A 230,488-nucleotide genomic window follows, 5' to 3' on the forward strand; every position below is an offset into this window, starting at 1 on the left:
GACCTGCAACTACTCATCGCCACCACCGACACCTGGCACACCACCCACGCCACCCACGCCCACCACCAGCTGCCGCACACCCGGCTGCTGACCGCCTACGGCATCACCGAGACCACCATCGACTCCACCTACAGCATCCTGACCCCCCACCTACCCCACCAGCCGAAGCAACCCGAGGCTCAGCCCGGCGACCACGACGCTCACCCCGGCGACCACGACGCTCAGCATGGCGACCTCAGCGATCGCAGTGATGTCGGCGGTCAGCGTGGTTCGGTGGAGCGGACCGGCTTGTTGCCGCTCGGCGAGCAGCCTGCCGGGCCCACCCCGATCGGTATCCCGTTGCCCGGCACCCACACCTACGTGCTGGACTCCCACCTCAACCCGGTCCCGGTCGGCGTCCCCGGCGAGCTGTTCATCGCCGGCGCCGGCCTGACCCGCGGCTACTACCACCGGCCGGCTCTGACAGCGGGACGTTTCATCGCCCACCCCTACGCCAGTAATGGTTCACGTCTCTACCGCACCGGCGACCTCGCCGCCTGGCGACCGGACGGCCAACTCGACTTCCTGGGCCGCACCGACCACCAGGTCAAGATCCGCGGCCACCGCATCGAACCCGCCGAGATCCAGCACGCCCTGACCAGCCACCCCCACATCGCCGCAGCCCTGGTCACCACCCATGACGCCGGCACCACCGACGAGGACGGCAATGACGTCAGCGGGGGTCACGGTGGCCGAGAGGGTAAGGTCGGCGTCGGTCAGCGGCTGGTCGCCTACGTGGTCCCGGCTGACCCCGCCCATGGCGCCCCCACCACCGATGATCTGCGGGGATATCTGGCCGCCGGTCTGCCGGATTACATGATCCCGTCGGTGTTCATCGAGCTGGCCGCCTTCCCGCTGTCTCCTAACGGGAAGATCGATCGTGCGGCGCTGCCGGTGCCTGATGGCAGCAGGCCTGAGCTCGCAGGTGGCTACCAGCCGCCGACCACTCCGACGGAGCAGTTGCTGGCCGGCATCTGGGCCGACCTGCTCGGCGTGGACCAGGTCGGCGTCCGCGACAACTTCTTCGACCTCGGCGGCCACTCTCTGCTGGCCACTCAGGTCGTCTCTCGGGTCCGGGTGGTTCTCGAGGTAGATCTGCCTCTGGCGGCTCTGTTCGATCATCCGACTGTCAGTGAGCTGGTTCCGCTGCTCGGTGAGGTGTCGGATGGCGTCGTCAAGCCGCCGGTCCTGCCCATTTCGCGTGACCAGGTGTTGCCGCTGTCGTTCGCGCAGCAGCGGTTGTGGTTCCTGGCTCAGCTCGACCCGGACTCGGCCGAGTACAACACCCCCACCCCCATCCCGCTGCCCGGAGACCTCGACATTCCCGCTCTGCGTGCCGCGCTGGCGGCGCTGGTGGAGCGGCATGAGGTGTTGCGGACCCGGCTGGTCGCCGATGCCGACGGCATCCCGCACCAGGTCATCGATCCGCCCAGCGATTTCGATCTGCCCGTCATCGAGGTGGCGAGCGAACAGGAAGCACAGGCGCTGATCGTTGCCGACGCGGCCACACCGTTCGATCTGGCTGCCGGCCCGCTGCTCCGGGGCAGCTTGATCCGGCTGAGCGATCAGGCGCACATCCTGGCCTTGTGCATGCATCACGTTGTCTTCGATGAGTGGTCGGCCAAGATCTTCCAGCGGGAGCTTCTCGCGTTGTACGAGGCTTTCCGGGCTGGGGAGTCGTCTCCGTTGGTGCCGTTGCGGGTGCAGTACGCCGACTTCGCGTTGTGGCAGCGTTCCTGGCTGACCGGTGAGACTTTGGAGGGGCAGCTCGGCTACTGGCGGCGCCGGCTGGCTCGGCCTTCGGTGCTGGACCTGCCTACCGACCGGGCCCGGCCCGCGGTGCGCGACACCGGCGGGGCGGCCATCGACTTCCGCATCGACCCCGACATCGGCCACCGGTTGCGGGAGCTGTCGCGCCGCAGCGGCGCGACGATGTTCATGACGTTGCTGGCCGCCTATACCGTGCTGCTCGGTAAATACACCCGTCAGGATGATCTGCTGGTTGGCACGCCGGTGGCCAACCGCAACCAGGCGGAGACCGAGGACTTGATCGGCTTCTTCGTCAACACTCTGGTGCTGCGGGCTGATCTGTCGGGCGATCCGACGTTCGCCGATCTGCTGGAGCAGGTGCGGGCCACGGCGTTGGAGGCTTACGGTCATCAGGATCTGCCGTTCGAGCAGCTCGTCGATGAACTCGGTGTCGAGCGTGACCGCTCCCGCACGCCGTTGTTCCAGACGCTGTTCAGTCACTTCACCACCGATGCCCCCGGCTTCGGCGGTGAGCCTGGTTCTGGTGAGGGCGGCGGGCCGCGTTCGATGCCGGTCAAATACGACCTCATCTTGACCATGGCCAGTAGCCCCGACGGTGGTCTGAACGGATCGGTGCAGTACAGCACCGCCCTGTTCGATCAGGACAGGATCGAACGGCTGATCGCTCACCTGCACGGCGTGCTGGATGCGATCACCGCGGATCCGGATCGGCCGCTGTCGGCGCTGCCCATCCTCACCCCGGCCGAACAGCGGCAGCTCACCAGCAACGCCGTGCCCGCCCGCATCGCCGTTCCCGCAGCGGGTGGTATCCACGAGCTCATCGCCGCTCAGGCCCGGACCCGTCCCGCTCAGACCGCGGTGCTGTGTGAGGGCAACCGGCTCAGCTACCGGGAACTGGACGAGCGCGCCAACCGGCTGGCCCACCACCTCCTCGCTTTGGGCGCCGGCCCGGACAGCATCGTCGGCTTGCATGTGGGGCGCACCCCGGAGTTGATCATCGCGATCCTCGCGGTATGGAAAGCCGGCGCCGCCTACCTGCCCCTGGATGCCGCCTATCCCGCGGGCCGGTTGGCGCACATGCTGGCCGACAGCCGGGCCACCCTCCTGCTCACCGACAACCCGGCAACCACTCCAACCGCTGAACTCGACCCAGACAGCCGGGTGCGGGTGGTGGTGTTGAGCGAGCTTGCCTCCACCCTGGACAGCTATCCCGGCCATGCCCCGCAGGTCGTGGTGGAGCCTGACCAGGGCGCGTATCTCATCTACACCTCAGGCTCGACCGGCCGCCCCAAAGGCGTGCTCGCCACCCACCGCGGCGCCATCAACCTCGCCACCGTAATGCGGCCGGTCTTCGCCATCGGCCCCGACGACACCGTGCTGCAATTCGCCTCCCACAGCTTCGACGCCGCCGTCCTCGACCTCGCCGTCACCCTCACCACCGGCGCCACCCTCGCCCTGGCCACCACCCACGAACGCGCCAACCCCCAACACCTCACCCACCTGATCAACCACCACCACATCACCGCCGCCAGCATCGTCCCCTCCCTGCTGGCCACCCTCACCCCCGCCACCCTGCCCACCCTGCACACCCTCATCCTCGGCGCCGAACGCCTCACCGCCCCCCTCGCCAACACCTGGACCCCCCACCAGCGCCTCATCAACACCTACGGCCCCACCGAAACCACCGTCATCACCACCACCACACCACCCCTGGCCCCCCAAACCACCAGCACCGACCCCGCCACCAGCACCAACCCCGCCATCGGCACACCCCTGCCCAACACCACCACCCACATCCTCGACCCCCACCTCAACCCCACCCCCACCGGCATCCCCGGCGAACTCCTCATCGGCGGACAAGGACTCGCCCGCGGCTACCACCACCAACCAGCCCTCACCGCCGAACGCTTCATCGCCAACCCCCACACCAACGACGGCTCACGCCTCTACCGCACCGGCGATCTGGCCACCTGGCGACCAGACGGCCAGCTCGACTTCCTGGGCCGCACCGACCACCAGGTCAAGATCCGCGGCCACCGCATCGAACCAGGCGAGATCCAGCACGCCCTGACCGCTCATCCGCACATCGCCGCAGCCCTGGTCACTCCCTTCGGCCAAGACACCACCGGAGGCGAGGCCGGCAACGAGCGCCGGCTGGTCGCCTACCTCGTTCCGGCCGATCCCTCCCACGGCGTCCCCACCACCGATGAGCTGCGCACCCACCTCGCCACCCGGCTGCCGGATTACATGATCCCGTCGGTGTTCATCGAACTGGCCGCCTTCCCACTGTCACCCAACGGCAAGATCGACCGCGCCGCCCTACCAGCACCGGACGGCAGCAGACCCGACCTTGCCGGCGGCTACCAGCCGCCGACCACCCCCACCGAACACCTGCTGGCCGGCATCTGGGCCGACCTACTCGACCTGGACCAGATCGGCGTCCGCGACAACTTCTTCGATCTGGGCGGCCACTCCCTGCTCGCCACTCAGGCCGTCACCCGCATCCGAGCGGTTCTGGGAGTGGATCTCCCCTTGGCAGCGCTGTTCGATCAGCCGACCATCAGCGGTCTGGCACCACTGGTTGACGGAGCGAACGGCAGCAGCAGGCCCCCGATCCTCCCGGCCGACCGTGACCAGCCGCTCCCGTTGTCCTTCGCCCAGCAGCGGTTGTGGTTCCTGGCCCAGCTCGACCCGGACTCGGCCGAGTACAACACCCCGACGCCCATCCCGCTGCCCGGCGACCTCGACATCCCCGCCCTGCGCGCCGCCCTCAGCGCTCTCACGGAGAGACACGAAGTCCTGCGCACCCGGCTGGTCGCCGACCCCCACGGCATCCCGCACCAGATCATCGACCCACCCACCGCCTTCGACCTGCTCGTCGTCGAGGCGGCGAGCGAGCAACAAGCACAGACCCTGATCGCCGCCGACGCAGCCACCCCCTTCGACCTCGCGGCCGGTCCACTGCTGCGCGGCACGCTGATCCGCCTCGCCGACGACCTGCACATCCTGGCCCTGTGCATGCACCACGTCATCTCCGACGAATGGTCCGCCAAGATCTTCCACCGCGAACTCACCGCCCTCTACGAAGCCTTCCGCACAGGCAGGCCGTCCCCGCTGGCGCCGCTCAGGGTCCAGTACGCCGACTTCGCCCTGTGGCAGCGCGACTGGCTCACCGGCGAAACTCTGGAGAACCAGCTCGGCTACTGGCGGCGCCGGCTCGCCGGCCCCCCGGTGCTCGACCTGCCCACCGACCGCCCCCGCGCAGCCGTCCGCGACGCCGCGGGCGCCGCCATCACCTTCCACATCGAGCCCGAGACGACGGCGGCCCTGAAGGAGCTGTCCCGTCGCTCCGGCGCCACCATGTTCATGACCGTCCTGGCCGCCTACACCGTCCTCCTCGGCAGATATACCCGCCAGGACGATGTCCTGGTCGGCACCCGGATCGCCAACCGCAACCAGGCCGAGACCGAGGACCTGATCGGGTTCTTCATCAACACCCTGGTCCTGCGGACCGACCTGTCCGGCGACCCGACCTTCACCGACCTGCTGCACCAGGTGCGCACCACGGCCCTGGACGCGTACGGCCACCAGGACCTGCCGTTCGAGCAGGTCGTCGACGAGCTGGGCATCGAGCGTGACCGCTCCCGGCCCCTGCTGTTCCAGACCCTGCTCAACTACTTCACCGCCGACGACCCGGTGCCGCTCGACCAGGCGGGTACGGCCGAGGTCAGGTCGCAGGACGCGATCGTCGCCAAGTACGACCTGCAGCTGTTCTTCACCGAGGACAACGCGGGCGGCGTGACGGTGTCCGCCCAGTTCAGTACGGCCCTGTTCGACCGGTCCACCATCGAACGCCTGATCGGCCACCTGCACACCCTGCTGGCCGCCATCGCCACGGATCCGGATCGGCCGGTGTCGGGGCTGCCCATTCTCACCCCGGAGGAACGACGGCTGGCGGAGACGGGATGGGGTGCCGAGACCGCCGAGGTCCGCGCGGCGGGCGGGGTGCACGAGCTGATCAGCGGCGCGGCCGCGGCGGGAGACGCGGCGCTGGTGTCCGGCACGGCGTCGATGACGTACGCCGAGCTGGAGCGGCAGGCCAACCGGCTCGCCCACCATCTGATCGACCTGGGCGCCGGGCCCGAGAAGGTCGTCGGGCTGTGCCTCGACCGCGGGGCGGAGATGATCGTCGCCATCCTCGCGGTGTGGAAGGCGGGGGCGGCCTACCTCCCGCTCGATCCCGCGCATCCCGCCGAAAGGCTGGCGTACCTGCTCGGCGACAGCGGCGCCACCGTGATCGTCGCCACCGGGGCGATGCCGCCAGTGGGTACAGGGGCGATGTCCCCGGTGGGCACGGGGCCGATGCCGCTGACGAGCACGATCGTCGTCGCTCTGGACGACCCGGTCACGCGGTCCCAGATCGAGGCACGGCCCGAGTCGGCGCCGGAGGTGGCCACGGTGCCGGGTCAGGCCGCGTACCTGATCTACACCTCCGGCTCCACCGGGAAGCCCAAGGGGGTCGTGGTGACGCACGGCAACCTGGTCAACTACCTGACCGTCGTGAAGGAGCGTACGGGGCTGGGCGGGCGCGGGGAGTCGTACGCGCTGCTCCAGTCGGTGGTCACCGACTTCGGCAACACGACCGTCTTCGTGAGCCTGACCACGGGCGGGATCCTGCACCTGCCGCTGCCGGAAGTGGTCAACGATCCGGAGCGGGTGGCCGCGTACCTGGCCTCGCACCGGATCGACCACCTCAAGATCGTCCCGTCGCATCTGGCGGCGCTCACGCAGGTCGTCCCGGCCGGCCGGCTGCTGCCGGCGCGGACGCTGGTGCTGGGCGGCGAGGCAGCGACGCCGGAACAGATCACGGAGCTGCTGGCGGAGGCGGACGGCCGGTCGGTGGTCAACCACTACGGGCCTACCGAGACCACGATCGGCACGGCCACGATCCGGCTGGACGCCGGGCACATCGCGGGCGGGACGGTCCCGATCGGCACGGCGCTGCCCAACACCCGCCTGTACGTGCTGGACGACGCGCTCAACCCGGTCCCGGCGGGCGTGCCGGGCGAGCTGTCCGTCGGTGGAGCCGGCGTGGCCCGCGGCTATCTCGGCCGGCCGGCGCTCACCGCCGAGCGCTTCGTCGCCGACCCGTTCGCCGGTGACGGCTCGCGGCTCTACCGGACGGGTGACCAGGCGCGTCGCCGGCCGGACGGGGTCGTGGACTTCCTGGGCAGGACCGACCACCAGGTCAAGATCCGCGGGTTCCGCGTGGAGCCGGCCGAGGTGCAGCACGTTCTCGGCGGGCATCCGGCGGTGGCGGCGGCGCTGGTGACCGCGTACGGGGAGGCGGGCGACCGGCGGCTGGCCGCGTACCTGATCCCCGCCGACGCGGCCAGGGGCGTGCCGCCCGTCGCGGTCCTGCGCGCTCATCTGAGCGTGGACCTGCCCGACCACATGATCCCGTCGGTGTTCATCCCGATGACCGCGTTCCCGCTCACCTCGAACGGCAAGCTCGACCGCGCCGCGCTCCCGTCCCCCGAGGCGGCCCGGCCGGAGCAGCGGGACGCGCACCGCGAGCCGGCCACGCCGGCCGAGGTCGCCATCGCCGGGATCTGGGCGCGGTCGCTCGGCCTGCCCCAGATCGGCGTGACCGACGACTTCTTCGCGCTCGGCGGCCACTCCTTGCAGGTCATCCAGGTGGTGTCGCAGATCAGGAAGGCCGGGTACGCCCTCGGCGTCGCCGACTTCTTCACCCAGCCGACCGTCGCGGGTCTGGCCGAGCTGGTCGCCGAGCCGGAGGACACGGCCCGGCCGCGCCTGCGGTCGGTGGTCAGGCTCAAGCCGGGGACGGCGGGGCCCGCGCTGTTCTTCGTGCACGCCGCTACCGGGGGCGTCGCCGAGCTGGCCGAGCTGGCCGGCCGGCTCGGGCCCGACCAGCAGTTCTACGGGCTGCAGGCACGCGGGCTGGACGGCTCGGAGCCGCCGCTGGAGACCGTGGCCGAGATGGCCGCCGCCTACCTGGACGAGGTGACGACCGTGCAACCGAGCGGGCCGTACCTGTTCGCGGGCTGGTCGGTGGGCGGCTACATCGCGGTGGAGATGGCCAGGCAGGCCGCCGCCCGCGGGCTGGAGGTGGGCGGCGTGTACCTGGTCGGCCCGCCGCTGCACCGGGTGGCCGCGGGCCGCGTCGCCGCGCGCAAGGAGGGCAAGGAGCGTGACCTGGTACGGGACCTGCTCACACAGCTCGACCAGGTGATCGCCGGAGGGCCGGGGACCCGGCTCGCCGCCGGGCCGCAGAAGCGGCTGCTGGAGCGCTGGCAGGTCGAGGGCCCGCTGCTGGAGGCGGTCAAGGCGGGCGACACGGAGGCGCTCCGGGTGGGCCGGATGGTGATCACCCACCTGGGGGCGGTGCTGCGGCATCGCGCCGATCCGCCGCTGACGCCGTACGAGGGCCGGGTGGTGCTGTTCATCCCGCAGGACGACCCGGCCGACGTGCGGCGCAAGGTCGTCGTGCAGTGGCGCGACGAGCTGGCCGCGGAGCCGGAGATCGAGTACGTGCCGGGCGAGCACGGCACGGTCGTCCGCGGGCGCGGGGCCGAGATGCTCGCCATCTGGCTCCGCAGCGAGATCGTCCGCCGGTCCAACCCTTCCACCCGAGAGGCGCGTGCACAGTGAAGATCAGCCTGTCCTATTTCGCGGCCACCACCAGAGCAGAGGCCGCCTCGGCGTACGCGGTGCTGCTGGACACCGCCCGCCTGGCCGACGAGGCGGGGCTTGAGGCGCTGTGGCTGCCCGAGCGCCACTTCGCGGACTTCGGCGCTCCCTATCCGAACCCTTCGGTGGTGGGGGCGGCGCTGGCGACGGCCACCCGGCGGATCGGGATCCGGGCGGGCAGCGTCGTCATGCCGCTGCACCATCCGGCCCGGGTGGCCGAGGAGTGGGCGGTCGTGGACCAGCTGTCGCGGGGGCGGGTGGGCGTGTCGTTCGCCTCCGGCTGGCACGGCGCCGACTTCGTGCTCTCCCGCTTCCCCGTCGCGGAGCGCAAGCGGGTGATGCGGGAGGGCATCGACCAGGTCCGGGCGCTCTGGCGGGGGGAGACGCGGGTCTTCCCCGACGCGCTGGGCGCGGAGATCGAGGTGCGGACGATGCCGCAGCCGGTTCAGCCCGAGCTGCCGATCTGGCTCACCTCGGGCGGGTCGACACCGACGTTCGAGCTGGCCGGCTCGATGGGCGCGGGCGTGCTGACCCATCTGCTCGGCCAGCCGCCAGAGGAGCTGGCCCGCAACATCGAGGCGTACCGCAAGACCTGGCAGGGCCCGGGGCGCGGCCACATCACGCTGATGGTGCACACCCACGTCCTGGACGGCTCCCGGGCGTCGGAGGAGCGGGCGCACGCGGAGCTGGCCCGGTATCTGGGCGCGTCGATGTCGCTGGTGGCCACCGACGTGGCGAACGCGCAGGGGGCGGCGGCGTTCGGATCGATGAGCGGGGACGACCGGTCCACGCTCGCCCGGCAGAGCGCCGCCAGGTTCGCCGGCCTGGGGCTGATCTGCACCCCCGCCGAGCTGCCCGAGCGGCTCGCGACCGTGGCGTCGTGGGACGTCGACGAGGTCGCCTGCCTCATCGACTTCGGCTTCGACCACGAGTCGATCCTGCGGAGCCTGGACGACCTGCTGACCACGCTGGCCTGAGCGCGACCCATATCCAAGACGGAGGGAATTGCCATGCTTTCCGAGTCGAAACAGGAGCTACTGAAGCGACGCCTGCGCGGCGAGAGCGTGCCGGTGCGGGAGCGTGCGCCGCGTCCGGACGGACCTGTCCCGTTGTCGTCCGCCCAGCAACGGCTGTGGTTCCTGGATCAGCTGGAGCCGGATTCCCTTGACTACAACGTGACGATGCCGCTGCGGCTGGCGGGCGCGCTGGACGAGTCGGCTCTGCGCGCGGCGCTGGACATGGTGGTGGCCAGGCACGAGGTGCTGCGTACCCGGTTGGTGGTGACCGACGGGGTGGCGCACCAGGTGATCGATCCGCCGGCTGGTTTCCCGCTGGCCATGGCGGACCTGTCGGGCGAGGCGGAGCCGTACGAGGCGGCACGGGAGCTCATCGCGGCCGACGCGGCGCTGCGGTTCGACCTGGCCGCCGACCGGCTGGTTCGCGGAACGCTGATCCGGCTGGCCGCCGACGACCACGTGTTCGCCCTGTGCCTGCACCACATCGTGTGCGACGAGTGGTCGATCGGCATCCTCAACCACGAGCTGGCCACCCTGTACGACGCGTTCCGGCTCGCGCTGCCCTCGCCGCTGCCGCCGCTGCCCGCGCAGTACGCCGACTACGCGTTCTGGCAGCAGGCGTGGATGGCCGGCGATCGGGCGGCGGGCGAGCTGGCGTACTGGCGTGACCAGCTGACCGGGGCTCCGCTGCTTGATCTGCCGACCGACCGGCCGCGTCCGCCGGTGCGTACGACAGCCGGCGGCAAGGTGGATTTCGCGGTTCCCGTCGCCACCGCCGAGCGGCTCAGGGTGATCTCCAGGGACTGCGACGCGACACTGTTCATGACGCTGCTGGCGGCGTTCACGGTGCTGTTGTCGCGTTACTCGCGGCAGGAGGACGTGGTGGTCGGCACGCCGATCGCCAACCGGGGGCGCCCGGAGACGCAGGACCTGATCGGGCTGTTCCTCAACATGCTGGTGCTGCGCACGCGGCTGTCGGGCGATCCGAGCTTCACCGAGCTGGTGGGGCGGGTGCGGGCGCTCGCGCTGGCCGCCTACGACCACCAGACCATGCCGTTCGAGCGCCTGGTGGACGCGCTCGTCCCCGAGCGGGACCGCTCGCGCACGCCGCTGTTCCAGGTGCTGTTCAGCTACAGCAGGAGCGGCGGCGAGGAGCTGGAGCTGGGCGAGCTGGACGGCGAGCGGTTCGACCTGGAGGGTACGGCCGCCAAGTTCGACCTGACCCTGACCTTCGTCGAGATCGGCGAGCAGGAGTTGGTCGGCGGGCTGGAGTACAGCACCGACCTGTTCGACCACGCCACGGCCGAGCGGATGGCCGGTCATCTGCTGACACTGCTGAACGCGCTCGCGCAGGCGCCGGATCGGCCGCTGTCCGAGGTGCCGATGATCTCCGCGGTGGAGCGGGACGAGCTGCTGCGCGCCACCGGCGGACCGGTGGCCGCGCTGCCCGCCTCCTTCGGCGGGGTGCACGAGCTGGTCGCCGCCGGCCGTCCCGACGCGGTCGCGGTCACCTGCGGCGACGCGTCGCTGACGTACGCGGAGCTGGACGAGCAGGCCGGGCGGCTGGCCGCGCGCCTGCGCGAGCTGGGCGTGGGCCGGGAGACGACGGTCGGGTTGTGCCTGCGCCGCGGGCTGAAGATGGTGGTGGCGATGCTGGCCGTGTGGCGGGCGGGTGGCGCGTACCTGCCGCTGGACCCCGACTTCCCGGCCGACCGCCTGCGCTACATGCTGGCCGACAGTGGCGCTGCCGTTCTGGTCGGGGAGCGGGCGACCGCCGAGGAGCTGGCCGGGCCGGTTCCCGCGACGATCTGGCTCGATGACGACGTCCCGACCGGCCCCGCCGGGCAGGCCCGGGCGGCCGCCTTCTCCTGCTCCGCCGAGCCGGCCCAGGCGGCCTACGTGATCTACACGTCCGGCTCGACGGGGCGCCCCAAGGGCGTGGTCGTCTCGCACGAGAACCTGGCCAATTTCCTGGTCACGATGGCCGACCGGCCGGGCCTGGCCGAGACGGACGTGCTGCTGGCCGTCACCACGTTCGGGTTCGACATCGCCGCGCTGGAGTTGTTCCTGCCGTTGGTCACGGGTGCGCGGCTGGTGATCGCCAACGCCGAGGTGGCGCGTTCGCCGGAGGCGCTGGCGGAGCTGGTCGAGCGGTCGGGGGCCACGGTCATGCAGGCCACGCCGGCGACCTGGCGGATGCTGGTGGACGACGGCTGGCGCGGAGCGGCGGGCCTGCGCGCGCTGTGCGGCGGCGAGGCGCTGCCGGCCGAGCTGGCCGGAGCCGTGCTGGAGCGCACGGCCGAGCTGTGGAACCTGTACGGCCCGACGGAGACCACCGTCTGGTCCGCCCGCCAGGAGATCGTGGCGGGCGACGACGTCACGCTCGGCCACCCGATCGCCAACACCACCCTGCACGTGCTGGACGCGCGGCTGGACCCGGTGCCCGCCGGGGTGCCCGGCGAGCTGTACATCGGCGGTGACGGCGTGGCGCGCGGCTACCACGCCCGCGCCGCGCTGACCGCCGAGCGGTTCGTCGCCGACCCGGTCTCCCGCGACGGCTCCCGCCTCTACCGGACGGGTGACCTCGTACGGCGGCGGGCGGACGGCCGGCTGGACTTCCTGGGCCGCACCGACCACCAGGTCAAGCTGCGCGGTTTCCGCATCGAGCCGGGCGAGATCGAGTCCGCGCTGGCGGCGCACCCGGCGCTGGCCGCGGCGGTCGTCGTCGTCCGCGGCACCGGCGGCGACGAGCGGCTGGTCGGCTACCTGGTCCCGGCTGAGGGAGGCCGCGGCATCCCCGCGCCCGCCGAACTGCGCGAGCACCTGCGCACGACGCTGCCCGACTACATGGTGCCGGCCGTCTACGTCGAGCTGGCGGGCCTGCCGCGGACGCCCAACGGGAAGCTGGACCGGGCGGCGCTGCCCGAGCCGAACCCGCGCCACCTGGATCCGGCGGCCGGCTACACCGCGCCCAGGACCACCGCCGAGGAGGTCGTGGCCGGGGTGTGGGCCCAGGTGCTGGACCTGGGGCCGGTCGGGGTGACGAGCAACTTCTTCGAGCTGGGCGGCCATTCGCTGGCGGCCGTCCAGGTGATCTCGCGGCTGCGTGCCGCGTTCGACTGCGAACTGTCGCTGGCGCTGCTGTTCGACCATCCCACGGTGCGTGAGCTGGCGGTGGCCGTGGAGGCGGCCACGTCCGGGACGGTGGTGCCGCCGATCGTGCCGGTGGACCGCGAGGAGGTGCTTCCGCTCTCGTTCGCGCAGCAGCGGTTGTGGTTCCTCGATCAGCTCGACCCGGGCTCGCCCGAGTACAACGTGCCGATCAGCTCCCGCCTGCGCGGCCCGCTCGACGTCGGCGCGCTGAGCCGCGCCCTGGAGTCGATCGTGGCCCGGCACGAGGTGTTCCGCACCCGGCTGGTGGCCAAGGACGGCCTGGCCCGGCAGATCGTCGACCCGCCCGGGCCGCTCGCGCTGCCCGTCACGGACCTGTCAAGCGAGGCCGACCCGCTCGGACGGGCCACGGAGCTGGTGGCCGTCGACGCCGCCACCTCCTTCGACCTGGCGGGCGATCCGCTGCTGCGGGCGCGCCTGTTCCGGCTCGCCGACGACGATCACGTGCTCAGCCTGGTGACCCACCACGTGGTGTTCGACGACTGGTCCGTGACCCTCTTCCGCCGCGAGCTCACCACCCTGTACGTCGCCTACCGTGACGGCCTGCCCTCCCCGCTGACCCCGCTGGGCGTGCAGTACGCCGACTTCGCGCACTGGCAGCGGGCCTGGCTGACCAGCGACGTGCTGGGCGGCCAGCTCGACTACTGGCGCGAGCGGCTGGCGGGCGCGCCCACGCTGGAGCTGCCCACCGACCGGCCGCGCCCCACGGTCCGCTCCTCCGCGGGCGGGTTCCTGTCCTTCCGGGTGCCCGAGCAGGTCACCGCGGGCCTGCGCGGGGCCGCCCAGACGTCGGGCGCGACGATGTTCATGACGCTGCTCGGCGCCCTGACGGTGCTGCTCGGCCGGTACGCCGAAGAGGAGGACGTCGTCATCGGCACGCCCATCGCCAACCGGGGCCGTTCCGAGACCGAGAGCCTGATCGGCTGCTTCATCAACACCCTGGCCCTGCGCCTGGACCTGTCCGGCGACCCCACGTTCACCGGGCTGCTCGACCGCGTACGGGCCACCGCACTGGCCGCCTACACCCATCAGGACCTGCCGTTCGAGCAGCTGGTGGACGAGCTGCAGCCGGAGCGCGACCGCAGCAAGCACCCGCTGTTCCAGGTGCTCATCACGCACGGCAGGGTCGGCGCCGGCGCTGACCCGGACATGGCGGGGGTGGTCACCGAAGGGCTGGAGCTGCCGACGATGTCGGCCAAGTTCGACCTCACGGTGGCGTTCACCGAGGGCGACGCCGACCTGTCCTGCATCCTCAGCTACAGCACGGACCTGTTCGACCACGCGACGATCGAACGCATGGCCGGGCACCTCCTCGTGCTCCTGGAGACCGTCGCCGGCGACCCGGCCCGGCTGGTCAGCGAGCTGTCCCTCACCACCGAGGCGGAGCGCGAGCGCCTCACCGGCTGGGACGAGCCCACGCCGCTGCCCGGCGAAACCCTCACCGAGCTGCTGACCGCCGTCGCCATCGCCCAACCGGACGCCCCGGCGGTCAGCATGGGCGCGCGCACGCTCACGTACGCCGAGCTTGAGATCGGCTCGAATCGGCTCGCCCACCACCTGCACGATCTCGGCGTCCAGGCGGAGACGGTCGTCGGCCTGCGGCTGCCCCGCGATCCCGACATGATCGTCGCGATCCTGGCCGTGCTCAAGGCGGGCGGGACCTATCTGCCGATCGACCCGGACTATCCGGACGACCGCATCACGCACATGATCAGCGACAGCCGGGCCGCCCTGGTGCTCGACACCGTCGCCACGCCGGACCACCTGCCAGGCACGCCACCCGCCATCACGATCCACCCCGACCAGGCCGCGTACCTGATCTACACCTCCGGCTCCACCGGCCTGCCCAAGGGCGTCGTGGTCAGCCACCGCAACCTGGCCAACTCCATCCATTTCGAACGGGACGGTCTGGGCATCACGCCCGCCGACGTCACCCTGCAACTCGTGTCCTTCAGCTTCGACGTCGCGATGAGCGAGATCCTCGCACCCCTGGTCGGCGGCGCCCACATCGTCATCGCCGACGCCTCGACCCGGCAGTCCCCGGCCGACCTGCGGCGGCTGCTGCTCGACCGGTCCATCACGATCGCCCACATCCCGCCCACGGTGCTGCACCACCTGGATCCCGCCCTGCCGTCCCTGCGTGTCCTGCTCACCGGCGGGGAGGCGTGCCCGCCGGACCTGGCCCGTGCCTGGGCCGCCGGCCGCCGGTTCATCAACGCGTACGGGCCGACCGAGACGACCATCAGCGCGACCCAGGCCGGCGACCCCGGCACCGACACCGCACTACCGATCGGCGCCGCCGTCGCCAACACCCGGCTGCAGGTCCTGGACAGGAAGCTGCGCCCGGTCCCCGTCGGGATGCCCGGCGAGCTGTACATCGGCGGCCTCGGCGTGGCGCGCGGCTACCACGGCAGGGGCGCCCTGACCGCGGAGCGCTTCGTCGCCGACCCGTTCGCCGCCGACGGCAGCCGCCTGTACCGCACCGGCGACCGCGTCCGCCGGCGCCCCGACGGGCAGCTCGACTTCCTCGGCCGCACCGACCAGCAGGTCAAGGTACGCGGCCACCGGATCGAACCGGCCGAGATCGAGCACACGCTGACCCGGCACCCGGCGGTCGAGGCCGCGACCGTGATCGCCCTGCATGACAGCGGTCAGGCCCGGCTGGTCGCCTACCTGGTGCCCGCGGACCAGTCCGCCGGCGCGCCCTCCACCAGCGAGCTGCGCGTTCATTTGGGTGCGAGCCACCCCGACTACATGATCCCGTCGGCGTTCGTCGAGCTGGCGGCCCTCCCGCTCACCCCGAACGGCAAGGTCGACCGCGCCGCGCTACCCGCGCCGGACGCCTCCCGGCCCGAGCTGGTCAGCCGGTTCGTCGCCCCGCGCACCTCCATGGAGGAGGCCCTGGCCGGGATCTGGGCCGACGTGCTCGGCCTGGACCGGGTGGGCGTCGAGGACAACTTCTTCGAGCTGGGCGGCGACTCGATCATCAGCATCCAGACGGTGGCGCGGGCCCGCACCGCCGGGCTGTACTTCACCCCGGCCCAGCTCTTCGAGCACCAGACCGTCGCCGCGCTCGCCCCGCTCGTGGCGCTGGACTCCTTCGCCGACGCCGAGCAGGGCCCGGTGACCGGAGAGTTCGCGCTGACGCCGATCCAGCACTGGTTCTTCGAGCGCGACCTGCCCGAGCCCGCGCACTTCAACCAGTCCGTTCTGCTGGAGATGGACGGCGAGGCCGACGTCGCCGCGCTGCGCAAGGCCGTGGCGGCGCTGCTGCGGCAGCACGACGCGCTCCGCGCCCGATACACCCGCTACGGCAGCGAGTGGACCGCCCGCAACGTGGCCGCCGAGGCCGAGCCGCCGCTGTGGGTGGTGGACGCCGCCGCGTTCGACGAGCACGACCTGGAGGCGCGGGCCGACGAGGCCCAGGCGAGCCTGGACCTGGAGAACGGGCCGCTGGTCAGGTTCGTGCTGTTCGACCGAGGGGAGCGCGGCCGGCTGCTGCTGGTGATCGCGCACCACCTCGCGGTGGACAGCGTGTCCTGGCAGATCCTGCTGGAGGACCTCTCCCTCGCCTACGACCAGGCCATCCGGGACCTGCCGGTCCAGCTGACCGCCAAGACCACGTCGTTCAAGCAGTGGGCGCAGCGGCTGACCGAGCTGGCGGGCTCGCCCGAGGTGGCGGCGGAGCTCGCGTACTGGCACGAGCAGACCTCCGGCCACCGGCCCGTCCCCCGCGACCGCGACGGCGCGAACACGGTCGCCTCCGCCAGGAACGTCAGCGTCAGCCTGAGTTCGGAGCAGACCGCGCGGCTGCTGCACGAGGTGCCCGCCGCCTACCGCACCCAGATCAACGACGTGCTGCTGACCGCGCTCGGCAGCGCGCTGACCGAGTGGGCGGGCGTGCCGAGCGTGCTGGTGGACCTGGAGGCCCACGGCAGGGAGGACGTCGGGTCCGACGTGGACGTCTCCCGGACGGTCGGCTGGTTCACCTCGTTCTACCCGGTCGCGCTGGCGAGCGCGGGCGGCGACCCGGGGGCGGCGCTGCGCCGCACCAAGGAGCACCTGCGGGCGATCCCGCGCCACGGCCTCGGGTACGGTCTCCTGCGCTACCTCGGCCCCGATGCGGCCGCCGGACAGGCGGCCGAGGTCAGCTTCAACTACGCCGGTCAGACCGACGCGGCCCTGTCCCCGGCCTCCGGCGGGCGCGAGCCGCGGCTGCGGTTCGTCGGGTCGCTGGGCCGGCCCCGATCCGGCGACGGCGGCCGGACCCATCTCATCGAGATCAACGCCCAGGTCACCGAGGGGCGGCTCACGCTGCTGTGGACGTACTCGGGAGAGGTCCACGACGAGGCCTCGGTGACCCGGCTGACCCGCCGCTACGTCGAAGCGCTCGACGAGCTGATCGAGCACTGCGCGACTCCCGGCGTCGGCGGGCACACCCCGTCCGACTTCCCGCTGGCCGGGCTCGACCAGGCGGGACTCGATCGCATCCAAGGGCGGGGCACGACCGTCCTGGAGGACATCTATCCGTTGACGGCGCTGCAGCAGGGCATGCTCTTCCACACCCGGCTGGCCCCCTCCTCGGGCGCGTACTGGGTGCAGAACGGGCTGCGGCTGGAGGGCGAGCTGGACCTGCCCGCGCTCGAAAGCGCCTGGGAGCAGGCCTTCGAACGGCATCCGGCGCTGCGCACCACCGTGGTGTGGGAAGACCTGCCGACGCCGCTCTCGGTCGTGTCACGTGCGGTGCCGGTCCCGATGGAGGTGCTGGACTGGTCGCACCTGGACGCCCCGGCGCAGGCCGCGGCCCTGGACGCCTTCCTGGCCGCCGAGCGCGCCGCCGGCGCGGACTTCGACGCACCCACTCTGGTACGGATCGCGCTGATCCGCCTGGACGAGCGGCGCCATCATCTGGTGTGGCAGTACCACCACCTGCTGCTCGACGGGTGGAGTGTGCCCATCGTCTTCGGCGACCTGATCGAGGCCTACCACGCCTGCGTCGAGGGCGAGCGCCTGCGGCCGGCCGTCCACCGCCCGTTCCGCGAGCACGTGGCCTGGGCCGGCGCGCAGGATCTCGGCGCCGCCGAGTCGTACTGGCGGACCAGGCTGCACGGCCGCACCGTCCCCACCTCGCTCCGCGTCGAGCGCGACACCGGGGACGAGGGCTGGCAGGACCATCGCGTACGCCTGTCCGCGCGTGCCACCGTCGCGCTCGGCGAGCTGGCCCGCCGCCACCGGCTCACCCTGAACACCGTGGTCCAGGGGGCATGGGCGCTGCTGATGGCCGCGTACAGCGGTGAGGACGACGTGCTCTTCGGCGTCACCACCTCCGGCCGCGGCGACCAGGTCGACGGCATCGAGTCGATGGTCGGCCTGCTGATCAACACCATTCCGGCCCGCGTCCAGGTGGACCACGGCGAGCCCGTCGCGACCTGGCTGCGGCGGTTGCAGAAGGAGCAGTCCGCGGCGCGCGACTTCGAGCACACGCCGCTCGTCCAGATCAAGGCGTGGAGCGGCTTCACCGGCGGGCAGGCGCTGTTCGACGCGCTGTTCGTGTTTGAGAACTACCCGACCGCGCGGCTGGCGGAGCGCGACGCGGGCTCGGCCGCCACCGGGTTGCGGATAGAGCAGAGCTTCTCGCGCGAGCAGGCGAGCCACCCTCTCATGGTCGTGGCCGTGCCGCAGGCCGAGCTGGGCATCCGGATGCTGTTCGACCGCGCCCACTACGACCAGGACACCATCGCCCGGATGGCCGGCCACCTGCTGGCCATCCTGGAGGCCGTCGCCGACGACCCGGGCCGGCTGATCGGTGAGCTGCCCGTCATGACGCCGGGCGAGCGGCACCGGCTCGCCGGCTGGAACGGCACCGCGACCCCGCTGCCCGGCCGCCTCATCCCCGAGGCGATCACCGCCCACGCCGTGGCACGGCCCGGCGCGCCCGCCCTGACCATGGGCGGCAGGACCCTCGACTACGCCGAGCTCGAAACCCGCTCGAACCGGCTCGCCCACCACCTGCACGATCTCGGCGTCCAGGCGGAGACGGTTGTTGGCCTGCGGTTGCCGCGCGACCCCGACATGATCGTCGCGATCCTGGCCGTGCTCAAGGCGGGCGGGACCTATCTGCCGATCGACCCGGACTATCCGGACGACCGCATCACGCACATGATCAGCGACAGCCGGGCCGCCCTGGTGCTCGACAGCATCGCCACGCCGGACCACCTGCCCGGCACGCCACCCGCCATCACGATCCACCCCGACCAGGCCGCCTACCTGATCTACACCTCCGGCTCCACCGGCCGGCCCAAGGCCGTCACGGTCAGCCACCGGAGCTGGTCGAACCTGATCAACGGGCAGCTCGCGGAGCTCGGCGTCACTCGCTTCGACACGGTGCTCCAGCTGGCGTCCTTCAGCTTCGACGCGGCCGTGTGGGAGATCGGCCTCGCGGTGGCAGCCGGTGCGCACCTGGTCATGACCGACGCGCTCACCCGCCGCTCGGCACCCGACCTGCAGAGACTGCTGCGGGAACGGGCCGTCACCGTGGCGCTGTTCCCGCCCCCAGCCCTGCCGAACCTGGACCCCGGCACGCTGCCGGACTTGCGCGTCATGCTCGTCGGCGGAGAGGCGTGCCCCCCGGACCTGGCCCACACCTGGGCCGCCGGGCGGCAGCTCGTCAACGCGTACGGGCCGACCGAGGCCACGGTCATCGCCACCACCGCCCACGATCCCGACACGAGCACCGCCCTGCCGATCGGCGGGCCCATCGCCAACGCCCAGGTCCACGTGCTGGATCGGCAGCTGCGGGATCTTCCCGTCGGGGTGCCGGGGGAGCTGTTCGTCGGCGGTGCGGGTGTGGCTCGTGGGTATCGCGGGCAGCCCGCGTTGACCGCTGAGCGGTTCGTGGCCGACCCGTTCGCCGGGGATGGTTCGCGTCTTTATCGGACCGGTGATCTGGTCGCGTGGCGGCCGGACGGTCAGCTGGACTTCCTGGGGCGGACTGATCACCAGGTGAAGGTGCGCGGGCATCGCATCGAGCCGGGGGAGATCGAGCGCGCCCTGTCCGGTGTTGCCGGGGTGGGCTCAGTCCTGGTGACCACTTTCGGTGAGGACGCCGATCGTCGGCTGGTCGCCTACCTGATCCCGGCCGACCCAGCGCTGGGCACCCCCGCCACTGATGATCTGCGGTCTTATCTGGCGGCCGGCCTGCCGGATTACATGATCCCGTCGGTGTTCATCGAGCTGGCCGCCTTCCCCTTGACTCCTAACGGGAAGATCGATCGTGCCGCGCTGCCCGCGCCGGACGGCAGTCGCCCCGATCTCGCCGGTGGCTATCTGGCTCCGGCCACTCCGACGGAGCATTTGCTGGCGGGGATCTGGGCTGACCTGCTCGGTGTGGATCAGGTCGGCGTTCGGGACAACTTCTTCGACCTCGGCGGCCATTCGCTGCTGGCTACTCAGGTCACCTCGCGGATTCGTTCGGTGTTCGGCATCGACCTGTCGCTTGCCGTGCTGTTCGACCAGCCGACCGTCGGTGGCTTGGCGCCGCTCATCGACGAGGCGAACGGCATCAGCAGGCCGCGGATCCTCCCGGTCGATCGTGACCAGCCGCTTCCCTTGTCCTTCGCCCAGCAGCGGTTGTGGTTCCTGGCTCAGCTCGACCCCGGCTCGACCGAGTACAACACCCCGACGGCCATCCTCCTCGATGGTGACCTCGACGTCGCGGCCTTGCGTGCCGCGCTTATCGCGCTGGTGGAGCGGCATGAGGTGTTGCGGACCCGGCTGGTCGCCGATGCCGACGGTATCCCGCACCAGGTCATCGACCCGCCGACTGACTTCGACCTGCCGGTCATCGAGGTGGCGAGTGAGCAGGAAGCTCGGGCGCTGATCGCCACGGATGCGGCGACGCCGTTCGATCTGGCGGCCGGTCCGCTGTTGCGTGGCAGCCTGATCCGGCTGAACGACCAGGAGCACATCCTGGCCTTGTGCATGCATCACGTCATCTCCGACGAGTGGTCGGCGAAGATCTTTCATCGCGAGCTTCTGGCGTTGTACGACGCTTTCCGTGCTGGTCGGCCTTCTCCGCTGGCGGCGTTGGCGGTGCAGTACGCCGATTTCGCTGTGTGGCAGCGTTCCTGGCTGACCGGCGAGACGTTGGAGGGGCAGCTCGGTTACTGGCGGCGGCAGCTGGCTCGGCCGCCGGTGCTGGAGCTGCCCACCGATCGGCCTCGTGCGGCGGTGCGGGACACCGCTGGAGCGGCTCTCGATTTCCACATCAGCTCTGAGGTGGCCGACGGGCTGCGAGCGTTGTCGCGTCGTACCGGTGCGACGATGTTCATGACGTTGCTGGCGGCCTATACCGTGCTGCTCGGCAAGTACACCCGCCAGGACGATGTGCTGGTCGGTACGCCGGTCGCCAACCGCAACCAGGCGGAGACCGAGGATCTGATCGGGTTCTTCGTCAACACCCTGGTCCTGCGGACCGATCTGTCGGGCGATCCGACCTTCACCGACCTGCTGCAACAGGTGCGGGCCACCGCGCTGGAGGCCTACGGTCATCAGGATCTGCCGTTCGAGCAGCTCGTCGACGAGCTGGGTATCGAGCGTGACCGCTCCCGCACGCCGCTGTTTCAGACCCTGTTCAACTACTTCGCAGTCAACGACGCCAATACGGTCGACAGCGCTGAGCGGGAGAACCGGATCATCGCTCAGTTCGATCTGCGGATGATCCTGGTCGAGGACGACAAGGGTGAGCTTTCCGGGGCCATGGAATACAGCACGGCCTTGTTCGATCAGGCGACGATCGAGCGGCTGGTCGGTCATCTGAACATGCTGCTGGCCGCCGTCACCGCAGACCCCGACCGGCCGTTGTCGGCACTGCCTATCCTCACCCCGGCTGAGTTGCAGGCGCTGCGGGAGGTGAATGCCACCGGGGTGGTGCTGCCTGAGGTGGGGGGTGTGCATGAGTTGATCGCGGCTCGGGCGGTTGCCGGTCCTGAGGCCGTCGCGGTGGCTGGCCTGGAGGGGCAGCTCAGTTATGGGGAGCTGGATGCCCGGGCCAATCAGCTGGCTCACCGGCTGATCGGGTTGGGGGCGGGTCCGGAGACGACGGTGGCGTTGTGTCTGGAGCGTGGCCTCGATCTTGTGGTGGCCGTGCTGGCGGTGTGGAAGGCGGGTGCGGCGTATCTGCCGCTGGATCCCCGCTATCCGACCGACCGGATCGCTTATCTGCTGTCCGACAGCGGGGCGGATCTCCTGCTGACCACCGGTCCGCTGCTGGAGGACCTGCCCGCTGGTCGGCTGCGCACGCTGCTGGTGGATGAGCCGGGTGTGCAGGCTCTGCCGGTGACGGCTCCTGCGGTGGTGGTTGCTCCGGATCAGGCTGCGTATCTGATTTATACCTCTGGTTCGACTGGTCGTCCTAAGGGGGTGCGGGTGGCGCATCGGGGGTTGGTCAATCTGGTGGTGGCGCAGGGTGAGGCGTTCGGTGTGTCGGGGTTGTCGCGGGTGTTGCAGTTCGCTTCGCCGGGCTTTGATGCGGCGGTGTCGGAGATCGCGGTCACGTTGGCTGCTGGTGCGACGTTGGTGATTCCCGGCTCTGAGCGGCGGGCGGATGATCTGGTGGGGTTTATTCGGGAGTGGGGGGTGGATACGGCGACGTTGCCGCCGTCGCTGCTGGCCACCTTGGATCCGGCGGAGTTGCCGTCGTTGACGGTGGTCAGTGCGGGTGAGCATCTGGATGCGGGGCTGGCCGAGGCGTGGGGTGGCCGGCATCGGTTGTTGAATGCTTATGGTCCGACGGAGAGCACGGTGTGTGCCACCATCAGCCGCACCCCGGCGACCATCGGGGCTCCGATCGCCAACACCACGGCTCATGTCCTGGACTCCCACCTCAACCCGGTCCCCACCGGCGTGCCCGGGGAGTTGTTCGTCGGGGGCCTCGGCGTGGCTCGCGGCTACCACGGCCGGCCTGCGCTGACCGCGGAGCGATTTGTCGCCGACCCGCACGCCGGTGATGGTTCGCGCCTCTACCGGACCGGTGATCTGGTCGCGTGGCGGCCGGACGGTCAGCTCGACTTCCTGGGGCGGACCGACCACCAGGTCAAGATCCGCGGGCATCGCATCGAACCCGCCGAAATCGAGCATGCTCTGACCGGCCACCCGCACATCGGCGCAGCCCTGGTCACCACCCACCACACCGCCATCGGCGACGGAGTCGACACCAGTAACCGCAATATCGCGCGAGGCGGCCATGCCGGCGACGACCGTCGCCTGGTCGCTTACCTGGTCCCGACCGACCCAGCGCTGGGCACCCCCGCCACTGATGATCTGCGGTCTTATCTGGCGGCCGGCCTGCCGGACTACATGATCCCGTCGGTGTTCATCGAGCTGGCCGCCTTCCCCCTGTCACCCAACGGGAAGATCGACCGCGCCGCACTGCCGGTGCCGGACGGCAGCAGGCCTGAGCTTGCCGGCGGCTATCAGGCGCCGGTCACGCCCACGGAGCAGTTGTTGGCGGGGATCTGGGCTGACCTGCTCGGCGTGGATCAGGTCGGCGTTCGGGACAACTTCTTCGACCTCGGCGGCCACTCTTTGCTGGCCACGCAGGTCATTACTCGTGTTCGTGCGGTTCTAGGGGTGGATCTTCCTTTGGCGGCGTTGTTCGATCAGCCGACCGTGGCTGGTCTGGCGCCGCTTGTGGATGGGGCGAGCGGTAGCGACCGGCCTCCGATCTTGCCGGTCGGCCGTGAGCAGCTGTTGCCTCTGTCTTTTGCGCAGCAGCGGTTGTGGTTCCTGGCTCAGCTCGACCCTGGCTCGGTCGAGTACAACACGCCGACTCTCATTCCGCTGCCTGGCGACCTCGACATCCCTGCTCTGCGTGCCGCGCTTACCGCGCTGGTGGAGCGGCATGAGGTGTTGCGCACCCGACTGGTGGCCGACGCCGACGGCATCCCGCACCAGATCATCGACCCGCCGACCAGCTTCGACCTTTCGGTCATCGAGGTGGCGAGCGAGCAGGAAGCTCAGGCGCTGATCGCTGCCGATGCCGCGACGCCGTTCGATCTGGCGGCCGGTCCGCTGTTGCGTGGCAGCCTGATCCGGCTGAACGACCAGGAGCACATCCTGGCCTTGTGCATGCATCACGTCATTTCCGATGAGTGGTCGGCCAAGATTTTCCACCGGGAGTTGAATGCTCTTTACGAGGCGTTCCGTGCTGGTCGGCCTTCTCCGCTGGTGGCGTTGGCGGTGCAGTACGCGGATTTCGCTGTGTGGCAGCGTTCCTGGCTGACCGGCGAGACGTTGGAGGGGCAGCTCGGCTACTGGCGGCGCCGGCTGGCTCGGCCGCCGGTGCTGGATCTGCGCACCGATCGGCCTCGTGCGGCGGTGCGGGACACCGCTGGGGCGGCTCTCGATTTCGACATCAGTTCTGAGGTGGCCGACGGGTTGCGGGCGTTGTCGCGGCGTAGCGGCGCGACGATGTTCATGACGTTGCTGGCGGCCTATACCGTGCTGCTCGGTAAGTACACGCGTCAGGATGATGTGCTGGTGGGGACGCCGGTGGCCAACCGCAACCAGGGCGAGACCGAGGATCTGATCGGGTTCTTCATCAACACTCTGGTGCTGCGGGCTGATCTGTCGGGCGATCCGACCTTCACCGATCTGCTGCGGCAGGTGCGCGCCACGGCGCTGGCGGCTTACGGTCATCAGGATCTGCCGTTCGAGCAGCTTGTGGACGAGCTGGGTATCGAGCGTGACCGCTCCCGCACGCCGCTGTTTCAGACCCTGTTCAACTACATCACGCCGGACCACGATCAGGCCGACCACGATTCGGCTGGTCAGGATCAGGCGGGGTCGGGGTCGGGGTCGGGGGTTGGGTTTGGCGGGTTGGCTCGTCATGCTCTGTATGACCTGACGGTGAGTGTGGCTTCGCGTGGTGGTGCTGGTCTGGGTGGTGCGGTGGAGTACAGCACCGCGTTGTTCGAGCGGGTCACGATCGAGCGGTTGGTCGCTCATCTGCAGGTGTTGCTGGCGGCGGTGGCGGCTGATCCGGATCGGCCGTTGTCGGCGCTGCCCATGCTCACCCCTGCTGAGCGGCGGCAGCTGACCGCTACCTGGACCGGCCACCCGGCCCTGGCCGAAACCGGTCTTCCCGACAGCGATGCCGGGAGGGTCTGGGGTGTTGGTGTTCATGAGTTGATCGCCGCGCGGGCTGTCGCGTATCCGGCTCGGGTCGCGGTGTGGTGTGAGGGGGCTGGGCTCAGCTATCGGGAGTTGGAGGAGCGCGCCAATCGGCTCGCTCACCATCTCCTCGCTTTGGGTGCCGGTCCGGAGAGTGTGGTGGGGCTGCATCTGGGGCGCAGCGCTGAGTTGATCGTGGCGATCCTCGCGGTGTGGAAGGCGGGTGCGGCTTATCTTCCGCTGGATGGCGCCTATCCCGCGGGCCGGCTCGCGCACATGCTGGCCGACAGCCGGGCCGGTCTCCTGCTCACCGACAACCCCGCCGAAAGCCCGCAGGTCCCGACCGGGGTGGGTGTGGTGACGCTGGATGCGACAGCACTGCACGACTACCCCACCCAGGCCCCGGCGGTGATGGTGCAGGCTGGGCAGAGTGCGGCTGTCATCTACACCTCCGGTTCGACCGGGCGGCCCAAAGCCAGCCCGCTGGCTCACGCCAATCTCACCGCTCTGCATGCCGCCTGGTCGCGCACTCACTTTCAGCCCGGTCACGAGCATCGGTGGCTGAGTCTGGCCAGTATCAGTTTCGATGTCTTCACCGCTGATGTGGTCCGGGCGTTGGCCAACGCCGGCACGCTGGTGCTGGCGCCGGCTCGGTTGCGGTTGGATCCGGCCGCCTGGGCCGCCACGTTGCGGGCCACCCGCACCACCGCCCTGGAAGCCGCCCCGCATCACATCGACAACCTGATCACTCACCTGGAACAGAGCGCCACCACCCTGCCCGATCTGCAGCTCCTGATCGCCACCACCGACACCTGGCACACCAGCCACGCCCGGCGCGCCCAGCGTCAGCTGCCGCACACCCGGCTGCTGACCGCCTACGGCATCACCGAGACCACCATCGACTCCACCTACAGCATCCTGACTCCTCACCTTCTCGACCAACCGGAGCAGCCTGCCGGGCCTACCCCGATCGGCATCCCACTCCCCGGCACCCACACCTACGTGCTGGACTCCCACCTCAACCCGGTCCCGGTCGGCGTGCCAGGCGAGCTGTTCATCGCGGGCGCCGGCCTGACCCGCGGCTACCACCACCGCCCGGCTCTGACAGCGGGACGTTTCATCGCCCACCCCTACGCCGACGACGGCTCACGTCTCTACCGGACCGGCGACCTGGCCGCCTGGCGGCCGGACGGCCAGCTCGACTTCCTGGGCCGCACCGACCACCAGGTCAAGATCCGCGGCTTCCGCATCGAACCCGCCGAGATCCAGCACGCCCTGACCAGCCACCCGCACATCAGCGCCGCACTGGTCACCACCCACCACACCACCAACGGCCAACTGCTGGTCGCCTACGTGGTCCCAGCAGACCCCGCCGACGGCACCCCCGCCACCGACGACCTGCGCACCCACCTCGCCACCCACCTACCCGACTACATGATCCCGTCAGTGTTCATCGAACTGGCCACCTTCCCACTGTCACCCAACGGCAAGATCGACCGCACCGCCCTACCAGCACCGGACGGCAGCAGACCCGACCTTGCCGGCGGCTACCAGCCGCCGACCACTCCCACGGAGCAGTTGCTGGCCGGCATCTGGACCGACCTGCTCGACCTGGACCAGGTCGGCGTCCACGACAACTTCTTCGACCTCGGCGGCCACTCCCTACTCGCCACCCAGGCCATCACCCGCATCCGCAGCACCTTCGGCACCGACCTGGCCCTCACCGCCCTGTTCGACCACCCCACCATCCACAGCCTGGCCGCCGCCATCACCAAGTCCCTCCTCGATCCCGGTCAGGACATCGATGAGTACGAGGAATTCGAGATCTGACCAGTCCCCCTCAGCCAGGAACCACACAGAGAAAGGCAGACCAGCACATGGACAAGCTGGTGATCAATAACACCGAGAAGCAGGTCGTCAACGCGCTGCTGGATGAACTGGAGGAATCGCTCGACCAAGTCGAATCCGACGAGGCGCTGCATCGGGCGGGAGTCCTGGCGCACGCGCTCCCGTCGAGGATCCGGCTCGCGATGAACGAGTTCCGGCTTGAGCGTGGCTCCGGCGTCCTGCGCATCGGCGGCTACGAGATCGATCAGGATCGCGTCGGGCGTACGCCCGCTCACTGGCGGGAGCGGCCGGAGCCGTCGCCGACGCGCCGTGAGGACCTGATGCTCGTCATGCTGAGCTCGCTGCTGGGCGACCCGTTCGCGTGGGCGACCCAGCAGGACGGACGGCTCATTCACGACATCATCCCCATTCAGGGGCACGAGAACGAGCAACTCGGGTCGAGCAGCGAATCGTTGCTCACGTGGCACACGGAGGACGCGTTCCACCCGCTGCGCGGCGACTTCCTGTCTTTCGCGTGCATCAGGAACCCGTACGCCGCGGTGACCACCGTGGGCTACGTCGACTCTCTCGACCTGCCGGAGAGCGTGCGGTCGGTGCTGTTCGAGGAGCGGTTCAGCATTCTCCCTGACGAGTCGCACCTGCCGAAGAACAATTCGCGACCGGACGAGAGCACGTTCGCCGACGTGGACAAGATGCAGGACGACCCGGACAAGGTGCCCGTGCTTTTCGGCGAATCGGACGAGCCGTACATCCGGGCGGATCCGTACTTCATGCGGGTGGATCCGTCCGACCATGAGGCGGCGGACGCGCTCGCGCTGCTGGTGAAGCAGATGGACGACAACATGGTCGACATGGCATTAGAAAGCGGTGAGTTCTGCTTTATCGACAATTATCGGGTGGTTCACGGTCGCAAACCGTTCAGCGCCCGGCATGATGGGACGGACCGGTGGCTCAAGCGCATCAACGTCACCCGTGACCTGCGGAAGTCCCGCGCGCGTCGGCGGTCCCGGACGGAGCGGTCCATCCACTGAAAGCCGGCACAGGATCTGAGTTGTGGGCGTAGCGGCAATGAAAGATCCTGTATCTGCTGAAAACATGTCTCTGTTGGAGATGGTGAATGTCCTCCCGCTACGGGCTCCGGCCCCGGATAGCCATGTCATATGTGCTCATTTCTGCCATGTCGGCGCTGGTAGCGGGAGGAATCGCCGGTTTCGTCGTCCCCAGCGTGATGAAAACGCAAGTAACGGTGCACACCAGCAACGGCTGCACCCGGCAGGACCGCGCCGGACTCCTCGGGGCGGGCCAGGCCGCGGGCCTCAGCCTGCTCGCGGACGACCTGACCCGGCAGCAGGACGGCCGGTCCCGCCCGGAGATCCTGGCGGCGGTGGCCCGGCGCTGGCTGGCCGCGACCGCGTCGGCCGACAGCAAGATGGTGCGCGCGGTGGCCGGGCTGGACGGCCGGCTGGTGCAGCCCTCGGAGCCGGCGGCCTACGGCGCGGGGTCGACGCCCCCCGGGTTGTCGTCCAGCACGCAGGCACGCACCGGCGCGATCACGCTGTCGGGGAATGAGGTCGGCTGGGCGATCAACCCGGTGGAGGCCGCCGGGCAGGTGATCGGGGTCGTCTACGTACAGGACCGCAGCGTCACCGACGGCTCGCCGGTCGTCGATGTCGCCTCCGACGGCGACGACCGGGCGGGGCCGTTGTCGGCTGGGCTCGCACTGGTGGTGCTCGTCCCGGTGTGCTTGGTGTTCGGCCTGCTCAGCACCCGCAAGTTGATCAAAAGGATCCAGCGGCTGGCGGCCGGTGCGGCCACCATGGCCGCCGGCGACCTGACCACTCGGGTGCCGGTTTCCGCCGGTGACGAGATCGGCCGCCTGGAAGAGGGCTTCAACGTGATGGCCGAGCGGGTGGTCGCGGCCGGCCGGGTGGAGCGGGAGCTCGCCGGGGCGCAGGCGCGGCGGCTTGAGCGGACCCGGATCGCCAGGGAGCTGCACGATTCGGTCTCGCAGGATCTGTTCTCGCTGAGCCTGGTGGCCCGCAGCCTGCGGCGTACGCTGCCGGAGAGCTCGCGTTTCCAGGAGCAGGCCGAGTCCATGGAGAAGACCGTGGAGCACACGATGCGCGAGATGCGGGCGATGCTCCTGCAGTTGCGTCCGATCGCGCTGGAGGAGGCCGGCCTGGTGGCGACGTTGCGCGATCTGTGCGAGGCCTTCCAGGTACGGCTCGGCGTCACGGTCGAGACCGACCTGCACGAGGTGCGGCTGGGACCCGGCGCGGAGCATGCTGTGCTCAGGATCGTGCAGGAGGCGCTCAGCAACGCGACGCGGCACGGTGGCGCCCAGCGGATCGAGCTGCGCCTGAGGCAGAAGGGCGAGGAGATCGAGATCGTGGTCCGCGACTACGGCCGTGGCTTCGACATTGCGCAGAAGCACGACAGTCACGGGATGGGCCTGGAGATGATGCGTGAGCGGGTCATCGAGGTCGGCGGCGTGATCGAGGTGGTGAGTGCGCCCGACAGCGGTACGACGGTGCGGGTGCGGATTCCGGCGGAGGAAGCATGATCCGGGTGCTGATCGTGGACGATCACCAGGTGGTCCGCCAGGGACTGCGGTACGTCCTGGAGGACGAGGTGGACATCGAGGTGGCCGGGGAGTGCGCTGACGGGCCCGCGGCCTTGGCGGCGATCGAGAGCCTGCGGCCCGACGTCGTCCTGCTCGACATGGTGATGCCTGGTATGGGCGGGCTGGAGGTGCTGGAGCGACTCAGGGAGCGGCCGGCGCCGCCCGCCGTGATCGTGCTGACCTCTTTCGTGGAGAACGAGGTGGCGTTGCAGGCCATGCGCGGAGGCGCGCTGTCGTACCTGTCGAAGACCAGTGCGGTGGACCGGGTGGTGGAGGCGGTGCGCATGGCCGTGACGGGAGGGAGCGTGCTGGATCCGCCGGTCGCGGCGATGCTGGTCCAGCGGGTCCGCGATGACGACGGCCCCGCGAAGGAGGATCCGTTGCGGATGCTGGCGCCGCGGGAGCGCGACGTGCTGGCGGCGCTGGCGCGTGGCCAGTCGAACAGGGAGATCGCCAAGACGCTGTCGCTGAGCGAGACCACGGTCAAGTCCTATGTCTCCAGCATCCTCACCAAGCTGAGACTCCAAGACCGCACGCAAGCGGCCATCTTCGGCTTGCAGTGCGGTCTGGTCCCGCTGGGTGAGGCGCTCTCCGCCGACCAGCTCTCCGTCGAGGACTAGTGTCAAGCTCAGCCGGTCGTACGCAGCGCGTCGGTCGGCGACAGCGCCGCGGCGCGCAGCGCGGGGTAGAGCCCGGCGAGCACGCCGGACACGATCGCCACCCCGAACCCGCCGCCTATCGCGCTGGGCGGGATCGCGATGCCCCAGTCCTGCGCCATGGCCAGGGCCACGGTCACACCGGAACCGATCAGCACCCCGCCGAGCCCGCCCAGCGCGGACAGCACCAGCGACTCGGTGAGGAACTGCGCGGCGATGTGCATGCGGGTGGCGCCCAGGGTGCGGCGCAGCCCGATCTCCGCCCGGCGTTCGAGCACCGAGATGACCATGACGTTCGCGATGCCGATGGCGCCGACCAGCAGGGCGATCGCGCCCAGCCCGAGGAACAGCGCGCCGGCCGACTGCTTGACGGCGACCTGCGCGGTGAGCGCGTCGGAGGGCCGGCTCGCCTTGACCTGGAAGGGGTTGGCCGGGTTGGCCGTCTTCGCCAGCAGGCCGGCGACCTGCGGCACCTGGTCCGGGTCGGTCCGTACGTAGATGCGGCTGGGCGCGCCGTCGTAGTCGAGCAGTTCCTTGGCCGCGGCGAAGGAGACGAGTGCGGACCGGTCGATCTCGGGCGCCAGGGTGAAGGAGTTGAGGACGCCCGCGACCGTGAACCAGTGTCCGCCCAGCCACACCCGGGTGCCCAGGTCCAGCCGTACGATGCCGAGTTGCTTGGCCACGTCGCTGCCGAGCACGGCCACCGGCGCGTCGGCCGAGGTGAGGAATCGCCCGGATTTCAGCGACCCTTGCAGGGTGTCGAGGAGTGAGGCGTCCGTGGCGCGTACGGCCAGGCCGCCGGTCTGCCCGGTGGGGATCTGGTCGTTGCGGTAGACGTGAGCGGTGCTGATCTGCGCGGTGGGGGCGACCCCGAGCACGCCGGAGATCCGGCGGAGCATCGGCGCGGCCGTGGTGGGCAGCGCGACCTCGGTGCCGCCCAGGTCGTCGCCGTTCACCACGGTCAGGAGGTTGGTGCCGAGCCGGTCGAGCTGCGCCAGCAGGTGGGACTCGCTGGAGCGGGTGACGCCGAGCACCGCGACCATCGAGGCGATGCCGATCGCGATGCCCAGCGCCGACAGCACCGCCCGCGTTCTGCGGGTGCGCAGGCCCAGCGTGCCGGTGGGAATCAGGTCGTACAGCCGCAGCTTGCTGCGCTTGACCGGCGACCGTGTTGCGACGGCGTCCTTCTCGTCCCGCACGAGGCCGGACACAGAGCCGCTCATGACACCACCACCCCGTCACGTAGTTCGATGCAGCGTTCGCAGGCGGCGGCGACGCGTTCCTCGTGGGTGACCACGACCAGGGTCGTGCCCTCCTCGTTCAGCTCGCGCATGATGGCGAGGATCTCGCCGCCCTTGGCCGAGTCGAGGTTGCCGGTCGGCTCGTCGGCGAACACGATGGCGGGCCGGCCCACCACGGCCCGCGCGATCGCGACCCGCTGCCGTTCGCCGCCCGACAGCTTGGTGGCCCTGTGGTGCATCCGGTGGGCCAGGCCGACCCTTTCCAGCGCCTCGACGGCCGCCGCGCGGCGCTGCTTGGCCGGGATACCCCGATACAGCAGGCCGGAGGCCACGTTCTCGATCGCCGTCAGCGCTTCGAGCAGGAAGAACTGCTGGAACACCACGCCGACCCGCCAGGCGCGCAGCCCGGCGAGCTGCAGGTCGGTCAGCAGCTCGACGTGCTGGCCGTCGAGGCGTACGGACCCGCTGGTGGGCCGGTCCAGCCCGGCCATCAGGTGCAGCAGCGTCGACTTGCCGGATCCCGAGGCGCCGCGGACCGCGATCATCTCGCCCGCCTCGACGGAGAGGCTCACCCCGCGCACCGACTCCACGGGCGGCTCGCCCGGGTAGGTCTTGCGGACGTCCCGCAGCTCAAGAACCGTCACCGGGCACCTCCACCAGCATGCCGGGCTTGAGGTCCCCGGTCACTTCAGCCATGCCCGTGCTCTCGTCGAACAGCCCGGTCTCCACCGGCACCCGTCGCCGGCTGCCACCCTCCACCACGACCACCTCGTACGTGCCGAGCGGCCGGGCGAGCAGCGCCGTCATCGGCACCGCGATCACCTTCTTGTGCTGCTGGGTGACGATCGAGACCTGGACCTGTGCCTGGTCCAGGAACCCGCGTACCTTGCCGGTCAGCGAGATCGTCACCGGAGCCACCGATTTCGCCGCCGCGCCGCTGTCGGTCGCCGCGTCGGTGTCGGTGTCGGCGTCGACGGCCACCGCGCCGATGACCCTGATGCGGCCCTTGCGGGTCTTGCCGTCCGGCAGCGTGACCACGACCTGGTCGCCGACGCGGATCTGCGGCAGCTCGGCCGGGGCGAGCTGGACCAGCACCGCGGGAGCCCGGCTGGTGCCGTGGACGATGAGCTGGCCGGGCGCCACGACGCTGCCGACCTTGGTGTCCCAGCCGCCGACCCTGATCGCGGCCGGGACGAAGACGACATGGCCCAGCGGCACCTGACCGGTGACCTTGAGCTTGGCGGCCTTCTGCCAGCGGCGGAGCGCGTAGTAGGTCGCGTAGGAGAAGTGCCGGTCGACCGTCACGTTCTTGCCGTAGCCGAGTGCCTTGAGATTGCGCTCCAGTTGGAGGACGTCGAGCCCGTTCGAGACGCCCAGGCGCAGGTCGCGCCAGGCGGGGCGGTCACCGTACAGGAGCGGGACGCGAGCGCCGTCGATCTCGTAGGCAGCCTTGCCGCGCGTGACGGTGCTGCCGACGGCCGGCAGCCGGGTGACCACCCCCGAGCGGCTGACGATGACGTTGTACGCACCGGCGTACCCGAGCGTGCCGTTCACCAGCCGCCGCTCGGCCACGTCGGCCTGCTCGACCTTCGCCGTGGCCAGCGCCAGCCCGGGTGTCGCCGTGGGCGCCGGCCGGGCGGTGCTGTTCGTGGTCACCCGCATGACGCCCCATCCGACGGCGCCCGTCACGGCCAGGGCCAGCACTGTCACCAGCACGGTACGGCCGCGCCTGCCGCCTGACCGCCGCCGCTCCGTCGTCGGGGGCGCCGCCGGGGGTGTCGTCGAGCTCACCGACGTGGGCACCTCGTCCACCTGCCGCTCCTGCCGTAGCTCTTCCGGATGGTTCCCGGCGTCCTGCCGCTCCTGCTCGATGCGCCCGTGCACGCGATCCTCATCCCTTGCTGGTGACCGTCAGGCCGCCCGGGGGCAGCTGCGGCTGGCAGGCGTCGAACTGGGTCTGGTACAGGTCCTTGCCAGAGGGGCCGCCCAGCCGGGACGGCAGGGTGAAGCTGCCGTCAGCGTTCGGGTCGGGCCAGTCGGAGATGCCCTTCTGACGCATGCACTGCGCCCAGGTCCGCCACTTCGCCATGTCGGCCGCCGTCACCGGCTTGCCCTCCGGTCCCTGGTAGGCCGGGATCTTGTCGAGGATCGTCTTGCACGCGGACTGGGCCGCGGCCGGCGGGGCGGTCGTGCCGGGCGCGAGCCGCCACTGCCCGTTGCTGTCTTGCACAGGGTCGGGGAAGTTCGGCTCGCCGTTCTTACGGATGCACTGCGCCAGCTCGCGGTACTGCGCCGCGACGTCGTCGGAGCCGCCGGTCGCCTTCGGCGCCTCCTTGCTGCACGCGGTGAGCCCGAACGCCAGCGCGCCCGTCGCTGCCAGCACGACCATTCTTCTGATGACGTTCTTGGAAGGGATCATGCCTTTACCTTCCTCCCGGGCCACCCCTCCCGGCCTCCGCCAAAGGTTGCCAACCCGCCCCCACACTTTGGGGGGTACGCCGCCCCGCACCGGTCAGGCCTCGGCGAAGACGATGCGGCGGCCCAGGGAACCCTCGTCGGTGGCGGGGAGCACGTGAGCGCGGTAACCCCGCCCGCCGAGCGCCCGGAGGACGAGCTCCAGCCGGCCCTCGGTGGCCGTGCCGGGCTCGTCGTGGACCTCCACCGCGACGCGGCGGATCAGCGGCCAGTGCCGGTCGTCGATGCCGTCCAGCACCTCGATCTCCGCCCGCTGCACGTCGATCTTGAGCAGGTCGACGCGGGAGAGCGCCAGCTCGGCGATGACGGTGGACAGCCTGCGGAGCGGGCAGGGGTAGAGCACTTCCCGGAAGTGATGCGCCAGCATCTCGTCCAGCAGGCCGAGATCGTCCCCCAGCTCCGCAGCGTGCTCCCGCAGCACCAGCTCCCGGACGAAGGCCCGGTCCAGGTCCGTGGCGGCGTGGGAGTGCTGGGCCGACATGATCGAATAGCCGGGGTAGTAGACGAACTCGGTGTCCCCGTCGCGGTCGGACAGCCCGTACGGGTAGGCCCGGCCGGCCACGCCGTGCCGCCGCAGATTCCTGGTGAGCGCCTCGAACACGGGAGGCAGCGGCTCGAAGGCGTACACCTGCGCGGAGGGGCACATCGTCTTGACGAAGAGCGCGAACATCCCGATGTTCGCACCAGCGTCGAGGACCACCGCGTCCGGCGGCAGCGTCGTTCCGGGCGGCAGGTAGGAGCGGTGCGCGAAGATGTCCGTGTACAGATACTGCGTCTCGTGCGGGTTGATGCCCTCGACCTCCGCCAGGTCGAGGTCCCCGCCGGCGATCTCGGTCATGGGGCAACGCTCCGTCTCATCGATGGTGTCGTCCGGCCGCCGTCACCGAGGGAGGTCGCCTGGGCGCAGGATGTTGACATGGAGAGGCCCGCCACCTGACCGGTGGCGGGCCGCAAGCCGCTGTCGTCGCCCGGGGTGATCCAGCGGGTCGAGCCCCGGGTGGAGTAACCGCGCCGGCCGGAATTCGGCAATCTCGGCCTCGGTCACTTTCGTGGCCGTCAAGTCTCAGCAGTAGACCTGCCGGTACTCGTACGTGTTGTCATTCTGCAACCGGCGATACAGGTCATAGGGAAGTCCAAACGGCGGCTGTACGGTGCGGACGAATTCCCAGCCGGGCGGCGCCTGGCCGGGACAACGCGGCCCGGCCGGGAACGTCACGGAGGAATTCGCGATGGCGGGTGTGGCCGATATGCCGGTGGAGATAATGGCGGCGGCGCACAGCGAAAGGCCTATTATCGACTTCACGGAGATTCCGTTCTGGGCGAGGGAATGGAATTCGTAAATGCGCGTGTCACCCCGATGCGCAGTTTCACGATCGCACATCCGCAGACGGGTCACAAGCAGCGGACATTCCGCCGCTATCGATCTGCCAGTACGGCTCCATTGGTTTAAAGTGACACAGCTGTGCCCGCCGGCGGCTGCCGGGCGAACGCGCTCACCGGATGGCCTGCCGGGGCCGTCGCGGCGGCCCCGGCGCCCCGGACGCGCTGGGCGAGGCCCGGCCGCGCACAGGCTCTGTAGCTGGGCAACGGCTCGGGGGCGGCTCGGCGGCGCCACCCGGGCCGACGGCGCGCGGCGCTCAGCAGGCCTGTTGTGTATCCCGTGGGCGTACTCGCCGGTAATATTCATGCGGTAACGCACTTAATCCGGAGAGTGGTCCGATCATTGGCGCAGCGCACCCCGTGTCCGGTTTTCTGCCAGTGCATGATCGTTTAATAGTTGAGCTCCTCGCCGCACACCATGTCGGATGTGAACGAAGAATCCGCCCGGGTTTGACATGATTGATTGCTGGGGTGCACCATGGCCATTGGCGAACGTCCGACCATCGGGTTAGACGACGTCGTCCGCTAACACGTCCGGCAGCCCTAAATGGCGAACCACGATCTGGAAAATCGCCACTTAGAAGAGCTGGTCGCCACCGCACCGGGCCACGGGCCCGCTTGAAGCATGGCCTTATCTGCTTCGTCCCCGTTCGCCGTCGATCCCAGATTGCCACTCTATTCGGAATCTCGATCCGGCCGGGTGTGTAGATCGAGGATATTCGAGATCCCGCCTTTGCTGAATACCCGGCCCCCGCATCTTGCACTCGTCGAAAAACCTAGAACTACGGGGAGCATCATGTATTTCTACATTCTGGGCAGCATCGAAGTGAGGTTCTCTGGTCGGCGCATTCCCATCACCGCACCGAAACAGCGGGCCGTGCTCGCGACCCTCATCCTCAACACGAACAACGAGGTGCCGGTAGACCGGTTCATCAAGTACGTATGGGATGGTCAACCTCCGGTAGGCGCGCAAACCACCTTACAATCGTATGTCTATCGACTCCGTCAGGCCCTGCGCCCACTGGCGGGCGTGGAAATATGCACCGGCTCGGCCAGCTATATGCTGCAGGCCGGCTCGGACGACACGGACCTGGGCTACTTCAAGCAGCAGGTCAAAAACGCGCACGCGGAGGCGCAACGGGGGCATCTCAGGTGTTCGGTGCAGATTTTCCGGGATGCGTTGAATATCTGGCGGGGAAATGCGCTCGCCGGGGTCCAGGGTGAGTTGATTCGACAGGAGGCGCGTTTCCTGGAGAGTGAGAGAATAGCTGTCTACGAAGAGTTGTACGGCTCCGAGATCGCTTTGGGAAACTATCGGCAGATCATTCCGGAGTTGCAGAAGCGGGTGGCGGCATATCCGTTCCACGAAGCTTTGCGATCTCAGCTCATGGCCGCTCTCTATTGTTCCGGCCGGCAGGCAGAAGCGCTGCAGCACTACACGCACATTCGTAAGCGGTTAAGTGCTGAGTTAGGCATCGAGCCGGGGTCTGAGCTGCAGGAACTCCAGCGTGCCATCCTCGACCGGGTGCCCACCAAGCGGCTCCTGTCACAATCGTTCCCGGCCTGGCCGATCGACGGCAACGGGTCATCCGACTTCTCCGAGGGCCCGTCGATCGACGCTTGGACAGGCCGTACCTGATAGGTGCCCTATCCGCTCGCGTCACGCTTCGGGAGAACGTGACCGGCCGTTGTACGGACTTTCGCCGGCATTCTGTGCCTGGCCTGCTCTACGAGGGTGAGCAGGCAGCGCGGCCGGAGTGAGTCAGCGGCGGCGGGAGGCGGCGGCGAGCGCGGTCGTGCTGGTCTGCCACATGTTGTCGGCGGTGTTGACCGTGTGGCCGGGAGGCACGATCTCGTCGATCCGGTCGAGCAGGTCGTCGGACAGGACGACGCCGTCCGCCTCCAGGTAGGCCTCCAGATGCTCCATGGTGCGCGGGCCGACGATCGCGGAGGTGACCGCCGGGTGGCGGGTGACGAACGCGATCGCCAGCTGGACGAGCGTCATCCCGGCCTCGTCGGCGAGTGCCCCGAGGGCGTCGGCGGCGTCGAGCTTGGCCGCGTTCGCCGGGGACGTGGCGTCGTAGGCGGCGGGGAAGCGGCTCAGGCGGGCCGGCGAGCCCGGCCCGGCGATCTCCATGCCCTTGCGGTAGCGGCCGGTCAGCCAGCCGCCGGCCACCGGGCTGTAGGCCAGCACGCCCATCCCGTAGCGCCGGCAGGTCGGCAGCACGTCGTACTCGACGGCGCGGGTGAGGATCGAGTACGGGGGCTGCTCGGTGCGGAAGCGTTCGCGGCCCCGGCGCTCGGCGGTCCACTGGGCCTCGACGATCTCGGAGGCGGCGACCGTCGAGGCGCCGATCAGCCGGATCTTCCCGGCGCGGACCAGGTCGGACAGGACGCCCAGGGTCTCGTCGACGTCGATGGCCGCATCGAGGCGGTGAACCTGGTAGAGGTCGATCCAGTCGGTCCCCAGCCGGCGCAGCGAGCCCTCGACCGCCTGGGTGATCCACCGCCGCGACGTCCCCCGCTGGTTGGGATCTTCACCGAACGGCAGGCTGACCTTCGTGGCGAGGACGACGTTCTCGCGCCGGCCGGCGAGCGCCTTTCCCACGATCTCCTCCGACTCCCCGCCGGAGTAGACGTCGGCGGTGTCGATGAAGTTGATCCCGGCGTCGAGCGCGCGATGAACAATCTTGATCGAGTCATCGTGATCGGTGTTGCCGAAGGCGCCGAACATCATCGCGCCGAGGCACAACTCGCTGACGGAGACGCCGGTTCGTCCGAGAGGACGGTAGTCCATGAGGGCTCCTCAAGTCGCCGCGGACGGGCCGCGGCAGGTGGATATACTCAGGCTCCACGCAGAACCGGAGAGCCTGTCCGGTAAGCGTAACGGATAGCCTATCCACTTAGGAAACGATGACCCCGGACCAGCCGCCCCGGCCACCCGCGCCGTCGAGACGGGCCGACGCCGAGCGCAACCGCGACAAGATCCTCGCTGCCGCCCGCGCCGCCTTCGCCGAGCCCGGCGCGCAGGTGTCGATGGCCGAGGTCTCCCGGCGCGCCGGGGTAGGCATGGCGACCCTCTACCGCAATTTCCCCGGCCGCCGGGAGCTTCTGGAGGCCCTCTACGTCAACGAGGTCGACGCCATCTGCGCGGCCGCCGTACACGTCGAGGGCGAGACGCCGGGAGCGGTGCTCGCGGCCTGGCTGCACCGGGCCTTCGCCTTCTTCACCAGCAAGCACGACATCGCCTCCGAGTTGCTGGCGCAGTCCGACGGCGACAACCCCGTCTTCAACGAGAGCCGCTCCCGCGTGCTCGCCGCCGGCCGGCCGCTCCTCGCCGCCGCGCAGGAAGCCCGCGACGTACGCGCGGACCTCACCCTTGAGCAGGTCCTCGACATGATCATCGCCATCTCCGCGATTCACGGCGACCCCGGCTACGTCCGTCCGATCCTGGCGGCGGCGATCGACGGGATACGCGCGTCCTGATCAGGCCGGCTCGGCCGCCCGCCATCGCCGACGCCGCTCGGCGGGGGAGCGCTGAGGTCGAGACGGTTACCGCTGCCGGACTGCGTAGGTCAGGTGGGTCACCCGCTGCGTCGGCTCCGCGCGGACCGGCTCCAGGGCCACGCGGCCCGCGTCCACGCCCTCGAACAGGCGGATTCCGGAGCCGAACAGCACGGGTGAGAGCGCGATCGAGAACTCGTTGATCAGGCCGGCGTTCACGTACTCCAGGATCGTCGCGCCGCCGCCCGCGATGCGGACGTCTCGGTCGCCGGCGGCCTCGCGGGCCTGGTCGAGCGCGGTCTCGATGCCGTCGTTGACGAAGTGGAAGGTGGTCCCACCCGGCCGCTCCCAGGGGTCACGCTTCTCGTGCGTCACGACGAAGACCGGCGTGTGGAACGGCGCCTCCTCCGGCCACATCTGCTCGCCGGCGTCGAACATGCGCTTGCCCATCACGCTCGCGCCGGTGCGCTCGAACGTCTCCCGCACGATGTCGTTGTCGCGCCCTTCCTCGCCGCCCTTGCCGAGCTTGAGGTTCTCCCGGAAGAATCGCTGCGGGAATATCCACCGCTGCAGTTCCATCCACTGCTGCCCCATCAAATCCCCGAGGGACTCGGGTGCGATGAAACCGTCCAGCGACATCGACACGCTGAAGAACACTTTCCCGGCCATCAGCCCTCAACTCCCTTCCGAAGGATCTCGGTGACGTAGGCAGCCAGGTTGCTCAGGGTCTGCTGGCCACCCTCGATCGCGTGGTACTTCTCGACCGCCTCGTCGCGCAGCTCCTTGGTGGGGAACACCGTGCGCATCTCGATCCGGGTCGCCGCGCCGTCGGGCGCGAACGTGAGGACCGACTCGAAGGCGTTCGGATCGTCGCGGGACTCACCGTGCAGCAGCGCGATCCGCTCCGGCGGGGCGATCTCGGTCCAGGAGATCCACTCCTGGTAGTCCGTCCCGTCCGGTCCGTGCATCACGAAGTCCCAGTCCCCGCCGACGCGGAACTCGAACGCCCGCGTGGTGGTGGTGAACCCCTCCGGTCCCCACCATCGCGACAGGTGCCGGACTTCGGTGAACGCCTCGAACACCAGCTCCCGTGGGGCACTGATGACCCGGGAGATCACGATCTCGCGGTCGGCCGTCGCTGACTGCGCCGGCGCGTCCCGTCCTGTTGCTGCCATCGGGTCACTCCTCCTGCCTTGCCTGCTTGAGGTCCTGCACGTACGCGTCCAGCCGGTCGAAGCTCTCGTTCCAGAACCGCTCGAACCCGCCGGTCCACTCGTGGATCGGTCGCAGCCCGCGGGCGTCTAGGCCGTACAGACGCTGCTTGCCTGCCTTGCGGTCCCGCACCAGCCCGACCTCCCGGAGCACCCGCAGGTGTTTGGACGCCCCCGGCTGGGTCATCCCCAGCTCCTGGGCCAACTCGGTCACCGGCCGCTCACCCGCCCGCAGCAACGCCAGGATCTCCCGGCGCTGCGGCTCGGCGATCGCGTTGAAGACGTCCGACGTCGTCGCTGCTCGTGCCATGACAGTCATCATATTCCTATATCGGCATGCGTCAAGCCGGAGGAATCAGGCGGGGTCTTGTCAGATGACGATCGTGACCCTTGCGAGCGGCTGCGGAAACGCGCATCCCGGAGACGGCACGCTCGACGGCGGCGGGCAGGGAGGGCGATGGGTGAGCAGCACGCCAACGGCTGGCGGGTGAGCCGCCACCGGCTGGTGGCCGATGCCGGAGCGCTCGACGTGGGCCGCGTGCTGGTGTCTCTCCGCCTTCGCCGCTACACGCTCCGATCCTCACGTCGGCGACGTCGTTGCCACCATGTCCAGTCGGAGTCGGGGGACATAGGCGATTCTGGTGAGGTTCGACGGAGGTAATACCGGTCGACGGGTAGGACCAGGGCATACAGATGCGGTCTGGACCACAAAGGTAAGCCGACGAGAGCCCGTTGAAGCCACCGGCGGGGCGCATCTCCGGTGCACTCCTCGCACTCGCACCTGAAGAAGAGGCGATCAGCGGTCCCGACCAGGGCCGCCTCCTGCCAAGCCACCAGCGATGCCGCCACCGCACCCGGCCACATTCGGGTGTGTTCGAAGGCGATCACCGCGGCCATGGGACGACGGCCAAGCCCGGGAACATGATGAATCACAGCTCTGTGGGTCCCACACGCCGATCCTGGCGTACGGACCTCGAAAGGGCGCCTACGCGGCATGGCCCTTTCTGGTCGATGTCACGAGCATGATGATCGCATGCCTCGCGCCTGATCTCCAGGCCTCCGACTGCTAAGACGACCACGCCTCCGGCGGGGGCCACTCTGGCTCCGGGATGATCGCGACGAACCCAGGGCCGTCAGTGGCTGAGGTGAGCTGATCGTCCCGTCGCCGTGAACCCTCTGACTTGGACGCGTGGTCACGTCCAGGGCCGGCGTACTGTCCACTGTCGTGCGGTGGCCTTGACGGCCGCGGCCTGCTGTGCGTCTTTGCCGACGTAGGCTTACGGTCATGGCGTGACCGAGCTTTGTTCGCCAGACTAGCTTGGGAGGATCCGTGACGCGCAGCAGCACGTTCGTGTCCCCGGCCTTCAGTTCCGCGCGGTGAGCAAGAAGGAGCGAGACGACCCCGACGACTTCGGAGGGATCAGTTTCGGCGGCATGACCTTCATCCTGACCGTCGTGGCCTTAGGACGCCCCTGGGAGACGCTCAAGGAACTCTTCAGGTCGATCCGTCGACTGGGGCGTCGAGTGCTCAGGCTCGTACTGGCTCCCTTCCGACTGGCTACCTTGATCGTGTGGTCGCGTATGGCAGATCGACACCGCACCTTCGAGGACCACCTGCACGGCGTTCACGAGGACAGAGATCCCTCGTGACCGCGCATCAGTGGCCCGCGAGTTCGGAGCCGGTCAGCACACTGGCTTTTGGTATCGGGAGAGGCGCAGTTCGAACCCTTGTCTCGGCCGGAGGCCATAGGTCAGCGAGGCTCGCCCCGGACTGAGCAGCCAGCGTGTTGCCCGTGTGTCGAAGGTCTCAACGTGCGCCGTGACGCGGGCGCAGCGGTCGGCTGCCGCGCGGGGGCCTGCGGGTCAGGCTGTGTCGCCCCGTACCCAACCTCTGTCTGTGGTCAGTACAGCTAGCCGACGGTGACCAGGTTGCTCTCGTAGGCGGCGATCACGAGCTGGGCGCGGTCGCAGGCGTGCAACTTGGCCAGCAACTGGCCGATGTGGGTCTTCACGGTGGCCATGCTGACGATGAGGTGTTCGGCGATCTCGGTGTTGGACAGCCCCTGGCCGACGAGCTTGAGCACCTCGCGTTCCCGCGCCGTGATGCCGTTCAGGGAGCGGGCCGACCGTTGCCGAGGTTGCGGCTGCCGGGCGAACTCTCCGATGAGGCGCCGGGTCACGGAGGGGGCGAGCAGCGCCTCGCCACCCGCCACGACTCGGATCGCGGAGAGCAGGTCGCCGGGCGGGGTGTCCTTGAGCAGGAACCCGCTGGCGCCCGCGCGCAGCGCCGAGAAGACGTAGGCGTCCAGGTCGAAGGTGGTCAGGATCAGCACCTTCACGCTCGCGGTCGTCGGTTCCCCACAGATCCGCCGGGTCGCCTCGATCCCGTCGAGCTCGGGCATCCGGATGTCCATCAACACGACGTCCGGCCGCAGCGCGATGGCCCGCTCGACGGCCTGCAGCCCGTCCCCGGCCTCGCCGACGACCTCCAGCCCGGGGGTGGTTGCGATCAGCAACGCGAAGCTTGCCCTGAGCAACCGCTGGTCGTCGGCGATCAGCACCCGGACGCCGGTCATGTGGGCACCCCCTCCAGGGGAAGCCTCGCGTGGACCCGGAACCCGCGGCCTGCCAGTGGCCCGGCGGTGAACTCGCCCCCGTAGACGGCGACGCGTTCGCGCATGCCGATCAGCCCATGGCCCGGGGAGTGGCCGGTCGGAGCCCGGCGGCCGTCGTCGGTCACTTCGATCTCCATTGCATTGTCCGTCCTGTCGACCCGCACCACGCAGCCCGCCGGAGCGGCATGCTTGATTACGTTGGTCAGGGACTCCTGCACGATGCGGTAGACCGCGACCCCGATGGTAGCCTTGCTTCGTGGCCACCGGGAGCCGTCTGGGTCGGTGCGCTCGGCCTTACGTACCTGGTTGATCAGTTCGCCTGGATCGTCGGCGGCCAGGATGTCCATGAATTGTCGCCAGGTGGCGAGTTGGAAGAGGTCGACGAGTCGTGATGCCCCGTCGCTGAGCGGTGCCGCGGCTCTTACGGAGTTGATCGGCATGGTTCCGGTAAGGGCGTGTTCGGCTGCCAGTGAGTCGGTGGAGGCAACCCAGTAGCCGTCTTCCTTGTTTCGGTGTTGGAGTAGGGCTTCTTGGAATCGATGCCGTTCCTTCCCGTGTGCCTTGGAGGGGGAGGGGTGGTCGGTGAGGTGTGTCCGCAGGTCCGCGGCGACGTCGTCCAGGCGTTCGTCGGTGATCACGATCGGTTCTGCTGCGGCGTCCACATCCAGCACGAGCACCGAGTCGGACAGGACCAGCCACTCCAGAGTTGTGTTCGTTCGGCGGAGCGCGACCACGATTGCCGAGGGTGATCCCGGATGTGCGAGGTCGCAGGTTGACGAGTGCACTGACGCCACGGCCTTGATGCTCCGGGCCAGCGCGTCGGTCAACGAGCCGTCCTCGATCCCGAGTGTGCCCAGCAAGGAAGTACCGAGCGTGCGCGCGTACCACGCCACGCTGTGACGGCATCCCGTCTGAAGTTCTGGAGGGTAACCGGCACCGTCCAGGACGACCACGCCGTTAGGGATGGCACCGACAAAGTCCTCGTTGGCGCGGTCGGCGCTGGCTGCTTCCGTGGCGAGGGCCAAGCGCACGTTCGTCACTTCTCCTCATGCCCGGTAGAGGGGACTGGCCAGTTCGGCTGACGGGGCGAATGGCGGACCGTCGGTTGGGCACACCTCGCGGGCTCACCGAGCCAGCCCGGTAAGCAGGGCGGCCCACAGAAGGTGGGCTTCCGTGAGTCGTACATGCTGAGTCTCAGCGACAACATTCTCCTCTCCCTGGACGACACGCCGAACAAAGCCCAAGCCGCCGGACTGGCAGAGTTCGTAGTAGACGGCGCGGCAGTCGCATGTCCAAGCGATTACTCGGCATCGACGATCGTCGCGAGGGGGCAGCCATTCAAGTCGTACGCTCGCCGACTGCGGCAACGGCGGATGAGGTGCCAGGCAGGAGGTTATCAGCATGATGCCGTCTGCGGTCCCGTGCTGAGCGCGGCCCACACGGTCCTGCCGCGTTCATCGCTCCAGACGCCCCAGTCGATCGACAGGCTGGAGACGAGAAGGAGCCCGCGGCCGCCTTCGCCATCCGGGGAGTGCCTGAAGACCAGGGGAGAAGACTGGCCGCCTTCGTCGAGTACGCCGAGCCAGAGACGGTCTGGATGAGCTTGGACGCTCACCAAGAAGCGCCCCCCGAATCGTCCGCTGGCGGTGTGGCGTATCGCGTTGGTGGCCAGTTCGCTGACGATGAGCTCGGCCGCGTCGACCGCTGGCCAGTCGCGGAGTAGTGAAGTGATGAAGCGCCGGGCTTCCCTGACAGAGGGAGCGGAGCCGAGGAAGTAGCGAGACAAGCGCCAGGCCGACATGGGTAAGCTCCGGGTACTACCTGGTCAGGCTGCCTTGGCGGCGGCGGGGCGGATGGTTTCGGTGCGAAAGCCGAGCCCGGAGCGCCTGTTCATCCGCCAGTACAAGTCGGCCAGACCGACGGGCACGACCCGCGCGCCTTCGAGGATCTGCGGGAACGTCTCGCTCGGGAACGTCACCACGATCACCGCGTTGCGCCGCTCGTCGTTCGGCTTGGGCAGGAGCGGGATGGTGTAGAGCTCACGGCCTTCGGCGTCCCTCTTCACCTCGCCGGTGGCGCGGTCGACGATCTTCGGCTCGGGTTCGCCCGCAACCGTGAACGCCAGGGCGGTGGTGTCTACGAGGGTGTTACGCATGCTGATCGCTCCTTGAGGTTGCCTAACTTGGCTAGACAGCTTGTAATGGTTCTATGTTGTTCAGCATGGCTAGCCATGTCAAGCCTTATAGAATAACTGGCCTAGGCGACCTAGGAGAACTAGGCTGATTTGTGTGATGAGTCTTGATCCTGACGATCCTCGCCCGCCCTACCAGCAAGTCGCCAACGCCCTGCGCGCGGCGATCCTGACTAAGAAGTTCGATCCGGGGGAGAAGCTGCCCTCAGGAACCGAACTCGCCAAGCAGTACGGCGTGGCGCGCATGACCGTGCAGCAGGCCATCCGGATCCTCCGCGACGAAGGCCTGATCGTGTCGCGGCAAGGCAGCGGCGTGTTCGTCCGCGAACGGACAGAGCGGCCGGTAGAGCTGCGGCCCCACATTGAACAAGCCTTCGACGCCAGCCACGTCACCATCGACTTCGCCGGCTTCTCCGGGGAGACGCTGCACGGCATGCTCCAGGAGCCGCTGGACAAGATCCGCCTTGGACGGCTCACACCGGACTCCATCGGCATCCGCATCCTGGTACCGGACATGGAGCACCCCATGTCACTGCCCTGCCGCGCCGAGGACCTCACCGACTGCCCGACCATCCGGGATCGCGGCCACCGCATCCAGCAACGCAGCACCCAGGCCATCGCCGATGCCGTGCACGAACTCGCGGACCTCGGCTTGGTGAAGTCCGCATCCGTCGAAGTGCGCGTTCACCAGACCACACCCACGTTCAAGTTCTACGTGATCAACCGGGACCAGGTGTTCTTCGGCTTCTATCCGGTGATCAAGCACACCGTGCGGATCAAGGGCGAGCCGCGAGAGCTGTACGACGTGATGGGCAAGGACGCCGTCCTGTTCCACTACCAGGTGACTGAGGACGCCTCCTCGATGCAGTCGCAGTACGTGGCCCAGGTACGGATGTGGTTCGACAGCATGTGGGGCACTATCAGCCGGGAAGTCGAGCTGTGACCGACGCGCTGGTTGAGATCTTCCGGCAGACCCGGGTCGTCCTGCTCGACTTCGACGGCCCGGTGTGTCGCATCTTCGCCGGTCTCCCAGCGCCCAGGGTTGCCGATGGGCTCAAGCGCCTGCTGCGGCACCAGGGTGTCCGGTTGCCCCAGGACGTCGCCGGGCTGGACGATCCACTCAAGGTCCTGCGTCGGACGGCGGACATCGCGCCCGAACTGGTGGACAAGATTGAGGCCGCGTTCATGGCCTACGAGATCGAAGCAGCAGACTCTGCCGAGATCACACCAGGCGTGCGGGAACTGCTGACGGCGTGTGCCGAGGTAGGCCGACCGGTCGTGATCGTGAGCAACAACTCAGAGCCTGCCATCGAGAGATTCCTTGACCTCGCCGGTCTCAATGGAGGAGTCGACGGCCTCGTGGGTCGCCCAATCGGTGACCCTGCCGAGATGAAGCCCCATCCGCGATCAGTGCTACGAGCATGTGAGATGGCCGATGTTCGGTCAGATGAGGCCGTGCTGATCGGGGACTCGGCGTTCGACATGGAAGCCGCGACCAATGCGGGATCCCGCAGCATCGCCTACGCCAACCAGGAGGGCAAGGACGTAACTCTTGCTGAGGCAGGCGCCGACGCGGTAAGTAATGACATGCGAGAGATCGCCGCAGCAGTGAAGGCCAGCCGGTAGAGGTTGTAGGCGTGGTTCATACCTCCTCTACGTAATCAAGCCGCGGCCTCTCCGGGCCGGTCCCGCCCGGCCACCCCGCCGCGCATCCGGCCCCAGCAGAAGCTGTAAGGCGGGGTGCACGCCGCAGACTGGACCAGCAGCCTATAGGCGGCCATCAACCATCATGAGGTGTCGGTCTAGTGGCCGGCATGCGCAATTCCGGCTGCGTTCTTCGAAGTCGCCACGTAATCTAGGGATTCACCAGCATGCGTCTCCTGGAGTGCCATGTTCCGTAGATCGCTGAAGAAGCGTAAGAAGTCGATTTGGCATGAGGAAATCGATAATACCTTTCCTGAATGTAGTCGAATTATAGAAAGACTACTTGTCCATCATCAGTCGAGGTCCAGATCGCTAGCCAGATATTCCACGATATGGTTTCGATTGTTTGGGGGAATCGAAATCGTGCTTGGGGTTACGCTACCGCTTCTCTTCATCTATCCGCAGACCCAGGACAATACGCCATTGCTTGCAAGTGTGAGCGTAATAGTGGCAGTTTCGTCTGCGTTGAGTGCCTTCTTTGGGTGGAGTGCGAATCGGGGGGTGTATGCCGGACAAGATGTTGCCGTGGGTTCTATTGTGAGCGAGTGGGAATTGTCCATGATGGAGCTCCTTCTTGTAGCCTCCGAGCCGGATGTGAAGAAGCGAGCGTTGGATATTACAAGAGAAGCGGTGAGGGATCTGTTCGAGGCGCTATCTCAAGAACATCAATCCGTTTTTGCGGCAGCGAAGACGCCCGATGACATCATCGCCGAAGTTAAGCGCAAAAAGCTGGTTCCCAATCAGATTGGCCCTTGATCAGAGCTCCGTACTGCATGGCGCGCCAGGAGCATCTGGGGGAGATATTCGACTGTCTGGAGAGGCTCACCTTGCTTGCTTGGTGATGGGGTTACGACGAGCAGAGGCGCCGTGCTATTCACTGGATCACTGGTGTCCCCGGCCACCGGCGCGTTAAGTCGACTGATTTTGTGCTCGATCTACTCCGAGCGGGGGTGACTGAGCGAGAGCATGATGGCGCGCTTTTGGCAACGCTTTGCTGATCACCCTTAACGGGTCGGCCACTCCGGCAGGCTCGGGCCTGACAACCCGGGACGAATCGGTGGAACCACGACCCGAAACCGTTCGTGTAGACCAAGGCCGCCGAAGAGATGCCGGCGTCGCGGCAACGGAAACACTCAGGAAACGCGCCGATGTGTTGCCTGTCCACGTGACTCGATACCGATCATCGTCCTCACCGCCAGTATGGTCCAGGCGATCCGTGCTCGGCCTGCTGAGGGCGCTTCCGTTAGGCAGCGTGGGCGGCCTGCCCGGCTTGCGCGTCAACCAGCTCGCCCCCGCAGGCCGGCGCGGGACATTCGATCTCGCCATCGACGCTCGTATCCGGGAGATCATCCACAGGCCTGCGTTCCAAGGCTCTCGCTGGGGGATGAAGTTCTCCTCGCTGAGCACGGGTGAGGATCTCTACTCGATGAACACCGAGCAGTTGTTCGTCGCCGGGTCCTCGTTCAAGATCTTCCCTGCTGGCACCGCCTTCTCGACGCTGGGTGGCGGCCACCGCTTCCGTACCCGGGTGTACCGCACAGGCCCGGTTGTGCGGGGTGTCCTGAAAGGCGATCTGGTTCTGGTGGCGGGTGGCGACCTACTGCTGGGCGGCCGTATCCAGCGCGATGGCACGCTCTCCTTGCCGGATCCCGACCACACCTACAATGCCAAGCCGCTCGCGGGTGACCCGCTGAGAACGCTTCGGGGTCTTGCCGGCCAGGTGAGAGCCCGGGAGATCCGTCGCATCGAGGGGGGCGTTCTGGTCGACTCCTCCCTGTTCCGTCAAGGGCTTGAGGACATCTTCAGCGACGGCATCAAGGCGGCGGTGTCGCCCATGATGGTCAACGACAACGTCGTGGACGTGTCGGTGCGGCCAGGGGCACGGGTCGGTGCGCCGGGGCTGGTGCGGTTGTCGCCGGATGTCGGGTACGTACAGATCGCCAACGAGGTGACCACGATCGCCGCGGACGGGGTGGCGGCCGCTCGACGGCTGACGTTCACCGATGACGTTGCGAACCCGGACGGCACGCGCCAGGTGCGACTCGCCGGCGACGTCATTCTCGGCGGCCAAGAGCGGTTCATCTCCTACCACGTGCCCGAGCCCACGCGATTCGCCGAGTTCGCCTTCACCGTCGCGCTCGAAGATGCTGGGATCGGCGTTGACGCCGCTGCGGGCCGTGATCGGCCTATGGCGTACGACACGACGCGCGACCTCGTGGCGCAGCACATCTCACCGCCGTTGTCGGAGGAGGTGAAGGTCATGCTCAAAGTGAGTTCGAACGTGCACACCGTGTGCTTCCCCTATCTGGTCGGGGCGATCGCTGGAGAGGATGCGCGCAAGGCCAAGCAGCGAGGCGAAGAATTCCAGAGTCGGCTCTTCCAGCAAGCCGGGCTGGATCCGCACCCGCCGGGCGCCTCCGACGTGAGATACACGCCGGACTTCTTCCTCGGATTCCTGCGCCACATGGCCCGGCAACGGTACTTCCGCCACTTCTACCGGGCGCTGCCCATCATGGGCAAGGACGGGACGTTGGCCGACATCCAGGTGGACTCGCCCGCCGCGGGTCATGTCTACGCCAAGACCGGGACAGCCGGTACAACCTCCCCCGACACGGGCGAACCGCTGATCGCCAAGGCGCTGGCCGGATACATCGAGCTTCCCGACGGCTCCTGGACGGCGTTCGCGGCATTCATGGAACAGCAGGCCACCTCTCCCGATCTCCTCACGGCCGCGGGCCAGGCATTGGGCGAGATCGCGACAGCCGTGTACGAGGAGACGAGCCAGTCATGACCCACGAAACATCCACCTCGCGCACCTCCCGGCGTTCCGCACTCGGGCTGCTGGGCGCCGCTCCGATCGCGGTCGGCCTGCTCACGGCCGGGCGGCCCGCGCACGCGGAGGCTTCGGCCGCCCGCTCGATACCCGCCGACCTGCGGGCCGGCGGAAAGTTCGACCGGTTCATCGCGGACCGGGCCGCCAATGACCTGTTCTCCGGCGTGGTGCTGCTGGCCTACCGCGGCAGGCCAGTGCTGCGGCGCACCTACGGCATGGCGAACAAGGCATCATCGATACCCAACCGCCTGGACACCCGCTTCGATCTCGCGTCGGTGACCAAGACCCTCACCGCGGTGGCGGTCGCCCAGCTCGCGCAGCAAGGCAAAATCGCCTTCCATGAGAAGCTCGGCACCTATCTCCAGGGATTCCCGGCGGAGATCGGCCAGACCGTCACCGTACACCAGCTTCTGACGCACACATCCGGCATCGGCCGCCCGGCCGTTGGTACCGAACCGCCGACCAGACCGGAATGGAACACGATCCAGAAGGTGTGGGACGGCACCGCGAAAGCCATCCGCGCGCTGCCGCTGCAGTTCACCCCAGGGACCCAGTACCGCTACAGCAACGACGGCTTCTTCCTGCTCGGCGAGATCGTGGCCGCGGTGTCAGGACGGTCCTACTACGACTACGTCCGCCAACACATCTTCACCCCGGCCAGGATGCCCCACTCCGACTTCTTCACCAAGACCCAGGTGACGGCCGACCGGACCATCGCACGCCCGTACGCCACCCAGCCGTCCGGCCCGCGCGCCGACTTCACCACCAGCGACTTCTTCCCGTTCGTCGGCGGGCCGCACCGCGGCGCCTACGCCACCGCCACCGACCTGCTGGCTTTCGCACGCGCACTGCGGAACGGCACACTGCTCGGCCCGGCCTACGCCGAACTGATCACCACCGGCAAGATGATCATGCCGCCGTCGGAACAGCAGGGTCTCACCCGCCAGCACCTGTTCTACGGCTACGGCTTCACCGACGCCATCGTGGGCGGCCGGCACGTCATCGGCCACTCCGGCAGCTCCGCGGGCGCTGCCAACAACCTGGACACCTACCCCGAACTGGACTGGACGGCGGTGATCCTCAGCAACTACGACACCCCCATAGCCCCGATCGTCGAGATGGAACGACAGATCATCACCGAAAACGCCCGACCGAGCGCCGGCACGGCTTCCTGACCTCCACGACCGAGTTCGACTCGACTCCAAGGGAGTTGTTCCATGAATCACGCGACCGTTGCCCGAACTCTCACCGCCGCGACCGCGGCGACCTTGCTTCTGGCCGCCTCGCCCGCGACCGCGGACTCCCGCACCGCCTTGATCGGTGACGTCCAGCAGGCTATGGACGCCCTGGCCAAGACTCCCGGCGTCGTGGGCGCCATCGGCGGGGCGTACGTTGACGGCAAGCCGGCAGGCCAGGGATCGGCGGGCTCTCTGTTGCTCGACGGTAAAGGCGGCAGGATTCCAGCGGGTTCCCGGTTCCGCATCGGGTCACAGTCCAAGCAGATGGTGGCCACTGTGGTGCTCCAACTGGTCGAGGAGGGCAAGCTCGGCCTGGATGACACGCTCGGCGGTCTGCTGCCCGAGGTGGCCGACGACGGGCTGGTGGAGCGGGCCGACGAGATCACCGTACGGCAGCTGATCCAGCACACCTCCGGCATCCCCGACTGGTTTCACAAGGGCACCTCAACGGCCCCGGCGTTCGACGTCTTCGACTTCACCACCTACTACCGGCCGATCGACATGGTGAAGATGACCCGCGGGTGGTCGCGTACCGGGGAGCCCGGCGAGAAATTCGCCTACTCCAACACCAACTACACCCTCATCGGCATGATTCTCGAAAAGGTGACGGGCCATACTCTGGCGGACGAGCTCAAGCAGCGTCTCTTCCGCCCGCTGGGCATGACCCGGACCTATCAGCTCACCAAGCCTCCGGAGGGCATCAAGGGCCCGCACGGGCACGGCTACTATCCCGACTCCACCGGCACGCTGCGCGACGTGCACCGGTTCAACGCCAGCTACGGCAACGGAGCCGGAGGCGTCGTCTCGACCACGCATGATGTCAGCGCCTTCCAGCGGGCCTTCACCCGCGGCAAGCTGCTGCCGCCGGCACTGCAGCAGGTCATCACCCAACCTCCGGGGAGCGGGGGTGGGCAAGAGGGACCGGGCTTGTGCGGGGGGACGCTGAAGGGCGCTATGCCCGGCGGTTCGGGGCCTGGTCTCACTGCGTTGACCTTCGCCTCAGCCGACGGTCGGCGCCAACTCGCCCTGTCCGTCACGCTGAAAACCTCCGACACCCACACCGTCATCCCGGCAATGATCAAAGCGGTCGAAGCGGTGCTCTGCCCGGCCACTTCCGTCGTGAGCCGGTCATGAATATGAAGGACATCACGTGAGGTGCGTAAATCTAACGCCCACTCATTGGCCATCCAGAGGATGACCGGCGATGACATCCGGCTCAAAGCGCTGAGGACGCCAGGCACCGCGCCCTGGCGCCGCGATGTGGGTCGCCCGCGACTTCACCACCGCGCACAGGGCGCGCAGGTCTTGCGATTTGGGAGACGGCCCTGGTCGTTCTTCTCTCACGCCGCTTCGTGAGCTCGGCGTCCAGCGGTGGAAGGGCCGTTCGGCAATGTCGCCGCCACTCCGTGGATCCGGCCGAGCCGGGCGTCATGGCGCGCGCAATGACTCCAGCAGGCGCGACAGCGCCGCCAGCGTGGCGGTCACGTCGCCGGGGCCGGCGGTCTGTGCCAGCCACAGGGCCGCTTCGTTCATCGCGCCCGACAGCAGGCGGGTCAGTGGCGCGACCGGCTGGTCGGGGATCGTCCCGTTCTCGACGAGGTCGGTGAGCGCTTCGGCCAGGTGCTTGGCCGAGGCGTCCTCATCCATCGCCCGCCAATCGTTCCAACCCAGCACCGCCGGCCCGTCGATCAACATGATCCGCTGGATCTCCGGGTCGGCGCCCGCGGTCACGAAGGCCGCGCACCCGGCCTTGAATCGGGGCCACGGATCTCCCGCCGCCTCGGCCGCGGCGACGACCCGGGCCGCCACCTCCTGCTGCACTTTTTCGAGGACGGCGCGGAAGAGGTCGGTTTTGCCGTCGAAATGGTGGTAGAGCGCTCCCTTGGTCACCCCGGACTCGCGCACGATCTCCGTCAGACTCACCGCGGCGTAGCCCTTGGCGGCGAACAGGCGCCTGCTCTCGGTGACCAGCGTCTGTCTGGTGCGCTCCCTCTGCTCCGCTCTGGTCACCGCATCCCCACTTTGACATACCGATGGTACGCGAACTAGCGTACCCTCACATACCGCTGGTATGTGAAAGGAAGGGGAGCGACATGGGCCCAAGTAGCTTCTATCCGGTGATCTGCACGGCCAAGGTGGCCGAGTCAAGGGACTTCTACGTGCGCCTGTTCGCCTTCGAGGTGACGTTCGAAGCCGACTGGTACGTGAGCCTGCGCCGCGGCTCCTACGAGCTGGCGCTGCTCGACCACACTCATTCGACGTTGCCGCAGGCCTACCGGCAGCCGGTCACGGGGCTGCTGCTCAATGTCGAGGTGGCCGACGTTGACGCCGAGTGGGAGCGCCTGGTCGTCGGCGAGGGGCTGGTCCCGGAGCTGCCGTTGCGCGACGAGGACTTCGGTCAGCGGCACTTCATCGTGCCGGACCCCAACGGCGTGCTGATCGACGTCATCACGCCGATCCCCCCGTCCGAGGAGTACGCCGCGCACTACGCGTCGGTCTGAACGCCTGAGCCCAGCGAATAGGCGCCTGCCCAGCCAAGTGATCAGCCAGTTGGAGGACCGAACCGGCACAGAGGGTCCCTACAGTCCTGTCGAACCATGCCATGGTCAGCTCGATCGGGTTGCGGTGAGTACGGCGATGTCAAGGTCGAAGCAGACGATGATGTGGCCTTGTGGGGTGGCAGCGACGGCATTGACCACGTCGGGGAATTCGATGTCAGGGCTGATCTTGTCGAAGGTGGTGAGGCTCCATGCCGCTACCGTTCTGTGGCTGGCGGCAACTGCGATGGGATGGCCGTCGACCGTGGTGGCGGCGAGTGCGGCCACGGTTCCCATGGGAAGCTGGCCGATCTGCTGAGCGGTGGCGACGTCCCATACCTTCAGCGGTGTGTCGCGCCAGTCATCGTTCGTGGTGATGGCGATGGGTCGTCCGTCCACGATGGTGGCGGCCACGAGGCGTACCGGTTTGCCGTTGCTTCCGGTGGTCTGGAGTCCGGTGTCGCGGTTGGTGGTGAGGTCACGGACCCGGAAGCCGCCGCCCCACCGTCCGAGTAGGGCGACGGGCTGGTCGTCGAGCGTGGTGGTGGTGAGGTCGTGTACCCATCGATGGTCGCTCTTGCGGGGGTTGCCGGTCTCTTCGCCGGTGCGGAGATCCCATACCCGGATGGTCTTGTCGTCGCCGGCGGTGATGGCCCGGGGTGGGTCGCCCGTGTTGTCGGCCGCGACGGCGGTTATCGGGCGGCGGTGGGTGGTCAACGGTGCTCCGGCCGCTTTCCCCAGTGTGAGGTCCCAGAGTCGGACCTTGCCATCCTTGCCTCCGGTGATCGCCACCGCGCGACCGTCCACTTGGGTCGCGGCCACAGCAGTGACGGTGCCGGTGTTGTCCGTGAGTGGCCGGCACACCTGATCGCCGGTGTCCAGATCCCATACTCGTACGGTTTCGTCATCGCTGCCGGTGACCGCCACCGGTCGGCCGGCCACTGAAGTGGTGGCCACCGCCGTGATCGCGGCGTCGTGGCGGACTGGTTTGACGGCTGGTTCGCCGACGATCAGATCGGACACCCGGATCGACCCGCCGTCGCAACTCGACACCACCACCTGCCGGCCATTCACTACTGCCGTCGCCACCGCATGCAGCGTGCGGGGATGCTGAGGGAACAGCTCACCGGCCAGCTCGGCCGTTTTCAGGTCCCACACCTGGATGGTCGGCTCGTTGGAGTCGCAGGTGATCGCCACCAGTCGGCCGTCCACAATCGTGGTCGTCACGGCCTCCAGGTCCGTGGATCGGGGGAGGTCACCGACCGGCAGTCCGGTGGCTAGGTCCGACACGCGGGTGGTCGTCTGGTAGCCACCAGAGACGACCACCAGATGGCCGGGAGTCGGCTCCGCGACCGCGACCGCGCTCACGTGTCCACTGTGGCCGGTGAACGGGCTACCCACCGGATCACCGGTATCCAGGTCCCATACCCGGACCGTTCGGTCGCCGCCTGTGACAGCCACCCAGCGGCCGTCCAGCACCGCGGTCGCCACCGCGAACACCGGGCCGGTGTGGCCGCGGATCGGTGCCATCACTTCCTGCCGCGTTTCCAGATCCCATACCCGTACCGTCGTGTCGTAGCAACCGGTGACCACCACCCGGCGGCCATGGCGTTCCGCGATCGCGAGGGCCTCCACATTGTCAGCCTTAAGGTGGAACGGTTCACCCACCGGCCTACCGGTCGCGAGTTCCCACACCCGTACGGTGTCGTCGTCACCACCGCTGACCACCACAGGGCGACCGTCCAGAACTGACATCGCCAGCGCCCGCACCGCGTTCGTGTGACCAGCCCATGGGGCGCCGACCCGCTCGCCGGTCGACAGATCCCAGACCCGTACGGTGCTGTCGCCGCCTCCGGTGACCGCTACGGCACGGCCGTCGAATACCGCGGTCGTCACCGCCGCCACCCAATTGGCGCGACCGTCGGTGGTGCCTAACGGCGGGCATGACATCACGCCCTTCGGCAGCAGACTGGTCCAAGTCTGCTGCACATGCCAGGCAGCAGGACGAACAACCGGGACCTCATGGCGGGACAGTGGCGACATGCCGCGCATAGTAGTTGCCGGCACCGGGACGCGTCTCGAAGAAGCTCGGGGCGGTCATCTTTCCGGGTGGCGACGCCGGAGCGTTGATCGCTGTCGAACGTGGCGACGAGCGGATCTTCAGGCATGCGAGCCCTCGACGATGGATTGGAGGTGCGGGTGCCCATCGCCGTGGTGGGCCAGGTATGGCGCGGTGGCCCCAAGCCGGCGCGCCTCGCACGTCTCCTGCGCTCCGTATCGCTGCCGTCGGCCCGACCTTGGAGATCATCGCCATCTGAAGCGCTCGCTTCTCCGACCCTCGAACGACCCGACCGGAGACAAGCCGAACAGGGCGATGATCAGTCAGTAGACCACGACGCGGGGTGATCGCCGCGCCATTACCAGCCCGAACGCACTCTCACCGAAGGTCGTCGGCGAGGGTCGAGTCCCAATTGCGTACGCCGGGTGGCGGTGTGCTCGCAGCTTTCGGACGGCTCAGTTGTAGGGGTTGTCGTAGGTCACGGATTTGGTGCGACTGTTGTAAGTGTTGCCGGGATAGAACCAGCCGCCCGTCACGTACAAGGTGACGTTCGTGAGGGTGGTGGAGTGGGTGTATTCACCGTCGTAGAGGAACAGGGACAACTGGCACCCGGGGGGAGCGGTTGCCGTGCCCGTCTGGGCCGGATAGAAGACGGTGCTGCCGTTGACAGAGACGTAGAAGTTCGGCATGGGGTAGGACCCGCTCCCCCAGCACAGCCGGAGCGCGTACCTGAACTTCGTGTTTCCGTCGTCGAACGCCAGCGTGCCGGTCAGCTGCGCGAGCATGATCGACGGGCCGGCGTTCGAGGTCACCGTGATGGACACGGTCTGGTCTGGACCGTAGGCGGCGTGCGCGGGAGTGACGGGCACCAGGATTGCCGCGAGTGTTGCGATGGCGATGGCGACGGAGCTGGCCGCACGACGTGCTTTGGAATGTGTCAATTTCCAGCCTCATCTCTTTCATGATGTCGGCGGAGCGCGCACGGAGAATATTGTCGGGGCCTCCAGGCGTCCAGAGAGACGATGGAGAGCCACTGATTCGGCCCGGCATTAACTTGTGCCATGGCAGCTCGCGCGAGGGTAGGCGAGGCGTGCTATCAGGTCGGGGATGAGACCTGCGGAGCCGTAATACCGGCATGACGGGTGAAATTTTCATTCCACCGGGACGCGGTCGACTCCTGCACCGAAGACGGCTAGACCGGCGTGATCGTTACTCGCTGAGCAACTAGCCTGAGGGTGTGTCCCCCGCACTTGTCCTGCTCGACGACGTCCGCTGGCGAGGTGTGCGCGTGATCGGTGATCGCGCGCAGACCCTGCTGGCCGTACTCGCCATGCATGGCCACGCAGGGGTCAGCGTCGAGCGCCTGGTCGAGGAGTTGTGGCCCGACGAGGAGCCGGCCAATCCGACGAAGGCGCTGCAGGTGGTCGTCTCGCGGACCAGGGCGGTGACCTGCGCCGACGTCGTGGTGCGGATTCCGCGTGGTTACCGGCTCGGGCTGCCCGCCGGTCAGGTGGACGCGCTGCTGCTCAGCGCGCTGGTGGAGCAGGCACGGGCCGCACTGGGCGAGGACGACATGGTGCTCGCGCGTCGCCGCGCCGAAGAGGCCATGGGTATCGTGGCCGGCGGCGTGGACGGTGCCGCGGGCCCACTCGCTGAGCTGAGAGGCGTCGCGGCGGGGTGGATGGCTGAGGCGCGGCGGGTGGCGGCGATCGCGCGGGGCCGGAGTGGCGCTCATGAGGGCGCGCTGCCGCTGCTGGAGGAGGCCGCGGCCGATCGGCCACACGACGAGGAGCTGCTCGCCTGCCTGCTGCGCAGCGAGGCCGCCGTACGAGGTGCCGCCGCCGCTCTGGAGCGTTACGAGCGGTATCGCGCGGGCCTGGTCGCGCGGCTCGGCACTGGACCAGGGCCTGAGCTCGCTCGCGTGTACGCCGAGCTTCTCGTCGCCGATCGGCCGGTACGTGAGGGCATCCTGTTCGACGGTTCTTCGCTGCTCGGCCGCGAGGGCGACATCCGTGCGGTGCACGCCCTGTTGCAGACCAACCGGGTGGTCTCCATCATCGGTCCTGGCGGACTGGGCAAGACCCGGCTGGCACATGTCGTCGGCAGGAACGCCACGCAGCCCATCGCCCACTTCGTCGAGCTCGTCGGCGTCTCCTCGCCGGAGGGGGTGGTGGGCGAGGTGGGCTCGGCGCTCGGGGTTCGGGACTCGGTCAGCGGGCGTCGTGTCCTGACCGCCGAGCAGCGCTCCGACGTACGCACCCGGATCGCCCAGCATCTTGACCAGGCTCCGGCGCTGCTGATCCTGGACAACTGCGAGCACGTGATCGAGGCCGCCGCCGACCTGGTGGCCTTCCTGACCGTGACGACCCGCGACCTGCGGGTGCTCATCACCTCGCGCGCTCCCTTGTCGATCCCCGCCGAACGCGTCTACCTGCTCGGCGAGCTGCCCATGGGCGACGCGGTGGAGTTGTTCCGTCAGCGCGCCACGGCCGGCCGCCCGGGTGTGCGGATCGACGAGGGAGTGGTCGAGGAGGTCGTCGCCCGCCTGGACGGGCTGCCGCTCGCGATCGAGCTGGCCGCGGCCAAGGTGCGGGTGATGTCGGTGGAGGAGATCGCGCGGCGCCTGGCGGACCGGTTCGCCTTGCTGCGCGGAGGGAACCGTACGGCCCCCGACCGGCACAAGACGCTGCTCGCGGTCATCGACTGGTCGTGGAATCTGCTGGAGGAGCCAGAACGGCGGGCGTTGCGGTGGTTGTCGCTGTTCGGCGACGGGTTCACGCTGCCCACGGCCGAGCACGTACTCGGCCCGGACGCCCTGCGCACGGTGGACGCGCTGACCGAGCAGTCGATGCTGAGCGTCCGCGAGACGACGTACGGTCTCCGCTACCGGATGCTGGAGACCGTCAGGGAGTTCGGGCGGATGCGGCTGAAGGATGCCGGTGAGGAGGCGCCCGCCCGGGCGGCGCAGCGGGCCTGGGCGACGGCGTACGCCCTCGAACACGCCTTCGCGCTGTTCAGTCCGGCGCAGTTCGCGGCGGCCGACGCGTTGCACGCCGAGGAGAGCAACCTCGCCGAACTGCTCCGGCAGGCTCTCGGTGAGTCCGATCCCGTCACGATGGTCCAGTTGCTGGCCGGCATCGGCGCGTTGTGGTCGATCCGTGGCGATCACTCCCGGGTGTTCGTTCACCGGGGCGCGATCGCCGAGGTGATCACCGACTGGGTGCCGCCGCCGTACCTCGTCGAGGCGACCAGGGCCGCCATGCTGATCGCGCTCATGAACATCATGGTCGTCACCGACCGCCGCGACGATCCGCTGCGCGATCTCCTCCGTACGCTGCCCATCAGCGACACGACGAATCCCCGATTGGCGGCGGTGGCCACCGTGCTGATCGCGTGCGACGTGACCGATGGCGCCGACGTGCGGCGCCGTATAGCGGAGTTGTGCCGGAGCGCCGACCGTGACGTGGCCTTGGCGGCGATGCAGACGAACGTCCAGGTCCGGGAGAACGCGGGAGAGATGGCCGAGGCGGTCGAGGCCGCCGAGCGAACTCTGACGATGCTCCGGGAGGACGAGGGGCCGTGGTCCGCCGCGATCATGCACGCCGTTCTCGCCCACCTGGTCATGCGGCTCGGCGATCGCCGGCGGGCGGTCGGACACGCGCGGATCGCCATCCCGGTGCTGAGCCGGCTCGGTGCCACAGACGATGAGACCCAGCTCCGCGCGCTGCTGCTGGTCTCCGCGCTCGCCGACGGCGACCTTGACACCGCGGCGGCCGAGCTCGCCGAGATCACCCGGATCAACGACACCGAGGCAGTGCTCGGCGGGGTGGCGATCGCCTCGTTGTGCGCGGCCGAGCTCGCACTCGCCCGCGGCGAGACGGCCGCCGCGCTGGCGGAATACCGCCTGGCCGTCCAGCGGGCGCACGACCTGCGCCTGCCCGGGGTGCCGCGCACGGAGCTCGCGCCGTGGACGATCATCGCGGTGTCGGCCACTCTGACGGCGTACGCGTACCACGCTCCTCCGGAAGACGTCCGCTACGGCGAGGACCTGTTCTCCACCGCGCGGGGCTACGACCTGCTGACCGCGGAAAACCCCATCCTCGACTACCCGGTGTGCGGCTCGATGCTCTTCGGGCTCGGCGCCTGGGGGCTGCTGCGGGGAGCCATGGCCCCCCGCGACGCGATCAGGTTGCTGGTGCTGGCCGAGCGGTTCGCGTACAACGGCAGCATGCCCTGCATGGCCTTCGAGCGGATCGAACCGTACGCGGAGCGGGCCGAGCCCGGACTGCTCGCCGCCCTGCGGGCCGAGTACGGCGATCGACGCGGCCCCGACCTGCTCGACGAGGCGCGCGGTCTCATTGAGCAGGTCTCCGGCCGTGACGGGCACGGGTCACATGTGCCGCTTGTAACTGCGTACCGACAGCGGCGCGAAGATCGCGATGACGATCAGGCACGCCAGGAGCGTCCAGGCCACCTCTCCGCTGACGATGGCGCTGTTGGCGAGGTCGCGGGTGGCCGTGACCAGGTGTGAGACCGGGTTGATCCGTACGAACGCGGCCAGCCAGCCAGGAAGGGTCTCGACGGGGACGAACGCGTTCGACAGGAACGTCAGCGGGAACAAGATCATCATGGAGATGCTCTGGACGGCCTGGGCGCTCCGGGCGATCGTGCCGACCCACGTGAAGACCCATGCCAGCGACCAGCCCGTGATGATCGCCAGCAGGATCGCGGCGAGCACCCCGCCCGCTCCGCCGCCCGGGCGGTAGCCCATCACCAGGCCCATGGCGAAGGTCAGAGCGGCCGCGATCGTGTAGCGCAGCAGGTCGGCCACCATCGGGCCGGCGAGCGGCGCGATCCGGGCGATCGGCAACGACTTGAATCTATCGAAAACACCCTTCTCCATGTCCTCGCGGAGTTGCGTGCCCGTGGCCATGCACGTCGTCAGCACGGTCTGGGCGAGGATGCCGGGAACCATCAGGGGGAGGTAGCTCTCCACGTCACCGGCGATGGCGCCGCCGAAGATGAAGGCGAACATCGCGGTGAACAGGATGGGCTGCAGCGCCACGTCGAAGAACTGCTCCGGGTTGCGGCGCATCTTCTTGAGCGCCCGCCACGCCATCGTCAGGGTCTGGACGATCGTCTCCCCTGTGGAGACGCGCCGCCGGGCGGCCGCCACGCGGTCGGCGGCCCGGACCGTCTCGCGGGCGGGTGCGGTCATGGTGCTCATCGGTTCTCCTCCGCGCGGGTCTCGTCCCCGTCCGTCCCATGGCCGGTGAGGGCGAGGAACACCTCGTCCAGGCTGGGCTTGGCCACGCTCACCGAGGAGATCGACACCCCGGCGGCGCGCAGTGCGATCAGTACGTCCGCGGCCAGGTCGGCCTGGTCGAGTGCGACGTTGAGGCGGCCCTGCTCCGGGCTGAGCACCGGGTCGGAGCCGAGGACACGCCGCACGACCTCCACGGCGGCGGGCACCTCGTCCGGTTCGGCGAGCAGCAACTGGAGGGCGGAGTTGCCGACCGCTGTCTTCAACTCGTCAGGGGTGCCCTCAGCGACTTTGCGGCCGTGGTCGATGACGGCGACGCGATCGGCGAGCTGATCGGCCTCGTCCAGATATTGCGTGGTCAGCAGTACGGTGCAGCCATCGGCGACCAGGCCGCGGATGGTGTCCCACATCTGGCCGCGCGTACGCGGATCGAGGCCGGTGGTCGGCTCGTCGAGGAAGATCAGCGGTGGCCTGGTGATCAGGCTGGCCGCCAGATCGAGGCGCCGGCGCATGCCACCGGAGAACTGCGCGATCGGTCTGTCGGCGGCCTCCTCCAGGCCGAACTGGCCCAGCAATTCGACGGCGATCCGCCGGGCGCGCGGCGCGGGGATGCCCTGCAGGCGGCTGAAGAGCCAGAGGTTCTCGCGGGCGGTCAGGTTCTCGTCGACCGACGCGTACTGTCCGGTGACGCCGACCAGCTGGCGGATCACGTGCGGGTTGCCGGCCACGTCGACTCCGAAGATCTCGGCACGGCCCGCGTCGATCTTCAACAGGGTGGCCAGCATCTTCAGCATGGTGGTCTTGCCGGCGCCGTTCGGGCCGAGGACACCGAAGATCTCACCGGGGCGTACGTCCAGGTCGATCCCGTCGACGGCACGGTGCCGGCCGAACGTCTTGGCAAGCCCTTCCGCACGTACGGCCAGATCGGTTCCTCCGACGGAGGCCGGGACGCCCCCGGTACGTCCGAGTTTTGTGATGCTCATGGCTTCACTCTCGGCGGCGCCGGTTTCACGGCACCCTCGGCCGGTTTCACCGGTTGCCGGGAGCGGCGTTCGCTTCAGCCCGTGGATGTGTAGGTGGGCCGTGTGCCACCCACCCCTTGCCCGTCTGGGTGGTTAACCGTGGCAGCCCGCTCCGAGCGGTCCTCCAGACGTCTATCTGTGAACGCGCAGGCTCCGCCTGCGCGTTCCACGTGACCGTTCATGCGCGCCATCGCCCGCCGTACAAAGCATTCGCCGCGCTCACGCCCGCTGTCCAAGACGCGCCGTCGCCGGCCACGCGATCTCACTTCGCCCGAGATTGGATGCGCCGGCGCACCAGAGCGATCAGCCCTGTTTGGATGGCGAATATCACCAGTGCGATCAGCCCCGATGCGGCGGACATCTCTTCCTCCGAAAGCCCGCCACCACATTCTGTTATGTTGCCTGCCGCATATGACACGACGCAGTCGCGTCCTAGGATCGCGGCAACGATGAACCAGTTCGCGAGCAGAAGGGGCACCGCGCACAGGACAAAGATCAGCGTGATGTAAGTCGCCAAGCCTGCCGGGTTCATCTTCGCCGGGGCCTGTTGAAGAAGCCCGCCCATTTCCGATTCGCGGCTCATCGGAAACACTTAAGCATGGGCAAGCGATCATGACAAGGTCGCTGATCTCCGTTCCCGCTGATGGCGGCTGGTGTCGGGCGATCGATGGTCCGGGCCTGGGTTCCTCGGCCCCGGCCCACCGGGGACCCGGGTTGCTGTCCTGCCTGCCGCGGATGCCCTGCGGTACATCGGGACGGTGCCGGGCTTGACCAGAGATCAGAACAAGGTGTCCTTGATCGCGATCTGGCCATTGTTGATGACGAACTTCTGGTTGGTGTTGTTGCTGTCGCACTGCCACAGGTAAATCTGGATGCCGTTGCCGCGGCCGTTGGTGGCGTCCAGGCACAGGGGGTTGCCTGAGTTGAGGGTGGATTTGAGGATGATCATGTCTCTCTGGATGACCCAGAGTTGGTTGCCGTTACTCAGGCACTGCCACTGGTAGACCCGGGTGCCGTTGGTGCGGCCGTTGGAGGAGTCCAGACACATCACCGGATTCCCGCCGACGGTGTCTTCCACCTTGATGAGGCCGCTGTCGATGACGAACTTCTGGTTGGTGTTGTTGCTCTCGCACTGCCATTGGTACATCAGGGTGCCGTTGCCACGGTAGTTGCTGACGTCGACGCACATCGCGGGCCAGCCAAGGGCGGTGCGACTGGCGGGCTGGTGAGTAGAGGCGGCGGCGGGCATGGTGGTTGCCGCACCCACCGCGGTGGAGATGGCAGCGATGGCTAGCAGACGGCGAGCAAGCATGATTGGCCCCCAGGAGAGTTGATCAAGACTCAAGCACCATGTCATGGCCGACAGTTATTGATCAATTACTCTGTGTGCAAGTCTGTCGCGTGTCGTAATGTGATGCCGGCTGCGGGGGCTGACGGGCATGCGAACAAGAAGTCGCATTAGCGACTCGAGAAGTACGGGTGGCGTGAGCGGCGGGTGCGGAAGCTCCCTGCGCACGTGGTCCTGATCGCGCTGTGCTTCAGCAGTGGGCCGCGACGAGTGCGGCGAGGTCCAGCGCGTCCCCTCTGATGCCGGCCAGCCAATCGTCTTGTACGTACTCGAAGTTGCCGGTTCCGGTGTCGAACAGGCCGATGCTCCCGGCCGTCACCTGCTGTTCGGGGTTGATCGGCGCCGGCTCCCACCGGGTGAACTTGGGCTGCACCAACTGGGCGAGCGAGTAGGAGGTCGTGCGGCCATAGCGGCGTGGGCCGTTGAGGTGGTGGTAGTGGCCGCTGACGTGCAGGCGCGGTTGCAGGTGCTCGATAAGCGCGGTCAGCTTCGCCGAGCCCTGCACGTTCCCGCGCCGGTCGCGTGACAACCCGTACGGGCCGTCATGAGTGACCAGGACGTCCACGTCACCCGGTCCGACCGCCATCAACCGCGCGTACGCGCTCTCGTCCAGGTCCATCTTCCCCGGAACCTCGATCAGCCCGAGGAACGCCACGCGCTGTCCGGCGACCTCGACCACGTTCCCGCAGGCGACATGGCGGTAAGCGCCGAGCGGGTCCACCGGCACGACCTCGGCGGCCGACGCGTCGTGCAAGGAGGCCAGCCAGTCGTGATCCTCATGGTTGCCGCTGACGAACAGCACACAGGGAACCCGCCCGAGAGCCGAGCGCACCCCCTCGGCGAATGCCGGCGACGGATCGAGCAGGCGAAAGAAGTCCCCCTGAGCGGGATGATCCCGGGCGAAACGACGGCTGGCCTCGTCCCACCGATCGAACGACGGGTAGGCGCCCAGATCGCCGACCTGACGACCGAGCCAAGTCGAGCGTCGCACCTAGGCCGGAAGAACGTCAACGATTCGTTTTGCCCCCAGCCTCGCATCGAACCTGGAGAGGTTCACCTGACATTTCCAGCGGTTGTTTCGTCGGACTACTGCCGGATCGCAAGGCTCAAACACCGCTGAGACGGAAGCTCTTGCAGCAGACCACCACAAAGGAGGGCTCATGTTCGCCACTTATGCCACGATCACCATCTTCGCCTCGGTGCTGTACGGCAGCGCCGCCGTCGTCTACCTGATCGGCCACGAGTTTCCCAAGGCTCAGGCCGACATGAAGCGCTTGCCACGGTCGTGGGTACCGGTGTTGGGCATGATGCTGGCGGCGGGCTCTTTGGGGCTGTTGGGCGGGTTCGCCGTGCCAATGCTGGGGACACTCGCTGCCGCCGGCCTCGTGCTGTACTTCATCGGCGCACTCCTTGCGCACCTGCGAGTGGGCTCCCGCAAGCTCGTGAATTGGGGCGGATTCTTCGCCACCGCGGTGGCCGCACTTGCCGTGAACCTGGTCTACTACTGGTCGTGATCCGTGGAGGCGGGCTCGCTCACCTGGCCGTCTCGGCATGACGATCGACGCGTCGCCTCACGTCGCCGGATCCCGCGAGCTTGTTGCCGACGACGGCGAATACGTGGGCGCGATCACCGCCTACCCGCTCCGGCCAATGCTCTGAGCTGGGCATTCTCTCCGCGGTACCCCTAGCTGTACCTCCATTGGGGCGTACGCGGGAACGACTGGGAAGGCCCGCCGCTGGTGTGCTGATCACTGTCAGTCAAGCACCCCCTCCCAGGAGCAAATGAAATGGCAGTCAACAGCCGGCCGGATATCGAGCAGCATCCGAGTCAGACCGGGCTGCGGGGTTTCATCCGTCGCCGTCCGCTGATCAGTTTCTTCGTACTGGCCAACCTGCTGAGCTGGGCCGCCTGGCTGCCCTACATTCTCTCGGCGACCGGACTGGGGGTCCTGGATTTCACGTTCCCCTCGCTGCTCGGTAGCACGCAGTTCGCCGGCGTTCTGCCCGGCGCCTATCTCGGCCCCATCCTCGCCGCGTTCATCGTGACCGCGGTGGCGGACGGCAGGGAAGGCGTCCGCCGGTGGGTCGGGCGGATGACGAAGTGGCGGGTCAGCTGGGTCTGGTACGTCGCGACCGCCGTCGGTGTTCCCGCCACCATCATCATTACCGGTCTCGCGGTGTCCGACGGAGACATCCACATGCCGCCCGTCGCCGTGCTGGTGGCTTACCTGCCTGGCCTGCTGCTCCAGATGGTCACCACTGGTCTGGCGGAAGAGCCTGGCTGGCGTGACTTCGCCCTGCCCCGCCTGCAGCGCAAGTTCGGCCCGCTGGTCACCACCCTCGTCCTCGGCCCGCTGTGGGGCCTCTGGCACCTGCCGCTGTTCCTGAGCGAGTGGGGCGGGTGGCCGGACGTCACCCCGATGAGGGTCGGCGAGTTCGTCGCCTCCTGCTGCGTCCTGAACGTGGTCATCACCTGGGTGTTCAACCGGACCGGCCAGAGCCTGCCGCTGGTCATGCTGCTGCACGTCAGCATCAACAACTTCCTGTCGATCGCCTACGCGGACATGTTCCCGTCGATCGCCACCGCCGAGCAGGCGTCCCACGTCATCCTGCTCGCGGGTACCACGGCAGCGATCGTGGTGCTCGTCGCGACCCGCGGCCGCCTCGGCTACCGACTGGCCGAGGAACCCACACCGGAGGTCGCCCATCAGAACTGAACGATCGACCGCGCCACAGAAGCGGGCGTGGGACCGAAAACCGGTCCCACGCCCGCTTTGCGTCATGCCCGGGGACGTGCTCTTTCAGCCTCACTGTGACTGCTCCCCCGCCGGGAGCCGCCGGAATTCAGGGGAAGGCAAGGGCGGCCTGCGGACAACAACAGATGACCGATGTCCCGCCGAAAGGCCTTTAATGAATGAGCCACACCTCGCCGTCCCCCCGGGCGACGCCCCACCGTCGCAGGACGACGCCGTGGTGATCGAGCGGTCCTGGGACGAACCCGAGCGTTTCGGCGCCGTCTTCGACGCGCACTATGCGGAGATCCACCGGTACGTGCACGGCACCGCTGCCTTCTCCTGGTCCGACTCGTCAAGCAGCCGCGTCACCCAGGCCGCGAACCCGGCCGTCGAGTCGACCGCATCGGACGGCAGCAGCCCGAAACCGTCCTCGTGGACGCCGGGCCCCCACTCGGCATGCGCCTCGAGCCAGGCGGCGTGCAGACGTGCGGTGGGCGCGATCAGCTCCGGCATACCCCACTGTATCTATCCAGCCGCGATCGTCTGGTAGGCCGTGGTCCAGAAGTCGCGGTGCAAACGAGGAGTGTCCAGGGAGTCCATCGCCGTCTGGGTGAACAGGATCCCGGTGAGCCCCGTGGCCGGATCGGCGTACGCGGTCGTGCCCAGGCCGCCGTCCCACCCGAACTGGCCCACGGACGCCAGGTCGCGGCGGTGGGTACGGATGGCCATCCCGAAGCCGTAACCGCCGTGCCTGCCGAAGTGGTCGCCGAACGCGTCCTTCTCGACCTTCTGCTCCGGCGTCAGATGGTCCATGGTCATCAGCTCGACCGATGCCCGGGACAGGATGCGCTCGCTGCCATGAGTTCCCTGGTTCAACAGCATCCGGTAGAAGGCGTGGTAGTCGTCCACCGTCGAGACCAGTCCGTCGCCGCCCGCTTCGAACGCCGGCGGCGAGCTGTACTTCCCACCGGCAGCCTCGTCCCACACGACAAGTCCACCGGTCTGCGGATCGTGGGCGTAGCTGGTCGGCAGCCGGTCGATCTTGTCCGCGGGTACGGAGAAGCCGGAGTCCCTCATCCCGAGCGGACCGAAGAGCCGCTCGCGCAGGAATGTCTCGAACGACTGCCCCGCGACCCTGCCGACGAGCACACCGAGCACGTCGGAGCCGGTGTGGTACTGCCACAGGTGTCCCGGCTGGTACATCAGCGGCAGCTTGCCCAGCCGGCCAAGCCATTCATCTGGTCCCGCCGCCGGTGACGAGCCGTCGAGACCCAGCTCGCGCATCGCGACCTGGATGGGGTACGTGTCCGGCGGCGCCAGCACCGCCCCGAACCCGAAGGTGAACGTCAGCAGATCGCGTACGGTGATCGGCCGCAGCGCCGGCACAGTGTCCTCCAGCGGGGCGTCGATCCGCGTCAGGACCTGGCGGTTGGCGAGCTCGGGCAGCCACTCGTCGATCGGGTCGTCCAGCCGCAGCCGGCACTCCTCGACGAGGATCATCACCGCGGTGGCGGTGATCGGCTTGCTCAGCGATGCCAGCCGGAAGATCGTGTCCCTGCGCATCGGCGCGCCGCCATCGGCGTGCAGTGTCCCCATCGCCTCCACGTGCGTGTCATCTCCGCGACCGAGCAGGGCGACCAGCCCAGGAATCGCACCAGATTCCACATACCCGGCCAGCACGTCACGCATCCGGCGCAACCCCGCCTCCGACAGGCCCCGCTTCTCCTGCATGCTCCAGTTGCCCTGCGTATCCCAGCTGGCGGTGGTCGACATAGCACTCTCTCTTCCTGCTTTGCGTACGTTGTGCGCTTGATGCGAACACTGTACTCACGATGCGCGGCCACATGCAAGGCCGTTGCCGGACACCACCCACCCCTTGCCCGTCTGGGTGGTTGACCGTGGCCGCCCGCCCCGAGCGGTCCTCGCTATCTGCTCTCCGCGAGGCGCCTCCGGCGCACAACGGTCTTCGCAGGGGGCGCCTCGCGCTCAGGGGCAAAGGCGCTCCTTCCAGTCGGGCCGCAGCCCCGACCCCTGGAGGACTTCGCTTCGCTCAGACGCCTGGTCCTTCGATCTTCCTAGGGGCTGTTCGGAGGTTTGCGACGCTGCGCGCACACCGCCCAAGCTGGCCGAGGTAGAGCCGGATGAGATTGGTGGGCGTGGCCTGTGGCTGGTGGAGCACTTGACGGCGGACCGCTCCACTGATGAAGGTCAGCGAGACATGGCCCCGGAGCTCAGTAGCTTGGCACGCGGCGCACTCGACAAGCCATCGGGCACGAGACTCCCAAAACGACCAGGTGCTTCGGCAGGGTAGACGAGGCTGAGGACAGCCATCAGGAACACCGGAGGGAATCGATGGAACACCACAGCACGCACTCGGTCAGCGTGGCAGGTGTGCTCATCGATGATCAGGGGCGCGCGTTCTTGATCCAGCGCCGAGACAACGGCCACTGGGAAGCCCCTGGCGGCATCCTGGAACGCGATGAGGACATCACTGCAGGTCTCCTCCGCGAGATCCACGAAGAGACCGGTCTGGACGTCGAGCCTGTCACCCTCACCGGCGTCTACAAGAACATGACGCGCGGCATTGTCGCCCTGGTCTTCCGCTGCAAGGTCATTGGTGGCCAACTCGCCGAGACCGACGAAGCCCGCGCCTTCCGCTGGGTCACCGCCGATGAAGTCAGATCACTTGCATCCGAAGCCTTCGCCATCCGCGTCCTCGACGCCATGCGGCACAACCACGCACCAGCCATCCGTCACCACGACGGCGTTCATCTGCTCGGCACACCACAGCACGCCGAATGACCTCGCCGAATTGTCGCGGGTGATAAAGCGGCGCGGTGGAACGACTGGTATCGGCAGACCATTCCACTCGCCGAGCAGCGCTATGGCATATCTGAAGGAACGGCAGGTGGGGGTCTGCAAAAGGAGCAGCACAATGTTCAGTACAGACGAGCCGGGCTTCGCCTGATAGCCTGATAAACCATGAGGAAAGCCATTGTCGCATTGGCGATCACCGCTGCCACCCTCTTCTCCCTGTGCGCATCTTTCGCGTCACCCGCCTCGGCGACCGACGGGACGATCATCGTCGAAAACTGAGCACGGGACGATCATCCAGCACTTCAGCCTCATTCGCTGATCCTCGCGAGGGCTCGGGAGAGGGTGTGGATGCGGCGTGTTCCTGGGCGGCATGATCATTCTGTATGCCATACCCGTGGCTGTTGTCCTGGCGTCGCTTTTCGTGACGTCTCGTAGCGCGCGACGCAATATCTGCTACTTGTCCGCTGCTTTCGTCGCCTCCATCGTGGTACTCGTGATCGCCTGGATGGTGTGGCCGGATGCTTGGGGATTCTGGCTCCTCTCTGTGCTCCCGACCACGTTCGTCACGGGAATTCGGCTCATTGTCGCGATCGTCGTAGGCCCTCCGAATTACGCCCCGCCATAGGCCCACGCTGCGGGTCGCGATGGGGGCCGCTGGGGTTGGGGGCATCGCCTTAGCAACTTCGGTTGACTAGTTCGACGATAGTCAACTACGGTTGCTAAATCAGCGGTCACCATGCCCAGGGAGGCAGACATGTCCATTCCGCGTGCCCGTACAAGCCTGCTCGCCATCGCCTTGACCGTTGCGGCAACCACCATGACCATCCCTAGCGCCGCCGCAGCCGGCCGAGACCGCGATCATGTCAAGATCCAGCGCGTACTCGACCAGGCCGTGGCCAACGGTGGCGGGCCCGGCATCGTCGCCGATCTCAGGGAAGATCGTCGGCCGCCGTGGTTCGGCACGGCCGGGGTGGCCGACATGGAGACCGGTCGCAGGCGGCAGCCGGGTGAGCACTTCCGGATCGGCAGTTTCACCAAGGCCTTCACCGGCACGGTGGTGCTGCAACTGGCGGCCGAGAGCAAACTGACCCTGACCGACACCGTGGCCAAGTGGCTGCCGGGGGTGGTGGAGGAGTACCTCGGCGCCGACGGTACGAAGATCACCATCAGGCAGCTGCTCAACCACACCAGCGGACTCCCCGACGCCATCCCCGGCCAGGAGACCCCGCGCCCCGAAGAGCCCGGGAGGCGCTTCATCTACTCCAAGATCAACTACAACCTCGCGGGCCTGATCGTCGAGAAGGCGACGGGCTCGACGCTCGCCAAGGAGATAGAGCGCCGTATCGCCCGCCCGCTGCACCTGACGGGGACGTACCTGCCCGGCAGCGACAAGACACTCCCCGCCCCGCATGCCCGCCACTACTCGAAGTTCACCGAGACCGGCCAGGAGACGCAGGTCCACGATGTGACCGAGATCGACGTGAGCTGGGCCGGAGCCGCCGGCGGCATGGTCTCGACGACCGCGGATCTGCACCGGTTCCTGGGCGCCCTGCTCGGCGGGCGTCTCCTTCCGCCCGCTCAGCAGAGGGAGATGTTCACCACCGTCTCGACGGAGGGCGCGGACTGGGTGCCGAACACCAGGTACGGCCTCGGCGTCTACTCCCAGACGCTTCCGTGCGGGGTCACGCTCTGGGGCGGCGGCGGCTTCATCCAGGGCTCGACGTCGTACGCGATGGGCGACCGCCAGGGCACCCACACGCTGGTCAGCAACATCAACGGCGACTGGAACGACTTCCTGAAGACCTTCACCCAGCTCTTCGAGACGACCTTCTGCAAGAAGCCGGCCGACGCGCTCGACAAGGTCCGCTAGTACCAGGCCAGGCTGTAGATGGCCCGCTCCGACTCCGGGATGAGGCCGGGCAGGCCGAGCTGGGCAGCGCCCGGCAGTTGCCGCATCACGTCGCCCAGTTGCCTGTTGACGCCGGTCATGAACTCGGCGGCGTCCTTGTCATCGCCGCTCCAGAGGTCGGACAACTCCCAGCCGCCCTTGTTGACCACCGCGTCGAAACGATGCTGGGCGCTGATCAATATCTCGGCGCATTCGGTGGTGCGCAGCCCCATGTCGCCGTGGACGGACGCCAGCCCGCGGACGGTCTCGTAGATCGACTTCAGCGCCTCCTGCGCCTTGTCGGCCGCGGGGCCGTGCCAGGGCGCGTCCCGGATCTCCTGGGCGCGGAACACGATCCCGTGCGCGACCTCGACGAGACCGTTGGCGATGGCGGTCGTGGCGGAGGCGTAGTCGGTCAGCAGGTTCGGCTTCCACGACATCAGCATTTCCCTGATCTGGGCTCTGTTGAGGCCGTGGTGTGAGGTGTCGTCGGTGATGAGCTCCGTCACCGGATCACCGACGTTCGCCTTGAGGATGCGCGGGCTGATGGAGCCGTTCGGGTAGGCGTTGCTGACCCAGTAGTGGCCCTTCGGGCTCCAGCTCTCCTCCGGTATCGTGGCCCACGCGTCCGGCTTCGCGCGCCAGCTGTCCACCTCGGCGAGCTGGTAACTACGGCCACTGGTGGAGACCAGGCCCGCGGCCATCGCGCACTCCATCATCGCGTCGCCGGTCAGGCAGGAGAGTGCCTCCTCGAACCCGGTGATGCAGTCCGACACCGTGATCGCGGCCTTCCAGCCCAAGATGCCGCCGGTCATCTTGGCGGACTCGAACCGCCTGTGCAGCAGCCGGTAGACCTCGTCGAACTGGGTCATGAGCTGTTTGCCGATCGTCTGCAGCCGCCCGTGGCCGACCTCGTACCCGCTGCTGTGCTCGAGTTCGAGCCCCGGCCAGTAGTACTCGCGTATGGGCAGGTTCTCCCATGCGCTCCATTCGTCCTCGGCGGTCGGCTGCGGTTCGCGCATGGCACACTCCTTGTTCATGATCAAGGAACGCCACGCTAGGAGCCTCGGTTGACGAGCAGGCGAAGATCAGGTTAACGGACAGCCTCATGAGGCTCGTACGGAGCGGGACCAGCCGAAGTGGCGCGGGGGCGAGCGCGTCCGCGACCATGGTGCGCATGGCGTACCAGCGGGTGAGTTTCGCCGTCCTGGGATCCGTTCAGGTCTTCCTGGAGGGCATCCCGAGAACCCCGATCCATCTTCGGGGCAAACCTCGGGCCGTCCTGGCCACTCTGTTGCTCAACGCCAACACCGTGATCTCCCGGGACGGGCTGGTGGCCGCGCTGTGGGACGAACCTCCGACCACGGCGGTGGCCAACATCCAGACCCACGTATGGCAGTTACGGCGGGCGATTCCCGGTGGGGACCAGATCGTGCGGACCGAAGGGTCCGGCTACCTGCTGCGCGCCGAGCCCGATCAGCTGGACGCGCTGATCTTCGGTGACGTGGCGCGCGAGGGGCGGCTCGCCGTCCAGCGGGGCGAGCTGACGGTCGCCGAGAGGGCGTTCGGGCGGGCGGTGGCGCTCTGGCGGGGCCGGCCCGCCGAGGACCTCGTGCTCGGCGAGGTGTTGACGCCCCGGATCGCCGAACTGGAGGAGGAGCTGTACCAGGCGCGTTCCGACTGGATCGACGTCCGTCTGGCTCTGGGGCAGCATGACCAGCTGATCGGTGAGCTACGGAAGATCGCGGACGCGCATCCACTGCGCGAGCGTCTCTGGGGTCAGCTCATGCTCGCCCTTCACCGGGCCGGGCGGCGGGGTGAGGCGCTGGACGCCTATCGTCGGGTGCGGACGGTCCTGGTGGAGGAGCTGGGCGTCGAGCCGGGCGCCGATCTACGTCGGCTCCACGCGAGCCTCCTGGCGGACCACCCGTCAGCCCACAGCGCTCCAGCACCGGCTACCGCGCAGCACGGGCCCGCCGCGCCAGACACGCAGCACGGGCCCGCCGCGCCAGACACGCAGCACGGGCCCGCTGTGTCAGACACCACGATCTGGCACCACATCTGCCAGCTACCCGCGGACCTCGCCGGCTTCGTGGGCAGAAGCGCAGAACTGAAATCGATTACCACGGTCCTGCGCGGCAGGGACCCCGCGGCCTCCGCACCCGTGATCGTGGCCCTGTCGGGCGCCCCCGGACTCGGCAAGAGCACCCTCGCGATCCACCTGGCGCATCTGCTCCGGCCCGCCTTCCCCGACGGCCAGCTCTACGTACGGCTCGGCGCGGCCTCGCCCGCGCCGCGCGATCCCCGGCGCATTCTCGGGGAGTTGCTGAGAGCACTCGGCGTGGACGGGAACGCGATCCCCGACACGCTCGAAGAGCGCGCCACGCTGTACCGGTCGCGCCTGGCGGATCGCGAGATCCTCGTCATCCTCGACGACGCGGCGGAGGAGGCGCAGGTGTCGCCCCTGTTACCGGGTACGGCGCGTGGAGCGGTTCTGGTGACCTCCCGTGCGCAGCTCTCCTTACCCGGCGCTCAGGCGATCTTGCTGGACGTACCCGATGAGGACGATGCGGTGGAGCTGCTCGAACGTGCGGCCGGACAGGCCCGTGTGCGCGCGGAGCCGGAGGCGGCGGCATCGATTCTGCGTGCCTGCGGACGCCTGCCGCTGGCGATCCGCATAGCCGGGGCGAGGCTGTCGGCGCGGCCCGCTTGGCCGTTGTCCGACCTCGCGGCCCGCCTGGAGGACACTCGCCGACGTCTCGACGAGCTGGCTCTGGGCCAGCAGACCGTTCGCGCCAACTTCGCCGTGAGCTACGACGCCCTCACCGACGTGGCGCGGCGGACGTTCCGGCTGCTCGGCCTGTGCGGGCTGGAAAGCGTGCCCGAGTGGGCCGCGGCGGCGCTGCTGGGAGAGTCCCGGGATGTAACGGATCGCGCTCTGGAAGCCCTGGTCGTCGCCGGTCTGGTGAACGGGCCGGAAGCCTGCGCCGCGGGAGGCCTGCGATACCGGCTGCACGATCTGCTACGGGCGTTCGGGCGGGAGCAGGCCGAGGCGGAGGAGAGCGAGGCGCGGCGGCGCGCGACCCTGCTCGGGCTCGTCAGGGAGTGTCTCGACCGGGTGGCGGCGGCCGTCGCTGATCTCCCCCTGCCCTGCGCGCCTACGCCAGGCGCCGACAAGTCCCGCACGACGACAGGGCCGGGCGCCGACAAGTCCCGCACGACGACAGGGCCGGGCGCCGGCGAGTCCCGCCCGGCGGCAGGGCAGGGCGACTCCGAGTGGCTGATGGAGGAACGCGGGAACATGGTGGCGGTGGTCGAGCTCGCGGCCGAGCTGGACAGACCCGCCCTCGCGGCCGAGCTGGCCTACCATCTGACGGCCTACCTCCGGATCCACGGCTTCTTCGACCAGGCCACCCGGATTCACGATGCCGTCATCGCCGCCGCGACCCGGCTGGAGCACACTCCCTCGATACTGACCACCCGGCTGCTGCGGGCGGATCTCATGGTGGAGCGGGGGATGTTCGGCGACGCGCTGCGGGAGTTCGAGTCACTGCTCGAGCTGTTCGAGCGCATGGGCGACCGGCACTCCGCCGCGTACGCGCTCAGCGGCCTCGGCATCTGCCGGCACGTGTTCGCGGACTTCGAGGAGGCACTGGATCGCACCGCGGAAGCCGTCGACCGGTTCGAGGAGCTCGGTGACCACGGAGGACTGCTGAGCACCTTGATCCACCTGACGTCGATCCACCTTGAGCTCGGCCACCACGACCAGGCCGCCGAGGTCTGCCGTCGTGGGCTGGAGCTGGCACGTGGGGGCCGCACCGCCTACCCCCGGGCGATCCTGCTCCGCGCCCTGGGGATCACCCACTACAGCAAGGGCGAGGTGACGGAGGCGATCCGGTGCTATGAGGAGAGTCTCGAACTCAGCCGCCGGCACGGCTATCCGATCATCACCACCCTGACGGAGTGCCGGCTGGGGGAAGCCCTGGGCGCGGTGGGACGGTTCGACGAGGCGGTGCGGACGCTCACGCACTGCCAGCGGAGCTTCGCGCGCTTCGGCGACACACACGGTGAGTCGCTCACCGCCTACGCCCTCGGCGAGGTCGCCTTCCGCCGCCGACGTTCGCCCGAGGCACTGCGGCACCTGACGCACGCGCTCGACGTGCTGGGAGTCCGGGAGATGCAGCACTGGCGCGCCCGGGTCCTGCGCGAGATCGGCCGCGTCCATGCCGATCTCGGCGACCCGGACGCCGCCGTGGCCGCCTGGACCGAGGCGCTCGCCATCTTCCACAGCTTCGACTCCGCGGAAGCGGCGGAGGTGAGTGCCGTTCTCGATACCTTGCGCCAGATATCCACAGGGTGATTCAGCCACCCGTTCCCCGTACGACCGGTACGGCTGTGACGCCTGCCTGCCGTGCCGCCCGCCGGGCCGTACCCGGTGATGTCCCCGTCGCGACGACGGCTCCTTCGTGCAGCGCGACCCAGGAGCGTTCGGCAGCGGGAAGATCGGCCAGCGCCGCGGTGAGCTCCACGCGATCCGGTTCACTTCGCAGGGCGCGAGCCCGGTCGCGGCGCCGCCAGAACAGGTGCTGTCCCACGATCAACGGCCCCAGCGGCAGCAGCAGCGGGAAGAGTTCCAGATCGGCGAACAGGACGGCGAGGGTCAGGCCCAGGAGCAACGCCGCCTCGGTCACGGCGGCCCACCAGCCGGCCGCCTTGCCGTACGCCTTGGCCGCCACCAGAGGCCACACGGCCAGCATCAGGCAGTCGCCGAGACCGGCCAGGCTCGAGACAGGCCCGTAGCCGGTGGCGAGGATCGGGGCGAACGGCAACCCTTCGACCCGGGACACGAAGTCAGCCGTCAGCGAGCTCATGCCCGTGGCGAGGGCGTCGTAGACGGTCAGCGCGGCGGCCAGGCCCGCCACGTGGGCGGCCTTCATCCCCGTCTGCGCCCATAGGTTGGCGACCCCGACCGTGAGGAGGATCATCGTGAGGTCGTTGACGACGAGCACCGCCGTCGGCCATCCCGCGAAGTACGCGGCCACGTCCGCCGCGCAGAGCAGGGCGGCCGCCAGGGCGGCGTTCCGGCCGCCCAGCATCGGCGACAGGGCGAGTTGCGACACGGTGAAGAGCACCACACCGAAGATCGTGACGACGAGCGCGATCGGCATGTGCATGTAGGCGAACGGCATGGCCACGAGCATCACGACCATGACGCAGATGTCGGCCCAGACGAACCTGCCGACCGGCGGGCGCGGCATCGTCACCTTGGCGAAGTAGCCCGCCGCGGCACCCACGGTCAGCAGGACGAGCAGGTAGAGGACCAGTCCGCGCAGGACCGCCTCGCTCATTTGGGCACTCATCGGACTCCCATCTCGGCGACCGCCTCCGCGGCCGACTCCGCGGCCGCCCGCAGGGCCGGCTTGGGCACCCGGGCGGACGCGGTGGCCGTGAGCTGCTCGAAGGTGTGCTCCCGCAGGTCCGCGCGGACGCGGCAGGGGCCGGGGAGGTCGGCCGGATCGTCGACGAGCTCGATGCCCCGCAGGGGAAGCTTCAGGTCGGCCGCGCGCTCCTCCAGCCGGGACAGCAGCGCACGGCTCACCTTGCCGGTCACTCTGCCGGTCACGGCGTGCAACACCGGTCCCGACCCTGTCTCCTCCAGCGCGTATCGCGTCGGGAGCGGGATCTCATGCTCCGCCTGGAGAAGGTCCAGCACGTCGCGCGTGGTCAGGGACGAGGGTGACAGCCGGCCGAGGATCCGCGAGGTCGCCGGTACGGCCGCGAACTCGCAGGCCGGCTGCTCGCTCTCGGGCAGCAATTTGACGATGTCACCGGTGACGTAACGGAGCAGCAGGGTCGTGTCGCGGTACATGGTGTAGGGCGTCACCACCAGCACACCGTGGGCCCCCGGAGCCGCCGGTCGGAAGGTCTCGGGGTCGAGCACCTCGACGTGCCCCTGTTCGGTGGGGATATGCAGGTGTCCCTGCCCGCAGACCTGGCCGGCCACGGGGAAGATCTCCGTCATCGAGTAGCCGTCCAGGACGCGAGCCCCGAACGTGGCCTCCGCACGTTCCTTCAGCGCGTCGGTGAGGACCTCGCCGCCGGAGTGGATCTCTTCGAGACCGAAGTCCTTCGCGTCCCATCCGCCCTGCTCGGCTTCCTGGACCAGTGCCGCGAGGTAGGAGGCCGTCGTGTTGAGGTGGGTCACCTGTGGGTGTTTGCCCGGGACGTGCAACGGGACCGCCAACCGGTCCAGCGTCGCACGGGGGTCCACGAGACCGACGTGGGCGAAGGCCGCCCCGGTCATGGTCACCGCCCTCTCGACGAGGATCTGGGCGATGGACCGAGAGGTGATGCAGTTGGCCCAGACATGCTGAGGGCGGAGCCCACCGGCGAGCATCAGCGCCAAGGCCGACATGCCGGACATCAGGTCGATCTCGTACCGGGAGAACCAGACCATGGTCGGCACGCCCGTCGTGCCCGTGGTCTGGGCGAGCACGGCCGGGCGGGCCCCGTCGGCGACGAACGCGGAAGGCAGGTCGCGCAGCGCGGCCTTCGTCGTCGGCTCGATCGACGCCAGGGAGTCCAGGGTGATGGATCCCGGGTCGATGCCGTGCTGCTCGAACCATCGCCGGTAGTAGGGGGTGTCGCGGGCCGTCAAGCGCACCGTCCGCCGGAGCCGGCGCGCGGCGAGTTCCCGCTGCATCTCAGGATCGGGCGCGGCCAGCATCTCGCCCGCGCCCTCACCGGGGGATCCGAACTCCTCCAGGGTCGTGCGCAGGTCGTCCGCCAGCGCGGCGACGTCCTTCACCCGGAATCGCCGGCCTGCCAGCATCGACCAGGCATAACCCAACTGCCGGGCGGCTGTCCCGAACATCCTGTTCCATCCTTTGCGCCGTGGTCTTGGAACACGACGGCCCCTGGGCCGGCACGAGGCCGTTCCCAGAGGCCGTCAAGTAGGACCGAACGTCAGCCGTTGAGGCCGAACACGGCGGTGGAGAGGGCGCTGGCAACGAAGCGCGCGTAGAAACGGGCCGTCTTGATCATGATCTTCCCCTTTCGTTCCTGTCCCCGTGAGGGACAGGAACGACTCTCGTAGCGGGGACTACACGATCGCTACACGTCCACTATCGGAGCAGGTCAGCGCGCTGACGGCGTCAGACGAGGTCGAACCGGTCGAGGTTCATCACCTTGTCCCACGCCGCGACGAAGTCCTTCACGAACTTCTCCTTCGCGTCATCGCTCGCGTAGACCTCCGCGAGTGCGCGCAGCTCGGAGTTCGACCCGAAGACGAGGTCGGCCCGGCTGCCGGTCCACTTGACCGCGCCCGTGGCGGCGTCGCGCCCCTCGAAGGTGTTCGCGTCCTCGGACGTCGCGTGCCACGTCGTGCCCAGTTCGAGCAGGTTGGCGAAGAAGTCGTTGGTCAGCGACCCGGGGGTCGTGGTGAAGACGCCGAGCTGCGACTGCTGGTAGTTCGCGCCCAGGACGCGAAGGCCACCGACGAGGACCGTCAGCTCGGGGGCGCTCAGGGTGAGCAGGTTCGCCCGGTCGAGCAGCAGGTACTCGGCCGGAAGCCGGTTGCCCTTCCCGAGGTAGTTGCGGAACCCGTCGGCGGTCGGCTCGAGCGCGGCGAACGACTCCACGTCGGTCTGCTCCAGCGAGGCGTCCGCACGGCCCGGCGTGAAGGGGACCTCGACGTCGAAGCCGGCGTTCTTGGCCGCCTGCTCGACGGCCGCGGCACCGGCGAGCACGATCAGGTCGGCGATCGAGACCTGCTTGCCGCCGGTCTGGGCGGCGTTGAAGGCCTGCTGGATCCCTTCCAGGGTGCGCAGCACGATCGCCAGCTGGTCGGGGTCGTTGACCTCCCATCCGCTCTGCGGCTCGAGGCGGATGCGCGCGCCGTTGGCGCCGCCGCGCTTGTCGCTGCCACGGAAGCTCGAGGCCGACGCCCACGCGGTGGACACGAGCTGGGACACCGACAGGCCCGAGGCGAGGATCTGACCCTTGAGGGCGGCGATGTCCGCGGCGTCGATGAGCTCGTGGGTGACCGCGGGGAGGGGGTCCTGCCACAGCAGCCTCTCGGCCGGGACCTCCGGGCCGAGGTAGCGCACGATCGGGCCCATGTCGCGGTGGGTGAGCTTGAACCACGCCCGGGCGAAGGCGTCCGCGAACGCGTCGGGGTTCTCGAGGAAGCGTCGCGAGATCTGCTCGTAGATCGGGTCGACGCGGAGCGAGAGGTCGGTCGTCAGCATCGTCGGCGCGACGCGCTTCGACGGGTCGTGGGCGTCGGGGACGGTGCCCGCCCCGGCGCCGTCCTTCGGCCGCCACTGGTTGGCGCCGGCGGGGCTCTTGAACAGCTCCCACTCGTAGCCGAACAGGATCTCGAAGAAGCTGTTGTCCCACGTCACCGGGGTGTTCGTCCAGATGCCCTCAAGGCCGCTGGTGATCGCGTCGGCGCCCTTGCCGGTGCCGAAGCTGTTCTTCCAGCCGAAGCCCTGGTCCTCGATCGAGGCCGCCTCGGGGTCGGCGCCGACGTTCTCCGCCGGGCCGGCGCCGTGCGTCTTGCCGAAGGTGTGACCGCCCGCGATCAGGGCGACCGTCTCCTCGTCGTTCATCGCCATCCGGCGGAACGTCTCACGGATGTCGCGGGCCGCGGCGAGCGGGTCCGGGTTGCCGTTCGGGCCCTCCGGGTTGACGTAGATGAGGCCCATCTGGACCGCGCCGAGGGGGCTCTCGAGCTCCCGGTCGCCGGTGTAGCGCTCGTCGCCGAGCCAGGTGCTCTCGGGACCCCAGTAGACGTCCTCGTCGGGCTCCCATACGTCCGCACGACCGCCGCCGAAGCCGAAGGTCTTGAAGCCCATCGACTCCAGGGCGACGTTGCCGGTGAGGATCATGAGGTCGGCCCAGGAGAGCTTCTGGCCGTACTTCTTCTTGACCGGCCACAGCAGGCGGCGGGCCTTGTCGAGGTTCCCGTTGTCGGGCCAGCTGTTGAGGGGGGCGAAGCGCTGCTGGCCGGCCCCGGCGCCGCCGCGGCCGTCGCTGATCCGGTAGGTGCCCGCGCTGTGCCACGCCATCCGGATCATGAATGGGCCGTAGTTGCCGAAGTCGGCCGGCCACCAGTCCTGCGAGGTCGTCAGCACCTCCGCGATGTCCCGCTTCACGGCCGCGAGGTCGAGGCTCTTGAACGCCTCGGCGTAGTCGAAGTCCTCGCCGAGGGGGTTGGCCACGGCGGGGTTCTTGGCGAGGATCTTCAGGTTGAGCCGCTCCGGCCACCACTGGCGGTTTCCGCCGCCCTGCGTCGGGTGCGGGGCGCGCTCGTGCGCGACCGGGCAGCCACCCCCGCCCTCCGCCTTCGCGTCGGTGACGATTGCATCATGGTTCTCGGACATGGGAATCCTTCCGGACTTTGGGCATCACGGTGCTCAGGAACTGCTGGCGCTGGAACAGTCGGGACATAGGCCCCAGTAGATGACCTCGGCCTCGTCGATCAAGAAGCCGTGGGCGTCGGACGCGGTCAGGCAGGGCACCTCGCCGACCGCGCAGTCGACGTCGGCGACGACACCGCACGACCGGCACACGACGTGGTGGTGGTTGTCCCCGACGCGTCCCTCGAACCGGGCCGGGCTGCCGGCCGGTTCGATGCGGCGTACGAGGCCCACCGCCGTGAGCGCGTTGAGGGCCTCATATACGGCTTGCAGGGAGATGTGACCCACGCGATCGCGTACCCCGGCGGCGATCGCCTCGACGTCGAGGTGGTCACCGTCACGGACGGTCTCGATCAGTGCGACGCGGGCGGCCGTCACCCGGAGGCCCGCACCGCGCAGCTCCTCGGCGGTGGTCGGAGTCCTGGATGCGGTCATAGCGCCAAACCTACCTACATAAACACGAAAGATACAAGATAACGAGTTATGCAAGTCTAGCGCCGTGTTGGCAACGTTTGTCTCGTTGCGGAGTTATGTGCCGGCCGGGTGTTCCCCAAGATCCGCGCCCCGGTCCACCTCCTCGAACAGCGCCGCCGCCCGCCCGGCGGTGTCCGAGGCCCAGCGCCCCGTGCTGAGCAGCCCCAAGATCAGAATGCCGATCCCGAGCCCGAGCACCAACCACCACACGCCGTGCTCCGCGTCCGTGTACGCCGTCGCGCCGCCGGCCAGGGCCGATCCCACGATCGCCCCGGAGATCGCGACGCCGAGGGTGGTGCCGGTCTGCCGACCGGCGGAGGCCAATGAGGCGGCCACCCCGGCCATCGAGCGGGGCATTCCGGAGACCGCCGTGTTGGTGATCGGCGGGTTCACTGTGCCCAGGAAGACACCGAACAGCAGATAGATCGCGAGTACGACCGGCAGCGGGGTGGCCGGGCCGAGCCAGAGCGACGCGCCGCCACCCAGAGCCAGCGCGGCCCCGGCGACCACCAGCGGCAGCCGAGGACCGCGTCTGCCGACCAGCCGGCCGGTGAACGGGGACAGCACCACGACCAGCACCCCGACCGGGAGCAGGCACAGCCCGGCCGTCAGCGCCGACATGCCGCGTACGTCCTGCAAGTACTGGGTGGTCACGAACAGGAACGCGCCGAACCCGCACAAGGCGAACAGCGCCATCAGGATCGCCGAGCTGAACGGCACGCTGCGAAACAGGCGCAGCTCCAGCAGCGGGTCCGCCCGGCGCGCTTCGTAGCCGAGGATGCCCAGCGCGCCGAGCACGGAGACGGCGAGCAGGCCGAGGATGACCGGCGAGGTCCAGCCCAGCGTGCGGGACTCGATGATCGCGTAGACGACGCCGACCAGCATCAGGATCACCAGCGCCTGGCCCACCGGGTCGAACCGGCGCGCTCGGGGGGCGCGGGACTCGGGTACGAACAGCGCGGTGCACACGATCGCGGCGGCCACGATCGGCACGTTGATCCAGAAGATGGAGCGCCAGCCGAGGCCGTCGACCAGGGCGCCGCCGAGGATCGGCCCCAGCGCCAGCGACAGGCCGGACATCGAGCCGAACACCCCGATCGCCCTGGCCCGCTCGGCCGGGTCGGGGAACGTGGTGGCGGTGATCGCCATCGCCACCGGGTTGAGCATCGTGCCACCGACTGCCTGCAGCGCACGCGCCGCGATCAGCCAGCCGATCGTCGGCGCCAGGCTGCACAGCAGCGAGCCGAGCCCGAAGGCGGCGAGACCGATCTGGAAGACGCGTCGGCGGCCGACCCGGTCGGCGGTCGACCCGCCCAGCACCAGGAAGCCGGCCATCACCAGGGTGTACGCGTCGACCGTCCACTGCAGGCCGGACACCGAGGCGTGCAGGTCGCGGCGTATCGCAGGCAGCGCGACGTTGACGATGGAGATGTCCATCACCACGACGACGATGCTGGCGCAGCAGATCGCGAGAACCAGGAGCCTGCGGCCGCGGCTGAGCTCGTCGGCCGTGGTCTTCGGCAGCATTGAGGTAGCCATGACCACGACGCTAGAATTTAGAGCGTGCTCGAAGTCAAGCGCTCTGTCCCCCAGGCGGGCCTGAGCATCGCCGAGGCCGCCCGCCGCACCGGGGTGAGCGTGCACACCCTGCGCTACTACGAACGCGCCGGCCTGGTCGTCACCGCCGTCGACCGCACCGCCGGCGGCCGGCGGCGTTACCAGCAGCTCGACCTGGACTGGATCAAGGTCTGCACCAAGCTGCGGGCCACCGGCATGCCCATCAAGACCATCCGGCGCTACGCCCAGCTCGTCGCCGCCGGGCACGGCAACGAGCAGGAACGACTCGCCCTCATGGAGGCCCACCGCGCCGACGTGAGCGCCAAGCTCGCCGAGATACAGGAGAACCTCAAGCTCATCGACCACAAGATCGACGTCTACCGAGGCCGGCTCGCCGCCGGCGACGCCGACCGGCTGTGGGCGCCCAACCGCGAGAAAGGCCACTCCCCGATCGGGTAGTGGCCTTTGACGTGTGTTGCCGAGCTGAGAGAACTATCCGCAGTGCTCGGAAGGGCTGGTGTAGGTGCTGCTGCCGACCGAGCCGCCCCACACGACGCACTGTCCGGCCGCGTCACGCTTGACCGGCCCCGCGTAGTACTCGAACTTGCCCGAGTCGGTCGCCTTGCTCTCGCCCTTCGGCTGCAGGAACGCCGACACCGACGTCGCCGTGCCGAGGCTCGTCGTCTTCAGCGTGACGACGCAGTTGTTCTTGTTACCCGAGTTGTAGAGCAGGTAGGTGCGGCCACCGGTGAGGGCGGCCGAGTCGATGACCGTGAAGCCGCTGCCGCAGACGCTCTCCGGGGTGTTGGGGTTGGTGGGGCTGCCACCGCCGCCGCACCCGTTGGTGCTCTTGAGGGCCTTCTTCGTGCCCAAGGACACGGTCGTGCCCTCAACGGTCGGGCTGGTGTCCATCCCACCGCTGGAGGTGCGCTGTTCGTAGTGCAGGTGCGGAGCGTTCGACCCGCCCGTCGAGCCGACGGTCCCGATCACGGTGCCCTGGCTGACGGTCATGGAGCTGCCGGGCGACTTCACCTGGGTCGCGAGGTGGGCGTACCGGGTTCTGGTGCCGTCACTGTGACGGATCTCCACCCACCTGCCGTAGCTGGTGCTTCCCGCGTTGTAGAAGGTCGCGGTGCCCGCGGCGGTGGCCCGCACGGTCTCACCGTTGATGGCGTCGCTGCCGTAGTTCTGCCAGTCGATGGAGCCCGACGGGTTGTGGGTGGGGGTCCAGTTGTTGGCGTAGAACGTCTTCCCGCAGTTGAACGGGCTCTTGTGTGACACGGCCAGTGCGCCGGCGGCCTGCGCTGAGGCGGCCTGGGGGATCAGCGCCACCGCGAAAGTGACCGCTAGCGCGGTGATCGCGGATCGGACGGTCGGCCTGCTGGGTGCGGGCATGCTCACCTCTCTGAACAGGTGCGTATGGGGGGATACGGTTAGGCGCTCAGTTTCTTCAGATGACTCAGGGAGCAGACGGTAATCGAGGCCCCGCATAGCACCCGCATATCACCCGCATATCGAGGGGAGCGCTTTGCCGGTGGCGCCTTCGACCAAGCCAGGAGGAGCATATCTTTTTGCGCGGCCAAAATCATAGATTTGGCCATCTCTTAAGGAGCGCGGATGAGACAACCAGTAAGCATTCCGCTACCGGACGGCAGTTCACTAACGGCGACGATGGCACTACCGAAAGGGACCGCGCCCGCGGCCGGATGGCCGGGAATGGTGGTCGTGCACGAAATTTACGGCGTCGAACCGGACATGTTTGATGTAGTAGACCTATTCGCCGCACATGGCTACGCAGCAGTCTTGCCTGATTTGTACAGCCACGGCACCAGGATCGGGTGCCTGACCCGAGCCATGCACCAACTCGCGACCGGAAAACCGGGCCGCCCGGCCGCCGACATCGACGCGACCCGGCGATGGCTGGCCGACCGCGAGGACGTCGACGGCGGCCGGCTCGGGGTGATCGGATTCTGCATGGGCGGTGGATTCGCCCTCGCGTACGCGGCGAGCGAGCCGCCCGGCGTGCGAGCCGTATCGGCGAACTACGGCGCGGTCCCCCGAGACCAGGAAGAGCTGCGGTCGGTGTGCCCGGTCGTGGGTTCCTATGGCGGTCGCGACCTGGGCTTCCGGTCGCACGGTGCGCGGCTGCAGGAGCACATGCGGACGCTCGGCGTCGAGCACGATGTGGAGATCTATCCGGCTGCCGGGCATTCCTTCATGACCGACGGTCATCACCCGGTCGCGAAACTCGCGCTTTTCCCGCTGCGTCATGGCCTCGTCCGGCCGGCAGCGGACGACGCATGGCAGCGCACCTTCGCCTTCCTCGACAAACACATCGCGGCCCACGAGTAAGTCGCAACCTGGGAGCCGCCTTCGGGATAGAGGAGATTGTCAGCACCTCGAAAACGAAGGAAGCACCCATGAAGGGACACACCACCCCATGGTTACGGCGAGAGTGGTGAGTCAACCTACGGAGAAGCTCGGCGACCTGGAAGTGGTTGCCGCCTCTCTGGAAGACCCTGAGGCCTTCGGCGAATTGTTCCGCCGCCACGCCCCACGACTCCATGCCTACATCAAGCGGCGCCTCGGACTCGCTCTCGCCGATGACGTCGTGGCGGAGGCGTTCGCCACCGCGTTCCGGCAGCGGGCGCGGTTCGACGGGCGAGCGGAGTTCGGCGCGTGGCTGTGGGGCATCGCCAGCAATGTGATCGCCAAGCACCATCGGCAGGAAACCCGCATGTACAAGGCGTTCGCCCGAACGGGCGTGGACCCCGCGGAGGACGGCCTCGCCGAGCTGGTCAGCGATCGGGTGGCCGCCGCGGCGCACGGCCCTCGTCTGGCGAAGGCACTCGCCTCGCTGAGCGCCCAGGACCGCAGCGCCGTTCTGCTGCTCGCCTGGGGCGAGCTGTCGTACGCCGAGATCGCCGCGACTTTGGATCTGCCCCTCGGCACCGTCAAAGCCAAGATTCACCGGGCCCGGATAAAGCTCCGTAATGCCCTCCCCGGGGAGAAGAACGATGGATGAGATCGACGCCCTACGGCAGGTACGCACGACACTGGCCCGTCAGGAGAACCCGGACCGGCTCGCCCTGCGAACCAACTGGCGCTCCGGCCCTCCGCCGCGCACCCGCCGCGGCTTCAGGGTTCCGATGCTGAGCATGGTGGCGACGGCCGCTCTGGTCGCGGGGACCGTGGCCATCATCTCTCTGACCTCGGACAGGGACCAGCCTGCCCATGAGGTTCTGCACGAGCCGGGCAACGCACTGCTGGTTGCCGCCACCAACGTGCGGAAGGGGAAGATCGGCACATACTGGCACACCACCCGCCTCGCCGGGAAGATCTACGCGGTCGGCGAGAGCGCGGCGGACCACTACAAGGTCGAGGCGAGGATGCGGTACGACCTTTGGACCGATCGCGGCGGCAAGTCGTGCTTCACCCACCAGGACCTGCCCGCCCGCCCATGGACCGCCGACGACAAGCGGAAATGGCAGCGGGCGGGAGCGCCCATGAAGGTGTCGTTCCCCACCGAGGTAGGGGCCGGCACCCTGTTCTTGGAAGCCACGAAGAGGGAGCAAACGTGCCGCGAGAACAGTGATCAACGGTTCTTCGGCATGACCCCCGAACAGGTTGCCGCGCTGCCGACCCAGCCCGAGCAACTGGAGAACGCCCTGCTGAACCTCGACGGCAACTGGGAGGCCTACGCTCCGACGGCCACAAAACAGCCGATACGGGCCCTGCGGGGTGACAAGCGCGTCCGGGCGCTGAGTGACGTGGCCGGCACCCTGCTGGCCGGGGCACCCGCACCTCCGGAGGTACGGGCGGCCGCGTTCCGGATGCTCGCCACCCTGCCCGGCGTCAAGGTCGAGGGTGAGACGACCGACTCTCTGGGCCGTCCCGGAGTGGTCATCTCCTTGCCGGTGGAGACGACCGTTCCCCTCGGCCTCTACACCGCGCCCAAGCAGCTCGGCACGTACCGCCGCCAGTGGATCATCAACCCCGGCAACGGAACGCTGCTGGCCATGCGGGACGTCGTGGCGACGCCGCCGCATGGCTCCCGGAGACTCCCTTCGGGGGACGACGGCAAGCCGCGTCGCCTGACGGTCGGGACCCAGCCTGACCGGTTCCACAAGCCCGGCGAAGTGTCCGAGTACGAGACGTACGAGGTCGCGGAGTGGACCGACACGGCGCCGAACTGACCTATCCGGACCCAGCGTGGATCAACCGGATGATCGCCTGGCTCATCCGGGCGTAGTCATGGTCGTTGACCAGCTCGCCGCGGATGCTGAAGTCGCTCATCACCGTGATCCGGTCGGCGAGGGTGACGATCTCCGGCAGGTCCGACGAGATCAGCAGCAGCCCCAGCCCGGAGCCGGCCAGTTCGGCGATCAGCTCGTGGAAGGCCGCCTTGGTACGTACGTCGATGCCGACGGTCGGCTCGTCCACGATCAGGATCTCGCAGCGCGCGGCCAGCCACTTCGCGAGGCTCACCTTCTGCTGGTTGCCCCCGGAGAGCTGGCCGGCGAGCTGGCGTACCGAGGAGGCCCGGATGCCGAGCCGGTCGGCATACTCCTCGGAGAGCCGCCGCTCCGCCCGGTCGGTCACCAGCCCGGCGCGGGCGATGCTCCGCCACACGGTCACGCCGATGTTGCGGGTGATCGGCTGGTCGAGGAAGAGCCCTTCTTCCTTCCTGTTCTCCGTCACGTAACCGATCCGGTAGCGCCGCAGCGCCTCGCCGACGTCGCGAATGCGCACCGGGCGGCCCTGTACCTCCACCGTGCCCGACGTGATCCGGTCCAGCCCGAGCAGCGCCTTGGCCAGTTCGCTGCGGCCGGCACCCACCAGGCCGTACAGCCCGAGGATCTCGCCGGGGCGTACGGACAGGGAGATGTCGCGGTGGCCCCGCGCGGTGCTCACCCCGCGCAGGCGCAGCGCCGCCGGCGTCTCGGGGTCGATCTGTCGCTCAGGGAGGCGCACCGAGGCGTACGCCCGCCCGACCATCAGATCGACGATCCGGTCCTGCGTGTAGTCCGCCAGCGGCTCGGCCTCGGCGACGGTACGCCCGTCGCGGAGCACGGTCACCGTGTCGGCGACGGCGAAGACCTCCTCCAGCTTGTGGCTGACCAGCACGACGGCGTGGCCGCTGTCGCGCAGCTTGCGGACGATCGCGTAGAGCCGGTCGGCCTCGTCGCCGGTGAGCGATGCGGTCGGCTCGTCGAGCAGCAGCACCTTGCTGTCGATGCTGAGCGCCTTGGCGATCTCGACGAGTTGGGCCTGCGCGACGGAGAGCCCGGAGACCGGGGTGTCCGGATCGAGGTCGAGGTCGAGCAGGTCCAGGCAGCGCCGGGCCTCGGCCCGCATCAGGGCGCGGTCGACCAGTCCGAAGCGCCGTGGCAGGTGGTGCAGCACGATGTTCTCGGCGATGGAGAACTGGGGGATCAGGTTGCGTTCCTGGTGCACCACGCCGATCCCGGCCCGCTGGGCGTCCAGCGGACCGGTCAGGTGCAATTCGGTGTCGCCGAGCAGCACCTGACCGCCGTCCGGCTGGTACACCCCGGTCAAGATCTTGATCAGGGTGCTCTTGCCCGCGCCGTTCTCGCCGAGCAGCGCGTGCACGCTGCCCGCGGTGAGGCGCAGGGTGGCGCCGTCCAGCGCGCGTACCCCCGGGAATGTCTTGACCAGGCCCTCAGCGGTGAGGATCACGACGACCTCCGCAACAGTCTCTGCCGGACAGTGCCGAGCAGCACCGCGCCGAGGACGACCGCGCCGACGATCAGGTCGATCCAGCGCGGGTTGATGCCGAACTGGGCCTGCATGACGTCCACCAGCCGGACCAGGAACGCCGCGAGGCAGGTACCGACGACGCTGACCACGCCGCCGGTGAGCGCGACCCCGCCGATGATCGGCGCGGCGAAGCTCGGTAGCAGCAGGTCGTCGCCGATGCTGGAGTTGACCGAGCCGGAGGCGGCCACCGTGATGATCGCGGCGACTCCGGCCAGCAGCCCGCTGAGCCCGTGCGCCACGATGATCGACCGGTCGTTGGAGACCCCGGACAGCCGCGCGGCGAAGGGACTCCCGCCGGTGGCGAGCAGTTGCCGGCCGGCGACCGTACGCGCGAAGAAGACCCCCACGAGCGCGGCCACGGCGAGTGCGACGAGGAAGACCACCGGCAGCCCGAGCACGGAGGCGCGACCGAAGTCCCGCAACCCAGACGAATAGCCCTGGAACGTGTCGGGGCCGTTCACCCCGTACCGGAGTCCCTCGATGATGGTCATGGTGGCGAGCGTGACGATGAAGCCGTTGATCCGGGTGAAGACGACGAGCAGCCCGTTGACCAGGCCGGCGGCGCCGCCGACGGCGAGTGCTCCGAGTACGGCCACCGGCGCCGGCAGCCCGGCGTCGATCATCAGCCAGGCCGCGACCATCGAGCAGAGCCCGGTGAGCGCGCCGACCGACAGGTTCATCTGGCCGATCGCGAGCACCACCATCTGGGACAACCCGATGATGATCGGGACGGCCAGGAACCGGAAGAACGCGCCCAGCGTGCCGCTGGAGAGCATGCCACCCCCGGTGGCGACGGCCAGCGCGACGAAACCGGCCGCCGCCAGCAGCGCGAGGGTGAACTCCGGGCGGCCGGCGATCATGCCGGCACGGCTGGTGCTCATGCCCGCGCCCCCCTTCGCTCGGCGACCACGTGACGCACCCGGTCCAGCGAGAGGGCGACCAGCAGCACCAGCCCGATGTAGAGCTTGAGCTCGTCGAGCTGGAACTGCAGCAGGTTCAGTCCCTTGTAGATGACCTGGGTGAGCGTCGCCCCGAGAACCGTGCCGAGGATGCTGACCGCGCCGCCGGCGAGCAGCGTGCCACCGAGCACCGGCCCCAGGAACGACGGCAGGAGAAACTGGTCCCCGATACCGGCCGAGAACGCCCCGTTGTTCGCCGCGAGCAGGAACCCGGCCAGCCCCGCGAGCAGCCCGCTGAGCGCGTGCGCCTGCACGACGCGGTTCTTGGTGGGAATGCCGGACAGCTCGGCGGCCTTCTCGTTCGAGCCCGTCATGAGGATCTCCCGGCCCAGCCGGGTATAGCGGAACAGCAACCCGACCGCGAGCGCCGCGGCCAGCGCCAGGGGCACGATCAGCGGAACGCGCGGGCCGCACACCTCGCCCACGCAGTAGTCGGCGAACGTGTCGTTGCGCAGCACCGTCATGCCCGCCGGCTGACCGCTAAAGGCGACCCCGTCGGTGAACCTCGTGTAGAGGATCGTGATCAGCCCCACCAGGGCGAAGTCCATCGCGAGCGTCACCACGAACGAGTTGACGCCGGTCCGCGAGATGATCAGACCGGCCAGCGCGCCGAGCAGCGTACCGACGGCGAGCCCGATCACCAGGCCGACCGGCAGCGGCACGGCGAGCCGGTCGTAGGCGAGCCCCATGGCGAAGGCGCTCATCGCCGCCATGCGGCCGACGGCCACGTTCATGTGCCCGAGGGAGAGGACCGCGAGCTGGGCGAGCCCGACGACCGCGTACACGCTGATGTCCGACTGCAACGGCACCAGCGTGAGCCCGGTGTCCAGGAACGCCGGCCGTATCGTGGTGAAGAGCGCGACCAGGCCGACGAGCAGTACGACCAGGCCGAGGCGGGGGTTGGCCCAGAGCGGGATGCGCGGCGGCCTGCGCGGTCCGGCCGGCGAGATCTCCGGTGGCGTCGCGGTCCGCGTGCTCACCGGACTCGCCGGTCGTCGATCGCGTCGCGGTCCCACTCGATGCCGAGCCCGGGGGCGGACGGAGCCAGCGCGTGCCCGTCCACGATCTCGATCTCGTGCCGGGTGATCGCCCGCAGTTGCGGGATGTGCTCCAGGTAACCGCTGTTGGGCACCGCGCAGCAGAGGCTGACGTGCAGCTCCATGAGGAAGTGCGGGCAGACCGGGACGTTGTACGCCTCGGCCAGGTGCGCGACCTTCAGCCAAGGGGTGATGCCGCCGATGCGGGCCACGTCGACCTGGACGATGCCGGCCGCCCGCCGGTGCAGGTACTCGCGGAACTGGGCCACCGAATACAGCGACTCACCGACGGCGACCGGGATCGAGCTCGCCGCGACCAGTGCCTCGTGCCCCGCGACGTCGTCGCCGGGCAGCGGCTCCTCGAACCAGTACGGGTCAGCCGGTTCGAGGAGCCGGGCCCGCCGGACGGCCTCGGCCGACGTGAGCGACTGGTTGGCGTCGAGCATCAGGTCGAAGTGGGGACCGACGGCCGCGCGCACGGCGGCCAGCCGCTCGGCGTCCTGCACGGGCGAACGGCCGATCTTCAGTTTCGCCCCGCGCCAGCCCGCGGCCTGGCTCGTCTTCGCGCCGGTGATCAGCTCCTCGGTGCTCAGGTGCAGCCAGCCGCCCTCGGTGTCGTACAGCGGGATGCGATCCTTCGCGCCCCCCGCGAGCATCCACAGCGGCCGGCCGGCGTCGCGGCAGCGCCAGTCCCACAGCGCCGTGTCCACGGCGGCGAGGGCCAGCGAGGTGATCGCGCCGACCGTGGTGGCCCGCGTCGCGGCGAACAGCTCCCGCCACACCGCCTCCACCCGGCTGGGGTCCGCGCCGACCAGCCGCGGCAACAGGTAGTCGCGCAGCAGGGCGAGCACGGCGGTGCCGCCGGTGCCGATCGTGTACGAATAGCCGGTCCCGGAGCCGCCGTCATCGGTCTCGATCTCGACGAAGACGGTCTCCTGCTTGAGGAACGACTGGACTGCGTCGGTACGTACCGTCTCGACCTCCAGATCGACAAGGTACGCCTCGACGTGACTGATCGCGGGCAACGAAGCTCCTAGCTCTTGCAGGTGAGGTACTGGCTGTCGAAGGCCTTGCGCAGCTCTTCGGTCTTCGCCTGCCGTTCGGCGTCGTAGCTGCCGACATTGGCCTTGGTGACGACGAAGGAGCCGGAGTCGACGGCCACTCCCGGCTTGCTCATCGTGCAGCCGCCGGCCAGCTTCATCAGCGCGTACGAGCCGACGGACGCCTGGCCGACCGGGTTCTGCAGCACCGTGCCGGCGACGGAGCCATCCCGGATGCCGGCCAGGATGGTCGCGTCGTCGTCGATCGCGATCACCTTGATCGGCAGCTTGGCCTGCTTGACGCCGTCGGCGGAGGCGACCGCCGGGTTGTAGGCCGTGTTGACGATGCCCTGCATCTCGGTGCCCTTGGCGGCGAGCAGGTCGGCGACGGCCTTCTGCGCGCTCTGCAGGTCCTTGTCGACGTCGGTCACCGTCTGCAGGAGCTTGACCTTGCCACCGGTCTCATCGACCGCCTTCTGCACGCCGGCGATGCGGCGCTGGGTGTTGGAGTCGACCTTGTTGCCGGTCAGGTGCACCAGGTTGCCCTTGCCGTCCATGGCCTGGATCGCGGCCTGCGCGGCCTTGTACGCGGCCTGCTGGACATCGGTGGACAGACAGAAGGCGGCCTTGTCGACGTCCCCGGCCGGGCACGAGCCGAGGGAGGCGGTCGGGTAGCCCTGGCGCGTGAGGTCCTCGAAGGTGGCGTTGATGTTCTCCGGGGAGACCCCGAAGACGCCGAAGGCGTTGTAGCCCTGGGCGGCGAGCGACTTGAGGACGTCGTTCTGCTTGGTCTGATCCCAGTCGGAGGTCTCGTTGAAGGTGACGTCGCCCAGGCCCAGGTCGGTCTTCACCTTGGCGCCGGTCGCCTTCCATGGCTGGAAGTAGGGGTGTGCACCGCCCGGGACCAGGGCGATTTTGACCTGGTCGGGCTTTCGGGTGGTCGCGCCGGTCGCCGCGTCGTCGCTCTTCCTCGTGCAACCGGCCATGGTGCCGACGGCGAGCGCCAGGAGGGCAGCCACTCCGCCGATCCTGGTCAATGGTCTTTGCTTCATGACCGCGCCTCTCGCGACATCATCGATCCTATAGGATATTTCATGGATGTATAGCGACTGGTGATTGACCCCGTCAAGGGGCACTTTGGGGGTATTCAGGGGCCGGAAATCGTGCATCGTGCGTGATACGCTGCAGCGGAGTGGATGACGTCCAGCGGCGTGGGGAGCAGTGATGGCCAGAGATCGAGTCGGCGGCGCGGCCGGCAGCTCGGCGGAGTCGATGATCGCTCCGCTGCCCAGCCGCCAGTCCCTGACCGACGACGTCTACGAGGCGATCAAGACTCTGATCATGGATCATGTCATCGCCCCGCAAGCCCGGCTGAGCATCGATCAACTGGCCCGCGACCTGCGCGTTTCGTCGACTCCGATCCGCGAGGCACTGATCCGGCTGGAGTCGGAGGGCCTGGCCCGGAAGGAGGCGCTGCGCGGCTACTCCACCACGCCGGTCCTGACGCCCGACGAGGTCAAGGAGCTGTTCGAGTTCCGTACGGTCATCGAGCCCTGGGCCGCGGCACGAGCCGCGCAGCGACGCGACGCCGCCAGTCTCGCCCGCCTCCAGGCCGAGGTGGACTCCGTCGACACGCTTCCGACCGGCGACACCTACCAGGCATACCGCGAACTGGCCGGCCACGACGAGCGCTTCCACCGGCAGATCGCCGAACTGTCCGGCAACGACCAACTCCTGCAGGCGTTCGTCCGGACAAACTGCCACCTGCACCTGTTCCGCCAGCGCTACAGCACGCGACTCGGGTCCGCCACCATCGCTGAGCACCAGGACATCGCCGCCGCCATCGCGGCCGGCGACGCCGAGCTCGCTCGGGCGGCGATGCTCACCCACCTGCGGCGAGCCCAGCAGCGCCTCATTTAACGGAACAAATCATTCCGTTCCGCTAGACTGGCAGAGGTGAACGGCCCTTAACGCAAAGGACGAACCTCATGGCAACCAACCTGCCCGCCGTCCCCGAGGGATACCACACCGTCACCCCCTGGATCGTCACCAAGGACACCGCCGGCCTCCTCGACTTCATCAAGGACGCGTTCGACGCCGAAGAGCTCAGCCGTGTCGAGGTGGACGGCGGCGCGATCGGCCACGCCGAGGCGCGGATCGGCGACTCCATCGTGATGATGTTCGACTCGCCGTTCCCGATCGAGACCCCGGGACTGCTGCGACTCTACGTGGCCGACGCGGACGCGGTTGTCGAACGCGCGGTGCAAGCCGGGGCCAGCGTCGTCACCCAGCCAACTGAGCTGTTCTGGGGCGACAAGGTCGGCCGCGTACGCGACCCGCTGGGCAACATCTGGTGGCTCCAGGAACGCGTCGCCGACCTGACCCCGGAACAGATCGGCGAACGGGCCGGCGACCCGAAGTACACCGAGGCCATGACCTACGTCCAGTCAACCCTCGGCCCGGCCCTTCGCGCGCCCCAGTAGCGGCCGTACAGCACGTCTCACCGCGGGTGGGTGACTGGAGCCACGGTGAGCAGGTGGTCCAGGCCTTTGAAGTCCTTGGGGTTGCAGGTGTAGAGGGGCAGCCGGTTCGCGATGGCCACACAGGCGATCATCAGGTCCGCTGTTCGGGGGCGGGGTTTGCGGCCTGAGGCGATGACGGCGGTCCACAACTGGCCGTACTCACGGGCGGCTGTGTCGTCGAAGGGCAGGGGGTCGAATTCGGCCTCGGCCGTCTGCAGGATCTTCATGCGCTGGGCGAGTTCTTGTGGTTCCGTCGCTACCAGCACGCCGACCGACAGCTCCGCCGTGGTGATGGCGCTGATCATCATCTCCTCGGGTAGTTCGTCGGGGTCGATTCCGGCGCGCAAGATGAGGATGTTGGTGTCGAGCAGGCCTTGAGCGTGGGTCATCCCTCGTCCTCTGCGGACTCGCCTCTGCCGAAGGCGCGGTCGTAGGGGTCGTAGAGATCGTCGTTCACGTGGCGATCCATGTCCTCGCGATATTTCCGGTCGTCCAGCCGCGGCATGCCGCGGGATACGGCGGCGAACTCGGCCCGCGAGACGGCTCGGCGCCGACGGCGGAGAGGGATCAGGTCGCCGATGTGATGGCCGTTACGCGTAACGGCGTATCGCTCGCCACGTTCCAGGCCATCCATGATCTCCGCTGACCGGTTACGCAGGTCTCGCTGGGAGATCTCGTGAGAGTGGTCGGGTTCAGGAGTGCTCACCCATCGAGCTTACAATGGCGTGCTATTTGGTGCTACTGAGTGGCACATATCGTGCAGCAATGCCGGCGTCTGTGTCAGGTTTGTGGATGTTGTGCAAATAGCGTGAAGCTATCGATCAAGGTGTGGTGTGGCCGCTCGCTGGGGCATCACACTGCACGTCATGGTGTTCTCCGCGAGGAAGGCTCCTCGTTGGTGGAGGGTGCCGGCCCTCATGACATTTACCGGCTGGCTGTTCCTGGCTGCCACCTACTACCTGTTCATCCCGGCCTTTCACGCGATTGGGCGGTTCATCTGGCTGGTGATCGGTTTCGGGTGGGTGTGGGCGGCTCTGTGGACCTTCACCGCCGTGATCGCGTACATCTCCATCGCGTCGTACGTCCGAGCCTTCGCCGGGTTGGTTCTCGCGGTTGTCATCGGCACCTTTCTGTGGAACACCGACTGGCCCATCGCCAGCGTGAAGAGCATGATCTGGCTTCGTCGAGGGGCCTTCGCCGAAGTCGCCGCCGCCTATGAGAGGGATCAGCCTGTCGCGGTGCCCGCGTGGATGAGCTCTCTGGCCGTGGACGGAGAGGTGCAAGCCCAAGAGAACGGGCTCTACTTCCCGGTGTTCGTGGATCCGTGGCGGGCTGAAAGTGGTGTCGGGTTCGCATACATTCCGGGTACGGCAGATTCTCGAAGGCTGCTCCAAACGGCGGCCGGCGATCTCGGTGCCCCGACTCGGGATCTCGGTAACGGCTGGTGGTGGATCGAGTGAGGCTCAGACGCTGTGCAAGGTAGCGTCGGGGTCATGCGGCTTCATGTGGGATGCGCGATGTGGACGCACGTGCCATGGCAGGGGCGCTTTCTGCCTCATCCGCTTCCGCCCGGGGAACGCCTGCGCGCCTATGCGAGCTGGTGTAACGCGGTTGAGGGCAATACGACGTTCTACGCGACACCGGCGAGGAGCACGGTGGAGTCGTGGGCCCGGCAGACCGCGCCCGATTTCCGGTTCGTGGTCAAGTTGCCCAAGTCGATCACGCACGAGCGCCGCCTTACCGGTATTGATGAGGAACTCCGGTCGTTCCTGGAGGCGGTTGAGCCGCTCGAATCGCGAGCTCACGCGCTCTGGGTCCAATTGCCGGGGTCGTTCGGTCCGACCGAGCTCGGCACCCTGGCGGCCTTTCTTCGGCAGCTTCCCCGCTCCTACAGGTACGCCGTCGAAGTTCGGCACCGTGCGTTCTTCGATGACGCGCGATCCGTACGGCTGCTCGAAAGCGTTCTCGCCCGCGCTGAGGCCGAATGGGTGCCGTTCGACACCACCACCCTCTTCCAGAGCCCCCCGACCAGCGACGCCGAACGAGATGCGTGGACGAAGAAACCGCGCGTGCCCCGCCGGTCGTCCGCACTCACAGACCGTCCGATCGTTCGCTACCTCGGCAGGGACGCCACGGAGCGTACGGTCGAGGGCTGGCGGCAATGGGTCGGTACGGTTGTCGAATGGCTGCGCGAAGGGCGCTCGCCGACCGTGTTCGTGCATACCCCGGACAACGCCGACGCCCTCATGCTCGCCCGGCGGTTCCACGATGAGGTGCGGAGCCGGCTGCCCGAGATCGAGCCGCTGCCTGAGCCCCTGCCGAACGAGCCGCTGACCCTCTTCTGACGGGCTATTTGCGGATCTTTGTCCAGATCAACTACGGTCCTTGACCACTGTCAGCATTCATGTGCGGAGTGATCAAGTGAAGAAGTGTAAGACGGGAACCAGCATCGCCCTCACCATGGCAGCGACCGTGGGCGCCCTGCAGTTCACCGCTCTGACACCGGCCTACGCGTCCCCCACCCCCTCTCCGAGCGCGACCGCGTCCCCCACACCGTCCCCGACTGCCAAGGGGCTCTTCACGCCCCCGCGCTACCAGCTCTCGCTCAAGGGGCAGCGGCAGCAGACGAACTATTACTGCGTGCCCGCCTCGTCGTCGATGAGCCTGTCGAGCTTCGGCGTCAGCGTCAGCCAGGCCACCCTGGCCAAGAAGATGAAGACCACGATGTCGGGTACCAAGGGCGCGAACGCCGTGCCGGTCATCAATGCCTACGTCAAGTCGCGCGGCTACAAGTACACGATCCCCACCGACGCGGACGGGAACCCCGGAGTGCTCATGAGCCGGGTGTCGGGGAACATCGGCGACCTGCACCGAGCGCCGGTGATCGCCGTGTGGATGGAGCAACTGCCCTGGAACAAGGGCAAGGTCAAGGGCACCAAGATCGGCCATGCGATCATCGCCTACGGCTACGACAGGACCAAGGGCACGATCACCGTGTACGACCCGTGGAAGCCGACGGGTGGCTCCCACACCCTCAGCGCCTCGGCCCTGGCCAAGGTTATCCAGCCGGGCGGCAACATGTACTACGTATCCAAGCTCTGAGTTGAGCGGGCGGGCATCGCCGCGGTCCGGCAAGCGGACCGCGGCGATATGGCTCAGCCTGTGTAGTCGGTGGTATGGGTGTCGCCGGTCGGCCACAAGTACTTGCCGTTGTCGGCGGTCGAAAAGGCGGTGTTGCCGTCGCCTGTACGTGCCTGGATGAGATTGTTGCGCCAGGTGGAGCCGCGAGCCGATCCGCCCCAGATGTTGCCGTACAGAAAGCCGTACAACTGATCGAGTTCGGCCGAGAAGACGTTGCCGGTGACGGTGATGTTGGTCGCGTTGTTCACGTCGCCGATGTGCAAGGCATAACCCCAGCCGGACACATAGTTGTTCGTGACCGAGATTTTGTCGTAGACGCCGCTGCCCTGCATGGCCAGAGCATTGGTATTGCCCAAGGAGGCCAGGGTGTTGTGGTCGACGATCATGGGACCGCCATTGCCTTCACTCTGCGGGCCGATGCCGTCATGGTGATAGACGTCATGTGACGTATCAGCCATGTCATGAATGTAATTGTTCGTCCAGGTCGACGGGCGTCCCGGGAAACCCGTCACCATCTCCAGGCCCGCATTTCCCCAGATGTCGTTGTGGTCCATGACCGCGACGGCTTCCTTCATCGTCGTGGCCAACTGCCACGATTTGTCGAAAGGCGTGCCCGGCGTGGTATGGGATGACGAGACGGTGCCGTCGTTGCCAGGAGGCATCGAATAGGAGCTGGGCTTGAGCGTCGAATACAGGAACTTGACGTTGGTGTCCGAGTAGATCTGAATGAGATTGTCATTCGGATCGGTGCCCTCGAACAAGCAGCCGACGAACGTAAGATTATCGCCGTAGATAATCACCTTCAGCGCCAGGAAACGCGTGAAGGAGATGACGCTGTTGTCGGGATAGCGCAGCGTCAACGGCTTACTGGCACTCATGTTCGCGGCATAGTCGGTGAGCTTGCCCGGGTACGCGCCCAGGCCCAGTCCACCGGCGTTGGCCGGAGTGTTGGCATAGCCGGTGTTCGAGAAGTCCGGCCAATACCCGGAACCGTCGTTGGGCCGTGCGTCGACGGCCGCGACGCTCTTGGCCGGTACGGATACGCGAGATTCGGCGCCGGCGGTGGAGGCGGATGCCATCAGCGCGAAAGCGGCCGTGACGGCGACGGTCGCGCGGATGAGAGGAGAACGGCGGAGTTTGGATAAGGCTCCGCGAGATGATGTCTTGATGTCGTGCTCCGATGTGGTCAAGACTCTCGTGCGGCTCAGGAGTGGCCACGCGTGACCGGGACGTTATCAACCTTCACAAGAGCCGTCAATAATCGCGCTCTGCGACTAGTCAACCGCCTGCGGTAACGCCGCTTTCCCCTGCGCTATATGGATTTCACCCACGAACGAGCCTTGTTGATGGGCATGGCGAGCTCGTCCTGCACCAGGCGTACGGCTTCGTCTTCGTCGCCGCGCACCTTGAGCTGGCGAACGCGACCGGTGATGTCCATGGCACGCATCGGATCCGTGTACTTGTGTATGCGTCGTTGCCGCAGGACCCTGACCAGCTGCACCACCCAAACAATGATGAAGCCGATAAAGAGTCCGCCGAAGATGAGATGGATCGCCGTATCCAGCACGGTGTGATCATAAGATGGGCCGTCGGCTCCCAGGAGTTTCGGCGCGGGCATTCGCCCAGCTCACACCGAAGCTTTGCTTTTGATGGGGTCCGGGGTGACCGCCCGAGGTTCACCGTGCGGACGCCTGGCTGCCCCCGATGGGAGACTCCACCGTCATTTCGGCATGTCGACATGGTCGCGAGACGCTTTCAGGGAAGGACCCGCGCCCATGACGATCGCTCTTGACACCGGCCGCTACACCGTTGGCATGGCCACGAGCGCTGCCGACGTACAGGCCGCGCAACGGCTCCGGCACCAGGTCTTCGGCGAGGAGATGGGGGCGCGGCTCGACAGCCCGGTCTCCGGCCTCGACGTGGACAGGTTCGACGCGTACTGCGACCACCTCCTGGTCCGCTACGACGACGAAGTGGTCGGTACGTACCGGCTGCTCCCCCCAGGGCGGATGGACCGGCTGTACGCCGACGCCGAGTTCGACCTGGCCAACCTCGCGCCCATCAGGAAGAACCTGGTCGAGGCGGGTCGCACCTGCGTGCATCCCGATCACCGAGGTGGCGCGGTGGTCGGCCTGATGTGGGCGGGCATCGCCCGCTACATGGTGAACGGCGGTCACAAGTGGCTGGCCGGTTGCTGCTCGGTACCCCTCGATGACCGGGGCGTGCTCGCGGCCGGTGTCGTCGAACGGGTGCCGCTGGGTCCGGTGGAGTACCGCGTAACGCCGCGCGACCCGTGGCGACGGGGCCGGGGCGTGGTCAGTTCGGACAGGTTCGTCCCGCCTGCTCTGCTCCGCGGCTACCTGCGGCTGGGCTCCTGGGTGTGCGGGGCGCCCGCGCATGACCGTGACTTCGGCACCGCCGACTTCTTCGTCCTGCTCTCGATGGACAACGTGAACGCCCGCTACCTGCGGTACTTCCTCGGAGAGCCGTTGTGAGCGGCACTCCTTTGGAGATCAACCCATGGCTCCGGATGGGCCCGTGCTCCCCCGCTGCCTGCGTGGACGCCCCGGCCGTCGCCGTCAGCCCCGTTCACCGGGTGGCGCGGCTCCTCGCCACGCTCCTCGTCCTGCTCGCGGGCCTCTCGATCTCCCTCGCGGCCTGTCGGGCCCGTACGGCGTGGCGGGCGGAGATCACGAAGACGTGGGCGAGATTGCTGCTGCGCGCGCTCGGCATCAGGGTCAAGACCACGGCCGGCGACGCGTACTTCGCGCAATCGCCGGTGTCCCCAGCCGCCCCGGGAGCGCTGCTCGTGGCCAACCACGTCTCCTGGCTCGACCCGCTGGTCATGGCGGCCACGGTGCCGTCGCGCCCGCTGGCCAAGCGGGAGATCGGCGAATGGCCGCTCGTCCGTACGCTGGCGGCGGGCTCCGGCGCGCTGTTCATCGACAGGGAACGACTCTCCGCCCTCCCGTCGGCCGTCGCGACGGTCGCGAACGCCCTCAGAGCGGGCGACACGGTGGTCGCGTTCCCCGAGGGCACGACGTGGTGCGGGCGCGGAATGGGGGAGTTCCGCCCGGCCGTCTTCCAGGCGGCGATCGACGCGGGCGCCGAGGTGCGCCCGGCGGTGCTGCGCTACCGCGAGGGAGAGTCGACGTCGACCCGCGGCTGTTATGTCGGAGACGACTCGCTGCTCGCCTCCCTCCTGCGGGTGACCGCGACCCGGGGCCTGGTCGTCGAGGTGACCCTGTTCGCTCCCGTACGACTCACGCCCACCGGAAGGCGACATGAGGCCCGCGCCACGCTGGCCAGAATCGCCGAGGCGCACGTACGTAGCGGTGCCGTCGAGGCCTCTCCGCGCCGCCCGCCTGCAGCTCACCGACGCGTTCCAGCCCGATAAAACGCCACATATCGTACGGCCAGCATGGGCCGGCCCCACCCGCCGCACCTGGCCCGGCCCCCTCCAGGGAAACGCTCCTCCGGTTCACGGGGCTGGGCGCCGTGACGTGCGCATCCTTGACCCCGGCCACCCCCTGGTTGCCCGTCGTCAGCAGACCACGGGCAACCCGGGGCCGCTCTATCGAGCCAAGGACGTAAGAGTGTCGGGCTTGTTGGTGATGATGCCGTCCACCCCATAGGCGATGAGGCGGCGCATGATGTCGGGATCGTCCACCGTCCAGGCGAAGACCGCCATCCCCAGGCTGTGGACGCGCCGGACGTACTGCGCCGAGAGGTTGCCATACGGTGTGTTGATATGGCTGGCATAGGCCGCCAGCTTCGGTAGGTCCGCGACGGATGGTGTGCCGAGCAGGCCGATGGGCACCTCGGGCAGGTCGCGGTGGAATGTCCGCATCGATGCCCAGCTGAACGATTGCACGACCAGCCGGCCGGGGCTCAGCCACGAGGTGTTGCGCCGCAGCTCGTCGGCGATGCGGCCTTCGATGCCCGGGTAGAGCGCGGGTTCCTTGATCTCCAGGAGCAGGCTGAGTCCGCTGCCGTTCATCTCGTGCAGCGTCTCTTCGAGCGTCGGAACGGGCTCGCCGTCGTACTTGTCGGCGAACCACGACCCCGCGTCCAGCCTGCGGATCTCCGCGAGCGTGAAGTCCCCGACCCGCCAGGGCGCCCGGTCGGGGAAGATCCGCTCGGCGTCCGTGGTGCGGGACAGCGTCGTGTCGTGCATCAGGACCAGCTGGTGGTCCTTGGTCTCCTGCACGTCGAGTTCGAACGAGTCGGCTCCCAGCTTTCCGGCCAGTTGGAAGGCGGTGATGGTGTTCTCGGGCGCGTACGCGGAGGCTCCGCGATGCGCGACGGCGGTGACGTCGGAGGCTTCGCGATGGGGAGTGGTCGTCGACGGCGATACGGCGGAGGCTGTCGGGGTTACGGCGGCGAGGGCGGCGAAGGAGATGACGACGATTGCTCCGAGTGGGCGGAACATGGGGCTCCTCGGGCTTGGGGAAGCAGCCGGCAATCCAAACTTGACAACCACGTGTGACGCGAAGTTGAGGGAAGGGCAACTCGCTGATGCCGGGAGGATGAGCATTGGGACACCGGGCTATCTCGTCAGGCGTCCCCCGCCCACGACGTGCTCCTGAGGCTCCAGCACGGCTTCGGGCAGCCGTTCCGGAGCGGCATCGGCCGGGTCGACGACGCGGCCTGTACGGGATGCTGCGCGCTGACCGCCACACGTGGATGAGATCGGGGAGGGCGACGTCTCGTCGATGGCCACATGGAGTCCCGATCCCGGCAGGACCGCGATCGATGGGTATGTGGCCTCCAGCATCCGGCGCCTCGCGGGCCTGTACTGGATCTCGACCATGGTTGCCCTCCGTGAGCGGACAAGTACCTGTCGTAACGGAAGCTTTCCCGGCTCGGCGGTCCGCCACGCCTGCCGCCCCACTTTGGCGATCCCCTGTGTGCGGGCTGGTCGGCGTTGTCCCGCCCGCGCTGGAGGTGGTGATGCGAGGTAGACCCAGCACTACTGCCTGCCCGCCCACCAGCGGATACCGTCGATCGCGTGTTGACGAGGACCGCGCTGGAAGCGCTGACTCAGCGGCCGCCGGCCTTCCTGCGGTCCGCCTGGCCGTGGCGCTCATTGGCGTACCTGCTCGCCGGTGCGGTGCCGGGTCTCGTGGTCTTCGCCGTCGTGGCGAACGGGCTGCTCTTCCGTCTGCCTCTGGTGGTGATCGCTGTCGTGCTGGCCGTGGTGGTGCTGGGCAGGCCCCTGGTGGCCCGCTTCGAGCGGCTGCGGCTGAGACTGGTGGACAGTGCCCCGCTTCCGGAGACGACTGACCGGGTTAGGCGGGAGATGGTGCTGACCCTCGTCACGGTGTTCGGGCTGTGGTGGATCGACCTGGTGGTGGTCGGGTTCACCACCGGCGGGCCGGTCGTCCTGATCCTGTCTCCTGTCGTCCAGCCCGATCCGACCGGGCTCGTCGCCGGGGTGGCCGCGCTGGCGGGGGTGCTGCTGCTGCCGGTGGCCGCGTACACGATCACCGCCTGGGCCGGCGCCCGAGGTGCCATGGTCCGGGCGATGCTGGCCCCGCCCGAGCTGAACGAGGTGGTCAGGTCGCGCGCCCGGCTGGTCGACGCGTTCGAGGCCGAGCGCCGCAGGATCGAGCGCGACCTGCACGACGGCGCCCAGCAGCGGCTCGTCGCCCTGTCGATGACCCTCGGCCTGGCCCGGCTGGACCTCGCCGACGACGACCCGGCCGCCAAACTGGTCGAACGTGCGCACGACCAGGCCAAGCAGGCGCTGGCCGAGCTGCGCGAGCTGATCAGGGGCGTACACCCGCAGGTGCTGACGGACCGCGGCCTGCCCGCGGCCGTACGCGACCTGGCCGGCCGCTCACCCCTCCCCGTCAACGTGCACATCGACCTGACCCCCTACGCACGTGAACGTGAGAGACCGGCACCTGGGAGATCAGCGTCCGGGGGACCGAGGTCTGAGGGACGGCCGTCTGGGGGACCGACGTCTGGGGAGTCGGCGTCCGACGGATCGGCGTTCGGGGAGCCGTCACTTGAGAAACCGGTCAGGCTGCCTGTGGCCGTCGAGGCCACCGCCTACTACGTGGTCGCCGAGGCCCTCGCGAACGTCGCCAAGCACGCCCGGGCCACGAAGGTCACGATCAACGGTCACCTGGAGAAAGACAGGCTGGTCGTCGAGATCCACGACGACGGATGCGGCGGCGCCGACCCGGCCAGGGGGACCGGGCTCACCGGCCTGGCCGACAGGCTCGCCGTGGTCGGCGGGAGACTGTCTCTGTCCAGCCCGGTGGGCGGCCCGACCCTGATGCGAGTGGAGATCCCGTGCGCGTAGTGATCGCCGAGGACGCCGTCCTCCTGCGCGAGGGCCTGGCCGGGCTGCTCGAACGCTTCGGCCACACCGTCGCCGCCGCGGTAGGCGACGCGTCCGCGCTGGTCGAGGCCGTGACGGAGCACCGGCCCGACGCGGTGGTGACCGATGTGCGGATGCCGCCCGGGTTCGCGGACGAGGGCCTGCGGGCCGCGCTGGAGCTGCGCGGGAAGGACCCGGGGCTGGCCGTGCTGGTGCTCAGCCAGTACGTCGAGCAGACGTACGCGGCCGAGTTGCTCGACTCGGAAGGCGGGGCCGGCATCGGCTACCTGCTCAAGGATCGCATCGGTGACGTGCGCGAGTTCGTCGACGCGCTGGATCGGGTGGCGGCGGGTGGCACGGTCGTCGATCCCGAGGTGGTGCGCCAACTGCTGAGACGCCGCCGCGATCCCCTCCAGCGGCTAACCCCAAGGGAACAGGAGGTGCTAGCGCTGATCGCCGAGGGCCGCTCGAACGCCTCGGTCGCGCGGGAACTGTTCGTCACGGAGGCCGCCGTGGCCAAACACATCGCAGGCATCTTCACCAAGCTGGACCTGCCACCAGCGCCCGACAACCACCGCCGGGTACTGGCCGTACTGGCGTATCTGCGGGGCTGATCAGGCCGCGACCTTCCACCTCCCGGCCGAGCGCCCCGGCCCACCGCCCGCCGGCTCACCAGTCCGCCGCGAGCGCGTGCTGGACTTCGGTGTCGATCATGGCCGGAAAGTCCTATGCCAGGTCGCGTTCCTAAGTAGAGTTCTAGCAGCGTCCCGACATGAGATTCAGGATCGAGCGATGAACGAGCAGTGGCGGGAAATCGGCGACCGGGTCTACGTCCGGCGTCACAAGTCATTCGACATGAACGTCGGCCTGATCGTCGGAGACGGCCACTGTTTAGTGCTCGACACGCGCGTCTCCCACCGCGAGGCCACCGACCTGATCGAGGCGATCAGGCGGATCACCGCCAGCCCGTGGACGGTCGTCAACACCCACTCCCACTTCGACCACTACTTCGGCAACGCGATGTTCCTGCCGGGCGAGATCTGGGGTCACTCCAGGTGCGCCGAGGAGATCGAGCTGCACGGCGAGCAGCAGCGGGCGACCTGGATCGAGCTCCTGCCCGGAGACCGGCGGGCGGAGCTGGAAGAGGTGGAGATCGTCCCACCTGACCACACGTTCACCTCCACGGCCACGCTCGACATCGGCGGCCGGGCCGTGCATCTGCGCCACTTCGGGCTCGGCCACAGCAGCAACGACATCGTCGCGCACGTACCCGACGCCGGGGTGGTGTTCGCCGGTGACCTGATCGAAGAGGGCGCGCCACCGGCCTTCGGCGACTCCTACCCGCTCGACTGGCCCGTCACGGTCGCCGCGATGCTGGCCGAGCTGCCCGAGCAGGTGATCGTGCCGGGGCACGGCGCGGTGGTCGATCGTGCGTTCGCCCTCGCCCAGCAGGCCGAGCTGGTCGCCGTGGCCGAGCTCGCCACGCGGGCGCACGTGGAGGGCCTGCGCGACCTCATCACCCGCTTCCCGTACCCGGAGGACGTCGCCAGGCAGGCCATCGAGCGGGCCTTCCTGCAGCTCGACAGCCAACTGGCGTAGCCAAAGCCGGGACAGCCGGCTGGCGTAGACGAGGCCTGGACAGCCGTGTTGCCTTCTTCTATATTGCATATTGCACTATAGAAGGAGGCATCATGGCACGACGCCATGACCTGGTGGGGCTGACAGTGCTCGCCATGCTCTCGGTACGTGCCAGCCATCCCTACGAGCTGCACCGCTTCATCATCGACACGCACAAGGACTACGTGACCGGGCTGCCGCGCAGCCTCTACCACGCGGTCGAACGGCTGGCCAAGGACGAGCTGATCGTGCCCGCGAAGACCGACCGCGAAGGCCGCCGACCCGAGCGGACGGTCTACGAGATCACCGACGACGGCCGCCAGGAGCTGGCGACAAGGCTGCGCAGGCTGGTGGAGCAGCCGGACCCCGACCGGCGCACGCTGGTGGCCGCCGTATCCCTGCTCGGCGCGCTGGAGGTGCCCGACGCCAAGCGGGCACTACGCACGCGTACGGCCTCCGTCGAGGGGACGATCAGCGGGATCGACGCGCACCGGCGGGCGATGGCCGACAGCGGCCTGCCGGAGATCCTCATGCTCGAACTCGAATGCGAGCAGGCTCTCTACACGGCCGAGCTGGCCTGGTTGCGCGACGTGCTCGACCGGCTGGACAAGGGCGAGCTCGACTGGACGGGCACGGTCAGGCAGTCGCTGATGGAGCAAGCGCTGGAAAGTTGAGTGGCCGCCAGGGTGCGCCAACACCCCAGCGGCCGGAAATCCGAACAAGGCGCCTGCCCTGTCCAGGACTCGCAGTCTCAGGATAGGCGCCGCGACGACAGGAGCTGTGCCATGTCCACTGAGATCAAGAACCTTCTCACCAGGCTCACCGAAACCTGGAACGCCGGCGACGCCACGGCCTACGCCGAGCTGTTCACCGAGGACGCCGACTACATCACCTTCTTCGGCCTGCACCTCCAGGGCCGGGAGGCCATCGAGGTCACCCATCGGCAGCTCTTCCAGAGTCCCATCAAGCTGACCGGAGGCGGCGGCGAGCCGTTCATCAAGCCGCTGGGAGACGGCGTCGCACTGGTGATCTCCGGTGGCGGCTCCACCGTCGAAGGGCGGCCCGACCCGAGCCGCGATTCGATCGTCACCTTCACCGCCGTCAGCACGCCCGGCGGCTGGCGCTTCGCCTCGTTCCAGAACACCCGGGTGAGCCGGCCATGAAGCGAACACTGCTGGCCGAGGCGTCCGGGGTGGTCGAGGCGCCGCCCGAACGCGTGCGCGAGGCACTGGTCAAGAGCCTGCTGCCCGACGGCGTGCCGGGCGAGGGCCGGTTCACCGTCGAGGACCTGCCGGGCCACACCTTGACCGTCGAGGTCACCGACCGCTCGATCGCCTACCAGGGCGGCTGGTGGTATCGGGGCGAATGGTCGTATTCCAGGCACCCGCAGGGCACCCTCGTCGTCCACCAGGTCTACAACGTCGCCGAGCGGCTGCGCTGGGCCGTACCGCTGGCGAACCGGCTCTTCATCGGCTTCGACGACGCCACTCGCGAGGGGTTCGCCAAGGGGCTTGCCCAGATAGGAGAGGACTTGGGGTGCTCCGTGCGCCTCGCCTAGGCTCCAGGCCATGAGTCTGGAATGGGCACCCCTGGACGAGGACGACGCCGGCCGACTCGCCGAGCTGGCCGCCGCGATCGAGGCCGAGGACCGGACCGGCGAGCACTTCAGCCTCGAAGACGTCATAGGACACCTGGCGAACCCGATGCTCGACCTGGCCGAGGGCACGCTCGCGGCCAGGGACGGGCAGCGGCTGATCGCGTACGGCTACCTGCCGGTCAAGCAGGTGCGTGACGGCGTGCACGCGATGTTCCTCCGCGCCGGAGTCCACCCCGCCTTCCGTGGGCGGGGACATGGCGGGCGGGTTCTCGACTGGGCGATCGAGGTGGCGCCGAAGCTGCATGAGCGGGCCTACCCCGGCAAAGGGCTGGAACTGCAGACCGGAGTCCTCCAGGAGAACACCGCGGCGGCGGAGCTGCTCGAACGCAAGGGCTTCGCCGCCACGCGCTGGTTCTCCCAGATGCACCGCGACCTGTTGGGGGAGCCGCCCCAGGTGCGGGTGCCCGATGGGATCGACTTCGTCACGTACACGCCGGAATTCGAGGAGGCCGCCCGGCGGGTGCGCAACGAGTCGTTCCGCGACCACTGGGGCAGCGGGTTGCACACCGCGGAGAGCTGGCGGCACAACATCACCGGCAGCCACGGCTTCCAGCCCGAATCGTCCTTCGTGGCCCGCGCGGGGGACGAGGCGGTCGCCATCGTGATGACCCGTCACCACGAGGCGGCCACGGCCGCGACCGGTGTGCGTACGGCCTGGATCGACATCATCGGCACGCTGCGGGAGTGGCGCGGTAAGGGAGTGGCGGCCGGCCTGATCGCGCACGCGCTCGCCACGTTCAAGGAGCAGGGGTACGACCGGGCGGGCCTGAGCGTAGACGCCGACAACCCCACGGGAGCTGTCGGCGTCTACACCCGCGCCGGGTTCGAGGTCTACCAGCGCGCTACGGCGTACTCACTGACGATCATGCCAGCGTGATCTTGCCCTTCACCAGCTTGATCTTCTTAGAGGCGAGCGCACGCTTGGCCGGGCCGCGGACCACCTTGCCCGTGGTGGCGCTGAACTGGCTGCCGTGACACGGGCAATGGATCTTGCCGCCGCTGACGCTGGCCACCGTGCAGCCCTGGTGGGTGCATACGGCGCTGAAGCACTTGAAGACGCCCTTCTTCGGTTGGGTGATCACGTACTTGCCCTTAACGATCTTTCCCTTGCCGACCGGGATGCTCTTGGCGCTGGCCAGAACCGGACCGGCGGCCTCCTCTTCCGCCTCGGCGGGTTGTGCCCACAGGAAAACGACTCCTGCTGCGCCCGCGGCGCCACCTCGGGTGATCAGTGCACGACGTGTGAGCATGATTGCCTCCTTCAACTATCCACACGCTGAGAAGTGGCTAGTGGTTCAGGGGAAATCTTGCGATAAATCCGCCCTCTTCGGCGATGAGCGTGCCGCCATGCAGCGATGCGATGTCCCGCGCGATCGGCAACCCGAGCCCGGCGCCGCCGACATCCCTGGCCCGCGCCTCGTCCAGCCTGGTGAAACGGTCGAACACCGCCTCCCGCTGCCCCTCCGGGATCCCTGGCCCGTCGTCGAGCACGCGGAGCACGGCCTGGCCGTCCTCCCCGTGCACCCGCACCTGTACGACCGTCGCGGCGTGCCGTACCGCGTTGTCGACCAAGTTGGTCACCAGGCGGGCCAGGTGCGCGCGCGACCCCTGGAAGACCACGTCGGGCTCGACGTCCAGCTCCATCCGCAGCTCCGGTCGCCGCTTGATGCGCACCGACTCCTCCGCCGCGACCTGGCCGAGATCGAGGTCGCCCGTACGCAGCGGCTCACCCGCGTCGAGCTTGGCCAGCAGGAGCAGGTCGGCCGCCAGCGACTGGAGACGGTCCACGTCGGCGAGCGCCTCGGCAGTCAGATCGCTCGGTTCGGCCAGCTCCAGCCGGGCCCGCAGCGTGGCGATCGGGCTGCGCAGCTCGTGCGCCGCGTCGGCGACGAACCGCTTGTGCGTCTCGACGGCCGTCTCCAGCCGGTCGAGCGTGCCGTTCACGGTGGTCGCCAGGGCGGCGATCTCGTCGCCCGACCGGGGTACGGGCACCCGCTGGTGCAGGTCGCGGGCCGTGATGTCGGCCACCTTGGCCCTGATGGCCGCGACCGGGGCGAGCGTGCGGCCGACCGAGAACCAGGTCATGCCCGCCACCACGAGCAGCAGCGCGGGCACGCCGGGCAGGAGGGCGCCGTTGAGCGTCGCCAGCGCCTGGTCGGCACCGGCGAGCGAGGCCCTGGCCCAGAGCATCCCCGATCCGCTGGACGTCGACACGGGCATGCCCGCGACGGCGAACGCGTCATCCTCCGCCCAGCTCCCCACCGGCATCGCCCGCGCGGCCGTGACCACGACATCCATATCGGCCATCCGCACCACACCATCCGAGTCGGCCGTCCGCCCGGTCAACATGTCGCCGTAGGTACGGACCTTGCCGGCCGTGGCGGGTTCGCCGCAGGTGCGGGCTGGGCCTGTCGCGGTGGGTTCGCTGGACGTACGGACCTTGCTGGTCGCGGTGGGTTCGTCGGGCGTGCGGACCGGATCGGCCGCGGTGGGTTCGCTGGACGCATGGACCTTGCTGGTGGTGGGTCCGCCGCAGGTGTGGGCTGGGCTGGTCGTGGCAGGTTCACTGAATGTGCGCACCAGGCCGGTCGTGGTCTGGCCGGGTTCGACGCTCAGCGCGATGGTCTCCGCGTACGGCGCCGCGGCCACGGCCTTCCTGGCCGCCTCCTCGTCCGCGCTGCTCAGCAGACTGCCCCGCAACGCCATCACCAGCACGAGGGCCGCCAGTCCCAGCGCCACGGCCACCACCAGCGTCGCCGCCGCGGTCGCGCGCAGCCGCACGGACGCCAGCCCCATCGGCAGCCGCCCCGCGAGCCGCTCAGAGACCGATCCCGTCAGACGCCTCCATCGCGAAGCCACGCGATCCCGCCCCGAGGTTCGCCGAGCCCGCCCTAGAAGCCGGGCCCGCGCTGAGGCCAGATGAGCGCGCCGCGAGGTCATGTCGCCTCCAACCGGTACCCGGCGCCACGCACCGTCACCAAGGTCGTCCTGCCGAACGGTTGGTCGATCTTCCGGCGCAGCGCGCTGATATACACCTCAACGATGTTCGGATCGCCGTCATAGGCGAAGTCCCACGCCTGCGCCAGCAACTCGCTCTTGGACACCACCTCGCCGGCCCGCCGCGCCAGCCCATGGAGCACCGCGAACTCCTTCGGGGTCAGCGCGATCTGCACCTCCCCCCGGCGGCAGCGCAACCCGGCCGGATCGACGACCAGGTCGCCGACCGTGATCGTCACCGGCCGCTCGTGCCCGCCCCTCCGTACCAGCGCGCGCAGCCTGGCCAGCAGCACCACGTACGAGAACGGCTTGGCCAGGTAGTCGTCCGCGCCCGTGTCGAGCGCCTCGGCCTCGTCGTAGATGCCGTCCTTGGCGGTGAGCATCATGATCGGTGTCCAGTTGCCGGCCTCGCGTAATCGGGAGCACACCGTGTAGCCGTTCAGCCTGGGCAGCATCACGTCGAGCACGATCACGTCGTACGCGTTCTCCGAGGCCATCCAGAGCCCGTCGCGCCCGTCGTAGGCCACGTCGACGGCGAACCCCTCGCCGGCCAGGCCGCCCTTGACCAGATCGGCCAGCCGATGTTCGTCCTCCACCAGTAGCACTCGCACACCGGTCAGAGTGCCGCACATCACCTAAAGCCAACCTGAAGATCGTTTCGGCTGTCTTCAGGATCACTTCAGGTACGGCGGGCCAGGCTCGGGGCGTCCGATCGTTTCCAGCAAGGAGATTCCATGTTCAAGCGACGTCTCGCGGTACTCGGCGCGGTGGGCGTGCTCGTGCTCACGGCCCTGGGCGGATCCGCGATGGCCGACGAGGCCCCGTCGACGGCCCCGGGCACCAAGGTGACGTGTACGACGAGCGACGGTAAATCCATCGAGTTCGCGCGGGCGACCGCCGTGGCGGTGCCCGGTGAGGGCACCGCCACGGCGGAGGCGCCTGACGGCATCGCGGTCACCCGCACCGACGACGGCCAGATCGCGATCAAGGCGGTCGAGAAGGGGGAGGTCTTGGAGGCGGTCCCGGCCATGCCCGCCACCCCCGCCGACGACGAGGGGTTCACCGCCGCCGAGCCGACCAGCGGCGCCGTGAAGCTGGAGAGGGCCACCGCCCAGAAGGCGGAGGACGGCGGTACGCCGCTCGAGACGATCACGGTCAACTGTGAGTCGAAGTAGGTGAGGCCGCGCCCGCCGTAGCACCGGGGGTTTACGGCGGGCGCGCGCTCACTCGGGGAACGACGGGTGCGGCCCCAGAGCCCAGTACTCGAACAGGCCGTGCCCCACGAGCCCGTCGTACTCGAAACGCCCCACGGCGTCGACCATCCCCCACATCTTGGCCGCGTCGTCAGGCAGTGTGTACGTGACTCCCTGCACGACCGGCCCGGGACCCTGGTACATCCCGTGCTTCCAGTCCGGCTCCAGGCCGTAACCGGTGCCGACCATGAGGTGGACCGGCAGCACGGGCGTGCAGCGCACGTCGAACGCCTTGCCGCCCGGCGGTGAGAACGTGATCGTGGCCTCGACGACGTCACGGGTGCCGGGGGCGTAGACGGGGTGGTACTCGGGCCGGCCCAGGTACTCCTCCTCGCGCCCGTCGGACCAGACCCGGGTGGCCTCCTCCAGCACCCGGCGGCCCTTCTCGTCCTCCTGGACGATGCAGAGGATCGCATGGTCGTCGAACCTCATGGGCGCGTACAGCCAGTAGAAGGTGCCCGCGTTCTTCGTCTGGATGCCCGGCGGCTCGGGCTCGCCAACGGGCCTGATGCCCCAGGAACGGTCGCGGGCGCCCTGCCACCGATCCGGGGTGACCGGTATGTCCACGTCGTCGATGCGGATGTGGCCGGACCAGAGCCCGGTCTGCGCCAGCCGAATGGAGTCGAAGATGACCCGCTCCTGCCAGCGGACGAAGTGCCGTGGCTCGAGCGTCGCCGGGATCGTGCCCTCCCAGGTGAGATCGAAGGACAGGCCATGCTCGTTGGGCTCCAGGATGATCTGGAGCCGTTTGAGCCCTTCGATGACCTTCACCTGGAACGGGCCGATCTCGGTGTTCATCCGGTCGGCGCCGAGCTCGCGCGAGGCTCGGACGACGCGGTGCAGGTTCCCGTAGCGGACGCAGGCGAAGGCGTCGGTGACGCCCAGGTTCGGGTACTGGCCGGCGCCGACGAGCAGCATGAGCTCGTCGGTGCCCGCGTGGCAGTTGAAGTAGTAGCGGTCGTAGAAATTGCGGTCGGAGGTCGCCACGTGCCGCATGACCTGGGCCGCCTGGTGGATGGGGTAGTCGTCGAGCGGGGACAGCGCCATGTCGCTCGTTGTAGCAAGCGCTTGGTATAGGCGTCAACAAGGAAGCGCACCCAAAACGCCAAGTGCGCCCCCCGCTCGATCGAGCGGGGGGCGCACCTTCGTGCGGATCATGACATCTTGCGCGATGTCTCATCCGCCTTGTCGGACACCGTGGACGCCATCCCTTCGGTGGCGCCCGCGGCCTTGCCTGCCGTGTCGTCGGCCCAGCGCGACGCGTCCGAGGCCGAGTCCTTCATGTGATCGGTCCACTGCTGGGCGTTACGCCGGTAGAACAGATAACCGATCGTGCCCACGGCGAGACCCGTCATCAGGATCATGACCGGCCACTGCCGCGACCTGCGCGGCGTGGGATCGATCTTGTCGGCCGCGGTGGCCAGCATCGCGCTGACCTTGGGGGCGAGCTGATCCTCGACCCGATGCGCGGCCTCTTCGAGCCTCGGTGCCGCCCAGTAACGGGCGTCTTCGATGCGCTGGGCGGTGACCACCTTGGCCTGATCCGCCATCGGCGCCATTTGCCGGCCGGTTCGTACGGCCCGGGCCTTCATACGGCCCATCCACGTGGGTGGGACAACAATGACCACGCGGCTCTTTCTCCGTGTCAGGGACACAACGACCTCCCCTGCTTGATGGGGCCCCGAGCCTGACCTGCCCGTAGCGGCGCGGCTCAATCATGGCCGTCCATGGCAGGATGGCTCCCGAGGCCTACGGCCGTCGTCATCAAATCACCAGAAAACCAACCTTGTGCATAGAGGGGGGCTGCTGTCTCGTGGCCGAGAAACTGATCGCAAATCTGCAGACAAATCGCGGAAATATCAAGATAGAACTCTTCCCCAACCAGGCACCCAAGACGGTCCGCAACTTCGTCGAGCTCGCCGAGGGCGGCCGTGAGTGGACCCACCCGGGCACCGGCGAGCGGAGCACCGGCCGTTACTACGACGGCACGATCTTCCACCGGGTGATCCCCGGCTTCATGATCCAGGGCGGTGACCCGCTGGGTGAGGGCATCGGCGGGCCGGGCTACGACTTCGACGACGAGATCCACCCGGATCTCTACTTCAACCGCCCTTACCTGCTGGCCATGGCCAACGCCGGCATCCGGTTCGGCAAGGGCACCAACGGTTCGCAGTTCTTCGTCACGGTCGTGCCCACGCCGCATCTCAACGGCAAGCACACCATCTTCGGAGAGGTGATCGAGGGCCAGGACGTCGTCGACGCGATCGCCAAGACGCCGACCGGCCAGCGCGACAAGCCGAAGGACGAGGTGGTCCTGGAGTCGGTCACGATCGAGCGCGTCCAGGGCTGACCAGAGCGCACGGGGCGGGCTGCAGAGGCTAGCGCGGCAGTGTCGCGCAGGCCGTAGGCTGCGGTCATGACCAGCCAGCCGCCCAGCCCGCCCCCGCAGCCCGAGCAGCCCGCGGAGGCCGTGCCGACGTGCTACCGGCACCCGGGGAAAGAGACCTGGGTCCGTTGCCAGCGCTGTGAGCGCCCCATCTGTCCCGACTGCATGCGCGACGCCGCAGTGGGCTTCCAGTGCCCCGAGTGCGTGGCCGAGGGCAATCGAGGGCTACGGCAGGCGCGGTCGGCCTTCGGCGGCACCGTGGTCGACACCCCATACGTGACGTGGGCGCTCCTGGCCCTCAACGTGCTCGTCTTCGGCGCCCAATACCTGACGGGCAACGTGGTCACCGCGGAGCTGGCCATGCGGCCGTACGAGGTCGTCGCGCAGAATGAGTATTACCGGCTGCTCACCTCGGCGTTCGTCCACGACGGGCCGTTCCACATCCTGTTCAACTGCTGGGCGCTCTACGTCGTCGGCCCCTACCTGGAGCGGGCCTTCGGGCGTACCCGCTACCTGGGCATCTACCTGATCAGCGCGCTGGGCGGCTCGGTGCTCGGCTACTGGCTCGACCCGATCGACCACTTCACGGTGGGCGCGTCGGGGGCGATCTTCGGCCTGTTCGGCGCCGTGTTCGTGGTGGGGCGCAGGCTGAACATGGACGTACGCGGCATCGCCGTGCTGATCGTGATCAACCTAGTGATCACCTTCGTGGTCCCAGGCATCAGCTGGACCGGCCACATCGGCGGACTGATCACCGGATCGGCCCTCGCCGGGGCCCTGGCCTACGCTCCCAAGAGCAACAGGACCCTCTGGCAGGTGCTGACGATCGTGGGAGCGCTGGCCATCCTCGTCGTGCTCGTGGCCGTCAGATCCTCGGCCCTCTTGAGCGGCGTCGCGGGCTGACTTCCCCAGGGTGTGGAAAAACTGTGGAAAAAACTAACGCCAGCGGGTGGAAAGCACCACCCCGAAGATGATGAAAACAAACCCGATCAGCAGATTCCAGTTATGGAGATCGCCGATGAAGGGCGCGCCGGGAGCCACGTAGTAGATGGCTATCCACAGGATGCCGATGATCCACGACACCACCATGGTGGGCGCCAGCCAGCGGGGGCTGACCGTGACCTGCTGGGACTTCTGCGGCGGCGTGTAAACCGCCTTCTTGCGAGCCTTGGACTTGGGCACTGGAAACTCCTGCTGGGCGCCTGGGCATCCGGATTGTCCACAGGCTATTCGTTGAGCGTAGTTGAAGCGTGCCCAGGATAGTCGCCACGCGCACGAGATGGCGATCCCCGGCCGCCGGTTGGGGCGCGCTTACGCTGAGTGAGTGAGGGCCGTGCTGCGGGCCGCGGGGGAGCTGACCATCACCGCGGGCCTGATCCTGTTGCTGTTCTGCGCCTACCTGCTCTGGGGGACGGGCGTCTACACCCAGCGCATGCAAGTGCAGTTGCAGCAGGAGCTGGGGGAGAGACATGCGCTCCCGAAGATCGAGCTGGGCCGGGCCATGGCCATGCTGCGCATCCCGAGGCTCGGGCGCGATTACCACTACGCCGTGGTGGAGGGCGTGGACACCGAGCATCTGAAGAAGGGCCCGGGCCACTACCCCGGCACCGCCCTCCCCGGACAGATCGGAAATTTCGTCGTATCGGGGCATCGGACCACGTATTTGGCGCCGTTCAACCGGATCGACCAGCTCAAACGCGACGACGAGATCATCATCGACACCGCTGAGGCCCGCTACACCTACCGGGTGACCTCGCAGCACATCGTGGAACCCGACGAGGTGGACGTGCTCAGCCCGGTGCCCGGCAAGCCCGATGCCAGGCCCACCAGAGCCTTCATCACGCTGTCGACCTGCCACCCCGAGTACTCCGCCGCCCAGCGGCTCATCGTGTCCGGAGTGCTGAAGAACACCGAACTCAGGAAGGAATGACATGTACGGATGGCTCTGGCGCAGCCTGCCGGGCGGCACGGGCGCCAAGCTGCTGGCGGCCGCCGTGCTGGTCGCCGTGGCGGTGGCCGTACTCTGGTATGCCGTGTTCCCGCTTCTCGAACCCGCGGTGACGCTCGACGAGGTGACCGTACGAAAATGACCCGCGTGCTGGTCGTGGACAACCATGACAGCTTCGTCCACACCATCGTCCAATACCTGCGCGAGCTGGGCGCCACGTGCGAGGTGCGCCCGCGCGACGACGTCTGTGTGAGCGACGCCGACGGCTTCGACGGCGTCCTGGTGAGCCCGGGTCCCGGCACGCCGGAGGCGGCGGGCGTGAGCGTCCCCCTGGTGCGTCACGCGGCCCTGCGTGGCCTGCCGCTGCTCGGGGTCTGCCTCGGGCACCAGGCGATCGGCCTGGCCTACGGTGCCACCGTGTCGCGGGCGCCGGAGCTCGTCCACGGCCGGACCAGCGCGGTGTCGCACGACGGGCTCGGGGTGTTCGCCGGCCTCCCCTCACCGGTGCGGATGACCCGCTACCACTCGCTGGCCGTACGGCCCGACACGGTGCCCGCCGAGCTCGACGTGACCGCGCACACCGCCGACGGCGTCATCATGGGCCTGAGGCACCGTACGGCGCCCATCGAGGGCGTGCAGTTCCATCCCGAGTCCGTGCTGTCGGAGCATGGCCACCAACTGCTCGGCAACTGGCTGCGCGGGATCGTGTAACGCTCGCCCGCCGCCGGACGACAGACAGATGAGCGTCCCCGCCGTTGCCCCCGAGCGGCGGGGGCGCTCTTTTACGTTCCCAGCCCTGATACGCCAGAGCCGCCCTCCCGGTGCGGGAGGGCGGCCCTGGAGGGCGGCTAGGGGGTCAGCCCAGGTCGCCGTCGTCGATCGGTGAGTCGTCGGTCGGCTCCGTGTCCGTGGGCTCTTCCGTAGGCTGCTGCGGGTCGCCCGTGGGCTCGGCCGTCGGTTGCGGGTCCTGCGTCGGCTGTTGCTCGGGACCCGTGGAGACCACGATCGTCACGGTGGTGCCGGGGTTGACCTTGGCGCCGGCTTCGGGGCTCTGCTGGATGACCGTACCCTGCGGCTGGTCGCTCGGCTGCGGGTCCACCTTTGCCTTGAAGCCCGCTCCCCTGAGCGTCTTGACGGCTTCCGACTGGGTCAGACCGATCACGCTGGGGATGTCGGACAGAGCCTTGGGCACGTAAAGGATGACGGTGCCGTCCTTCTCGACCTCCTCGCCGGCCTTGGGGTCGGTCTCGATGACCCGGTCCTGCGGCTTGCTCGAGGTCTTGGTCTTGACCGTGCCCGTCAACCCGGCCTTTTCGAGGAGTGCGTTGGCTTCCTCGGTCGTGGCGCCGACGAGACCGTCGGGGACCTTCACCTTCGGCGGCCCCTTGGACACGATCAGCTTGACCGTGGAGTCCTTCGGGACCTCGGTGCCCTCGACGGGATCGGTCTTGATCACCGTGCCCTTGTCGAACTCGGCGTTGGCCTCCTGCACCACCTCGGGCTTCAGGCCCAGAGTGGTGAGCTGGGCCTGGGCGGCCTTCCAATTCTGCGTGGCGAGCGAGGGGATCTTGATCTGCCCGGTGGGCTTGTCGCCGCCGCTGCTGAACACCGCGTAACCGATGCCGACGAACGCCCCGATGATCAGCAACGGGACGATGATCCAGGCCGCGGTCTTGAGCGCCTGGTTGCCGCCGCTGTTGGACGCCCGCCGCCGGCCGCCACGGCCGGTGTGCCCGTCCTCGTACTCGTACGGCGGGACCGCCCGGGTGCCCTGAGTGGCCGGGCCGGTGGCGGCCTGGGTCGCCGTCATCATGCGGGTGCCCGCGCCGTAGTTGCTGGTCATCGCCATCGTCTGGGCGTCGACCGGCTGGCCGGACATCGCCCGCTGGATGTCGGCCCGCATCTCGCCCGCGTTCTGGTAACGGTGCGCGGGGTCCTTGGCCATGGCCTTCAGCACGATCGCGTCGCACCACGCGGGGATCTCGGGGTCGATCTGCGACGGCGGGATCGGCTCCTCACGCACGTGCTGGTAGGCGATCGCCACCGGGGAGTCGCCGGTGAACGGCGGCTGGCCGGTGAGCAGTTCGTAGAACACGCAACCGGTGGAGTAGATGTCGCTGCGGGCGTCGACCCGCTCACCGCGGGCCTGCTCGGGCGACAGGTATTGGGCGGTCCCTATCACCTGCGCGGTCTGCGTCATCGTCGCGGCCGAGTCGGCCATCGCGCGGGCGATGCCGAAGTCCATCACCTTGACGTCGCCGTTGCGGGTGATCATGACGTTGGCGGGTTTGATGTCGCGGTGGACGATGCCGCCGCGGTGGCTGTAGTCGAGCGCCCGCAGGATGCCGTCGACGAGCTCGGCCGCCCGTTCCGGCAGCAGCCGGCGGTCGGCCCGCAGCAGGTCGCGCAGCGTCCTGCCGTCGACGTACTCCATCACGATGTAGGGCACCGGGGCGCCCTCGCTGACGTCCTCGCCGGTGTCGTAGACCGCGACGACGGCCGGGTGGTTCAGCGAAGCCGCGGACTGCGCCTCACGCCGGAAACGGGCCTGGAAGGTGTGATCGCGCGCCAAATCCGAGCGGAGAGTCTTGATCGCGACTATGCGGTCCAGCCGGATGTCTCGGGCGCGATAGACCTCGGCCATGCCGCCGCGCCCGACGACGCCGTCGAGCTCGTAGCGACCTCCGAGTCGCCGAGGCTGAGTCATTTCCTGCACTGTCCCTTACCGTTCATCTTGGGTACCGGCCTGCTCGGGGGGGACGCCGGTGTCCATCATCGACCCCGTGGCGCATCACGTCTTCTCCTTCGGCGGGTTTGTTACCCCGGGGTCAGGCGAAGCGCTTGGTGTCGGACTTTTCGGTGTCGTGGTGGGCGTTGGGGTTGGTGTGGGAGTCGGTGTCCGGGTGGTCGGCGTCGGCTTGGGGGTTGGCTTCTTCGTTGGACTTGCCGACACGCTTACCGTAGCCGACCGTGAGGGTACCGGCCTCTTCGACTTCACCGTAATCACGGGCGGTCGCCGAGTGTGAGGCTTGGCCCGAGGAGACTTCGAGGTCGGAGCCGTGCTCGCCGACTCCGACGGGTCGGCGACGCTGGGCGGGCCGGGCACGGCGTCGCGTTCCATGAACGTGAAGGCGCCGAGCCCGACGGCGGCGGCGCATCCCGCGCTGGCGACCAGCGCCATCGTCAGCCTGCCCCTGCGGCGGCGGGGTCCGGTGACCGAGCCGGTGGGCGGCGCGTACATCGTGGCCGCGTGGTCGGCGGACAGCGCGGACGCCTTGCCGTAGGGCTCGCCCGCCGCGGCGGTGACGTGGTCGGTGGTGCGTTCGGCCGCCGGCTGCCGGACCCGGAAGCCCGCCGGGTCGGTGAGCATGCTGAGCTCGGTGGCCGATCTGTTGCCGGCCAGTGACTCGCGCAGCATGTGGGCGCGGTCGGCGACGTCCATCGCCGAGGCCGGCCGGTGCCGCGGGTCCTTGATCAGCAGCGTCATGACCAGCTCGCGCACCGCCGTGGGCACGTCGGCGCCGAGCGGTGGCGGCGGCTCGTTGAGATGCATGAGCGCGATCGCCACCTGGCCCTCGGCCCGGAACGGCGTGCGCCCCGACAGGCACTCGTAGGCCACCACGCCCAGCGAGTAGAGGTCGGTCGAGGGGGTGAGCGGCAGGCCCTGCGCCTGCTCCGGGCTGACGTATTGGGCGGTGCCGAGCACGGTGCCCGTCAGCGTCACCGGAGCCGCCTCCACGGCGCGGGCGATGCCGAAGTCGGTCACCTTGATGGTGCCCTCGGATGTGACGAGCAGGTTGCCCGGCTTGATGTCGCGGTGGATGACCCCCGCCGAGTGGGCGGCGTGCAGCGCCTTGGCCGTCTGGTGCACGACGTCGAGCGCCACTTCGGGGCCGAGCGCGCCGTTGCGGGCCAGGATGGCGGACAGCGGCTCGCCGTGCACCAGCTCCATCACGAGGTAGGCCAGGTCGCTCTGCTCGCCGTAGTCGAAGATCTGCGCGATGCCGGAGTCGCCCAGGGCGGCCGTGATCCTGGCCTCGTTGCGGAAGCGGCTGCGGAAGGTGGGGTCGGCCTGGATGTGGCTGCGCAGCACCTTGACGGCGACCTCGCGGCCGAGGAGCTCGTCCCGGGCACGCCAGACGTCCCCCATACCGCCCGAGGCGATGCGGGAGAGCAGAAGGTAGCGGTTACCGAGCCGCATGATCCAGCAGCGTAGCGGTCATCACTTGTTCAGCACCGCCTCCATGATGGCTTTGCCGATCGGCGCGGCGGTGTGGCCGCCCGTCGCCTCGGCGCCGACGTTGGCGGCGCCCGACTCGACGATGATCGCGACCGCGACCTGCGGGTCATTGGCCGGCGCGAAGCTGATGAACCAGGCGTGCGGCGGCTGCCCGTCGGCCGTCTCCGCGGTGCCGGTCTTGCCCGCCACCTCGACGCCGGGGATCTGGGCCAGGTTGGCGGTGCCGTTGTTGACGACGCTGACCATCATCTCGCGCAGCTTGCCCGCCGTCTCGGAGCTGACCGCCTCCGACCACTCCTCGGGCTCGGCGTCCTGGATCGAGTCGCCCTTGGAGTCAGTGATCTTGTTGACCAGGTACGGCTTCATGACCTTGCCGTCATTGGCGATGCCCGCCGCGATCATGGCCATCTGCAGCGGGGTCATCTGGTTGCTGCGCTGGCCGATGGAGGCCATGGCGAGGGCCGCCTTGTCCTCCTCCTTGCCGAAGGAGCTCTGGGCCACCGACATGGGGATGGCGAGCTGCTTGCCCATCCCGAACTTCTCCGCCTGCTCCTGCATCTTGTCGTAGCCGAGCTCCATGCCGATCTTGCCGAACGGCGTGTTGCAGGACTTCTCCAGCGCGTAGACCAGCGGGACCTGTCCGGCACCGCAGGCCGCGCCGCCGTAGTTGGGCAGGCTGATGTTGGTGCCGGGCAGTGGGAGGCGCTGTGGGGCGTCCATGACCGTCTGGGGGCCGCGGCTGGAGTCGTCCTCCAGGTACGCCGCCGCGGTCACCACCTTGAACGTGGAGCCGGGCGGGTAGGTGCGGTCGGTGACGCGGTTGAGCAGCGGCTGGCCCTTGTCCTTGGCCAGCTCGTCATAGCGGGGGAACACCTTGCCCTTGTCGGTGCCCGACAGTTCGGCCGGCTCGTAGGTGGGCAGCGACACCATCGCCAGGATCGCCCCGGTCTTCGGGTCGAGAGCGACGGCCGCGCCGCGCTTGCCGCTCTCGCGCAGCGCGTCATAGGCCGCCTTCTGGGCCTTCGGGTTGATCGTCACGTCGACATTGGCGCCCTTGGTGGGCTCGCCGGTGAACAGGTCGATGCTCCGGCGCAGCAGCAGGTCGGGGCTGGAGCCGTCGAGCAGTTTGTTCTCGGACCGCTCGATCTGCGACGCGCTCTCCGGCGAGAAGAAGCCGGTGACGTGGGCATAGAGCTTGCCGTCGGGGTACTTCCGGAGGAAGCGGAAGTCGCCTTCCTTCTGCTCCACCGACTGCGCCAGGATCACCTTGCCGCCGGCGGTGATGCGGCCGCGCTCGACGGCGTAGCGGTCGTAGTAGTTGCGCGTGTTGCGGGCATCGCTGCTATAGGTTTCGGCCCGCCCGACCTGCAGGATGTTCACGTTGATCATCAGGAGCGCGAACATGGCGAGGCAGGCCACGGCCACGCGCTTCAGAGTGCCGTTCATCGCTGGAACACCTGCGTCATTCCTTCGTTCTGGATCGCCTGGGGCGGAGGCTGGCGCGCCGCGTCCGACATGCGTACCAGCAGCGCGATAAGGATCCAGTTAGCCAGCAGCGCCGAGCCGCCCTGGGACATGAACGGGGTCACCAGACCGGTCAGCGGGATCAGGTTGGTCACGCCGCCGACGATGATGAACACCTGCCAGGCGAGGATGAACGACAGCCCGCCCGCCAGCAGCTTGGAGAAGGGGTCGCGGGCGGCCAGCGAGGTGCGCAGCCCGCGCTCGACGATCAGCGCGTAGACCATCAGCAGCGCCATCAGCCCGGTCAGCCCGATCTCCTCGCCGGTGGCGGGGAAGATGAAGTCGGAGAAGGCCAGCGGGATCAGATCGGGATGGCCCTGGCCCAGGCCGGTGCCCATGATGCCGCCGGCGCCCAGCCCGAACAGGCCCTGCATGATCTGGTAGCTGCCACCGAACTGGCGGTCGTAGAACACCGGGCTGCTCGGGTCGAGCCAGACGTCGAACCGGTCGCCCACGTGGCTGAAGATCTGCCCGGCCAGCCACGCGCCGCCGACGAAGAGCAGGACGCCGATCAGCACCCATGAGGTGCGCTGCGTGGCGACGTAGAGCATCACCACGAACGCCCCGAACAGCAGCAGGGAGGAGCCCAGGTCCTTCTGCATGACCAGCACGCCGATGGCCACCACCCAGGTGATGATCACGGGGCCGAGGTCGCGGGCTCTGGGCAGGTCGATGAAGAGCAGCCGCCGCCCGGCCAGCGCCAGCACGTCGCGCTTGGCGACCAGGTAACCGGCGAAGAAGATGACCAGCGCGATCTTGGCGAACTCCGCGGGCTGGATGCTGAAGACGCCGGAGATCCCGATCCAGATGCGCGCGCCGTTGATCTCCTGGCCGACCACGGGGAGCAGCGGCGAGACGAGCAGGCCCAGCCCGATCAGCCCCGCGGTGTAGGTCATCCGCTGCAGCATGCGCTGGTCGCGCAGCACGATCAGCGTCACCGTGAAGAGCACGACGCCCGCGCCGGTCATGACGATCTGGCTGGTGGCCGACGCGCCGGCCTGGAGCTTGGAGCCGGAGTTCTCCAGCCGGTAGATCATGACCAGGCCGAGCCCGTTGACCAGCGTCACGAGAGGAAGGATGAGGGGGTCGGCCCACGGCGCCCACTTGGCGAGCACCAGGTAGGCGGCCAGCATCAGACCGCCCAGGCCCAGGCCGTACGTCAGCATGCCGGCCGGGATCGTGCCGTTGAGCCCCAGCCCGACGTTGGCATAGGCGCCCATGACGATCGCGACCGCGAAGGCCAGCATGGCCAGCTGGGCCCCCCGCCGCTTGGCCGGCATCAGGACAGGTGCTTCCGCCACTTCACTCATCTACTGCGGCTTCGCCTTCGTCTTCGTCGCGCTCGGGGTGGCCGAGGCGCTCGCGCTCGGGGTGGCCTTCTGCTCCGTCGGCTCGGCCGTGGCCTTGAAACCGTTGATGCGGGTCACGCCCTCCGCCACGGTCTTGACATCGATGCCGCCCTTGATCAGCGCCTGGTCGGGCTCGGAGAGCTGGGAGAGCGGCTTTCCGGAGTGCTGCGCGACCGAGAAGAACTGAAACGGCCCCACCTCCTGGCGGATGCCCCGGAACACGACCACCTCGTCGCCCTTGGCCCCGACGAAGAACTGGTCCTGAGTCCACTGCCAGCCGAAATAGCCGCCGACGCCGATGGCGACGACGGCCACGCCCAGCACCGAGACCAGCAGGGGCCACACCCGGCGCCGTTTGACCGGCCGCCGGGCCGACTGTGGGCCCGAATCTTCGAAGTCGTCCTCGGTCAGCACCGGCTGGGGCGCGGTCACCGCTCCGGCCCGTCCCGGCGAGGTGTCGTGAGCGTCGTGCCGCAGGCGGTTCATGCCCGCCGCCCCGACGATCGCCACCTCGGCGGGCACCTGCTGCCCGTCGGTGAGCTCCACCACGTCTGCCAGGACGCAGGTGATGTTGTCGGGCCCGCCGCCTCTGTTGGCCAGGTCGATGAGCTGGCGCACGACCTCTTCCGGGTCGTCGATGTTCGTCAGCGTGGCGTGCAGTGTCTCCGCGCTCACCACTCCGGACAGCCCGTCGGAGCAGAGGAGGTAGCGGTCGCCCACCTGCGCTTCGCGCAACGTGAGATCGGGATCGACCTCGCCGCTCCCGTCGAGTGCCCGCAGCAGGATCGAGCGCTGCGGGTGCGTCGCCGCCTCCTCCGGTGTGATGCGCCCGTCGTCGACCAGTTGCTGCACCAGTGTGTGATCGTGGGTGATCTGGTAGAGCTCCCCGCGTCTGAGCAGGTAGGCGCGCGAGTCGCCGACATGCACCAGGGCCACCGAGGTGCCGTGCCAGAACATGGCGGTCAGCGTGGTGCCCATGCCCTTGAGGCTGGGATCCCGCCCCACCATCTCGTGCAGCTTGCGGTTGGCGTCGCGTACCGCTGCCTCGATGGCGTTGAGCAGGTCACCACCCTGTTGAGCCTCTTCGAGAGAGGCCATTGCGGCGATGGCGACAGAACTTGCCACCTCACCGTGTGCGTGTCCGCCCATACCGTCGGCGACGGCTAGCAGGCGGCCGCTTGCGTACGCCGAGTCCTCGTTCCCTTCGCGGAGGAGGCCGACGTCCGAGCGGGCGGCGTAGCGGAGTGCGATGGTCATTTGCGCAATTCAATGACTGTCTTGCCGACGCGGATCGGAACACCGAGCGGCACCGGGGTCGGGCGGGTGACTTTTGAGCGGTCGAGGTACGTGCCGTTGGTCGAACCGAGATCTTCCACGATCCACTGACCGTCCTGAGGGAAGAGCCGGGCATGCCGGCTGGAAGCGTAGTCGTCTGTGACTACCAGCGTGGCGTCGTTCGCCCGGCCAATGGTGATGGGCGTCTCCGTGAGATTAATGGTGGTGCCTTGCAGCGGGCCACCCGTCACAACGAGCTGGCGTGGCTCGCCCTTCTTATTCTTCGGCTTAGCCGCCGGTTTGGTGGGCTTGATACCACCCTTGCGTGGACCCGCGGGGGCCGTACGTGATCCGAACAAGTCAGTCCGGATCACGCCGACTGCGGCAATGACGAAGAACCACAGCACAGCCAGGAAGGCGAGCCGGATCAGCAGCAGCGTGAGCTCGGACATGGACCGTTTGTCTACCCCTAATCGCGCCGGAACACCAGAGTCGTGCGCCCCAGGGTCACTCGCGTGCCGTTCTGGAGCTCGACTCTGCGTACCGGCTGGCCATTGACGAACGTGCCGTTCGTCGATCCGAGATCGACTAGGGCGACTTGCTGACCCTCGACGCGAATCTCCGCGTGGTGGCGAGAGACGCCGGGGTCGACGAGACGAAGATCGCAGTCGGTGCCCCTGCCCAGCAAGGTCACCGGAGTGGTGAGCTCGTAGGAGCGGTCGCCCTGCGGATCGTCCTGAGTGGACACGAGCAGCCGGGGCCGCCCGTTGAAGGCATTGGGCCTGGATGGTGGCAGATCACTCGCCGGCTGGCGAATCTCGTCCTGCTCCACAGTGGCGCCGCGGATGACCCCCGACCTGATGCGGAACAACCCCACTGCCAGGTCGGCGGCGGTCTCGAAACGGACCCGGACCGGTCCCACGAAGGAGTAGCCCTGTTCTTTGGCGTACTCCCTGGCGAGGTTGGCCAGCTCGTGGCTGATGCTGTCGGCATAGACCTCAAGCCGCTCGCTGTCAGTCGTGGACAGCTCAACCACGAAGTCGTTTGGCACGAGCGTCCGACCTTGAGCGACGATAGCCGCGCGCTCATCCATCTCCCGCTGAACCGCGCTGGCGACCTCGACCGGCTGAAGGTCAGATTTGAACGCCCGCGCAAAGGCCCCCTCAACCAAGCCTTCGAGCCTTCGCTCGAAGCGCTGAAGGACTCCCACCGGGTACCTCCCTTCCTCCGTGCATATGATCGCGGCCACCGGACGCGCCCAACGCGCCTGGCCTCCGCTCGTCCCACGTCGCGGGGTGGTCCCGGCGCTCGTCAGCTGTCGCGCCCAGCTCCTCCGCTCCCGTGTCTTATGCGATCGTATCCGGGTTCAGTACCAGGGGCTGTTCCGTGCTACTGTTTCTCCGCACCCACAAGGGCGGGTGGCGGAACGGCAGACGCGCACGGTTCAGGTCCGTGTGTCCGAAAGGACGTGAGGGTTCAAATCCCTCCTCGCCCACTCGGTGACAGGGGACCCATGGTCGCGACCCTCACGGGATCGCTTCCCTCGGTCCCCTCGTCGTTTACACCGGGGGATGACCCCCGGACCCCCAGCGTTAGACCCGCTGGTGGTTGATCTCTCGTATGAGAGTTCGGACCTCCAGCGTTAGGCCCGCTGGTGGTTGATCTCTCGTATGAGAGTTTGCCTTCCTTTAGCGCAGATCCACACTGGCGAAGTGTGCCCCGGTTCGCAAGAGCCGGGGCTTCTTCTTTTTTGGGAATCTCGTGGGTGGCGTTTGGAAGGTAGGGCCGGCCGGTTGCAGTTCGCTTTCGGATTGCTTTCCGGCCGGGTGTGTGTTTTTGGCCACACCTGTGGGGCTAGGCGGCTATTGCTCGGGTGTCTAGGAGCTCGTTGAGTAGGTCGGTCAGGCTTACCATGCCGATGATCTTGCCGGCCTGGGTGACCAGGGCTAGGTGGGCGTGCGCCTCCTGCAGTGCTGTCACTGCTTCGGGGGCTTGGGTTACGCAGGGCAGCTTAGGGACTGGGCGGGCCAGTTCGGTTGCTGTGCGGTTGGGGTGGATCAGGGCGTCTCGGGCGTGGAGGACGCCTTGTACGTCGTCTCTAGCGCCCACCAGGAGCCTTAGGTGGCCGCTCTCCGCTGCCGCTTGTCTGATTTCTTTGGCGTTGGCCGATGGTGGGACGGTGACGAAACGGTCTACCGGGACCATGAGGCGTTCTATGCCTTCTGCCTGTAGGCGGAGGGCTCTTGTGAGGAGGTCGTGTTCTTCTCTGTCCAGGAGGCCCATTCGGCCTGATTCGCCGACCAGCATGGCCAGCTGGCGGGGGGTTCTTGTTGTTGCCAGTTCGTCTCTTGGGCTTACGCCGAACAGGCGGAGGATCACGTTGGTCAGGCCGTTGAGTGTTGACAGCAAGGGGCGCATCAGCCAGGTGAAGCCGCGGAAGGGCAGCGTCAGGAGGAGGGCCGCTCGCTCTGGGTGAGTCAGTGCCCAGGACTTGGGGGCCATTTCGCCTATCACCATGTGGAGGAACGTCACCAGCGCTAGGGCGATGGTCAGTGCGATGGGCATTCGCATGGATGCTGGTATGCCGACTGCGGCGAAGACCGGTTCCAGGAAGTGTTCGATCGCCGGCTCTGTCACCTGGCCCAGGGCCAGTGTGCAGAGGGTGATGCCTAGTTGGGCGCCGGCCAGCATCAGGGAGAGGCGTCGGCCGCCGCCTACCGCTGACTTTGCGGCGATGCGGACCAGGCGGTTGCCGTTGGCGGCCATCTCCTCCAGGCGGTGGCGTTTGGCGGAGACGAAGGCGAACTCCGCTGCCACGAACAGTGCGTTGAGCAGTAGCAGCACCAGGCTGATCAGGATCATCGTCATCGGGCCGCCTCCGCGTGTTGGAACGGTGCCAGCCGTACTCTTTCGGGCACGCGGCGGTTGAGCGACAGGACGGTGAGTTCGGCCAGGTGCTCCTGCTCGTCCTCGGCGAACGGGTCCAGCTCCGGGATGACGGGCACGGTCACGGTGTCGCCGGGTTCGGGCATGCGCCCGAGTTTGGCGAGGACCAGCCCGGCGAGCGTGTCGTAGTCGTCGCTCTCGGGCAGTGAGACGCCGGTGGCCCGCTCGACCTCGTCGAGCCTGAGCCGGCCCGGCACCTCCCAGATGCCGCCCGGCTGCTCGACGGCGCCGTCGGGCTCCGGGTCGTTCTCGTCGATGAGCTCGCCGACCAGTTCCTCCGCGAGGTCCTCGACGGTGATGACGCCGGCGAGGCCGCCGTACTCGTCGATGACGCAGACGAGGTCGTCCTTGGACGAGCGCATCTCGTTCAGTACGGCGGGCAGCGGCAGCGAGTCGGGCACCAGCACCGCGGGGTGGGTGATGCCGATGATCGGGCCGTCGTCGAGACCGGAGGTGATCAGCTCGCGCACGCCCGTCACGCCCACCACGTCGCCGTCGGCGCCGAGCACCGGGTAGCGGGAGTGGCCGCACTCGCGGATGACCTCCACGAGGTCGGAGACCGGCTGCGAGTCGCGGACCACGACCACGCGCGGGCGCGGGACCATGATCTCCTCCGCGGTGCGGTCGCCGAACTCCAGCGCCCGCTCCAGCAGCTCCGACAGCCGCGGGGGCAGCTCGCCCGCCAGGGTGGACTCGGCGATGATCCGCGAGAGCTCCTCGGGGGTCGCGCCGTGCTCCACCTCCTCGACGGGCTCGATGCCGACGCGCCTGAGCAGACCCGTGGCCGCCGAGTCGAACAGCCGGACCACCGGGCCGACCACGGCGAGGTAGGCCAGCGTCGATCCGGCGAGGAACTTGGCGACGGGCTCCGGACGGGCGATGCCGAGGTTCTTGGGCGCCAGCTCACCGAGGACCATCTGTACGACGGTCGCGACGAACACACCGATGGCCACGGACAGGCCGGTGACGACCCCCTCGGGCAGACCGGTGTCCGTCAGCCATGGGCCGACGATCGTCGCGATGGCGGGCTCGGCCAGGAACCCGACCAGCAGCGCGGTGACGGTGATGCCGAGCTGCGCGCCGGAGAGCATGAAGGAGAGGCGGGAGGTCACCTGGAGCGCCTTCTCCGCGGCCGGATCGCCGGCGGCGGCCTGCTCACGCAGGAGGCCGCGGTCGGCGGCGACGAAGGCGAACTCCTGCGCGACGAAGTAGCCTGTCGCGGCGGTGAGCAGGAAGAGGGCCAACAGCCCGAGATACGCGCTCACCGTGGTGAGCTCCGGAAAGATGTGTTCTCAGGGGATCCCGTGCGTGTGCACGGGCGAATATTCCATGGGTCCGGGGCGGACACGATCATCCCTTCGATGGCGGAAGTCCATAAACCGTAACGATGGGGTTGGCAGCAATGTTTCCGAAGTGACGCTCCGCTAGTTCTGCGTACTTTTCCGTGGGAAAACCTTGGTGAGACGTCTTCACTGGTGGGGGGTTGGACGTAGCGTCTATGACAACCGAAGGGGAAAGAGGTCAAGTGTCTGAGGAAGACCGGACGCGAGCCATGCGCTCGCCGGGCGATGGCCGCCCGCTGCCCGGCAGGAACGCTGACGGCCCGCGCTCAGGTGGTGCTCCCGCGCATCGGATCCCGTCGGCTCAGCAGGTTCCGCCGACGGCCCAGCAGGCGCCGCCGACGAACCTGCCCGCCGAGCCGGTCTCCGACGCGCCGCGCGCCGGCAGCTCGCGCGTGTACGGCCGGCAGCGCTCGGGCGGCAGCCCGATCAAGCCGTTCACACCCAAGAGGGGCTCGTCTCCGTCGGACCCGTCGGACCCGTCAGGACCCAAGCCGCCGCGCAGGCGGATCAAGGGCCGGACCATCCTGGCGATCGTCGCCGCCGTGGTGGCGCTGCTGCTCGTGGTGGGCGTCGGCATGTTCTTCTGGATCGACTCGCGGCTGACCGGGATCCCCGGCGTGCTCGAGGACTACACGGGCCGTCCCGCCGACACCCCGGGCACCAACTGGCTGCTCGTCGGCTCCGACAGCCGCAAGGGCCTGTCGGCGGCCGACCGCAAGAAGCTCGCCACCGGCCGCGCGGCCGGCCAGCGCACCGACTCGATGATGCTGCTGCACATCCCGGCGGGCAGCGACAAGCCGACCCTGGTCAGCCTGCCGCGTGACTCGGCGGTCACCATCCCCGGCAAGGGCCGCAACAAGCTCAACGCCGCGTACGCCTTCGGCGGGCCCAAACTGCTGGCCCAGACGGTCGAGACCGTCACCGGGGTGCACGTCGACCACTACATGGAGATCGGTTTCGCCGGGTTCGTGGAGATCGTCGACGCGGTCGGCGGCGTCGAGATCAACGTCCGCGCCGCGGTCGACGACCCCAAAGCCGGGCTGAAGCTCAAGAAGGGCGTCCAGCTGCTGACCGGCGGGCAGGCGCTCGGCTACGTCCGTACCCGCAAGGGCGGCGCGCTGCCCGACTTCGAGCGGACCAAGCGCCAGCGCCAGTTCCTCGGCGCGGTCGTCAAGAAGGCCGCCAGCCCCGGCGTGCTGATCAACCCGTTCACCTCGATCCCGCTGGCCATGAGCGCCACCGACGCGGTCGCCGTCGATGAGGACACGGGCGCGTTCGACATGCTGTCACTGGGCCTGGCCATGGGCGACAGCCCGGTGACCACGGTCGTGCCGTTCGGCGGCAACGAGATCGCGGGCGGCGGCAGCGCGGTCAAGTGGGACAAGGAGAAGGCCCTGGCCCTGTTCAACGCGCTCAAGGAGGACAAGCCGGTGCCGAAGGACATTCTCGACGCCGGCTGACCCCGCGACTCCGGACGGTCCGGTACGGCTTGCCGTACCGGACCTTTCAGTTACCTGAGGTGGTGGCAGAGCCGATGGCGGCGCTCGTGGCGGCGATGACGAGGACCGAGTTGATCGCGGCGATCGTCTTGGCCACCGCGTCGCCCGCCCACTCGCCCTCGGCGATCTCCTTGACGCGTTTCCTGCTCGCCCCAGGGAACGCCTTGCGGTCGAGCTTGGCCGCGTACATGACGGCGATGAGCACCGCGGTGCGCGCGTCGGGCTCCGCGCCCGCCAGCACGTCGCCCACGCGCTGCCTGACCTCCGCCTCGACGCTGCCGTCGGCCTCCGGCCAGCGGGTGGTGGGGAAGATGGCGAGCACCCGGCCGCGCTCCTCGGTCAGCACGCCCGCCTCAGCGAGCCGGGTCAGCAGCCGCCTGCGCAGCTTGGTGGAGTGGAGCTTCTGGACCCACCAGTCGGGCTTGCGCTCCTTGCCCTCCTCCGCGATGCGGGTCAGCGCCGCGTCGAGCTCGTCGTCGCCCAGCGGGGTGGCGTTCGCGACCGACACCTTCTTGCCGGACAGGGCCACCCGCTCGTTCACTGCCAGCTCCGCCAGGATCGCGCCGCCGAGGGCCGGATCGAGCTGGGTCGAGCCGATCAGCTGCTTGCCCTCCTCCTCGCTGTAGGCGAGCAAGAGCAGTTCTTCCGCGATCGTGACACTCATCCTTTGACACTAACGTGCCGTTCATGGGTATCTCGGAGAAGCTGCACGCGGTGGGACGCCCCCTCCTCGACGCGCAGCTCGCGCATCCCACCGTGGTGGGCATCGGGCGCGGTGATCTGGCGGAGCCGGTGTTCCGGTCGTGGCTGGAGCAGGACTACCTGTTCCTGCTGGACTACGTGCGGGTGTTCGCGCGGCTGGCCTGGCAGGCGCCGGCCGCGCATCTGGGCGACCTCGTGGACCTGGCGCACGCGACCTTCCACGACGAGCTGAGCCTGCACCGGGAGCTGTCGGCCCCGTTCGGGGCGGACCTCGAGAACGCGCGCAAGGGGCCGGCGTGCGCGGCCTACACGGCGTTCCTGCTGGAGTCGGCCGCCGACTACGGCGAAGGGCTGGCGGCGCTTTATCCGTGTATGTGGGGATATTCGGAGCTTGGTCGGCTGCTGGCGGAGAATCTGCCCGCCGAGCCACGCTACCGCCGGTGGGTGGAGACGTACGCCGATCCCGGCTTCGCGGCGCTGACCGTGCGGATCGCCGAGATGATCGATGAGGCCGCCCCGGAGCCCGCGCGCGCCGAGGCGCTGTTCATCGAGGGCATGGCGCACGAGCTGGCGTTCTGGGACGTTCCGTAGTTGTCCACAGGCTGTGGACGACTACGGAACGTACCCTGGTGGCATGCCGGAACTCCCCGAAGTGGAATCGCTCGCCGGTTTCCTGCGCCAGCGGGCGGTTGGTCGTACGGTCCTGGGTGTCGACGTGGTCGCCTTCTCGGCGCTCAAGACGTTCGACCCGCCGGTCACCGCGCTCGGCGGGCTGACCATCACGGGCGTGGCGCGGCACGGCAAGTTCCTCGACCTCGACTGCGACGGGCTGCACCTGGTCATCCACCTGGCCCGCGCGGGGTGGCTGCGCTGGCGCGAGGACCTCTCGGGCGCGAAGCCGGTCCGGCCGGGCAAGGGCCCGCTGGCGGTACGGGTCCGGCTGGCGCCCGACGACGAGGGGCTGGCGCCCGGGTTCGAGCTGACCGAGGCGGGAACGCAGAAGCGCCTCGCCGTCTATGTCACCAAGAATCCGGATGACGTGCCGGGTGTCGCCGCCCTCGGGCCCGACCCCCTCGACGACGCCTTCACCGTGGCCGCGCTCAAGGCCATCCTGGGCGGCAGCCGCACCCAGGTGAAGGGCCTGCTGCGCGATCAGAAGGTCATCGCGGGGATCGGCAACGCCTACTCCGACGAGGTGCTGCACGCGGCCAAGATGTCCCCGTTCAAGATTGCCGCCACCCTCACCGACGCCCAGATCGCCGACCTGCACGAGGCCATCGTCACCACACTGCGCGAGGCGGTCGAGCGGGCGCACGGCCTGGCCGCCAAGGACCTCAAGGCGGAGAAGAAGTCCGGCCTGCGCGTGCACAATCGCGCCGGTCAGGCCTGCGACGTCTGCGGCGACACGATCCGTGAGGTGTCCTTCGCGGACTCCGCGCTCCAGTACTGCCCCACCTGCCAGACAGGCGGCAAGCCGCTCGCCGACCGCCGCCTGTCCCGCCTGCTGAAGTAACGCTTCACGCCCTGGCGGCGACGGGCTCCTCGGCCTCTCCGGCCTGGCCGGTGGGGGCGGCCGGTCGGCGGCGGAGCCCGGTGGCGATGACGAGCGCGGCGACCGCTGTGGCGGCCACGGGCACCAGCAGCGCCGTCCTGATGGCCGCCAGCCCGGCCTCGGCGGAGGTCGCGTCGCCGAGCGCCGCCACGCTGACGGCCGTGACCATCGACAGCCCGAGTGCCGCGCCGAACTGGAAGGCGGTGTTCAGCAACCCGCCGGCCAGCCCCTGCTCGTCCTCCGCGATGCCCTCCGTCGCGACGATCGTGAGCGGGCCGTACACGAAGGCGAACATCAGCCCGATCATCAGCATCGACGGCAGCATGGCCGCGTACGACCAGTCCATCCCGACTCCCACGAACAGGCCGTAAGCCGCCAGCCCGGACAGCAGGCCGCCGAAGATCACCCGGGCGTTGCCGTACCTCTGCACCAGCCAGGGGGTCAGCGTGGGCGCGAGCACCACGTCGGCGGCGGCGGCGAGCAGGGCCAGGCCGGTCTGGACGGTGGACCAGCCGCGCAGCTCCTGCAGGTACAGCGTGATGAGGAACTGGAAGCCGAAGAACGACGCGGTGAGCAGCAGCGCCGTCAGGTTGGCGCGCACCAGCGGCGCGGAGCGCAGGACGCCGAGACGGACGAGGGGCGTGGCCGCCCGCCGTTCGATCGCCACGAACGCCGCCAGCAGCGCCAAGCCTCCGGCGAACGCGGCGACGGTCCAGCCAGGGCCGTCGGCGGGGTGCTCCAGCCGTACCAGGCCGTAGACCAGCAGCGTCATCGCGCCGGTGATGGTCGCCGCCCCCGCCAGATCGACGCCGCCCGCGGGCCGGGGCGTGTGCTGCTCCTTCAGCACCGGGACGGCGATGATCAGGATCGTCAGCGACAGGATGACCGGCGCGAAGAAGACCCAGCGCCAGCCGATCGAGCTCAGCAGGCCGCCGACCACCAGCCCGAGCGCGAACCCGGCCGCGGCCGTCCCCGCGTAAACGAGCAGCGCGCGGTTGCGCTGCCTGCCCTCGGGGAAGCTGGTGGTGATCAGCGACAGTCCGGCGGGCATCATGAACGCGGCCGCGACACCGGTGAAGAACCTGGCGACCAGCAGCACCCACCCCTCGGTCGCGAACCCGCCCAGCCCGGAGAACACCACGAACACGCCGAGCCAGAGCAGGAACATCCTGCGCCTGCCCAGCAGGTCGGCCGCCCGGCCGCCGAGCAGGATGAAACCGCCACAGCCCAGGACGTAGGCGCTCACCACCCCGCTCAGCATGCCCGTGGACAGCCCCAGATCCGCCCTGATCGACGGCAGGGCCACGTTCAGCATGGCCACGTCGGTGCCCTCGATGAAGACGGCTCCGCACAGCACGATCAGCATGCCCCAAGCGCGTTTGGACATGATCAACCCCCGGTTACTTATCGGCATCTCGGTTATCTCTTGTAACCGTGCAAATCATCCGGCAGCATGAGATCCCATGGAAGACGGCACTTCTAAGTCACCCGGTTACTGCGAGGTCACCGTGGACGACGACTACGACGTGCGGCAGTGGGACACCAGGGAGGACTGCGAGGTCCGGCAGATACTCGACCGTGTCGCCGACAAGTGGTCGCTGCTGGTCATCGCGCTGCTCGACTGCCAGAGCCTGCGCTTCACCCAGTTGCGCCGCGAGATCGACGGCGTCAGCCAGCGGATGCTCAGCGTGACCCTGCGTCACCTGGAGCGTGACGGCCTGGTCAGCCGTACGGTCCATCCCGTGGTGCCCCCGCGGGTCGACTACGCGCTCACGCCGCTCGGCCGGACCCTGCACCAGACGATCAAGAGCCTGGTCACCTGGACCGAGGAGCACCAGCAGGAGATCGCCCAGGCGCGTGCCGTCTACGACGAGCGACGCGAGATGATGGAGGCATGACGGTTCCAGAGATCCCGGCCAGCGACGTTCCCACCGACGGTTACCTGCTCGACGTGCGGGAGCAGGACGAATGGGTGGCCGGGCACGCGCCCGAGGCAGTGCACATCCCGATGACGCAGATCCAGGGGCGGGTCGAGGAGGTGCCCGGCGACCGGACCGTCTACGTGGTCTGCCGGGTCGGCGGCCGCTCGTTCCAGGTCGCGGCCTGGCTCAACCAGCTCGGGCGCGAGGCCGTCAATGTCGACGGCGGCATGCAGTCTTGGGCGGGCGCGAGCCGTCCGATGGTCAGCGAGACGGGACACCCGCCGTTCGTCGCCTGACGGATTACCTGATCAGTACTTCTTGATGTCCCAGGCGTGGCCGACGGCGTTGCGCTTACCGGGGCATACAGCGACGGATTGCCCCTCGGTACCACCGGTGACCGGCCTCCACGGACCCTTCACCTTCTTGGTGGTCGAGCCGCTGGGACACGTGGCTATGGCCTGCACATACCCCGAGCCTCTGTCGCAGCTGGCCCACGTCTTGTAGGGCTGGTAGTAGATACCGCTGTGGCAGCCGGAGGGCACCGGTTCGGCCAGCGCGGTGCCCGGCGCGAGCGGGATGACGGTCGCGGCGGCCGCGGCCACCACGAGGGACATGATCGTCTTTTTCATGGCGGCGATCTTACTGGGATGAACCGCCCTTATATGGCTTTTCGGACGATCACGTACGAGGGGTGTGAGACCCCCCTGTGGTCAGTCACCTCCTCATAGGGCAAGATGAGGGCGCAAACTGCACAACTGACGCGGGAGCTTGGGGCAACCAGGCTGAGAGGGCAACTACCGCTGTTGCCGACCGCTTGAACCTGTCCGGGTAATGCCGGCGTAGGGAGTGAGCGATGACACATGTCGTTGACGAAGTTCCGCTGACCCTCGAGGGAACTCCCCCAAAGACGCTCGGGCTGCTCGACCAGGGTGCCCTGTGGGCGAACCTGGCCGTGAGCCTGCTGGGGTTCAGCGGAGCGCTGCTTCTGCTCAACCCGCTCGGCGGGGCTCCGCTCACCCTGACCGCCGCCCTGGTGGCCACGCTGGTCGGCAGTCTGGTCGGCAGCGCCATGGTGGGGTTGGCGGCCGTTCCGGGCACGCAGACCGGGCGACCGGCGATGGTGCTGCTGCGCGGGTTGTTCGGGGCGCGGCTGTCGTACCTCCCGACCGTGCTCAACATCATCCAGATGATCGGGTGGGGCGCCTTCGAGCTGTGGGTGATCTCCAAGGGCGCCATGGCCATCTTCGGTGACGCCGTGCCGTACCAGGCGTGGGTGGTGGTGGCGGGGGTGCTGACCACGTCGCTGACCATCTGGCCGCTCGGGTCGATCCGGCTGCTGCGGCGTTACGTCACCATCGGGGTGATCATCTCGCTCATCTGGTTCGCGGTGGCGTTCCTGTCGAAGGCTCCGCCGCAGAGCGGTGGGTCGTGGGCGGCGTTCGCGCCCGCGGTCGACTACGTCATCGCGCTGTCGGTCTCGTGGGTGCCGATCGCGGCCGACTTCGCCCGGCACTCCAGGTCGAGCCGGGCGGCCTTCACCAGCGTGGTCGGCGGCTACACGCTGGCGCAGGTCGCCTGCCTGGGGCTGGGCGTGTACGCGGTGGCGATCGCCGGGTCCGCCGCGGTGGAGGCCGACGGCACGGCCGTGTTCGGGCCGTTCGTCGCGGCGCCGCTGGGGGCGCTGTTCTTCGCGATCCTGGTGCTGCGGGAGGCCGACCAGTCGTTCGCGAACGTCTACTCCACGACCATGTCGCTGCAGAACCTCATGCCGCGCGTCGACCGGCGGGTCATCTCGATCGCCATCGGCGTGCTGACCACCGGCATCGCGCTCGTGGTCGACGTGAACTCGTACGGGACGTTCCTGGGGGTGATCGGGGCGGTGTTCGTGCCGATGTTCGCGGTGCTGGCGGTCGACTACTTCCTGCTCGGCGGGCACTCGCGGTGGAACACCGAGGAGAACGCGCCCGCCCGCTGGTCCATGCTGGTGCCCTGGGCGCTCGGCTTCGTGGCGTACTGGCTGACCACCTCCACGCCCACGGTCCCGGCGTGGGACCACCTCTGGGCGGCGGTGCGTACGGCCATCGGGTTCACCCGGCAGCCGTGGATGAACGGCGCGCTCGGCGCGGCCCTCGTGGCGGCGCTGGTGACGCTGGCGATCGGCGCGGCGGCAAGGCGCACGTCGGCCACCCGCCGCTGAGCACGGGCCTCAGGCTTCGTGTACGGGCGTCAGGCGCGCGAGCGCTGCTCGACGTTGAGGAGGTGGCGTTTGGCCGCCTGGCCGCCCGCGTAGTCGCCGAGCTCGCCGTCGCCCGGCACGATCCGGTGACAGGGCACGATCACGCAGACGGGGTTGGCGTTGAGGGCGTTGCCGACCGCGCGGAGCGCGCGTGGCCGTCCGATGCTCTCGCCGATCTCGTCCAGGGTCGCGGTCTCCCCGTAAGGCACGGCCATCGTCTTCTGCAGCACCGTGCGCGCGAACGTCGTGGCGATGGACAGGTCGACCGGCGTGGCGAAGGCCCGCAGGCGGCCGGAGAAGTAGGCGTCCAGCTCCCTGCGCACCGGGTCGAGCCGCCCGGGGTCGGGCCCGACGAACGCGCCGACATGCCTGACGACCAGCTCGAAGACGACCTCCTCGGCCTCGAAACTGCAGGCCACGACGCCCTTGCCGCTCACCGCCAGCACCAGCCGGCCGACCGCGCCGTCATAGGTGCCGAACGCCACATCGGGCGGCACCTCGCCGCGGTAGGTGGCGGAGGTCACCCGCAGCAGGGCATCGAGATCGCCACTCGACATACCCGTCACCCTCTTCCCCCGCCTGGAAAGGCCGTGCCCGCAGCGTATCGGACGGATCGCCCGACGAACGCCGCACGCCACAGGCACTATGGAGGTGTGGGTGACGACAGAGCAGGCAGTGACGATGAGATCGCACGCGCGGTGCTCGCCAGCTCGCCCAACGCCGTGATCGCGCTCGACCGGGATCAGACCGTACTCGTCTGGAACCGCGCGGCGGAGCGGCTCTTCGGCTGGTCCGCCGAGGAGCTGCTGGGCCGCAGGGCGCCGATCGTGCCGGGGGAGCTGACAGCGGAGCACAACGCGGTGCTCGAACGCGTGCGCACGGGCGGCCAGGTGTCGCTGCGCACCAAGCGGTTGCGCAGGGACGGCACCGTGCTGGATCTACGGGTCGACACGAGCGCGTTGCTCACGGGCAGCGCCGTCGCGGGCTACGTCTTCGTGCACCACCTGACCGAGGCCGACGAGGCCGCCAGAAATCGCATGGCGCGGCGGGCCAGGCTGGTGCGCCGGCTCACCGACGTGGTCGGTGACATCAACGCCGAGCTGGAGCTGCCCGCGGTCCTCGACCGCATCGCGGCCAGCCTGACCGAGCTGACCGGCGCCGACGCGGGCGGCTTCGTGCTCATCGAGGACGAGCGGCTGCGGCTGGTGAGCGCTCACCAGCTGCCCGACTCGCTCAAGGGCGTGACGGCCGAGCTGCGCACCAGCCTGGTCGGCAAGCTCTTACGCACCGGCAAGACGGTGATGCTGGAGTCACAGGGCCTCGGCGACCTGGTCTGGGCCGAGCTCGACGGGCTGCACACGATCGCGCTCGGGCTGGCCGCGGTCGGCGGGCGTCCCTATGGCGCGCTGTACGCGCTGTTCGCCAAACGCAAGCCCGGCCACCTGGAGCTCGAACTCCTGGAGCTGCTCGCCGGGCACGCCGGCATCGCGGTCGGCAACGCGGTGGCCTACCAGGAGGCGGTACGCCAGCGGGCGCACGAGCGGGCGGTGTTCGACGCCAGCGCCGACGGCATCGCCGTGCTCGACCGCGCGGGGCGGGTCAGCCAGTGGAACCCGGCCGCGGCCGAACTCACCGCGATGCCGGTCGAGGCCGTCCTCGGCGAGCAGTTGCCCTTTCCGCTGCCCAGCCCGGGGGAGAAACTCACCTACCAGTTGGAGACCGGGCGCTGGCTGGACGTGGTCAGCGCCGAGATCGAGGAGACGGGAGAGGTGGTCATCGACTTCCGCGACGTGACCACGGCCAAGGAGCTGGAGGAGGCCAAGGACCTGTTCCTGGCCACGACCAGCCACGAGTTGCGCACGCCCATCACGATCGTGCGCGGGTTCGCCAGCACGCTCGACTCGCGCTGGGACAAGCTGACCGACACCGAGCGCCGCGCCGCCGTCCACACGATCGCCGAGCGGGCCAGGTCGCTCGGGCAGCTCATGGACCACCTGCTGCTCGGTGCCAGGGCGGGCGCCGACGAGCCGCCGGTACGCATCGAGGCGTTCGATCTGGCCGAGCGGATCCACGCGGCCACGCTGGGGCTGCCCGTGCTGTCCGACAGGCACCGGGTCGAGGTGGCCATCTCCGACGCCCTGCCGCAGGTCAGCGGGGACGCGCTGGCCACCGACATCATCCTCGGCCAGCTGCTGGAGAACGCCTTCAAGTATTCGCCGAAGGGCGGCCTGATCAGCGTCGGCGCCTGGCCCGAGGAGGACGCCGTGGTCGTGGTCGTGGACGACGAGGGAGTCGGCATCGCCGCGCCGGACCGCGAACGGGTCTTCGAACGGTTCGTCCAGGTCGACAGTGGTGACCGGCGCAGGTTCGGCGGTGTCGGCCTCGGGCTGTACATCGTCCGCAGTCTCGCCAGGGCTCAGGGCGGCGATGTGAGCGCCCATCCGCGACCCGGCGGAGGCACCCGAATGCGCCTCGTGTTGGGCAACGCTTCTCTTATCCGATCCGACACACCGATGCGGTAACGACGTGGTCACAGTTGAGCTGATCTATCGTCCAATGTGTACAAGCTGTGATCGAGATGCGGTTTCTGGGATCGAGTAACGGGGCATTTCGGTCGTACCGGGGAAGTGTTCCCGTGGGGGGCACTGGGAGCGGGGAGGTGGGTGTGTCAAGCGTGGTGCTACTGCCGTACGCGCCGTCCAGCGTCGCCGTCGCCCGCCAGCGTCTATCCACTGACCTGCAGGATTGCGGTGTCTTCTCCACCGCGATCGACGATGCCGTCCTCGTGGTGAGCGAGCTGCTGAGCAACGCGCTACGGCATGCGCATCCGCTGCCGTCGGGCATGGTCAGGGTGGCCTGGCTGAAGAGCGACGAGCACATCGAGGTGGCGGTGAGCGATGGGGGCGCCTCGACCGAGCCCCGCGCCGGCCGGCCGACCATGTCGTCGCTCGGAGGCAGGGGGCTCGGCATCGTCGAGTACGTCGCGGAGAGCTGGGGAGTCCGCCACGACGGTGACATCACGACGGTGTGGGCGATCCTGCTCGCCCCCAACGGAACGATGAACGGGCAGGTCCACGCACTCAAAGAGGCCGGGTAACCGGGCGCTCAGACCGGCCGGGCGGCCAGGATCGCGCGCTCGCCCGCGACCCACGCCGTGGAGATCAGCAGGTAGAGTCCCGCCGCCAGCGGCAGCACCGCGGCGGCCAGCACCGAGCCGAACGGCATCAGCGGCATCAGTCTGCGGATCATCGCGGGCTGCTCCGCCGGCAGTGTGGCGCTCACCTTCCGGGCCGAAATCCAGGCCACGACCGCGATCAGCGCGATGACCACGGCGAAGACCAGAAATGGCCCACTGACCAGACCGTAATTGGTGACGATTCCAGCGACATGCTGACCCAGCGGAGCGCCCAGCAGGTCGTGGCCGAGGAAGGCGGTCGGGTGCGTGGCGACCCGATACATCACCCACATGAACGGAAGCTGCCCCAATCCCGGCAGGATCGTGGCCAGAGGCGAGGTGCCTTCCTTCGCGTACAGCTTGGTGGTCTCCTTGGCCAGCCGCTCGGGATTACGCGACCACCGCTTCTGCAACTCGCGCAGCTTGGGCGCCAGCCGCTTCTGGATCTGGGTGGCGCGGGCCTGGCGGATGCCGAGCGGCAGCAGCAGGAGGCGTACGGCCACGGTGAACAGCATGATGGCGACCGCGGCGTTGTCGCCGGAGACGGTCAGCAGGAACGAGACGAGAGAGTCGAACATGAGCCCCTTCAATCAAGAAAGATGGATCAGGGCTCACTGAAGAGAGAACCCCGCTTAGCCGGAAGCGGGGCGTGATGACGGAGCTCGTGGCCGCGGCCGACCGGCGGCGGCGGGGTGGCGCAGGCGCTGGAAGGCCGTACGCCGGGCATAGCTCAGCGGGAAGCCGGGCGCGTCGCCGCCGATGGCGGGCAGCAGCCGGGCGGCCCAGGCGGCGAGCAGCAGGATCGCCACCATGGTCACGCCGATGAGCCAAGGATCGAACAGGAAGAGCGTCACCGTGACGAGGACGACTTCCCGACCAGGGTGACGGCGATGAACACCAGAAGGGCGACGACTCCGATGATGAGCGCGACCTTGAGCAGCCCCATGATCATGGGCAGCACGAAGTTGAAAAGTACGAAGAGCCCCAGAAGGGCGCCCAGTACGAGCATGACGACTCGACTCATGCGCCCACCGTACGTCCTGCGGGCATGATCCGCGAGGCTTACGAACCAATGACGTAAGTGTCGATTCGGGGTGCCCCGCCGTACGGTGAAAGAGTGAATACGCGCATCCTGGTGGTCGACGACGACCCGACCGTGGCCGAGGTGGTGGCGCGTTATCTGGAGCGCGACGGGCACGAGGTCGAATGCGTGGGTGACGGCGCGGAGGCGTTGCGCCGGGCGCTCGCCAGGCCGCCCGATCTGATGGTGCTCGACCTGATGCTGCCCAAGATGGACGGGCTGCAGGTGTGCAAGAAGCTCCGGGAGCGCTGGCCGGTCCCGGTGATCATGCTGACCGCGCTCGGCGAGGAGATCGACCGCGTGGTCGGCCTCGAAACCGGCGCCGACGACTACGTGACCAAGCCCTTCAGCCCGCGCGAGCTGGCGCTGCGCGTCCAGTCGGTGCTGCGCCGCGCCCGCGGCGCCTCGGTCACGGGCGGCACGGGCGTGCTGCGTGACGGCGATCTGGTGGTCGACGTCGGGGCCCACGAGGTCGGGCTGCGCGGCGCCGAGGTGATGCTCACCGCCCGCGAGTTCGACCTGCTGGCCTACCTGATGCGCAACCCGCGGCAGGCCTTCAGCCGGTCGGCGCTGCTCGACCAGGTGTGGGGATGGTCCTTCGGCGACTCGTCCACGGTGACCGTGCACGTCAGGCGGCTGCGGGAGAAGATCGAGCCGGACCCGACCGCGCCGCGGAGGATCGTCACGGTCTGGGGTGTGGGATACCGGTACGAACCGCTCGAAGGCCAGCCATGAACCCCCACCCCGCGATGGTGAGCGACCTGGGGATGATCGTGGCGGTCACCGCGGGGCTGGGGCTGCTGGTGGGCGTCCTGGGCGTGTCCGTGATGTGGTGGCTGCGTACTCGCTCGATCGGGGTCATGCTGGCTGTTGTTATGGTGGTCGCGATCGCGGCCACGCTGGCCGGCGTGGTGGCGATCACGCTCAAGATGATCATCGAGGGCTCGGTCAAGGACATCGTGCTCAGCGTGGTGGCCGTCGGTGGGCTGGTCGGGCTGGGAGTGGCGTTCGTGCTGGCCAGGCGGGTCGTGGGCGAGAGCAGGCGGCTGGTGGCGGCCGTACGCGACCTGCCGTTCACCGCGCCCAAGGGGCTGCCGTCGGAACTGCAGACGATCGCGAACACGCTGGAGGAGGCGTACGAGCGGGAGCGCGCCCTGGAGGGGGCGCGACGCGAGCTCGTCGCCTGGGTGAGCCACGACCTGCGTACCCCGCTCGCCGGGATGCGGGCGATGGCCGAGGCGCTCGAAGACGGGGTGGTGTCCGACCCCGTGACCGTCGCGCGCTATCACCACCAGATCAAGCTGCAGGTGGAGCGGCTGTCGGCGATGGTCGACGACCTGTTCGAGCTGTCCCGGATCCATGCCGGGGCGCTACGGCTCTCTCCAGTCCGGATCGGGCTCGCCGACCTGGTCGCCGACACGCTCGCGGGGGCCGAGCCGCTGGCCCGTGCCAAGGGGGTGCGGCTGACCGCCGAGGCCGCCGAGGCGGTGCCCGTGCGGGCGGACGCGAACGCCCTGGGCCGGGCGCTGGGAAACCTGGTCGTCAACGCGATCAGGCACACGCCGTCGGACCGCACGGTGGTGTTGCGGGCGGCCGTCGACTCGGGCATGGCGTGCCTGTCGGTCAGCGACTGCTGCGGTGGCATCCCCGACGAGGACCTGCACCGGGTGTTCGAGGTGGCCTTCAGGGGCGAAGCGGCCCGGACCCCGGCCAAAGACGGCGGGGCCGGGCTCGGCCTGGCGATCGCCCAGGGCATCGTGGAGGCGCACGACGGGGTGATCGGCGTGGTCAACGACGGGCCGGGCTGCCGCTTCGAGATCCGGCTGCCGCTGGTCCCGGGATAGCGCCTCCATCAGGTCGGGACTTCAACCGGACTCCGGAAGGGTGCCGTCGTGGCCGCCGCCGAACGACTCCGACATCGCGCGGAACGTCGGGCACGGCCAGCGCCACATGCAACTCCGGCACCGCAGGATGGGATTGTCGGAGTCGCTGGTGATGCCTCCCGCGTCGCGCGGCTGGTGGAGGTCGAACAGCCGCAGCCCGAGCTCGGAGAATCTGAGCAGGTCGTCGCGGGCGTCGGCGAGGAAGTCGAGGTCCTCGCCGGCGAGTTTCGTGTGTATGGGGACGAAGCCTTCGTGATTGACGAGGCTACGCAGGCGTCCCACTTTGTCATGCCACGAGGTGGCCTTCTCGGTGCGAATGAGGATGGCTTCCAGTCGTTCGCGGAGTCGCTGTCGGTGTGGATCTTCGGATCTGTCTGTTCTCATGAATGCTCGGGCCCGTGTCGCCCGGCCCCTCCTTCTCAGTGAAGTAGTGACCAGAAGCGAGGTGCCGGGCCGCCCCCCTCTCCGGCCATGCCGGTGTCACACAGTCAAGCTTCGCGTACTCTCTGTTTTCATGGAGCCCAAACGGAGGACAAAAACCTGTGCTTCCCCTATCGGCGTGACAACGTGACCGGAAGGCTCCGCGCCGCTAGCCTGCCCATGTGGAGCTCAAGGTCTCGACTCGATCACATGCCGGCCATGCGCTAGTCGCCATCACCGGTGAAATCGACCTCTATACGGCACCCCACCTGCAGGCGGAGTTCGCTCGGCTGCTGCAGGACGGGCCCAGCCGCGTGGTCATCGACATGTCCGGCGTGGATTTCTGCGATTCCACGGGGATGAACGTGCTGCTGTCCGCGCTCAAACGCGTCAAGGAGCAGGGCGGGGCGCTCGACGTCGCCGCCCCCAGGCCGGCCGTGCGGAAGATTCTGCAGGTCACCGGCCTCGATTCGGTCTTCACCGTGCATGACGAGGTGCCGCAGGAGTTCCTCATCACCGAGGGCTCATGACGGACACGGCGGTCATCATCCCGGCCAAGGACGAGGCCGACCGCATCGGTGCCACGGTCACCGCGGCGCTCGCCCTGCCGGGCGTCGACCTGGTCGTGGTCGTCGACGACGGTTCGACCGACCAGACGGGCCGGGTGGCGCGGGCCGCGGGAGCCAGGGTGGTCCGCCACAGCCGCAACCGCGGCAAGGCGGCGGCCATGGAGTCCGGTGCCGAAGCCGTGCGTCTGCTCGACGGTGAGACGCCGCACCACTTACTTTTCCTGGACGCCGATCTGGGCGAGACAGCGCGGGCCGCGGCTCCGCTCATCGAGCCGGTGCGTGCCGGCACGGCCGACATGACCATCGCGGTCTTCGTCACCCGCGTCAGGCTGGGCGGCCACGGCCTGGTCGTCCGCCTGTCCAGGGACGGCATCCGCAGAGCCACCGGCTTCGAGGCCGCTCAGCCGCTCAACGGCCAGCGGTGCATCACCAGAGACGCCTTCGAGGCCGCCCGGCCGCTGGCGCACGGGTTCGGTGTGGAGACGGCGCTGACGATCGACCTGCTGCGCAAGGGATACCGCGTGGAGGAGGTCGAGGTGGAGATGGCCCATCGGGCCACCGGCACGGACTGGCGGGCCCAGGTGCATCGGGCCAGGCAACTGCGGGACGTGGCACGCGCGCTCGCCACCCGGGAGCCGCTAATCACCCAAAACCTCAACAAACTCCGCCCCAAGCACTAGCCCCCTGCGTCGCTGAATCCGGCAAACTTCGTCAGCTTCCCGATCCACTGGGAAAGGGCCGTTTTCCCGCGTCGTGTTTGCCGTGGTGCTTTGCCGTGGTGCGCGGGTCGCCTCCGAGCCGCCGGCGGCGGAACTGTCGGCGCGGGCCTGTTGAATACGGGCTCATGGACACCGAACCGCAGAGGCGTGGGCCGTTCTGGGAGATGCTGGCCGGGCGGGTCCCGCCGCCCGCCGCGGCCGAGACGCTGGGCTGGGAGCTGATCGAGGTGGATCCCGACCAGGGCACCATCGAGGTGGCGTTCAAGGCGAGCGAGCGGTTCGTCAATCCGATCGGTGTGATCCAGGGCGGGTTCCTCGCCGCGATGCTCGACGACACGCTGGGTCCCGCGCTGGTCGCGACGCTGCCGGCGGACCAGTTCGCGGTCACCCTCGACCTGCACGTCCAATACCTCCGCCCGGCGCGGCCGGGGCGGCTCACCGGCCGGGGACGGGTGGTGCGGCGCGGCAGGGAGGTGTGCTTCCTGGCCGGCGAGCTCATCGCGCCCGACGGCAAGACCGTGGCCGTGGCCACCGCGACCGCGCACCTCCAGACCCGCCGCGACCGAGAGACTGCGGTGTGATCAAACTCATCCCCATCAACGCCGAAAGCGCTCCTGAAGCCCTCGGCGGCTACACGCAGGCACTGGTGGTCGAGGGGGCGTCCAGGCTGCTGTTCATCAGCGGTCAGATCCCGCAGACCCGAGAGGGCACGGTTCCCGAGGGCTTCGAAGCGCAGTGCAGGCTCGCGTGGTCCAACGTCGTCGCCGCCGTGCGCGAGGCGGGCCTGGAGGTGTCGAGCCTGGTCAAGGTGACGACGTTCCTGTCCGATCGCCGATACGCGGACCTCAACGGCGCGATACGCCGGGAGGTGCTCGGTGAGCACGCTCCGGCGCTGACGGTGATCATCGCCGAGATCTTCGACAGCGAATGGCTTCTGGAGATCGAGGCCGTCGCCGCCGGGTGAGATCACGTACCCGAAATAGGCCACTAAAGTAGCCCTTGGACGAGTGTGGCCAGGGGCCACGGTCACCCTCTGGAATGGAGTGTCATGAGCGATGACAGCCCCGCCGGCCAGTCCGCCTGGGACCGCATTGACACGACCATCCCCCATTCAGCCCGCGTGTGGAACTATCTGCTGGGCGGCAAGGACAACTTCGCGCCCGATCGTGAGGCCGGCGAGCTGCTCCTCCGGACATTTCCCGACTTTGCCGAGGTTGCTCGGCTGCAGCGTGAATTCCTCATCCGTGCGGTGACGTACCTGGTGGAGGAGACCGGTGTCCGGCAATTCCTGGACATCGGCACCGGCTTGCCGACGGCCAACAACATCCACGAGGTCGCCCAGCGCACCGCGCCCGAGACCCGGGTGGTCTACGTCGACAACGACCCCATCGTGCTGGTCCACGCCCGTGCCCTGCTGACCAGCACCCATCCGGGCGTCACCGCGTACATCGACGCCGACGTGCGCGACCCCGACGTGATCCTCGAAGGCGCGGCCAAGACCCTCGACTTCAGCGAGCCGATCGCCCTGGTGATGCTGAGCATCGCCGGGCAACTGCCCGACGAGGACGACCCGTGGGCGATCGTCCGCCGGCTGATGGCCGCGTTACCGTCGGGCAGCTACCTGGTGCTCAGCGACGGCACCAACACCAACCCGGCCTTGATGGAGGCCGTCAGCGCCTACAACAAGGCCGCCGCCAACTCCTATCACCTGCGCGCTCCCGCCCAGATCGGCACCTTCTTCGAGGGACTCGACCTCGTCGAGCCCGGCGTCGTCCCCACTCCCGAGTGGCGGCGGCCGGCCGATGCGTGGGATGAGCCGTCCAAGCTGGTGAGCGCGGTGTGTGGCGTCGCGCGTAAGTCATAACGACTGCTGGAGGTCCCTCGCGCCGCCTGGCCGCTCCGTGGGTTGAGCGCGGAATGTGGCATCGCGCCTAAGCCGTACGGGTTTCTGGACATCCATTGCGCTCTCTGATCCGAACCACCTATGGTCGGCGCCGCGTCGACCACCGTTGGAGGGTGCATGGAAGCGGGACGCGAACCGGGCCGCATCGCAGCGGGACGCGAGCCGAACCGCATCGAGCCGAACCGCATCGAGCCGAACCGCTTCGAGGCGGGACACGAGTCGGGTCGCTTCGCAGCGGGACGTGAGCCTGGTCGTTTCGAGACGGGACGGGAGCCGGGCCGCGGGGGTGGGCAGCCGCCGGGGGTCGAGGAGTTGCTGGAGGCCACCGCGCGGGGTGACAGGGTGGCGTTCGAGCGGCTGTACGAGGCGGTGGCGCCGCGAGTGTTCGGGCTGGTGCTGCGGGTGCTTCGGGACCGGGCCCAGAGCGAAGAGGTCGCTCAGGAGGTGCTCGTGGAGGTGTGGCGCAACGCGGCCCGCTTCCAGTCGGGGCGGGGCTCGGGGCTGGCGTGGGTGCTGACGATCGCGCACCGCCGCGCCATCGACCGGGTCCGCTCGTCTCAGGCGAGCATGGACCGCGAGGAGCGGGCGGCCCGGATGGAGGTGTACCGGCCCTTCGACGAGGTGGTCGAATCCGTTGAGGGCCGGCTGGAACGCGATCGCCTGCGCCGCTGCCTGCAGGGCCTGACCGCGCTGCAGCGAGAGTCGGTCACCATCGCTTATTACGGCGGATACTCCTATCGTGAGGTTGCTGAGCTGGTCAAAGTACCGCTCGCGACGGTGAAGACCAGGATGCGCGACGGGCTGATCCGGCTGCGCGACTGCCTGGGGGTGGAACGATGAGGGGTACGTCCGGCGGGCCCGATCCGCACACGCTGGTGGGCGCGTACGCGCTGGACGCCATTGACGACGAGATCGAACGGCACCGCTTCGAGGACCATCTGGCCGGGTGCCCTGATTGCGCCCTGGAGGTCGCGGGGTTCGCCGAGACGGCCGCCCGGCTGGGTTCCGCTGTGGCCATCGAGCCGCCGCCCGGCCTGAAGGAACGGGTCTTCGCCCAGATCGACCAGGTCCGGCAGGCCCCGCCGACCGTCGCCGACCCCACCCACCAGTGGCAGTCCCAGCGGCGGCCAGAGGAGTGGGCAGAGGGACAGCCGGTGGGACAGCCGGACGAGTGGTCGGAGGGGCGGCCAGGGGGTCGGCCGGATCAGTGGTCAGGTGGGCGGACGCCGGGTCGGCCGACGGAGCGGTCGGACGAGTGGGCGGAAGGGCGGCCGGCGGGTCGGTCCGAGGAGTGGTCAGGGGAGTGGGCCGAGGGACGGCCGGCGGGTCGGTCCGAGGAGTGGGCCGAGCGACGGGCGCAGCGAGGGTCACGGCGGCGCCCAGAGGGACGGGCGCGGCGGCGGTCACGGTGGCGGCCGTTGGTGGCGGCCGTGGGTGTTGCCGCCTGTCTGGCAGCGGTCGCCGTGTTCGGTACGGTCGCCTTGCAGGCCCGCAACGAGCTGGACCAGGTACGGCGTACAGACCGTGAGGTCGCCGCTGTGCTGACGGCGCCGGACTCCCGTACCGCCACGGCCTCGGCCCGGCAGGGCGGTCGTGGCACGGTGGTCGTGTCACGCTCGCAGGGCAAGATGGTCTTCCTGGCGGCGGGGCTGGCCGATCTTCCGGCAGGCAGCGTGTACCAGCTCTGGCAACTGGCCCCTGGGCAGATCAGGTCGGCCGGACTACTCACCGCCGACGCCACAGGCCACATCGTGCCGGTGATCACCGCACCGGGACCCGGGGTGGCCAAGATCGGCGTGACCGTAGAACCGACCGGCGGCTCCGCGCAGCCGACCACCAAGCCACTGTTCCTGGTGAACCTGCCCACCACCTGACCGGAAACGGCTCCTGGCTCGGGTCGGTCACCCGGCTCGGGTCGGTCATCCGGCTCCGGTCGGCCAGTCGGGCCCGGTTGGTCATCCGGCTTCGATCGGCGCCGGCCGGTCGGCCGGTCCGGGATCGTGCCGGTCCGGGACAGCGGCCATCCATCCGGGGGGCCGTGACGAATACCTGGTGCGGCCGCACCGGCGAGCGCGTCACCCTTGGCCATCTCGTGAGTGGCGCGCCAACCGGTCTGTTGTTGAACTGTTATTCGGCGCGCCACGTATCTCCACGTGACCCATCCCCCCACCCCAGCAAGGGGAAGCATGCGTTGGACCACGATTGCCGGCGCGCTGTTGTGCGTAGCGCTGGCCGGCGGCTGTGCCTCATCAGCGGCGGGAGCGCCCGCCGCCATGGCCGCCTATGACCAGGAAGACATCAAGTTCAGCCAGGAAATGATCACCCACCATCGCCAGACCATTCAGCTGACCGAGCTGGTCGCGCAACGTACCACCACGCCGTACGTACGCGAGCTGAGCGAGAAGCTGGAGGCCAGTGAGAAGGCCGACATCCAGAAGATGTCGTCGTGGCTGAAGTCCTGGCAGGTGGCCGTGCCGCCCGAGGACGCCAAGGGCGTCGCCAAGCAGGTCGCCCAGCTGACCCCGAAGTCCGGCAAGGCCTTCGACAAGCTCTGGCTGTCGCTGATCTCGGCGCACCTCGACCACGGCGTCATGATGGCCTCGGCCGCGCAGAGCGGCGGGAAGCACGGTCCCACGATCGAGATGGCGGCCCGGCTCGTCACCGAGCAGACTGCCGAGATCGCGAAGATCAAGGAGCAGCTGGCCTGACCGTGACTCGTACCCAGGATTCGTGGCGGCAGGTGGGCGTGACGCGCGCCCGGATGCCGTTGCGCCTCGCGCGGTCGGCCTCGTTCACGGTCGTCTGCGTGGCCCTGTCCGCCATCGGGCACTGGCTGGCGGGTGGCACCGCACCCGGGCCGGCCATGGTCGCGGGCGCGGGCGCCGTCGTACTGGCCGCGGCCACCGCGATGGCAGGCAGGGAACGATCCCGGGCGCTGATCGTCGGGCTGCTCGGCACGGCGCAGGTGGGCCTGCACGTGCTGTTCGCCTCGCAGGGGGAGACCCCGCATTTGGCCGGGGTGCACGGTCAGAGCACCTGGCCGGGCATGTTCCTGTGCCACGCCGTCGCCACGCTGCTGACCGCGTGGTGGCTGGCCGGTGGCGAGGCCGCGCTCTGGTCGCTGCTGCGCCGTCTCGCCGCGCGCGCCGTACGGATCCTCCCGCCCGTCAACGACCCCATGTGGCCGCTCGCCGCTCCCGTGGCCGCGGACCTCGTTCCCGACCGGCCGCGCGAGCACATGTTGCGGTACGCGGTCGTACGGCGCGGACCTCCATTTCGTCCTGCCTGACTCACCAACGACGCGAGCAACCTGCTTCAGCGTCATGTCCGGCATTTCGGAAAACGAAGTGGAGCCCCCATGCTTTACCGCCGAATCGGCACTATCGCCGCGGCAGCCCTGGCCCTCACGGTCGGCCTCTCCCTGCCCGCCCTCGCACATGTCTCGATCAACCCCGGCACCGCGGAGAAGGGCGGCTGGACCAAGCTCGCCTTCCGGGTGCCCAACGAGCGTGACGACGCCTCGACCACCAAGCTCGTCGTCACCTTCCCCACCGACCACCCCCTGCCCTTCGTCTCGGTCAAGCCCGTGCCCGGCTGGAAGGCCGAGCTGACCGAGGGCAAGCTGCCCGAGCCCATCGTCGCCGACGATGGGGACAAGGTCACCGAATCCGTTCTGAAGATCACCTGGACCGGCGGCAAGATCGAGCCGGGACAGTTCCAGGAGTTCGAGGTGTCGGTCGGGCCACTGCCCAAGGACGTGGACGAGATCGCCTTCCCCACCGAGCAGACCTATTCCGGTGGCGACGTCGTCAAGTGGGCGGATGAGCCGAAAGCCGACGGCACCGAGGCGGAGCATCCGACACCCACGCTGAAGCTGGTGGCGGCCTCCAGCGAGGAGCACGCTGGGATGGCCATGCCCGCGGCGGCTCCGCCCTCCGCGCAGTCCGCGCAGAGCGTCGCCATGATGAAGCAGGGCGCTGCTTCGCCGATGTCCGACGGCACCGCCCGGATCATGGGTGTGGCCGGCATCATCGTCGGCCTCGTGGGCGGCGGCATCGGGCTGGTCGGCTTCAGACGGCGCTCGACGACCGCCTAGCGCGTCGGCCTCGGGACGCACTCGACGGCCGCCTGGCGTGCCGCCTCGGGTCGCAGCGCGGCCGTCGAGCGCGTCAGCGACAACCGTTCAGCGCCGCTTCCGATGAGTTTGCGGTGGCTAGTCTGTCTGTACCTGTGACAGCGGTAGCAGGCGGAGGGAGCGGGGATGAGCGACATCCAGCAGCGGGTTCAGCAGGCCATCGACCGGATGGTCGAGTCGGGGGCGGAGCGTGGCGTGCAGGTCGCCGTCCTCCTGCACGGCGAGCAACTGGTGGACGCGGTCGCCGGGGTCGCGGACCCGGCGACCGGACGGCCGGTGACGCCGGGCAGCGTGTTCTACAACTACTCGATCGGGAAGGCGGCGACCGCGACGGTGGTGCACGTGCTCGCCGAGCGCGGCGCCTTCTCGTACGACACGCGCGTGGCGGAGCTGTGGCCGGAGTTCGCCGCGCACGGGAAGGGCGCGGCGACCGTCCGGCACGTGCTGACCCACGCGGCCGGTGTGCCGGGCGTGCCGGCGGACACCACCGTGGAAGACCTGTGCGACTGGGACAAGATGTGCGCGGCGATCGCCGACGCCGAGCCGTGGTGGGAGCCGGGCGCCGCGGTCGGCTATCACGCCTACACCTTCGGCTACATCCTCGGTGAGATCGTCCGCCGGGCGACCGGTAAGCCCATCTCGCAGGTGCTGCGCGAGGAGGTGACCGGGCCGCTGGGTGTGGCCGACGAGCTCTACTTCGGTATGCCGGCCACCGAGCACGGCCGGTTGGCCCGGCTGGAGGACCCGGAGGGGGCAGCGGAGATGATGGCGGGCCTGCCCGCGGACTCGCCGATGTTCAGGGCGGGGCCGGCGGTGACGTTCCCGTCGGCCGCTCTCGGCAACCGGGTGGACGTTCTGGAGGCCGACATCCCGGCGGGTGGCAAGACCTCGGCCCGCGCCATCGCGCGCATGTACGCCGCCCTCATGGGCGACGTCCCCGGGGTGCGCCTGATCTCGCCGGAGCGGCTGCGCGAGGTCACGGCCGTCACCGCCGAGGGCATCGACCAGGTCTTCGGTAATCCGGCCACGTGGGGGCTGGGGTTCGCCATCGGCCTGCCGGGTGTCGCCGAGCCGGTGACGAGCGCGTTCGGGATGGGCGGGGCGGGCGGGAGCTTCGCGTACGGGGACACGGCCAGCGGCATCGCGTTCGCGGTGACCAAGAACCGGCTGACCCCCGACTTCTCCGCCGCCACCGAGCTCATCGGCATCGTCACGAAGGGCTGATCCGCAATAATCCCCCCGTGAACGGATATTCCCGGCGATTATTCCTCCGGCTCGGCGGTGCCGCCGTGGCCGGAGGGCTGATCCCCACCGCGCGGACCGCCCACGCGGTGGACTTCGCGCTCCTGCGCCGCCGGTGGCAGGACGTGACGGCGGGAGCGGGGTTCGACCCGGCTGTCGAGCCGTACCGGACCAGGCTGGCGCGGTTGGGCGCGACGGCGGCCGGCTACCGGGACACCATGGCGCCGGCCGGCACGTCGCTCTGGCCCGGCCTGGTGTTCCCGTCCTTCGCCGAGACCACGGTGCGGCTGCAGGCCATGGCCCGCGCGTACGCCCTGCCCGGGACCGGCCTGACCGGCGACGCGAGCCTGGGAACGACCGTCGCCACCGGCCTCGACCACTACCGGCGGCAGGTGTACGCGGCCGGCGCCCGCCCGGCCGGCAACTGGTGGCCCTGGCAGATCGGCGTTCCGAAGCGGCTCCTCGACGTGGCTCTGCTGATCGGCCCGCACCTGACGGACCGGCAGAGCAGGGCACTGAGCGAGGCCGTGGACCACTTCGTCCCCGAATGGCGCCTGGCGGACTACAGCGGCAACAGCACCGGAGCCAACCGGGTGGACCTGTGCACGGTGACGCTGCTGCGCGCCATCCTCAGAGCCGACCCGGACAAGGCCGCGCTGGCCGTCTCGGCGCTGTCCCCGGTCTTCCCGTACGTCACCGAAGGCGATGGCTTCTACCGGGACGGCTCGTTCATCCAGCACACGTCCGTCCCCTACCAGGGCGGGTACGGAGCCGTGATGCTGTCCGGCCTCGCGACGCTGTTCGCGGTGCTGCGTGGCACGCCGTGGGAGATCACCGCCCCGAACATCTTCGACATGGTCGAGCGGTCGTTCGTGCCGTTCGTCCACGACGGCTTCTGCATGGACCTCGTCAGCGGGCGCGGGATCGGCCGGGATCCGTACGGTGACCACAGGAGGGGAAGGATGATCGCCTCGGCGATCCTGCTGCTGGGTGACGCGGCGCCCGCCGCGGCGCGGACCCGCTGGCAGGGTCTGGTCAAGGGCTGGGCGGTGCGTGACACGGTCAAGCCCATGCTCGACGAGGCCGACCTCGGGTTCCACGCCCGCCTCGCCGCCGTCCTGGACGACGACGCGATCCCCGCCTCGCCGGAACCGGCCGGGCACCGGCTGCTGCCCATGAGCGCCCGCGCGGTCCATCGCGGGCCGGGCTGGTGCGCGGGCCTCAGCATGGCCTCCTCCCGGATCGGCCACTACGAGCACGGCAACGGTGAGAACACGCGCGGCTGGCACACCGGCTCCGGAATGCTCTACTGGTGGGCCAAGGGCCACGGCGACCAGTACTCCGACTCGTTCTGGCCGACCGTCGACCCGTACCGGCTGCCGGGCACGACCGTCTCCACCAAGCGGCTGGCCGACGGCGCCGGCGAGGGATGGGGTGCCACCTGCCCGCCGGGCCGCTGGGTGGGCGGGGCCACGGACGGCACGTACGCGGCGGTTGGCCAGCACCTGAACGGCTTCGAGAGCACGATGGAGGCGTTCAAGTCGTGGTTCTTCCTGGACGACGCCGTGGTCTGCCTGGGTGCCGGGATCACCGGGCGGGACGGCGTACCGGTGGAGACCATCGTGGACAACCGCAGGACGGGCGCGCTGCTCACACTCGATCAGAAGGCGGGCTGGGCGCATCTGGCGGGCCACGGCGGCTACGTCTTCCACGGCCTCCTGCACACCTCGCGCGAGAGCCGCACGGCCGGCTCGGTGACCCGGAATTATGTGACCCTCTGGCTCGACCACGGGGTCGACCCGGACGCGGCCGGTTACGTCTACTCGCTCCTTCCGGGCGCGACCCCGGCCCGGACCCGGGCCCGCGCCACGGACCCGGCCTGGCTGCGGGTGCTCGTCAACACCGCACGGCAGCAGGGGGTCCAGGTGCCGTCGCTCGGCCTGACCGCCGTCAACTTCTGGAACGCCGGAGTCGTCGGCGGCCTGACCGCGTCCGCTCCCTGCGCGGTGCTCGTCAGGGAGCGCGACGACGGCACGGCCACGGTGACCGTGTCGGATCCCCGGCGCGACCTGAGCGAGCTGACCGTGACCTGGGACCGGCCGGTGACCCGGGTGCTCCGTGGCCATCCGCTCCTGGCCGGTGCCACGACCGGCGCGAAGCTCACGCTCAAGTGGGGACGGCTGTCGGACCGGGGCGGCAGCTCCAAGACGATCACCGTACGGCTGGGCCGCTAGCGTGGTGTGATCGTCGTCGGCAGCCGGGTGTATCCGCGCACGCTCGAACTACGGGCCAGCACCGCGTGCTCCAGGTGCACTTCGTAGTCGGGCCGCACCACCGCGGACACCTCGCGCAGCACGACCCGGGCCTCCAGGCGGGCCAGGGCGGCGCCCACGCAGAAGTGCCGGCCTACGCCGAACGCCAGCGTCTCGGAGGTGTCCCGGCCGATCTGGAAGCGCTCAGCGTCAGGGAAGACCCGTTCGTCCCGGTTCGCGGCGCCCATGAGCAGCAGCATCATGGAGTCGGCGGGGACCGTCTCGTCGTATAGCCGCACGTCGCGCGTCACCCGCCGGGCGGTGTACTGGGAGGGCCCCTCGAACCGCAGGCTCTCCTCCACCCACGCGTCGACGTCGGCGAACGCGCGCTCGCGCTGGTCCGGGTACTGCCAGGCCAGGCGCCAGGCGGTGCCCAGCAGCTTGATCGTCGTCTCGTTCCCCGCGGTCCCCAGCAGCATGAGCGTCGCCACCACGTCACCGCGATCGAGCCGATCCCCGTCGATCTCCGCTTCGAGCAGGGCCGTGGCGAGGTCCTCACGGGGCCGGCGCCGCCGCTCTTCGACAAGTTCGTGGTAGTAACCGGCCAGTTGTGTCACCGCGTCGCGCAGTCTGTCGGTCAGGCGGCCGTCGATGTCCTCGCGCTCCATGATCGCCTCTGACAGGCGCTGCAGCAGGGGCCGGTCCGCTTCCGGAACGCCGATGAGCTCCGAGATGACGTCGACCGGGATCATGCTCGCGAAGTCCGCGACGAAGTCGAACGCCTCCTTGTCCAGCCCCGGCTCCAGGTAGCCCCGGGTGAGCTCGGCGATGCGCGGCCGGAGCCGTTCGACCCGTGCGGGGGTGAACCCGCGGGCGATCAGCGCGCGGATCCGGCTGTGGTCGGGCGGGTCCATCGCCAGGAACGACATGGTGTTCCGCGCGTCGGGGCCCCATTGCTCGATCACCGCGCCGTGGTCGCTGGAGTAGAGCTCGAAGTCCCGCCAGGCCGACTCGACGTCCCGGTGGCGGGACAGCGCCCAGAAGTGGGGGGCCGATTCGTGGTGGTAGAGCGGGGCTTCCTCCCGTAGCCGCTGGTACGTGGGGTACGGATCGGTGCGTAACACAGGGTCGTTGGGGTTGTACACGATCACGATCGGCCGCCTCCTTCTGCCGGGCCCCTACAGCTCCAGGCGGACGCCGTAGGACTCGAGCCAGACGTTCAGGTCCAGGGCCAGCTCCAGGCTGAACCGCGACATCGTCGTGGTCGTCTTGCCGACCGGGACCGCGGTGATGTCCCTGACGGCCGCCGCGTCGAGCAACTCCAGGACCGGTGCCTTCCCGGCGCGGGCGAGGTCACGCAGCGTGTCGCGGAGCCCCTGCTCGTAGGCGACGTCCTGGGTCGCCGGATAGGGGCTCTTGACCCGCCGCAGGATCGACTCGGGCACCAGGTCGGCGACGGCGGCACGGAGCAGGCTCTTCTCCCTGCCGTCGAAATTCTTCATCGCCCATGGCGTGTTGAAGACGTACTCGACCAGCCGGTGGTCGCAGAACGGCACGCGGACCTCCAGGCCGACGGCCATGCTCAGCCGGTCCTTGCGGTCCAGCAGCACCGGCAGGAACCGGGTCAGGTGCAGGTAGCAGACCTCCCGCATCCGCCGCTCGTGGCCGTTCTGGCCGGGCAGGTACGGCACCTCGGCCAGCGCGGTCCGGTAACTGTCGGCGACGAAGGACGGCATGTCGAGCCGCTCGAACAGCCCCTGGTCGAGCAGATCGCCCGGGTTGTGGTCGCGCATGACCATCGCGAGCCAGGGGAAGGTGTCGGCCTCGACCGCCTGCGGCAGGTGGAACCAGGCGTATCCGCCGAACAGCTCGTCGGCCGACTCGCCGGACAGGGCCACCGTGGAGTGCTCGCGGATCGCCCTGAACAGCATGTACAGGGAGCTGTTCATGTCGCCGAGGAATTGGGGCATGTCCCAGGCGCGCACCACCGCCGACCGCAGGCGCGGGTCGGTCAGCTCCGCGGTGTCGAGCGTGATGTCGGTGTGGTCGGAGCCGACGTACTCCGCGAGCTCCTTCACGAACGGCGCGTCCGGGTCACCGCGCAGCTCGTCGGGCTGGAAGTTCTCCGCGTAGCCGGCGAAGTCCACCGCGAACGACCGGATCTGCCCGCGTTTCCTGGCCAGCGCGGTGATGGTGCTGGAGTCCAGCCCGCCCGACAGCAGGCTGCACAGGGGCACGTCCGAGACGAGCTGGCGGCCCACGATGTCTTCGAGCAGGGCGCGGATCGTGCCGACCGTGACGTCGAGGTCGTCGGTGTGCTCGCGTGGCTCCAGCGCCCAGTAGCGGCGCAGGGAGTGTCCCTCCCGGCGTACCCGCAGCAGGTGGCCGGGGCGCAGCTCACGCATGCCCTTGAAGATGGCCTGTTCCGGGCTCGTGCCCATGCTGAGCAGCTCGCGCAGGCCGTCGGCGTCCACCACCGGCTCGGCCAGCGGGTTGGCGAGGATCGCCTTCGGCTCGGAGCCGAACAGCACGCCGTCGCGCAGCGGGTAGTAATACAGCGGCTTGATGCCCATGCGGTCGCGCACCAGCAGGAGCTCCTGGCTGCGGTCGTCCCAGATGGCGAAGGCGTACATGCCGTTGAGCCGGTCGGCGACGCCCTCACCCCATTCGAGGTAACCGTGGAGCACGACCTCGGTGTCGCTCCTGGTGCGGAAGCGGTGCCCCTTGGCCGCCAGCTCGGCCCGGAGCTCGACGAAGTTGTAGACCTCTCCGCTGTAGGTGATGACGACCGGGCCCTCGGCCGTCATGGGCATGTGGCCGCCCTCGACGTCGATGACCGCGAGCCGCCGGTTGCCGAGTATGGCGTGCGGCGACTGCCACAGTCCCTCATCGTCCGGGCCGCGGCAGCACATCGTCTCGGTCATGGCCTGGCCTGTGGCGCGTTCATGGGTCAGGTCGCGCTCGAAGTCCACCCATCCGGCGATTCCGCACATGTGAGAGTCCTCCCAAAGGGCCTGGGAATGGTATGTGCAACGTATCCGCGTGTGGACGGCTGGTCTATGGACAGGAAACGAAATACTCGTACAAATCGTGCGTCAAATATCGCCAATTATGGCCAAAATGGGATGACTTGTCGGACCGAAAATTGCCCGAGGTCAGCCGGATTTCCCGAAATTGATCGAGCCGTAGACGTCACCGGCTTGGAGCACCGGGCCGGTGATGCGGGCGTCGCCGCTGATCGTGTTGGTCACGTCGTGTTTGATCTGGACGAGGCGGGCCGTCTCCGCCGTCCATGATGTCAGCGTCTCGGCGAATTCGGGATCCGCCTGAGCGCGCTCGACCAGGCTTTGGGCGGTCTGTTCTGGAGTCTGCGCCGTTTCGATGGCGGCCACGGCGTCGTCACCGAAACGGCGGCGTACGAGGCCTGTCAAAGAGGTCCAGGCATTCTTGCCGACTTCGCCCGCGGCGCCACCGACTATCGCGGAGACGACCGCCGTGAGTGCGGGAATGACGCTCGGATCCATCGCGCCTCTTTTCGTCAAGGACGTTCTCCCAGACTAGAGCCCGGCGGGAACACTAGTCAGCTTCTCGGCCGTGAACAGTGAACGACTGAGCTCGCGGCTCCTCGCCGTCGATGGGTTCGATGGTTCAGGCCGCGTCGTCGGCAGCGTGACTCACTGCCCAGCCCGCAACGCCACGTGCGGCGATGTTGCGGGCCGCGTTGACGTCGGCGTGCTCAGCGAAGCCGCACGACGTGCAGAGGAAGGTTTCCTGGTTGGGCCGGTTGTGTTTGTCCACGTGCCCGCAGCGTGAACATCCTTGTGAGGTGTAGGCCGCTTCCACGTGGATCACGGCGAGCCCGGCGCGGATCGCCTTGTAGGTGATGAAGCTTCCCAGTTGGTGGAAGCTCCATGAGTGCAGCGTGACCCGCTGGGGCTTGCGGAGCCGTACCCGGTCACGGATCCCGCCCAGGTCTTCCAGGGCGATCCCGCGGCCGGTGCGTATCGCCTCGGTCACGATCTGCTTGGCGATGGTGTGGTTGGTGTTGGCGGCGAACCGCGCCTCTTTGCGGCGGCGGCGTTTGAGCAGTCGTTTGGCGCTCTTGGTCTGTTTGGCCTGCAGGCGGCGGCGCAGCTCGCGGTGGCGGTGGCGGACCGCGTTGAGGCCCTTGCCGCTGTGGTGGACCCCGTCACTGGTGGTGGCGATGTTGGCGATCCCGAGATCGACGCCGAGGAATGCGGTGGGTTCGGCCAGCGGCCGGTCGGGCACCTCGATGGTGGCGCTCAAGAACCACAGGCCGTCGCGGAACAGCAGATCGGACTCGCCGCGGCGATGCTCTCGCAGCCGGGCGAGCTGGTCGGGCGACCCGGTGAAGGCCAGGTCCTTGATCCGCCCAGTGAGGGTTCCGATCGACACCGTGCGGGCGTCGTGGTTCCACGACAGGCAGCGGTCGTCGTAGGGCTGAGCGGCCCGAGGCCGGAAGACGATCGGTTTAGCCTCGATCTTGGCGCGGCGGGGCGAACCGGGCGGGCCGTAGTTGCCGTGACGCAGGTTGGAGCGCAGCGTGGTGTAGGCGTCGGCGACTTTCTTGATCGCGTGCTGGGCGCTCTGGGCGGGCAGGCCGAACTGCGAGCGAACGTGGCCGTAGGTGATGTTCCGCAGGTCGCGGCTGCGGAAGATCTTGCGTTCGAACGCCAGCCGGGACACCTCGTTGGCGGCCTGATTGGCCGCGCGCAGGGTCGCGTCCAGCGCCACCGCCTGCTCGGGCGTCGGCAGGAGTTTCACCCGCACCACCAGTCTCACATCGAACACACTATCGTTTGGCGTATGTCACCGCGATGGGAATCGAACCCCGATGTCAGACGGGGCCGTAGCGTCGTATATGACCTTCATGCGCATTTGGTCTTCATGCCGAAGGACCGGCGTGGCGTGTTTCGTGTCCACGGCCTGCGCCCAGGAGACGACGCGCGCCTCGACGTCGCGCAGGTAGTCGCCGACCCCGTCGTCGAACGCCGAACCCGCCGCGACGGTGAACAGCACCTGGACACGGGGATCCGAACGGAACAGCGGCAGCACGTCCAGCAGCCGGCTCGCCGAGGTCACCGTGCGCCACGCGTACTCCTCGATCAGGGTCCGGCGTGGCGAGCAGACCGCGTCGCGGCGGCGCCGTCGGTTACTTTTTCCGTTATTTACCACATTCCTGGCATTTCATTGGAAAGCCGGGGGAAGTCCCGCTCGCCTCTCCGGTGGCGACGATAAATTCCCGGCCCGACATCCTGAGGCCACTCTCCTCGTACAAGGCCGCATTGCACGACATATCCGATGTATTCGGATTATGTGTTGACATGATGTGAAATGAGGTTTTGCCTATCGTCGGGAGACCGGGCCGGTCGGCGGGATTATCGTGGGATATGTTCAGCCGTATCGGCGTATCCCGGGGACCCCGAAACCGGCGCTCTCATCCGAATCCGTTTCAGGGAGTGATCTCTGATGCTCAAGCGTCTGCTTCTCACCGCCTCCTTGGCGGCATCCACCCTCATCGTCACCGGAACGGCCACAACGCAGCCCGCCAGCGCCGCGAGCGTATGTCCGCCCAGCTCCCAGCACGTCACCGCCATGCCGCAGAGCATGGACAAGAAGTGCGAGTGGCGCTGGTGGCACCACAAGTGGTGCAAGTTCTGCTGGCGGCACGGTCACTGGGAACGTGACTGGTGCAAGAGCTGGGACCACGACCACGACCACGGCCACATGAGCTAGCCCCAGCCATCACGACCAGCGCACAACAGTCGCTCCGCGTGGCCTGCCCGCGCGGGGCGATCTCCCATGCCTCCCGACAAAACCCCCGCACTATGATGCGCGGAAACTGGCGGTTTCCGCGTGGCTGACTGCTGCGCTGTCAGCGAATAGACCGGCCAAAGCGCGGTCATTTGGGCCCTCTCGACACCATGGCGGAAGGCGCGACCGGGCAAGGCTCATCACGGCAGCCGACCACCGGCCGGAGTCGTTATCGCGGCCGGTGATAGGGCTTGCTCGCATTGGACGTTTCCGTCGGCTCGCCGAGCGCGTTGACTGATACGTGATCAGCCGACGCATCTCGCGTCATTCTCACCGTGAGGAGGCCGTGATGACCTTGGGCGCTGAAGACCTGGTAGTGACCGCACGTGCCACCCCGAATGGGCAGGCGCCGCGCTGTGACCACGCCGACGTCCTGGTCGCGGAGCAGGGGTTGCCCGAATGTACCGAATGTTTGATCCGCGGCTGGCCCTGGATGAGCCTGCTGGCCTGCCTGACCTGTGGATGGGTGGCCTGCTCCGACGACTCGCCAGGTGGCCACGCCAAGGCGCACTACCAGGAGACCGACCACCCGGTGTTCACCTCGCTGGAGCCGGGCGAGACCTGGCGATGGTGCTACGTGCACGGACGGACCGTATGAGCGAGAAGAGACGAGATTCATGACTATTTCCCAACAACCGGTGAGACACCGGCCGGAATACGACGGCGAATCACCATTCCCCGGCGCGGACCAGCATGCCCAGGCCGGCCGGGTCCAGATAGGGCTGACCGCGACGATCGTGGTTGTGCCGTTCATCGCGCTCGGTATCGCGATTCTCCTGGTCTGGGGCAACGGATTCGCGCTCACCGATCTGCTGCTGGCCGCGGTCTTCTACGTGGTGACCGGGCTCGGGGTGACGGTCGGGTTCCACCGGCTGCACACCCATGGGTCCTTCACCGCCCGGCCGTGGCTGCGGGTGCTCCTGGGGATCACCGGTTCGATGAGCTTCCAGGGCAACATCATCGACTGGGTGGCGGTCCATCGCCGCCATCACGCCTACACCGACCGGCCGGGCGATCCACACTCCCCTTACCGGTACGGCACCAGCCTGCGTGGGCAGCTGCGGGGGCTTGCCCACTCCCATCTCGGCTGGATGTTCACCAACGATGAGACGCCCGCCGCCCGGTACGCGCCCGACCTGCTGGACGACCCGGTGATGGTCAGGGTGGCGCGGGCCTTTCCCGCGCTGTGCGCGCTGTCGCTGGCGCTGCCGTTCCTGGCCGGCTGGGCGATCAGCGGAACCCTGTACGGCGCGCTGACCGCCTTCCTCTGGGCCGGGCTGGTCCGCGTCGCCCTGCTGCAGCACGTCACCTGGAGCGTCAATTCGCTCTGCCATGTGATCGGTAGCAGACCGTTCAAGACCCGCCGCCACGACCGTTCGACGAACCTGTGGCCGCTGGCCCTGCTGTCGTTCGGTGAGAGCTGGCACAACGGCCACCACAGCGAGCCCACCTCCGCCCGCCACGGCATGGAGCGCGGCCAGATCGACCCTTCGGCCGGCCTGATCCGCCTGTTCGAACGGCTGGGCTGGGCCACGGACGTGCACTGGCCCGACCGCGACCGCCTCGAACGCCGCCGCATCGGCCGCCCGCAACAAGCCCGCGCGCCGTCCGACGGCTGAGCGAGATCCGTGGCCGACCGGGAAGTCAGGGAGATGTCTCCGCGGGGCTCATCGGTGCCAGGCCGAGCATTCGGGCGGTGAGCCGGTGCAGGTGGACGCGGAAGCGCGCCACAGTCCTTTCACCCTCCGAGAAACCGCCGGGGGGTGAGGGCATCGTGGCGTAGCGCACGAAAATGATGGTGGTCCAGGCGATCGTTCGCACGCAGAGTTCCACATCGGAGTCAGAATCGATCAGGCCCGCCTCGGCGATTCTTTTGAATACGGTGAAAACACTGTTGACCAGCGGCTCGTTGTAGATCTGCTCCAGGTCGCGCAGATCGGCGGCGTCGCCCAGCCATCGGTGCATCAGCAGAGCGGAGATGTCGGGGTTGCTCAGGCAGAAGTCCAGGTATTCATCGATGAGCGCGTGGACGCTCGCCGCCGCCTGCGGCGCTCCCGACTCGTCGATACGAGAGAGCGCACCCTCCAAGAGCGCCTTCTGTTCCGTGTAACCGCGCCCCATCACCGCCAGATACAGCTCCCGTTTGGAACCCGCGAGTTCCATGACGGTGTCGATGTCCAGGTCGGCGGCCTCAGCGATCTGGACCATCGTTGTCGCGTCGTACCCGAGGGCCGCGAACAGTCGCGACGCGGCCGAGATGATCCTTTCCACGCCCCTCCTTTCCGGAACACGCGATTCGAGCCCCGGTACGCGTGGTCGGCTCTCCTTCCACTCCAACAGATCGGCTGCCAAGCTCCGGCAAAGCGACACGCCGGAAGGGGATCTGGCATCATGCGCTCATGCGAATCGGGACGCTCGGCGCAGCTCGGATCACCCCTACCGCGCTCATCAAGCCGGCCCGTGCCGTACCCGAGGTGGAGGTGGCCGCGGTCGCCGCCCGGGACCGGTCGCGGGCCGCGGGGTTCGCCGCCAAGCACGGCATCCCGCACGTCCACGACTCCTACGAGGAACTGGTCGCCGACCCCTCGCTGACCGCCGTCTACAACCCGCTGCCGAACGCGCTGCACGCCGAGTGGACCCTTAAGGCGATCGAGGCGGGCAAGCACGTGCTCTGCGAGAAGCCGTTCACCTCCAACGCCGCCGAGGCGCGGTCCGTCGCGGACGCCGCGGCGAGCTCCGGCGTGGTGGTCATGGAGGCGTTCCACTACCGCTACCACCCGCTGATGGAACGGGCTCTGGAGATCGTCGGCAGCCAACTCGGCGAGATCCGGCATGTCGAGACCTGGATGTGCTTTCCGCTGCCCAGGTTCTCCGACATCCGCTACTCGCTGAAGCTCGGCGGGGGCGCGCTCATGGACGCAGGCTGCTACGCGGTGCACTGCCTGCGGACGCTCGGGCCGGGCGAGCCCTCGGTCGTGGCCGCGGCGGCGCTCGTCCAGTCTCCGGGGGTCGATCGGGCGATGGCCGCCGACCTGCGCTTCCCCAGCGGTGCGACCGGGCGGCTGCACGCCTCCATGTGGTCGGGACAGTTGCTCAAGATCGCCGCGCGGGTCGAAGGCGAACGCGGGTCGCTGCACATCACCAACTTCGCCGCCCCGCAGTTCTTCCACCGAATGACCGTGACCGTCGACGGCGTGCGGCGCCGTGAGCGCGTCGCGGGCGACCCGACGTACACCTGCCAGCTCCGCGCCTTCGCGGCAGCGGTAGGCCAGGGCACCCCGCCGCTGACCCCACCGGCCGACTCCGTCGCCAACATGACGATCATCGACGACATCTACCGCAAGGCGGGACTCCCGCTGCGCGGCACCGTCTAGCCAGCGGCCTCCCGGGGCTACCTGGACAGGCGGCTTCGACGGCGCAGGGAGAAGCGCAGGGCGAGGACCAGAGTGGTCACGGCCGCCGCGGCGAGGCCGATGATGAGGACCCACGGCCAGGGCGAGTCGATCAGCGCCGGGATGCCCCAGCTGGCGGGCTTGCCGGGGAAGAGCAGCGTCGCGGTGACGGTGTGGTGGATCCGGCCGCTTTCCAGCAGGAGTTCGACCTTCCACGGGCCGTCGGGCAGCCGTTCGTCGAGCACGACGGCGACCGGCGCACTCGCGTTGACCGCCAGCGTGGTGCCCAGCTGGGCTGGGAACGGTCCGGCGCCTAGTCCGCCGGGCCCCTCGCTCAGCCGCATCTTCCCGCTGATGTCCAGGGCGCGCTGACCGGTGTTGTGCACCGTGGCCTGGACCACGGGCATGCCGTCGGCGGTGCGGCCGGGGGTCAGCCGGTCGATGCGGAAGTCCGATGGCGGATCACCGCCGGGGCCGACGTCGAGATAGATCCTGATCCCGACCCGGTTGACCATCTGGACGCTGCGGGCGGAGCCGGACGCGGATGGGGAGGTCGCCTCGGCGAAGATGGCGCCGTACCGTTCCCCCTTGGTGGCGGACTGGGGGATGGTGATCGTGGCCTTGAGCGGGATGTGGCTGTGCGGCGGTACGACCAGCTCGGTGCGGTTGATGGACACCCACGAGCTCAGCTCGTTGGCGTCGCGCTCCGGCATCGGCAGGAACTTGTGATCGCGGATCTCCGCCGCACCGGGATAGACCGAGATGTGCTGGGGACTGCCGGAGGTGTTCTCGATCTCGAAGCGCCGGGAGATCTTGGTGCCGGGGTTGATGTGGTCGACGATGTACAGGTAGGCGCGGGGGTCGTCGCGGCGGTTGGCGGAGGCTTCCAGCAGCTTGATGCCGATGACGCCGCGGGACGGGTCCGGATCGCCCGATCCGCCTTGTGCGAGAGCGGGGGCGCTGATCGCGCTGAGCAGCAGCGTCAGCGCTCCGATCGAGGAGAGCAGCCGCGAGGAGAGCAGCCGCGAGGAGAGCAGCCGCGAGGAGAGCAGCCGCGAGGAGAGCAGCATGGTACGCAGAGCCACCGTGGTCAGGTCACCGTGTGCGTGATCGTGCCGGTGTACTGGCCTCCCACGTTGCTCAGGGCGGTTGCGATGGTGATCAGCGGATTCCACGTTGCCGAGTTGCTGCCGGTGCCACCCGAATGGCTGTAGGCGGTGCGCGAGGCGCTCAAGGCCTGTCCCGTCGCCGGAGGTGGCGCGGCACAGCCGGTCTGGCCGGCGGTGAAGGTGCCGTTGCCGCTCGTGGCGGTGGCGGTCCCCGAGCAGTAGGACACGCTGGCGTTGGTGATGGTCTCCCCGGGGTCGTCACCGCCGCCGGTGGTGAAGGACGACGAGGTCACGGACGTCGTCCAGGTGGGCGTGGCCGAGGCGCGCGCGTCGTTGACGGTGACCGCCCCCAGTTGCCCGGAGGCGTAGCCGCCCGGCGCCGCGTCGTTGGTCAGGTCGACCGTGCTGTTGGGCACGGTGATCTCCAGCGCACCCACGGTCACGTCGAAGGTGGTCGTGGTGTTGCACGCCGTGTTGTTGGCACAGGTGCCGGCTTCGGCCGGCATCCCGGTCAGCGCCCCCAGGGTCATTACCCCCGCCAATCCCACCAGGCTGGTCCTCAAAAGCGTTTTCATGCTGGTGAATTCCCCTTGAATTCGCAGACATCGAAAACCCCGGCCCGCTCCGGACCCAGGATGTGGGGACATTAACATGGAGCGAAAGCGACTCCTCTGCCGATAAGGTCAATCGCCCCACCAAAAAACGCCAAGCCTTCGAATACCGTGATTGACCTGGTCGCAGCCCCCGATCTATGAGCTGTCCGCCAAAATGCTGCATAAGTATTGGCAGCGAATTTACCGGCCACGAGGATTGCCCTATGAACGCGGCCCGCCATCCGCCGTTTAGACTGCCGACGACTTTTCGCTTGTCGAATCGGGCAGTCCAGTTCATGCAGGTTCATCGGAATCGAGGAGATACGTGCGGACATTCGCCTCGCTGATGGCGTCGATCGTCGTAAGCCTCGGGCTCGGCGCTCCCGCGGCCCCCGCGGCCGCCGCCGGTGCCATCGGTGCCGCGACGAACTCCACGTTCGCCTTGCACGCCAATACCCTCACGATCACCGTGCCTGCCTCGAGCAACCTGGGAAACGGCAGTCAGGGCAACACGCTCAGCGCCACCCTGGGCACGATCACCGTGGACGATGGCCGTAACGGGTCCATGACCTGGACAACGACGGTGACGTCCACCAACTTCACCACCGGCGGCGGGAGCGCAGGCGAGACGATCACCAAAGGCAACATCTCGTACTGGTCCGGCCCGGCCACCGGCCAATCGGGCGGTGGCTCCCGCTTCCCGGGGCAGCTCACCGCGGCGGACAAGGTTCCGCTGTCCTCGCCGGTGACCGCGTTCAGGGGGACCAAGTCGCCGCTCGCCACCAGCACCAGCTGGCAGCCGAAGCTTGTGATCAGCGTCCCGATCGCGGCCGTCTTGGGCCACTACACCGGCGTCATCACCCATACGGTCACCTGATCACCCGCTTCCCGTCATTCCCCACTGACCCGGCCGCCTGCTGTTTTGGCAACCCGGCCGGTGAATTGGCGGACTCATGACCGGCCACAAACGAAGTCAGCCGAGAAGGAATGGTGGCGCCGGGAGATATTGGGACGGCTGAGCCGGACCGGAGGGCCGGAATGTCCGGTGTATCGAGTATTCGGCGGCATTCGCAGCGGATATTCGAGCATTCCGGACATCACAGCGGCAAAATCCTCCCGGGTCCCTCTGCTCGTCCGTCCGATTTATTTCCGTTCTACCCGAAAGGGAATGTCATGCGTCGACGCTCCAGAATCCTCGGATATCCACTCGCCGTCATGGCCCTGCTCCTGGCGGCCCACATACCGGCCGCCGCATCCGCCGCCAAGCCACCCCAGCCCCCCGCGCCCCCACGCCCCTGGGTCAAGCTCTGCCTCAAGCTCAAGCAGCAGCCGCGCCACAAGCACATCCGATGCACCTTCCCGCCCCCCAATCCGCGCGGAAACGGCCCGATGCGCGTAGCCGACTCCCTGCGCACGCCGACGATCAACGAGAGCGCCGTACCGACCTACGGGGCGGTCCCTGTCGGAATCACCTCCGGGCCGGACGACAACCTGTGGTTCACCGAGAACTACGGCAACAAGATCGGGAAAGTCACCACGGGCGGCGTGTACACCGAATACAGCCTGCCCAACGCGGACTCTCAGCCCGGTCATATCACCACCGGCCCTGACGGCGCCCTGTGGTTCACCGAAGCGACCGGCAACAAGATCGGGCGCATCACCACCTCCGGGACGATCACCGAATACAGCCTGCCGACCAGCGGCGCCTATCCATGGGGCATCACCGTCGGCCCGGATGACAACCTGTGGTTCACCGAGACCAACGTCGACCAGGTCGGAAAGATCACCACGTCCGGGACGATCACCGAGTACGGCCTGCCGACCAGCGGCGCCTACCCCATGTTCATCACCACCGGCCCTGACGACAACGTGTGGTTCACCGAGCCACTCCTCGGCAGCCTCGCGAAGATCACCACCGGCGGAACGGTCACCGAGTACGCCGCTCCCAGCGGCGCGTTGCCCATAGGAATCACCACCGGGTCCGACGGCAACCTGTGGTACACCGACGCCCAAGGAAGGGTCGGCAAGGCCACCACCGGCGGCAGCTTCACCGACTACTCCCTCTCCGATCCCAACAGCTTCCCCTGGGGATTGACTCTCGGCCCGGACGACAACGTGTGGTTCGTCGAACAGAGCAGCAACAACGTCGCCAATGTCACCACAACCGGCACCATCAGCGAATACGGCCTCCCGACCAGCTACTCCGGCCCCATGCAGATCACCGTCGGATCCGACGACAACCTCTGGGTCACCGAGGATGCCGTCGACCAACTCGCCATCGTCACCCCCTGACCTGACCTGATCGGCAGCCGCGCCACCTGGCGTCGCGGCTGCCGATCCGTGCGTCCGTACACGGTGAGCATGCCCTGGCCAAACGCCTACTTGTAACGTCCTACATAATTGGTAGGAAATTAGAAGTTAGGAGTAGGGATTTGGAGGGATGACCGTGCACATGCCGAACTTCCTGGTCGTAGGCGTCCCCAAGGCGGGAACGACAGCCCTGCACGCCGCGCTCCAGCGGCATCCACAGCTCTTTCTGCCCCAGGTGAAGGAGCCCAAGTACTTCCTCACCGACGGCCCGCCGCCCACCAGGGGCGGGCCGGGCGACCTGAAGACGTACCGCGAGCATGTCTGGCGCCGCGCGGACTACGAGGCGCTGTTCGCTCCGGCGCCCGCGGGCACGCTGACCGGCGAGTGCACACCCTTCTACCTGTACGACCGCGACGCGCAACGCCGCATCAAGGCGGCCATCCCGGACGCCAGGCTCATCGTGATCGTGCGGGACCCGGTCGAACGCGCTCACTCCAACTGGACCCACCTGTGGTCGGCCGGGCTCGAACCGATCGGCGACGTGGTGCGCGCCTGCGAGGAGGAGGGCCGGCGGATCGCCGCCGGATGGGCGCACTTCTGGCACTACGTGGCACTCGGCCGGTACGGCGAGCAGCTCGCCGACCTGTACGAGCTGTTCCCGCGCGAGCAGGTGCTGGTCTTCCGCTACCGGGACCTCGTCGACCGGCCGGCCGACACGCTCGACCGGATCTGCGGGTTCCTCGGGGTGGAGCAGGGGCTGCTGACCGAGACGCCGAGGGAGAACGTCACGGCTCATCCCGACGCCAGTCCGCGGCACGCGCTGCTGTCCACGGCCCGGCGGCTCCTGCCCGGGGCCCTGGCCGATCCCGTCGAGCAGCTGCTCCAGCGGCGGGCCGCCCCTCGCCGCCCCCTGACCTGGGAGCAGCGGAGCCAGCTCATCCCGTACTTCACCGAAGACATCAAGCTCCTGCAGCGGGTCACCGGCGAGGACTTCGGTGACTGGCTCAGGCCCCGGGAGCGTTCGGGCGGCCTGGTCGGCGCGCGGCCGCCCGGCCAGCGGCAGTCCAGAAACGGCCGCCCGGCCCGCCTTGAGCAGCCGAGCCCTGAGCGCCCCAGCCCTGATCAGCTCAGCCCGCCCCGACCAGCCGAGCCCTGATCAGCGCAGTTCGGTGCGCAGTTCGTGGGCCCCGTCGGCGCGGGTGTACTCGTAGTAGAGCCGGATCCGGCCGTCCGGCAGGTCGACGATGTCGAGGTAGCGCAGCCCGCCGCCCTGGTGCGGCGACATGGCAGCCGGGGTGGTCCCCAGCGGGGTCAGCTCGCCGGGGTCGGGGCCCTCGGCGACCCCGGTGCGCTCCTCGTAGTTCTCGGCCGCGCTGGCCCGGCCGTCGTAGAAGGCCAGCACCCGGTCGCCGTCGAACCGCACCGAGCTGATCCGTACGCCGCGTCCGTCCCACAGCCCCGGCCGCCCGCTCAGCGCCGTGCCCTGCCACGTCCACTCCAGGCCGTCGGCGCTGGTGGCGTAGTCGGTCACCATCCGGTCGGCCTCGTCGGAGTCGGCCAGCGGATGGCAGGAGGCCCACAGATGCCACTTCCCGTCCCGCCGTACGATCACCGGGTCCTTCACGCCGGTCTTGGGGTCGCCGGGCAGGACGGTGTCGCGTGAGCGCGGGTCGAACCCGGCGGGGTCGTCGCTCTCCAGCACCTCCACCCGCCAGTGCTTGGTGCCCGGGGTGGCGCAGCTCAGGTAGAGGCGCCAGCGTCCTTCGTCCGTACGCACCAGGGCGGGCCGTTCCAGGGACTCGGCGGCCATCTCCTCGCGGGTGATGGTCGTCAGGGTCTCGAACCGCTCACCGTCGACCGAACGGGCGACCACCACCGCGTACCCGCGGCCCTGTCCCACCGGACGCCGCAGCCGATAGGCGAGATAGATCAGCCCGTCAGCCGCGACCGCGCTGGGCCCGCCCGCCCAGTGCCCCTCGCTCGCGATCGGTGGCAGGACCGCGACCGTCGCGCGGTCAGGGTCGGGGAGCAGGGCTGCGTGAACGTCCATGTCGGTCGGCATGGAGTCGAGGCTAGGCCACGGCGTGGAGCTGGACACGGATGCTCACCTTCCCTTTGCATTCCCTTATTCCTACCTAAATAGTCTGAATACTACACGGCCCGACGAGAGAGCGGTTCGTGGGTGGCGAACACGGCGGTCACGAGCTCCTGCCGGTCCGGCGGCATCGGTTCGACGCGCCCGCTGAGCTGGTTGACGTGCAGGTAGACGAATTCGCCCGTGGCGATCTCCTCGTCGCCGCCGTTGCGCAGGCTGTGGCGCATCCGCAGACGCTTGGGAGCGGCTTCGACGAGGAGCGTCAGCACGCGGACCGTCTCGCCGGCGCGGGCCTCCTTCAGGTAGCGCAGGTGCGACTCGACGGTGTAGGTCGTGCATCCGGTTGATTCCTGGTACTTCGCGCCGAGGCCGAGCGCGTCGAGGAGCGCCTCGCTCGCCCGGCCGCACACGAGCGCGTAGTACGCGTCGTTCATGTGGCCGTTGTAGTCGACCCAGTCGGCCAGGACCCGCGTGCTGTAGGCGGCGAACGGCGCCTGCCGAAGGTCAGGCACGGCCCCACCGCTCGGCGTGGCGTTCCAGGAGGAGCAGCAGGTCGACCAGGAAGTCGTCCCGCTCCCGTTCGAGCTGCTCGATCGATCGGCCGGCGGCCTCGGCCGCGCACCCCGACACCATCTGGTCACGCAGCGACGGGGTGAGCGGCGGCGCCTGGAGCCGGGTCCACGGTTCCAGCAGCGCGGGCCCGAAATGGTCGAGCATGTGGGACATGCCGCCGGGGCCGCCCGCGAGATGGAAGGTGAGGCAGGGGCCCATCAGCGCCCAGCGGAGTCCGGGCCCGTACGCGATGGAGGCGTCGAGCTGGTCCACGGTCGCCTCCCCCGCAGCGACCATGTGGAGAGCCTCGCGCCACAGCGCCTCCTGCAGCCGGTTGCCGATGAAGCCGGGCAGTTCGCGGTCCATCTTCAGCGAGACCTTGCCCGCGACCCGGTAGAACCGGTCCGCCCAGTCGACCGCGGCGGCCGAGGTCGCCTTGCCGCCGACGACCTCCACGAGGGGGATCAGGTACGGCGGGTTGAACGGGTGGCCGACGACGAAGCGGTCAGGGGTACGGCAGCCGGACTGCATGTCGGTCATGGCGAAGCCGGACGTGCTCGACGCGACGACGACCCCCGGCGGGGCCGCCGCGTCGATGTCGGCGAGGACGCGGACCTTCGCGTCGAGGTTCTCCGGCGTCGACTCCTGCACGAAGCCGGCACCGGAGACGGCCTCATCCAGAGACCCGGTGAAGCGCAGGCGGTCGCGGCTCGCGCCGGCGGCCAGGCCGAGCCGCTCCAGCGTCGGCCACGCGTTGTCGACCAGGGCGGTCAGCCGCTCCTCCGCCTGGGGGCCGGGGTCGAACGCGACGACGTCATACCCCATGCGCAGGAAGTGGGCCGCCCACCCGCCGCCGATGACACCGGTGCCCACGACCGCGACGACGGTCACGGACTCGGGAGCCGCGAAGCCCATCAGAAGGCCACCTGGTCCAGGCCCTTGAGGTCGAGGATCTGGCGGGTCTCCGCCGGGGTCGCCACTTCCAGGGACAGCTCCTCCAGGATCCGGCGGAGCTTGCGCACCTGCTCGGCGTTGGACGGCGCCAGCCGTCCCTTGCCGAGGTAGAGGCCGTCTTCGAGGCCCACCCGCACGTGCCCGCCCATGACGGCCGCCACCGTGACCATGTTGAACTGGTGGCGCCCTCCGCCCAGCACGGACCACTCGTACGTGTCGCCGAGCAGGCGGTCGGCGGTCCGCTTCATGTGGACGAGATGATCGACGTCGGCGCCGATGCCCCCCATCACACCCATGATCGTCTGGAGGAAGATGGGCGGCTTCACCAGGCCGAGCTCCAGATAGTAGGCCAGCGTGTAGAGGTGACCCACGTCATAGGCCTCGTACTCGAACCTGGCCCCGGTCTCCGGGCCGACCGTGCGGAGCATGTGCTCGATGTCGGCGTACGTGCTCACGAACGGCTCGCTGCGGGTGCTTTCGAGGTAGGGCTCCTCCCAGTCGAACCGCCACTGGCCGCGGTGCTTGTCGATCATCGGGAAGCCGCCGTAGTTCATGGTGCCCAGGTTGAGCGTGCACAGCTCGGGCCGCGCCACCTCGATGACCTCAAGGCGCTGCTCGACGGTCATCCCGGTGCCGCCGCCGGTGGTGATGCTCACGACGGCGTCGGTGGCCGCCTTGATGGGCTTCAGGTACTCCATGAAGACCGCCGGATCGGGCGTCGGCCGGCCGTCTCTGGGATCGCGGGCGTGCAGGTGGATGACCGAGGCGCCCGCCTCCACGGCGGCCACCGAGTCGGCGACGATGTCCTCGACGGTGAACGGCAGGTGCGGTGACATCGTCGGCGTGTGACCGGACCCCGTCACGGCACAGGTGAGGATGACCTTGCGAGACATTGGCTTGTCCCTTCGCTCATATAACGAACGGCCATCTCACAATCTGCAATGAGAACCCGGTCTGTCAAGCCCTCGCCGTCGCCTCCGCGATGTCGGCGGCGGCCTCGCACGCCAGAGCGCCGAGCGCGGCGAACCGGTCCTCCGGCACCCGGTCCTTCGGACCCCAGATGCTGATCACGGCGACGGGGCGCTCGTGCTCGTCGAGCACCGGGGCGGACACGCCGTACAGGTTCGGCTCCATCTCACCGACGCACACGCCATAGCCACGCTCCTTCGTGAGCGCCAGCTCCGAGCGCAGCCGCACCTGATCGGTGACCGTCGTGTCGGTGTACGCCGTGAGCGGCCCCGCGAGCAGCGACTCGACGTCGGCCGCCGGCAGCCAGGCCAGCAACGCCTTGCCGGTGGAGGTGGCGTGCAGCGGGACCTGGCGGCCCAGCCACTTGGCGCTGAGCACGACGGGCGGGGTGACCTCGTCGACGTAGGTCAGCCCGAGAGGGCGGGCGACCGCGAGGTTGGCGGTCTCGCCGGTCTGCCGGGAGACGCGCTCCACCACGCCGTGGGCGCGCCGGACCAGGCCGTCGACGCCAGCCGCCGTGGCCAGCCGGGCGACGGCGAACCCGATCGCGTACCGGCTGGTGTGCGGGTCGCGCTCGACCATCGAGTGCCGCTCCATCGTGGCGAGCAGCCGCCACGCGGTCGCGCGGTTGAGGCCGCACCGGGCGGCGAGGTTCGCCACGGTCTCGCCTTGCGGCGAACTGTCCGCCACGGCGTTCAGCAGCGCGATCGCCCGCTCCAGCGACTGCACCCTGCCGGACGGCGCTCCATCGTGCTCCTGGCCGGTGTCCGTCATCGTGGCCTCACATTCTGGACTCTTGACCTGTTCGCATGGCGCATCTATTGTCACGCCATTCGAGCATTGATTGCACGATAAGAGCAACGGGACATGATCGCGAGGTCCAAGTTGTGATGAGCACTCGGAATCAGGGCCAGACAAGGCGGGAGATTCTCCGCAACAGTGCCCTGCTCAGCGCAGGAATTGTATCCGGAGGACTTCTCGCCGCCTGCGGCGACAACACCGGAGCCACCCGGCAACCGTCTGCCTCAACCGCTCCCGTGAGAGGCGGCGTCCTGCGTGTGGGCGCCACGGGGGGCAGCGCCAAGGACTCGGTGGATCCGCACAACCCCGTCACGTACCCCGACCAGGCGCGGGTGCTGAACCTCTATGAGCCGCTGTTCACCCGCAGCCCGGCGTACGAGATCCAGCCGCTGGTGGGCGAGAGCCTGGAGACGTCGAAGGACGGGCAGGTCTGGACGCTCCGTCTGCGAGAGGGCGTCCGGTTCCACAACGGCAAGACCGTGGACGCCGACGACGTCATTTTCTCCCTGAGACGGATCATCGACCCGAAGGATCCGGGCTCCGGGGCATCGGGCCTGGCGATGATCGATCCGGCCGAGCTCAAGAAGATCGATGCGCGGACCGTCCAGATCGGGCTGAAGTACCCCTACGCCCTGCTCAAGGACCAGCTCGCGCAGTACGCGCTCGGCATCGTGCCGGTCGGCTTCGACGTACGCAAGCCGATCGGCACCGGACCGTTCGCCTTCGAGTCCTTCCAGCCCGGCGAGCAGAGCTCGTTCAAGCGGTTCGACGACTACTGGGGGGAGAAGGCCTACGCCGACCGGCTCGTCATCATCGACTTCCCGGACGACAACGCCAAGGTCAACGCGCTGCTCAGCGGCCAGGTGGAGGCGATCGACAACCTGCCCCTGTCACAGATCGACGTGGTGAAGGCGGCGGGCGCGCAGGTCCTGATCTCCGAGACCGGCTCGTGGACCCCCTTCACCATGCGGGTGGACGCGGCGCCGTTCAACGACGTACGGGTACGGCAGGCGTTCCGCCTGGCCGTCGACCGTCCGCAACTGGTCGCCCAGGCGCTCAACGGCCAGGGCCGGATCGCCAACGACCTGTACGCGCCGTTCGACCCGGCCTACGCGGCCGAGCTGCCGCAGCGCCATCAGGATCTCGACCAGGCGAAGTCCCTGCTGAAGGCGGCCGGTCACGCCGATCTCAGGATCGAGCTGGTCACCTCCACCGGCATCGGCTCCGGCGCCGTCGACGCCGCCGAGCTGTTCGCCGGGCAGGCGCGAGGGGCCGGGATCACCGTCGAGGTCCGCAAGGTCGACTCCTCGACCTTCTACGGTGACCAGTACCTCGGCTGGACCTTCGCCCAGGACTTCTGGTTCACCCGCGGTTACCTGCCGCAGGTCGCCGACGGCTCGCTGCCGGGATCGCCGTACAACGAGACCCACTGGGCCGACAAGACGTTCATCTCGCTGATCAAACGAGCCGGTCGCGAACTCGACGATGCCAAGCGCACGGACCTGCTCAAACAGGCGCAGAAGATCGAGTACGACAGCGGCGGCCACATCATCTGGGGTTTCAGGAACCAGGTGGACGCGTACTCGAGCAAGGTCACGGGGTTCGTCCCGGACAAGAACCTCCCCCTGTCCAACTACCAGTTCCGTCGTGTCTCGATCGGCTGAGGCGGCCGGCCGGGCCCCCGCCTGGGGCTGGGTGGCCTGGCTGGCGCGCCGCCTCGCGCTCGCCGCCATCACGCTCTGGCTGATCTCGGTCCTGGTGTTCGTGACCACCCAGGCTCTGGGCGACCCCGCCAGGGCCATCCTCGGCCGCTCGGCGACCCCGGATCGCCTCGCGGCGCTGCGCGAGCGGCTGCGTCTCGGCCAGCCGCCGGTCGAGCGGTACCTGTCCTGGCTGGGCGATCTGCTGCACGGGAACCTCGGCACGTCCCTGGCCGCGCAGGAGCCGGTGAGCACGCTCATCGGCACCCGGGTGGTCAACAGCGCGGTCCTCGTGACCGTCTCGGCGGTGCTGATCATCCCGCTCGCCTTCCTGCTCGCGCTCGTGGCGGCGCGACGTCACGACCGGGCGGCCGACCACGCCGTCCAGGTGGTCATGCTCGCCGTCGCGGCGTTGCCGGAGTTCGTGATCGGCATCCTGCTCGTCGCGCTGTTCTCGACCACGGTGTTCCGCTGGCTGCCCTCGGTGTCGATGTCGGTGCCGGGCGCGCCGCCGTGGGCCGACCCGGCGGCGATGATCCTGCCCGTGGCCACGCTGATGCTGGCCGTGGTGCCGTACATCAGCCGCATCCTGCGAGCCTCGCTCATCGAGGTCCTCGAAAGCGACTACGTGGAGATGGCCAGGCTCAAAGGCGTGCCCGAGCGGCTGGCGGTGCGCCGCCACGCGCTGTCCAACGCGATCGTGCCCGGTATCCAGGTGACCGCGCTCCAACTGGCCTGGCTGGCCGGTGGCGTGGTCGTCGTCGAATACCTCTTCCAATACCCGGGGATGGGCGTGAGCCTGGTCGACGCGGTGCGTAACCGGGATATCCCCGTCATCCAGGCGCTGGCCCTGCTGATCGCCGCGATCTACGTCGTGGTGAACCTGATCGCCGACGCCCTGACGATCCTGGTCACGCCGCGGCTGAGGACGGCGATCCGATGAGCGAGCGGAGTGAACGCATCGGCGTCGGCGGCCGGTCGGCCGCGATGCCGTCGCGGCCACGCGCGTTCCGGGCCTCGCTGAGGACGTCACGCATGTGGGCCGGGCTTCTCCTCACCGTGGTCGTGGCCGCCACCGCCCTGGCCGGTCCGCTGGTCGCGCCGCACGATCCGACCGCGATCGTCGGCCGGCCGTACGCGCCGCCCGGCGGGGTGGCCCTGCTCGGCGCCGACTACCTCGGCCAGGACGTGTGGACGCGCTTCCTGTACGGCGGGCGGTCCATCCTGCTCACCTCGGCCCTGGCCACGCTGCTCGGCATGGTGCTCGGCGTCGTCATCGGCCTGGTCGCCGGATACGCCCGAGGCTGGGTGGACGAGGTGATCATGCGCCTGAACGACGTGGTGCTCGCCTTCCCCCAGATCGTGCTCGCCCTCGTGCTCCTCGCGACGGTGGGTCCCGAGCCGTGGCTCGTCGTCCTGGTCGTCGGGGTCTCGCACGCCCCCCGCGTCGCCCGGCTGGCCCGGGGCATGGCCACGACCCTGGCCACCCGCGAGTTCGTCCAGTCGGCCGAGGCGCTCGGCGAGCGGCGTACCCGCATCCTGTTCTCCGAGTTGCTGCCCAACATGTCCGGCCCGCTCCTGGCCGAGGCGGGCCTGCGGCTGACCTACTCGATCGGGCTGGTGGCCTCGATCGGTTTCCTCGGTTTCGTGTCGGACCCTCGGGCGGTGGACTGGGGCATGATGATCAACCAGAACCGGCTGGCCCTGCTGGTACAACCATGGGCGATCCTCGCCCCGACGATCGCGATCGCGGTGCTGACCATCGGGACCAACCTCATCGCCGACGGCATCGCGGGAAACAGCACGCGCGCCCCAGGAGCGCGGTCATGACCGCCGCCCGCTGCTCGGTCGCCGCCCTCCGCGTCGAGCTGGACCACGGCGGCCCGGACGTGGTGGACGGGATCCACTTCGACGTCCGACCCGGCGAGGTGCTGGCGCTGGTCGGCGAGTCGGGCAGCGGAAAGACCACCGTCGGTACGGCGCTGCTCGCGCACACCCGCAAAGGGGCGCACATCGCCGCGGGCGCCGCCGAGATCGACGGCGTCGACATGCTGAGTCCGCCGCGCCGGGCCGCTCGCGACCGGCGCGGCTCCGTCGTCGCCTACGTCCCCCAGGATCCCGCGGCCTCGCTCAACCCGGTGTTGCGGATCGGGTTCCAGATCCGCGAGGTCCTCGACGTGCACGGCGTGGGCCGCCGTGCCGACCGGATGGCCCGCGTCCGTGAGGTGCTCGAGGACGTGGCGCTGCCCACGTCCGGCGAGTTCCTGCGCCGCTACCCGCACCAGCTGTCCGGTGGTCAGCTCCAGCGGGTGGCCATCGCCATGGCCTTCGCGCCGCGGCCCAAGGTGCTCGTGCTCGACGAACCGACCACCGGCCTGGACGTGACCACCCAGGCCCACGTACTGGCCACGGTGCGGGACCTCTGCGAGCGCCATGGAGTCGCGGCGGTGTACGTCACCCATGACCTGGCGGTCGTCGCGGAGCTGGCCCATCGCGTCGCGGTGATGTACGCGGGCCAGATCGTCGAGATCGGCCCCAAGGCGGAGGTCTTCGCCAACCCCTCCCACCCCTACACGCGGGCGCTGCTGGCCGCGATTCCCAGCGTCACCGAGGGGCGCACGCTCGCCGGGATCCCTGGCCGCGCCCCCGCTCCCGGAGGACGGCCGACGGCCTGCCGCTTCCACGACAGGTGCGCGATGGCCATCGCGGAGTGCACGCGGGCCGAGCCTCCCATGACGGAGATGGGCCACGGGCATCAGTCGCGCTGCCTGCGGGCGGAGCACGTACGGGCCCAACCCCTGCCGGTCAGCCCGGCGGCACCGCGACGGCCCGCGGCGGCGGAGACGGTCCTCGACGTCCGCGAACTCCGCGCGCACCACGGCCGGACACCGGTGCTGCACGCGGTGGAACTGCGGGTCGGCCGGGACGAATGCGTCGCCGTCGTGGGGGAGTCCGGCAGCGGCAAGACCACGCTGTCGCGCTGCCTGGCCGGGCTGCACGGCGAATGGACGGGATCCATCACGTTCGAAGGCGAGCCGGTGCCCCCGGTCGCCCGCCGCCGCACCCGGGAGCTGCGCAAGGCGATCCAGTACGTCTTCCAGAATCCGTACCTGTCGCTGAACCCGCGCATGAGCGTGGGGGAGATCATCCGCAGACCTCTGCACCTGTTCGGCCTCGCGCGGGGGAGGGAGGCGGAGCGGCGGGTGCTCGACCTGCTCGACCAGGTGGCGCTCGCTCCCTCGGCCTACCACGTCCTCCCCGACCGGCTGTCCGGCGGGGAGCGGCAACGCGTGGCGATCGCCCGTGCGCTGGCCTGCGAGCCGGACCTGCTCATCTGCGACGAGGTCACCTCGGCCCTCGACGTCTCCGTCCAGGCGTCGATCGTGACGCTGCTCGACGAGATCCGCCGGACCCGTGGGCTGTCGATGCTGTTCGTGACCCACAACCTGGCCCTAGCCCGGTCCATCGCGTCGCGGACGGTGGTGCTCCACGGCGGCCGGGTCGTGGAGGCGGGCCCTACCGGGCAGCTGCTCGACCATCCCGTCGAGCCGTACACCCGCGCCCTCCTCCGCGACACGCCCCGGCTGAAGGTGTGATGCGCATGTCTCGCGTCGTGACGCCGTACGAGGGGAGCGGGCACCGGCCCTGGGACGCCTCGGCGGCCATCCCCGCCCCGCTGTGCCTGCACCGGACGCCGGTGCTGCCCGAATGGGTCGACTACAACGACCACATGAGCGAGTCGTGCTACCTGCTGGTGTTCGGCGACAGCTCCGACGCGTTCTTCCGCTACTTCGGCATCGACGAGCACTACCGGCACGACGGCCACTCCCTCTTCACCGCCGAGACCCACCTGTCCTACCTGCGGGAGGCGGCGAGGGGCGAACCGCTGCGGCTCACCGTCCACCTGCTCGATCTCGACGCCAAACGTCTGCACGTCTTTCACGAGATGCGCCACGGCGACAGCGGCGCGCTGCTGGCGACCGCCGAGCAACTGCTGCTGCACGTGGACACCCGCGCGGGTCGCGTGACCCCGTTGCCGCCGTACCTGCGCGAACGCCTGACCGCGATCCACTCCGCCCACGCCGCCCTGCCCCGGCCGCGGGCGGTGGGCCACGTGATGGGGATCAAGACTCCTTCCGTACGACCGTGAGGACGGAATCCGTGCACTTCGCACTCACCACCGAACAGCACATGATCGTCGACACCGTGCGCGGCTTCGTCGAGACCGAGCTCTATCCGTACGAGGACGAGGTCGAGCGGCTGGACGACGTGCCCAAGGAGCTCGCGGACGAGATCAGGCGCAAGGCGCTCGCCTCGGGCCTATACGCCGCCAACATGCCCGCGGAACTGGGCGGGGGCGGGCTGGACGCGTTTGACATGACGCTCGTCGAACGCGAGCTGGGACGCGCGTCCTACGCGTTGCAGATGCTCGTCACGCGGCCGAGCAACATCCTCCAGGCGTGCCGGGACGAGCAGATCGACGTCTACCTGCTACCGGCGATCCGTGGCGAGCGCCACGACTGCCTGGCAATGACCGAGCCCGGCGCGGGTTCCGACGTGCGGTCGATGCGGACCCGGGCGGTGCGCGACGGAGACGACTACGTCGTCAACGGCATCAAGCACTTCATCAGCCATGCCGACCAGGCCGACTTCGTCATCCTGTTCGCCAGGACCGGGCCCGGCATCACCGCGTTCCTCGTCGACACCGACACGCCGGGCCTCTCGGTGCGGCGCGGCTCGCCCTGCGTCTCGCACCGTGGCTACCACCAGTGCGAGCTGTCCTTCGCCGACTGCCGGATCCCGGCCCGGCAGCGCCTCGGCGAGGAGGGCGCCGGCTTCGAGCTGATGGCCGAATGGCTGGGCAGCAGCCGTCTGGCCGTCGCCGCGACCAGCGTCGGACGCGCCCGCCGGGTGCTCGAGTCGGCGACGGAATGGGCCGCGACGCGCGAGCAGTTCGGCCAGTCCATCGGGCGCTTCCAGGGCACCGGTTTCAAGCTGGCCGACATGCTCACCGAGCTGGAGGCGGCGGAGCTGCTGATGCTGCGCGCGGCCTGGAAGCTCGGCCAGGGCAGCATGACCGACCAGGACGCCGCGATGGCCAAGCTGTTCGCCTCCGAGGCGCTGGGCCGGATCACCGATCACGCGGTCCAGATCTTCGGCGGCATGGGGCTGATGACGGAGCTGCCGATCGAGCGCTTCTGGCGGGACGCCCGCGTCGAACGGATCTGGGACGGCACCAGCGAGATCCAGCGGCACATCATCTCCCGCGCGCTGCTGCGCCCGTACGGCGGATGAGCCACGCGAGCCGGACGCACCGGCACAATCTGCGCCGGCTGCTCGCCCCGCGGCACATCGCGGTGTTCGGCGGGCGGCCCGCCGCCGAGGTGATCCGCCAGTGCCGGCAGGTCGGCTTCGCGGGCGAGCTCTGGCCCGTGCATCCGTACCACGACTCGATCGAGGGACTCACCTGCTTCCGCGCGGTCGACGAGCTGCCCAAGGCGCCCGACGCCGCCTTCGTCGCGGTGCCGCGCGAGCCGACGGTGGACATCGTCGCGGCACTCGCCCGGCGGGGCGCCGGCGGCGCGGTGTGTTACGCGTCGGGCTTCGCCGAGGCGGGCGGCGAAGGGCCCGCCCGGCAACGCGGCCTGATCGAGGCCGCCGGTGCGATGGCCATCCTCGGCCCGAACTGCTACGGCCTCCTCAACTACCTCGACCGCGCCGCGCTCTGGCCCGACCAGCACGGCGGCACGCCCGTCGAGCGTGGCGTCGCCATCGTCACGCAGAGCGGCAACCTCGCCGTGAACCTGACCATGCAGCGCCGCTCGCTGCCGCTCGCGTACGTGATCTCGCTTGGCAACGCGGCCGGCATCGGCCTGCCCGAGATCGTGGACGCGCTGCTGGACGACCGGCGGATCACCGCGATCGGGCTGCACATCGAGGGGCTGGACGACGTGGCGGGCTTCTCGCGCGTCGCGATCAGGGCGCTGACCCGGCGGGTCCCGCTGGTCGCGCTCAAGTCGGGCTCCTCCGAGCTCGGCGCGCTGGCCACGCTCGCCCACAGCAGCTCGCTCGCCGGCCCGGACGACCTGTACGACGCGCTGTTCGCGCGGCTGGGCGTGGCCCGGGTCCAGGATCCAGCGGGTCTGCTGGAGACGCTGAAGCTGCTGAGCGTGCACGGCGCCCGGAAAGGCACCCGCATCGCCTCGGCGAGCTGCTCGGGCGGCGAGGCCTCACTGGTGGCCGACCTCGCCCAGCCGCGCGGCCTGACGCTGCCCGCCTTCCCGCCCGCCGTACGGCAGCGCCTGCGCGCCGTGCTGGGCGAGGCGGTCGCCATCGCCAACCCCCTCGACTACCACACCTACATCTGGGGCGATCGGCGAGCCCAGACGGAGTGCTTCGCCGGCCTGCTGGGCGCGGGATTCGACGCCCACCTCCTGGTCGTCGACCTCCCCCGGGAGGACCGCTGCGTGCCGGCGGACTGGGAGACGACGCTGGCGGCGTTCATCGCGGCGACCCGGCGCGCGGGCGGGCCGGCGTGCGTGGTCAGCTCGCTGCCCGAAGGGCTGCCGGAGCACGTCGGCGCCCGGCTCCTGGCCGAAGGCATCGCGCCCATGCAGGGCCTGGCCGAATGCCTGGACGCGATCCGCGCCGCCGCGCTGATCGGCGCCGCCCAGGCGCGGGCCGGAGACGTCCGGCCCGTCACGCCCGCGCCACGGTCCGCGGGGACCACGCCGCTGCTCCTGGACGAGTGGAACGCCAAGCGCGCACTGGCCGCTCTCGGCCTGCCGGTTCCGGAAGGCGCGCTGGTGGGCGCGGAGGAGGCCGGGCCGTACGCCGAGAAACTCGGATATCCCGTGGTGGTCAAGGCCGTGTCCACGTCTCTCCCGCACAAGACCGAGGCCGGGGCGGTGCACCTGAACCTGCGCGGCGCGGATGACGTGCGCGGTGCGGTGGGCCGGATGTCCGGCCTGTCCGAACGGTTCCTCGTCGAACGGATGGTCCAGGACACCGTCGCCGAGCTGATCATCGGCGCCCGGCACGATCCCCGGTTCGGCCTCGTGCTGACCGTCGGTGCGGGCGGGGTGCTGGTGGAGCTGCTGCGGGACGTGGCTCAGCTGCTCCTGCCCGCCTCGCGGCAGGAGGTCCGCGCGGCGCTGACCTCGCTGACGATCTGGCCGCTGCTCAACGGGTACCGAGGGCGGCCGCCGGGCGACGTGGCGGCGGTGCTGGACGCCGTCAGCGTGATCGCCCGCTACGCCGAGACGCACGCCGGGCGGCTGATCGAACTCGACGTGAACCCGCTGCTTGTACGGCCCGAGGGGCACGGCGTGCTGGCCGCCGACGCGCTGATCCGGTTGGCGGCGGACCATGGCTGATCCCGTACGGATGTCGGAGGACGGCGGCATCCTGACCGTCACCCTCGACCGGCCCAAGGCGAACGCCATCGACGTCGCGACCAGCAAGGCGTTGTACGCGGCGTTCGAACGGCTGCGTACGGACCCCGGCCTGCGCGTGGCGATCCTCACCGGGGCGGGCGCGCGGTTCTTCTCGGCGGGCTGGGACCTGAAGGCCGGCGAGGCGATCGACGCCGACCACGGTCCTGGCGGCTTCGCCGGTCTGACCGAGTTCTTCACCCTCGACAAGCCGGTGATAGCCGCGGTGAACGGCCTCGCGCTGGGCGGCGGCTTCGAGCTCGCCCTGGCGGCCGATCTGATCGTCGCCGCCGAGCCCGCCGAGTTCGCGCTGCCGGAGGCGCGGCTGGGCATGGTCCCCGACTCGGGCGGGGTCCTGCGCCTGCCGCGGCGACTGCCGTACGTTCTCGCGACCGAGATGCTGGTCACCGGACGGCGCATGACCGCACCCGAGGCGGCCCGCTGGGGCCTGGTCAACCGGGTCGTGCCCGGCGACCGGCTCCTTGAGGCGGCCATGGAGCTGGCCCGCCACGTCTGTTCCGCGGCGCCCCTGGCCATCGCGGCGATCAAGGAGATCGCGCGCACGACCGAGGGACTGGGTGTGGCCGAGGCGTACCAGACGCTCCGTGTCGCCGACCTGCCGCGCTACCGGGCGATGCTCGGCTCACAGGACGCCCTCGAAGGTCCGCGCGCCTTCGCGGAAGGCAGACCTCCGCGCTGGACCGGCCGGTAATGCCCTAGGCGGCATGCGGACGGCACCTCTGAAAGTGCATGAATCGGCAAGGGAAGTGACCTGGTCGTCCGCATTCCTCCATCGACGTGGTCACTATGTGCATCGAGTGCTTACTCCATGTCATTGGCGGCGATACCTAACGCATTACGCCCAACTGCCGAGACGGGGGCCGTGGACATGAGCGAAACCACGACGGACGCCGCTGTGGACGAGGTGCACATTCTGTGGACCTCGGAGGGCATGAGCTGCGACGGCGACACGGTCTCGATCACGGCGGCTTCCCAGCCGAGCATTGAAGAGGTGCTGCTCGGCCTGGTGCCCGGACTGCCGAAGGTGCACCTGCACAACAAGGTGCTGGCGGCGGAGACGGGCAGCGACTTCATGGCCGCCTTCCACCAGGCCGCGGAGGGTGGTCTACGCCCGTTCGTCTTCGTCGTCGAGGGGTCGATCCCCAACGAGAAGATCAACGGCGAGGGTTACTGGACGTCGATGGGGAACGACCCGGTGACCGGGCAGCCGATCACCGTCAACCAGTGGATCGACCGGCTCGCGCCGCAGGCGTGGGCGGTGGTCGCGATAGGCACCTGCGCGACGTACGGCGGCATCCACGCCATGGCCGGGAACCCGACCGGCAGCATGGGACTCGGCGACTACCTGGGCCACGACTTCCGCTCGGCCGGTGGGTTGCCCATCATCAACGTGCCGGGCTGCCCGGTGCAGCCCGACAACTTCATGGAGACTCTGACCTGGCTGCTGTACCAGGCCGCGGGGCTGGCGCCCATGATCCCTCTCGACAAGCAGTTGCGGCCGACCTGGCTGTTCGGCAAGACGGTGCACGAGGGGTGCGACCGCGCCGGCTACTACGAGCAGGGCGACTTCGCCCAGGACTACAACTCGCCCAAGTGCCAGGTCAAGGTCGGCTGCTGGGGCCCGGTGGTCAACTGCAACGTCCCCAAGCGCGGCTGGATGGGCGGGATCGGCGGCTGCCCCAATGTGGGCGGCATCTGCATCGGCTGCACGATGCCCGGGTTCCCCGACAAGTTCATGCCGTTCATGGACCAGCCGCCCGGTGCGCTGGTGTCCACCACCGCCACCGGCGCGTACGGATCGCTCATCCGCAAGCTGCGCGGCATCACCAACAGGACGGTGAACAAGGAGCCCAAGTGGCGCCACAACGAGCCTGAGTTGACGAGTGGCTACCAACCGGAACAGCGCTAGGCGAGAGGGAACGACGCGGTGACCATCCGATCCAAGGAGGCTCAGGAGACTCGGCAACTGGTCGAGATGTCCTGGGATCCCATCACCCGCATCATCGGCAACCTGGGGATCTACACGAAGATCGACTTCAACAACAACGAGGTCGTCGAGTGTAAGAGCACCTCCTCGTTGTTCCGGGGCTACAGCGTGTTCATGCGCGGAAAGGACCCGCGGGACGCGCACTTCATCACCAGCCGCATCTGCGGCATCTGCGGTGACAACCACGCGACCTGCTCGGTCTACGCACAGAACATGGCGTACGGCATCAAGACGCCCCCGCTGGGCGAGTGGATCATCAATCTCGGCGAGGCGGCCGAGTACATGTTCGACCACACGCTGTTCCAGGACAATCTGGTGTTCGTCGACTACTGCGAACAGATCGTCAAGGAGACCAACCCCAGCCTGCTGCGCAGGGCGGAGACCACGGAGGCGCCGCACGCCGACGTCCACGGGTACCGGACGATCGCCGACATCATGCGGGCGTTCAACCCGTTCACCGGCGCGATGTACCGCGAGGCGCTGCAGGTGAGCCGGGTCACCAGGGAGATGTTCTGCCTGATGGAGGGGCGGCACGTGCATCCCTCGACGATCTATCCGGGCGGCGTGGGCACGGTGGCGACACCCCAGCTGTTCACCGACTACCTGTCCCGGCTGCTCAGGGTCCTCGACTTCATCAAGAAGGTCGTCCCGGTCAACGACGACCTGTTCGACTTCTTCTACGAGGCGCTGCCCGGATACGAGGAGGTCGGCCGGCGGCGGATCATGCTGGGCTGCTGGGGTTCCTTCCAGGACCCGGCCGTCGTCGACTACGACTACCGGACGATGGGCGAGTGGGGCCGGGGCATGTTCGTCACCCCGGGAATCGTCCTGGACGGCGAGCTGCGCACCACGAGCCTGGTGGACATCAACCTCGGCCTCCGGATCCTGCTGGGCAGCTCGTTCTACGACGACTGGCAGAACGAGGAGATGTTCGTCACCCACGACCCGCTCGGCAACCCGGTGGACCGGCGTCATCCGTGGAACCAGACGACGCTGCCGAAGCCGCAGAAGCGGAACCTGACGGACGGCAACTACAGCTGGGTCATGAGCCCTCGCTGGTACGACGACCGCACCGGCGATCACCTCGCGCTCGACACCGGCGGCGGGGCGCTCGCCCGGCTCTGGACGACGGCGCTGGCCGGCATCGTCGACACCGGATTCGTCCGGGCGACCGGTCACAGTGTGGAGATCAACCTGCCCAAGAGCACGCTCCTGCCGGAGATGAGGTTCGAGTGGAAGGTGCCCCAGTGGTCCAACACCATCGAGCGCAACCGGGCCCGCATCTACTTCATCGCCTACTCCGCCGCGATGGCCTTCCACTTCCTGGACAAGGCGATGGCCGAGGTACGGGCCGGCCGGACGAAGGTCTTCACCGACTTCGACGTGCCCGATGACGCGATCGGCTGCGGTTTCCACGAGGCGGTGCGCGGGGTCCTGTCCCACCACATGGTGATCCGGGACGGCAAGATCGCCAACTACCACCCGTACCCGCCCACGCCGTGGAACGCGAGCCCGCGCGACAGCTACGGCACTCCCGGTCCGTACGAGGACGCCGTGCAGGGGATGCGCATCTTCGAGGAGAACGGCCCGGAGAACTTCAAGGGCATCGACATCATGCGTACGGTACGCAGCTTCGACCCCTGCCTCCCGTGCGGTGTCCACATGTACCTCGGCGACGGGAAGGTGCTCAAGCAGGTGCACTCCCCGACGCTGGGCACGAGCGTCTCCGGATAGGGGTGGGCGATGTCACTGACCGACCGCGAGGCCGCCGAGCGGGTGGCCCGGGTCGACGCCCTGCTGGACAGCGTCGATTCGCTGCCCGACCCCGGGCTCACCGTCGAGGCGCTCCAGGCGCTGCTCGACCTGTACGGCGAGGCTCTCGCCCGGATCCTCGCGATCGGCGGGGACGCGCTGGGGCCCGCGCTGGCCGAGGACGAACTGGTCGCCTACCTGCTGTTGCTGCACGGCCTGCATCCGCTGGACGTGTCCGTCCGAGTCGAGCGGGCCGTGAGCCGCGTACGGTCCCGGCTCGGCGGCTCGGCCGTCGAGTCGGTGACCGTGGCGGACGGCGTGGCGAGGGTACGGCTCCGGCGCGGTCGCGGGGGCTGCGGTGCCGCGACCGCGCCGTCGGCCCTGCTGGAGGAGGCGATCCGGAACGCCGCCCCGGAGCTCGACCGGGTGGAGATCGATGAGCTCGGCCCGCCCCCGGTCCTGATCACCCTCGACGCCCTGCGCCGCCCGGACGCATGGGCGTCGTGAGGGAGCGCGGCATGGCGCCAGGAGGCCTGCGCGGCTTCATCGCCCGAGCGGCCGGGCGGTCGGATCGGGACGACGCCGCCCGAGCGGCCGGGAGGTCCCCGGTGGACCGGGAAGACGATCCGTGCCGGTGTGAGCTGTGCTCCGCGACCATCCCGGCCGAGCATCGGCATCTGCTCGAACTGACGGTCCGCGAACCACGCTGTGCCTGCCGGCCGTGTGCCCTGCTCTTCGACCACCCACCGGCGGAGGACGACCGCTACCGCCTGGTGCCGGACCGCCGGTGGCACCTGCCGGACTTCGCCCTCGACGACGCCACCTGGGCGGCCCTGGAGATCCCCGTACAGATGGCGTTCGCCTGCCACGACACGTCCGAAGGGCGGACCGTGATCCGGTACCCCGGCCCGGCCGGAGCGGTCGACGCCGCGACCGCTCCGGCCGCCTGGGCCTCGGTGGAAGCGGCCAACCCCGTGCTGCGGCACCTGGCCCCCGACGTGGAGGCGCTCCTGGTCAACCGGACCGGCGGCGCGCGAGACCACTGGCTCGTGCCGATCGACGACTGCTTCGCCCTCGTCGCCGTGCTCAGGTCCCGGTGGAAGGGCCTGGCCGGCGGCCAGGACGTCTGGAATGCGGTCGGCGCCTTCTTCACCGAACTGCGGCGCCGGGCCAAGCCCGCGCCCGCGGACCTGTCGAAAGGAGTTCCACGATGACCGGTGCCATCAAGGTGGGCCGCCCCGACGTGCGGCCCGACGCGCCCGCGCACCTGAAGGGCGTTCACGAGGGGAACGCGCTGGGCAACTACGAGCGGCAACCGGGCCACCTTCCCGGCGGCTTCTCGACGGCGGCGCGATCCACCGGCATCAACCCACGGGACCGCGACCCGATCGACCCGGCCATGCCCAACCTCTCCCCGGCATGAGGCCGCCGGAGCTGAGGTTCGCGGTCGAGAAGGCCGAGGCGGTGGACTTCGCCGCCGTGCCCACGGTGCGGTTCACGCTGCGGATCGACGGGACCGGCGCGCCGCCGGTCCGGTGCCTCGCGCTGGACACCCAGATCCGCATCGCCGCCGCGCGGCGCCGCCACGACCCGCCGACCCGGCGGCGGCTCACCGAGCTGTTCGGCGCGTCCGAGGACTGGGGCAGGACATCGAGGAGCCTGCTGTGGGCGCGGGTGGTGACGCAGATCCCCGGCTTCGACGGGGGCACGATCACGAGCATCGACGTGAGCTGCACCTACGACTTCGAGGTGGCGGTCGCCAAGTACTTCCACAGCCTGCCGGACGGCGAGGTCCCGCTGGACTTCCTGTTCAGCGGGACGATCTTCTACGCCGACGCCGGCCTGCTCCGGGTGGCCCGGATCCCCTGGGACACCGACGTCGCGTTCCGGATGCCGGTCCAGGTCTGGAAGGACGTCATGGACCACTACTTCCCGCGCAGCGCCTGGCTCCGGCTGGACCGCGAGGCGTTCGACCGGCTGTACGACTACAAGATCCAGCACACGCTGACGACCTGGGAAGACGTGGTGGGCAAACTGCTGGCGAGCGAACCGGGCGGTGGCTGACCGATGGACCCGGTGACACAGATCGCGCGCGCGGTGCTGTACGAGGGCTACCTGCTGTGGCCGTACCGCCGCTCGGCGCTCAAGAACGCGCAGCGCTGGACCCTGGGCGGCGTCTACCCGGAGCGGTGCGGCGAGACGGGCGACCCGTCGCTGATGCGCGCACAGGTCCTGATCGAGGCGGACCCGATCGACACCGTCGACGTCCGGGTGTGCTTCCTGCACGCCGTCACCCGCGAGGTGGCCGGCGAGGATCTTGTGCCGGTCCCGGAGCTGGTGGCCGGGGGCGAGCGCCACGTGGCCAGGGAGGAGGCGGCCGAGCGGGAGGTCGCCGTGTTCGGGCTCGACCTGGCGGGGCTCGTTCAGCAGCCGGCCCTGGCGGAGATCGACATAGCCGAGGACTCGGACGTCGAATGGCTGATCGACCCCGACGGCCGGCGCGTCGGCGCGCTTTCGCGTAGCTGGCAGGCGTTGCGCGGGCGGATCGAGATCAGGGCCGAACGCCCGCTGCCCGGCGTTTTCCGGATCACCGTCGAGGTCGGCAACACGACCGGCTGGGCGGGCGGGAGCCGTACCGAGGCGCTGAAACACACCTTCCTCTCCGCGCATCTGATCCTGCACGCGCCGCGCGGGCGGTTCGTCTCCCTGACGGACCCGCCGGCGGAGCTGCGACCCCTGGCGGAAGGCTGCGACAACGCCGGCGCCTGGCCGGTCATGGTGGGCGAGGAGGGCGAGCGGCACACGATGCTCGCGGCGCCGATCATCCTCTACGACTATCCCCGGATCTCCCCGGAGAGTCCGGGCGACCTCTTCGACGCCACCGAGATCGACCAGTTGCTGACCCTGAGCGTGCTCGTCCTGACCGAGGAGGAGCAGCGGGAGATCCGCGACGGCGATCCCCGGGCGCGGGAGATCCTCGACCGCTGCGTCTCGCTCTCACCCGATCGGCTCATGCGGCTGCACGGCACCCTACGGAAGGAAGGACATGACGGCGACGGATGACTTCTGGGCCCGGATGGAACGACGGGGACCGGACACCGTGATCGTGGACGGCGCGACGCTCGGCGCGGGCAGCCGGGTGCGGCTGCGCCCGCGATCGCGGGCGGACATCTTCGACCTCGCCCTGGACGGCCGCGTCGCGGTCGTCGAGAGCGTCGAGCAGGACGAGGCGGGCGGCATCCACCTGGCCGTCGTCCTTGAGGACGATCCGGGCCGCGACCTGGGAGAGGCGAAGCTGCCCGGACACCGGTTCTTCTACTCCGCCGAGGAGGTGGAGCCGATCGTGGCCGACAGCCGGACCGCACGCGTCCTGGTCGCCGGCATCGGCAACATCTTCCTGGGCGACGACGGCTTCGGCGTCGAGGTGGCGCGGCGGTTGTCGGCTGAGCCGCTGCCTGCCGGGGTGGACGTGGTGGACTTCGGGATCCGCGGCATGGACCTGGCCTACGCCCTGCAACGCGACTACGACCTGGTGATCTTCGTGGACGCCGCGCCCCGCGGCCACGCTCCCGGCACGCTGACCGTGCTCGAACCGGCGGAGCCGGAGGCGGGCGTGCCCATGGAGACCCACGGCATGGACCCGGTACGCGTGCTCCGGCTGGCCGCCGAGCTGGGCCGGATACCGCCACGGGTGCTCGTCGTCGCCTGCGAACCGGCGACGGTGATGACCGGGGCGCCGGACGAGGACGTACGGGTCGAACTGAGCGAGCCGGTACGCGCGGCCCTCGGCCCGGCCCTGGAGACGGTCCGGTCCCTTGTCGAGACTTGATCGAAGTAAACGACGGACCGGGGTTCCGGAAAACCGAGGAGGTGGAAACGGATGAGGAAGAGGCCTCTGGTGGGGCTGGTGGTGCTGTGCGCGGTGGTCGCGGTGATCGCCGTGCAATGGCCGGAGATCAAGCGCTACCTGAACATGACAAGGATGTAGGGCAGTTCATGCATGAGATAGGAATGTGCGAGGGACTGGTCGACCTGGTCCGTCAGCACGCGGACGGCCGGCGGGTGGCCGGCGTGCGAGTCCGGATCGGCGCCCGTCACGCCGTCGTCGGTGAGGCGTTCGACCAGGCCTTCGCGTTCGCCGCCCTGGGCAGCGCGGCCGAGGGCGCCGCCCTCGACCTGGTCGTCACGCCCGTCACCGTGGACTGCGGCACCTGCGGCCACACGTCGGAGTCCGTCGACGTGCTCGCCGTCTGCCCGCGGTGCGGCGACGACGACGTGGCCGTCCACGGCGGCGACGAGCTGGTCCTGGAATCGGTCCAGTTCGAGGGGGAAGCCGATGTGCCTCGGGATTCCCGGTGAGCTGGTGGGGGCCGTCGAGGAGTTCACCGACCTCGCCATGGTGGACGTCAGCGGCGTCCGCCGCCGCATCAACATGGGGCTGCTCGCCGACGACGACCTCAAGCCCGGCGACTGGGTGCTGGTCCATGTGGGATTCGCCCTGTCGAAGATCTCCGAGTCCGAGGCCAAGGCCGTGATGGACATGCTGCACGGGATCGGGCAGGCGTACACCGACGAGATCGACGCCCTCAAGGAATCGGACATCTCATGAGATTCGTCGATGAGTTCCGCGACGCCGACACGGCTCGGGCGCTGGCGGCGCGGATATCGGCCCGGTGCGAGCCGGGCCGCCGGTACAAGTTCATGGAGGTGTGCGGTGGACACACGCACACCATCTACAAACACGGCATCGAGGACTACCTGCCGGAGGCCGTGACGCTCGTGCACGGGCCGGGCTGTCCCGTCTGCGTCATCCCCATGGGACGGGTGGACGACGCCATCCACATCGCGCGTCAGCCCGACGTGATCATGACCTCGTTCGGCGACATGATGCGGGTGCCCGGGGGCGAGTCCACGTTCCTCGACGCCAAGGCCCAGGGCGCGGACATCCGGATGGTCTACTCGCCCCTCGACGCGCTCAAGATCGCCCGGACGAATCCGGACCGGCGGGTCGTGTTCATGGCGATCGGCTTCGAGACCACGGCGCCGTCGACGGCGGTGACCGTGCTGCGGGCGGCCGAGGAAGGCATCGAGAACTTCTCCGTCTTCTGCAACCACGTCCTGATCATCCCGGCCATCAAGGCGATACTCGACTCGCCCGACCTGCGGCTCGACGGCTTCATCGGGCCGGGCCACGTCTCGACGATCATCGGCTGCCGGCCGTACGAGTTCATCGCGCGCGACTACGGGCAGCCGTTCGTGGTCGCCGGGTTCGAGCCGCTCGACATCCTCCACTCGGTCGACATGCTCCTCGGCCAGCTCGCCGAGGGCCGCGGCGAGGTGGAGAACCAGTACGCGCGGGTGGTGCCGTGGGACGGCAACCGGATCGCCATGGAGGCGATCGGGACGGTGATGCGCGTACGCCCGCACTTCGAATGGCGCGGACTCGGCTTCATCTCCCACTCGGCGCTGGGCATGGCCGAGGAGTACGCCGCCTTCGACGCGGAGCGGATCTTCGACATCCCCGGTACGCGTATCGCCGACCCCAAGGCGTGCCAGTGCGGCGAAGTGCTCAAGGGCGTGCTCAAACCGTGGGAGTGCAAGGTGTTCGGCACCGCGTGCACCCCTGAGACGCCGATCGGGACCTGCATGGTCTCGTCGGAGGGAGCATGCGCGGCGTACTACAACTTCGGCCGGTTCAGCCGGGAACGAGTGCGGGAGGCGACCCGGGCATGACCACGGAGAAGCAGGTTCTCGACCGGATCGAGCGCATCAGGCGCCGCCGCCCGGTGGTCCGGGAGGAACGGATCACGCTGGCGCACGGCTCCGGCGGCAAGGCGACCCGGAACCTGATCGACGCGATCTTCCTGGAGGCGTTCCGCAATCCGCTGCTCGCCCCGTTGGAGGACGGGGCCACGCTGGCGCTCGACAGCTCGCGGGTGGTGTTCACCACGGACGCGTTCGTGGTCTCGCCGCTGTTCTTCCCCGGCGGCGACATCGGTGACCTGGCGGTCAACGGCACCGTCAACGACCTCGCGGTATGCGGCGCCCGCCCGTTGTATCTGTCCGCCGGGTTCATCCTCGAAGAGGGGTTCCCGATCGGCGACCTGCGGCGGATCGTCGCCTCGATGGCCGCCGCGGCCGAGATGGCGGGCGTCTCGATCGTCACCGGCGACACCAAGGTCGTCCAGCGGGGCAAGGCCGACGGGTGTTATGTCACCACCGCGGGGGTCGGCGTCGTCGACCGTCCGGCGACGTTGTCCATCTCCGCGGCCCGGCCCGGCGACGCGGTGATCGTGTCCGGTCCGATCGGTGAGCACGGCGTGGCCATCATGCTGGCCCGTGGCGAGCTCGGCATCGAGGCGGACACGCTCTCGGACACCGCCCCGCTGAACGGCCTGGTGGCCGACCTCCTGGACACCCTCCCCACCCAGGTCCGGACGCTGCGGGACGCCACCCGCGGCGGCGTGGCCACGGTGCTGAACGAGGTGGCGACCGCCTCGGGCGTCACCGTGGTGATGGACGAGGAGTCCGTACCGGTCCGGCCGGAGGTCACCGGGATGTGCGAGCTACTCGGGATCGACCCGCTGTACGTCGCCTGCGAGGGCCGGCTGGTCGCCGTCGTCAACGGCGAGCACGCCGAGCGGGCGGTCGAGATCATGCGGAGCCATCCGGTCGGCGCCGGAGCCGCGATCATCGGCTGGGTGGGGGAGGACCCGCCCGGCCTGGTGCTGTTGAGAACCGCCTTCGGCGGCACCCGCATCGTGGACATGCTGGTCGGCGACCCGCTGCCGCGCATCTGCTGAGGCTCGGTCCCGAGCGTCCGCGGATCACGCTCAGGACCGAGCCTTCGCCACCATGACAGCTCGGTCCCGAGCACCCGCCACCGCGGCCTGCCCGAGACTGATGCCGCCGTCGTTGCAGGGGACGCGCCGGTGCAGCAGTACGCGCAGGCCGAGGTGGCGCAGCCCGTCGACCACGGCGCCGAGCAGGAGGGTGTTGCAGAACACCCCGCCCGACAGCGCGGCCACCTCCAGCCTGTTGGCGGCCGCGACCCGGGCCGCCGCCGTCACCACCGCCGCGGCCAGCCCGTGGTGGAACCTCGCCGCGATCACCTCCGCCGCCTCGCCCCGGCGCAGGTCGCCGACGACCGCGCGGATCAGATCGGTGGTACGGATGACCGTTCCGGCGACGGTGACCGGATACCCGTCGCGGACACCCGGGTCCGCCCGCTGCTCCAGCTCCACCGCCGCCTGCCCGTCGTAGGTGATCGTGTCCCTGACCCCGAGGAGCGCGGACACCGCGTCGAACAGCCGGCCCGCGCTCGACGTCACCTGCCCTGCCGGGCCGTTCACCAGGAGGGCCGCCACGGCCGGCCACCGGTCCTGGTTGCGGCGTACCACCCCGAGGTCGTCGAAGGATCCGGGTCCGAACGCGCGGTGCAGGAAGGCCGCGGCCATCCGCCAGGGCTGCCGGATCGCCGTGACGCCGCCGGGCATCGGCACCGGCTCCAGGTGCCCGGCCCGCTCGAAGCCCGCCAGGTCGGCCACGAGCAGCTCGCCGCCCCAGATCGTGCCGTCCATGCCGTAGCCGGTGCCGTCGAGGGCGATGCCGACGACCGGGCCGCTCTCACCGTTGTCGGCCAGGCAGGACGCGATGTGGGCGTGGTGGTGCTGCACGCCGAGCGGCTGAACGCCGTCGAGGCTGAGGGCGTACTTGGTGGACAGGTACTCCGGGTGGAGGTCGTGGACCACCACCTCCGGCTCGATGCCGAACAGCCGCCGGAAGTGGGCGACCCCGTCGGCGAAGGCCCGCATCGTCGCGTAGTTCTCCAGGTCGCCCAGATGCTGGGAGACGACCGCGTGGCTCCCCGTGGCCAGGCAGAACGTGCTCTTGAGCTGCGCTCCGCACGCGAGAACCGGCCGGGGGAATGCCCAGGGCAGCGCGATCGGCGCGGGCGCGTGCCCTCGGGCTCGCCGTACCGGCACCTCCGTGTCGCGGAAGATCCGGACCACCGAGTCGTCGAGCCCCGTGTGGATCGGCCGATCGTGGGTGAGGAAGGCGTCGGCGGCCAGCCGCCGCGCGTCCTCGTCGCGGTGCGCGATGGGCTCGCCGGACAGATTTCCGCTGGTCAGCACGTATGGGCGGCCCAGCTCCCTGGCCAGCAGATGATGCAGCGGCGTGTACGGCAGCAGCACGCCGAGATCACGGTTGCCGGGCGCCACCGAGGCTGCGACCGGGCAGCCGGGCCGCCGGGGCAGCAGTACGATCGGGCGGCGCGGGCCGGTGAGGGCGGCCACCACCCCGCTCGCCGCACCGTCCAGATCACACAACTCTCGTACGGCGGCCAGGTCCGGCGCCATCACGGCGAACGCCTTGTCCCCGCGGTGCTTGCGGGCCCGCAAGGCCGCGACCGCCTCCTCGTCGGCGGCGTCCACCGCGAGGTGGTGGCCCCCGAGTCCCTTCACCGCGAGGACGGACCCGCTGCCGAGCAGCGCCGCCGCCTCGGCCACCGGATCGCCCGCGATCACCGCGCCGCCGGACGTGTGCAGCGTGAGCGTGGGACCGCAGCCGGGGCAGCACACCGGCTGGGCGTGGAAGCGGCGATCACCGGGGTCCCGATATTCGGCCTCGCAGGCCGTGCACATGGCGAAGCCCCGCATGGTGGTGGCGGCGCGGTCGTACGGCACCGATGTGATGATCGTGAACCTGGGGCCGCAGTTGGTGCAGTTGACGAAGGGGTACCGGTAGCGGCGGTCGGCCGGATCGAACAGCTCGGCCAGGCAGTCGTCGCAGGTCGCCGCGTCCGGTGACACCTGCGCGCGGCGGGATCCGCCGGTCACGCTCTGGACGATCCGGAATCCGCCGGCGCCGGTGGGCGACACCGGTTCCACGCTCACCCGGTCCACGACCGCCAGCTCGGGCGGGTTCCGGCGGACCGCCTCGATCAGCGCGGCCACCGCCTCCGGAATTCCTTCCACCTCGATGAACACCCCGGAGCCGTCGTTGGCGACCGTGCCCGACAGGCCGTGCCGGACGGCCACGCCGTGGACGAACGGCCGGAACCCCACGCCCTGGACGATGCCCTCGACCCGGATCCGGGAGCGTACGATCCGGTCCAACGCTCAGGCCGTCTCGTCCAGCGCCCGCCGGACCGACTCCCACAGCACATGGCACACGGTGGCCTGCGCCTCCTGAATCCGATGGACGGACGGGGACGGGATGACCAGCAGGTGGTCGACGGCACCGCACTCGGCCAGCTGACCGCCCCCTGACCCGGCGAGCCCGACCGTCACCATGCCGAGGTGTTTGGCCTCCTGGAGTCCGCGCACCACGTTCAGCGAGCCGCCGCTCGTCGAGATCCCCATCGCGATGTCCGCGGCGGTGCCCAGGGCGGCGAGCTGCCGGGCGAAGACCGCGTCGAAGCCGATGTCGTTGGCGAGCGCGGTCAGCAGCGCGACGTCGGCCGTCAGCGATATGGCCGGCAGCCCGTGCTGCCTGTCTCCCGGCCGGTGCGCCAGCCCGTGTCCTGGTCCGCGTTGCGGTCCGCGTTCCGGCGCGAAGAACAGGTGGGCCACCGCCTGGGCGTCGGTGCTGCTGCCGCCGTTGCCGAAGGTGAACAGGCGGCCCCCGGCGGCGAACGCCTCGGCGAGGGCTTGGCCGCACGCGGCGATCCCCGGGCCGAGCAGGGTGAGCACCTCCCGCCGCAGCGCGACGATCTCCCGGGCCTTCTCCACCGTGGACCGGGTCACGGTGGTCAGCAGCGGTTCGGCGTCGCTCTCGGCTGAGGACAGGAAGGGGTAGAGCGCGTCGGTCACGGTCTTCTCTCCACTACCGCGATGGCCTCTTTCGCGTGCACCAGGACCACGTCGCCCGCCCGCGCGTCGACCAGTCGCACGCTGATCTCCGCTTCGCCGCCGGGGGTGTCGGCCAGCGCGAGGTGTCCGGGCCGCAGGGCGGTGATCCGGACGGGTACGGCCGCGTCCGAGCAGGTCACGCAGACCTCGTCGGGGCACTCCTCCGTCAGCCGGGGGTCGTTCAGGAACACGTGCACCAACTCCCAGAGGACGTGATAGGTCGTCATGTGGATCTCCCGGGCGATCCGCGGATCGCGGCTGCGTGCCACGAGAAGGTGATCGACCACCGGTAGGTCGACGCCGGCCTTCGTCAGCGCGAGCGTCATCATGCCCAGGTCGTGGGCCGCCGCGAGCCCCGCCGCCACCTCGCCATCGGCGTCGTCGGTCGTGATGCCCACCGCGATGTCCCCGGCCCGCCCGAGCAGCCGCAACTGGCTCGCGAAGACCCCCGCATGGGCGAGCCCGCTCAGCGCCGACGCGTCATTGGCCAGCGAGACCGCCGGCAGCGCCCGCTTCCCCACGATCACCGGATGAACGAACTCCACCGCGAGATGCGCCGCGTCGGCCGCCGACTGGCCGGTGCCGAAAGTCAGCAGCCGGCCGCCCCGCTGGAACCGCCGGGCCACGTCCTGACACGCGCGGGCGATCCGCTCGGCATCCTCCGCCAGCGCGCGGCCCGCCGCGTCCCGTTCCTGGAGAGACGTGCCGAGAGCGAGTGTCATGAACGGTCCTTTCCACGGCTCTCGATGCGCTGTGCCCCGGCGTAAATATTGGCAATCCCATGAAACTGTTAATTGATCTCAACCGGCGCCGACTCGGTGGCGGAAGACCCAGTAGGTCCAGCTCTGATAGAGCACCACCAGCGGCAGGAAAATCGCCGCGACCCCGGTCATGATGCTGAGCGTCTTCGGTGTCGCGGCCGCGTTCTCGATGGTCAGGCTGTAGGCCGGGTTGATCGTCGATGGCAGGACATCGGGGTGGAGGACCACGAACAGGCTGATCACGGTCACCCCGATGGCGACCGCCGACAGCAGGAATGCCCACCCTTGACGGCCCCTGGCGATGGCGCCCAGTGCGCACACGAAGGAGAGGACGGCGAAGACGGCCAGGATCGCCGTGCCGACCACGCCGCCGTAGATCTGCGTCCAAGCCAGGAAGACCACCGCGAGCACGGCCGCCACGACGCCCGTCTTGAGCGCCACCCCGGCCGCGCGCCGGCTGATCTCCCCTCGGGACTTCAACGCCAGGAAGACGGCTCCGTGCGTGGCGAACAGGGTCAGCGTGGTCAGCCCACCGAGCAGCGCGTAGGGGTTGAGCAGGTCCCAGAACGTACCGACGTACTCGTGATCGGCGTCGAGTCGCACGCCCCGCACGATGTTCGCGAACGCGATCCCCCACAGCAGTGCGGGCACGAACGAGCCGGCGATGATGCCCGCGTCCCAACGCCGCCGCCAGGCTGCGGAGTCCCGTTTGCCGCGATACTCGAAGCCCACCCCGCGTACGATCAGCGCCAGCAGGATCAGCAGCAGCGGCAGGTAGAACCCGCTGAACAGCGAGGCGTACCACTCGGGGAACGCGGCGAACGTGGCACCTCCGGCGGTGATCAGCCACACCTCGTTGCCGTCCCAGACGGGGCCGATCGTGTCGATCATCACCCGGCGTTCCGTGTCGTTCCGGGCCACGACCGGCAGCAGCATGCCGACGCCGAAGTCAAACCCCTCCAGGACGAAGTACCCGACCCACAGGACGGTGATCGCCACGAACCAGACCTCGGTGAGCTCCACTTGGCGAGCCTCCTAGTAGGCGAACGACGGCTCGCCGCCGTCATGCGGCTCGGCGTCGTCGGCGGACGGTGGGGTCGCTCTGCCGTACTTGATCATGAGGCCGACCTCCACCAGGGCCAGCCCGCCGTACAGGAGGGTGAAGACGATCAGCGAGGTGAGCACCGTACCCGCGCCGACGCTGGGCGAGACGCCTTGGGCGGTCTTCATCTGGGTGAACACGATCCACGGTTGCCTGGCCATCTCGGTGAAGATCCACCCGAAGCTGTGCGCGAGGAAGGGCAGCACGACCGACCAGACAGCGACCCGCCAGATCCAGCCCGTGCCCCGGACCTGCCGTCCACGGGTCAGCCAGAGCAGGACGAGCGCCACCAGCGCGGCCAGCAGGCCGAACCCGATCATCAATCGGAAACCCCAGTAGGCGACCGGGATGTAGGGGCGGTAGTCGCCCGGGCCGAACTTCCGCTCGTACGCTGCCTGGAGGTTGTTGATGCCCTCGACCTTGCCGTCGAACGAGCCGGTGGCGAGCTGTGACAGCAGGTTCGGGATCTCCAGCTGGTAGATCGGCTTGGTGCCGTCCAGCGTCCCGATGGTGAACAGGGAGAACGGCGCGGGCTGCCGCGTCTCGTAGAGCGCCTCGGCGGCGGCCATCTTCATCGGCTGGGTCTGCGTCATGATCTTGCCAAGGACGTCGCCGGAGACCAGAGTGCCCAGAGCACCCACCAGCACCGCGGCGATACCGAGCCGCAGCGACGGACGGAATACCTCAAGATCCTGCTTTCTGGCCAGATGCCAGGCGGAAACGGCCATCAGGATCACCCCACCGGCCAGCCAGCACCCGAAGACCGTGTGCGGAAAGGTGGCCAGCACCACCTTGTTGGTCAGCACGGCTCCGAAGTCGACCAGCTCGGCACGCCTGTTGACCTTGAAACCCACGGGCCACTGCATGAACGAGTTGGCGGCCAGAATGAAGTAGGCGGACACCATCGTCCCGAACGCGACGATCCAGATGCACGCGAGATGCACCCTCTTCGGCAACCGACCCCAGCCGAAGAGCCACAGCCCCAGAAACGTCGACTCCAGAAAGAACGCCAGCAACGCCTCCAACGCGAGCGGCGCGCCGAAGATATCGCCGACGAACCTGGAGTAGGTGCTCCAGTTCATCCCGAACTGAAACTCCTGCACGATCCCCGTCACCACGCCCATGGCGAAGTTGATCAGGAAGAGCGTGCCGAAGAACTTGGTCGCGCGAAGGTAGGCGGCGTTACCGGTGCGCACCCACGCCGTGTTCAGGATCGCCACCAACAGCGACATCCCTATCGTGACCGGCACAAACAGGAAGTGGTACACCGTAGTAACCCCGAACTGCCAGCGCGCGAGCTCCAAGGCATCCACGACTCTTACTGTAAGTGTCCGAGTATGCACACCTTGTCATGACACGCCGCTAGAAGATCGCTGCGGCCACGAGGAAGGCGAGTCCCGCGATGCCCGCGACCACCCGGACGATATGGAAGGACACCCAGCGATCGCGGAGTCGCTGCCAGTCGTCCGGCAGGGTGCTGACAGTCCAGGTCGCGATCTGCTTCACGATGGGGACCTCGACCGCCACGGTCACGAGCAGAGCGACGACGAGCAAGGCGAGCGCCACCAAGGCCAGGTAGAAGCCCTGCTTGCCGTATGACAGGAACAGCACCGGAACGATCGAGGCCAGCGCGAGGGGCATCAGAACGGTCATGGGGGTGGCCAGGTTCCGGTTCATCCGATGGGCGATCGCCAGGAACACCGCCGCCTCGAAATGCGCCATGGATCTGCTCAACGCCAGCCACGGTCCCCAGAAAACCCCAACGACCAGGGCGGAAAGCAGGACACTGACGAGCTCGAACACCTTCGTCACCATGTCGCCGCCTCAGGCCGTCATGGTGCTGTCCGTGGTACGCGACTGCCCGCGGCGGTAGTCGGCGGCGGCCTCCCGGTATGTCTGGTGTTCCGCCTCGTGGTCGGGGAAGTCGTCCGAGGCGAAGAACGTGTCGAGTCCGCCGTTGGCGGCGACGGCATGCTGTCCCGAGCGGGGCAGCATGACGGCCTCGTATCGGGTGAGTGCCTCGTCGAGGGTGGCTTCCTCGGCGATGGCGTGGGCGAGCTCGGCTCCGTCGAGCATGGCGAGGTTGACCCCGTACCCCCCGAGGGGCGCCATCAGGTGGGCCGCGTCGCCGAGCAGCGTCGCGCCGGGCGTGCGCGCCCAGGTGAGCGGGGCGGGAAGGGCGTAGATCGGGCGGTTGAGGTAGCCGCCGTCGACGTCCGTGAGGAAGGGCAGCAGCTCCTCGGCCCAGCCGCTGAACTCCTTGAGCAGGAACCGTCGTACGGCGGCCGCGTCATCCAGGTCGACGCCGGCCTTGCCGTGCCAGTCGAGGTCGGTACGCATGGCCAGGTAGGCGCGGATCTGGCCGTTGCTGTTGCGCTGGCCGATGATGCCCCGGCCGGCGCTGTCCATGGCGAACAGGTGGCCGTCCCCGACGAGTTCCGCGATCTGGGGATGACGGTTCTCCACGTCCTCAAAACGGACGTCGAGGAACGAGACGCCGGTGTAGTCAGGCGTGGCGTCGCTCAGGAGCGGCCGGACCCGAGACCACGCGCCGTCGGCGCCGATCACCAGATCCACCTCGGCGGTGACGCCGTTGCCGAACTCCAGGCGGTGCCCGCCGTCGCCGAGCGGGGTCGCGGTGACCAGCTTGTGTCCCCATCGCACGGTGCCGGGCCGTACGTGCTCGGCGAGCATGGCGCGGAGCTGCCCGCGGTCGATCTCGGGGGCGGCGGTGTCGTCCTGGTCGGGGACGAACGCGTCGAGCACGGTGCCGTGCTGGTCGAGCCGGCTCTTGGCCTGCCCTTCGAGCCGGGCGAGCTTCATGAACTCCTCGAACAGACCGGCGTCTTCCAGGGCGATCTGTCCGGAGTCGGCGTGCAGGTCCAGGGTGCCGCCGGCGTCACGGGCTTCGACTGAGGCGTCGGCGTCGTACACGGTGACGTCGATGCCGTGCCCTTGCAGCACGCGGGCGCACACCAGGCCGCCGGGGCCGGCGCCGACAATGGCGATACGTTTCATGGCTTGGAATCCTTACTTAACGGGCGTTCGTTCAGCAGCCTCGACAGTAACTGAACGGGCGTTCGTTGAGCAAGTAGAATGAAGCGACCGAAGGGACCATCCATGTCGACGAACACGGGAAGCGACCGGCGTACGGGCACCGAGACCCGCGCGGAGATCCTCCGCGTCGCGCTGCGGCTGTTCACGGAGAAGGGGTACGAGGGCACCTCGACCCGCGACATCTCCAGCGCGCTCGGGATGACGAAATCCTCGCTGTACTACCACTTCCAGAACAAAGAGGAGATCGTGGCGAGCCTCGTGGAAGCGCGCCGGCACGAACTCGACGACTTCATCGAATGGCTCGCCGCGCAGCCGCCCACCCCCGATCGACTGGAGAAGGCGGCGCTGCGCTGGGTGCGGGGCACCACTCCCGAACGCCTTCAGGTCATGCGTTTCGCGCAGGCCAACCAGCCGGTCATGAGGCGGCTGGCGGAAGGCGGCGGGGATATCCGTTCAGACTTCGACCGGGTCATCGACCTGCTCGTCGACGAAGGCGCGAGCATGGAGGACCGGCTCTTCACACGCATGGTCTTCGACACCGCCGGCGCCGCGCTCCTGTCGGCGCGGGGCACGGAGGCCGGGCCGGAGGATGTCATCGCGGCCGCCCGGCGCGCGAGCACCGCACTCGCCCGCGCGATCTCGTAGGCGGTCAGTCCCAGGTCGGAGGTACTCCGCCGGGTAGTGGGCGCCGAAGCCGCCGACCGGGAGGATGTCGGCGCCCTGGGCGAGGAACCAGGCCAGGGCGCGTCAGAGCGCTGAGACAACCTGTCGATTTCGCGAGGGCCTGATCGGCGCTTGCGGGATCAGGCCACACGACTGACGAAGCTGAAGGCGTCAGCCTTCGGCCGGACGCTCGCGAGCGCTGTTGATCCGCAGCGCTTCGGCGAGTTGGTCTTCCAAGATGACAATGCGGCAGGCAGCGTCCAGGGCCGTGCCCTGGTCGACGAGCTCTCGGGCCCTGGCCGCCAGACGGAGCTGGTAGCGGGAGTATCGACGGTGTCCGCCGCTGGAGCGTTGCGGCTCGATCAGTTTGGCGACGCCCAGTGCGCGCAGAAACGCGGCGGTGACGCCGAGCATCTCCGCAGCCGCGCCCATGCTGTAGGCGGGGTAGTCCTCATCGTCGAATCTGTCCTCGGCCTTACTCTGAGCGAGCGTGGCGTCGTTGCCTGCTGGGTGACTTTGATCCATAAATACCTTCCGACATGCGCACAGGGGGCCCCGGCGCGTCTTGCGCCGGGGCCCCGAAGAGGTTCAACACCATCTATCGGCCATGTGGCCGACCTTCTGTCGTCCGCATCAGCCGTATATGACGGCGCTGATGCGGGGATCGCGGATTCTTGACCGTAGACCACCTTCCGATCTGTGGAACTGCGGTACCCGAGCGGCGCGGAAAACAGCCGACAACGGGCGATCCCGATGGCGTTCAACACTCCCTTCTCTCAAGCGAACTTGCTCTTTCCACTTCACCTACGGCAGCGCGTCCACGGTCAGGGCCCCTTGCCACTGCGCTGGCCCCGTCACGTCCGACCTTCTGCCATCACCTTCTACTTCTATCCAGCTCATCCGGGCAGTTCGTCGTGTTGCTAGTTTTTCATGCCCGTGTGGATTCGTTCCTTGCGATGTCAGAAACATTAGCGTCCACAGCCGCGAATGTCTACCTTGGCCGCTACAGATTTTCGACCCTGGTCGGGTTAGCTGTGACCTCGCCGACAGAGCGCTACGGAGTCCCCAGATAGGTGTCGAGCGCGGCCGCGCCCGCCAGCATCGCCAGGCCGCGCGCCGTCAGCCGGTCGCGCCACTCCCGCATCGTCGCCTGCAGCGGCTCCGGCCCGCCCGCCGTCCGTACCCGCTCCAGCACCCTCGCGATCTGCTCCAGCCCGTGCCCGCCCCGCCGCAGCTGGTGGGCCAGCAGCACGTCGCGTTCGTCGGCGGAGGTGTAGATCCGGTAGCCGGTGCGCGGGTCGCGCCGGGGCACGATCAGCCCGGCCCGCTCCCATTTGCGCAACGTCGCCGGCCGGATGCCGAGCCTGCGCGCCAGCGGCCCGATGAACGTCACACCCGGCGCCGGCTCACGCTGTGGCGCCAGGTCGCGCGGCGACTTCAGCTCACGCGGTGGCGCCAGGTCGCGTAGCGCCCGTTCCACGGCCTCCAGCGTGTGCCGGTCGCCGGCCAGCTGCGCGTGGCTCTCGTCGATCAGCCGCAGCGCCTCCTCGACCGCGCCGCCGTTCACGGCCCGCATGATCGCCCCCGCGGTCGCGTGCCCGTGCGCGGGGATCAACGCCAGGAACGCCCGCAACGCCACCGCATGGCGCGGCGCGTAGGCGCGGTAGCCGTGCGGCGACCGCTCGGCCGGCGGCAGGATCCCCGCCTCCTCGTAGTTACGCACCGCCTGCGTGGACAGGCCGTGCTCGCGCGCCAGATCTATGGGTCGCATTTTGAAGGTACGTCCTCGTCAGCAGCCCGAAATATCAGAAAAGCTTACACATAAAGTTCAACGATACCGTTGAAGGCATGACGACCTCGATCCGGGACGCCACCCGTCCCTTCACCGGTGACGTCCTGACCTCACTCCTGCCCCCAGCCACTCGCCTGCTCGGCCTCGGCGAGCCCACCCACGGCGTCGAAGCCTTCCTCGAACTGCGCAACGAGCTCTTCCGCCACCTCGTCGAACACGCGGGCTACCGCTCGATCACCATGGAGAGCGACTGCCTGCTGGCCCTGGCCGCCGACGCGTACGTCACCGACGGCATCGGAACCCTCGACGACGCGACGAACCTCGGCTTCAGCCACCGCCTCGGCGCCTCACCCGCCAACCGCGAGCTCCTGCGTTGGATGCGCGCCTACAACCAGCGGCGTCCGCCGCACGAGCGACTCCACTTCTACGGCTTCGACGGCCCCCTGGAGATGGCCGGCCCCGCCAGCCCCCGCGTGGCGTTGACCGCACTGCACGACTACCTCGCCGCCCACCTCGACCTGGCCTGGAGTCGCGAGACCCTTGACGAACTGCTCGGCCCCGACGAGCGCTGGACCAACCCGGCCGCCACCATGGATCCCACCCAGTCCGTCGGCCGCACCCCCGAGGCAACCGAACTGCGCCTGATCGCCGACGACCTGCGCGCGCTGCTCACCGCGCACACTCCCCACCTGACGGCCGCCACCTCCCCCGGCGACCGGTGGCGCGCCGGCCTGTACGCCCGCACCGCCGCCGGGCTCCTGCGCTACCACGCCGGCCTGGCCGACACCGCGGCCACCCGCGTCGGCACGCTGATGTGCCTGCGCGATGCGATGATGGCCGACAACCTCGACGCCATCATCGACTGCGAGGCCCGTCGCGGGCCCACCCTCGCCTTCGCCCACAACCGCCACCTGCAGAAAGACAAGAGCCGCTGGCTGCTGCCGGAGGGCTGGGGCCCCCTGGCGGGCCGGACGCTGGAGTGGTGGAGCGCCGGCGCCATCATCGGCACCCACATCGGCGACCAGTACGCCTTCGCCGCCACCACCTTCGGCACCCGCGGCTCCGACGTCCCCCACCCCGACACCCTCGAAGGGCTCCTGTCGACCCTCCCCGACGCCCGCGCCGTCATCGATCCCCGCCGCCTCGCCGCGGCCCTCGACCGGAAGCTGACGCCCCGCGTCCCGGCTGACCACACCTACTTCGCTCTCGACCCGGCCACCACCGACCAGATCGACGCCATCATCTTCGTCAAGGAAATCTGAGCAGCGACGTAGGCAACGGGAGGCTCTTTCCGCCGAGCGGGTTTCCCAGGGCCTCTGACCTCGCCCGCCGCAGCACCGCGCAGAGCATGACGAAGACGACCTAGCCGCGTAGCCCGTCGGCGCATCGTCCGGCTCTCGGGTGGGCAGCGATCGTCTTGCGGGACAAAACGGGGCACGTGCGACACTCGGGGTGGCGGCCCCGCCGAGCCGCCGTCCCGGACGCCGCCGTCGGCTGCTGGACGTGGGAGGCATCAGGGTGAATGCGCAGCGTTCACGGCCGTACCGCCACCTTGACGCGGCACTGATCCGCGCCACCGCGCACCCGGACGAACCAGATCTCCCACCATGGCCCGAACCGGACGGCGAGACCGGCACCGAACCCGACAGCGAGGTGGGCGCCGAACCGAACGGCGAGACCGGAGCAGAACCGGCCGCCGAGACCGGCGCCGAACGGTGGCGCGAGTGGCTCGTCCAGGTATGGGCGCGAGATTCCGTGGCGGCGGCCGTATCCATGGCCAGTCCGGTCCTGGCGGCCCAGGTCGAGGCGGTGTGCGCGGGCCGCCGCCCCCGCGACGCCCGCCTCCGGCGCATGGCACTGTCACTGGCCCGCTATCTGGTGCGGATGCGCGGCCGGGCCACACCTTTCGGAACATTCGCCGGCGTGGCCCCACTCCGTTTCGACACAACACCGACGGGCTGGACCACCGTCCCTCCCCCTGGCGAGACGTCGGCGAGCGATGTCCCGCGCATTGGCGCGGCGCCGACGGGCCAGATCGCGGTCCCGCACCCTGGCGTGGCGTTGGCGAGCGATATTCCGCAAAAGGGCGCGGCGTCGGTGGGCCTGACCGGAGCACCGCGCACGAGGACGACGGCGGACGGCGTGTGGCTGGCCGCGGTGATCGGTCGGCTGGAGTCGGCCCCGGAGCTGCGGCGTCGCCTCCCCGTCGTGGTGAACGATCTCGCGTTCGTACGCGGGGAGCGGCTGGTGGTGCCCTGGCAGCCGCACGCCGGTGACCCAGCCCGCAGCGAGCTGTCGGAGGTGTCGGTGCGGCACGGCCCGGCTGTCCGGACGGTCATGGACCTGGCCCGGGCGCCCGTTCAGATCGGCGAGCTGATCGACGCGCTGGCGGCCACGTTCCCCGGTGCCAGGGTCCCGGCGATCGAGGCGATGGCCGCGGAGCTGGTCACGTGCGGGGTGTTGATCACCAGCCTGCGTCCCCCCTCGACCAGCGTCGACGGGCTCGCGTACGTACTGGACCGGCTGCGAGACGTGGCGGCGGACCCGCTCGGCGAGGCCACCCCGCTGGTCCAGGAGCTGTACGCGATCCACGAGGAACTGCGAGTCGCCGACCACGCGACCGGCGAGGCCGCCGTGCGGGCCAGGCGAACGGTCGCCGATCGGATGCGGGCCGCGCTGCCGGTCGAGGTCGTACAGCCGCTCAAGGTGGACCTGCGGCTGGACGGCACCGTGGTACTGCCGCCGGAGGTCGCGGCCGAGGCAGAGGCCGCCGCCGGGGCGCTCCTGAGGCTGACACCGCACCCGGCAGGGCACCCGGCCTGGCGGGAGTACCACGTCAGATTCCTGGAACGGTACGGAGTCGGCGCAGTCGTCCCGATCGAGCAGCTCGTCGACGACACGGCGGGGCTCGGGTTCCCCGCGCACTACAGGGAGCCACGGCAACCGGCCGAGCCCTTGTCCCGCAGGGACCGGCGGCTGCTGGCGCTCGCGCAGCAAGCGGCCCTGGACGGCGCGCGGGAGATCGTGCTGGACGACGCCGCGATCGAGGACCTGGCCGCAGACGGTACGAACGACGCCGCGATCGAGGACCTAGCCGTGGATGGTAGGGATCGCGCGGCGATTGACCGCCTGGCCGCAGCCGGTAGGGACCGCCCGGCGATCGAGCGCCAGGCCGCAGCCGGTAGGGACCGCGCGCGACCGCTCCCGTACATGGAACTGGTGGCCGAGGTGTGCGCACCCACCGCCGGCGCGCTGGCCGCCGACGCCTTCACCATGACGGTGCTCGCCGTCGACGGCACGGCGGCCTGCCTGAGCGGCCGGTTCGTCGACCTGCTGCCGGACGGTGACCGGCGGCGGATGGCCGGTCTGTACGATCGGCTGCCGGTTTCGGTGGACGGGGCCGTGCCGGTGCAGTTGTCGTTCCCGGCCCGGAACGCGCGTACCCAGGAGGTCGCCCGCACCCCGCTCCTGCTGCCGGAGCTGATCACTCTGGCCGAGCACCGCGCCGGCTCGCCAGGCCGGATCCCCTGGCGGGATCTGGCGGTCACCGCGGACAACGATCGGATGTACCTGCTGTCCCGGTCCCGGCGGCAGGTGGTGGAGCCGGTGCTGACCAGCGCGGTCGCCCGGCGGGCCATGCCGCCGATCGCGCGCCTGCTGTTCGAGATCCCGCGTGCTCGGGGCGCCGTGGTGTCGCCGTTCTCCTGGGGGGCGGCGGCGGGTCTGCCGTTCCTGCCGCGGGTCCGCTACGGCCGCAGCGTGCTCGCTCCCGCGCGGTGGCGCATCTCCGCCGACGCCCTGCCCGGGCCGGGCACCGCGTGGCCGGATTGGGTGCGGGCCATGACAGACCTGCGTGCCCGTCTGCGGCTGCCCAGCACCGTGTCCGTGGGTACGGAGGATCGCCGTCTGCGGCTGGATCTGGACGAGCCCATGAGCCTGGCGCTGCTGCGCGCCCACCTGGACGGCGCCGGCCAGGCCGCCGTCGTGTCGGAGGCGGCGGGTCCCGCTGAGCACGGCTGGTTCGGCCGTCGCGCGCACGAGATCGTCATCTCGCTGGCCGCCACCACGCCGTCCGCCCGCGCACCCGCCGTCGTGACCCGGCCGGGGCCGCTGTCGCTGGTCGGGCGTGAGGACGGGGTCCTGCCGGGGGCGGGCGTTCTGTTCGCCAAGCTGTACGGGCACCCCGGAGTGGTCGACACGATTCTCACCAAGCACCTGTGCGACCTGCTGGAGACCTGGGACGAGCCGCCGATGTGGTGGTTCGTGCGCTACCGCGACCCTCGCCCGCACCTGCGGCTGCGCCTGCACCTCGCCGGCGGCCACGAGTACGGCCCGGCCGCCGCCCGGGTCGGGGCGTGGGCCGCCGATCTTCGCGGCCGGGGCCTCGTTGGAGACCTGGTCCTGGACACGTACCACCCGGAGACCGCACGGTACGGATCGGGAGAGGTGCTGGCCGCCGCGGAGGCCGCCTTCGCGGCTGACTCCGTCGCCGTGGTCGCCCAGCTCGCGGCCCTTGCCACGGCTCGCCAGGTACACCCGCACGCGCTCACCGCCGCGAGTCTGGTCGATCTCACGGCTGCCATGGCGAAAGACCAGGCAGCGGGGGTGCGCTGGCAGATCGACCATCCCCCAAGGGGGCCCGCTCCCGCGAGTGACCGCGCGGTCGTCCGCCAGGCGGTCGGCTTGGCGGACCTGAGCGAGGACCGGGCCGCGTTACGGGCCATCCGGGGCGGCTCGCGGATCGTCGCCGCATGGCAGGACCGGCGGCGAGTCCTGGCCGCATGTATGGACCGGCTCGCCGCCGACGCCCCACATCTGAGCGAATCGGCGGTGATGGAGTCCTTCATGCACATGCACCACTTACGGGCGCTCGGGATCGACCGCGACGTCGAACGCGAGTGCCGCAAGCTGGCCCGCGCCGTCGCACTGGCCTTCGCCGCCCGCGACGGTGCTGCCCGCGACGGTGCTGCCCGCCACGACAGCGCCCACCACGACGCCGCACCAGGCGATGACGCTTGACGTGTTCTGTGTGATCGCATGGCGCGGTGGTAGGTATGGATGGTGGCGCCTTTCTTCCGGACCAACAGCCGGGAATTCGACTTTCCGCCGTTCGCCGGGCTGCCGCCGATTCGCTACGTCCTGGCCGCGGCACCGCGTTCCGGCAGCAATATGCTCGTCCGCGCGCTCTGGCACACCGGGCGGGCCGGTTTCGCCGACGGATATCTCACCGACACCCACGTCCTCGACTACTTCGAGCGCTGGGGATTCGACACCGCCGATCCGGCCGACTTGGTAAAAGGCTATATCGCTAAATTAATGACCTGCCGGACCAGCCCGAACGGAGTTTTCGGCATCAAGGTTCACGGCGAGCACCTGCAGGGACTCGAAGTCGACCTGGACGAACTCCTCATGTCGCCCCACTACATCTGGCTGCGGCGCAGGGACCGGCTCCGGCAGGCCATCTCGTACGTCCTGGCCAGGCAGACCGGAGTCTGGATCGTGGACGGAATCTACTTGTCCACCAGCCGAGCACTTTCCGAGCCCCAGTACGACTACGCCGAGATCCGCCGCCACCTGCAACACCTCGACGGCGAGACGAGGGTATGGCAGCAGTATTTCGACCGCCGCGACCTCGTCCCGCACGTCGTCTTCTACGAGGACATGCTGGCCGACTATCCGAAAACCGTCCTCGGCTGCCTGCGATACCTGGGCGTGGACCCGCCCGATTCCCTGCCGGAACCCGGTATCAAACGCCAGTCGGGCGAGATCACCGAACGGTGGCTGGACATGTTCGAGCGGGACAGCGCCCGATACGGAGACGGCGCGGAAACCGTCAAGGAATCGTCGAGCTGAGGGGCCAGCGCCTTATCCGATACGGCGTCCACCACACGAACCCGCCCACCCGATGCAGCAGGTCCGCCCGCAGGTAGCGCTCCGTCACCGCCGGCGAGAGGGCCGTCACCCGCACGCCGCGCAGCAGCGGCGCGATCGCCTCCTCGCGGTGCGGATTGCGAATGACCAGGCGCTTGAACGAGCCCGTCCGGCGGTCGCGGATCTCGATGAAGCCGGGACCGAGCCGATAGCCGCACTTCGCGATGTGGAAGGAGTCCCGCCACGCGGCCGCGATGCCGTCCCCGGCCGAGCCCACGACGTCGTCCCCGTCAGAGCCCGCGTACACGGCCGCAGGCGGGTGGAGGTGGCTGAGCGGCCGCCAGCCCGCTGTCCCGGCCGGCATGTGGATGGTCCAGTCGACCGCGATGCCGTGGCTGGTCAGCTCGCGGATGACGGTGAGAGCGGCCACCGCCGCGGCACCGTCCGCGTCGTCCAGATCGACCGTGTCGTCCAGTTGGGCGAGCTGGACGCCGTCTTCCGCCACCCGCGACACGGTCGCGACGGGGTCATCGGTGACCTCCACGCGGCCCGTGTACATGCCCGGAACCCGCATGGCCGCCGGGTCGCGGTCCTTCCACAGCCTCAGCGTGACGCACGCCGGCGGCGCGCTCATCGGGGCGTCCCGACCGGAACCGCCGCCGCCGGGACCGTCATCGCCGCGAGTGCCGGTACGAGCGGCTCGCCCCGGCTGAGGTTCTCGCCGTCGAGACGCATCAGGTCCTGGTTGGCGACGGCCGGCGCGACGTGGACCGCCTGCCCCGCGTCGCAGAAGATCAGGCCGAGCGCGCGCCAGCGGGCGAGCAGCGCGTCGATCAGGTCCTCGGTCACGCCGTCGTGCCGGGCCGCGGCCTTGCGCGTGAGCCCCGCCGGGCTGTGCGGCGTGTCGAGCAGACGGAACACCGTCACCTCCAGCGGTTCGGTGAGGTCGAGCAGGTGCCAGGAGAAACCGGGCCGGGTGTCGACGAGGACGATGTGGTCGCCCAGGTCGCAGTGGGTCAGGCGGCTCCGCGAGTAGGCGTCCTTCCAGTCGGCGACGGCCCCGCGCAGGCGGTCGAGGCAGCCCGCGTCGATGCCGCGGCGCGGCGAGTCGAAGACGTAGACGAGGTCGGCGAGCTCGGCTTCGGGCAGGTCGTAGATGTGTCGGTATTGCGCGGCCGGACGGAGCTCACCGAAACCCAGCTCGGGCCGGTCGAAGTACGGGCTGAAGCGCTCGACCTTGATCCGGGTGGCGTTCGACGGCGGCATGAGGTGATGCAGGGCGGGCACCTGGTCGATCACGCTGTCGTAGTCGGCCTCGGACTCGCCCGGGAAGCCGTAGAGGTAGTTCCAGTTCAGGTTGATGCCGACGGTCTCCGAGTCGCGCAGCAGCCGGACGTTCAGGCAGCCGCTCACGCCCTTGTCCATCAAGGTGAGCACCCGGCTGCTGAGATTCTCCACGCCGGGCTGCACGTAGTCGATCCCGGCCGCGCGCAGGGTCTCCAGCTGGTCCCGGCGCAGGTTCGACTTGATCTCGTAGCCGATCCGCAGGTCGTAGCCGGATTCCTGGAGGCGCGGGGCCATCGAGGACAGGTACGTCATGTCGAGGATGTTGTCGGTCACCCAGACGTCGAGGACCCGATGCCGTTCGACGAGGGTGAGGATCTCGTCGACGAACCGGCCGGGGTCCTTGCTGCGGAACTGCATGAGCGAGCCGTTCAGCCCGCAGAACGTACAGTGGTGCTTCTCGCCCCACCAGCAGCCGCGCGACCCCTCCACGGTGAGCCGCGGTTCCACCCAGGTGCCCGCGACGGACCTCGCGTGCTGGTCGAAATAGTCACCGAAGTCGGGCGGGACCAGCGCCTCCGGCGGCAGCGGCCGGGCTTCCACCCGGTTCGTGACGGACTCGCCGTTCGGCCCGCGCCAGCACAGACCGGCGATCCCGCTGACATCGCCCGCGGCTCCGGCTCCGGCTCCGGCTCCGGCGCCGGCCCTGGCGCGGATCGCGGTGAGCAGCTGCGGGAAGACCAGCTCGCCCTCGCCGCGCACGATGAAGTCGACGTACGGGAAGTTCCGGTGCATCGCCGCGCCCTGCGGTCCTTCACAGTTCGGGCCGCCGAACACCGTGACGGCCTCCGGCGCCCGCTTCTTGACCTCGCGCGCCGCCGCGAGGGCCGCGGCGTTCTGGGCGAAGGTGGCGGTGAACCCGACCACGTCCGGCTCCATGGCCGCGATCCGGGCGGCGGTCTCCTCGATGAACAGCGGCGCGAGCTCGTGGAGTTCCGTCGCCTTGGCGAGCATCCGCTCCGGCACGCTGCCGCCGAGGAACTCGGCGTACTCCGCCACCTTCCACCGGGGCCGTTCGTTCAGCGCCGCCGAGAAGATCCACTCGCTGTGGCCGGAGAAGTAGGAGCTCACGAAGGTGTCGTACTCCTCGAACGTGAAACCGACGTGGGCGTGCACCCAGTCGATGTAGTCGAGGTTGGCGTGTATGACATCGACCTCGTCATCGGGGAACACGTCGAGGACCCGGCGCTTGAGCACGCCGAGCGAGAGCGACGGTGCGTCGATCGACGACCACGGCATGTCCACCAACACGATGTGCATGGGTCTTGCCCCTCATCTCCAGGTCGTACCGGGTCACCACAGGCCACGCCGGGACAGCGCGCGCCGCGCCGCGTCGCTCTCGGCCGTCGGGGTGGCCGCGAACGCCGCGGCCACGCGCTCGGAGACCACGCCGCGGGTGACCCCGGCGGGCGTGGCGAAGTACGCGTACGGTACGGCTCCGTCTCCGGCCGCGGCCTCGCCCCAGGAAGCGAGGGCGGCCGGCGCGTATCGGCGGAGGGCTGCATGACCGCGGTCCGTCTCGACGATCCCCTCGCTCTCGATGACGAACGACAGCGGCTGCTCGCAGGCCAGCGCCGTGAACAGGGCGATCATCAACTCGTGGTCCACGGTCTCCCGCAGGATCGCGGCGTCCGGCCGCGTCCCGGCCAGGCCGAGCAGGTACGACGCGAACGCCTCCTCCACCGACACCCCGGACCCCGAGTACGGAATCAGCCGGAACCTGGCGAAACTCGGCGACCCGAGGAAGCCGTCGAGCAACTCTGCCTCGCCGGTGCCGGTGCCGGTGCCGGTGCCGACGCCGACGCCGACGCCGGTCGCCGCGAACAGCGACACGCTGCGCGGGAACGTGGCCGCGAGGCTGCCCCCGGTGCCGAGCCGCCAGATGTTCGAGCGGAACCGGCGCGCGGCGGCGTCGAGCTCGTCAAGGTCGATCGTCTCCAGGCACTCCAGCTCACCGGCGTCCGCGGCCACGGCTGCGGCGCCTTCGGTGGCGAGACGCTCCCGCAGTCGGCTGTCGAGCAGCAGCCGCATGATCAGCTCGGTGAGCCGCTCACCGTCGAGAGACCGCACACCCGGCGCGCTCACCGCGCCACCCCGTCCTGCCGCGCCGTCGCTTCCTGCCCCAGCGTCGCTTCCTGCCGCGCTGTCGTATTCTGCCGCAGTGCTGCGTCCTGTCGTGGCGCCGCGTCCTGCGATGCTGTGCCGTCCCGCCATGCGGCGACCAGCGTTTTCAGCCGGCCGTAGTTTCGCCGCGACTTCTCGACGAGGTGGCCGTCGTCGCGGAACATCGGGTCCTCGTAGGTCACGCCTAGCAGGTTCGGGCAGCGCGGCAGCAGGTACTCGGTGAGTTCGAGCTGCTCGTCCAGCAGGACGCCGTGGTGCAGGTCGCGGAACTTGCCCTTCACGATCTGACAGCCGGACAGGTGCAGCTCGCGGCAGCGCTCGAGCGGCAGCGCCTCGATGTCGTCGACCATGTGGCGGCCGGTACGCCCGCGCAGCCACTGGTAGCTGAGCAGGTGACCCACGTCGAGCGTCACCCGCACGTCGGCGTCGTCAGCGAGCCGGGTGAAGTACGCGAACGCATCGAGATGCCCCAGAACGAACGACCCGCCCTCGGTGAAGCCGGGGAATTCGACGTGCAGCGGCAGCTCCAGGAGGCCGGCCGTCTCGGCGACGTTCCGCGTGGCGATCTCCAGGCCCGGTTCGGTCAGCGGCGGCGGCAGTGGGTACGGCAGCGGGCAGCCGCGGAGGTTCCAGATGCCGAGGTCCTCGACCACCCAGCGGAATCCGTAGCGGGCCGCGAGCTCGTTGGTGTACTCGACCGCGGGCCGCCGGTCGTAGCGTTCGGGCGTGCCCATGTTGAACTCGGTCTGGTGGAAGGCCCGGTCGAGCCCTGGGGGCAGCGCCTCGAAGAAGCGGTCGTAGGCGCGTACGTAGTCGGCCACCTGGGGGGTCGCGCGTGAGCGTGGCTGGTAGGCGAAGGCCGCGTACGCGAAGTCGGCGCCGTGGCGCTGGGCGAAGGCGCCTACCCGTGGGGTGATGTCCCCGCCGTCGTCCGTCTCCACGAACCCGACGCCCCGCCGCCCCAGCGCCCCTCCGCCCCACGGCATGTCCATGAGGAGACCGAACCCCAGCCTGCCCTCGCCGGACCTGCCCGCCGCGACCGCCTGCCTGGTCCCTGTCGTGATGTCGGTCGTCATATCGGCCTCCTGACGGCTTCGCCACCTGCGACGGCGGGCGTCTCCAAACGCACCGCGCCCGACCGGTCCGCGCCCGATTGGTCGGCGCCTGCTGGGCCTGCGCGTGCCTGTTCCGCGCCCGTCTGATCTGTGGCCGCCGTCACCTCGACCAGGCTGGCCAGCAGGCGTCGGCCGTGGGCGGTGCGTGCCCCGAGCAGGCCGTCGGCTCGCTGCTCGACGTCACGCCGCGGCAGCGCGTAGAACCGCTCCCAAACCAGGTCGGCAACCACGATCCGACCGTCCCCGTCCCCGCTCGCCTCGGCGGCGGTGCCTCGGGTTTTCGCGCCCGGGGCCCCAGCCACGTCGACGCCCGACGGCACGGTCCGTACCCACGGATACGGCTTGACGGCCGTGACGACAGCCACCCGCGACCCGGCGCCGGGACGTCGCGGCAGGATCGCGGTCGCCTTGCCCGGCCGGACCGTGTGAAAGACCCGCACCAGGCGGTCGAGCGCCTCCGCCCGGGTCGGGCCGTCGCGCACCGTCAGCGGATGGCCGACCCGCCCGGAAAGGTAACTGAGCTCGGGATTCCCGGCGAGCACACCAGAAGTGTCCAGAGAGAGGCCGAAGCCGTCCGGGTCCCGCGCGAGCCTGCTGCCGGGCTCGGACACCATCAGTTCCAGCGCGTCGATGCCGATCCGCTCCTGGTTCGCCGCGAGGAACCGCAAGGACTCCTCGAACTCGGCCTCCGTCTCGTCGAAGACGTAGCCCATCACGGAGAACCGCAGGACGATGCCCGCCGACGCGACGTTCTCGACGATCCGCTGGTAGTCGGCCGCCCGCACGCCCCTGTCCATCAGGTCGAGCAGCCGCTGGGAGGTCCCCTCGTAGCCCACCGACATCAGCTCGCAACCGACCTCGGCGAGGCTCCGGCAGAACGCCGGATCGGCCAGCGTCGCGTCCAGCCTGCTGCGTACGCCGAACCCCACCTTGACGCCGCGGTCGCGCACCTCGCGCATCGCCTTCACGATCAGCCGCAGGTTGGTGTTCTCATCGGAGATCGACACGAACTCCGCGCCCGTGTCGCGGACCACCGCCTGTACGGCGTCGGCGATCTGGCGCACCGTCCCCTGCTGGTAGGCGCCCGGCGCGAGAGATCGGTTGCCGTACGAGCAGAACACGCACCGACCCCAGTAGCAGCCGACGCACGAGATGATCGCGACCTCCATGGTCTCGTTGAGGTAGGACCGGACCGGCAGCCCGGCGAAGTCGGGCGGCCCGAGGTCGTGGAAGCGCAGCGTGACCGGCTGCTCGGCCCGTTGGGCGGGCGCGGCGTGGGGCAGCCAGATCATGCCGGGGACCGCGTCCTCCGGGGCACTGCCGTCCAGCGCGTCCAGCCAGCGTTCGAGCGGCTGCTCGCCGGCGGTCCAGCACAGCGCGTCCACCGAGGCCCGGACGCCGGGCAGCCGCGCGAGCTCCTCGTGCCGGATCATCACCTGCTGACCACCGAGGCAGATCTTGGCGTCCGGCCGCAGCCGCCTGACCCAGGCGGCGATGAGCAGCGCGGGCGCGAGCTGGCTGAAGAACGCCACGGACAGGCCGACCACGCGCGGACGATGCCGGGCCAGCAGCGCCTCGACCATGCCGTACAGCCGCTCGATCGGCAGCCCCGACGCGGCGGGCGGCGACAGAGCGGCCTGCTGCGCCGCACTGTCGAGCTGGGTCAGATCCCGCCATGTCCGGACGAGGAAGGTGTCACGCACGAGCAGTTCGATCGCGTGGTGGGCTAGGCGGACCGCACGGGCCGGGCCCAGTTCGCCTGGCGGTTCCTTCCGCAGGACGTGGGCCCGGAGCTCGTCGATGTGTCCGGCGACGACGTCGGCCATCGCCCGTCGGTACCAGGCGCCCGCGCCGGTGTCCGGCTGGTCGCGCAGCACGTCGCCCAGCGACTCCGGATGCCGTAGCAGGTCGTGCAGCAGGGCGATGTTCAGGTCGGCCTGGTGGACGCGCCGCCCTCGCCGCCGTAGATGACCGCTGAGGTAGGGCAGGCTCAGATAGGGAAAGAACCTGGCTTCCGTCTGCGGCGGAAAAATGAGCAGGACGTCGACACCCTCGCCGCCTGCCTCCTGCCCAGACGGCACGATCTGCCCGGACCGCAGTCTCGTCAGGCCCTGGCAGGCAGGTCGCCGGTGTCCTCGGCCGCCTTGTAGGTGTAGGAGTGGTACGACCCGCTGAGCTTGAGCTCGCTGGATTCGATCACCTCAAGCTGGTCCAGCTCGGTGAATTCGTCGTCGATGAGCATTTCGGGTTTCACCGCGGCCACGGTTCCTCCTCGTGGGAATCTGCCGACAGTCATGGGCTTAACCTGTTCAACGATAGTCAAGCGATTCTTCGCGTCAATAGCCGCTAAAAACGGGCGCGGCCGAGTTGGCATAAATGCCTTTTCCGGCCAACCTCAACGGTGGGCTTTTCCGGCATAATAGGAACAGTGGTCACAGGTCCCGAGTTGACTGCTCAAAGGCGGCCACAGCGGTCGGCAGCGTGGGAAATAGGTGCTCAGGACCGATGGCGGCAGTAAGCCCGTAGGCATCGAGTGAGGTGCGCAGATCCTGCTTGACCCGGGCCATCGCGAACACGATGCCCCGGCGGACCAGTTCGGCGCGCAACGCCTCGACGGCGTCCAAGGCGGTGATATCCACCTCGACGTTGGCCTCGACGTTGAGAACGAACCAGGAGACCGCGCCCTCATGCTGGTCGACGGCGGCCAGAGCGCGGCGCCTGAAATCCTGGGCGTTGGCGAAGAAGAGCGGGGAATCGTAGCGGTAGACGATCAGGCCGGGCACCGTGCGCGCCTCGGGATAGTCGTCGACGTCGTGCATGCCGGCCAGCCCCGGCACGAGGCCCAGGATCGCGTCGTGGGGGCGGGCCACGCGGGCCAGCATTTCGGCCACGGACAGGGCGACCGCGAGCAGCACCCCGTACAGGATGTCGAAGACCAGTACCCCGGCGAACGCACCGAGCGCGAGCAGCAGTTCGCTGCGCCTGAAGGCGGCCAGCCTGCGGAACTCGGCCAGGTCGATCAGCCGGAAGGCCGCGTAGACCACGATGGCGCCGAGCGCGGCGGCGGGGAAGTGGGTGAGCAACGGCCCGGCGAACAACAGCACCGCGACCACTCCCACCAGGGCCACCAGGGAGTACAGCTGGGTGCGGCTGCCCGCCGCGTCGCCGAGTGCGGTACGGCTGCCGCTGCTGCTGACCGGGAACCCGCGCAGCACCCCGGCGCCCACGTTGGCCACGCCGAAGGCGAGCAGCTCCTGGTTGGCGTTGATCTCCTGGTTGTGCCTGGTGGAGAAGGAGCGCGCGGTGAGCATGTTGTCGCTGTAGCCCACCAGGAGCACGCCGAGAGCGGGCAGCACCAGCTCGCTGAACTCACCCAGGGCCGGCATGGCCGGCGTCGGCAACCCGGAGGGGATCGTGCCGACCACCTTGATCCCGTAGCGCTCCAGCCCGAAGACCGTGACGCAGCCGGTGGCCAGCAGCACGGCGAGGAGGGGCGCGGGTGCCCGTGGCCAGCGCCACTGCAGCAGGAACAGGAAGGCCAGGACGGTCGCGGCCAGCAGCAGCGTCCACGGATGCAGCTCCGGCAACCCGCCGGCGAAGGAGACCAGCTGGTCACGGAAGGTGTTGCCGGACACCGAGGTCCTGGTGAGCTTGCCCAGCTGGCTGGCGATCATGATGACCGCCACGCCGGCCAGGTAGCCGACCAGGATGGGCTTGGACAGCAGGTCGGCGACGAACCCGAGCCGCAGCAACCAGCAGACCAGCGCGAGCAGCCCGACGACGACCGCCAGACCGGCCGCGAGCGCTGCGTACCTGGCCGGATCGCCCGCGGCCAGTGGGGCGATGGCGGCGGCTGTCATGAGCGCGGTCGTCGACTCGGGGCCGATCGACAGCTGCCGGGAGGAGCCGAGGAGCGCGTACAGCGCCAGCGGGGCCAGGCTGGCCCACAGCCCGGTCACCGGAGGCAGCCCGGCGACCGTGGCGTACGCCATGACCTGGGGGACCAGGTAGGCGGCCACGGTGAGCCCGGCCAGCAGATCACCGCGCAGCCATTCGCGCTGATACCCGGGCAGAAGTGAGGTCACGTTCTGCTTTGTACCGCACACCGAGGTTCTTAAGGCTCAGGGTGGTCGGGCGGAGAGCACCTGATGTTAGCGGCGGCCCGGCGGCGGATGATGCGTGCAGCAATGCCACCCGTTTCGCTCCCTCCGAACAGGAAGGCATGCCCATGCACCCACCACGCCGGTTATGGCGGCTGGGCCTGATCGCGGTCGTGGCCGCACTCGCCACGACCATGTTGAGCGGCGTTCCGGCCAGCGCAGGACCGCCGACCGTCCGGCCGACCACGCCGCCGACCGTACCGACGCTCACGCCCGTCCCTCCACCCACCATCCCGCCGACCGTGCAGCCGACGACGCCGCCGCTCATCTGGGCGGGGGTCGGTGACAGTTACACGAGCGGTGAAGGCGCGAGCCGGAACCACGTCTACAAGGGAAAGTCGAACGGCGACGAGGACTGGCGGCACCAGAGCGGGCTCGCGCCGTTCCTTCTGGCGTTCAACTACCTGAAAGTGAACCGCTACCAGCTCGGCGACTACACGGTCTTCCCCACCGAGATCCCCACCACGTGGGGCAACGACCGGATGATCTTCAACGCGTCGTCGGGGGCCGAGACCATCCATCTCACCAAGCCGCAGACCGAGTGCAAGAAGTGCACTGCCATCAGGAACGCGCCCCAGCTCCAAGGCATCCCCTCCGACACCAACCTCGTCTACTTCGGGCTCGGCGGCAACGACGCCGACTTCGGGTCGCTGATGTCCACCGCGTTCGACGTGTACTTCTGGCGGTGGACCAGGGCGAACTGGGTCGCCCGGCAGATCCGCGCCGTTCAGATGGAGGTCAACCGGCTGATCAACAAGATGCCGCAGGTCTCGGCGAACGTCGAACAGGGCCTGGTGGAGGTGAACAAGGCCGCGGACAAGGCGGACATCATCGTCGCGCTCTACCCGCTGGCCGTCAAACAGTCCGGCAACTCTGACACCACGCAGATCTCCGGCGCGGCGCTGGACCTGATGTATTCGTTCGCAGCCGAGGTGAACAAGGCGATCAAGGACGCGGTCGACCGGTTCCGCGTCAGGTTCCCGAACGTCAAGGTGCACGTGTTCGACCCGAACACGGCGGGGCCGAACAACACCAGCGTGGTGGCCGGTCACGAGCTCGGCCAGCCGGACTCGTACTTCAACGGGGTGCGCTACCGGGGCAGCATCTTCGCGCAGCTCCGGTTCTTCTCGGCGTACCAGGAGAGCTTCCACCCCAACGAGCCGGGCGCCGTGGCGCTCGGACAGGCGCTGGCGACCTGGATGACCCACGAGTTCCCCGCCTGGTTCCCGAACGGGCCCGATTTCAACCGCGTCCATGTGGACGCGCAGGCCTCCGCCGAGGACCCGGACGCCGACCAGCAGTTCGAGGAATGGGCGCTGGCTCATCCGGATGAGGTGTGCGAGGAGACCGACATCGACAGCATCTGCCACTTCATCAACACGGACGGTGAGGTAACGATCCCGATCGAGGTGGTCCTCAATCCGGTCCCGCTCCAGCCGATCCCCGGAGCGCCCGCGGTCGGCGGCCCAGGCGGCGGCAGCCCTGGCGGCGGCCCGTCACCGTCGACCTGGATTCCGGCCACCTACAGCAGCGCGCCGTCCGGCCTGCCGCCGGGCGGCATCCCGTTCGACAACACCCCCACCTCGGACCCCTGCGAGATCAAGACCGCGGAGCCGGGGTTGCAGGTGACCGTGACGGTCACGACCTCCAGGCTGAGCGGCGGTGGCCTGAGGGAGCCCATGGATCTCACCTGGGTCCAGTTCATGCGGACCGTGAAATCCGACCCCTGCCAGAAGAAGGAGAAGATCGACCCGAAAGACATCCAGCAGATGATCGACGACTGGCTGTCCACGGGCGACAGCGGCTGACCTCCCCATCGCCTTAAAGCCCCGCCTGCACGTCCTGCTCGGCCTGCTGGGCGAGCAGGCGGTGGCGGTTGGCCCGGTTGACCTCCTGCCGGCGCGGATCCGGGATGGGCGCCGCGAGCAGGAGGCGCTGGGTGTACGGGTGCTCGGGGGTGGAGGTCACGACATCCCCGTTCCCGTCCTCGACCAGCTCCCCTCGATACATCACCGCCACCCGATGGCTGATGTAGCGCACGACACCCAGGTCGTGCGACACGAACAAGTAGGCCACACCCAGCGACTCCTGCAGCTCGATCAGCAGGTCGAGCACGGTCGCCTGGGTCGACAGGTCAAGCGCCGACACAGGCTCGTCGCAGACGACGAGCTTCGGTCGCAGCGCGAGTGCCCGGGCGATCGCGACCCGCTGACGCTGGCCGCCGCTGAACTCCCGGGCATAGCGGTCCACGGCGTCTTTCGGCAGTTGAACCTTGTCGAGGAGTTCGCGTACCTGCGCCTGGGCGGCCTGACGCTTGACGCCCGTGATCCAGAGTGGCTCGGTGAGGATGTCGCCGACCGTCATGCTCGGGTTGAGCGAGGTGTAGGGATCCTGGAAGACCACCTGCAGCTCGCGCGCGAGCCCGCGACGCTCACGGCGCGAGGCGTGCCCGATCTCCCGGCCCTCGAACCGGATCGAGCCGCCGGTCACCGGGGCGAGGCCGAGAATGGCGCGCCCGAGTGTGGTCTTGCCCGAGCCCGACTCGCCGACCAGACCGACGGTCTCGCCAGGCTGCACGTTGATCGAGACCCCGTGAAGGGCACGGAACGGTCGCGAGCGGAAACCCTTGGACGGGTACTCGACAACGAGATCCTGAACCTCAAGCACGACCGTCCTCCGTAACCCGGGCGAGCCGAGCGGGCCGCCCGTCGAGCATCGAGCCGAGCAGCGACCGCGTGTAGTCGTGCCGCGGCGTGTCGAAGATCGCCTGTGCGGGCCCGTCCTCGACGATCTCGCCCTGCCTCATCACGAGGACGCGATCGCAGATGTCGGCCACGACACCGAAGTCGTGCGTCACGAACAGCACACCGAGCCCCTTCTCCTGCTGCAGGTCACGGAGCAGGTCGAGGATGTCGGCCTGCACCGTGACGTCGAGTGCCGTGGTCGGCTCGTCGGCGATGAGCAGCTCGGGATCGCAGGACACGGCACCGGCGATGAGGACTCGTTGCGCCATACCGCCGGAGATCTCGTGCGGGAAGGCGCGGTACGTACGGGCCGGGTCCGGGATGCCCACCCGGGCGAGCAGGTCGAGCACGCGGTCACGAGCCGCCGCGCGGGAAAGACCGAGGTGCACGCGGACGACCTCGCTCAGCTGGTTGCCGATCCGGAACGACGGGTCGAGGTTGCTCAACGGCTCCTGCGGGATGTAGCCGATCCGGCGCCCGCGCACGGTACGCAGGAACGAGGCCGAGCGGCCGAGCAGCCGCTCGCCGGCGAGCGCGATCGCCCCGGAGGTGACCTCCCCACCGGTCGGCAGCAGGCCGAGCACCGAGAGCGCGACCTGGGTCTTGCCCGATCCGGACTCGCCGACGAGGCCGACGACCTCGCCGTGCGCGACATCGAGCGAGACCCCGTGTACGACCTCGACGGAGCCGCCGCTGTAGGCGACGCGCAGCTCGCGGACCGAGAGCAGCGCGTCCGACGGAGCCGCCCCGTTCCCGGCCGGGGGAGCCTTGACGCTGCGGCGGCGGCGGACCGGCTTCACGGCGCCGGCCTGCAGGGCGTCCCGCAGACTGCTCGCGACCAGTGCGAGGGCGGACGAGGTCAGGAAGAGGGCGAGGCCGGGCCAGAACAGCATCTGCGGAGCCTGGAAGATGTTGAGGAAGCCCTCGTTGAGCATGGAGCCCCAGCTGGCGGTCTGAGGATCGCCGAAGCCGAGGAACTCCAGTCCGGCCTGGATGTTGATGCAGATCGCCAGCACCATCGCGCTGTGCATGATGAGCGGCCCTCGTACGACGCGGAGCATGTGCCGGGCGATGATCCTGGTGTCGCTCAGGCCGGACACCATGGCGGCGTCGATGTAGAGCTCGTTGCGTACCCCGCTCACCGTGGCACGCACCAGGCGGTAGGCGCCGGGCGCGAGAATGACGCCGAAGATGACCATCGACGTCCAGATGGAGGGGCCGAACGCCGTGCGCAGCGCCAGCAGGACGATGATCGCCGGCAGCGCCTGAAGCAGGTTGGACGTCCACGAGCTGACCGAGTCGAAAGTCCGGCCGTAGTAGCCCGCGATGAGCCCGGCGGGCAGACCGATGACGAGCGAGGTGAGCAGGGCGATGGTCGCGCCGAGCAGGCTGACCTGGGCGCCGTACAGCAGCCGGGAGAGCAGGTCGCGGCCGGCGCTGTCGCCGCCGAGCGGGTGCGCGGCGGAGATCGGGGCGAAGATGTCGTCGAGCGACGACCGGGCTGGGTCCTGCGGGGCGAGCACGGCCGCCAGCACGGTCGCGAGCAGGATGAGCACCAGGACCACCAGCGAGATGACCCCGAGCGGGTCGTGCATCACCTTGCTGATGACGCCACGCCGTGCCGGCACCGCTGCGGGGACCGGGATCGAGAGACTCATGAAAGACGCACCTTCGGGTTGAGCAGGCCGATGGCGAGGTCGACCACGAGGTTGACCAGCACGACGATGGTGGTCATCACCAGGACCACGCCCATGATGACCGGGACGTCGCCGTTGACCGCCGCGTTCGTGGCGGCGAGGCCGAGTCCGGGGAGCGCGAAGATGCGCTCGACGAAGACGGCGCCGCTGAGCGTGCCGATGAAGGTGAGCGCGACGACCGTCAGCGCCGGCGCGCTCGCGTTGCGCAGGACGTGCGCGACGACTCGCCAGGACGGCAGGCCGCGCGCACGGAGCGTCCGTACGTAGTCCTGTTCGAGGACGTCGATCACGGATCCGCGCACCTGCTGCGCCACGCCGGCGACCGCGCCGACCATGAGCGCGACGATGGGCAGGGTGATCGAGGCCAGCCACTGGCCGGGCGAGGCGGTGAAGGCGACGAATCCCGTCGCGGGGAAGAGCCGCAGTTGCAGCGCGAGGTTCGACACGAGCAGCAGCGCGAGCCAGAAACCCGGCACCGCGAAACCGACGATGGCGAGCACCTGAAGCGCGATGTCGAGGACACCCCGGCGGAGCGCGGCGGCGACGCCCAGGGCGAAGGCCAGCAGCGTCGAGACCAGGATCGAGCCGATCACGACGGTGAGGGTGACGGTGGCCCGGCTGGTGACCAGGGAGCCTATGGGCTCCGCCGTGAACCAGGAGCGGCCGAGGTCCCCCACGGAGAGATGCCCGACATAGTCGAAGAACTGGACGTACAGCGGCCTGTTCACACCAAGCTCGGCCGCCTTGGCGGCGACCTGCTCGGGCGTCGCGGTCTCACCCAGGATCTGCCGCGCGGCGTTCGCCGCGTTGCCGAACATGAGCAGGAACGTGAGGGAGGGGACTACCAGGAGCACTGACAGACCCGCGCCGATTCTCTTCGTGAGGAACGCCAACACCTTGACTGCCTGCTTCCTACTTGCCGGCGGGCGCGTAGTTGTAGATCGACGGGATGTTCTGGCTCTTCTGCAGCGTCACGTTGACGGGGCCGGCCACGAAGTACTGCTCCTCGATGAACAGCCAGGGGTCGAACCAGACGTTGTCGATGAGGAACTTGTTGATCTCACCGATGATCTTGGCGTGGTCCTTCTCGGCCGCGGCCGGGTAGGACTCGATCAGCTTGGACAACGTGGGGTCGGTCGTGTGCAGCGGATTCCAGGTGGCCTTCTCGACGAGGTAGTTGTTGATCACGATCCAGTCGGTCGGGCCCGCGCCGAAGACCGCGGGGGACATCGCGTACTTGCCGCTCTGCAGGCCCGCGAGATACTGCGGGATCGTCCCGAGGTTCTCGAATTTGACGCGGATGCCGAGGGCGCCGAGGCTGTTCTTGAAGTTCTCCATCGCGGCGGGCGTGGTGTTCGCGTTGATCGGCAGGGTCAGGTCGAAGCCGTTGGCGTAGCCCGCCTCCGCCATGAGCTTCTTCGCGCCGGCGACGTCGTAGGCGTACGCGTTGTTGAGCGATTCGTCGTATCCCGGGGAGGACTTCCGGAAGATCTGCGTGTCCGGCACGCCGGTGTCGGCCATCAGGGCCTTGCGGATCTGCGGCACGTTGAACGACATGGCTATCGCGCGGCGGACCCGCTTGTCCCCGAGGGCCGGGACGATCTTGCCGGCGCGGTCGAAGAAGATCGTGCCCATCCACGAGATGCTGTCGTCCGGAGTCAGATGTTTGATGCCCGCGGCCGTGGCGGCCTTGCGGTTGTCGGCGCCGGAGAGGTTGGCGGCGTCCACCTGACGGCCCTGGAGCGCGTTCACCAGCGACACCTCGTCAGGGAAGATCTTGAACACGACCTTGGCGAACTTCTGCAGCTCGGGGTTCCAGTACCCCTTACGCGCGGTGAAGGTGTAGGTCGAGCCCTGCACCGTCGCGGCGGTGTCGAGCACGTAGGGGCCCGAGCCGACCGGGGTCGTGGCCAGGCTCTTCGGGTTCTTGAGCGCGGCCGGGCTGGCCATGCGGCCGGCCGCGTCCGAGAGGTTGTAGAGGATGTCGGGATCGGGCTTGGCGTAGGTCAGCGTGATCGTGTCCGGGTCGACGACCTTGACCGAATCGAGGGAGGCGAGCTCACGCGAGAGCGGGCCGGTGCCGTCGTGGAAGTGTTCGAGGCTCGCCTTCGCCGCCTCGGCGTCGAAGGGAGCGCCGTCACTGAAGGTGACCTTGGGGCGCAGGTTGAGCGTGATCGACTTGTTGTCCTCCGAGAGCTTCCAGTCGGTCGCCAGCATGGGGGCGAAGGTGCCGTCCGGCTTGCGCAGGATGAGGGAGTCGTAGGCGGCCTGGGCATAGGGGACGAAGTTGGCGTCGCCGGCCCCGGCGGGGTCGAACGTCTGCGGGGCGATGGTGCTGCCGAGGGTCAGTGTGCTGGTGGCGGCGCCGCCGGAGTTCTGCGGCTGGGTGCCGGAGCAGGCGCCGACACCCATGGTGACGCCGACAGCGAGGGCGGCTGCGACGACGGTGCGGATGTGCATGGATACTCCCTTGTATGCCACTTCAGTCCGTGGCGCGGCGGCGACGGCGTGGCGGGTCTTGCTGAGCACCTGAGCGGTCAGGCTTGGTGGACGATCGACCGCATCGCCTGGGCGATGCGGAGCGCCCGGGCGTCACAGCCGCCGGGCGGTGGCATACGGCGGACGTTGTACCCGAAGCTGATTCCGGTCTCCGGATCGTGGAAGCCGAGCGCGCCGCCCATGCCGTCGTGGCCGAAAGCCCGGAATCCGCCGAAGTGGAGCCCCGGGACGGGCTTCTGGAAGACGATGCCGTAGCGGCGCTCGATCCCGATCACCTCGTCGATGCCGGCCACCTGAGGTTGGGCCAGTTGTTCGATGGTGTCGGCGGAGAGCAGGGGCGCGCTGGTGAGGCCCACGGTGCTCTCCGCGAACAGGGCCGCGATGCCGCGCGCGGACGCGGTCGCGCCGGCGGCCGGCATGCCGATGGCGCGGTCGCGCCGGGCCTGGCGACGACGCTCGTCCTCATCGTTGGGGGACGCGCCGCCCGCCATCACGTAGACACCGAGCTGGCCGGGTGTGCGGGGGAAGGGCGGGGCGGCGGAGCCGGCGACCGGGCGCATCGGCAGCAGGTCGAGAGCGCGCGGTTCGAGCTCCTCGGGAAGGCCCAGATAGAAGTCGAGACCACGCGGCCCGCGGATCTCCTGCTCGTAGAACTCGGCGAGGGTCCGCCCGGTGATGCGGCGGACGATCTCGGAGCCGAGGATGCCGATGGTCACGGCGTGGTAGCCGAAGGCCGAGCCGGGATGCCAGAGCGGGCGCTGCGCGGCGAGCAGTTCGGCACCGCGTACGGTGTCGGCCAGCTCGTCACGGGTCAGCCTGGGCGCGGTCTGCGGCAAACCGGCCTGGTGGGACAGCAGTTGGCGGACGGTGATCGCGGCTTTGCCGGCCGCGGCGAACTCGGGCCAGTAGCGCGCCACTGGGGCGTCGAGGTCGAGCTGCCCGCGTTCGAGGAGGAGGCCGATGCTCACGGCGATCGCGTTCTTCGACACGGAGTAGGGGATGAGCAGGCTCTCCCGGGTGATCTCGGGGCCGATCGCGATGTCGAGCACGAGCTCCGTGCCCGCGTAGGCGGCGATCTGGATGTCGTCGTCGCCGAACTCCCCTCGCTCGGCGATCCCGTCGATGAGCGGGCGGAACGGGGCGGCGACGTATCCGTCGAAGCTCGTCGTGGGGATGGTCATGCGATGGCTCCCTACGTTTCTCACAGTGGCGTGTGAGCAACAGTTATGGGAGATTAAACACTGACCGGTGGTAGGTATGTCAATGATGCCAATGCCCCGGACCTGCGCTTGATCAAGGAAGCTGGAGTCGTACATGCCACCCATCTCGCCGGCGGCCGCCGCTGACACGCTGACCGCGCGGAACGGCACCCGCTTCAGGGATCTGAACGGCAACGGCGCGATGGAGCCGTACGAGGACCCGCGACTCTCCACCGCTGAACGGGTCGCCGACCTGATACCCCGCCTCTCGCTCGCCGAGAAGGCCGGCCTCATGTTCCACACCCAGGTGGTCGCGACCGCTGACGGCCAGGTCTCGAACGTGCCGATTCGACCGGGCCGCGTGGGCGCCGCCGACCTCGTCGGCGGCAAGCTCATCACGCACCTCAATGTCACCGAAATGCCCGGGCCGCGGGAAATGGCGCGCTGGCAGAACGCGGTGCAGGAGCTCGCCGCACGGAGCCCGCACGGCATCCCGGTCACCCTTTCGACCGACCCGCGACACGGTTTCGGGCACAACGCGGCCGCTTCGTTCGCGGCGACCCATCTCTCCGCCTGGCCCGACCAGCTCGGCTTGGGCGCGATCGGCGACGCCGAGCTCGTCCGCCGATTCGGCGACGTCGCACGACGCGAGTACCTCGCCCTTGGCATCCGGGCGGCGCTGCACCCCTCCGTCGACCTCGCGACCGAGCCGCGCTGGGCACGCCAGTACACGACCTTCGGGCAAGACGCCGAACTCGCCGGCCGCCTGGTCGTCGCCTACCTGGAGGGTTTTCAGGGCGCGAGCCTCGGTCCCGGTAGCGTCGCCTGCATCACCAAGCACTTTCCCGGCGGCGGGCCGCAGCTCGACGGCGAGGACCCGCACTTTCCCTACGGGCGCGAGCAGATCTACCCAGGTGGCCGCTTCGAGGAGCACCTCGCGCCCTTCCGCGCCGCGATCGCCGCGGGCACCGCCGGCCTCATGCCGTACTACGGGATACCGATGGCCCTTGAGCTGGAAGGTGAGCCGATCGAGGAGATCGGCTTCGGCTTCAACAGGCAGATCATCACCGGCCTCCTGCGCGAGCGTCTCGGCTATGACGGCGTGGTGTGCAGTGACTGGGGACCCGTCACCGACGCGCTGTCGCCCGACGGGAGCCGCGTCCTGCCGGCACGGGCCTGGGGCGCCGAAGAGCTCACGCCGCGCGAGCGGGTGCGCCGCATCGTGGCGGCGGGTTGTGACCAGCTCGGCGGCGAGGAGTGCGTCGAAATCCTCATCAACCTCGTCGAGAGCGGCGACATTCCCGAGTCGCGGATCGACGAGTCCGCGCGTCGGCTGCTCGCGGTGAAGTTCGATCTCGGGCTGTTCGACGATCCGTTCGTCTCCGAGGAGGAGGCCGTCGCCGTCGTCGGCGCGCCCCGGTTCGTCGCCGAAGGGCTGGCCGCCCAGGCCCGCGCGATGGTCGCGCTCACCCCGCTCGACGCGTTGCCGGTCCGGCCCGCACGGCTCTACCTCGACGGACTCGACCCGGCGGCTGTGGCAGGGGGCGCCGAGATCGTCGACGACCCGCGCGACGCCGACCTGGTCGTGGTCCGGATCGCGGCGCCGTGGGAAGCCCGCGACACGTACATGCTGGAGAGCGGCTTCCACGCGGGCAGCCTCGACTTCGCCGAAGCCGACATCGCCCGGATCCTCGGCCTCGTGGCGGTGGCGCCGACGGCTCTCGTGGTCGGTCTGGATCGGCCCGCGATCCTCACCCCGTTCCTCGACAGCGGGATCACTCTGCTGGCCGAGTTCGGCGCCTCCGACCGCGCGGTGCTCGACGTCGTCCTCGGCGTGGCGGAGCCGGAGGGACGCTTGCCGTTCGACCTGCCACGCTCGATGGCCGCGGTCGAGACGAGCTTTTCCGACGTACCCGGGGACACCGCCGACGCGTTGTTCCGTGCCGGATACGCTGCCAAGAACCTGAGATGAAGGGAACACCGTTGCCCGACAGGGAATCCCCCACACCCTCGCGCCCCGGCCCCTATGACAGCCCGGGCCCTTATGAGAAGGGGCGGGCGAAGCGCCGGGAGATTCTCGACGCCACACTCGAACTGATCGCCGCGAACGGCTACGGCAACATGAGCCTGCAGCAGATCGCCGACGCCGTGAACATCACCAAGGCCGGGCTGCTCCACCACTTCGGCTCGAAGGAGAACCTCCTGACCGAGGTGCTCCGTCGCCGCGACGAACGCGACACCGCCTCCTTCACGGACAGCGCCGCCGCCGGACCGCGCATCACCCGCATCGTCCGGCACAACAGCGAGGTGCCCGGCCTCGTGGAGCTGTACTCGGCGCTGATCCAGGAAGGAGTCGACACGGAGCACCCCGCGCACGACTACTTCAGGGAGCGGTTCCGCCGGGTCGCCGGGAACGTGGTCGCCGACATCAGACACGCCGCTGACACGGGTGAGCTGCGGCCCGGGCTCGACGCCGAGATGCTGTCCCGCGTTCTGATCGCGGTCGCGGACGGTCTCCAGCAGCAGTGGCAGTACGACCGCTCGATCGACATGGCGGCGCATCTCGACTACCTGTGGTCGTTGCTCGGTCCAGCACCGGCTCGGGGCACCGGCCTGCCTGAGGATCCGGCCAACGGGACCGTCACCCCGGCCGACAAGACCGTCACCCCGGCCAGCGGGACCGTCACCCCGGGTGGCACGGCATGAGCGACCGCGGATTCGGGCCGCACAGCCTGCTCGCCGACATTCTGGACCACCCCGAGGCCCGCGGCATCATCCGGCGCACGTTGCCCGGGGTCGTGAACTCGCCGCTGCTGGTGCAACTGCGCCGACGCGCCCTCGGCGACCTCACGGCCGCCGGTCCGTACGCCCGGCTCACCGCCGCGCAGCTCGATGACCTGTGGCGCGAGCTTGCCGTACTCGATTCCGGCGACCCGGGCGTGCGCTCCGATCCGCCGGCGATCATGCCAGATGCCCATTACGAGCAGGCCGGCACGCCTCGCGGCTCGGCCGAGGTGGTCTCCGCACCCGCCGCGGGCGAAGTATGGGCGACCTGGGAGCTCGTACTCGCCGGGCCGAGCCATGGCAATCCGTACGTGGACGTCGAGTTGTCCGCGCGCGCGACCGCCCCCGACGGCTCGACCCGCCGGCTCGGCGGCTTCTACGACGGCGACGGGATCTGGCGCGTCCGGCTGCTGCCCGACCAGGGCGGACGCTGGGTCGTCACGACGGAAGCGACCACGCCCTCCCTCGACGGCGTCACGGTCGAGCTCACCGCGGCGTCCGGTGCCGGTCGAGGGCCGGTGCGGGTGGCGGACCGTCATCACTTCTCGTACGCGGACGGGACGCGTCATCTGCCGCTCGGCACGACCGCGTACGCCTGGACCCACCAGAGCGAAGCGCTGCAGGAACAGACCTTGCGTACGCTCGCCGACTCGCCCTTCACCAAGATCCGGATGGGGACCTTCCCCAAGTCGTATCTCTTCAACGCCAACGAGCCGCCGCTCTATCCGTTCGAGCGGAACAGCGACGGTGAGTGGGACTTCACTCGCTTCAACCCCGCCTACTTCCGCGCTTTCGAGCGCCGGGTCACGGATCTCGCCGCGATCGGCGTCGAAGCCGATGTCATCCTGTTCCACGCCTACGACCGCTGGGGCTTCTCGGACATGGGCACCGCCGCGGACGACCGCTACGTTCGGTATGTGGTCCGGCGACTGTCGGCGTTGCCGAATGTCTGGTGGTCGCTCGCGAACGAATACGACCTGTTGTTCTCGAAGACCGTCGATGACTGGGAGCGGCTGGCCGCGATCGTGGTCGAGGAGGACCCGGTCGGGCATCTGCTCTCGATCCACAACTGCTTCGGCTTCTACGACTACGGCCGGCCGTGGATCACCCACGCGAGTGTGCAGCGCATCGACGTGTACCGCACCGCCGAGAACACCGACCAGTGGCGTGAGCAGTGGGGCAAACCCGTGGTCATCGATGAGTGCGCCTACGAAGGCGACATCGACCAAGGATGGGGCAACATCACGGGTGAGGAGATGACCCGGCGGTTCTGGGAAGGCGCGGTGCGCGGCGGCTACGTGGGGCATGGGGAGACCTACCTCAACGACCGCGAAGAGCTGTGGTGGTCGAAAGGCGGCGAACTCATCGGCTCGAGCCCGGATCGGATCGCCTTCCTCAAACAGATCACCGGGGAATCACCGACCGGTGTGCTCGACCCGCTGCCCAGTGACTGGGACACCCCCTGGGGCGGTGTGGCGGCGCGTTATCTGATCGCCTACTTCGGCTTCAACCGGCCGTCATATCGCGACGTCACGCTGGAGCCCGGCACCGTCTGGACGGTCGACGTGATCGACACGTGGAACATGACCGTCGAAAGGCTGCCCGGCACCTACTCGGGCAGCTTCCGGATCCCGCTGCCGGCGCGTCAATACATGGCGATCCGGCTCGTCGCGGCCGACGGATAGCCAAGATCGCATCGCCGGTCCGGCGGCCAGCCGCACCGCCAGTCAAAGGCGCTTCCACTACGCCCCGTAGTAGCTGGTCACTTACAGGTGAGACGGGGCTCGGCCGCGTAGACGGTGCGGAACTTCTGCTTGCGCTGCACCTTGCCGTCCTGTTTGAAGATGCGCCAGACGTCGATGGCGAAACCCTCCGCCCCGCCCATCGGGATGCACTCAGGGCCGGAGTCGGTGAGGGTGGGGACGGGCTTGACGTCATAGCGGGGAGAGCTCTGCGAGTCGATGTCGAAGCGCTTGGTGCTCCAGAACTGGACGGTGATCGAGGTGCTGGTGTAGGAGGCCTTGATCAGTACGCCGTACGGGGAGTCGTTGCGCCATCTGAAGTCCGGTTGCGGGAAGGAGACCGTGGATTCCCGGCCGGCCGGATAGCGGGAGATGTAGTACTGGTGCGCCATGTGCTGCACATCCTGGAAACCGCCGAAGAACACGGCGTTGAACATGGTGGTGGCGAACTGCGACACTCCGCCGCCGACGTCGTTGACGAACCGGTTGTTCAGGATCATCGGTGCCTCGACGAATCCGCGTGCCTTGTCCCGCTTGCCGACGAGGCCGTTGAGGGAGAACGTCTCGCCGGGTCTGACGACGTAGCCGTCCACGATGTCGGCGATGCGGTGGATGTTGGTCACTCGTGGCGCGCAGCAGGGGTGGTGGGTGGTGAAGGAGCTGACCTGCTCCTTGATGCCGAGCTTCTTGGCCTGGGCGGTGCTCACCCGCGGCTGCGTCTCGGTCACCGGCACGCGTACGCTGCGCTGACCGGCCGCGAGCGCGGCGGCGACGGCCTTGTTGAGCGCCTTGGCGTCGATGCCACGGCCCACGCGCGCCGACGTGACCTGAGGCTTGCCCTTCACAATCTTGAAAGAGGCGTCCTTCGGCCGCTGGCTCGCGGCGACGAGCCGGCTGTCCAGGCCGGCCAGGACGCTCCTCGCGTCGAACGAGGGTGTCATCCGCCCTTGGCCGTCGGCGACGAAGCGCAGCCCCGTGGCCAGTCCCGCCGTGGGCAGTTCCGCTTTCTTGCTGCCGTTGACCAGCGTCAACGGTGCGGCCACAGCGGTGCGGGCCAGGGCGCCGGCGACCCGCTTCACTTCGGACGCCGAGCCCGCGGGCGGGCTCGTACGGACCTTCAGCGTCACCGACGCGCGATCATTCAGGTAGGCCTCTCGTACGGCTCCCGCCGCGCCGGCGCGGTCGAGGGCGCGGCCCGGCTTAGGCAAGATCACCTGCGGTTCGAGCCCGCGGTACCGAATGCTCCCCTCACGGGGCTTGGTGTCTACGCTCCGGGCCAGGTCGGCGAGCTTGGCGGTGAGGCGACGCGCATCGACCGTGACCTGTGGCCGCAGGTCACGGGTGCCACCGAACAGCGAGCGCGCGATTCCTGCCGGCGTGCCGGCGCCGTCGAGCGCGGCCTCGACCGTGGCCTGGGTATCGAAGGTCAGTCCCAGATCGGACGGCACCAGCCGAACCGTCTTACCCGCCGCCGACAGTGCCAGCGGGCGTGCGGCCCGTTTGCTCAGCTCTCGCTCCAGCTTCGAGCGTGCGTCGGCGACCGGCAGACCGCCGATGTCGACGCCATCGACGCGGGTGCCGCGCGGCACCTCACCGGCGAGGGCGATCGCGGGCACGGTGTAGGCGAGCACCGGGACGGCGACCACGGCCGCCACGATGACGGCGACCCGGCCCCGCCGAGGGGCCACGGTGCGCCGGCCGCTCGTTACCGGCTGCGCGGTCTTTTCGTGATCGTTTCGTGATTTCATCATTCGGGGCACATCGTACGGCCGGGCGGAAGGCTGTGGTGGCGTTCTGGCGGAATCCAGCCTGCACTACTAACGACCATCGTAGAAGAGCCGTGACGCGCCGTCGCACCCACACCAGGCCACCCGCGAACGTCCATCCTTGGGCCGAACAGTGCAACCGGTTGTAGTACGTGGAAAATTTTAGCTGGAGGCCAGGTTGGTCGGATTGCCTTGTGGGCTGCAAAAACATAGATCACGATATATCGGTAACGTCTATGTAACGCCTGCAAAGGGTTGACGAAACTTTTGGCGCACCTATAGGAAAGCGCTATCCGATCCCGCCGTGCCCGGGCGGCCTGGAATGAGGGATACATGCGTCCATGACCGATTCAATCCCTATGACCCCGGAACGTGCGCTCGCTCCCCGGCGACCCCACGCCAACCCGCCGGGACGGAGGCGCGCCAAGCGGGTGAACGCTCACAGACGGCGTGAGGCCCGTACGGCCTACGTCTTCCTCGCGCCCTGGTTCGTCGGTCTGTTCGTGATCACGGTTGGTCCGATCCTGGCGTCGCTGTATCTGTCGTTCACCGA

General features: G+C 69.0%; 201 protein-coding genes, 1 tRNA gene, 2 pseudogenes and 1 riboswitch. Of the genes and pseudogenes, 105 read left to right on the top strand and 99 right to left on the bottom strand.

Annotation, left to right across the window (positions count from 1 at the left end):
- The 6 genes from AB0B91_RS46250 to AB0B91_RS46275 all read left to right on the top strand — a co-directional run.
- The coding region (locus AB0B91_RS46250) for an amino acid adenylation domain-containing protein (RefSeq protein ID WP_358335018.1) at nucleotides 1-8,484 on the top strand (8,484 nt) is incomplete at its 5' end.
- The gene (locus AB0B91_RS46255; protein WP_358335021.1) at nucleotides 8,481-9,500 is read left to right on the top strand and encodes a MupA/Atu3671 family FMN-dependent luciferase-like monooxygenase; all 1,020 of its coding nucleotides are present in this window, start codon (nucleotides 8,481-8,483) and stop codon (nucleotides 9,498-9,500) included. The genes AB0B91_RS46250 and AB0B91_RS46255, both read left to right, overlap by 4 nt.
- Nucleotides 9,501-9,533: 33 nt before the next feature.
- Nucleotides 9,534-26,711, top strand: a complete 17,178-nt coding sequence (locus AB0B91_RS46260; protein ID WP_358335024.1) for a non-ribosomal peptide synthase/polyketide synthase — start codon at nucleotides 9,534-9,536, stop codon at nucleotides 26,709-26,711.
- A gap of 47 nt (nucleotides 26,712-26,758) precedes the next feature.
- Nucleotides 26,759-27,760: a guanitoxin biosynthesis L-enduracididine beta-hydroxylase GntD gene (gntD, locus tag AB0B91_RS46265; RefSeq protein ID WP_358335027.1), complete on the top strand. Its 1,002-nt coding sequence runs from the start codon at nucleotides 26,759-26,761 to the stop codon at nucleotides 27,758-27,760.
- A gap of 197 nt (nucleotides 27,761-27,957) precedes the next feature.
- Nucleotides 27,958-29,292, top strand: a complete 1,335-nt coding sequence (locus AB0B91_RS46270) for an ATP-binding protein (RefSeq protein WP_358335030.1) — start codon at nucleotides 27,958-27,960, stop codon at nucleotides 29,290-29,292.
- The gene (locus tag AB0B91_RS46275) at nucleotides 29,289-29,972 is read left to right on the top strand and encodes a response regulator transcription factor (protein WP_358335033.1); all 684 of its coding nucleotides are present in this window, start codon (nucleotides 29,289-29,291) and stop codon (nucleotides 29,970-29,972) included. The genes AB0B91_RS46270 and AB0B91_RS46275 overlap by 4 nt, the downstream gene beginning before the upstream one ends.
- Nucleotides 29,973-29,980: 8 nt before the next feature.
- Here the strand turns inward: AB0B91_RS46275 and AB0B91_RS46280 are convergent, their stop codons facing one another.
- The 6 genes from AB0B91_RS46280 to AB0B91_RS46305 form a co-directional block, all read right to left on the bottom strand.
- Nucleotides 29,981-31,231: an ABC transporter permease gene (locus AB0B91_RS46280; RefSeq protein WP_358335036.1), complete on the bottom strand. Its 1,251-nt coding sequence runs from the start codon at nucleotides 31,229-31,231 to the stop codon at nucleotides 29,981-29,983.
- Nucleotides 31,228-31,893: an ABC transporter ATP-binding protein gene (locus AB0B91_RS46285; protein ID WP_358335039.1), complete on the bottom strand. Its 666-nt coding sequence runs from the start codon at nucleotides 31,891-31,893 to the stop codon at nucleotides 31,228-31,230. The genes AB0B91_RS46280 and AB0B91_RS46285 overlap by 4 nt, the downstream gene beginning before the upstream one ends.
- A complete protein-coding gene (locus AB0B91_RS46290) occupies nucleotides 31,880-33,133 on the bottom strand; it encodes a peptidoglycan-binding protein (RefSeq protein ID WP_358335042.1) in 1,254 nt (417 codons plus the stop codon). The genes AB0B91_RS46285 and AB0B91_RS46290 overlap by 14 nt, the downstream gene beginning before the upstream one ends.
- Nucleotides 33,134-33,140: 7 nt before the next feature.
- Complete coding sequence (locus tag AB0B91_RS46295; RefSeq protein ID WP_358335045.1) at nucleotides 33,141-33,668, bottom strand: hypothetical protein; 528 nt, start codon at nucleotides 33,666-33,668, stop codon at nucleotides 33,141-33,143.
- A 93-nt stretch (nucleotides 33,669-33,761) separates the two neighbouring features.
- Complete coding sequence (locus AB0B91_RS46300) at nucleotides 33,762-34,562, bottom strand: FkbM family methyltransferase (RefSeq protein ID WP_358335052.1); 801 nt, start codon at nucleotides 34,560-34,562, stop codon at nucleotides 33,762-33,764.
- Nucleotides 34,563-34,787: 225 nt separating this feature from the next.
- A complete protein-coding gene (locus AB0B91_RS46305; RefSeq protein ID WP_358335055.1) occupies nucleotides 34,788-35,120 on the bottom strand; it encodes a hypothetical protein in 333 nt (110 codons plus the stop codon).
- 780 nt (nucleotides 35,121-35,900) lie between these two features.
- On the opposite strand from AB0B91_RS46305, the gene AB0B91_RS46310 reads away from it, so the two are divergent.
- Nucleotides 35,901-36,743, top strand: coding sequence for an AfsR/SARP family transcriptional regulator (locus AB0B91_RS46310; RefSeq protein WP_358335058.1), 843 nt, complete (start codon nucleotides 35,901-35,903; stop codon nucleotides 36,741-36,743).
- Between the two features lie 123 nt (nucleotides 36,744-36,866).
- On the opposite strand, the gene AB0B91_RS46315 is transcribed toward AB0B91_RS46310, so the two are convergent.
- Entirely contained in the window at nucleotides 36,867-37,901 is a 1,035-nt protein-coding gene (locus tag AB0B91_RS46315; protein WP_358335060.1) for an aldo/keto reductase, read from the bottom strand.
- Between the two features lie 116 nt (nucleotides 37,902-38,017).
- On the opposite strand from AB0B91_RS46315, the gene AB0B91_RS46320 reads away from it, so the two are divergent.
- Complete coding sequence (locus AB0B91_RS46320; protein ID WP_358335062.1) at nucleotides 38,018-38,590, top strand: helix-turn-helix domain-containing protein; 573 nt, start codon at nucleotides 38,018-38,020, stop codon at nucleotides 38,588-38,590.
- 66 nt (nucleotides 38,591-38,656) lie between these two features.
- On the opposite strand, the gene AB0B91_RS46325 is transcribed toward AB0B91_RS46320, so the two are convergent.
- Genes AB0B91_RS46325 through AB0B91_RS46335 form a run of 3 tightly spaced genes read right to left on the bottom strand, consistent with a single transcriptional unit; the run spans nucleotide 38,657 to nucleotide 40,129 of the window.
- On the bottom strand, nucleotides 38,657-39,277 hold the full coding sequence (locus AB0B91_RS46325) for a dihydrofolate reductase family protein (RefSeq protein WP_358335064.1): 621 nt from the start codon (nucleotides 39,275-39,277) through the stop codon (nucleotides 38,657-38,659).
- Nucleotides 39,277-39,783 carry an SRPBCC family protein gene (locus AB0B91_RS46330; RefSeq protein WP_358335067.1) on the bottom strand — a complete coding sequence of 169 codons (507 nt, stop codon included), beginning with the start codon at nucleotides 39,781-39,783 and terminating at the stop codon, nucleotides 39,277-39,279. The genes AB0B91_RS46325 and AB0B91_RS46330 overlap by 1 nt, the downstream gene beginning before the upstream one ends.
- A gap of 4 nt (nucleotides 39,784-39,787) precedes the next feature.
- The gene (locus AB0B91_RS46335; protein WP_155354941.1) at nucleotides 39,788-40,129 is read right to left on the bottom strand and encodes a metalloregulator ArsR/SmtB family transcription factor; all 342 of its coding nucleotides are present in this window, start codon (nucleotides 40,127-40,129) and stop codon (nucleotides 39,788-39,790) included.
- 1,067 nt (nucleotides 40,130-41,196) lie between these two features.
- Between AB0B91_RS46335 and AB0B91_RS46340 the strand changes: the two genes are divergently transcribed.
- Nucleotides 41,197-41,469 (top strand): hypothetical protein, encoded by a 273-nt coding sequence (locus AB0B91_RS46340; RefSeq protein ID WP_358335070.1) that lies wholly within the window; start codon nucleotides 41,197-41,199, stop codon nucleotides 41,467-41,469.
- Nucleotides 41,470-41,729: 260 nt separating this feature from the next.
- On the opposite strand, the gene AB0B91_RS46345 is transcribed toward AB0B91_RS46340, so the two are convergent.
- From AB0B91_RS46345 to AB0B91_RS46360, 4 genes are all read right to left on the bottom strand, one after another.
- Nucleotides 41,730-42,395 (bottom strand): response regulator transcription factor, encoded by a 666-nt coding sequence (locus AB0B91_RS46345; protein ID WP_358335073.1) that lies wholly within the window; start codon nucleotides 42,393-42,395, stop codon nucleotides 41,730-41,732.
- Nucleotides 42,392-43,459, bottom strand: a complete 1,068-nt coding sequence (locus AB0B91_RS46350; protein WP_358335075.1) for an ATP-binding protein — start codon at nucleotides 43,457-43,459, stop codon at nucleotides 42,392-42,394. Before AB0B91_RS46350 ends, AB0B91_RS46345 begins: the two co-directional genes overlap by 4 nt.
- A gap of 371 nt (nucleotides 43,460-43,830) precedes the next feature.
- Complete coding sequence (locus AB0B91_RS46355) at nucleotides 43,831-44,235, bottom strand: ATP-binding protein (protein ID WP_358335078.1); 405 nt, start codon at nucleotides 44,233-44,235, stop codon at nucleotides 43,831-43,833.
- 24 nt (nucleotides 44,236-44,259) lie between these two features.
- Nucleotides 44,260-44,589, bottom strand: coding sequence for a hypothetical protein (locus tag AB0B91_RS46360; RefSeq protein ID WP_358335080.1), 330 nt, complete (start codon nucleotides 44,587-44,589; stop codon nucleotides 44,260-44,262).
- A 136-nt stretch (nucleotides 44,590-44,725) separates the two neighbouring features.
- Here AB0B91_RS46360 and AB0B91_RS46365 point away from each other — a divergent pair, with 136 nt between their 5' ends.
- From AB0B91_RS46365 to AB0B91_RS46390, 6 genes are all read left to right on the top strand, one after another.
- Nucleotides 44,726-45,568 carry a GntR family transcriptional regulator gene (locus AB0B91_RS46365; RefSeq protein WP_358335083.1) on the top strand — a complete coding sequence of 281 codons (843 nt, stop codon included), beginning with the start codon at nucleotides 44,726-44,728 and terminating at the stop codon, nucleotides 45,566-45,568.
- Nucleotides 45,565-46,251 carry an HAD family hydrolase gene (locus AB0B91_RS46370; protein ID WP_358335086.1) on the top strand — a complete coding sequence of 229 codons (687 nt, stop codon included), beginning with the start codon at nucleotides 45,565-45,567 and terminating at the stop codon, nucleotides 46,249-46,251. Before AB0B91_RS46365 ends, AB0B91_RS46370 begins: the two co-directional genes overlap by 4 nt.
- 603 nt (nucleotides 46,252-46,854) lie before the next feature.
- Nucleotides 46,855-47,085: a hypothetical protein gene (locus AB0B91_RS46375; RefSeq protein ID WP_358335089.1), complete on the top strand. Its 231-nt coding sequence runs from the start codon at nucleotides 46,855-46,857 to the stop codon at nucleotides 47,083-47,085.
- 235 nt (nucleotides 47,086-47,320) lie between these two features.
- Entirely contained in the window at nucleotides 47,321-49,120 is a 1,800-nt protein-coding gene (gene dacB, locus AB0B91_RS46380; RefSeq protein ID WP_358335092.1) for a D-alanyl-D-alanine carboxypeptidase/D-alanyl-D-alanine-endopeptidase, read from the top strand.
- Nucleotides 49,117-50,337, top strand: coding sequence for a serine hydrolase domain-containing protein (locus AB0B91_RS46385; RefSeq protein ID WP_358335095.1), 1,221 nt, complete (start codon nucleotides 49,117-49,119; stop codon nucleotides 50,335-50,337). Before dacB ends, AB0B91_RS46385 begins: the two co-directional genes overlap by 4 nt.
- Before the next feature lie 42 nt (nucleotides 50,338-50,379).
- Nucleotides 50,380-51,534, top strand: a complete 1,155-nt coding sequence (locus AB0B91_RS46390) for a serine hydrolase domain-containing protein (protein ID WP_358335098.1) — start codon at nucleotides 50,380-50,382, stop codon at nucleotides 51,532-51,534.
- A 294-nt stretch (nucleotides 51,535-51,828) separates the two neighbouring features.
- On the opposite strand, the gene AB0B91_RS46395 is transcribed toward AB0B91_RS46390, so the two are convergent.
- On the bottom strand, nucleotides 51,829-52,410 hold the full coding sequence (locus tag AB0B91_RS46395; RefSeq protein ID WP_358335101.1) for a TetR/AcrR family transcriptional regulator: 582 nt from the start codon (nucleotides 52,408-52,410) through the stop codon (nucleotides 51,829-51,831).
- Between the two features lie 83 nt (nucleotides 52,411-52,493).
- Here AB0B91_RS46395 and AB0B91_RS46400 point away from each other — a divergent pair, with 83 nt between their 5' ends.
- Entirely contained in the window at nucleotides 52,494-52,901 is a 408-nt protein-coding gene (locus AB0B91_RS46400; protein WP_358335103.1) for a VOC family protein, read from the top strand.
- 105 nt (nucleotides 52,902-53,006) lie between these two features.
- Here the strand turns inward: AB0B91_RS46400 and AB0B91_RS46405 are convergent, their stop codons facing one another.
- Nucleotides 53,007-54,833 (bottom strand): WD40 repeat domain-containing protein, encoded by a 1,827-nt coding sequence (locus AB0B91_RS46405; RefSeq protein ID WP_358335106.1) that lies wholly within the window; start codon nucleotides 54,831-54,833, stop codon nucleotides 53,007-53,009.
- 618 nt (nucleotides 54,834-55,451) lie between these two features.
- A complete protein-coding gene (locus AB0B91_RS46410) occupies nucleotides 55,452-55,937 on the bottom strand; it encodes a hypothetical protein (protein ID WP_358335109.1) in 486 nt (161 codons plus the stop codon).
- Nucleotides 55,938-56,326: 389 nt separating this feature from the next.
- On the opposite strand from AB0B91_RS46410, the pseudogene AB0B91_RS46415 reads away from it, so the two are divergent.
- Nucleotides 56,327-57,700 (top strand): annotated as a pseudogene (locus AB0B91_RS46415) (BTAD domain-containing putative transcriptional regulator); the annotation flags it as partial.
- A gap of 1,686 nt (nucleotides 57,701-59,386) precedes the next feature.
- On the opposite strand, the gene AB0B91_RS46420 reads toward AB0B91_RS46415, so the two are convergent.
- From AB0B91_RS46420 to AB0B91_RS46440, 5 genes are all read right to left on the bottom strand, one after another.
- Complete coding sequence (locus tag AB0B91_RS46420) at nucleotides 59,387-60,223, bottom strand: ABC transporter permease (protein WP_358335112.1); 837 nt, start codon at nucleotides 60,221-60,223, stop codon at nucleotides 59,387-59,389.
- The gene (locus AB0B91_RS46425; protein WP_358335115.1) at nucleotides 60,220-61,242 is read right to left on the bottom strand and encodes an ATP-binding cassette domain-containing protein; all 1,023 of its coding nucleotides are present in this window, start codon (nucleotides 61,240-61,242) and stop codon (nucleotides 60,220-60,222) included. Before AB0B91_RS46425 ends, AB0B91_RS46420 begins: the two co-directional genes overlap by 4 nt.
- A 301-nt stretch (nucleotides 61,243-61,543) precedes the next feature.
- Nucleotides 61,544-61,864: a hypothetical protein gene (locus AB0B91_RS46430; protein WP_358335117.1), complete on the bottom strand. Its 321-nt coding sequence runs from the start codon at nucleotides 61,862-61,864 to the stop codon at nucleotides 61,544-61,546.
- Nucleotides 61,865-62,059: 195 nt separating this feature from the next.
- A complete protein-coding gene (locus AB0B91_RS46435; RefSeq protein WP_358335120.1) occupies nucleotides 62,060-62,593 on the bottom strand; it encodes an RICIN domain-containing protein in 534 nt (177 codons plus the stop codon).
- 226 nt (nucleotides 62,594-62,819) lie between these two features.
- A complete protein-coding gene (locus AB0B91_RS46440) occupies nucleotides 62,820-63,620 on the bottom strand; it encodes a metallophosphoesterase (RefSeq protein ID WP_358335123.1) in 801 nt (266 codons plus the stop codon).
- A gap of 169 nt (nucleotides 63,621-63,789) precedes the next feature.
- Here AB0B91_RS46440 and AB0B91_RS46445 point away from each other — a divergent pair, with 169 nt between their 5' ends.
- Entirely contained in the window at nucleotides 63,790-64,143 is a 354-nt protein-coding gene (locus AB0B91_RS46445; RefSeq protein ID WP_358335126.1) for a DoxX family protein, read from the top strand.
- Nucleotides 64,144-64,416: 273 nt separating this feature from the next.
- Nucleotides 64,417-65,346, top strand: a complete 930-nt coding sequence (locus AB0B91_RS46450; protein WP_358335129.1) for a type II CAAX endopeptidase family protein — start codon at nucleotides 64,417-64,419, stop codon at nucleotides 65,344-65,346.
- Between the two features lie 312 nt (nucleotides 65,347-65,658).
- Here the strand turns inward: AB0B91_RS46450 and AB0B91_RS46455 are convergent, their stop codons facing one another.
- Both AB0B91_RS46455 and AB0B91_RS46460 read right to left on the bottom strand, forming a co-directional pair.
- Entirely contained in the window at nucleotides 65,659-65,877 is a 219-nt protein-coding gene (locus AB0B91_RS46455; protein WP_358335132.1) for a hypothetical protein, read from the bottom strand.
- Nucleotides 65,878-65,889: 12 nt separating this feature from the next.
- Nucleotides 65,890-67,137: a serine hydrolase domain-containing protein gene (locus tag AB0B91_RS46460; RefSeq protein ID WP_358335134.1), complete on the bottom strand. Its 1,248-nt coding sequence runs from the start codon at nucleotides 67,135-67,137 to the stop codon at nucleotides 65,890-65,892.
- Nucleotides 67,138-67,716: 579 nt separating this feature from the next.
- Between AB0B91_RS46460 and AB0B91_RS46465 the strand changes: the two genes are divergently transcribed.
- Both AB0B91_RS46465 and AB0B91_RS46470 read left to right on the top strand, forming a co-directional pair.
- Nucleotides 67,717-68,166 carry an NUDIX domain-containing protein gene (locus tag AB0B91_RS46465; RefSeq protein ID WP_358335137.1) on the top strand — a complete coding sequence of 150 codons (450 nt, stop codon included), beginning with the start codon at nucleotides 67,717-67,719 and terminating at the stop codon, nucleotides 68,164-68,166.
- Between the two features lie 769 nt (nucleotides 68,167-68,935).
- A complete protein-coding gene (locus tag AB0B91_RS46470; protein WP_358335140.1) occupies nucleotides 68,936-70,051 on the top strand; it encodes a serine hydrolase domain-containing protein in 1,116 nt (371 codons plus the stop codon).
- On the opposite strand, the gene AB0B91_RS46475 is transcribed toward AB0B91_RS46470, so the two are convergent.
- Nucleotides 70,048-71,091 (bottom strand): hypothetical protein, encoded by a 1,044-nt coding sequence (locus AB0B91_RS46475; RefSeq protein ID WP_358335143.1) that lies wholly within the window; start codon nucleotides 71,089-71,091, stop codon nucleotides 70,048-70,050. The two genes, AB0B91_RS46470 and AB0B91_RS46475, sit on opposite strands and share 4 nt — an antisense overlap.
- An 86-nt stretch (nucleotides 71,092-71,177) precedes the next feature.
- Between AB0B91_RS46475 and AB0B91_RS46480 the strand changes: the two genes are divergently transcribed.
- Nucleotides 71,178-74,429, top strand: a complete 3,252-nt coding sequence (locus AB0B91_RS46480; protein ID WP_358335146.1) for a BTAD domain-containing putative transcriptional regulator — start codon at nucleotides 71,178-71,180, stop codon at nucleotides 74,427-74,429.
- A 1-nt stretch (nucleotide 74,430) separates the two neighbouring features.
- On the opposite strand, the gene AB0B91_RS46485 is transcribed toward AB0B91_RS46480, so the two are convergent.
- The 5 genes from AB0B91_RS46485 to AB0B91_RS46505 form a co-directional block, all read right to left on the bottom strand.
- Nucleotides 74,431-75,417, bottom strand: a complete 987-nt coding sequence (locus AB0B91_RS46485; protein WP_358335149.1) for a hypothetical protein — start codon at nucleotides 75,415-75,417, stop codon at nucleotides 74,431-74,433.
- 8 nt (nucleotides 75,418-75,425) lie between these two features.
- Nucleotides 75,426-76,943, bottom strand: a complete 1,518-nt coding sequence (locus AB0B91_RS46490; protein WP_358335152.1) for an AMP-binding protein — start codon at nucleotides 76,941-76,943, stop codon at nucleotides 75,426-75,428.
- Between the two features lie 280 nt (nucleotides 76,944-77,223).
- Complete coding sequence (gene katG, locus AB0B91_RS46495; RefSeq protein WP_358335155.1) at nucleotides 77,224-79,455, bottom strand: catalase/peroxidase HPI; 2,232 nt, start codon at nucleotides 79,453-79,455, stop codon at nucleotides 77,224-77,226.
- Nucleotides 79,456-79,488: 33 nt separating this feature from the next.
- A complete protein-coding gene (locus AB0B91_RS46500; protein ID WP_358335158.1) occupies nucleotides 79,489-79,926 on the bottom strand; it encodes a Fur family transcriptional regulator in 438 nt (145 codons plus the stop codon).
- Nucleotides 79,927-80,019: 93 nt separating this feature from the next.
- Entirely contained in the window at nucleotides 80,020-81,504 is a 1,485-nt protein-coding gene (locus AB0B91_RS46505) for an MFS transporter (RefSeq protein WP_358335161.1), read from the bottom strand.
- 24 nt (nucleotides 81,505-81,528) lie between these two features.
- Between AB0B91_RS46505 and AB0B91_RS46510 the strand changes: the two genes are divergently transcribed.
- A complete protein-coding gene (locus AB0B91_RS46510; protein ID WP_358335164.1) occupies nucleotides 81,529-81,981 on the top strand; it encodes a MerR family transcriptional regulator in 453 nt (150 codons plus the stop codon).
- A gap of 33 nt (nucleotides 81,982-82,014) precedes the next feature.
- On the opposite strand, the gene AB0B91_RS46515 is transcribed toward AB0B91_RS46510, so the two are convergent.
- A complete protein-coding gene (locus AB0B91_RS46515; protein WP_358335167.1) occupies nucleotides 82,015-82,917 on the bottom strand; it encodes a M23 family metallopeptidase in 903 nt (300 codons plus the stop codon).
- Between the two features lie 222 nt (nucleotides 82,918-83,139).
- On the opposite strand from AB0B91_RS46515, the gene AB0B91_RS46520 reads away from it, so the two are divergent.
- The 3 genes from AB0B91_RS46520 to AB0B91_RS46530 all read left to right on the top strand — a co-directional run bounded on the left by AB0B91_RS46520 (nucleotide 83,140) and on the right by AB0B91_RS46530 (nucleotide 85,718).
- Nucleotides 83,140-83,874: a dienelactone hydrolase family protein gene (locus AB0B91_RS46520; RefSeq protein WP_358335170.1), complete on the top strand. Its 735-nt coding sequence runs from the start codon at nucleotides 83,140-83,142 to the stop codon at nucleotides 83,872-83,874.
- A gap of 106 nt (nucleotides 83,875-83,980) precedes the next feature.
- Nucleotides 83,981-84,547 carry an RNA polymerase sigma factor gene (locus AB0B91_RS46525; protein ID WP_358335173.1) on the top strand — a complete coding sequence of 189 codons (567 nt, stop codon included), beginning with the start codon at nucleotides 83,981-83,983 and terminating at the stop codon, nucleotides 84,545-84,547.
- Nucleotides 84,540-85,718 (top strand): CU044_5270 family protein, encoded by a 1,179-nt coding sequence (locus tag AB0B91_RS46530; protein ID WP_358335176.1) that lies wholly within the window; start codon nucleotides 84,540-84,542, stop codon nucleotides 85,716-85,718. Before AB0B91_RS46525 ends, AB0B91_RS46530 begins: the two co-directional genes overlap by 8 nt.
- A gap of 1 nt (nucleotide 85,719) precedes the next feature.
- Here the strand turns inward: AB0B91_RS46530 and AB0B91_RS46535 are convergent, their stop codons facing one another.
- From AB0B91_RS46535 to AB0B91_RS46555, 5 genes are read right to left on the bottom strand one after another with little or no spacing between them, the layout of a single operon-like run.
- Nucleotides 85,720-87,222, bottom strand: coding sequence for a sugar ABC transporter ATP-binding protein (locus AB0B91_RS46535; protein ID WP_358335179.1), 1,503 nt, complete (start codon nucleotides 87,220-87,222; stop codon nucleotides 85,720-85,722).
- Nucleotides 87,219-88,184: an ABC transporter permease gene (locus AB0B91_RS46540; protein ID WP_358335182.1), complete on the bottom strand. Its 966-nt coding sequence runs from the start codon at nucleotides 88,182-88,184 to the stop codon at nucleotides 87,219-87,221. The genes AB0B91_RS46535 and AB0B91_RS46540 overlap by 4 nt, the downstream gene beginning before the upstream one ends.
- Nucleotides 88,181-89,242, bottom strand: coding sequence for an ABC transporter permease (locus AB0B91_RS46545; protein ID WP_358335185.1), 1,062 nt, complete (start codon nucleotides 89,240-89,242; stop codon nucleotides 88,181-88,183). Before AB0B91_RS46545 ends, AB0B91_RS46540 begins: the two co-directional genes overlap by 4 nt.
- A complete protein-coding gene (locus tag AB0B91_RS46550) occupies nucleotides 89,239-90,324 on the bottom strand; it encodes a mandelate racemase/muconate lactonizing enzyme family protein (protein ID WP_358335188.1) in 1,086 nt (361 codons plus the stop codon). Before AB0B91_RS46550 ends, AB0B91_RS46545 begins: the two co-directional genes overlap by 4 nt.
- 8 nt (nucleotides 90,325-90,332) lie before the next feature.
- Complete coding sequence (locus AB0B91_RS46555) at nucleotides 90,333-91,358, bottom strand: sugar ABC transporter substrate-binding protein (protein WP_358335191.1); 1,026 nt, start codon at nucleotides 91,356-91,358, stop codon at nucleotides 90,333-90,335.
- A gap of 205 nt (nucleotides 91,359-91,563) precedes the next feature.
- On the opposite strand from AB0B91_RS46555, the gene AB0B91_RS46560 reads away from it, so the two are divergent.
- The gene (locus AB0B91_RS46560; protein ID WP_358335194.1) at nucleotides 91,564-92,259 is read left to right on the top strand and encodes a GntR family transcriptional regulator; all 696 of its coding nucleotides are present in this window, start codon (nucleotides 91,564-91,566) and stop codon (nucleotides 92,257-92,259) included.
- A 68-nt stretch (nucleotides 92,260-92,327) separates the two neighbouring features.
- Nucleotides 92,328-92,822, top strand: a complete 495-nt coding sequence (locus AB0B91_RS46565; protein ID WP_358335196.1) for a VOC family protein — start codon at nucleotides 92,328-92,330, stop codon at nucleotides 92,820-92,822.
- 17 nt (nucleotides 92,823-92,839) lie between these two features.
- On the opposite strand, the gene AB0B91_RS46570 is transcribed toward AB0B91_RS46565, so the two are convergent.
- Complete coding sequence (locus AB0B91_RS46570; protein ID WP_358335199.1) at nucleotides 92,840-93,250, bottom strand: type II toxin-antitoxin system VapC family toxin; 411 nt, start codon at nucleotides 93,248-93,250, stop codon at nucleotides 92,840-92,842.
- A complete protein-coding gene (locus AB0B91_RS46575; protein ID WP_358335202.1) occupies nucleotides 93,247-93,567 on the bottom strand; it encodes a prevent-host-death protein in 321 nt (106 codons plus the stop codon). Before AB0B91_RS46575 ends, AB0B91_RS46570 begins: the two co-directional genes overlap by 4 nt.
- A gap of 127 nt (nucleotides 93,568-93,694) precedes the next feature.
- On the opposite strand from AB0B91_RS46575, the gene AB0B91_RS46580 reads away from it, so the two are divergent.
- The 3 genes from AB0B91_RS46580 (at nucleotide 93,695) to AB0B91_RS46590 (ending at nucleotide 95,963) form a co-directional block, all read left to right on the top strand.
- Nucleotides 93,695-94,321 (top strand): hypothetical protein, encoded by a 627-nt coding sequence (locus AB0B91_RS46580; protein ID WP_358335205.1) that lies wholly within the window; start codon nucleotides 93,695-93,697, stop codon nucleotides 94,319-94,321.
- 57 nt (nucleotides 94,322-94,378) lie between these two features.
- A complete protein-coding gene (locus tag AB0B91_RS46585; protein WP_358335570.1) occupies nucleotides 94,379-95,206 on the top strand; it encodes a DUF72 domain-containing protein in 828 nt (275 codons plus the stop codon).
- 76 nt (nucleotides 95,207-95,282) lie between these two features.
- Nucleotides 95,283-95,963, top strand: coding sequence for a C39 family peptidase (locus AB0B91_RS46590; protein ID WP_358335208.1), 681 nt, complete (start codon nucleotides 95,283-95,285; stop codon nucleotides 95,961-95,963).
- A gap of 53 nt (nucleotides 95,964-96,016) precedes the next feature.
- Here AB0B91_RS46590 and AB0B91_RS46595 read toward each other — a convergent pair whose 3' ends face one another.
- Both AB0B91_RS46595 and AB0B91_RS46600 read right to left on the bottom strand, forming a co-directional pair.
- The gene (locus AB0B91_RS46595) at nucleotides 96,017-97,192 is read right to left on the bottom strand and encodes a hypothetical protein (RefSeq protein WP_358335211.1); all 1,176 of its coding nucleotides are present in this window, start codon (nucleotides 97,190-97,192) and stop codon (nucleotides 96,017-96,019) included.
- A 122-nt stretch (nucleotides 97,193-97,314) separates the two neighbouring features.
- On the bottom strand, nucleotides 97,315-97,569 hold the full coding sequence (locus AB0B91_RS46600; protein WP_219536981.1) for a hypothetical protein: 255 nt from the start codon (nucleotides 97,567-97,569) through the stop codon (nucleotides 97,315-97,317).
- 208 nt (nucleotides 97,570-97,777) lie between these two features.
- Between AB0B91_RS46600 and AB0B91_RS46605 the strand changes: the two genes are divergently transcribed.
- Together AB0B91_RS46605 and AB0B91_RS46610 are read left to right on the top strand one after the other, a co-directional pair.
- The gene (locus tag AB0B91_RS46605; RefSeq protein WP_358335214.1) at nucleotides 97,778-98,497 is read left to right on the top strand and encodes a GNAT family N-acyltransferase; all 720 of its coding nucleotides are present in this window, start codon (nucleotides 97,778-97,780) and stop codon (nucleotides 98,495-98,497) included.
- A gap of 62 nt (nucleotides 98,498-98,559) precedes the next feature.
- The gene (locus AB0B91_RS46610; protein WP_358335217.1) at nucleotides 98,560-99,399 is read left to right on the top strand and encodes a lysophospholipid acyltransferase family protein; all 840 of its coding nucleotides are present in this window, start codon (nucleotides 98,560-98,562) and stop codon (nucleotides 99,397-99,399) included.
- A 177-nt stretch (nucleotides 99,400-99,576) separates the two neighbouring features.
- On the opposite strand, the gene AB0B91_RS46615 is transcribed toward AB0B91_RS46610, so the two are convergent.
- Nucleotides 99,577-100,434: a glycerophosphodiester phosphodiesterase family protein gene (locus AB0B91_RS46615; protein WP_358335220.1), complete on the bottom strand. Its 858-nt coding sequence runs from the start codon at nucleotides 100,432-100,434 to the stop codon at nucleotides 99,577-99,579.
- Nucleotides 100,435-101,013: 579 nt separating this feature from the next.
- Here AB0B91_RS46615 and AB0B91_RS46620 point away from each other — a divergent pair.
- The 7 genes from AB0B91_RS46620 (at nucleotide 101,014) to AB0B91_RS46650 (ending at nucleotide 106,484) form a co-directional block, all read left to right on the top strand.
- A complete protein-coding gene (locus tag AB0B91_RS46620) occupies nucleotides 101,014-102,315 on the top strand; it encodes a histidine kinase (RefSeq protein WP_358335223.1) in 1,302 nt (433 codons plus the stop codon).
- A complete protein-coding gene (locus AB0B91_RS46625) occupies nucleotides 102,306-102,947 on the top strand; it encodes a response regulator transcription factor (protein ID WP_358335226.1) in 642 nt (213 codons plus the stop codon). Before AB0B91_RS46620 ends, AB0B91_RS46625 begins: the two co-directional genes overlap by 10 nt.
- Nucleotides 102,948-103,125: 178 nt before the next feature.
- Nucleotides 103,126-103,932, top strand: a complete 807-nt coding sequence (locus AB0B91_RS46630; RefSeq protein ID WP_358335229.1) for an MBL fold metallo-hydrolase — start codon at nucleotides 103,126-103,128, stop codon at nucleotides 103,930-103,932.
- A 92-nt stretch (nucleotides 103,933-104,024) separates the two neighbouring features.
- Nucleotides 104,025-104,624 carry a PadR family transcriptional regulator gene (locus tag AB0B91_RS46635; protein WP_358335232.1) on the top strand — a complete coding sequence of 200 codons (600 nt, stop codon included), beginning with the start codon at nucleotides 104,025-104,027 and terminating at the stop codon, nucleotides 104,622-104,624.
- A gap of 111 nt (nucleotides 104,625-104,735) precedes the next feature.
- Nucleotides 104,736-105,113: an SgcJ/EcaC family oxidoreductase gene (locus AB0B91_RS46640; RefSeq protein ID WP_358335235.1), complete on the top strand. Its 378-nt coding sequence runs from the start codon at nucleotides 104,736-104,738 to the stop codon at nucleotides 105,111-105,113.
- On the top strand, nucleotides 105,110-105,508 hold the full coding sequence (locus tag AB0B91_RS46645) for a hypothetical protein (RefSeq protein WP_358335238.1): 399 nt from the start codon (nucleotides 105,110-105,112) through the stop codon (nucleotides 105,506-105,508). Before AB0B91_RS46640 ends, AB0B91_RS46645 begins: the two co-directional genes overlap by 4 nt.
- A 10-nt stretch (nucleotides 105,509-105,518) precedes the next feature.
- Nucleotides 105,519-106,484: a GNAT family N-acetyltransferase gene (locus AB0B91_RS46650; RefSeq protein ID WP_358335241.1), complete on the top strand. Its 966-nt coding sequence runs from the start codon at nucleotides 105,519-105,521 to the stop codon at nucleotides 106,482-106,484.
- On the opposite strand, the gene AB0B91_RS46655 is transcribed toward AB0B91_RS46650, so the two are convergent.
- From AB0B91_RS46655 to AB0B91_RS46665, 3 genes are all read right to left on the bottom strand, one after another.
- Complete coding sequence (locus AB0B91_RS46655; protein ID WP_358335244.1) at nucleotides 106,471-106,857, bottom strand: Rieske (2Fe-2S) protein; 387 nt, start codon at nucleotides 106,855-106,857, stop codon at nucleotides 106,471-106,473. The genes AB0B91_RS46650 and AB0B91_RS46655 overlap by 14 nt on opposite strands.
- A 37-nt stretch (nucleotides 106,858-106,894) precedes the next feature.
- Nucleotides 106,895-108,403, bottom strand: coding sequence for a HAMP domain-containing sensor histidine kinase (locus AB0B91_RS46660; RefSeq protein WP_358335247.1), 1,509 nt, complete (start codon nucleotides 108,401-108,403; stop codon nucleotides 106,895-106,897).
- 140 nt (nucleotides 108,404-108,543) lie between these two features.
- Nucleotides 108,544-109,215 carry a response regulator transcription factor gene (locus AB0B91_RS46665; protein WP_358335250.1) on the bottom strand — a complete coding sequence of 224 codons (672 nt, stop codon included), beginning with the start codon at nucleotides 109,213-109,215 and terminating at the stop codon, nucleotides 108,544-108,546.
- A gap of 123 nt (nucleotides 109,216-109,338) precedes the next feature.
- Between AB0B91_RS46665 and AB0B91_RS46670 the strand changes: the two genes are divergently transcribed.
- A complete protein-coding gene (locus AB0B91_RS46670; RefSeq protein ID WP_358335253.1) occupies nucleotides 109,339-109,779 on the top strand; it encodes a hypothetical protein in 441 nt (146 codons plus the stop codon).
- A 48-nt stretch (nucleotides 109,780-109,827) separates the two neighbouring features.
- On the opposite strand, the gene AB0B91_RS46675 is transcribed toward AB0B91_RS46670, so the two are convergent.
- Complete coding sequence (locus tag AB0B91_RS46675; RefSeq protein WP_358335256.1) at nucleotides 109,828-110,904, bottom strand: hypothetical protein; 1,077 nt, start codon at nucleotides 110,902-110,904, stop codon at nucleotides 109,828-109,830.
- Nucleotides 110,905-111,011: 107 nt separating this feature from the next.
- Nucleotides 111,012-111,407 (bottom strand): hypothetical protein, encoded by a 396-nt coding sequence (locus AB0B91_RS46680; protein ID WP_358335259.1) that lies wholly within the window; start codon nucleotides 111,405-111,407, stop codon nucleotides 111,012-111,014.
- Between the two features lie 263 nt (nucleotides 111,408-111,670).
- Here AB0B91_RS46680 and AB0B91_RS46685 point away from each other — a divergent pair, with 263 nt between their 5' ends.
- The gene (locus AB0B91_RS46685; protein ID WP_358335262.1) at nucleotides 111,671-112,207 is read left to right on the top strand and encodes a peptidylprolyl isomerase; all 537 of its coding nucleotides are present in this window, start codon (nucleotides 111,671-111,673) and stop codon (nucleotides 112,205-112,207) included.
- A gap of 66 nt (nucleotides 112,208-112,273) precedes the next feature.
- Entirely contained in the window at nucleotides 112,274-113,146 is an 873-nt protein-coding gene (locus AB0B91_RS46690; protein ID WP_358335265.1) for a rhomboid family intramembrane serine protease, read from the top strand.
- Nucleotides 113,147-113,179: 33 nt separating this feature from the next.
- Here the strand turns inward: AB0B91_RS46690 and AB0B91_RS46695 are convergent, their stop codons facing one another.
- Nucleotides 113,180-113,425, bottom strand: coding sequence for a cell division protein CrgA (locus tag AB0B91_RS46695; RefSeq protein WP_214635368.1), 246 nt, complete (start codon nucleotides 113,423-113,425; stop codon nucleotides 113,180-113,182).
- Between the two features lie 142 nt (nucleotides 113,426-113,567).
- Between AB0B91_RS46695 and AB0B91_RS46700 the strand changes: the two genes are divergently transcribed.
- From AB0B91_RS46700 to AB0B91_RS46710, 3 genes are read left to right on the top strand one after another with little or no spacing between them, the layout of a single operon-like run.
- Nucleotides 113,568-114,173 carry a class E sortase gene (locus tag AB0B91_RS46700; protein WP_358335268.1) on the top strand — a complete coding sequence of 202 codons (606 nt, stop codon included), beginning with the start codon at nucleotides 113,568-113,570 and terminating at the stop codon, nucleotides 114,171-114,173.
- A 1-nt stretch (nucleotide 114,174) separates the two neighbouring features.
- Entirely contained in the window at nucleotides 114,175-114,333 is a 159-nt protein-coding gene (locus AB0B91_RS46705) for a hypothetical protein (RefSeq protein ID WP_214635370.1), read from the top strand.
- Entirely contained in the window at nucleotides 114,330-114,902 is a 573-nt protein-coding gene (locus AB0B91_RS46710) for a gamma-glutamyl-gamma-aminobutyrate hydrolase family protein (RefSeq protein WP_358335271.1), read from the top strand. The genes AB0B91_RS46705 and AB0B91_RS46710 overlap by 4 nt, the downstream gene beginning before the upstream one ends.
- 145 nt (nucleotides 114,903-115,047) lie before the next feature.
- Here the strand turns inward: AB0B91_RS46710 and pknB are convergent, their stop codons facing one another.
- The 7 genes from pknB to AB0B91_RS46745 form a co-directional block, all read right to left on the bottom strand.
- Nucleotides 115,048-116,898: a Stk1 family PASTA domain-containing Ser/Thr kinase gene (pknB, locus tag AB0B91_RS46715; RefSeq protein ID WP_358335274.1), complete on the bottom strand. Its 1,851-nt coding sequence runs from the start codon at nucleotides 116,896-116,898 to the stop codon at nucleotides 115,048-115,050.
- Between the two features lie 84 nt (nucleotides 116,899-116,982).
- On the bottom strand, nucleotides 116,983-118,392 hold the full coding sequence (locus tag AB0B91_RS46720; protein WP_358335276.1) for a protein kinase: 1,410 nt from the start codon (nucleotides 118,390-118,392) through the stop codon (nucleotides 116,983-116,985).
- Nucleotides 118,393-118,413: 21 nt separating this feature from the next.
- A complete protein-coding gene (locus AB0B91_RS46725) occupies nucleotides 118,414-119,877 on the bottom strand; it encodes a penicillin-binding protein 2 (protein ID WP_358335279.1) in 1,464 nt (487 codons plus the stop codon).
- Entirely contained in the window at nucleotides 119,874-121,265 is a 1,392-nt protein-coding gene (locus AB0B91_RS46730) for an FtsW/RodA/SpoVE family cell cycle protein (RefSeq protein ID WP_358335282.1), read from the bottom strand. The genes AB0B91_RS46725 and AB0B91_RS46730 overlap by 4 nt, the downstream gene beginning before the upstream one ends.
- Nucleotides 121,266-122,561, bottom strand: coding sequence for a Stp1/IreP family PP2C-type Ser/Thr phosphatase (locus AB0B91_RS46735; protein WP_358335285.1), 1,296 nt, complete (start codon nucleotides 122,559-122,561; stop codon nucleotides 121,266-121,268).
- The gene (locus AB0B91_RS46740; RefSeq protein ID WP_358335288.1) at nucleotides 122,558-123,031 is read right to left on the bottom strand and encodes an FHA domain-containing protein; all 474 of its coding nucleotides are present in this window, start codon (nucleotides 123,029-123,031) and stop codon (nucleotides 122,558-122,560) included. Before AB0B91_RS46740 ends, AB0B91_RS46735 begins: the two co-directional genes overlap by 4 nt.
- A gap of 17 nt (nucleotides 123,032-123,048) precedes the next feature.
- Complete coding sequence (locus AB0B91_RS46745; protein WP_219537008.1) at nucleotides 123,049-123,789, bottom strand: DUF3662 and FHA domain-containing protein; 741 nt, start codon at nucleotides 123,787-123,789, stop codon at nucleotides 123,049-123,051.
- A 202-nt stretch (nucleotides 123,790-123,991) separates the two neighbouring features.
- On the opposite strand from AB0B91_RS46745, the gene AB0B91_RS46750 reads away from it, so the two are divergent.
- Nucleotides 123,992-124,074: transfer RNA gene (locus AB0B91_RS46750), tRNA-Leu, on the top strand.
- 359 nt (nucleotides 124,075-124,433) lie between these two features.
- Here AB0B91_RS46750 and AB0B91_RS46755 read toward each other — a convergent pair.
- Nucleotides 124,434-125,447: a hemolysin family protein gene (locus AB0B91_RS46755; RefSeq protein ID WP_358335292.1), complete on the bottom strand. Its 1,014-nt coding sequence runs from the start codon at nucleotides 125,445-125,447 to the stop codon at nucleotides 124,434-124,436.
- Nucleotides 125,444-126,790 (bottom strand): hemolysin family protein, encoded by a 1,347-nt coding sequence (locus tag AB0B91_RS46760; protein WP_358335295.1) that lies wholly within the window; start codon nucleotides 126,788-126,790, stop codon nucleotides 125,444-125,446. The genes AB0B91_RS46755 and AB0B91_RS46760 overlap by 4 nt, the downstream gene beginning before the upstream one ends.
- Before the next feature lie 260 nt (nucleotides 126,791-127,050).
- Here AB0B91_RS46760 and AB0B91_RS46765 point away from each other — a divergent pair, with 260 nt between their 5' ends.
- Nucleotides 127,051-128,328, top strand: a complete 1,278-nt coding sequence (locus AB0B91_RS46765; RefSeq protein ID WP_358335298.1) for an LCP family protein — start codon at nucleotides 127,051-127,053, stop codon at nucleotides 128,326-128,328.
- A gap of 46 nt (nucleotides 128,329-128,374) precedes the next feature.
- Here AB0B91_RS46765 and AB0B91_RS46770 read toward each other — a convergent pair whose 3' ends face one another.
- Nucleotides 128,375-129,031: a GPP34 family phosphoprotein gene (locus tag AB0B91_RS46770; protein ID WP_358335301.1), complete on the bottom strand. Its 657-nt coding sequence runs from the start codon at nucleotides 129,029-129,031 to the stop codon at nucleotides 128,375-128,377.
- Nucleotides 129,032-129,054: 23 nt separating this feature from the next.
- Between AB0B91_RS46770 and AB0B91_RS46775 the strand changes: the two genes are divergently transcribed.
- On the top strand, nucleotides 129,055-129,660 hold the full coding sequence (locus AB0B91_RS46775; protein ID WP_358335304.1) for a transcriptional regulator: 606 nt from the start codon (nucleotides 129,055-129,057) through the stop codon (nucleotides 129,658-129,660).
- Nucleotides 129,661-129,703: 43 nt separating this feature from the next.
- The gene (locus tag AB0B91_RS46780; RefSeq protein WP_358335307.1) at nucleotides 129,704-130,582 is read left to right on the top strand and encodes a DNA-formamidopyrimidine glycosylase family protein; all 879 of its coding nucleotides are present in this window, start codon (nucleotides 129,704-129,706) and stop codon (nucleotides 130,580-130,582) included.
- A 4-nt stretch (nucleotides 130,583-130,586) separates the two neighbouring features.
- On the opposite strand, the gene AB0B91_RS46785 is transcribed toward AB0B91_RS46780, so the two are convergent.
- Nucleotides 130,587-132,008: an MFS transporter gene (locus AB0B91_RS46785; protein WP_358335310.1), complete on the bottom strand. Its 1,422-nt coding sequence runs from the start codon at nucleotides 132,006-132,008 to the stop codon at nucleotides 130,587-130,589.
- A gap of 76 nt (nucleotides 132,009-132,084) precedes the next feature.
- Here AB0B91_RS46785 and AB0B91_RS46790 point away from each other — a divergent pair, with 76 nt between their 5' ends.
- Both AB0B91_RS46790 and AB0B91_RS46795 read left to right on the top strand, forming a co-directional pair.
- Entirely contained in the window at nucleotides 132,085-132,519 is a 435-nt protein-coding gene (locus AB0B91_RS46790; protein ID WP_358335313.1) for a helix-turn-helix domain-containing protein, read from the top strand.
- Nucleotides 132,516-132,839, top strand: a complete 324-nt coding sequence (locus AB0B91_RS46795) for a rhodanese-like domain-containing protein (protein ID WP_358335316.1) — start codon at nucleotides 132,516-132,518, stop codon at nucleotides 132,837-132,839. Before AB0B91_RS46790 ends, AB0B91_RS46795 begins: the two co-directional genes overlap by 4 nt.
- Nucleotides 132,840-132,851: 12 nt before the next feature.
- Here AB0B91_RS46795 and AB0B91_RS46800 read toward each other — a convergent pair whose 3' ends face one another.
- Nucleotides 132,852-133,172, bottom strand: a complete 321-nt coding sequence (locus tag AB0B91_RS46800; protein WP_358335319.1) for a hypothetical protein — start codon at nucleotides 133,170-133,172, stop codon at nucleotides 132,852-132,854.
- 121 nt (nucleotides 133,173-133,293) lie between these two features.
- A riboswitch (TPP riboswitch) is annotated at nucleotides 133,294-133,406 on the top strand.
- On the opposite strand from AB0B91_RS46800, the gene AB0B91_RS46805 reads away from it, so the two are divergent.
- A complete protein-coding gene (locus AB0B91_RS46805; RefSeq protein ID WP_358335322.1) occupies nucleotides 133,397-134,740 on the top strand; it encodes a cytosine permease in 1,344 nt (447 codons plus the stop codon). It overlaps the preceding riboswitch by 10 nt.
- 29 nt (nucleotides 134,741-134,769) lie before the next feature.
- Here AB0B91_RS46805 and AB0B91_RS46810 read toward each other — a convergent pair whose 3' ends face one another.
- Nucleotides 134,770-135,336, bottom strand: coding sequence for a methylated-DNA--[protein]-cysteine S-methyltransferase (locus tag AB0B91_RS46810; RefSeq protein ID WP_358335325.1), 567 nt, complete (start codon nucleotides 135,334-135,336; stop codon nucleotides 134,770-134,772).
- Between the two features lie 96 nt (nucleotides 135,337-135,432).
- Here AB0B91_RS46810 and AB0B91_RS46815 point away from each other — a divergent pair, with 96 nt between their 5' ends.
- Nucleotides 135,433-137,301, top strand: coding sequence for a PAS domain-containing sensor histidine kinase (locus tag AB0B91_RS46815; protein ID WP_358335328.1), 1,869 nt, complete (start codon nucleotides 135,433-135,435; stop codon nucleotides 137,299-137,301).
- A 143-nt stretch (nucleotides 137,302-137,444) separates the two neighbouring features.
- Nucleotides 137,445-137,876, top strand: a complete 432-nt coding sequence (locus AB0B91_RS46820) for an ATP-binding protein (protein ID WP_358335331.1) — start codon at nucleotides 137,445-137,447, stop codon at nucleotides 137,874-137,876.
- A gap of 8 nt (nucleotides 137,877-137,884) precedes the next feature.
- Here the strand turns inward: AB0B91_RS46820 and yidC are convergent, their stop codons facing one another.
- Genes yidC through AB0B91_RS46835 form a run of 3 tightly spaced genes read right to left on the bottom strand, consistent with a single transcriptional unit; the run spans nucleotide 137,885 to nucleotide 138,978 of the window.
- Entirely contained in the window at nucleotides 137,885-138,532 is a 648-nt protein-coding gene (gene yidC, locus AB0B91_RS46825) for a membrane protein insertase YidC (RefSeq protein WP_358335334.1), read from the bottom strand.
- A gap of 54 nt (nucleotides 138,533-138,586) precedes the next feature.
- Nucleotides 138,587-138,808: a DUF6412 domain-containing protein gene (locus tag AB0B91_RS46830; protein ID WP_358335337.1), complete on the bottom strand. Its 222-nt coding sequence runs from the start codon at nucleotides 138,806-138,808 to the stop codon at nucleotides 138,587-138,589.
- Nucleotides 138,805-138,978 carry a hypothetical protein gene (locus AB0B91_RS46835; RefSeq protein WP_214635541.1) on the bottom strand — a complete coding sequence of 58 codons (174 nt, stop codon included), beginning with the start codon at nucleotides 138,976-138,978 and terminating at the stop codon, nucleotides 138,805-138,807. The genes AB0B91_RS46830 and AB0B91_RS46835 overlap by 4 nt, the downstream gene beginning before the upstream one ends.
- 93 nt (nucleotides 138,979-139,071) lie before the next feature.
- Here AB0B91_RS46835 and AB0B91_RS46840 point away from each other — a divergent pair, with 93 nt between their 5' ends.
- Nucleotides 139,072-139,770 carry a response regulator transcription factor gene (locus AB0B91_RS46840; RefSeq protein WP_214635393.1) on the top strand — a complete coding sequence of 233 codons (699 nt, stop codon included), beginning with the start codon at nucleotides 139,072-139,074 and terminating at the stop codon, nucleotides 139,768-139,770.
- Entirely contained in the window at nucleotides 139,767-140,879 is a 1,113-nt protein-coding gene (locus AB0B91_RS46845; protein ID WP_358335340.1) for a HAMP domain-containing sensor histidine kinase, read from the top strand. Before AB0B91_RS46840 ends, AB0B91_RS46845 begins: the two co-directional genes overlap by 4 nt.
- A gap of 21 nt (nucleotides 140,880-140,900) precedes the next feature.
- Here the strand turns inward: AB0B91_RS46845 and AB0B91_RS46850 are convergent, their stop codons facing one another.
- A complete protein-coding gene (locus tag AB0B91_RS46850) occupies nucleotides 140,901-141,200 on the bottom strand; it encodes a hypothetical protein (RefSeq protein ID WP_358335343.1) in 300 nt (99 codons plus the stop codon).
- 320 nt (nucleotides 141,201-141,520) lie between these two features.
- On the opposite strand from AB0B91_RS46850, the gene AB0B91_RS46855 reads away from it, so the two are divergent.
- The 12 genes from AB0B91_RS46855 to AB0B91_RS46910 all read left to right on the top strand — a co-directional run bounded on the left by AB0B91_RS46855 (nucleotide 141,521) and on the right by AB0B91_RS46910 (nucleotide 152,140).
- Nucleotides 141,521-141,868: an STAS domain-containing protein gene (locus AB0B91_RS46855; RefSeq protein WP_219537025.1), complete on the top strand. Its 348-nt coding sequence runs from the start codon at nucleotides 141,521-141,523 to the stop codon at nucleotides 141,866-141,868.
- Nucleotides 141,865-142,587 carry a glycosyltransferase gene (locus tag AB0B91_RS46860; RefSeq protein ID WP_358335346.1) on the top strand — a complete coding sequence of 241 codons (723 nt, stop codon included), beginning with the start codon at nucleotides 141,865-141,867 and terminating at the stop codon, nucleotides 142,585-142,587. The genes AB0B91_RS46855 and AB0B91_RS46860 overlap by 4 nt, the downstream gene beginning before the upstream one ends.
- Nucleotides 142,588-142,751: 164 nt before the next feature.
- Nucleotides 142,752-143,207, top strand: a complete 456-nt coding sequence (locus AB0B91_RS46865; RefSeq protein ID WP_358335349.1) for a PaaI family thioesterase — start codon at nucleotides 142,752-142,754, stop codon at nucleotides 143,205-143,207.
- Nucleotides 143,204-143,590, top strand: a complete 387-nt coding sequence (locus tag AB0B91_RS46870) for a RidA family protein (RefSeq protein ID WP_358335352.1) — start codon at nucleotides 143,204-143,206, stop codon at nucleotides 143,588-143,590. Before AB0B91_RS46865 ends, AB0B91_RS46870 begins: the two co-directional genes overlap by 4 nt.
- Nucleotides 143,591-143,674: 84 nt before the next feature.
- Nucleotides 143,675-144,490: an SAM-dependent methyltransferase gene (locus AB0B91_RS46875; protein ID WP_358335355.1), complete on the top strand. Its 816-nt coding sequence runs from the start codon at nucleotides 143,675-143,677 to the stop codon at nucleotides 144,488-144,490.
- 156 nt (nucleotides 144,491-144,646) lie between these two features.
- Nucleotides 144,647-145,369: an ECF RNA polymerase sigma factor SigK gene (gene sigK, locus AB0B91_RS46880; RefSeq protein ID WP_358335358.1), complete on the top strand. Its 723-nt coding sequence runs from the start codon at nucleotides 144,647-144,649 to the stop codon at nucleotides 145,367-145,369.
- Nucleotides 145,366-146,403: an anti-sigma factor gene (locus tag AB0B91_RS46885; RefSeq protein WP_358335361.1), complete on the top strand. Its 1,038-nt coding sequence runs from the start codon at nucleotides 145,366-145,368 to the stop codon at nucleotides 146,401-146,403. Before sigK ends, AB0B91_RS46885 begins: the two co-directional genes overlap by 4 nt.
- Before the next feature lie 312 nt (nucleotides 146,404-146,715).
- Nucleotides 146,716-147,237 carry a DUF305 domain-containing protein gene (locus AB0B91_RS46890; protein ID WP_358335364.1) on the top strand — a complete coding sequence of 174 codons (522 nt, stop codon included), beginning with the start codon at nucleotides 146,716-146,718 and terminating at the stop codon, nucleotides 147,235-147,237.
- A gap of 2 nt (nucleotides 147,238-147,239) precedes the next feature.
- Nucleotides 147,240-147,818, top strand: coding sequence for an MFS transporter (locus AB0B91_RS46895; RefSeq protein WP_358335367.1), 579 nt, complete (start codon nucleotides 147,240-147,242; stop codon nucleotides 147,816-147,818).
- Between the two features lie 69 nt (nucleotides 147,819-147,887).
- The gene (locus tag AB0B91_RS46900; protein ID WP_358335369.1) at nucleotides 147,888-148,625 is read left to right on the top strand and encodes a YcnI family protein; all 738 of its coding nucleotides are present in this window, start codon (nucleotides 147,888-147,890) and stop codon (nucleotides 148,623-148,625) included.
- Nucleotides 148,626-148,790: 165 nt separating this feature from the next.
- Entirely contained in the window at nucleotides 148,791-149,888 is a 1,098-nt protein-coding gene (locus AB0B91_RS46905; RefSeq protein WP_358335372.1) for a serine hydrolase domain-containing protein, read from the top strand.
- A gap of 17 nt (nucleotides 149,889-149,905) precedes the next feature.
- Nucleotides 149,906-152,140 carry a polysaccharide lyase 8 family protein gene (locus AB0B91_RS46910; protein ID WP_358335375.1) on the top strand — a complete coding sequence of 745 codons (2,235 nt, stop codon included), beginning with the start codon at nucleotides 149,906-149,908 and terminating at the stop codon, nucleotides 152,138-152,140.
- Here AB0B91_RS46910 and AB0B91_RS46915 read toward each other — a convergent pair.
- From AB0B91_RS46915 to AB0B91_RS46935, 5 genes are all read right to left on the bottom strand, one after another.
- Entirely contained in the window at nucleotides 152,137-153,309 is a 1,173-nt protein-coding gene (locus tag AB0B91_RS46915; protein ID WP_358335378.1) for a cytochrome P450, read from the bottom strand. The two genes, AB0B91_RS46910 and AB0B91_RS46915, sit on opposite strands and share 4 nt — an antisense overlap.
- 27 nt (nucleotides 153,310-153,336) lie before the next feature.
- Nucleotides 153,337-155,151, bottom strand: coding sequence for an asparagine synthase (glutamine-hydrolyzing) (gene asnB / locus AB0B91_RS46920; protein ID WP_358335381.1), 1,815 nt, complete (start codon nucleotides 155,149-155,151; stop codon nucleotides 153,337-153,339).
- A 162-nt stretch (nucleotides 155,152-155,313) separates the two neighbouring features.
- Nucleotides 155,314-155,682: a hypothetical protein gene (locus tag AB0B91_RS46925; RefSeq protein WP_358335384.1), complete on the bottom strand. Its 369-nt coding sequence runs from the start codon at nucleotides 155,680-155,682 to the stop codon at nucleotides 155,314-155,316.
- Nucleotides 155,683-155,806: 124 nt separating this feature from the next.
- The gene (locus AB0B91_RS46930) at nucleotides 155,807-156,961 is read right to left on the bottom strand and encodes a transposase (RefSeq protein ID WP_358335387.1); all 1,155 of its coding nucleotides are present in this window, start codon (nucleotides 156,959-156,961) and stop codon (nucleotides 155,807-155,809) included.
- A 27-nt stretch (nucleotides 156,962-156,988) separates the two neighbouring features.
- Entirely contained in the window at nucleotides 156,989-157,261 is a 273-nt protein-coding gene (locus AB0B91_RS46935) for a hypothetical protein (RefSeq protein WP_358335390.1), read from the bottom strand.
- Nucleotides 157,262-157,648: 387 nt separating this feature from the next.
- Between AB0B91_RS46935 and AB0B91_RS46940 the strand changes: the two genes are divergently transcribed.
- The 3 genes from AB0B91_RS46940 (at nucleotide 157,649) to AB0B91_RS46950 (ending at nucleotide 159,612) form a co-directional block, all read left to right on the top strand.
- Nucleotides 157,649-157,915, top strand: a complete 267-nt coding sequence (locus AB0B91_RS46940) for a hypothetical protein (RefSeq protein ID WP_358335394.1) — start codon at nucleotides 157,649-157,651, stop codon at nucleotides 157,913-157,915.
- 367 nt (nucleotides 157,916-158,282) lie between these two features.
- Nucleotides 158,283-158,591 (top strand): UBP-type zinc finger domain-containing protein, encoded by a 309-nt coding sequence (locus tag AB0B91_RS46945; protein WP_358335397.1) that lies wholly within the window; start codon nucleotides 158,283-158,285, stop codon nucleotides 158,589-158,591.
- Between the two features lie 40 nt (nucleotides 158,592-158,631).
- Complete coding sequence (locus AB0B91_RS46950; RefSeq protein ID WP_358335400.1) at nucleotides 158,632-159,612, top strand: acyl-CoA desaturase; 981 nt, start codon at nucleotides 158,632-158,634, stop codon at nucleotides 159,610-159,612.
- Nucleotides 159,613-159,637: 25 nt separating this feature from the next.
- Here the strand turns inward: AB0B91_RS46950 and AB0B91_RS46955 are convergent, their stop codons facing one another.
- Nucleotides 159,638-160,264 (bottom strand): TetR/AcrR family transcriptional regulator, encoded by a 627-nt coding sequence (locus tag AB0B91_RS46955; RefSeq protein WP_358335403.1) that lies wholly within the window; start codon nucleotides 160,262-160,264, stop codon nucleotides 159,638-159,640.
- Between the two features lie 128 nt (nucleotides 160,265-160,392).
- On the opposite strand from AB0B91_RS46955, the gene AB0B91_RS46960 reads away from it, so the two are divergent.
- Entirely contained in the window at nucleotides 160,393-161,367 is a 975-nt protein-coding gene (locus tag AB0B91_RS46960) for a Gfo/Idh/MocA family oxidoreductase (RefSeq protein WP_358335406.1), read from the top strand.
- Between the two features lie 17 nt (nucleotides 161,368-161,384).
- Here the strand turns inward: AB0B91_RS46960 and AB0B91_RS46965 are convergent, their stop codons facing one another.
- Both AB0B91_RS46965 and AB0B91_RS46970 read right to left on the bottom strand, forming a co-directional pair.
- Complete coding sequence (locus AB0B91_RS46965; protein ID WP_358335408.1) at nucleotides 161,385-162,470, bottom strand: hypothetical protein; 1,086 nt, start codon at nucleotides 162,468-162,470, stop codon at nucleotides 161,385-161,387.
- A gap of 5 nt (nucleotides 162,471-162,475) precedes the next feature.
- Complete coding sequence (locus tag AB0B91_RS46970) at nucleotides 162,476-163,069, bottom strand: hypothetical protein (RefSeq protein WP_358335411.1); 594 nt, start codon at nucleotides 163,067-163,069, stop codon at nucleotides 162,476-162,478.
- Nucleotides 163,070-163,412: 343 nt separating this feature from the next.
- Between AB0B91_RS46970 and AB0B91_RS46975 the strand changes: the two genes are divergently transcribed.
- From AB0B91_RS46975 to AB0B91_RS46985, 3 genes are all read left to right on the top strand, one after another.
- On the top strand, nucleotides 163,413-163,964 hold the full coding sequence (locus AB0B91_RS46975) for a hypothetical protein (protein WP_358335414.1): 552 nt from the start codon (nucleotides 163,413-163,415) through the stop codon (nucleotides 163,962-163,964).
- Nucleotides 163,965-164,302: 338 nt separating this feature from the next.
- On the top strand, nucleotides 164,303-165,379 hold the full coding sequence (locus AB0B91_RS46980; protein WP_358335416.1) for a virginiamycin B lyase: 1,077 nt from the start codon (nucleotides 164,303-164,305) through the stop codon (nucleotides 165,377-165,379).
- 148 nt (nucleotides 165,380-165,527) lie between these two features.
- Complete coding sequence (locus AB0B91_RS46985; protein WP_358335419.1) at nucleotides 165,528-166,553, top strand: sulfotransferase; 1,026 nt, start codon at nucleotides 165,528-165,530, stop codon at nucleotides 166,551-166,553.
- Here AB0B91_RS46985 and AB0B91_RS46990 read toward each other — a convergent pair whose 3' ends face one another.
- From AB0B91_RS46990 to AB0B91_RS47010, 5 genes are all read right to left on the bottom strand, one after another.
- Complete coding sequence (locus tag AB0B91_RS46990; protein ID WP_358335422.1) at nucleotides 166,554-167,459, bottom strand: hypothetical protein; 906 nt, start codon at nucleotides 167,457-167,459, stop codon at nucleotides 166,554-166,556. It lies immediately after the preceding gene.
- An 89-nt stretch (nucleotides 167,460-167,548) separates the two neighbouring features.
- Entirely contained in the window at nucleotides 167,549-168,004 is a 456-nt protein-coding gene (locus AB0B91_RS46995) for a thioesterase family protein (protein ID WP_358335425.1), read from the bottom strand.
- On the bottom strand, nucleotides 167,997-168,959 hold the full coding sequence (locus tag AB0B91_RS47000; protein WP_358335428.1) for a 3-hydroxyacyl-CoA dehydrogenase NAD-binding domain-containing protein: 963 nt from the start codon (nucleotides 168,957-168,959) through the stop codon (nucleotides 167,997-167,999). Before AB0B91_RS47000 ends, AB0B91_RS46995 begins: the two co-directional genes overlap by 8 nt.
- A complete protein-coding gene (locus AB0B91_RS47005) occupies nucleotides 168,959-169,891 on the bottom strand; it encodes a 3-keto-5-aminohexanoate cleavage protein (RefSeq protein ID WP_358335430.1) in 933 nt (310 codons plus the stop codon). The genes AB0B91_RS47000 and AB0B91_RS47005 overlap by 1 nt, the downstream gene beginning before the upstream one ends.
- A gap of 64 nt (nucleotides 169,892-169,955) precedes the next feature.
- Nucleotides 169,956-170,741 carry an IclR family transcriptional regulator gene (locus AB0B91_RS47010; protein ID WP_358335433.1) on the bottom strand — a complete coding sequence of 262 codons (786 nt, stop codon included), beginning with the start codon at nucleotides 170,739-170,741 and terminating at the stop codon, nucleotides 169,956-169,958.
- 284 nt (nucleotides 170,742-171,025) lie between these two features.
- On the opposite strand from AB0B91_RS47010, the gene AB0B91_RS47015 reads away from it, so the two are divergent.
- The 20 genes from AB0B91_RS47015 to hypE all read left to right on the top strand — a co-directional run bounded on the left by AB0B91_RS47015 (nucleotide 171,026) and on the right by hypE (nucleotide 190,464).
- Nucleotides 171,026-172,432 carry an ABC transporter substrate-binding protein gene (locus AB0B91_RS47015; RefSeq protein WP_358335435.1) on the top strand — a complete coding sequence of 469 codons (1,407 nt, stop codon included), beginning with the start codon at nucleotides 171,026-171,028 and terminating at the stop codon, nucleotides 172,430-172,432.
- On the top strand, nucleotides 172,416-173,411 hold the full coding sequence (locus AB0B91_RS47020) for an ABC transporter permease (protein WP_358335438.1): 996 nt from the start codon (nucleotides 172,416-172,418) through the stop codon (nucleotides 173,409-173,411). The genes AB0B91_RS47015 and AB0B91_RS47020 overlap by 17 nt, the downstream gene beginning before the upstream one ends.
- On the top strand, nucleotides 173,408-174,298 hold the full coding sequence (locus AB0B91_RS47025; protein ID WP_358335441.1) for an ABC transporter permease: 891 nt from the start codon (nucleotides 173,408-173,410) through the stop codon (nucleotides 174,296-174,298). The genes AB0B91_RS47020 and AB0B91_RS47025 overlap by 4 nt, the downstream gene beginning before the upstream one ends.
- The gene (locus AB0B91_RS47030) at nucleotides 174,295-176,064 is read left to right on the top strand and encodes an ABC transporter ATP-binding protein (RefSeq protein WP_358335444.1); all 1,770 of its coding nucleotides are present in this window, start codon (nucleotides 174,295-174,297) and stop codon (nucleotides 176,062-176,064) included. Before AB0B91_RS47025 ends, AB0B91_RS47030 begins: the two co-directional genes overlap by 4 nt.
- 5 nt (nucleotides 176,065-176,069) lie before the next feature.
- On the top strand, nucleotides 176,070-176,618 hold the full coding sequence (locus AB0B91_RS47035) for a thioesterase family protein (protein WP_358335447.1): 549 nt from the start codon (nucleotides 176,070-176,072) through the stop codon (nucleotides 176,616-176,618).
- Between the two features lie 11 nt (nucleotides 176,619-176,629).
- Nucleotides 176,630-177,763 carry an acyl-CoA dehydrogenase family protein gene (locus AB0B91_RS47040; RefSeq protein ID WP_358335450.1) on the top strand — a complete coding sequence of 378 codons (1,134 nt, stop codon included), beginning with the start codon at nucleotides 176,630-176,632 and terminating at the stop codon, nucleotides 177,761-177,763.
- Nucleotides 177,760-179,844 carry an acetate--CoA ligase family protein gene (locus tag AB0B91_RS47045; RefSeq protein WP_358335452.1) on the top strand — a complete coding sequence of 695 codons (2,085 nt, stop codon included), beginning with the start codon at nucleotides 177,760-177,762 and terminating at the stop codon, nucleotides 179,842-179,844. The genes AB0B91_RS47040 and AB0B91_RS47045 overlap by 4 nt, the downstream gene beginning before the upstream one ends.
- Nucleotides 179,837-180,613: an enoyl-CoA hydratase-related protein gene (locus AB0B91_RS47050; RefSeq protein ID WP_358335454.1), complete on the top strand. Its 777-nt coding sequence runs from the start codon at nucleotides 179,837-179,839 to the stop codon at nucleotides 180,611-180,613. The genes AB0B91_RS47045 and AB0B91_RS47050 overlap by 8 nt, the downstream gene beginning before the upstream one ends.
- Nucleotides 180,614-180,790: 177 nt before the next feature.
- The gene (locus tag AB0B91_RS47055) at nucleotides 180,791-181,831 is read left to right on the top strand and encodes a hydrogenase expression protein HypE (protein WP_358335457.1); all 1,041 of its coding nucleotides are present in this window, start codon (nucleotides 180,791-180,793) and stop codon (nucleotides 181,829-181,831) included.
- Between the two features lie 18 nt (nucleotides 181,832-181,849).
- Entirely contained in the window at nucleotides 181,850-183,643 is a 1,794-nt protein-coding gene (locus tag AB0B91_RS47060; RefSeq protein ID WP_358335461.1) for a nickel-dependent hydrogenase large subunit, read from the top strand.
- Between the two features lie 9 nt (nucleotides 183,644-183,652).
- Nucleotides 183,653-184,168 carry a hypothetical protein gene (locus tag AB0B91_RS47065; protein WP_358335464.1) on the top strand — a complete coding sequence of 172 codons (516 nt, stop codon included), beginning with the start codon at nucleotides 183,653-183,655 and terminating at the stop codon, nucleotides 184,166-184,168.
- Between the two features lie 11 nt (nucleotides 184,169-184,179).
- The gene (locus AB0B91_RS47070) at nucleotides 184,180-184,875 is read left to right on the top strand and encodes a DUF5947 family protein (protein WP_358335467.1); all 696 of its coding nucleotides are present in this window, start codon (nucleotides 184,180-184,182) and stop codon (nucleotides 184,873-184,875) included.
- Entirely contained in the window at nucleotides 184,872-185,084 is a 213-nt protein-coding gene (locus AB0B91_RS47075; RefSeq protein WP_358335469.1) for a hypothetical protein, read from the top strand. The genes AB0B91_RS47070 and AB0B91_RS47075 overlap by 4 nt, the downstream gene beginning before the upstream one ends.
- On the top strand, nucleotides 185,081-185,725 hold the full coding sequence (locus AB0B91_RS47080; RefSeq protein WP_358335472.1) for a DUF6084 family protein: 645 nt from the start codon (nucleotides 185,081-185,083) through the stop codon (nucleotides 185,723-185,725). Before AB0B91_RS47075 ends, AB0B91_RS47080 begins: the two co-directional genes overlap by 4 nt.
- Before the next feature lie 3 nt (nucleotides 185,726-185,728).
- Nucleotides 185,729-186,724: a hypothetical protein gene (locus AB0B91_RS47085; RefSeq protein ID WP_358335475.1), complete on the top strand. Its 996-nt coding sequence runs from the start codon at nucleotides 185,729-185,731 to the stop codon at nucleotides 186,722-186,724.
- A complete protein-coding gene (locus AB0B91_RS47090; protein ID WP_358335478.1) occupies nucleotides 186,708-187,490 on the top strand; it encodes a hydrogenase maturation protease in 783 nt (260 codons plus the stop codon). The genes AB0B91_RS47085 and AB0B91_RS47090 overlap by 17 nt, the downstream gene beginning before the upstream one ends.
- Before the next feature lie 167 nt (nucleotides 187,491-187,657).
- Nucleotides 187,658-188,020 (top strand): hydrogenase maturation nickel metallochaperone HypA, encoded by a 363-nt coding sequence (locus tag AB0B91_RS47095; protein WP_214635431.1) that lies wholly within the window; start codon nucleotides 187,658-187,660, stop codon nucleotides 188,018-188,020.
- On the top strand, nucleotides 187,998-188,270 hold the full coding sequence (locus AB0B91_RS47100; RefSeq protein ID WP_358035255.1) for a HypC/HybG/HupF family hydrogenase formation chaperone: 273 nt from the start codon (nucleotides 187,998-188,000) through the stop codon (nucleotides 188,268-188,270). Before AB0B91_RS47095 ends, AB0B91_RS47100 begins: the two co-directional genes overlap by 23 nt.
- A complete protein-coding gene (hypD, locus tag AB0B91_RS47105; protein ID WP_358335482.1) occupies nucleotides 188,267-189,394 on the top strand; it encodes a hydrogenase formation protein HypD in 1,128 nt (375 codons plus the stop codon). Before AB0B91_RS47100 ends, hypD begins: the two co-directional genes overlap by 4 nt.
- Nucleotides 189,391-190,464 carry a hydrogenase expression/formation protein HypE gene (gene hypE / locus AB0B91_RS47110; RefSeq protein ID WP_358335485.1) on the top strand — a complete coding sequence of 358 codons (1,074 nt, stop codon included), beginning with the start codon at nucleotides 189,391-189,393 and terminating at the stop codon, nucleotides 190,462-190,464. Before hypD ends, hypE begins: the two co-directional genes overlap by 4 nt.
- Nucleotides 190,465-190,494: 30 nt before the next feature.
- On the opposite strand, the gene hypF is transcribed toward hypE, so the two are convergent.
- The 7 genes from hypF to AB0B91_RS47145 form a co-directional block, all read right to left on the bottom strand.
- A complete protein-coding gene (gene hypF / locus AB0B91_RS47115; protein ID WP_358335488.1) occupies nucleotides 190,495-192,780 on the bottom strand; it encodes a carbamoyltransferase HypF in 2,286 nt (761 codons plus the stop codon).
- 3 nt (nucleotides 192,781-192,783) lie between these two features.
- Nucleotides 192,784-193,476, bottom strand: coding sequence for an SIS domain-containing protein (locus tag AB0B91_RS47120; protein ID WP_358335491.1), 693 nt, complete (start codon nucleotides 193,474-193,476; stop codon nucleotides 192,784-192,786).
- On the bottom strand, nucleotides 193,473-194,237 hold the full coding sequence (locus tag AB0B91_RS47125) for an SIS domain-containing protein (protein WP_358335494.1): 765 nt from the start codon (nucleotides 194,235-194,237) through the stop codon (nucleotides 193,473-193,475). The genes AB0B91_RS47120 and AB0B91_RS47125 overlap by 4 nt, the downstream gene beginning before the upstream one ends.
- Before the next feature lie 78 nt (nucleotides 194,238-194,315).
- Entirely contained in the window at nucleotides 194,316-195,299 is a 984-nt protein-coding gene (cydB, locus tag AB0B91_RS47130) for a cytochrome d ubiquinol oxidase subunit II (protein ID WP_358335497.1), read from the bottom strand.
- A 12-nt stretch (nucleotides 195,300-195,311) separates the two neighbouring features.
- Nucleotides 195,312-196,691, bottom strand: coding sequence for a cytochrome ubiquinol oxidase subunit I (locus AB0B91_RS47135; protein WP_358335500.1), 1,380 nt, complete (start codon nucleotides 196,689-196,691; stop codon nucleotides 195,312-195,314).
- Between the two features lie 49 nt (nucleotides 196,692-196,740).
- Entirely contained in the window at nucleotides 196,741-197,193 is a 453-nt protein-coding gene (locus AB0B91_RS47140; RefSeq protein WP_358335503.1) for an anthrone oxygenase family protein, read from the bottom strand.
- Between the two features lie 9 nt (nucleotides 197,194-197,202).
- Complete coding sequence (locus AB0B91_RS47145) at nucleotides 197,203-198,396, bottom strand: NAD(P)/FAD-dependent oxidoreductase (RefSeq protein ID WP_358335506.1); 1,194 nt, start codon at nucleotides 198,394-198,396, stop codon at nucleotides 197,203-197,205.
- 102 nt (nucleotides 198,397-198,498) lie between these two features.
- On the opposite strand from AB0B91_RS47145, the gene AB0B91_RS47150 reads away from it, so the two are divergent.
- Entirely contained in the window at nucleotides 198,499-199,080 is a 582-nt protein-coding gene (locus tag AB0B91_RS47150; RefSeq protein ID WP_358335508.1) for a helix-turn-helix domain-containing protein, read from the top strand.
- A 189-nt stretch (nucleotides 199,081-199,269) separates the two neighbouring features.
- On the opposite strand, the gene AB0B91_RS47155 is transcribed toward AB0B91_RS47150, so the two are convergent.
- Nucleotides 199,270-199,623, bottom strand: a complete 354-nt coding sequence (locus AB0B91_RS47155) for a helix-turn-helix domain-containing protein (RefSeq protein WP_358335510.1) — start codon at nucleotides 199,621-199,623, stop codon at nucleotides 199,270-199,272.
- Nucleotides 199,624-200,152: 529 nt separating this feature from the next.
- The gene (locus AB0B91_RS47160; RefSeq protein WP_358335513.1) at nucleotides 200,153-200,869 is read right to left on the bottom strand and encodes a MerR family DNA-binding transcriptional regulator; all 717 of its coding nucleotides are present in this window, start codon (nucleotides 200,867-200,869) and stop codon (nucleotides 200,153-200,155) included.
- Between the two features lie 77 nt (nucleotides 200,870-200,946).
- On the opposite strand from AB0B91_RS47160, the gene AB0B91_RS47165 reads away from it, so the two are divergent.
- From AB0B91_RS47165 to AB0B91_RS47175, 3 genes are all read left to right on the top strand, one after another.
- The gene (locus AB0B91_RS47165; protein WP_358335515.1) at nucleotides 200,947-202,152 is read left to right on the top strand and encodes an erythromycin esterase family protein; all 1,206 of its coding nucleotides are present in this window, start codon (nucleotides 200,947-200,949) and stop codon (nucleotides 202,150-202,152) included.
- Nucleotides 202,153-202,408: 256 nt separating this feature from the next.
- Nucleotides 202,409-205,909 carry a lantibiotic dehydratase gene (locus AB0B91_RS47170; RefSeq protein WP_358335518.1) on the top strand — a complete coding sequence of 1,167 codons (3,501 nt, stop codon included), beginning with the start codon at nucleotides 202,409-202,411 and terminating at the stop codon, nucleotides 205,907-205,909.
- 39 nt (nucleotides 205,910-205,948) lie between these two features.
- On the top strand, nucleotides 205,949-206,743 hold the full coding sequence (locus AB0B91_RS47175) for a Stf0 family sulfotransferase (RefSeq protein ID WP_358335521.1): 795 nt from the start codon (nucleotides 205,949-205,951) through the stop codon (nucleotides 206,741-206,743).
- Here the strand turns inward: AB0B91_RS47175 and AB0B91_RS47180 are convergent.
- The 7 genes from AB0B91_RS47180 to sulP form a co-directional block, all read right to left on the bottom strand.
- A complete protein-coding gene (locus AB0B91_RS47180; protein ID WP_358335524.1) occupies nucleotides 206,724-207,395 on the bottom strand; it encodes a DUF5825 family protein in 672 nt (223 codons plus the stop codon). The two genes, AB0B91_RS47175 and AB0B91_RS47180, sit on opposite strands and share 20 nt — an antisense overlap.
- Entirely contained in the window at nucleotides 207,392-209,365 is a 1,974-nt protein-coding gene (locus tag AB0B91_RS47185; RefSeq protein WP_358335527.1) for a RiPP maturation radical SAM C-methyltransferase, read from the bottom strand. The genes AB0B91_RS47180 and AB0B91_RS47185 overlap by 4 nt, the downstream gene beginning before the upstream one ends.
- Nucleotides 209,366-209,398: 33 nt before the next feature.
- Nucleotides 209,399-210,190: a hypothetical protein gene (locus tag AB0B91_RS47190; protein WP_358335530.1), complete on the bottom strand. Its 792-nt coding sequence runs from the start codon at nucleotides 210,188-210,190 to the stop codon at nucleotides 209,399-209,401.
- Nucleotides 210,187-211,305: a DUF692 family multinuclear iron-containing protein gene (locus tag AB0B91_RS47195; RefSeq protein ID WP_358335532.1), complete on the bottom strand. Its 1,119-nt coding sequence runs from the start codon at nucleotides 211,303-211,305 to the stop codon at nucleotides 210,187-210,189. Before AB0B91_RS47195 ends, AB0B91_RS47190 begins: the two co-directional genes overlap by 4 nt.
- Nucleotides 211,302-213,425, bottom strand: a complete 2,124-nt coding sequence (locus AB0B91_RS47200) for a radical SAM protein (protein ID WP_358335535.1) — start codon at nucleotides 213,423-213,425, stop codon at nucleotides 211,302-211,304. The genes AB0B91_RS47195 and AB0B91_RS47200 overlap by 4 nt, the downstream gene beginning before the upstream one ends.
- A gap of 23 nt (nucleotides 213,426-213,448) precedes the next feature.
- Nucleotides 213,449-213,607 (bottom strand): hypothetical protein, encoded by a 159-nt coding sequence (locus AB0B91_RS47205; protein WP_214635454.1) that lies wholly within the window; start codon nucleotides 213,605-213,607, stop codon nucleotides 213,449-213,451.
- A gap of 169 nt (nucleotides 213,608-213,776) precedes the next feature.
- The gene (sulP, locus tag AB0B91_RS47210; protein WP_358335538.1) at nucleotides 213,777-215,429 is read right to left on the bottom strand and encodes a sulfate permease; all 1,653 of its coding nucleotides are present in this window, start codon (nucleotides 215,427-215,429) and stop codon (nucleotides 213,777-213,779) included.
- 143 nt (nucleotides 215,430-215,572) lie between these two features.
- Here sulP and AB0B91_RS47215 point away from each other — a divergent pair, with 143 nt between their 5' ends.
- Entirely contained in the window at nucleotides 215,573-217,312 is a 1,740-nt protein-coding gene (locus tag AB0B91_RS47215) for a hypothetical protein (protein ID WP_358335541.1), read from the top strand.
- A gap of 13 nt (nucleotides 217,313-217,325) precedes the next feature.
- Here AB0B91_RS47215 and AB0B91_RS47220 read toward each other — a convergent pair whose 3' ends face one another.
- From AB0B91_RS47220 to AB0B91_RS47240, 5 genes are all read right to left on the bottom strand, one after another.
- On the bottom strand, nucleotides 217,326-218,171 hold the full coding sequence (locus tag AB0B91_RS47220) for an ATP-binding cassette domain-containing protein (RefSeq protein ID WP_358335543.1): 846 nt from the start codon (nucleotides 218,169-218,171) through the stop codon (nucleotides 217,326-217,328).
- Entirely contained in the window at nucleotides 218,164-219,906 is a 1,743-nt protein-coding gene (locus AB0B91_RS47225; RefSeq protein WP_358335546.1) for a dipeptide/oligopeptide/nickel ABC transporter permease/ATP-binding protein, read from the bottom strand. Before AB0B91_RS47225 ends, AB0B91_RS47220 begins: the two co-directional genes overlap by 8 nt.
- Nucleotides 219,903-220,841: an ABC transporter permease gene (locus tag AB0B91_RS47230; RefSeq protein ID WP_358335549.1), complete on the bottom strand. Its 939-nt coding sequence runs from the start codon at nucleotides 220,839-220,841 to the stop codon at nucleotides 219,903-219,905. Before AB0B91_RS47230 ends, AB0B91_RS47225 begins: the two co-directional genes overlap by 4 nt.
- A gap of 16 nt (nucleotides 220,842-220,857) precedes the next feature.
- Nucleotides 220,858-222,405: an ABC transporter substrate-binding protein gene (locus AB0B91_RS47235; protein WP_358335552.1), complete on the bottom strand. Its 1,548-nt coding sequence runs from the start codon at nucleotides 222,403-222,405 to the stop codon at nucleotides 220,858-220,860.
- Nucleotides 222,406-222,482: 77 nt separating this feature from the next.
- Nucleotides 222,483-223,625, bottom strand: a complete 1,143-nt coding sequence (locus AB0B91_RS47240) for a serine hydrolase domain-containing protein (protein ID WP_358335555.1) — start codon at nucleotides 223,623-223,625, stop codon at nucleotides 222,483-222,485.
- 133 nt (nucleotides 223,626-223,758) lie between these two features.
- On the opposite strand from AB0B91_RS47240, the gene AB0B91_RS47245 reads away from it, so the two are divergent.
- From AB0B91_RS47245 to AB0B91_RS47255, 3 genes are read left to right on the top strand one after another with little or no spacing between them, the layout of a single operon-like run.
- A complete protein-coding gene (locus AB0B91_RS47245; protein WP_358335558.1) occupies nucleotides 223,759-225,615 on the top strand; it encodes a glycoside hydrolase family 3 N-terminal domain-containing protein in 1,857 nt (618 codons plus the stop codon).
- Nucleotides 225,612-226,349 (top strand): TetR/AcrR family transcriptional regulator, encoded by a 738-nt coding sequence (locus tag AB0B91_RS47250; RefSeq protein WP_358335561.1) that lies wholly within the window; start codon nucleotides 225,612-225,614, stop codon nucleotides 226,347-226,349. Before AB0B91_RS47245 ends, AB0B91_RS47250 begins: the two co-directional genes overlap by 4 nt.
- Nucleotides 226,346-228,112: a DUF5605 domain-containing protein gene (locus AB0B91_RS47255; RefSeq protein WP_358335564.1), complete on the top strand. Its 1,767-nt coding sequence runs from the start codon at nucleotides 226,346-226,348 to the stop codon at nucleotides 228,110-228,112. The genes AB0B91_RS47250 and AB0B91_RS47255 overlap by 4 nt, the downstream gene beginning before the upstream one ends.
- Nucleotides 228,113-228,189: 77 nt before the next feature.
- On the opposite strand, the gene AB0B91_RS47260 is transcribed toward AB0B91_RS47255, so the two are convergent.
- Entirely contained in the window at nucleotides 228,190-229,857 is a 1,668-nt protein-coding gene (locus tag AB0B91_RS47260; RefSeq protein ID WP_358335567.1) for a VanW family protein, read from the bottom strand.
- Between the two features lie 419 nt (nucleotides 229,858-230,276).
- Here AB0B91_RS47260 and AB0B91_RS47265 point away from each other — a divergent pair.
- Nucleotides 230,277-230,488 (top strand): annotated as a pseudogene (locus AB0B91_RS47265) (ABC transporter permease); the annotation flags it as partial.

The sequence above is a fragment of the Nonomuraea sp. NPDC049141 genome (assembly GCF_040648415.1).
In the GTDB taxonomy this organism is placed as follows: domain Bacteria; phylum Actinomycetota; class Actinomycetes; order Streptosporangiales; family Streptosporangiaceae; genus Nonomuraea.

Coding starts and splice junctions, on each gene's coding strand:
- AB0B91_RS46490 (WP_358335152.1), bottom strand. CDS start 76,943: ATGTTCGGGACAGCCGCCCGGCAGTTGGGTTATGCCTGGTCGATGCTG.
- AB0B91_RS46485 (WP_358335149.1), bottom strand. CDS start 75,417: ATGAGCGAGGCGGTCCTGCGCGGACTGGTCCTCTACCTGCTCGTCCTG.
- AB0B91_RS46560 (WP_358335194.1), top strand. CDS start 91,564: ATGGCCAGAGATCGAGTCGGCGGCGCGGCCGGCAGCTCGGCGGAGTCG.
- AB0B91_RS46980 (WP_358335416.1), top strand. CDS start 164,303: ATGGCCCTGCTCCTGGCGGCCCACATACCGGCCGCCGCATCCGCCGCC.
- AB0B91_RS47000 (WP_358335428.1), bottom strand. CDS start 168,959: ATGGGCTTCGCGGCTCCCGAGTCCGTGACCGTCGTCGCGGTCGTGGGC.
- AB0B91_RS47075 (WP_358335469.1), top strand. CDS start 184,872: ATGACCGGTGCCATCAAGGTGGGCCGCCCCGACGTGCGGCCCGACGCG.
- AB0B91_RS46940 (WP_358335394.1), top strand. CDS start 157,649: ATGCTCAAGCGTCTGCTTCTCACCGCCTCCTTGGCGGCATCCACCCTC.
- AB0B91_RS47090 (WP_358335478.1), top strand. CDS start 186,708: ATGACGGCGACGGATGACTTCTGGGCCCGGATGGAACGACGGGGACCG.
- AB0B91_RS46315 (WP_358335060.1), bottom strand. CDS start 37,901: ATGGACTACCGTCCTCTCGGACGAACCGGCGTCTCCGTCAGCGAGTTG.
- hypE (WP_358335485.1), top strand. CDS start 189,391: ATGACCACGGAGAAGCAGGTTCTCGACCGGATCGAGCGCATCAGGCGC.
- AB0B91_RS47175 (WP_358335521.1), top strand. CDS start 205,949: ATGGTGGCGCCTTTCTTCCGGACCAACAGCCGGGAATTCGACTTTCCG.
- AB0B91_RS46390 (WP_358335098.1), top strand. CDS start 50,380: ATGAATCACGCGACCGTTGCCCGAACTCTCACCGCCGCGACCGCGGCG.
- AB0B91_RS46945 (WP_358335397.1), top strand. CDS start 158,283: ATGACCTTGGGCGCTGAAGACCTGGTAGTGACCGCACGTGCCACCCCG.
- AB0B91_RS46540 (WP_358335182.1), bottom strand. CDS start 88,184: ATGAGCACCAGCCGTGCCGGCATGATCGCCGGCCGCCCGGAGTTCACC.
- AB0B91_RS47065 (WP_358335464.1), top strand. CDS start 183,653: ATGTCACTGACCGACCGCGAGGCCGCCGAGCGGGTGGCCCGGGTCGAC.
- AB0B91_RS47225 (WP_358335546.1), bottom strand. CDS start 219,906: ATGAGTCTCTCGATCCCGGTCCCCGCAGCGGTGCCGGCACGGCGTGGC.
- AB0B91_RS46730 (WP_358335282.1), bottom strand. CDS start 121,265: ATGAGTGAAGTGGCGGAAGCACCTGTCCTGATGCCGGCCAAGCGGCGG.
- AB0B91_RS47025 (WP_358335441.1), top strand. CDS start 173,408: ATGAGCGAGCGGAGTGAACGCATCGGCGTCGGCGGCCGGTCGGCCGCG.
- AB0B91_RS46860 (WP_358335346.1), top strand. CDS start 141,865: ATGACGGACACGGCGGTCATCATCCCGGCCAAGGACGAGGCCGACCGC.
- AB0B91_RS47215 (WP_358335541.1), top strand. CDS start 215,573: ATGCACCCACCACGCCGGTTATGGCGGCTGGGCCTGATCGCGGTCGTG.
- AB0B91_RS46900 (WP_358335369.1), top strand. CDS start 147,888: ATGCTTTACCGCCGAATCGGCACTATCGCCGCGGCAGCCCTGGCCCTC.
- AB0B91_RS46795 (WP_358335316.1), top strand. CDS start 132,516: ATGACGGTTCCAGAGATCCCGGCCAGCGACGTTCCCACCGACGGTTAC.
- AB0B91_RS46660 (WP_358335247.1), bottom strand. CDS start 108,403: ATGGGGCTGGCGTCCGTGCGGCTGCGCGCGACCGCGGCGGCGACGCTG.
- AB0B91_RS46320 (WP_358335062.1), top strand. CDS start 38,018: ATGACCCCGGACCAGCCGCCCCGGCCACCCGCGCCGTCGAGACGGGCC.
- AB0B91_RS46300 (WP_358335052.1), bottom strand. CDS start 34,562: ATGACCGAGATCGCCGGCGGGGACCTCGACCTGGCGGAGGTCGAGGGC.
- AB0B91_RS46640 (WP_358335235.1), top strand. CDS start 104,736: ATGTCCACTGAGATCAAGAACCTTCTCACCAGGCTCACCGAAACCTGG.
- gntD (WP_358335027.1), top strand. CDS start 26,759: ATGGACAAGCTGGTGATCAATAACACCGAGAAGCAGGTCGTCAACGCG.
- sigK (WP_358335358.1), top strand. CDS start 144,647: ATGGAAGCGGGACGCGAACCGGGCCGCATCGCAGCGGGACGCGAGCCG.
- AB0B91_RS47140 (WP_358335503.1), bottom strand. CDS start 197,193: ATGGTGACGAAGGTGTTCGAGCTCGTCAGTGTCCTGCTTTCCGCCCTG.
- AB0B91_RS47150 (WP_358335508.1), top strand. CDS start 198,499: ATGTCGACGAACACGGGAAGCGACCGGCGTACGGGCACCGAGACCCGC.
- AB0B91_RS46335 (WP_155354941.1), bottom strand. CDS start 40,129: ATGGCACGAGCAGCGACGACGTCGGACGTCTTCAACGCGATCGCCGAG.
- AB0B91_RS46505 (WP_358335161.1), bottom strand. CDS start 81,504: ATGGCTACCTCAATGCTGCCGAAGACCACGGCCGACGAGCTCAGCCGC.
- AB0B91_RS46530 (WP_358335176.1), top strand. CDS start 84,540: ATGGATGAGATCGACGCCCTACGGCAGGTACGCACGACACTGGCCCGT.
- AB0B91_RS46785 (WP_358335310.1), bottom strand. CDS start 132,008: ATGTCCAAACGCGCTTGGGGCATGCTGATCGTGCTGTGCGGAGCCGTC.
- AB0B91_RS46680 (WP_358335259.1), bottom strand. CDS start 111,407: ATGGCGGATCAGGCCAAGGTGGTCACCGCCCAGCGCATCGAAGACGCC.
- AB0B91_RS46480 (WP_358335146.1), top strand. CDS start 71,178: ATGAGGCTCGTACGGAGCGGGACCAGCCGAAGTGGCGCGGGGGCGAGC.
- AB0B91_RS46325 (WP_358335064.1), bottom strand. CDS start 39,277: ATGGCCGGGAAAGTGTTCTTCAGCGTGTCGATGTCGCTGGACGGTTTC.
- AB0B91_RS46810 (WP_358335325.1), bottom strand. CDS start 135,336: ATGTCGAGTGGCGATCTCGATGCCCTGCTGCGGGTGACCTCCGCCACC.
- pknB (WP_358335274.1), bottom strand. CDS start 116,898: ATGACTCAGCCTCGGCGACTCGGAGGTCGCTACGAGCTCGACGGCGTC.
- AB0B91_RS47030 (WP_358335444.1), top strand. CDS start 174,295: ATGACCGCCGCCCGCTGCTCGGTCGCCGCCCTCCGCGTCGAGCTGGAC.
- yidC (WP_358335334.1), bottom strand. CDS start 138,532: ATGTTCGACTCTCTCGTCTCGTTCCTGCTGACCGTCTCCGGCGACAAC.
- AB0B91_RS46865 (WP_358335349.1), top strand. CDS start 142,752: ATGGACACCGAACCGCAGAGGCGTGGGCCGTTCTGGGAGATGCTGGCC.
- hypD (WP_358335482.1), top strand. CDS start 188,267: ATGAGATTCGTCGATGAGTTCCGCGACGCCGACACGGCTCGGGCGCTG.
- AB0B91_RS46425 (WP_358335115.1), bottom strand. CDS start 61,242: ATGAGCATCACAAAACTCGGACGTACCGGGGGCGTCCCGGCCTCCGTC.
- AB0B91_RS46470 (WP_358335140.1), top strand. CDS start 68,936: ATGTCCATTCCGCGTGCCCGTACAAGCCTGCTCGCCATCGCCTTGACC.
- AB0B91_RS47070 (WP_358335467.1), top strand. CDS start 184,180: ATGGCGCCAGGAGGCCTGCGCGGCTTCATCGCCCGAGCGGCCGGGCGG.
- AB0B91_RS47160 (WP_358335513.1), bottom strand. CDS start 200,869: ATGCGACCCATAGATCTGGCGCGCGAGCACGGCCTGTCCACGCAGGCG.
- AB0B91_RS46430 (WP_358335117.1), bottom strand. CDS start 61,864: ATGAGCCGCGAATCGGAAATGGGCGGGCTTCTTCAACAGGCCCCGGCG.
- katG (WP_358335155.1), bottom strand. CDS start 79,455: ATGTCCGAGAACCATGATGCAATCGTCACCGACGCGAAGGCGGAGGGC.
- AB0B91_RS47035 (WP_358335447.1), top strand. CDS start 176,070: ATGTCTCGCGTCGTGACGCCGTACGAGGGGAGCGGGCACCGGCCCTGG.
- AB0B91_RS47240 (WP_358335555.1), bottom strand. CDS start 223,625: ATGACCATCCCCACGACGAGCTTCGACGGATACGTCGCCGCCCCGTTC.
- AB0B91_RS46670 (WP_358335253.1), top strand. CDS start 109,339: ATGTTCAAGCGACGTCTCGCGGTACTCGGCGCGGTGGGCGTGCTCGTG.
- AB0B91_RS46365 (WP_358335083.1), top strand. CDS start 44,726: ATGAGTCTTGATCCTGACGATCCTCGCCCGCCCTACCAGCAAGTCGCC.
- AB0B91_RS46420 (WP_358335112.1), bottom strand. CDS start 60,223: ATGAGCACCATGACCGCACCCGCCCGCGAGACGGTCCGGGCCGCCGAC.
- AB0B91_RS47050 (WP_358335454.1), top strand. CDS start 179,837: ATGGCTGATCCCGTACGGATGTCGGAGGACGGCGGCATCCTGACCGTC.
- AB0B91_RS46690 (WP_358335265.1), top strand. CDS start 112,274: ATGACCAGCCAGCCGCCCAGCCCGCCCCCGCAGCCCGAGCAGCCCGCG.
- AB0B91_RS46970 (WP_358335411.1), bottom strand. CDS start 163,069: ATGAAAACGCTTTTGAGGACCAGCCTGGTGGGATTGGCGGGGGTAATG.
- AB0B91_RS46295 (WP_358335045.1), bottom strand. CDS start 33,668: ATGATCCCTTCCAAGAACGTCATCAGAAGAATGGTCGTGCTGGCAGCG.
- AB0B91_RS47155 (WP_358335510.1), bottom strand. CDS start 199,623: ATGGATCAAAGTCACCCAGCAGGCAACGACGCCACGCTCGCTCAGAGT.
- AB0B91_RS46985 (WP_358335419.1), top strand. CDS start 165,528: ATGACCGTGCACATGCCGAACTTCCTGGTCGTAGGCGTCCCCAAGGCG.
- AB0B91_RS46450 (WP_358335129.1), top strand. CDS start 64,417: ATGGCAGTCAACAGCCGGCCGGATATCGAGCAGCATCCGAGTCAGACC.
- AB0B91_RS46275 (WP_358335033.1), top strand. CDS start 29,289: ATGATCCGGGTGCTGATCGTGGACGATCACCAGGTGGTCCGCCAGGGA.
- AB0B91_RS46705 (WP_214635370.1), top strand. CDS start 114,175: ATGTACGGATGGCTCTGGCGCAGCCTGCCGGGCGGCACGGGCGCCAAG.
- AB0B91_RS47165 (WP_358335515.1), top strand. CDS start 200,947: ATGACGACCTCGATCCGGGACGCCACCCGTCCCTTCACCGGTGACGTC.
- AB0B91_RS46755 (WP_358335292.1), bottom strand. CDS start 125,447: ATGACGATGATCCTGATCAGCCTGGTGCTGCTACTGCTCAACGCACTG.
- AB0B91_RS46460 (WP_358335134.1), bottom strand. CDS start 67,137: ATGTCGACCACCGCCAGCTGGGATACGCAGGGCAACTGGAGCATGCAG.
- AB0B91_RS46330 (WP_358335067.1), bottom strand. CDS start 39,783: ATGGCAGCAACAGGACGGGACGCGCCGGCGCAGTCAGCGACGGCCGAC.
- AB0B91_RS46905 (WP_358335372.1), top strand. CDS start 148,791: ATGAGCGACATCCAGCAGCGGGTTCAGCAGGCCATCGACCGGATGGTC.
- AB0B91_RS46445 (WP_358335126.1), top strand. CDS start 63,790: ATGTTCGCCACTTATGCCACGATCACCATCTTCGCCTCGGTGCTGTAC.
- AB0B91_RS47145 (WP_358335506.1), bottom strand. CDS start 198,396: ATGAAACGTATCGCCATTGTCGGCGCCGGCCCCGGCGGCCTGGTGTGC.
- AB0B91_RS47195 (WP_358335532.1), bottom strand. CDS start 211,305: ATGACGACCGACATCACGACAGGGACCAGGCAGGCGGTCGCGGCGGGC.
- AB0B91_RS46805 (WP_358335322.1), top strand. CDS start 133,397: ATGACACATGTCGTTGACGAAGTTCCGCTGACCCTCGAGGGAACTCCC.
- AB0B91_RS46260 (WP_358335024.1), top strand. CDS start 9,534: ATGCTTTCCGAGTCGAAACAGGAGCTACTGAAGCGACGCCTGCGCGGC.
- AB0B91_RS47010 (WP_358335433.1), bottom strand. CDS start 170,741: ATGACGGACACCGGCCAGGAGCACGATGGAGCGCCGTCCGGCAGGGTG.
- asnB (WP_358335381.1), bottom strand. CDS start 155,151: ATGTGCGGAATCGCCGGATGGGTGGACTTCGAGCGCGACCTGACCCAT.
- AB0B91_RS46990 (WP_358335422.1), bottom strand. CDS start 167,459: ATGCCGACCGACATGGACGTTCACGCAGCCCTGCTCCCCGACCCTGAC.
- AB0B91_RS46400 (WP_358335103.1), top strand. CDS start 52,494: ATGGGCCCAAGTAGCTTCTATCCGGTGATCTGCACGGCCAAGGTGGCC.
- AB0B91_RS46630 (WP_358335229.1), top strand. CDS start 103,126: ATGAACGAGCAGTGGCGGGAAATCGGCGACCGGGTCTACGTCCGGCGT.
- AB0B91_RS46960 (WP_358335406.1), top strand. CDS start 160,393: ATGCGAATCGGGACGCTCGGCGCAGCTCGGATCACCCCTACCGCGCTC.
- AB0B91_RS47250 (WP_358335561.1), top strand. CDS start 225,612: ATGAAGGGAACACCGTTGCCCGACAGGGAATCCCCCACACCCTCGCGC.
- AB0B91_RS46280 (WP_358335036.1), bottom strand. CDS start 31,231: ATGAGCGGCTCTGTGTCCGGCCTCGTGCGGGACGAGAAGGACGCCGTC.
- AB0B91_RS46475 (WP_358335143.1), bottom strand. CDS start 71,091: ATGCGCGAACCGCAGCCGACCGCCGAGGACGAATGGAGCGCATGGGAG.
- AB0B91_RS46385 (WP_358335095.1), top strand. CDS start 49,117: ATGACCCACGAAACATCCACCTCGCGCACCTCCCGGCGTTCCGCACTC.
- AB0B91_RS46650 (WP_358335241.1), top strand. CDS start 105,519: ATGAGTCTGGAATGGGCACCCCTGGACGAGGACGACGCCGGCCGACTC.
- AB0B91_RS46770 (WP_358335301.1), bottom strand. CDS start 129,031: ATGAGTGTCACGATCGCGGAAGAACTGCTCTTGCTCGCCTACAGCGAG.
- AB0B91_RS47005 (WP_358335430.1), bottom strand. CDS start 169,891: ATGTCTCGCAAGGTCATCCTCACCTGTGCCGTGACGGGGTCCGGTCAC.
- AB0B91_RS46675 (WP_358335256.1), bottom strand. CDS start 110,904: ATGGCGCTGTCCCCGCTCGACGACTACCCCATCCACCAGGCGGCCCAG.
- AB0B91_RS46890 (WP_358335364.1), top strand. CDS start 146,716: ATGCGTTGGACCACGATTGCCGGCGCGCTGTTGTGCGTAGCGCTGGCC.
- AB0B91_RS46455 (WP_358335132.1), bottom strand. CDS start 65,877: ATGCCGGAGCTGATCGCGCCCACCGCACGTCTGCACGCCGCCTGGCTC.
- AB0B91_RS47055 (WP_358335457.1), top strand. CDS start 180,791: ATGAGCGAAACCACGACGGACGCCGCTGTGGACGAGGTGCACATTCTG.
- AB0B91_RS47080 (WP_358335472.1), top strand. CDS start 185,081: ATGAGGCCGCCGGAGCTGAGGTTCGCGGTCGAGAAGGCCGAGGCGGTG.
- AB0B91_RS46465 (WP_358335137.1), top strand. CDS start 67,717: ATGGAACACCACAGCACGCACTCGGTCAGCGTGGCAGGTGTGCTCATC.
- AB0B91_RS46845 (WP_358335340.1), top strand. CDS start 139,767: ATGAACCCCCACCCCGCGATGGTGAGCGACCTGGGGATGATCGTGGCG.
- AB0B91_RS46270 (WP_358335030.1), top strand. CDS start 27,958: ATGAAAACGCAAGTAACGGTGCACACCAGCAACGGCTGCACCCGGCAG.
- AB0B91_RS46710 (WP_358335271.1), top strand. CDS start 114,330: ATGACCCGCGTGCTGGTCGTGGACAACCATGACAGCTTCGTCCACACC.
- AB0B91_RS46925 (WP_358335384.1), bottom strand. CDS start 155,682: ATGGATCCGAGCGTCATTCCCGCACTCACGGCGGTCGTCTCCGCGATA.
- AB0B91_RS46725 (WP_358335279.1), bottom strand. CDS start 119,877: ATGAACGGCACTCTGAAGCGCGTGGCCGTGGCCTGCCTCGCCATGTTC.
- AB0B91_RS46655 (WP_358335244.1), bottom strand. CDS start 106,857: ATGCTCACACGTCGTGCACTGATCACCCGAGGTGGCGCCGCGGGCGCA.
- AB0B91_RS46635 (WP_358335232.1), top strand. CDS start 104,025: ATGGCACGACGCCATGACCTGGTGGGGCTGACAGTGCTCGCCATGCTC.
- AB0B91_RS46500 (WP_358335158.1), bottom strand. CDS start 79,926: ATGACCGCATCCAGGACTCCGACCACCGCCGAGGAGCTGCGCGGTGCG.
- AB0B91_RS46800 (WP_358335319.1), bottom strand. CDS start 133,172: ATGAAAAAGACGATCATGTCCCTCGTGGTGGCCGCGGCCGCCGCGACC.
- AB0B91_RS46735 (WP_358335285.1), bottom strand. CDS start 122,561: ATGACCATCGCACTCCGCTACGCCGCCCGCTCGGACGTCGGCCTCCTC.
- AB0B91_RS46615 (WP_358335220.1), bottom strand. CDS start 100,434: ATGTTCCGCCCACTCGGAGCAATCGTCGTCATCTCCTTCGCCGCCCTC.
- AB0B91_RS47180 (WP_358335524.1), bottom strand. CDS start 207,395: ATGAGCGCGCCGCCGGCGTGCGTCACGCTGAGGCTGTGGAAGGACCGC.
- AB0B91_RS46645 (WP_358335238.1), top strand. CDS start 105,110: ATGAAGCGAACACTGCTGGCCGAGGCGTCCGGGGTGGTCGAGGCGCCG.
- AB0B91_RS46835 (WP_214635541.1), bottom strand. CDS start 138,978: ATGAGTCGAGTCGTCATGCTCGTACTGGGCGCCCTTCTGGGGCTCTTC.
- AB0B91_RS46355 (WP_358335078.1), bottom strand. CDS start 44,235: ATGTCGGCCTGGCGCTTGTCTCGCTACTTCCTCGGCTCCGCTCCCTCT.
- AB0B91_RS47045 (WP_358335452.1), top strand. CDS start 177,760: ATGAGCCACGCGAGCCGGACGCACCGGCACAATCTGCGCCGGCTGCTC.
- AB0B91_RS47245 (WP_358335558.1), top strand. CDS start 223,759: ATGCCACCCATCTCGCCGGCGGCCGCCGCTGACACGCTGACCGCGCGG.
- AB0B91_RS47255 (WP_358335564.1), top strand. CDS start 226,346: ATGAGCGACCGCGGATTCGGGCCGCACAGCCTGCTCGCCGACATTCTG.
- AB0B91_RS46740 (WP_358335288.1), bottom strand. CDS start 123,031: ATGTCCGAGCTCACGCTGCTGCTGATCCGGCTCGCCTTCCTGGCTGTG.
- AB0B91_RS46790 (WP_358335313.1), top strand. CDS start 132,085: ATGGAAGACGGCACTTCTAAGTCACCCGGTTACTGCGAGGTCACCGTG.
- AB0B91_RS46585 (WP_358335570.1), top strand. CDS start 94,379: ATGTGGACGCACGTGCCATGGCAGGGGCGCTTTCTGCCTCATCCGCTT.
- AB0B91_RS46720 (WP_358335276.1), bottom strand. CDS start 118,392: ATGCGGCTCGGTAACCGCTACCTTCTGCTCTCCCGCATCGCCTCGGGC.
- AB0B91_RS47235 (WP_358335552.1), bottom strand. CDS start 222,405: ATGCACATCCGCACCGTCGTCGCAGCCGCCCTCGCTGTCGGCGTCACC.
- AB0B91_RS46345 (WP_358335073.1), bottom strand. CDS start 42,395: ATGACCGGCGTCCGGGTGCTGATCGCCGACGACCAGCGGTTGCTCAGG.
- AB0B91_RS47100 (WP_358035255.1), top strand. CDS start 187,998: ATGTGCCTCGGGATTCCCGGTGAGCTGGTGGGGGCCGTCGAGGAGTTC.
- AB0B91_RS46775 (WP_358335304.1), top strand. CDS start 129,055: ATGGGTATCTCGGAGAAGCTGCACGCGGTGGGACGCCCCCTCCTCGAC.
- AB0B91_RS46605 (WP_358335214.1), top strand. CDS start 97,778: ATGACGATCGCTCTTGACACCGGCCGCTACACCGTTGGCATGGCCACG.
- AB0B91_RS46435 (WP_358335120.1), bottom strand. CDS start 62,593: ATGCTTGCTCGCCGTCTGCTAGCCATCGCTGCCATCTCCACCGCGGTG.
- AB0B91_RS46885 (WP_358335361.1), top strand. CDS start 145,366: ATGAGGGGTACGTCCGGCGGGCCCGATCCGCACACGCTGGTGGGCGCG.
- AB0B91_RS47085 (WP_358335475.1), top strand. CDS start 185,729: ATGGACCCGGTGACACAGATCGCGCGCGCGGTGCTGTACGAGGGCTAC.
- AB0B91_RS46570 (WP_358335199.1), bottom strand. CDS start 93,250: ATGACCCACGCTCAAGGCCTGCTCGACACCAACATCCTCATCTTGCGC.
- AB0B91_RS46515 (WP_358335167.1), bottom strand. CDS start 82,917: ATGCCCGCACCCAGCAGGCCGACCGTCCGATCCGCGATCACCGCGCTA.
- AB0B91_RS46310 (WP_358335058.1), top strand. CDS start 35,901: ATGTATTTCTACATTCTGGGCAGCATCGAAGTGAGGTTCTCTGGTCGG.
- AB0B91_RS47185 (WP_358335527.1), bottom strand. CDS start 209,365: ATGCACATCGTGTTGGTGGACATGCCGTGGTCGTCGATCGACGCACCG.
- AB0B91_RS47095 (WP_214635431.1), top strand. CDS start 187,658: ATGCATGAGATAGGAATGTGCGAGGGACTGGTCGACCTGGTCCGTCAG.
- AB0B91_RS46780 (WP_358335307.1), top strand. CDS start 129,704: ATGCCGGAACTCCCCGAAGTGGAATCGCTCGCCGGTTTCCTGCGCCAG.
- AB0B91_RS47125 (WP_358335494.1), bottom strand. CDS start 194,237: ATGACACTCGCTCTCGGCACGTCTCTCCAGGAACGGGACGCGGCGGGC.
- AB0B91_RS46565 (WP_358335196.1), top strand. CDS start 92,328: ATGGCAACCAACCTGCCCGCCGTCCCCGAGGGATACCACACCGTCACC.
- AB0B91_RS46875 (WP_358335355.1), top strand. CDS start 143,675: ATGAGCGATGACAGCCCCGCCGGCCAGTCCGCCTGGGACCGCATTGAC.
- AB0B91_RS46520 (WP_358335170.1), top strand. CDS start 83,140: ATGAGACAACCAGTAAGCATTCCGCTACCGGACGGCAGTTCACTAACG.
- AB0B91_RS46360 (WP_358335080.1), bottom strand. CDS start 44,589: ATGCGTAACACCCTCGTAGACACCACCGCCCTGGCGTTCACGGTTGCG.